215 protein-coding genes and 1 riboswitch (1 of these 216 running past the window's edge) are annotated in these 225,521 nt (G+C 66.1%); of the genes, 113 read left to right on the forward strand and 102 right to left on the reverse strand.

The genetic code is table 11. The features are described 5' to 3' along the window. Nucleotides 1–302: 302 nt before the first annotated feature. Nucleotides 303–1,298, forward strand: a complete 996-nt coding sequence (galE, locus tag HL666_RS10000; RefSeq protein WP_172181209.1) for a UDP-glucose 4-epimerase GalE — start codon at nt 303–305, stop codon at nt 1,296–1,298. A 39-nt stretch (nt 1,299–1,337) separates the two neighbouring features. Here the strand turns inward: galE and HL666_RS10005 are convergent, their stop codons facing one another. From HL666_RS10005 to HL666_RS10015, 3 genes are all read right to left on the reverse strand, one after another. Then, entirely contained in the window at nt 1,338–1,595 is a 258-nt protein-coding gene (locus HL666_RS10005) for a hypothetical protein (RefSeq protein ID WP_246739289.1), read from the reverse strand. A gap of 87 nt (nt 1,596–1,682) precedes the next feature. After that, the gene (gene hydA / locus HL666_RS10010) at nt 1,683–3,137 is read right to left on the reverse strand and encodes a dihydropyrimidinase (protein ID WP_172181211.1); all 1,455 of its coding nucleotides are present in this window, start codon (nt 3,135–3,137) and stop codon (nt 1,683–1,685) included. Between the two features lie 140 nt (nt 3,138–3,277). Then, the gene (locus HL666_RS10015; RefSeq protein ID WP_172181213.1) at nt 3,278–3,904 is read right to left on the reverse strand and encodes a TetR/AcrR family transcriptional regulator; all 627 of its coding nucleotides are present in this window, start codon (nt 3,902–3,904) and stop codon (nt 3,278–3,280) included. A 102-nt stretch (nt 3,905–4,006) separates the two neighbouring features. Here HL666_RS10015 and HL666_RS10020 point away from each other — a divergent pair, with 102 nt between their 5' ends. The 4 genes from HL666_RS10020 (at nt 4,007) to HL666_RS10035 (ending at nt 7,593) form a co-directional block, all read left to right on the forward strand. Beyond that, complete coding sequence (locus HL666_RS10020) at nt 4,007–4,705, forward strand: PspA/IM30 family protein (protein WP_172132247.1); 699 nt, start codon at nt 4,007–4,009, stop codon at nt 4,703–4,705. A 54-nt stretch (nt 4,706–4,759) separates the two neighbouring features. Then, on the forward strand, nt 4,760–5,035 hold the full coding sequence (locus tag HL666_RS10025) for a YiaA/YiaB family inner membrane protein (protein WP_172113263.1): 276 nt from the start codon (nt 4,760–4,762) through the stop codon (nt 5,033–5,035). Between the two features lie 339 nt (nt 5,036–5,374). Continuing rightward, a complete protein-coding gene (locus HL666_RS10030) occupies nt 5,375–6,379 on the forward strand; it encodes a hypothetical protein (RefSeq protein ID WP_172181215.1) in 1,005 nt (334 codons plus the stop codon). Beyond that, a complete protein-coding gene (locus tag HL666_RS10035; protein ID WP_172181752.1) occupies nt 6,379–7,593 on the forward strand; it encodes a hypothetical protein in 1,215 nt (404 codons plus the stop codon). The genes HL666_RS10030 and HL666_RS10035 overlap by 1 nt, the downstream gene beginning before the upstream one ends. On the opposite strand, the gene HL666_RS10040 is transcribed toward HL666_RS10035, so the two are convergent. From HL666_RS10040 to HL666_RS10050, 3 genes are all read right to left on the reverse strand, one after another. Further along, entirely contained in the window at nt 7,578–9,284 is a 1,707-nt protein-coding gene (locus HL666_RS10040) for a hypothetical protein (protein WP_246741511.1), read from the reverse strand. The genes HL666_RS10035 and HL666_RS10040 overlap by 16 nt on opposite strands. A 317-nt stretch (nt 9,285–9,601) precedes the next feature. Next, complete coding sequence (locus HL666_RS10045; protein WP_172181217.1) at nt 9,602–10,456, reverse strand: SDR family NAD(P)-dependent oxidoreductase; 855 nt, start codon at nt 10,454–10,456, stop codon at nt 9,602–9,604. A gap of 142 nt (nt 10,457–10,598) precedes the next feature. Next, nucleotides 10,599–10,988, reverse strand: a complete 390-nt coding sequence (locus tag HL666_RS10050) for a winged helix-turn-helix domain-containing protein (protein WP_172113266.1) — start codon at nt 10,986–10,988, stop codon at nt 10,599–10,601. Between the two features lie 102 nt (nt 10,989–11,090). On the opposite strand from HL666_RS10050, the gene HL666_RS10055 reads away from it, so the two are divergent. The 9 genes from HL666_RS10055 (at nt 11,091) to HL666_RS10095 (ending at nt 21,920) form a co-directional block, all read left to right on the forward strand. After that, nucleotides 11,091–12,215, forward strand: coding sequence for an alkene reductase (locus HL666_RS10055; RefSeq protein ID WP_172113267.1), 1,125 nt, complete (start codon nt 11,091–11,093; stop codon nt 12,213–12,215). Nucleotides 12,216–12,405: 190 nt separating this feature from the next. Further along, the gene (locus HL666_RS10060) at nt 12,406–14,070 is read left to right on the forward strand and encodes a thiamine pyrophosphate-binding protein (RefSeq protein ID WP_172181219.1); all 1,665 of its coding nucleotides are present in this window, start codon (nt 12,406–12,408) and stop codon (nt 14,068–14,070) included. 1,019 nt (nt 14,071–15,089) lie between these two features. After that, complete coding sequence (locus HL666_RS10065; RefSeq protein ID WP_172132252.1) at nt 15,090–16,472, forward strand: M20 family metallopeptidase; 1,383 nt, start codon at nt 15,090–15,092, stop codon at nt 16,470–16,472. Between the two features lie 420 nt (nt 16,473–16,892). Continuing rightward, nucleotides 16,893–17,807 carry an amino acid ABC transporter substrate-binding protein gene (locus HL666_RS10070; protein WP_172181221.1) on the forward strand — a complete coding sequence of 305 codons (915 nt, stop codon included), beginning with the start codon at nt 16,893–16,895 and terminating at the stop codon, nt 17,805–17,807. 276 nt (nt 17,808–18,083) lie between these two features. Continuing rightward, the gene (locus HL666_RS10075) at nt 18,084–18,815 is read left to right on the forward strand and encodes an amino acid ABC transporter permease (protein ID WP_172132254.1); all 732 of its coding nucleotides are present in this window, start codon (nt 18,084–18,086) and stop codon (nt 18,813–18,815) included. A 1-nt stretch (nt 18,816) separates the two neighbouring features. Continuing rightward, entirely contained in the window at nt 18,817–19,509 is a 693-nt protein-coding gene (locus HL666_RS10080) for an amino acid ABC transporter permease (protein WP_172113272.1), read from the forward strand. A gap of 9 nt (nt 19,510–19,518) precedes the next feature. Continuing rightward, nucleotides 19,519–20,250 (forward strand): amino acid ABC transporter ATP-binding protein, encoded by a 732-nt coding sequence (locus HL666_RS10085; protein ID WP_172113273.1) that lies wholly within the window; start codon nt 19,519–19,521, stop codon nt 20,248–20,250. 112 nt (nt 20,251–20,362) lie between these two features. Next, the gene (locus tag HL666_RS10090) at nt 20,363–21,223 is read left to right on the forward strand and encodes a D-amino-acid transaminase (protein ID WP_172113274.1); all 861 of its coding nucleotides are present in this window, start codon (nt 20,363–20,365) and stop codon (nt 21,221–21,223) included. Between the two features lie 97 nt (nt 21,224–21,320). Beyond that, nucleotides 21,321–21,920, forward strand: a complete 600-nt coding sequence (locus HL666_RS10095) for a 3-keto-disaccharide hydrolase (protein ID WP_172113275.1) — start codon at nt 21,321–21,323, stop codon at nt 21,918–21,920. On the opposite strand, the gene HL666_RS10100 is transcribed toward HL666_RS10095, so the two are convergent. The 3 genes from HL666_RS10100 to HL666_RS10110 form a co-directional block, all read right to left on the reverse strand. After that, entirely contained in the window at nt 21,907–22,074 is a 168-nt protein-coding gene (locus tag HL666_RS10100; RefSeq protein WP_172113276.1) for a hypothetical protein, read from the reverse strand. The two genes, HL666_RS10095 and HL666_RS10100, sit on opposite strands and share 14 nt — an antisense overlap. A gap of 77 nt (nt 22,075–22,151) precedes the next feature. Next, on the reverse strand, nt 22,152–22,751 hold the full coding sequence (gene wrbA / locus HL666_RS10105) for an NAD(P)H:quinone oxidoreductase (protein ID WP_172181223.1): 600 nt from the start codon (nt 22,749–22,751) through the stop codon (nt 22,152–22,154). Nucleotides 22,752–22,787: 36 nt separating this feature from the next. Beyond that, nucleotides 22,788–23,486: a pirin family protein gene (locus HL666_RS10110; RefSeq protein ID WP_172181225.1), complete on the reverse strand. Its 699-nt coding sequence runs from the start codon at nt 23,484–23,486 to the stop codon at nt 22,788–22,790. 129 nt (nt 23,487–23,615) lie between these two features. On the opposite strand from HL666_RS10110, the gene HL666_RS10115 reads away from it, so the two are divergent. After that, nucleotides 23,616–24,524 (forward strand): LysR family transcriptional regulator, encoded by a 909-nt coding sequence (locus HL666_RS10115; protein ID WP_172113279.1) that lies wholly within the window; start codon nt 23,616–23,618, stop codon nt 24,522–24,524. Between the two features lie 23 nt (nt 24,525–24,547). Here HL666_RS10115 and HL666_RS10120 read toward each other — a convergent pair whose 3' ends face one another. The 3 genes from HL666_RS10120 to HL666_RS10130 are packed head-to-tail and all read right to left on the reverse strand — an operon-like array spanning nt 24,548 to nt 26,711. After that, entirely contained in the window at nt 24,548–25,015 is a 468-nt protein-coding gene (locus HL666_RS10120) for a YbaK/EbsC family protein (RefSeq protein WP_172132257.1), read from the reverse strand. Continuing rightward, nucleotides 25,005–25,766 carry a haloacid dehalogenase type II gene (locus HL666_RS10125; RefSeq protein ID WP_172181227.1) on the reverse strand — a complete coding sequence of 254 codons (762 nt, stop codon included), beginning with the start codon at nt 25,764–25,766 and terminating at the stop codon, nt 25,005–25,007. Before HL666_RS10125 ends, HL666_RS10120 begins: the two co-directional genes overlap by 11 nt. A gap of 60 nt (nt 25,767–25,826) precedes the next feature. Further along, complete coding sequence (locus HL666_RS10130) at nt 25,827–26,711, reverse strand: amidohydrolase family protein (RefSeq protein WP_172181229.1); 885 nt, start codon at nt 26,709–26,711, stop codon at nt 25,827–25,829. A gap of 264 nt (nt 26,712–26,975) precedes the next feature. Here HL666_RS10130 and ykgO point away from each other — a divergent pair, with 264 nt between their 5' ends. The 3 genes from ykgO (at nt 26,976) to HL666_RS10145 (ending at nt 28,166) form a co-directional block, all read left to right on the forward strand. Beyond that, nucleotides 26,976–27,101, forward strand: coding sequence for a type B 50S ribosomal protein L36 (ykgO, locus tag HL666_RS10135; RefSeq protein ID WP_006611362.1), 126 nt, complete (start codon nt 26,976–26,978; stop codon nt 27,099–27,101). A gap of 87 nt (nt 27,102–27,188) precedes the next feature. Next, complete coding sequence (locus HL666_RS10140) at nt 27,189–27,818, forward strand: tetratricopeptide repeat protein (protein ID WP_172181231.1); 630 nt, start codon at nt 27,189–27,191, stop codon at nt 27,816–27,818. A 105-nt stretch (nt 27,819–27,923) separates the two neighbouring features. Beyond that, complete coding sequence (locus tag HL666_RS10145; protein WP_172113284.1) at nt 27,924–28,166, forward strand: hypothetical protein; 243 nt, start codon at nt 27,924–27,926, stop codon at nt 28,164–28,166. 38 nt (nt 28,167–28,204) lie between these two features. On the opposite strand, the gene HL666_RS10150 is transcribed toward HL666_RS10145, so the two are convergent. After that, the gene (locus HL666_RS10150; RefSeq protein ID WP_015669379.1) at nt 28,205–28,387 is read right to left on the reverse strand and encodes a hypothetical protein; all 183 of its coding nucleotides are present in this window, start codon (nt 28,385–28,387) and stop codon (nt 28,205–28,207) included. 252 nt (nt 28,388–28,639) lie between these two features. On the opposite strand from HL666_RS10150, the gene HL666_RS10155 reads away from it, so the two are divergent. Continuing rightward, nucleotides 28,640–29,599: an alpha/beta fold hydrolase gene (locus HL666_RS10155; protein WP_172181233.1), complete on the forward strand. Its 960-nt coding sequence runs from the start codon at nt 28,640–28,642 to the stop codon at nt 29,597–29,599. A 62-nt stretch (nt 29,600–29,661) separates the two neighbouring features. Here the strand turns inward: HL666_RS10155 and cycA are convergent, their stop codons facing one another. Beyond that, on the reverse strand, nt 29,662–30,057 hold the full coding sequence (gene cycA / locus HL666_RS10160; protein ID WP_172132261.1) for a cytochrome c-550 CycA: 396 nt from the start codon (nt 30,055–30,057) through the stop codon (nt 29,662–29,664). Nucleotides 30,058–30,268: 211 nt separating this feature from the next. Between cycA and HL666_RS10165 the strand changes: the two genes are divergently transcribed. Further along, the gene (locus HL666_RS10165; RefSeq protein WP_172181235.1) at nt 30,269–31,762 is read left to right on the forward strand and encodes an FAD-linked oxidase C-terminal domain-containing protein; all 1,494 of its coding nucleotides are present in this window, start codon (nt 30,269–30,271) and stop codon (nt 31,760–31,762) included. Nucleotides 31,763–32,925: 1,163 nt separating this feature from the next. Here HL666_RS10165 and HL666_RS10170 read toward each other — a convergent pair. Next, nucleotides 32,926–33,660 carry a hypothetical protein gene (locus HL666_RS10170; RefSeq protein WP_172181237.1) on the reverse strand — a complete coding sequence of 245 codons (735 nt, stop codon included), beginning with the start codon at nt 33,658–33,660 and terminating at the stop codon, nt 32,926–32,928. A gap of 195 nt (nt 33,661–33,855) precedes the next feature. Here HL666_RS10170 and HL666_RS10175 point away from each other — a divergent pair, with 195 nt between their 5' ends. Further along, a complete protein-coding gene (locus tag HL666_RS10175) occupies nt 33,856–34,695 on the forward strand; it encodes a protein NO VEIN domain-containing protein (protein ID WP_172181239.1) in 840 nt (279 codons plus the stop codon). A 280-nt stretch (nt 34,696–34,975) separates the two neighbouring features. Here HL666_RS10175 and HL666_RS10180 read toward each other — a convergent pair whose 3' ends face one another. Next, on the reverse strand, nt 34,976–35,461 hold the full coding sequence (locus HL666_RS10180; RefSeq protein ID WP_311975731.1) for a hypothetical protein: 486 nt from the start codon (nt 35,459–35,461) through the stop codon (nt 34,976–34,978). Between the two features lie 586 nt (nt 35,462–36,047). On the opposite strand from HL666_RS10180, the gene HL666_RS10185 reads away from it, so the two are divergent. The 3 genes from HL666_RS10185 to HL666_RS10195 all read left to right on the forward strand — a co-directional run bounded on the left by HL666_RS10185 (nt 36,048) and on the right by HL666_RS10195 (nt 39,164). After that, a complete protein-coding gene (locus tag HL666_RS10185; protein ID WP_172181241.1) occupies nt 36,048–37,286 on the forward strand; it encodes an FAD-binding protein in 1,239 nt (412 codons plus the stop codon). Continuing rightward, nucleotides 37,283–38,605 carry a glycolate oxidase subunit GlcF gene (gene glcF, locus HL666_RS10190; protein ID WP_172181243.1) on the forward strand — a complete coding sequence of 441 codons (1,323 nt, stop codon included), beginning with the start codon at nt 37,283–37,285 and terminating at the stop codon, nt 38,603–38,605. The genes HL666_RS10185 and glcF overlap by 4 nt, the downstream gene beginning before the upstream one ends. A 73-nt stretch (nt 38,606–38,678) precedes the next feature. Further along, nucleotides 38,679–39,164, forward strand: a complete 486-nt coding sequence (locus HL666_RS10195; protein ID WP_172181245.1) for a hypothetical protein — start codon at nt 38,679–38,681, stop codon at nt 39,162–39,164. Between the two features lie 428 nt (nt 39,165–39,592). Here the strand turns inward: HL666_RS10195 and HL666_RS10200 are convergent, their stop codons facing one another. Next, entirely contained in the window at nt 39,593–39,817 is a 225-nt protein-coding gene (locus tag HL666_RS10200; protein ID WP_172180997.1) for a hypothetical protein, read from the reverse strand. Between HL666_RS10200 and HL666_RS10205 the strand changes: the two genes are divergently transcribed. After that, the gene (locus HL666_RS10205) at nt 39,750–40,745 is read left to right on the forward strand and encodes a TorF family putative porin (RefSeq protein WP_172112491.1); all 996 of its coding nucleotides are present in this window, start codon (nt 39,750–39,752) and stop codon (nt 40,743–40,745) included. The genes HL666_RS10200 and HL666_RS10205 overlap by 68 nt on opposite strands. Before the next feature lie 194 nt (nt 40,746–40,939). Here HL666_RS10205 and HL666_RS10210 read toward each other — a convergent pair whose 3' ends face one another. Then, nucleotides 40,940–42,700 (reverse strand): ABC transporter ATP-binding protein/permease, encoded by a 1,761-nt coding sequence (locus HL666_RS10210; protein WP_172181247.1) that lies wholly within the window; start codon nt 42,698–42,700, stop codon nt 40,940–40,942. Nucleotides 42,701–43,022: 322 nt separating this feature from the next. Between HL666_RS10210 and HL666_RS10215 the strand changes: the two genes are divergently transcribed. Then, complete coding sequence (locus HL666_RS10215; protein ID WP_172181249.1) at nt 43,023–44,687, forward strand: L-lactate permease; 1,665 nt, start codon at nt 43,023–43,025, stop codon at nt 44,685–44,687. A 150-nt stretch (nt 44,688–44,837) separates the two neighbouring features. Next, nucleotides 44,838–45,245, forward strand: a complete 408-nt coding sequence (locus tag HL666_RS10220; RefSeq protein ID WP_172112488.1) for an META domain-containing protein — start codon at nt 44,838–44,840, stop codon at nt 45,243–45,245. Nucleotides 45,246–45,514: 269 nt separating this feature from the next. Here HL666_RS10220 and HL666_RS10225 read toward each other — a convergent pair whose 3' ends face one another. The 3 genes from HL666_RS10225 to groES form a co-directional block, all read right to left on the reverse strand. Next, a complete protein-coding gene (locus HL666_RS10225) occupies nt 45,515–46,705 on the reverse strand; it encodes a hypothetical protein (protein WP_172181251.1) in 1,191 nt (396 codons plus the stop codon). Between the two features lie 138 nt (nt 46,706–46,843). Then, the gene (groL, locus tag HL666_RS10230) at nt 46,844–48,487 is read right to left on the reverse strand and encodes a chaperonin GroEL (protein ID WP_172132270.1); all 1,644 of its coding nucleotides are present in this window, start codon (nt 48,485–48,487) and stop codon (nt 46,844–46,846) included. 121 nt (nt 48,488–48,608) lie between these two features. Continuing rightward, nucleotides 48,609–48,905, reverse strand: a complete 297-nt coding sequence (gene groES / locus HL666_RS10235; protein ID WP_008961387.1) for a co-chaperone GroES — start codon at nt 48,903–48,905, stop codon at nt 48,609–48,611. A 330-nt stretch (nt 48,906–49,235) separates the two neighbouring features. On the opposite strand from groES, the gene HL666_RS10240 reads away from it, so the two are divergent. Then, entirely contained in the window at nt 49,236–49,745 is a 510-nt protein-coding gene (locus HL666_RS10240) for a hypothetical protein (RefSeq protein WP_172112485.1), read from the forward strand. Nucleotides 49,746–49,858: 113 nt separating this feature from the next. Here the strand turns inward: HL666_RS10240 and HL666_RS10245 are convergent, their stop codons facing one another. After that, nucleotides 49,859–50,638, reverse strand: a complete 780-nt coding sequence (locus HL666_RS10245) for a protein phosphatase CheZ (RefSeq protein ID WP_172112484.1) — start codon at nt 50,636–50,638, stop codon at nt 49,859–49,861. Nucleotides 50,639–50,945: 307 nt separating this feature from the next. Here HL666_RS10245 and HL666_RS10250 point away from each other — a divergent pair, with 307 nt between their 5' ends. After that, on the forward strand, nt 50,946–51,737 hold the full coding sequence (locus tag HL666_RS10250) for a L,D-transpeptidase (RefSeq protein ID WP_172181253.1): 792 nt from the start codon (nt 50,946–50,948) through the stop codon (nt 51,735–51,737). A 93-nt stretch (nt 51,738–51,830) separates the two neighbouring features. Here the strand turns inward: HL666_RS10250 and HL666_RS10255 are convergent, their stop codons facing one another. The 6 genes from HL666_RS10255 to HL666_RS10280 form a co-directional block, all read right to left on the reverse strand. Continuing rightward, on the reverse strand, nt 51,831–52,613 hold the full coding sequence (locus HL666_RS10255) for a DUF2076 domain-containing protein (RefSeq protein WP_172181255.1): 783 nt from the start codon (nt 52,611–52,613) through the stop codon (nt 51,831–51,833). A 188-nt stretch (nt 52,614–52,801) separates the two neighbouring features. After that, nucleotides 52,802–53,644: a ChbG/HpnK family deacetylase gene (locus HL666_RS10260; RefSeq protein WP_172112481.1), complete on the reverse strand. Its 843-nt coding sequence runs from the start codon at nt 53,642–53,644 to the stop codon at nt 52,802–52,804. Then, nucleotides 53,641–54,684 carry a glycosyltransferase family 2 protein gene (locus HL666_RS10265; protein ID WP_172112480.1) on the reverse strand — a complete coding sequence of 348 codons (1,044 nt, stop codon included), beginning with the start codon at nt 54,682–54,684 and terminating at the stop codon, nt 53,641–53,643. The genes HL666_RS10260 and HL666_RS10265 overlap by 4 nt, the downstream gene beginning before the upstream one ends. Nucleotides 54,685–54,755: 71 nt before the next feature. Then, the gene (gene hisG, locus HL666_RS10270; RefSeq protein ID WP_172112479.1) at nt 54,756–55,733 is read right to left on the reverse strand and encodes an ATP phosphoribosyltransferase; all 978 of its coding nucleotides are present in this window, start codon (nt 55,731–55,733) and stop codon (nt 54,756–54,758) included. Next, nucleotides 55,730–56,890, reverse strand: a complete 1,161-nt coding sequence (locus HL666_RS10275) for an ATP phosphoribosyltransferase regulatory subunit (protein WP_172181257.1) — start codon at nt 56,888–56,890, stop codon at nt 55,730–55,732. The genes hisG and HL666_RS10275 overlap by 4 nt, the downstream gene beginning before the upstream one ends. A 120-nt stretch (nt 56,891–57,010) precedes the next feature. Further along, on the reverse strand, nt 57,011–57,757 hold the full coding sequence (locus tag HL666_RS10280; RefSeq protein WP_172112477.1) for a 16S rRNA (uracil(1498)-N(3))-methyltransferase: 747 nt from the start codon (nt 57,755–57,757) through the stop codon (nt 57,011–57,013). A 239-nt stretch (nt 57,758–57,996) separates the two neighbouring features. Between HL666_RS10280 and HL666_RS10285 the strand changes: the two genes are divergently transcribed. The 3 genes from HL666_RS10285 to ubiA all read left to right on the forward strand — a co-directional run bounded on the left by HL666_RS10285 (nt 57,997) and on the right by ubiA (nt 60,322). Then, on the forward strand, nt 57,997–58,482 hold the full coding sequence (locus HL666_RS10285) for a hypothetical protein (RefSeq protein ID WP_172181259.1): 486 nt from the start codon (nt 57,997–57,999) through the stop codon (nt 58,480–58,482). Nucleotides 58,483–58,733: 251 nt separating this feature from the next. After that, nucleotides 58,734–59,393 (forward strand): hypothetical protein, encoded by a 660-nt coding sequence (locus HL666_RS10290; RefSeq protein WP_172181261.1) that lies wholly within the window; start codon nt 58,734–58,736, stop codon nt 59,391–59,393. Continuing rightward, a complete protein-coding gene (gene ubiA / locus HL666_RS10295) occupies nt 59,390–60,322 on the forward strand; it encodes a 4-hydroxybenzoate octaprenyltransferase (protein ID WP_172132273.1) in 933 nt (310 codons plus the stop codon). Before HL666_RS10290 ends, ubiA begins: the two co-directional genes overlap by 4 nt. On the opposite strand, the gene HL666_RS10300 is transcribed toward ubiA, so the two are convergent. Next, nucleotides 60,323–60,847, reverse strand: coding sequence for a DUF6101 family protein (locus HL666_RS10300; protein WP_172112473.1), 525 nt, complete (start codon nt 60,845–60,847; stop codon nt 60,323–60,325). A 284-nt stretch (nt 60,848–61,131) separates the two neighbouring features. Between HL666_RS10300 and HL666_RS10305 the strand changes: the two genes are divergently transcribed. Genes HL666_RS10305 through lpxK form a run of 6 tightly spaced genes read left to right on the forward strand, consistent with a single transcriptional unit; the run spans nt 61,132 to nt 66,722 of the window. Continuing rightward, a complete protein-coding gene (locus HL666_RS10305; RefSeq protein ID WP_172181263.1) occupies nt 61,132–62,523 on the forward strand; it encodes a TldD/PmbA family protein in 1,392 nt (463 codons plus the stop codon). Next, nucleotides 62,510–63,328, forward strand: a complete 819-nt coding sequence (locus HL666_RS10310) for a 3'(2'),5'-bisphosphate nucleotidase CysQ (protein WP_172181265.1) — start codon at nt 62,510–62,512, stop codon at nt 63,326–63,328. Before HL666_RS10305 ends, HL666_RS10310 begins: the two co-directional genes overlap by 14 nt. Before the next feature lie 60 nt (nt 63,329–63,388). Next, on the forward strand, nt 63,389–63,628 hold the full coding sequence (locus HL666_RS10315; RefSeq protein ID WP_008961403.1) for a DUF4170 domain-containing protein: 240 nt from the start codon (nt 63,389–63,391) through the stop codon (nt 63,626–63,628). Between the two features lie 17 nt (nt 63,629–63,645). Beyond that, nucleotides 63,646–64,383 (forward strand): lysophospholipid acyltransferase family protein, encoded by a 738-nt coding sequence (locus HL666_RS10320; protein WP_172112470.1) that lies wholly within the window; start codon nt 63,646–63,648, stop codon nt 64,381–64,383. After that, nucleotides 64,376–65,683 carry a 3-deoxy-D-manno-octulosonic acid transferase gene (locus tag HL666_RS10325; protein ID WP_172112469.1) on the forward strand — a complete coding sequence of 436 codons (1,308 nt, stop codon included), beginning with the start codon at nt 64,376–64,378 and terminating at the stop codon, nt 65,681–65,683. Before HL666_RS10320 ends, HL666_RS10325 begins: the two co-directional genes overlap by 8 nt. Further along, nucleotides 65,676–66,722: a tetraacyldisaccharide 4'-kinase gene (lpxK, locus tag HL666_RS10330; RefSeq protein ID WP_172181267.1), complete on the forward strand. Its 1,047-nt coding sequence runs from the start codon at nt 65,676–65,678 to the stop codon at nt 66,720–66,722. Before HL666_RS10325 ends, lpxK begins: the two co-directional genes overlap by 8 nt. On the opposite strand, the gene HL666_RS10335 is transcribed toward lpxK, so the two are convergent. After that, a complete protein-coding gene (locus tag HL666_RS10335; protein ID WP_172112467.1) occupies nt 66,692–66,919 on the reverse strand; it encodes a DUF2093 domain-containing protein in 228 nt (75 codons plus the stop codon). The two genes, lpxK and HL666_RS10335, sit on opposite strands and share 31 nt — an antisense overlap. A gap of 183 nt (nt 66,920–67,102) precedes the next feature. Here HL666_RS10335 and HL666_RS10340 point away from each other — a divergent pair, with 183 nt between their 5' ends. Beyond that, nucleotides 67,103–67,933: a dienelactone hydrolase family protein gene (locus tag HL666_RS10340; RefSeq protein WP_172112466.1), complete on the forward strand. Its 831-nt coding sequence runs from the start codon at nt 67,103–67,105 to the stop codon at nt 67,931–67,933. Between the two features lie 7 nt (nt 67,934–67,940). Here the strand turns inward: HL666_RS10340 and xseA are convergent, their stop codons facing one another. Beyond that, a complete protein-coding gene (xseA, locus tag HL666_RS10345) occupies nt 67,941–69,557 on the reverse strand; it encodes an exodeoxyribonuclease VII large subunit (protein ID WP_172181269.1) in 1,617 nt (538 codons plus the stop codon). A 199-nt stretch (nt 69,558–69,756) separates the two neighbouring features. Here xseA and HL666_RS10350 point away from each other — a divergent pair, with 199 nt between their 5' ends. From HL666_RS10350 to HL666_RS10380, 7 genes are all read left to right on the forward strand, one after another. Further along, nucleotides 69,757–70,680, forward strand: coding sequence for an alpha/beta hydrolase (locus tag HL666_RS10350; protein WP_172181756.1), 924 nt, complete (start codon nt 69,757–69,759; stop codon nt 70,678–70,680). A 13-nt stretch (nt 70,681–70,693) separates the two neighbouring features. Then, nucleotides 70,694–71,242, forward strand: a complete 549-nt coding sequence (locus HL666_RS10355) for a hypothetical protein (protein WP_172181271.1) — start codon at nt 70,694–70,696, stop codon at nt 71,240–71,242. Nucleotides 71,243–71,246: 4 nt separating this feature from the next. Continuing rightward, complete coding sequence (locus HL666_RS10360) at nt 71,247–71,555, forward strand: winged helix-turn-helix domain-containing protein (protein ID WP_172181273.1); 309 nt, start codon at nt 71,247–71,249, stop codon at nt 71,553–71,555. Nucleotides 71,556–71,632: 77 nt separating this feature from the next. Beyond that, the gene (gene purD, locus HL666_RS10365; RefSeq protein WP_172181275.1) at nt 71,633–72,916 is read left to right on the forward strand and encodes a phosphoribosylamine--glycine ligase; all 1,284 of its coding nucleotides are present in this window, start codon (nt 71,633–71,635) and stop codon (nt 72,914–72,916) included. Nucleotides 72,917–73,090: 174 nt separating this feature from the next. Beyond that, nucleotides 73,091–76,321, forward strand: a complete 3,231-nt coding sequence (locus HL666_RS10370; RefSeq protein ID WP_172181277.1) for an adenylate/guanylate cyclase domain-containing protein — start codon at nt 73,091–73,093, stop codon at nt 76,319–76,321. 48 nt (nt 76,322–76,369) lie between these two features. Then, entirely contained in the window at nt 76,370–76,864 is a 495-nt protein-coding gene (locus tag HL666_RS10375; protein WP_210261845.1) for a hypothetical protein, read from the forward strand. Next, a complete protein-coding gene (locus HL666_RS10380; RefSeq protein ID WP_246741512.1) occupies nt 76,861–78,912 on the forward strand; it encodes a cytochrome P450 in 2,052 nt (683 codons plus the stop codon). Before HL666_RS10375 ends, HL666_RS10380 begins: the two co-directional genes overlap by 4 nt. Here the strand turns inward: HL666_RS10380 and tadA are convergent. Then, nucleotides 78,896–79,342, reverse strand: coding sequence for a tRNA adenosine(34) deaminase TadA (tadA, locus tag HL666_RS10385; protein WP_172112460.1), 447 nt, complete (start codon nt 79,340–79,342; stop codon nt 78,896–78,898). The genes HL666_RS10380 and tadA overlap by 17 nt on opposite strands. Before the next feature lie 133 nt (nt 79,343–79,475). Here tadA and HL666_RS10390 point away from each other — a divergent pair, with 133 nt between their 5' ends. After that, nucleotides 79,476–81,593 carry a pseudouridine synthase gene (locus HL666_RS10390; RefSeq protein ID WP_172181279.1) on the forward strand — a complete coding sequence of 706 codons (2,118 nt, stop codon included), beginning with the start codon at nt 79,476–79,478 and terminating at the stop codon, nt 81,591–81,593. 9 nt (nt 81,594–81,602) lie between these two features. Continuing rightward, nucleotides 81,603–82,157: a 16S rRNA (guanine(966)-N(2))-methyltransferase RsmD gene (gene rsmD, locus HL666_RS10395; protein WP_172132282.1), complete on the forward strand. Its 555-nt coding sequence runs from the start codon at nt 81,603–81,605 to the stop codon at nt 82,155–82,157. Nucleotides 82,158–82,380: 223 nt separating this feature from the next. On the opposite strand, the gene mutL is transcribed toward rsmD, so the two are convergent. Next, nucleotides 82,381–84,234 carry a DNA mismatch repair endonuclease MutL gene (mutL, locus tag HL666_RS10400; RefSeq protein WP_172181281.1) on the reverse strand — a complete coding sequence of 618 codons (1,854 nt, stop codon included), beginning with the start codon at nt 84,232–84,234 and terminating at the stop codon, nt 82,381–82,383. Nucleotides 84,235–84,402: 168 nt separating this feature from the next. On the opposite strand from mutL, the gene HL666_RS10405 reads away from it, so the two are divergent. Next, complete coding sequence (locus HL666_RS10405; protein WP_172181283.1) at nt 84,403–84,714, forward strand: ribbon-helix-helix domain-containing protein; 312 nt, start codon at nt 84,403–84,405, stop codon at nt 84,712–84,714. Between the two features lie 94 nt (nt 84,715–84,808). Here the strand turns inward: HL666_RS10405 and HL666_RS10410 are convergent, their stop codons facing one another. The 11 genes from HL666_RS10410 to HL666_RS10460 form a co-directional block, all read right to left on the reverse strand. Next, nucleotides 84,809–86,377: a GMC family oxidoreductase gene (locus tag HL666_RS10410; RefSeq protein WP_172132284.1), complete on the reverse strand. Its 1,569-nt coding sequence runs from the start codon at nt 86,375–86,377 to the stop codon at nt 84,809–84,811. A gap of 36 nt (nt 86,378–86,413) precedes the next feature. After that, on the reverse strand, nt 86,414–86,962 hold the full coding sequence (locus tag HL666_RS10415) for a gluconate 2-dehydrogenase subunit 3 family protein (RefSeq protein ID WP_172181285.1): 549 nt from the start codon (nt 86,960–86,962) through the stop codon (nt 86,414–86,416). 50 nt (nt 86,963–87,012) lie between these two features. Beyond that, on the reverse strand, nt 87,013–87,408 hold the full coding sequence (locus HL666_RS10420) for a VOC family protein (protein ID WP_172181287.1): 396 nt from the start codon (nt 87,406–87,408) through the stop codon (nt 87,013–87,015). Between the two features lies 1 nt (nt 87,409). Further along, complete coding sequence (locus HL666_RS10425) at nt 87,410–87,727, reverse strand: c-type cytochrome (RefSeq protein WP_172181760.1); 318 nt, start codon at nt 87,725–87,727, stop codon at nt 87,410–87,412. Nucleotides 87,728–88,088: 361 nt separating this feature from the next. Continuing rightward, nucleotides 88,089–88,508 carry an alternative ribosome rescue aminoacyl-tRNA hydrolase ArfB gene (arfB, locus tag HL666_RS10430; RefSeq protein WP_172132286.1) on the reverse strand — a complete coding sequence of 140 codons (420 nt, stop codon included), beginning with the start codon at nt 88,506–88,508 and terminating at the stop codon, nt 88,089–88,091. 1,108 nt (nt 88,509–89,616) lie between these two features. Then, nucleotides 89,617–90,996, reverse strand: a complete 1,380-nt coding sequence (locus tag HL666_RS10435; protein ID WP_172181762.1) for a M16 family metallopeptidase — start codon at nt 90,994–90,996, stop codon at nt 89,617–89,619. After that, complete coding sequence (locus HL666_RS10440) at nt 90,996–92,378, reverse strand: M16 family metallopeptidase (protein ID WP_376698585.1); 1,383 nt, start codon at nt 92,376–92,378, stop codon at nt 90,996–90,998. Before HL666_RS10440 ends, HL666_RS10435 begins: the two co-directional genes overlap by 1 nt. 178 nt (nt 92,379–92,556) lie before the next feature. After that, entirely contained in the window at nt 92,557–93,255 is a 699-nt protein-coding gene (locus HL666_RS10445; protein WP_210261846.1) for a hypothetical protein, read from the reverse strand. Between the two features lie 171 nt (nt 93,256–93,426). Further along, nucleotides 93,427–93,924, reverse strand: a complete 498-nt coding sequence (gene lspA / locus HL666_RS10450) for a signal peptidase II (protein WP_172132287.1) — start codon at nt 93,922–93,924, stop codon at nt 93,427–93,429. A gap of 191 nt (nt 93,925–94,115) precedes the next feature. Then, a complete protein-coding gene (ileS, locus tag HL666_RS10455; protein WP_172181289.1) occupies nt 94,116–97,115 on the reverse strand; it encodes an isoleucine--tRNA ligase in 3,000 nt (999 codons plus the stop codon). A gap of 323 nt (nt 97,116–97,438) precedes the next feature. Continuing rightward, on the reverse strand, nt 97,439–98,422 hold the full coding sequence (locus HL666_RS10460; RefSeq protein WP_172181291.1) for a bifunctional riboflavin kinase/FAD synthetase: 984 nt from the start codon (nt 98,420–98,422) through the stop codon (nt 97,439–97,441). 268 nt (nt 98,423–98,690) lie between these two features. Between HL666_RS10460 and HL666_RS10465 the strand changes: the two genes are divergently transcribed. Continuing rightward, nucleotides 98,691–99,086: a response regulator gene (locus HL666_RS10465; RefSeq protein WP_006613531.1), complete on the forward strand. Its 396-nt coding sequence runs from the start codon at nt 98,691–98,693 to the stop codon at nt 99,084–99,086. A gap of 71 nt (nt 99,087–99,157) precedes the next feature. Here the strand turns inward: HL666_RS10465 and HL666_RS10470 are convergent, their stop codons facing one another. From HL666_RS10470 to uvrC, 11 genes are all read right to left on the reverse strand, one after another. Then, nucleotides 99,158–100,012 carry a TIGR01459 family HAD-type hydrolase gene (locus HL666_RS10470; RefSeq protein WP_172112449.1) on the reverse strand — a complete coding sequence of 285 codons (855 nt, stop codon included), beginning with the start codon at nt 100,010–100,012 and terminating at the stop codon, nt 99,158–99,160. A 15-nt stretch (nt 100,013–100,027) separates the two neighbouring features. Beyond that, nucleotides 100,028–101,614, reverse strand: coding sequence for an EAL domain-containing protein (locus HL666_RS10475; RefSeq protein WP_172181293.1), 1,587 nt, complete (start codon nt 101,612–101,614; stop codon nt 100,028–100,030). Nucleotides 101,615–101,924: 310 nt separating this feature from the next. After that, entirely contained in the window at nt 101,925–102,476 is a 552-nt protein-coding gene (locus HL666_RS10480) for a phage holin family protein (RefSeq protein ID WP_172132292.1), read from the reverse strand. Nucleotides 102,477–102,677: 201 nt separating this feature from the next. Next, nucleotides 102,678–103,115 carry an endonuclease domain-containing protein gene (locus HL666_RS10485; protein WP_246741513.1) on the reverse strand — a complete coding sequence of 146 codons (438 nt, stop codon included), beginning with the start codon at nt 103,113–103,115 and terminating at the stop codon, nt 102,678–102,680. 168 nt (nt 103,116–103,283) lie between these two features. Then, complete coding sequence (aptA, locus tag HL666_RS10490) at nt 103,284–104,624, reverse strand: omega-aminotransferase AptA (RefSeq protein WP_172112446.1); 1,341 nt, start codon at nt 104,622–104,624, stop codon at nt 103,284–103,286. Between the two features lie 306 nt (nt 104,625–104,930). Further along, a complete protein-coding gene (prmB, locus tag HL666_RS10495; RefSeq protein ID WP_172181295.1) occupies nt 104,931–105,896 on the reverse strand; it encodes a 50S ribosomal protein L3 N(5)-glutamine methyltransferase in 966 nt (321 codons plus the stop codon). After that, nucleotides 105,896–106,360 carry a molybdenum cofactor biosynthesis protein MoaE gene (locus tag HL666_RS10500; protein WP_172112444.1) on the reverse strand — a complete coding sequence of 155 codons (465 nt, stop codon included), beginning with the start codon at nt 106,358–106,360 and terminating at the stop codon, nt 105,896–105,898. The genes prmB and HL666_RS10500 overlap by 1 nt, the downstream gene beginning before the upstream one ends. A gap of 22 nt (nt 106,361–106,382) precedes the next feature. Beyond that, nucleotides 106,383–106,634, reverse strand: a complete 252-nt coding sequence (gene moaD / locus HL666_RS10505) for a molybdopterin converting factor subunit 1 (RefSeq protein ID WP_172112443.1) — start codon at nt 106,632–106,634, stop codon at nt 106,383–106,385. Next, nucleotides 106,631–107,248, reverse strand: a complete 618-nt coding sequence (gene pgsA, locus HL666_RS10510; RefSeq protein WP_035647124.1) for a CDP-diacylglycerol--glycerol-3-phosphate 3-phosphatidyltransferase — start codon at nt 107,246–107,248, stop codon at nt 106,631–106,633. The genes moaD and pgsA overlap by 4 nt, the downstream gene beginning before the upstream one ends. 265 nt (nt 107,249–107,513) lie before the next feature. Continuing rightward, nucleotides 107,514–107,849 (reverse strand): GIY-YIG nuclease family protein, encoded by a 336-nt coding sequence (locus HL666_RS10515; RefSeq protein ID WP_172181297.1) that lies wholly within the window; start codon nt 107,847–107,849, stop codon nt 107,514–107,516. Nucleotides 107,850–108,159: 310 nt separating this feature from the next. Further along, on the reverse strand, nt 108,160–110,226 hold the full coding sequence (uvrC, locus tag HL666_RS10520; RefSeq protein ID WP_172181299.1) for an excinuclease ABC subunit UvrC: 2,067 nt from the start codon (nt 110,224–110,226) through the stop codon (nt 108,160–108,162). A gap of 241 nt (nt 110,227–110,467) precedes the next feature. On the opposite strand from uvrC, the gene HL666_RS10525 reads away from it, so the two are divergent. Continuing rightward, entirely contained in the window at nt 110,468–111,109 is a 642-nt protein-coding gene (locus HL666_RS10525; protein ID WP_172112440.1) for an outer membrane protein, read from the forward strand. Nucleotides 111,110–111,369: 260 nt separating this feature from the next. Here HL666_RS10525 and HL666_RS10530 read toward each other — a convergent pair whose 3' ends face one another. The 4 genes from HL666_RS10530 to HL666_RS10545 all read right to left on the reverse strand — a co-directional run bounded on the left by HL666_RS10530 (nt 111,370) and on the right by HL666_RS10545 (nt 114,201). Further along, nucleotides 111,370–111,585, reverse strand: coding sequence for a cold-shock protein (locus tag HL666_RS10530; protein ID WP_006612991.1), 216 nt, complete (start codon nt 111,583–111,585; stop codon nt 111,370–111,372). 252 nt (nt 111,586–111,837) lie between these two features. Then, nucleotides 111,838–112,698, reverse strand: a complete 861-nt coding sequence (locus HL666_RS10535; protein WP_172181301.1) for a 23S rRNA (adenine(2030)-N(6))-methyltransferase RlmJ — start codon at nt 112,696–112,698, stop codon at nt 111,838–111,840. Between the two features lie 205 nt (nt 112,699–112,903). Then, nucleotides 112,904–113,563, reverse strand: coding sequence for a ribonuclease T2 family protein (locus HL666_RS10540; protein WP_246741514.1), 660 nt, complete (start codon nt 113,561–113,563; stop codon nt 112,904–112,906). 179 nt (nt 113,564–113,742) lie between these two features. Beyond that, nucleotides 113,743–114,201, reverse strand: coding sequence for a hypothetical protein (locus tag HL666_RS10545; RefSeq protein WP_172132296.1), 459 nt, complete (start codon nt 114,199–114,201; stop codon nt 113,743–113,745). Between the two features lie 168 nt (nt 114,202–114,369). Between HL666_RS10545 and HL666_RS10550 the strand changes: the two genes are divergently transcribed. Then, nucleotides 114,370–114,675, forward strand: a complete 306-nt coding sequence (locus HL666_RS10550; protein ID WP_172181764.1) for a hypothetical protein — start codon at nt 114,370–114,372, stop codon at nt 114,673–114,675. Nucleotides 114,676–114,758: 83 nt separating this feature from the next. Next, the gene (locus HL666_RS10555; RefSeq protein ID WP_172181305.1) at nt 114,759–115,307 is read left to right on the forward strand and encodes a DUF3617 domain-containing protein; all 549 of its coding nucleotides are present in this window, start codon (nt 114,759–114,761) and stop codon (nt 115,305–115,307) included. Nucleotides 115,308–115,352: 45 nt separating this feature from the next. Here HL666_RS10555 and HL666_RS10560 read toward each other — a convergent pair whose 3' ends face one another. The 5 genes from HL666_RS10560 to HL666_RS10580 form a co-directional block, all read right to left on the reverse strand. Further along, on the reverse strand, nt 115,353–116,345 hold the full coding sequence (locus HL666_RS10560; protein WP_172181307.1) for an NAD(P)H-quinone oxidoreductase: 993 nt from the start codon (nt 116,343–116,345) through the stop codon (nt 115,353–115,355). A gap of 18 nt (nt 116,346–116,363) precedes the next feature. Beyond that, nucleotides 116,364–117,569, reverse strand: a complete 1,206-nt coding sequence (locus HL666_RS10565; protein WP_172132298.1) for an ABC transporter substrate-binding protein — start codon at nt 117,567–117,569, stop codon at nt 116,364–116,366. A gap of 84 nt (nt 117,570–117,653) precedes the next feature. Next, nucleotides 117,654–118,505, reverse strand: coding sequence for a fumarylacetoacetate hydrolase family protein (locus HL666_RS10570; protein WP_172181309.1), 852 nt, complete (start codon nt 118,503–118,505; stop codon nt 117,654–117,656). Nucleotides 118,506–118,536: 31 nt separating this feature from the next. Beyond that, nucleotides 118,537–120,060 carry a bifunctional 3-(3-hydroxy-phenyl)propionate/3-hydroxycinnamic acid hydroxylase MhpA gene (mhpA, locus tag HL666_RS10575; protein WP_172181311.1) on the reverse strand — a complete coding sequence of 508 codons (1,524 nt, stop codon included), beginning with the start codon at nt 120,058–120,060 and terminating at the stop codon, nt 118,537–118,539. Nucleotides 120,061–120,129: 69 nt separating this feature from the next. Then, complete coding sequence (locus tag HL666_RS10580) at nt 120,130–120,921, reverse strand: DNA-binding transcriptional regulator (protein ID WP_172181313.1); 792 nt, start codon at nt 120,919–120,921, stop codon at nt 120,130–120,132. Nucleotides 120,922–121,061: 140 nt separating this feature from the next. Here HL666_RS10580 and HL666_RS10585 point away from each other — a divergent pair, with 140 nt between their 5' ends. Next, entirely contained in the window at nt 121,062–122,045 is a 984-nt protein-coding gene (locus HL666_RS10585) for a VOC family protein (protein ID WP_172181315.1), read from the forward strand. A gap of 13 nt (nt 122,046–122,058) precedes the next feature. On the opposite strand, the gene HL666_RS10590 is transcribed toward HL666_RS10585, so the two are convergent. The 3 genes from HL666_RS10590 to HL666_RS10600 form a co-directional block, all read right to left on the reverse strand. Continuing rightward, nucleotides 122,059–123,447, reverse strand: coding sequence for an ATP-binding protein (locus HL666_RS10590; RefSeq protein ID WP_172132301.1), 1,389 nt, complete (start codon nt 123,445–123,447; stop codon nt 122,059–122,061). A 283-nt stretch (nt 123,448–123,730) separates the two neighbouring features. Then, complete coding sequence (locus tag HL666_RS10595) at nt 123,731–124,462, reverse strand: response regulator (protein WP_172112428.1); 732 nt, start codon at nt 124,460–124,462, stop codon at nt 123,731–123,733. Beyond that, nucleotides 124,459–125,007 carry a MarR family winged helix-turn-helix transcriptional regulator gene (locus HL666_RS10600; protein ID WP_172112427.1) on the reverse strand — a complete coding sequence of 183 codons (549 nt, stop codon included), beginning with the start codon at nt 125,005–125,007 and terminating at the stop codon, nt 124,459–124,461. The genes HL666_RS10595 and HL666_RS10600 overlap by 4 nt, the downstream gene beginning before the upstream one ends. Nucleotides 125,008–125,355: 348 nt before the next feature. On the opposite strand from HL666_RS10600, the gene HL666_RS10605 reads away from it, so the two are divergent. From HL666_RS10605 to HL666_RS10620, 4 genes are all read left to right on the forward strand, one after another. Continuing rightward, nucleotides 125,356–126,435 (forward strand): branched-chain amino acid aminotransferase, encoded by a 1,080-nt coding sequence (locus tag HL666_RS10605; protein WP_172112426.1) that lies wholly within the window; start codon nt 125,356–125,358, stop codon nt 126,433–126,435. Between the two features lie 382 nt (nt 126,436–126,817). Further along, nucleotides 126,818–128,320 carry a histidine--tRNA ligase gene (hisS, locus tag HL666_RS10610; RefSeq protein ID WP_376698588.1) on the forward strand — a complete coding sequence of 501 codons (1,503 nt, stop codon included), beginning with the start codon at nt 126,818–126,820 and terminating at the stop codon, nt 128,318–128,320. 208 nt (nt 128,321–128,528) lie between these two features. Further along, nucleotides 128,529–128,732, forward strand: coding sequence for a tautomerase family protein (locus tag HL666_RS10615; RefSeq protein WP_172181319.1), 204 nt, complete (start codon nt 128,529–128,531; stop codon nt 128,730–128,732). 226 nt (nt 128,733–128,958) lie between these two features. Further along, nucleotides 128,959–129,354 carry a thioesterase family protein gene (locus HL666_RS10620; RefSeq protein ID WP_172112424.1) on the forward strand — a complete coding sequence of 132 codons (396 nt, stop codon included), beginning with the start codon at nt 128,959–128,961 and terminating at the stop codon, nt 129,352–129,354. 183 nt (nt 129,355–129,537) lie between these two features. Here HL666_RS10620 and proC read toward each other — a convergent pair whose 3' ends face one another. Next, entirely contained in the window at nt 129,538–130,356 is an 819-nt protein-coding gene (proC, locus tag HL666_RS10625) for a pyrroline-5-carboxylate reductase (RefSeq protein WP_172181321.1), read from the reverse strand. Nucleotides 130,357–130,474: 118 nt separating this feature from the next. Then, nucleotides 130,475–130,975 carry a type III secretion system chaperone family protein gene (locus HL666_RS10630; RefSeq protein WP_172112422.1) on the reverse strand — a complete coding sequence of 167 codons (501 nt, stop codon included), beginning with the start codon at nt 130,973–130,975 and terminating at the stop codon, nt 130,475–130,477. A gap of 391 nt (nt 130,976–131,366) precedes the next feature. Beyond that, nucleotides 131,367–131,563: riboswitch (FMN riboswitch) on the forward strand. A 76-nt stretch (nt 131,564–131,639) separates the two neighbouring features. On the opposite strand from HL666_RS10630, the gene HL666_RS10635 reads away from it, so the two are divergent. The 8 genes from HL666_RS10635 to HL666_RS10670 all read left to right on the forward strand — a co-directional run bounded on the left by HL666_RS10635 (nt 131,640) and on the right by HL666_RS10670 (nt 141,623). Beyond that, nucleotides 131,640–132,239 carry a 6,7-dimethyl-8-ribityllumazine synthase gene (locus HL666_RS10635; RefSeq protein WP_172181323.1) on the forward strand — a complete coding sequence of 200 codons (600 nt, stop codon included), beginning with the start codon at nt 131,640–131,642 and terminating at the stop codon, nt 132,237–132,239. Between the two features lie 437 nt (nt 132,240–132,676). Beyond that, nucleotides 132,677–133,903, forward strand: coding sequence for an MHYT domain-containing protein (locus HL666_RS10640; protein ID WP_172181325.1), 1,227 nt, complete (start codon nt 132,677–132,679; stop codon nt 133,901–133,903). 452 nt (nt 133,904–134,355) lie between these two features. Continuing rightward, nucleotides 134,356–135,219 carry an FAD binding domain-containing protein gene (locus HL666_RS10645; RefSeq protein ID WP_172112419.1) on the forward strand — a complete coding sequence of 288 codons (864 nt, stop codon included), beginning with the start codon at nt 134,356–134,358 and terminating at the stop codon, nt 135,217–135,219. A 230-nt stretch (nt 135,220–135,449) separates the two neighbouring features. After that, on the forward strand, nt 135,450–135,950 hold the full coding sequence (locus HL666_RS10650; RefSeq protein WP_172112418.1) for a (2Fe-2S)-binding protein: 501 nt from the start codon (nt 135,450–135,452) through the stop codon (nt 135,948–135,950). Next, nucleotides 135,947–138,370, forward strand: coding sequence for an aerobic carbon-monoxide dehydrogenase large subunit (locus tag HL666_RS10655; RefSeq protein ID WP_172181327.1), 2,424 nt, complete (start codon nt 135,947–135,949; stop codon nt 138,368–138,370). The genes HL666_RS10650 and HL666_RS10655 overlap by 4 nt, the downstream gene beginning before the upstream one ends. A gap of 169 nt (nt 138,371–138,539) precedes the next feature. Further along, the gene (locus HL666_RS10660; protein WP_172181329.1) at nt 138,540–139,409 is read left to right on the forward strand and encodes an AAA family ATPase; all 870 of its coding nucleotides are present in this window, start codon (nt 138,540–138,542) and stop codon (nt 139,407–139,409) included. Next, a complete protein-coding gene (locus HL666_RS10665; RefSeq protein ID WP_172132311.1) occupies nt 139,406–140,608 on the forward strand; it encodes a vWA domain-containing protein in 1,203 nt (400 codons plus the stop codon). Before HL666_RS10660 ends, HL666_RS10665 begins: the two co-directional genes overlap by 4 nt. Before the next feature lie 199 nt (nt 140,609–140,807). Further along, nucleotides 140,808–141,623, forward strand: a complete 816-nt coding sequence (locus HL666_RS10670; RefSeq protein WP_172112414.1) for an XdhC family protein — start codon at nt 140,808–140,810, stop codon at nt 141,621–141,623. A 7-nt stretch (nt 141,624–141,630) separates the two neighbouring features. Here HL666_RS10670 and HL666_RS10675 read toward each other — a convergent pair whose 3' ends face one another. From HL666_RS10675 to HL666_RS10705, 7 genes are all read right to left on the reverse strand, one after another. Further along, the gene (locus HL666_RS10675) at nt 141,631–142,725 is read right to left on the reverse strand and encodes an HWE histidine kinase domain-containing protein (RefSeq protein WP_172132312.1); all 1,095 of its coding nucleotides are present in this window, start codon (nt 142,723–142,725) and stop codon (nt 141,631–141,633) included. 298 nt (nt 142,726–143,023) lie between these two features. Next, nucleotides 143,024–143,848 carry a carbohydrate ABC transporter permease gene (locus HL666_RS10680; protein WP_172181331.1) on the reverse strand — a complete coding sequence of 275 codons (825 nt, stop codon included), beginning with the start codon at nt 143,846–143,848 and terminating at the stop codon, nt 143,024–143,026. Then, nucleotides 143,845–144,780, reverse strand: coding sequence for a carbohydrate ABC transporter permease (locus HL666_RS10685; RefSeq protein WP_172112411.1), 936 nt, complete (start codon nt 144,778–144,780; stop codon nt 143,845–143,847). Before HL666_RS10685 ends, HL666_RS10680 begins: the two co-directional genes overlap by 4 nt. Next, on the reverse strand, nt 144,777–146,096 hold the full coding sequence (locus HL666_RS10690) for an ABC transporter substrate-binding protein (RefSeq protein ID WP_172181333.1): 1,320 nt from the start codon (nt 146,094–146,096) through the stop codon (nt 144,777–144,779). The genes HL666_RS10685 and HL666_RS10690 overlap by 4 nt, the downstream gene beginning before the upstream one ends. Before the next feature lie 126 nt (nt 146,097–146,222). Further along, nucleotides 146,223–147,455 carry a benzoate/H(+) symporter BenE family transporter gene (locus HL666_RS10695; RefSeq protein ID WP_172181335.1) on the reverse strand — a complete coding sequence of 411 codons (1,233 nt, stop codon included), beginning with the start codon at nt 147,453–147,455 and terminating at the stop codon, nt 146,223–146,225. Between the two features lie 296 nt (nt 147,456–147,751). Further along, nucleotides 147,752–148,144, reverse strand: a complete 393-nt coding sequence (locus HL666_RS10700; RefSeq protein WP_246739235.1) for a hypothetical protein — start codon at nt 148,142–148,144, stop codon at nt 147,752–147,754. Nucleotides 148,145–148,299: 155 nt separating this feature from the next. After that, nucleotides 148,300–148,530, reverse strand: coding sequence for a hypothetical protein (locus HL666_RS10705; protein ID WP_172112408.1), 231 nt, complete (start codon nt 148,528–148,530; stop codon nt 148,300–148,302). Between the two features lie 272 nt (nt 148,531–148,802). On the opposite strand from HL666_RS10705, the gene HL666_RS10710 reads away from it, so the two are divergent. The 6 genes from HL666_RS10710 (at nt 148,803) to HL666_RS10735 (ending at nt 152,219) form a co-directional block, all read left to right on the forward strand. Then, nucleotides 148,803–149,249, forward strand: coding sequence for a nuclear transport factor 2 family protein (locus HL666_RS10710; RefSeq protein ID WP_172112407.1), 447 nt, complete (start codon nt 148,803–148,805; stop codon nt 149,247–149,249). 123 nt (nt 149,250–149,372) lie between these two features. Beyond that, entirely contained in the window at nt 149,373–149,639 is a 267-nt protein-coding gene (locus HL666_RS10715; RefSeq protein WP_172112517.1) for a hypothetical protein, read from the forward strand. Nucleotides 149,640–149,848: 209 nt separating this feature from the next. Beyond that, entirely contained in the window at nt 149,849–150,289 is a 441-nt protein-coding gene (locus tag HL666_RS10720) for a nuclear transport factor 2 family protein (RefSeq protein ID WP_172112406.1), read from the forward strand. A 134-nt stretch (nt 150,290–150,423) separates the two neighbouring features. Further along, complete coding sequence (locus HL666_RS10725; protein ID WP_172132314.1) at nt 150,424–151,359, forward strand: hypothetical protein; 936 nt, start codon at nt 150,424–150,426, stop codon at nt 151,357–151,359. Nucleotides 151,360–151,511: 152 nt separating this feature from the next. Then, nucleotides 151,512–151,925 (forward strand): hypothetical protein, encoded by a 414-nt coding sequence (locus HL666_RS10730; protein WP_172112404.1) that lies wholly within the window; start codon nt 151,512–151,514, stop codon nt 151,923–151,925. 42 nt (nt 151,926–151,967) lie between these two features. Continuing rightward, complete coding sequence (locus HL666_RS10735) at nt 151,968–152,219, forward strand: hypothetical protein (RefSeq protein ID WP_172112181.1); 252 nt, start codon at nt 151,968–151,970, stop codon at nt 152,217–152,219. 55 nt (nt 152,220–152,274) lie between these two features. Here the strand turns inward: HL666_RS10735 and HL666_RS10740 are convergent, their stop codons facing one another. From HL666_RS10740 to HL666_RS10750, 3 genes are all read right to left on the reverse strand, one after another. Then, nucleotides 152,275–152,424: a hypothetical protein gene (locus tag HL666_RS10740; RefSeq protein WP_172112180.1), complete on the reverse strand. Its 150-nt coding sequence runs from the start codon at nt 152,422–152,424 to the stop codon at nt 152,275–152,277. Nucleotides 152,425–152,533: 109 nt separating this feature from the next. Continuing rightward, nucleotides 152,534–153,013 (reverse strand): MaoC family dehydratase, encoded by a 480-nt coding sequence (locus HL666_RS10745; RefSeq protein WP_172132315.1) that lies wholly within the window; start codon nt 153,011–153,013, stop codon nt 152,534–152,536. Then, the gene (locus tag HL666_RS10750) at nt 153,013–153,474 is read right to left on the reverse strand and encodes a MaoC family dehydratase (RefSeq protein WP_172112516.1); all 462 of its coding nucleotides are present in this window, start codon (nt 153,472–153,474) and stop codon (nt 153,013–153,015) included. Before HL666_RS10750 ends, HL666_RS10745 begins: the two co-directional genes overlap by 1 nt. A gap of 221 nt (nt 153,475–153,695) precedes the next feature. Between HL666_RS10750 and HL666_RS10755 the strand changes: the two genes are divergently transcribed. Beyond that, entirely contained in the window at nt 153,696–153,986 is a 291-nt protein-coding gene (locus HL666_RS10755; RefSeq protein WP_172112402.1) for a DUF4282 domain-containing protein, read from the forward strand. Nucleotides 153,987–154,002: 16 nt separating this feature from the next. Here the strand turns inward: HL666_RS10755 and ychF are convergent, their stop codons facing one another. The 4 genes from ychF to HL666_RS10775 form a co-directional block, all read right to left on the reverse strand. Then, a complete protein-coding gene (gene ychF, locus HL666_RS10760; protein ID WP_172181337.1) occupies nt 154,003–155,100 on the reverse strand; it encodes a redox-regulated ATPase YchF in 1,098 nt (365 codons plus the stop codon). A gap of 40 nt (nt 155,101–155,140) precedes the next feature. Further along, nucleotides 155,141–155,746: an aminoacyl-tRNA hydrolase gene (gene pth, locus HL666_RS10765; protein WP_172112400.1), complete on the reverse strand. Its 606-nt coding sequence runs from the start codon at nt 155,744–155,746 to the stop codon at nt 155,141–155,143. Between the two features lie 73 nt (nt 155,747–155,819). Next, nucleotides 155,820–156,524, reverse strand: coding sequence for a 50S ribosomal protein L25/general stress protein Ctc (locus HL666_RS10770; protein ID WP_172112399.1), 705 nt, complete (start codon nt 156,522–156,524; stop codon nt 155,820–155,822). Between the two features lie 190 nt (nt 156,525–156,714). Next, nucleotides 156,715–157,002: an accessory factor UbiK family protein gene (locus tag HL666_RS10775; protein ID WP_172112398.1), complete on the reverse strand. Its 288-nt coding sequence runs from the start codon at nt 157,000–157,002 to the stop codon at nt 156,715–156,717. A 257-nt stretch (nt 157,003–157,259) separates the two neighbouring features. Here HL666_RS10775 and lgt point away from each other — a divergent pair, with 257 nt between their 5' ends. The 5 genes from lgt (at nt 157,260) to HL666_RS10800 (ending at nt 161,886) form a co-directional block, all read left to right on the forward strand. After that, nucleotides 157,260–158,117: a prolipoprotein diacylglyceryl transferase gene (lgt, locus tag HL666_RS10780; protein WP_172181339.1), complete on the forward strand. Its 858-nt coding sequence runs from the start codon at nt 157,260–157,262 to the stop codon at nt 158,115–158,117. After that, a complete protein-coding gene (locus tag HL666_RS10785) occupies nt 158,114–159,241 on the forward strand; it encodes a class I SAM-dependent methyltransferase (RefSeq protein WP_172181341.1) in 1,128 nt (375 codons plus the stop codon). The genes lgt and HL666_RS10785 overlap by 4 nt, the downstream gene beginning before the upstream one ends. A 20-nt stretch (nt 159,242–159,261) precedes the next feature. Further along, the gene (gene pgeF / locus HL666_RS10790) at nt 159,262–160,008 is read left to right on the forward strand and encodes a peptidoglycan editing factor PgeF (RefSeq protein WP_376698589.1); all 747 of its coding nucleotides are present in this window, start codon (nt 159,262–159,264) and stop codon (nt 160,006–160,008) included. A gap of 126 nt (nt 160,009–160,134) precedes the next feature. Next, a complete protein-coding gene (locus HL666_RS10795; RefSeq protein WP_172112394.1) occupies nt 160,135–160,767 on the forward strand; it encodes a hypothetical protein in 633 nt (210 codons plus the stop codon). Nucleotides 160,768–160,932: 165 nt separating this feature from the next. Next, nucleotides 160,933–161,886: a ribose-phosphate pyrophosphokinase gene (locus HL666_RS10800; protein ID WP_172112515.1), complete on the forward strand. Its 954-nt coding sequence runs from the start codon at nt 160,933–160,935 to the stop codon at nt 161,884–161,886. A 1,104-nt stretch (nt 161,887–162,990) separates the two neighbouring features. Here HL666_RS10800 and HL666_RS10805 read toward each other — a convergent pair. The 4 genes from HL666_RS10805 to HL666_RS10820 form a co-directional block, all read right to left on the reverse strand. After that, nucleotides 162,991–163,341 carry an endonuclease domain-containing protein gene (locus tag HL666_RS10805; RefSeq protein ID WP_172112393.1) on the reverse strand — a complete coding sequence of 117 codons (351 nt, stop codon included), beginning with the start codon at nt 163,339–163,341 and terminating at the stop codon, nt 162,991–162,993. Nucleotides 163,342–163,603: 262 nt separating this feature from the next. Beyond that, nucleotides 163,604–166,729: an excinuclease ABC subunit UvrB gene (gene uvrB / locus HL666_RS10810; RefSeq protein ID WP_172181343.1), complete on the reverse strand. Its 3,126-nt coding sequence runs from the start codon at nt 166,727–166,729 to the stop codon at nt 163,604–163,606. Nucleotides 166,730–167,277: 548 nt separating this feature from the next. After that, nucleotides 167,278–167,490 (reverse strand): hypothetical protein, encoded by a 213-nt coding sequence (locus HL666_RS10815; RefSeq protein ID WP_172112391.1) that lies wholly within the window; start codon nt 167,488–167,490, stop codon nt 167,278–167,280. A 66-nt stretch (nt 167,491–167,556) separates the two neighbouring features. Beyond that, complete coding sequence (locus HL666_RS10820) at nt 167,557–168,480, reverse strand: LysR substrate-binding domain-containing protein (protein ID WP_172112390.1); 924 nt, start codon at nt 168,478–168,480, stop codon at nt 167,557–167,559. A 90-nt stretch (nt 168,481–168,570) separates the two neighbouring features. On the opposite strand from HL666_RS10820, the gene HL666_RS10825 reads away from it, so the two are divergent. Both HL666_RS10825 and HL666_RS10830 read left to right on the forward strand, forming a co-directional pair. Next, nucleotides 168,571–169,335: a sulfite exporter TauE/SafE family protein gene (locus HL666_RS10825; RefSeq protein WP_172181345.1), complete on the forward strand. Its 765-nt coding sequence runs from the start codon at nt 168,571–168,573 to the stop codon at nt 169,333–169,335. Between the two features lie 63 nt (nt 169,336–169,398). Next, a complete protein-coding gene (locus tag HL666_RS10830) occupies nt 169,399–170,094 on the forward strand; it encodes a glutathione S-transferase family protein (RefSeq protein ID WP_172181347.1) in 696 nt (231 codons plus the stop codon). Here the strand turns inward: HL666_RS10830 and HL666_RS10835 are convergent. Beyond that, the gene (locus HL666_RS10835; protein ID WP_172132325.1) at nt 170,091–170,879 is read right to left on the reverse strand and encodes a crotonase/enoyl-CoA hydratase family protein; all 789 of its coding nucleotides are present in this window, start codon (nt 170,877–170,879) and stop codon (nt 170,091–170,093) included. The genes HL666_RS10830 and HL666_RS10835 overlap by 4 nt on opposite strands. 100 nt (nt 170,880–170,979) lie before the next feature. Here HL666_RS10835 and HL666_RS10840 point away from each other — a divergent pair, with 100 nt between their 5' ends. Beyond that, nucleotides 170,980–171,600 (forward strand): TetR/AcrR family transcriptional regulator, encoded by a 621-nt coding sequence (locus HL666_RS10840; RefSeq protein WP_172112386.1) that lies wholly within the window; start codon nt 170,980–170,982, stop codon nt 171,598–171,600. 16 nt (nt 171,601–171,616) lie between these two features. On the opposite strand, the gene HL666_RS10845 is transcribed toward HL666_RS10840, so the two are convergent. Together HL666_RS10845 and HL666_RS10850 are read right to left on the reverse strand one after the other, a co-directional pair. After that, the gene (locus HL666_RS10845) at nt 171,617–172,300 is read right to left on the reverse strand and encodes an HAD family hydrolase (protein WP_172112385.1); all 684 of its coding nucleotides are present in this window, start codon (nt 172,298–172,300) and stop codon (nt 171,617–171,619) included. Further along, nucleotides 172,297–172,518 carry a cysteine-rich CWC family protein gene (locus HL666_RS10850; protein ID WP_172112384.1) on the reverse strand — a complete coding sequence of 74 codons (222 nt, stop codon included), beginning with the start codon at nt 172,516–172,518 and terminating at the stop codon, nt 172,297–172,299. The genes HL666_RS10845 and HL666_RS10850 overlap by 4 nt, the downstream gene beginning before the upstream one ends. A gap of 142 nt (nt 172,519–172,660) precedes the next feature. On the opposite strand from HL666_RS10850, the gene HL666_RS10855 reads away from it, so the two are divergent. From HL666_RS10855 to HL666_RS10875, 5 genes are all read left to right on the forward strand, one after another. Next, nucleotides 172,661–174,196, forward strand: a complete 1,536-nt coding sequence (locus HL666_RS10855; protein WP_172112383.1) for a DUF1800 domain-containing protein — start codon at nt 172,661–172,663, stop codon at nt 174,194–174,196. Next, nucleotides 174,193–175,416: a DUF1501 domain-containing protein gene (locus HL666_RS10860; protein WP_172112382.1), complete on the forward strand. Its 1,224-nt coding sequence runs from the start codon at nt 174,193–174,195 to the stop codon at nt 175,414–175,416. The genes HL666_RS10855 and HL666_RS10860 overlap by 4 nt, the downstream gene beginning before the upstream one ends. Nucleotides 175,417–175,546: 130 nt before the next feature. Continuing rightward, a complete protein-coding gene (gene hmuQ, locus HL666_RS10865) occupies nt 175,547–175,867 on the forward strand; it encodes a heme-degrading protein HmuQ (protein WP_009026294.1) in 321 nt (106 codons plus the stop codon). 182 nt (nt 175,868–176,049) lie between these two features. Next, nucleotides 176,050–176,400, forward strand: a complete 351-nt coding sequence (locus tag HL666_RS10870) for an endonuclease domain-containing protein (RefSeq protein ID WP_172181349.1) — start codon at nt 176,050–176,052, stop codon at nt 176,398–176,400. 266 nt (nt 176,401–176,666) lie between these two features. Further along, complete coding sequence (locus HL666_RS10875) at nt 176,667–178,646, forward strand: AI-2E family transporter (RefSeq protein ID WP_172112380.1); 1,980 nt, start codon at nt 176,667–176,669, stop codon at nt 178,644–178,646. A 174-nt stretch (nt 178,647–178,820) separates the two neighbouring features. Here HL666_RS10875 and HL666_RS10880 read toward each other — a convergent pair whose 3' ends face one another. The 5 genes from HL666_RS10880 to HL666_RS10900 form a co-directional block, all read right to left on the reverse strand. Further along, complete coding sequence (locus HL666_RS10880) at nt 178,821–179,282, reverse strand: GNAT family N-acetyltransferase (RefSeq protein ID WP_172112379.1); 462 nt, start codon at nt 179,280–179,282, stop codon at nt 178,821–178,823. Between the two features lie 60 nt (nt 179,283–179,342). Beyond that, a complete protein-coding gene (locus HL666_RS10885) occupies nt 179,343–179,537 on the reverse strand; it encodes a hypothetical protein (protein WP_172112378.1) in 195 nt (64 codons plus the stop codon). 68 nt (nt 179,538–179,605) lie between these two features. Next, entirely contained in the window at nt 179,606–179,881 is a 276-nt protein-coding gene (locus HL666_RS10890; protein WP_246741515.1) for a hypothetical protein, read from the reverse strand. A gap of 171 nt (nt 179,882–180,052) precedes the next feature. Beyond that, the gene (locus HL666_RS10895) at nt 180,053–180,703 is read right to left on the reverse strand and encodes a glutathione S-transferase family protein (protein ID WP_172112377.1); all 651 of its coding nucleotides are present in this window, start codon (nt 180,701–180,703) and stop codon (nt 180,053–180,055) included. A gap of 192 nt (nt 180,704–180,895) precedes the next feature. Further along, nucleotides 180,896–182,128, reverse strand: a complete 1,233-nt coding sequence (locus tag HL666_RS10900) for a glycosyltransferase family 87 protein (protein WP_172112513.1) — start codon at nt 182,126–182,128, stop codon at nt 180,896–180,898. A gap of 191 nt (nt 182,129–182,319) precedes the next feature. On the opposite strand from HL666_RS10900, the gene HL666_RS10905 reads away from it, so the two are divergent. From HL666_RS10905 to HL666_RS10955, 11 genes are all read left to right on the forward strand, one after another. Further along, nucleotides 182,320–183,522: a pyridoxal phosphate-dependent aminotransferase gene (locus HL666_RS10905; RefSeq protein ID WP_172112376.1), complete on the forward strand. Its 1,203-nt coding sequence runs from the start codon at nt 182,320–182,322 to the stop codon at nt 183,520–183,522. Nucleotides 183,523–183,642: 120 nt separating this feature from the next. Beyond that, nucleotides 183,643–184,167 (forward strand): DUF992 domain-containing protein, encoded by a 525-nt coding sequence (locus tag HL666_RS10910; protein WP_172112375.1) that lies wholly within the window; start codon nt 183,643–183,645, stop codon nt 184,165–184,167. 181 nt (nt 184,168–184,348) lie between these two features. Then, nucleotides 184,349–184,819 carry a DUF992 domain-containing protein gene (locus tag HL666_RS10915; RefSeq protein ID WP_172132334.1) on the forward strand — a complete coding sequence of 157 codons (471 nt, stop codon included), beginning with the start codon at nt 184,349–184,351 and terminating at the stop codon, nt 184,817–184,819. A gap of 177 nt (nt 184,820–184,996) precedes the next feature. After that, nucleotides 184,997–187,045 (forward strand): elongation factor G, encoded by a 2,049-nt coding sequence (locus HL666_RS10920; protein WP_172181351.1) that lies wholly within the window; start codon nt 184,997–184,999, stop codon nt 187,043–187,045. A 307-nt stretch (nt 187,046–187,352) separates the two neighbouring features. Continuing rightward, nucleotides 187,353–188,378, forward strand: coding sequence for a histidine kinase dimerization/phosphoacceptor domain -containing protein (locus HL666_RS10925; protein ID WP_172112372.1), 1,026 nt, complete (start codon nt 187,353–187,355; stop codon nt 188,376–188,378). Nucleotides 188,379–188,829: 451 nt separating this feature from the next. Continuing rightward, nucleotides 188,830–189,132, forward strand: a complete 303-nt coding sequence (locus tag HL666_RS10930; protein WP_172112371.1) for a helix-turn-helix domain-containing protein — start codon at nt 188,830–188,832, stop codon at nt 189,130–189,132. 93 nt (nt 189,133–189,225) lie between these two features. After that, nucleotides 189,226–190,989, forward strand: a complete 1,764-nt coding sequence (locus tag HL666_RS10935) for a SulP family inorganic anion transporter (protein ID WP_172132336.1) — start codon at nt 189,226–189,228, stop codon at nt 190,987–190,989. A 117-nt stretch (nt 190,990–191,106) separates the two neighbouring features. After that, complete coding sequence (locus HL666_RS10940) at nt 191,107–191,949, forward strand: shikimate dehydrogenase (protein WP_172132337.1); 843 nt, start codon at nt 191,107–191,109, stop codon at nt 191,947–191,949. A gap of 108 nt (nt 191,950–192,057) precedes the next feature. Further along, the gene (locus HL666_RS10945) at nt 192,058–193,407 is read left to right on the forward strand and encodes a YARHG domain-containing protein (RefSeq protein WP_172181353.1); all 1,350 of its coding nucleotides are present in this window, start codon (nt 192,058–192,060) and stop codon (nt 193,405–193,407) included. Then, nucleotides 193,404–194,195, forward strand: coding sequence for a M15 family metallopeptidase (locus HL666_RS10950; protein ID WP_172181355.1), 792 nt, complete (start codon nt 193,404–193,406; stop codon nt 194,193–194,195). Before HL666_RS10945 ends, HL666_RS10950 begins: the two co-directional genes overlap by 4 nt. A 226-nt stretch (nt 194,196–194,421) precedes the next feature. Then, on the forward strand, nt 194,422–194,982 hold the full coding sequence (locus HL666_RS10955; RefSeq protein ID WP_246739903.1) for a hypothetical protein: 561 nt from the start codon (nt 194,422–194,424) through the stop codon (nt 194,980–194,982). A 295-nt stretch (nt 194,983–195,277) separates the two neighbouring features. Here the strand turns inward: HL666_RS10955 and HL666_RS10960 are convergent, their stop codons facing one another. Then, entirely contained in the window at nt 195,278–196,414 is a 1,137-nt protein-coding gene (locus HL666_RS10960) for an alpha-hydroxy acid oxidase (protein WP_172132340.1), read from the reverse strand. A gap of 429 nt (nt 196,415–196,843) precedes the next feature. On the opposite strand from HL666_RS10960, the gene glmM reads away from it, so the two are divergent. From glmM to HL666_RS10980, 4 genes are all read left to right on the forward strand, one after another. Continuing rightward, entirely contained in the window at nt 196,844–198,193 is a 1,350-nt protein-coding gene (gene glmM / locus HL666_RS10965; protein WP_172181357.1) for a phosphoglucosamine mutase, read from the forward strand. A 360-nt stretch (nt 198,194–198,553) separates the two neighbouring features. Then, nucleotides 198,554–199,396 (forward strand): outer membrane protein, encoded by an 843-nt coding sequence (locus HL666_RS10970; protein WP_246739234.1) that lies wholly within the window; start codon nt 198,554–198,556, stop codon nt 199,394–199,396. A 187-nt stretch (nt 199,397–199,583) separates the two neighbouring features. After that, on the forward strand, nt 199,584–200,411 hold the full coding sequence (locus tag HL666_RS10975) for an outer membrane protein (RefSeq protein WP_172181359.1): 828 nt from the start codon (nt 199,584–199,586) through the stop codon (nt 200,409–200,411). Between the two features lie 28 nt (nt 200,412–200,439). Beyond that, nucleotides 200,440–200,895, forward strand: a complete 456-nt coding sequence (locus HL666_RS10980; protein ID WP_172112362.1) for a GNAT family N-acetyltransferase — start codon at nt 200,440–200,442, stop codon at nt 200,893–200,895. On the opposite strand, the gene HL666_RS10985 is transcribed toward HL666_RS10980, so the two are convergent. Together HL666_RS10985 and HL666_RS10990 are read right to left on the reverse strand one after the other, a co-directional pair. Beyond that, the gene (locus HL666_RS10985; RefSeq protein ID WP_172181361.1) at nt 200,896–201,747 is read right to left on the reverse strand and encodes an amidohydrolase family protein; all 852 of its coding nucleotides are present in this window, start codon (nt 201,745–201,747) and stop codon (nt 200,896–200,898) included. It lies immediately after the preceding gene. Next, the gene (locus HL666_RS10990) at nt 201,744–202,730 is read right to left on the reverse strand and encodes an aldo/keto reductase (protein ID WP_172181363.1); all 987 of its coding nucleotides are present in this window, start codon (nt 202,728–202,730) and stop codon (nt 201,744–201,746) included. The genes HL666_RS10985 and HL666_RS10990 overlap by 4 nt, the downstream gene beginning before the upstream one ends. Before the next feature lie 111 nt (nt 202,731–202,841). On the opposite strand from HL666_RS10990, the gene HL666_RS10995 reads away from it, so the two are divergent. The 7 genes from HL666_RS10995 to HL666_RS11025 all read left to right on the forward strand — a co-directional run bounded on the left by HL666_RS10995 (nt 202,842) and on the right by HL666_RS11025 (nt 214,164). After that, nucleotides 202,842–203,132 (forward strand): hypothetical protein, encoded by a 291-nt coding sequence (locus HL666_RS10995; RefSeq protein WP_172181365.1) that lies wholly within the window; start codon nt 202,842–202,844, stop codon nt 203,130–203,132. A gap of 192 nt (nt 203,133–203,324) precedes the next feature. Continuing rightward, on the forward strand, nt 203,325–204,497 hold the full coding sequence (locus tag HL666_RS11000) for a phosphoserine transaminase (protein WP_172132343.1): 1,173 nt from the start codon (nt 203,325–203,327) through the stop codon (nt 204,495–204,497). Between the two features lie 269 nt (nt 204,498–204,766). Continuing rightward, nucleotides 204,767–206,356 carry a phosphoglycerate dehydrogenase gene (gene serA, locus HL666_RS11005; RefSeq protein ID WP_172112358.1) on the forward strand — a complete coding sequence of 530 codons (1,590 nt, stop codon included), beginning with the start codon at nt 204,767–204,769 and terminating at the stop codon, nt 206,354–206,356. 199 nt (nt 206,357–206,555) lie between these two features. Next, nucleotides 206,556–208,220: a mucoidy inhibitor MuiA family protein gene (locus HL666_RS11010; RefSeq protein WP_172181766.1), complete on the forward strand. Its 1,665-nt coding sequence runs from the start codon at nt 206,556–206,558 to the stop codon at nt 208,218–208,220. 506 nt (nt 208,221–208,726) lie between these two features. Beyond that, nucleotides 208,727–210,313 (forward strand): ABC transporter substrate-binding protein, encoded by a 1,587-nt coding sequence (locus HL666_RS11015; protein ID WP_172181367.1) that lies wholly within the window; start codon nt 208,727–208,729, stop codon nt 210,311–210,313. Between the two features lie 198 nt (nt 210,314–210,511). After that, complete coding sequence (ftsH, locus tag HL666_RS11020; RefSeq protein ID WP_172112356.1) at nt 210,512–212,368, forward strand: ATP-dependent zinc metalloprotease FtsH; 1,857 nt, start codon at nt 210,512–210,514, stop codon at nt 212,366–212,368. Between the two features lie 110 nt (nt 212,369–212,478). Then, on the forward strand, nt 212,479–214,164 hold the full coding sequence (locus HL666_RS11025) for a methyl-accepting chemotaxis protein (RefSeq protein WP_172112355.1): 1,686 nt from the start codon (nt 212,479–212,481) through the stop codon (nt 214,162–214,164). Nucleotides 214,165–214,216: 52 nt separating this feature from the next. Here HL666_RS11025 and HL666_RS11030 read toward each other — a convergent pair whose 3' ends face one another. The 4 genes from HL666_RS11030 to mgtA all read right to left on the reverse strand — a co-directional run bounded on the left by HL666_RS11030 (nt 214,217) and on the right by mgtA (nt 220,394). After that, nucleotides 214,217–215,572, reverse strand: a complete 1,356-nt coding sequence (locus tag HL666_RS11030) for an esterase-like activity of phytase family protein (RefSeq protein ID WP_172181369.1) — start codon at nt 215,570–215,572, stop codon at nt 214,217–214,219. 120 nt (nt 215,573–215,692) lie between these two features. Next, the gene (locus HL666_RS11035; RefSeq protein WP_172112353.1) at nt 215,693–216,640 is read right to left on the reverse strand and encodes a DMT family transporter; all 948 of its coding nucleotides are present in this window, start codon (nt 216,638–216,640) and stop codon (nt 215,693–215,695) included. A gap of 115 nt (nt 216,641–216,755) precedes the next feature. Further along, nucleotides 216,756–217,685: a DMT family transporter gene (locus tag HL666_RS11040; protein WP_172181371.1), complete on the reverse strand. Its 930-nt coding sequence runs from the start codon at nt 217,683–217,685 to the stop codon at nt 216,756–216,758. Between the two features lie 144 nt (nt 217,686–217,829). Next, nucleotides 217,830–220,394: a magnesium-translocating P-type ATPase gene (gene mgtA / locus HL666_RS11045; protein ID WP_172181373.1), complete on the reverse strand. Its 2,565-nt coding sequence runs from the start codon at nt 220,392–220,394 to the stop codon at nt 217,830–217,832. A gap of 198 nt (nt 220,395–220,592) precedes the next feature. On the opposite strand from mgtA, the gene HL666_RS11050 reads away from it, so the two are divergent. From HL666_RS11050 to HL666_RS11070, 5 genes are all read left to right on the forward strand, one after another. After that, nucleotides 220,593–221,858 (forward strand): efflux RND transporter periplasmic adaptor subunit, encoded by a 1,266-nt coding sequence (locus HL666_RS11050; protein ID WP_172181375.1) that lies wholly within the window; start codon nt 220,593–220,595, stop codon nt 221,856–221,858. Then, nucleotides 221,855–223,081, forward strand: coding sequence for an ABC transporter permease (locus tag HL666_RS11055; protein ID WP_172112350.1), 1,227 nt, complete (start codon nt 221,855–221,857; stop codon nt 223,079–223,081). Before HL666_RS11050 ends, HL666_RS11055 begins: the two co-directional genes overlap by 4 nt. Continuing rightward, nucleotides 223,074–223,757 (forward strand): ABC transporter ATP-binding protein, encoded by a 684-nt coding sequence (locus HL666_RS11060; protein WP_172112349.1) that lies wholly within the window; start codon nt 223,074–223,076, stop codon nt 223,755–223,757. The genes HL666_RS11055 and HL666_RS11060 overlap by 8 nt, the downstream gene beginning before the upstream one ends. A gap of 378 nt (nt 223,758–224,135) precedes the next feature. Then, a complete protein-coding gene (locus HL666_RS11065; protein ID WP_172112348.1) occupies nt 224,136–225,428 on the forward strand; it encodes an adenylosuccinate synthase in 1,293 nt (430 codons plus the stop codon). 36 nt (nt 225,429–225,464) lie between these two features. Beyond that, nucleotides 225,465–225,521, forward strand: partial view of a hypothetical protein gene (locus HL666_RS11070; protein WP_172181377.1) — the start only. 1,587 nt of this gene lie beyond the right edge of the window; 57 of the gene's 1,644 nt are visible here — the first part of the coding sequence; the start codon lies at nt 225,465–225,467; its stop codon lies off the right edge, out of view.

Consider the following 225,521-nt stretch of genomic DNA (forward strand, 5'->3'; position numbering starts at 1 on the left):
AACCGCGTCCGAATCAGCCGCGACTCACGGTACGGGACTTGTTCACGGCTAGATGTCGCCGCTGCGGCTGCAATGCCGACAACATCCAGCATCGGCCTCTCATCGTCAGCGACGCATGGGGACCGCGGACGTTAATCGTTCGCCGCGCGCGGTGGTCGGGATGAGCGGCATTGCCGAGATGGAGCTTCGCAGCTGGCGCCTCAGCACCTGCATTTGCCTCCGCTGCAACCCCGACCTATGCTGCTGCACGTTCTGCGTTCGGGCTTCACCACTTCATCTCCGGGACGAAGGCGTCGCGACGCATGGGAACGAGGGGCGCGATCCTGATCGCCGGCGGCGCCGGCTATATCGGCGCTCACTGCTGCAGGGCGGTCGCCGACAACGGCTTCACGCCGGTCTGCTATGACGACCTGTCGACCGGCCATCGCAGCTTCGTGCAATGGGGGCCGCTGGTGGTAGACGACATCGCCGACAGCCGCGCCGTTGCGGAGACCATCCGGCGCTACGACGTCCAGGCAGTCATGCTCTTCGCGGCATCGAGCGCCATCGGCGAATCCGTCGTCGATCCGCAGAGATATTATCGCAACAACGTCGCCGGCGCCTTGGGCCTGCTGGAGGGCATGCGCGAGGCCGGCTGCCGGCGGCTGGTGTTCTCCTCGACGGGCGCGGTGTATGGCGAGGCCGGACCGGATCCGATTCCCGAAAGCGCGGCCGGCCGGGCCGTCAATCCCTATGGCCGCTCCAAATACATGATCGAGCAGATCCTGGCCGACTATCACGCGGCCTACGGGCTGTCGGCGATGGCACTGCGCTATTTCAACGCCTGCGGCGCCGACGCAGCGGGACGGATCGGCGAGCTGCGCGATCCCGAGACGCATCTCATTCCGCGCGCGCTGATGGCGATCCTCGGCCATGTCGGGGATTTTGCAATCTTCGGCACGGATTACGACACGCCCGACGGCACCGCGGTGCGCGACTACATCCATGTCGACGACCTTGCCGCCGCTCACATTGCCGCGCTGGAGCGGTTGCTGGCGGGGGATCCCGGCGGGACCTACAATCTCGGCACCGGCCGCGGCCATTCGGTGCGTGAGGTGGTCGATGCGATCCGTGAAGAAACCGGCGAGCACGTGCCGCTGGTGGTGCGCGAACGCCGCGCCGGCGATCCGCCGATCCTGGTTGCCGATTGCCGTCGCGCCGCGCAGCAGCTCGGCTTCATGCCGAAGCGCTCCGATCTCGGCACCATCATCCGCTCGGCCTGGGCGTGGCACCAGAGGGCGCATCCGCGCCGCGCGTGAGGCGCTGCGGTCAGGAGAGGTCCTTCGGCGCCGAGGACGCTACGCCGCCGCCGGCGGCGTGTGCGCGAAGGCGTCCATCACCGTCATCTCCACGTGCTCGTCCTCGACCGACCAGCGGCCGATCTCGGCGTCGTCGCGGAAGAAGTGCACGCTGTGAACCGGTGAGCGGTGATCGTCGCCGCGGATCATCCGGAGCAGGGTTTGCGCCACGCGGCAGTGATCGCCGGGGAGCCTGAGGTCGAAGAATGCGTCGCCATAGCCCGGCAGCCTGGTGCCGGCCGAATCGCGAACTTCCATGCGCAACTGTGCCATACTCGCATTCAACGCCAGCAACGGTTTCCGCCCGGTAAATGCCGCCGGGCCGCGCATAGTTTGAAGCGCCGATCATGGCGTGATCATGTCGCGCGCGACGCCACGCGGCGCGGTGATCTCCTTCCAGGTGGAATTGGCGACATGCACCGGCGGGAAAGCCGGCCGCTCGACGTAGCGGCCGTCGCCGGCGTCCGCGCGCAGCGCACCGTCGCGCCAGGCGATGCGGCCGCGCGACACCGTCACCGCCGGCCCGCCGGTGCAGGAGAAGCCTTCGAACACGTTGTAGTCGATACGGCTGACCTGTTTGCTCGCGCTGATGGTCTTGTGCGCGGCCGGGTCCCACACCACGAGGTCGGCGTCGGAGCCGGCCATGATGGCGCCCTTGCGCGGGAAGACGTTGAGGATGCGCGCGATGTTCGCCGAGGTGACCGCGACGAACTCCTCTTTCGTCAGCCGCCCGGTGGCGACGCCCGCGCTCCACAGCAGCGGCATGCGGTCCTCGAGTCCGCCGGTGCCGTTCGGGATCCTGCGGAAGTCGCCGCGGCCGAGCCGCTTCTGTGCCAGGGTGAACGCGCAATGATCGGTCGCGACCACCTGCAGCGAGCCCGATTGCAGCCCGGCCCACAGGCTGTCCTGGTGCGACCGGTCGCGGAACGGCGGCGACATCACGCAGGCCGCCGCCTGGTCCCAGTCGTCACAGCGATACTCGCTGTCGTCGAGCAGCAGATGCTGGATCAGCGGCTCGCCATAGACGCGCTGGCCGGCGGCGCGGGCGCGCGCGATCGCCTCATGCGACTGGCGGCAGCTGGTGTGCACGACATAGAGCGGCGCGCCGGTCATGTCGGCGATCATGATGGCGCGGCTGGTCGCCTCGCCCTCGACCTCCGGCGGCCGCGAGAAGGCGTGGCCCTCCGGCCCGTCGATGCCGCGCGCCAGCATCGCCTCCTGCATCCGCGCCACGACGTCGCCGTTCTCGGCGTGGACCAGCGGCATCGCGCCGAGCTCCGCGCAGCGCGCGAACGAATTGTAGAGCTCGTCATCGTCCACCATCAGCGCGCCCTTGTAGGCCATGAAATGCTTGAAGGTGTTGATGCCGTAGGTCTGGACGACGATCTCCATCTCGTCGAACACCTGTTTCGACCAGGAGGTCACGGCCATGTGGAAGCCATAGTCGGCCGCCGCCTTCTCCGACTTGCGCCGCCAATCCTGATAGGCCGCGAGCATCGACTGGCCGGGATCGGGGATGCAGAAATCCACCACCATCGTGGTGCCGCCTGACAGCCCCGCCTTGGTTCCCCATTCGAAATCGTCGGCCGACACCGTACCCATGAAGCCGAGCTCGAGATGGGTATGCGGATCGATCCCGCCGGGGATCACGTAGCAGCCGCCGGCGTCGATCACCTCGGCCGACAGCGGCGGCTCGATCGCGGTGCCCACGGCGAGAATGCTCCCGCCCTGGATCAGGACGTCGGCGCGCCGGGAATGATCATGGTTCACCACCGTGCCGCCGCGGATGAACAGAGACATGGGTTGGGTTGCTCCGATCGCTCGATGCGGCAACAGCGTGCCGCCGTCGTCAATCTATCAAGGGCGAGCCGGGGCGCGCTGATGAAATTCTGTTCAGAGGCGAGCGCGAGTGCAGCCCGCAGCCTGGCATGTGGCAAGCGTCACAGCGCATGGCCCGGCTCCGACGAATTGCTCACCAGCCCCGTCACCATCGCCTTCACCATGGTCGCGATCTGCTCGCGGAGCGCCGCCACGGGCACGGCGATCAGCTTCTGCTCCAGCCCGAGCGCGACCATGCCGTGGACGGCCGAGAACAGGCTGCGTGCGGTGACGCTGATGTCGTCGAACGAGCGCTGCGGAAACAGCGCGGCGAGCGGCTGGTGGATGTGGCGGAACAGGTGCATCTGGTCGGCGATCGCCCAGTCCGGCAGCGGCTTGTCGGCCGGCATGCGATGCTCGAACAGCGCGCGCCAGAGCTCGAGGTTGTGAGCGGCGAAATCGCAATAGGCAATCGCGATGCGCACCAGCGCCGCCTCCGGGCCGGGCGGGCCGGCGCTCTCGGCCGCCGACAGATCGGCGTCGAGCCGCGCCAGGGTGCGCGAGCCGACCATCAGCACCAGCTCGTCGACATCGGCGACGAGGTTGTAGACGGCGCCATTGGCAACGCCGATCTCCTGGGCGAGATCGCGCGTCTTCAGGCCGGCCAGACCCCTGGTTCGGACCATCCGCTCGGCCGCCTCGATCAGGGCCTCGCGCTGTTTCGCTCGTCTTTCCAGTGTCTTGGACATCGGTCACCAAAATATTGAGCGATGCTCAAAATAGTTCTTGAGCAACGCTCAGGTTTGCGCTATAAGAAACCCATGAGCGATGCTCATAACAGGGAGTTCACAATGTTCAAGACCGTTCTGACGCTGTTTCGGGGCACCGTCGCCGTCGCGGAGGAGGAGCTGCAGGACCGTAGCGCACTGGTGATCCTGGATCAGCAGATGCGTGACGCGGCCGCCGCAGTGGAGCGCAGCAAGCGCGCGCTGGCGCTCGCCATCGCGCAGGACCAGCAGGAAGGCAAGCGGCTCGAGGCCACGCTGGCCCGGATCACCGATCTCGAGGTGCGCGCCACCGCCGCGCTCGATGGCGGCCGTGAGGACCTGGCGCGCGAGGCGGCTCAGGCGATTGCCGGGCTCGAGGCCGAGCGCGATGCCGCCAAGACGGCGCGGGCGCTGTTCGCCACCGAGATCGCGCGCTTGAAGAAGCACGTGTCGGGGGCCGAGGCGCGCATCGCCGAGCTCGATCGCGGCCGGCGCATCGCTCGTGCCGCAGAGGCGGTGCGCAACCTGCGCCGGGGCGGCATCGAGGCGGCGCGTCCCTACGAGTGCACGCTGCCCGAGGCCGAGGCGACCCTGAAGCGGCTGCGCGAGCGGCAGATGGAGGCCCAGGCCGCCGACGAGGCGCTGATGGAGCTCGACGCCGCCACCGGGCCGATCACCACGGCCGAGAAGCTCGCGGAGCAGGGCTTCGGCCCGCGCATCAAGACCACGGCGGACGACGTGCTTGCGCGGCTGAAGGCCGGCCGCACTGCTCCGGCCACCTGATTTTCGTCATTCCCGTTTCCCAACGCAACCCACCGACATCCACAGGAGCCGACCATGAACCAGAACGTCCAGCCCCACAGCAGCGCCTTCATCACCTTCTCCTATGCCTCGTTCGGCGCGTCCGCCTTCCTCGTCGCGCTCGGCGTGTTCTTCATGCCGATCGATCTCTGGATGAAGGGCTATCTGACGATGGGCATCGTCATGCTGGTGCAGACCTGCGTCACCCTGACCAAGACGCTGCGCGACCGCCACGAGAGCAGCAAGCTGGTCAACCGCATCGAGGACGCCCGCGCCGAGCGCCTGCTGATGGAGGTGTCGAAGGCGGCGTGAGGCGGCGACGGCAGCCTCTACGTCTCTCGCGGGAGGCGGTCGCATCCGGCGATGGCCTGTGGCGAACTGGCTGGCTGCCATCATCCTTCGAGACGTCCGCCTCCGGCGGGCGCCTCAGGACGAGGGTCGAGATCGCGGCGAGATCTCGAACCATGAGGCCAATGATGACAAGCGGTGGATGCGACGGCATCCACCGCTTGCTGCCGTTGAAGGGACGTTTACCGTGACTGCGACTCCGTCGGCCGTCGTGGTCACGCATTAAGGAGGGCGGAGCATATGTCGTGAAGGCGGCGAAGGATTCCGGCGAGCCGTTTCCGATCACGCCGAATGGATGAGACAATGACCATCGTCGCAGCGGCCAGGCGGATCCGAACGAACATCGGCTTCTGGCTGACAGCGCTGGGGCAGGAGGCGATGGACCTGTCGCTGCGCACCCATGCCGACCTGCGCACGCGCATCGTCGAGAGCCCGGGCACGACGTTGGATGACGCGGCGCTGGCCGCGCTGGTCGCCGACCTCCGCAGCATCGCCGGCAAGACGCTCGCGGCGGGGGATCTCACCTACGGCATCTTCTCAGGGCGGCGCGAGGCGCTTGCCCGCGCCATCATCACGCTGGTCTCCGACGCGGCGAGCGGCCGGCCGATTGCGTTCAACGCGCTTGCGGTGATGCAGGTTGCGCGCGATGGCGACACCCAGGACGTGATCCATCTTGGCCTCGTGATGGTCGATCCCGAGGCGCGCGGCAAAGGCCTGTCGGGCGTGCTCTACGGTCTCACCACCTTGCTGCTGTTCATCCGCGATGGCCTGCGGCCGAAATGGATCTCCAACGTCACGCAGGTGCCGGCGGTGGCCGGCATGGTCTGCGAGACCTTCTCCGACGTCTATCCGTCGCCGCAGCCCGAGGCGCGGCAGAGCTTCGATCACCTGCAGCTTGCGCGCGGCATCATGCGAGGACATCGCGCCGTGTTCGGCGTCGGCGACGAGGCCGGCTTCGATGAGGCGCGCTTCGTCATCACCAATGCCTATACCGGGGGCTCGGATGCGCTGAAGAAGACGTATGACGACGCGCCCAAGCACCGCGACGACGTCTACAACGATTTTTGCGCACGCGAGCTCGACTATCTCAGGGGCGACGACCTGCTGCAACTCGGCCGCATCGATCTCGCCGCCGCCCGGCGCTATCTGCTGCGCGAGATCCCCTCCGGCTCGGTGCCGGCGCTGCTGGCGACCTCGGCCGTGCTGGCGCTGCAGCGGATGATCCTGCCGCTGCTGCACTGGCTCGACGACACCAGGGCCTTCGGCACCTTGCGTCCCCGTCGGCCGTCCAGCGAGGCCGTGCCATGATGCCGGGCGTGGTCGCCGACTCCGTCGTCAATCTCTGCGGCGCGATCGGCCTTGCGGTTGCCGCCGCCACGCTGCATCGGCGCGATCCCAGGGGACCGCTGACGGCGCGGCTGGTGGCGCTGCTGGCCGTCGTCGCCGCGCTGTTTCTGCTGCGCGGCATCGCCTGGTGGACCGACAGCGCGACGCTCGACCGCATCTCGTTGATCCCGGCCGCGCTGATCCCGCTTGGCGCCGTGATCGTGACCGAGGGCCTGCTGCGCCGGCATGTCCACCGTCGGCTGAAGGTCGCCGCGGTGGTCGGCGGCCTCGTGCTCGCCCTGGCCGGTGCGCTTGGCCCGGTGGAGCTCGAAAACCACCACACGATGGTGTTGTCGGCCTTTCAGCTCGCAGGCTTTGCCGTCTGCGCCGTCCTGCTGCTCCGTCGCGATCGCCCGAGCCTGCTTGCCTGGGAGAACCGTGCCATCGATCGTGTCGCGTTCGGCGCCCTCATCGTCATTCCCTTCATCATTACCGATTTCCGCGTGCTGGCGCCGGACATGCCAGTGCGGCTCGGCGCGCTCGGCGCGCTGCTGGCCGTGACCGCGATCCTGATCGCCGGCGCGAGCGCCGAGGCGCAGCGCCAGGGCGTGTGGCTGACATTGCTGCGGATCTCCGGGGCGGCCTTGCTCGGAGCCGCCGCGGCCGCGTTGTCACCGGACGTCGACGCGGCGCAACTCACGCGGTTCTGCGCGGTGGCGATCGCCGGCGTGCTCACGATCGGGCTGATGGGCGATGCCTTGCGCGCGGTGCTGGAGGCGCGCGAGCCGGGCGTCCTGGATTCGATCGGCGCATCGACCGCCATCACGCGCGACGAGCTGATTGCCGAACTCACCCGCCAGCCGGTCTTCGAGAGCGCGCGCCGCTGTCGCGAGCCCGCGCTGGCCGGCTACGATCCGCCCGTCCTGCGCGACTTTCTCGCGTCACGACGCGTGCTGCGCCGGGCCGACGCGCCGTGGGGGCGGGCAGCGACCGACCCTGCCGTCGAGCGCATGGTGGCGCTGATGGATGCGCGGCATGCGACGCATGTGATCGTGCTGTCGCACCAGCCGGTCGATCTCATCGTGCTCGCGGTCTCGGTGATTGCGGCTGATCCGGCCACGGAAACCGCGCTCGCGCTGGTCGGGCGCCTGCTGCTGCAGGCGCCCGAGGCATCCGCGGATCACGCCCACATGTGATGATGCTGATGATGCGACATGTCGATCATCGGGGCCTCCACGAGCGGCGCATCGATGACGGCCGCCGCTGCGCCCGCGCTGACCTGTGAGACGTGCGCCGCCGTCGGCAGCATGATCACGTTCGAGGCCGGCGCAGCCAGGATGTCCGCGAGCACGGCCGCGGTATCGGCGGCGCTTGCATCTGCGGCACTGGCAAGAGCGGCCGCAGCGCCGCCCGTGGTCGCCAGCACCTGCGCGATCGTGGTGCCGTTGACATCATATTCGCCGCCGTTCACCGGGATGTTGTTGCCGCCGACATCGGCCGCGTTCTGGTGCATCTGGTCGGCGGCCGCGGCGACGAGTGCCTTGTTGCCGGTCTGGAAGCCCTCGAGGATCTTGGCGATCTCCGCGCCGAGCGTGCTCTGGTCGCCGAGCAGCTCGTTGTCGAAGCGGGCCTGGAAGATGCCGCCTTGCGCCGCGTCGAAATCGGTGACGTCCTTCTTGAACACCATCAGGTCGGCCGTGACCTTGGCCATCGCCGCGGCATCGCCGGCATTGACCGCGGCGATTGCCGCCTTGCCGAGCGCGTTGGACTGGGCGATGAACATGGCCCAGAAATCGGTCTGCGCCTGGTTGTCCTGATAGGCCGGCGTCGGATTGAGGAAATCGCCGAAGCCGGTCCAGCCGTTGAGGCCGTTCTGCTGCGCCATGTTGGCGAGGTTGGTGTCGCCGGCGACGATGTCGATGATGTCGAGGAAGTCGTCGTTCAGCGCGCGGCCGATATCGACATTGCCCGCCGCGCCGTTGATATGGGTGTTGACGAGCGCGAGCTGGTCGATGATGGCGAGCGCATGCACGCCGGTGAGGCCGCCGAACTGCAGCGGATTGGCGGCGACCAGCGCGTTGAGGCCGGCGATCAGCGCATCGACGTCGTCCTGGATGACGTCGACATTGCTGTCGTTGACGCCGCCGAGCAGCCGGTTGGCGGCATCGTTGAAGATCAGGCCGAGCTCGGCCAGCGTGCCCTTGGCGGCGGTTGCGGCCGTCACGCCTTCGGGCAGCAGCGCCGGCACTTGCAGGAAGCCGGTGACGCCGTCCGCATTGGTGGCCTTGGCCGCGAGCGTCGCATCATTGTTGACGACGTTGAGGATGTCGAGATGCGCGTTGCGTAGCGCGGTCTCCGCCGCGGCAATGCTGCCGAACGCGCCGCCGCCGGTCACCGAAGCCATCGCGGCATCCTGCGCGATCGCGATGTCGGCGAGGATCTTGTTGACGCTGGTGAGCGTCTGGCCGCAGAACTGGCCGGCCGCGACCATGGCCTTCAGGCCGTCCTGAATCACGGTGAGATCGCCCGTGTAGTTGTAGACGCTGCCGAGTCCCTGGCCGCCTTCGTCGACCACGTTGCGCCACAGCCCGCCTTCGAGAAACCGCGTCGCGTCGTTGAACACCACGCCGAGATCGGCAAAGCCGAGCGCGGGCGGCGTCGGGGTCGGAGGTGTCGGCGGCGTGGGCGTGGGAGGCTGCGGCGCCGGCTGGCAATGATGGTTGTGATGATTGTGGTGGTGATGATGGTGGTCGTGATGATGGTGTTCGTGGTGACTGTCGTGATGATGATGGTGATGGCGCGACATGTCCGACGTACTCCCATGGCTGCGCACCGACGCATGTCCGCCGGCGCAAGGCGTCGCGGCGGAGGTGGTGCGGGTGGTCATGCCATTTGCCGCCTGCTTCGTGGCCGCTTCGCGCAAGCATTGTGGAATGCCTCTGCGTCAGATTGTCGTGCGGCGTCGGGCGGCTGTCGGCCATCCCTGCTACGCTTGACGGATCCTCCGCCGCGGACGCCGCAAACGGTGGGCGCGGCGCGGCCGTGGCCGCAAATGCAATTGTTGCAAGAGATTTCTTCGCCACGATTGGGCGCCTCGCGACGGAGGCGGGCGGTGCGCCGGCCGCGTTTGCGGCGATCCGATGCGCCGGGAACCCGCGAGAGGCGCCTTCCGAGGTCACACTGCGATGCGGCGGTGTGGCCGGATCATGGCGATTTCTTTACGAAGGCCGCGAACGCCTCGGTGTAGTCGGCGTGCCAGCGCGACAGCGGCGGCCGGTTCTCGACGATGTCGCCGGCCGCCCACAGGATGCGCCGCTCGTCCAGCGCGCGCGGTACGTCGTTGTCGGGGCACAACACGTAGAAGTCGCCGGCCGCGACACGCTCCAGCATGAAGTCGACGGTCTGCTCCGGCGTCCACGCGGCGGCAGGCTTCTCGATCCGGCCATTGGCGGTCAGCGGCGTGAACACGAATCCGGGGATGAACAGATGCGCCGTCACCTGGCAGCCCGGCGTGTTGCGCAGCTCGTGCTGCAGCGCCTCGGTGAACGCCTTCACCCCGGCCTTGGAGACGTTGTAGGCGGGATCGCCGGGCGGCGTGGTGATGCCCTGCTTGGAGCCGGTGTTGATGATCAGCGCCGGCCGGCCTTGCGCGATCATGTTCGCTGCAAACACCTGCGCGCCGTGGATGATGCCCCACAGATTGACGCCGAGGATGCGCTGCCAATTGTCCTCCGGGCCGAACATCTTGCTGCCCGGCTGAATGCCGGCATTGTTCATCAGCACGTCGACCGCGCCGAACCGCGCGCGCACCGCCCGTTCGAGCGCGGCCACGCTGTCGCGGCTGCTGACGTCGACCTTGGCGGTCATGACCGCAGCCTCGCCGCGCGTCGCGGCGGCTGTCAGCCGTGCGGCCGACTCGCGCAGGCGCGTCTCGTCGATGTCGGCGATGCAGACATTCATGCCGAGTCCGGCGAAGCGCAGCGCCGCGGCGAGGCCGATGCCGGAGGCGCCTCCGGTGACGACGGCGGTGTGATCGGGACAGAGGGCAGGGTGGGGCACGGCAGCTTCTCCGGCAGGATGGGGGATGAATGGTCTATGACGTCTGGGCACGGCCGCAAGATCATTCGGCCAACCGCATGGCCGCTCTCATGGTTGCAACGCGAGACGGCGTCGCCCGGTTGCAGCCGCGCGCGTGGGGCGGCTATGAGACGGCCTTGCTGCCGCGGCCCTTCTTCGGCTTCTCGATGTCGCCGTGTAGCGCCGCGAGATCCTTCTTCACGGCCGAGGCCGCGTCGCGCTCGATACGCCGGTAACGTTCGACCAGCTGCTCGCCGAATGCGGTCAGCGCCGCGCCGCCGCCGTTCCGGCCGCCGGTCTGGCGTGCCACCGCGGGCTGGCGGCATACCCGGTTGATCTCGTCGACGAGATCCCATGCCCGCTTGTACGACATCTCCATCGCGCGACCCGCTGCCGAGATCGAGCCGTGGCGCTCGATGTTCTCCAGCAGCGCGATCTTGCCCGGTCCGATCCGGCTGCCATCATCGAGGTCGATGCGCAGGCTGAGGGACGGCAGGGCGGTCGGTTTCGGCATGGATGGTCTGCTCGCGCAAGGGGCTGGCAGACATTGCCACTACCAGCTTTTGCGAACAAGATGACCGAAATCGGCGCATGGCCGAATGAAATTGGGGGAGAAATGCCGGCTGCACTGTTTTCACCGCTTCACATCGGTCCCTATCGCCTGAAGCATCGCGTCGTGATGGCGCCGCTGACACGGATGCGCGCCGACAAGGCCACCCTCGCGCCACGGCCGCTCAACGTCGAATACTACGCGCAGCGCGCGACGCCGGGCGGACTGATCATTGCCGAAGCCTCGCCGGTGCTGCCGACCGGCACCGGCAGTCCGAACGTGCCGGGGATCTACAGCGAGGCGCAGGTCGCCGGCTGGAAGCGCGTCGTCGATGCGGTGCATGCCAAGGGCGGCGTGATCTTCCTGCAGCTGTGGCATGTCGGCCGCGTGTCGCATTCCTCGTTCCAGCCCGGCGGCGCGCTGCCGGTGGCGCCGTCGGCGATCGCGATCGGCGACGATCTCAAGGCAATGACGGCTGACGGCAAGCTCGCAGCCTACGAGATGCCGCGTGCGCTCGAGACCGACGAGATCCCCGCGCTGGTCGCGGCCTACGGCCAGGCTGCGCGCAACGCGATCGCCGCGGGTTTCGACGGCGTCGAGGTGCACGGCGCGAACGGCTATCTGATCGAGCAGTTCCTGCAGAGCCGCAGCAACCAGCGCACCGACCGCTATGGCGGCGGAATCGAGAACCGTTGCCGCTTCCTGCTCGAGGTAACGCAGGCCGTGATCGCAGCCTGCGGCGCCGACAAGGTCGGCGTGCGGCTGTCGCCCTATGGCATCGCCAACGGCTCCGGCGAGGCCGATCCGATGCCGCTCTATACGTATGCGATCGAGGCGCTGAACAAGCTCGGCATCGCCTATCTGCATCTGATCGAGCCGCGCTCCTCCGGCGCCGGCCGCGCCGACGTCAACTGGCAGAACGTGCCGTCGGCGATCGCCCTGTTCCGTCCGATCTGGAAGGGCGTTCTGATCGGCGCCGGCGGCTTCACCGGCGAGCCTGCAGAAGCCGCCGTGGCCGGCGGCCAGGCCGACGCCATCGCCTTCGGCCGCTACTTCATCAGTAATCCGGACCTGCCCGCCCGGCTGCAGCACGGCTGGCCGCTGACGCCCTACAATCGCCCCACCTTCTACGGCGGCGAGGAGAAGGGCTACACGGACTATCCGGTGTATCAGGAGATGGCAAAAGCGTAGCCAAAATTCCGGTGTCATTCCGGGGCGTGCCCTCGCGCAAAATCGCTTGGCGATTTTGTGCGAGGGCGCGAGCCCGGAATCCATACTCCCGATCGTGGTTATGGATTCCGGGCCCATCGCTTCGCGATGTCCCGGAATGACGGCACCGATAGATCTTGCCTCCACATTTGCAGGGCTGGAGAGACCGACCATGAAAAACCGCACCACCGGACGCTCGGCCTTCCTCGCGCTGCTCAAGGACGAGGGCATCACGCATCTGTTCGGCAATCCCGGCACCACCGAGCTGCCGGTCATGCACGCGCTGAAGGACCATCCCGATCTCACCTACGTCATGGCAATGCAGGAGAGCCTCGTGGTGGCGATCGCCGACGGCTTCAGCCGTGCCTCGGGACGCCTCGTCGCCTGCAACGTCCATGTCGCACCCGGCCTCGGCAATGCGATGGGCGCGCTCTACAACGCACAGTTCACGGGAACGCCGCTGATCCTGACTGCCGGCCAGCAGGAGCAGGGTCACGGCCTGATGGAGCCGCTGCTCTATGGTCCGCTGGTGCGCATGGCCGAGCCGCTGGTGAAATGGGCGGTCGAGGTGACGAGGCTCGAGGATCTGCCCCGCATCGTCCGCCGCGCCGCCAAGGTCGCGACCACGCCGCCCACGGGGCCGGTGTTCATCTCGCTGCCCGGCGACATCCTCAATGCCGAAGCCGGGATCGAGCTCGGCCGCTCGACGCGAGTCGATGCCCGCGTGCAGCCGTCGACGGAGGCGCTGGAGGCGCTGGCACAGCGGATTCTGAAGGCGCAGCGGCCGGTGATCATCACCGGCGACGAGATCGTCAAGAGCGATGCGCTGCAGGCCGCCGCGGATTTCGCGTCGGCGTTAGGTGCTCCGGTGTATCAGCAGTCCGCGCCCTATGGCGCGCACTTCCTGTCAGAGCATCCCTGCTACATCGGCTCGCTGTCGCGCGCGCAGAAGCAGGTGCGCGATCTGCTCGCCCCGCATGATCTGCTGATCGTGCTCGGCGCGGATCCCTTGCGGATGTCCGTCCACAGCGAGATCGAGCCGTTGCCGGAGGGCCTGCCGATCGTGCAGATCGGCCTGGTCGATTGGGAGCTGGGCAAGAATTTCGGCGCCGAGATTGCGCTCAAGGCCGACGTTCGCGAGACCCTTCAGCAGATCACCCCGCGGCTGCGCGACCTCGGCGGATCGGCTCTGCAAGCCACGGCGCAGGCGCGCATCGCGGAGCTGTCCTCGAAGAACTGGAGCGCGCGACGCCGGACGCTGACCGCGCAGATCGAAACGGCGCGCGACAGGGTGCCGATCGATCCCGACTATCTGGCGCTGCAGGTGGCCGAGGCCATGCCCGAGCACGGCATCCTGGTCGACGAGGGCCTCACATCCGCGCGCTACATGACCGCGCTGTGGCCCTATCGCGACCGCTACAATTATCACGGCCTCGCCTCCGGCGGCATCGGCTGGGGCCTGCCGGCCTCGGTCGGCGTCAGCCTGGCCAATCCCGATCGCCCGGTCGTGTGCTACTCCGGCGACGGCAGCGCGATGTATTCGATCCAGGCGCTGTGGACGGCGGCCCATCACAAGCTGCCGCTGTCGGTCGTCATCGTCAACAATGGCGGCTACCGCATCATCAAGCAGCGGCTGCTGTCGTTCCACGGCGACGACAACTACATCGGCATGGACTTCGCCGATCCGCCGGTGGATTTCGCCGGGCTGGCAAAGTCGCTCGGCTGCGAGTCGCTGCGCATCAGCGATCCGCCCGAGTTGAAGTCCGTCTTGTCGGAGGCCTTCCGCCGCCCCGGCACCAAGCTGATCGAGGTGATGGTCAGCAACGCGGTGAATTGAGCAGGCGTCAATCTGAGAGGGGCGGTCCGTCCACGACCACAGTCGTCATTCCGGGGCACGCGGGTCTACGACCCGCGTGAGCCCGGAATCCATAGCCACAGGCGAATGTTGTGACGCGAGCTGGTTGAACATTGTCTCTCCTCACGGCGACCTGCGTTATGAGTTCCGGGCTCCTTGACGCCACGCTCCCTCATCCCCACCGTCGTCATTCCGGGGCACGCAGATCGCGGGCAGCGATCTGCGTGAGCCCGGAATCCATACTCACAGTCGGATTTCTGGAAGCGGGATGGACATGACCTCTGTCTCTCCTCATGACCGCCTGCGGCTATGGATTCCGGGCTCATCCAAGTGCGGGACGGCTTTGCCGTCCCGCACTTGGATGCCCCGGAATGACGACCTCACAGACAGCCTCCAACAAATCGCTTTACGAATACCCGAATGTATGCTTTATTTCCGAAATCCCGCCTCCCACGGAGGGGCGCATCGCGATCGTCACGACACGCGAGGTGGGGATGCGATGGCCGCTGAGATGCCGCAGCGTGGGGAAGCCTGCGCGGACGAACGGCAGCTTGCGGACGTGAAGGCGTGTGGTCCTGGCACCCCGACGCTGGTGCCAAGTCGACGGGGGATGATCCCGCCGATGACGGTGGCTATCAAGCCGGACACCGGGGAGAGCGCGCTATAAACGTGAAAACCGTCGCGCGGGGAATGCCGGATGACCGGCTGAACCTGTGGTGACTGCCGCCTGCTTATCTTTCTGCAGGCGGGCCATGGGTTGCGGCCAGCACCCGGCATTCCCCGCGCCCTCCGTCTCATGAGGGCGATGAAATAACAGCTCGGGTGCGCGATTGCACCGCGAGGACGTGGGCGCGCGCCCGTTGTTCATGCCCCTCAGGCGCGCCGCGCGCGGTTCCGAAATTCGAGACCGGGCCGATCTCCCATTGAATTCAAACCCAGCCCCTTCCGCTTCTCCCACGATCCCGATATGACGCCGCCTTCGTTGTGACTGGAAAAGCGCCATGACCAGGATTGATGCAATCGCCCGTGCCCGTCAGAGCCTGACGAGCGGAGACTTCTTGGCCGAGCTCGGTCGCCGGGTCGCCTATCGCACCGAGAGCCTCAATCCCGAGCGCAAGGACGAACTCGCCGCCTATCTGACCAAGGAGCTGACGCCGTCCTTCGCCGAACTCGGCTTCACCTCGGAGATCGTGCCGTCGCCGAGCGGCAAGTCGCCGTTCCTGATCGCGACCTATCATGAGAGCGAGAGCGCGCCCACGGTGCTGAGCTACGGCCACGGCGACACCGTCGACGGCATGACCGGCGAGTGGCGCGACGGGCGCGATCCCTGGGCGGTGACGCCGGCCGGCAACAGGCTCTACGGCCGCGGCACTGCTGACAACAAGGGGCAGCACAGCATCAACATGGCGGCGCTCCGCGCGGTGCGCGAGGCCCGCGGTGGCAAGCTCGGTTTCAATGCCAAGTTCATCATCGAGATGGGCGAGGAGATCGGCTCGCCCGACCTCGCCAAGGTGGCCGATCTCAAGCGCGACGCGCTGAAGGCCGACGTCTTCATCGGCTCCGACGGCCCGCGGCTGTCGACCGCGCGCCCGACCATCTTTCTCGGCTGCCGCGGCGGCATCCGGCTGCATCTCGACGTCAACCTGCGCGAGGGTGGCAATCACTCCGGCAATTGGGGTGGCGTGCTCGCCAATCCCGCGACCATCCTCGCCAACGCCATTTCCACACTGGTCGACGGCCACGGCCGCATCAAGCTGGACTCGCTGAAGCCGCCGCGCCTCACCAATGCAATCCGCGCCATCCTCGCCGACGTGAAGGTCGAGCCGACCGCCGACGAGCCGGCGCTGTCGGACAATTGGGGCGAGGAGGGGCTGACGCCGGCGGAGCGGCTCTATGCCTGGAACACGCTCGAGGTGCTGGCGATCTCCTCGGGCAATATCGACAAGCCGGCGAACGCAATCCCCGGTCGCGCCCGCGCCGTGCTGCAGTTGCGCTTCGTGGTCGGCACCAAGGTGGATTCGATCGTTGCCGATGTGACCAACCATCTCGTCGCGCACGGCTTCCCGATGGTCGAGGTCAGCATGGCGCAGAGCTTCATGGCCTCGCGGGCCGACATCGACAGCCCGTGGATCAAATGGGCCGCCGACTCGATCCGCATGAGCACCGGCAAGGCGCCCGCCGTGCTGCCGAACTTCGGCGGCTCGTTGCCGAACGACGTGTTCGCCGACGTGCTGAAGATGCCGACCATGTGGGTCCCACACTCCTATCCCGGCTGCTCGCAGCACGCGCCGGACGAGCATATTCTTTTGGATGTCACGGAAGAGGCGTTGGGTCTGATGGCCGGGCTGTTCTGGGATCTGGGTGAGTTGCGGAAGCCGCTGTGAGGAGCAATCGCTGCGATGAGCACAGGTCCCGCGGCTGGCTCGGTCAGCGCCTCTCCCCGTGACGCCGTTATCAGGGCCCCGAGTCTGGCTCGCGCGAAGAATTGGGCTCCCGAACATTGGAACCTGGCGCGCGAGGTGGCGAGCAGGCGGGACGGTTCAGACTTTCGTCGGGTCGCCCCATCCCCGCGGCCTCCGTAGTTTACCATCACTGCGTTTGGCGCTGCGGCATAGGCCCGTCGGCCTTGTCGAAAGGGACGTCCGACAGGCAATTTGTCGCAAGCGTCCGAGAACTTCCCGCCGCGGGGCGGTCTATGGTGCCCGCGCTCTCCCGGCCGAAAGATCGTCCGAGGCTGGGGGCATTTTGAGTTTGTTTGAGTTCATGCAAGCATCCGGCGATCAGCCGGATTGAGGAGATCGACAATGAAGCCACTTCGCCTAATGGGTCTGGCCTTCGCCGCCGCACTGTGCGCCGGCCAGGTGCAGGCTGAGGACCTGACGGGGACCTTGAAGAACATCAAGGAGACCGGTGCCATCACGCTCGGCGTCCGCGACTCCTCGATTCCGTTCTCCTATCTCGACGACAATCAGAAGCCGATCGGTTTCGCGATCGACATCTGCATGGGCATCGTCGATGCCGTGAAGAAGGAGCTCAAGCTCGACAAGCTCGAGGTCAAGCTCAACCCGGTGACGTCGTCGACCCGCATCCCGCTGCTCGCCAACGGCACCATCGATCTGGAATGTGGCTCGACCACCAACAATGCCGAGCGCCAGAAGCAGATCTCCTTCACCAACACCCACTTCCTGACGGCAAGCCGCTACGTCTCGAAGAAGACCAGCAACATCGGCAAGATCGATGATCTGAAGGGCAAGACGGTGGTGTCGACCGCCGGCACGACCAACATCAAGCAGCTCACCGAAGCCAATGCTGCGCGCAGCCTCGGCATCAACATCATCCCGGCCAAGGACCATGCCGAGGCCTTTCTGATGGTCGAGACCGACCGCGCGGTGGCGTTTGTGATGGACGACATCCTGCTGTCGAGCCTCGTCGCCAGCTCCAAGGAGCCGGCCGCCTACGTCATCTCCAAGGATGCGTTCTCCAAGCCGGAGCCCTACGGCATCATGCTGCGCAAGGACGATCCGCAGTTCAAGAAGGTCGTCGATGCCGCCACCGCCAAGATCTACACCAGCGGCGAGGGGGCCAAGCTGTATGACAAGTGGTTCATGCAGAAGATCCCGCCGAAGGGCCTGAACCTGAACACCCCGATCTCGGCCGAGCTGAAGGCCGAGTTCGCCAAGCCGTCGGACTCGCCGGATCCGGAATCGTACAAGCCGTAAGCTGCTCTCTCCAATTGCGGCTGCCGCGTGATGCAGCTCGCAAAGCTTGGACTCGAACCGTCGCCGCGGCGACGCTCTACACCCTCTCCCCGTGAAGAACGGGGAGAGGGTGCGTACTGCCGGCTCGGCAGCAGTCGGGCTATGAGCTGGAGTGAATAGGGCAACACTGGCCTATTGATTGCATCGGCCGGACGGAATGAGCTTGATCCGATGACCCCGATCATATCAGCTGATCGCATTGGCTCAGTCCCGAGCTAACCCTTTCAGGACACCCCCGTGAACTACACCTGGAACTGGCACATCTTCCTGGAGCCGAACCCGACCGGGGCCGGCACCTATCTCGACATGCTGCTGGCGGGGCTGAAGGTCACGATCGTGACCTCGTTGTCGGCCTGGGTGATCGCGCTGATCTTCGGCACGATCGTCGGCATCCTGCGCTCGCTGCCGTCCAGGCTCGCGACCTGGATCGGCTTTCTCTACGTCGAATTCTTCCGCAACATGCCGCTGCTGGTGCAGCTGTTCCTGTGGTTCTTCGTGCTGCCGGAGCTGTTGCCTCGCACCGCCGGTCTGTGGCTGAAGCAAATGCCGAATGCGCCGTTCTATACGGCGGCCGTCGGGATCGGCCTGTTCATGTCTGCGCGCGTCGCCGTGCAGCTCGCGGCCGGAATAGGCTCGCTGCCGCGCGGGCAGAAGATGGCGGCGACCGCGCTCGGCCTCACGACCTTGCAGACCTATCGCTACGTGCTGCTGCCGATGGCCTTCCGCATCATCCTGCCGCCGTTGACATCCGAATTCCTCAACACCGTCAAGAACAGCGCGGTTGCGATCACCATCGGCCTGATCGAGCTGACGGGGGCTGCGCGCGCGATGCAGGAATTCTCGTTCCAGGTGTTCGAGGCGTTCAGCGCGGCGACCCTGATGTATCTCGTCATCAACGTCATCGTCGTGATCGGCATGCGGCTGCTCGAACGCGCCGTGGCGATCCCCGGCTACATCACGGGCAAATGAGATGCTGGCCAATTTCGATTTCGACGTCATCCGCCGCTCGCTGAGCTATCTGTTCATCGACGGCATGACCTTCACGCTGACGCTGACGGCGCTGTCGGCGACGGGCGGCCTGATCTTCGGTACCCTGATCGCGTTGATGCGCCTGTCAGGCTATCGCGTGATGGGCTGGATCGCCGGGCTCTACGTCGACTTCATGCGTTCGCTGCCGCTGGTGCTCGTCATCTTCTGGTTCTACTTCCTGGTCCCCTATATCGGGCAGTGGGTCACCGGCTCGTCGCGCCCGATCAAGGTCGGCGCCTTCGCCTCGTCGCTGATCACCTTCATCATGTTCGAGGCGGCGTATTTCTCCGAGATCATGCGCGCCGGCATCCAGTCGATCTCGCGCGGCCAGCCGGCGGCGGCCTCGGCGCTCGGCCTTACCTATGCGCAGACCATGCGCTACGTCGTGCTGCCGCAGGCTTTCCGCAACATGCTGCCGGTGCTGCTGACCCAGACCATCGTGCTGTTCCAGGACACCTCGCTGGTGTACGTGCTCTCGATCCCGGACTTCCTCGGCGCCGCATCGAAGGTCGCGCAACGCGACGGCCGCCTGGTCGAGATGTACCTGTTCGCGGCCCTGATCTACTTCACCATCTCCTGCATCGCGTCCTACTGCGTCCGCCGCCTGCAGTCGCGCATCGCCATCATCAGGTAGTCGGCTCCCATGATCGAAATCAGCCACGTCAACAAATGGTACAGCCCGAGCTTCCAGGTGCTGAAGGATTGCACCACCTCCGTCGCCAAGGGCGAGGTCGTGGTGGTCTGCGGCCCCTCGGGCTCCGGCAAGTCGACCCTGATCAAATGCGTCAATGCGCTGGAGCCGTTCCAAGACGGCTCGATCACGATCGACGGCCTCAAGGTCAATGATTCCAAGACCAATCTGCCGAAGCTTCGCTCGCGCGTCGGCATGGTATTCCAGCATTTCGAGCTGTTTCCGCATTTGAAGATCATCGACAATCTCTGCCTCGCCCAGCAGAAGGTGCTGGGACGCGGCCGCGAGGAAGCGATAGCCAAGGGCAGGAAGCTGCTGGAGCGCGTCGGGCTGAAGGAGCAGGCGGAGAAGTTTCCGGCGCAACTCTCGGGCGGCCAGCAGCAGCGCGTGGCGATCGCGCGTGCGCTCGCCATGGACCCGATCGCGATGCTGTTCGACGAGCCGACCTCGGCGCTCGATCCGGAGATGATCAGCGAGGTGCTCGACGTCATGGTCGATCTCGCGCGCGAAGGCATGACCATGATGGTGGTCACCCACGAGATGGGCTTTGCCAGGAAGGTCGCCCACCGCGTCATCTTCATGGACCGCGGCGAGATCGTCGAGGACGCCAAGAAGGACGAGTTCTTCGGCCAGCCCCGCAGCGAGCGCGCGCAGCAGTTCTTGTCGAAGATCTTGTCGCACTAGTCGCCCCGTCATTCCGGGTTCGATGCTGCGCATCGCCCCGGAATGACGGCGAGAGAGATGATTGGCGTCCGCAAATGATTGTGTGGGCGCTGATAAGAGAGGAGATATCGCCTTGGACCCGATCGCTTACGTCAACGGCGCCTTCGTGCCGCTCTCCGAGGCCAAGGTCTCGGTGCTCGATCGCGGCTTCCTGTTCGCCGATGGCATCTATGAAGTGGCGGCCGTGCTCGACGGCAAGCTGGTCGACAGCGCCTCGCACCTTGCCCGTCTGGAGCGCTCGGTCGGCGAGATCGGCCTCGCGCTGCCGGAGAGTCTGTCGCGCATCGAAGAGCTGCAGAAGGAACTGGTCGCGCGCAACGAGCTGGACCAGGGCATGGTCTATCTGCAGGTCACGCGCGGCGCCGACAAGGGGCGCGACTTCCCGTTTCCGAAGGGCGACGTCAAGCCGACCCTGGTGATGTTCGTGACCGCGAAAAACATCGTCGATGCGCCCTCGGCCAAGACCGGCATCGGCGTCATCACTGTGCCGGACATCCGCTGGGCGCGCCGGGACATCAAGAGCGTGGCGCTGCTGGCGCAGGTGCTGGCGAAGCAGGCGGCTGCAGTTGCCGGTGCGGGCGAAGCCTGGATGGTCGAGGACGGCCACGTCACCGAGGGCGGGTCGTCGTCGGCCTTCATCCTGACCCAGGACGACGTCATCGTCACCAGGCCGAACTCCAACGCCATCCTTCCGGGCTGCACCCGCAAGGCTGTGGTCAAGCTCGCCGAGGAGCGCCAGCTCAAGATCGAGGAGCGGCTGTTCACGGTTGCGGAAGCGCTCGCGGCCAAGGAGGCCTTCATCACCAGCGCGAGCTCGTTCGTGCAGCCGGTCGTCACGATCGACGGCAAGCCTGTCGGCGACGGCAAGGTGGGATCAATGGCAACGCGGCTGCGCGAGATCTATGTCGATTTTGCGCGGTCGACGGCGGTGTAGCTCGGCGACAGAGCAGGTGCAGCATCGAAACTCGTTTGCATTGTCCGGTGCTTTGCTATCGTGGCGGAGTAACAGAAAACTGCAGGGAGGAGTTTCGATGCGTATTCGCTGGGGCGTGCTCGCGGCTGGCTTGGTGATGACTGGCGCGGCGTTGACCATGACCAGGATGGCGTCGGCCGATGACGGCTGGGTCACCCTTGTCGATGGTGACAAGAAGGTCGAGTTCACCGAGGTCGGCAAGGCCAATTGGGAGGCCAAGGACGGCGCGTTGATGGCCGACAAGCTCGACGGCAAGGACCCGTCGTATCTGGTCACCAAGGCCAGCTACAAGGACTTCCAGATCAAGGCCGAATTCTGGGTCGACGACGCCGCCAACAGCGGCATCTTCATCCGCTGCGACCAGTCGGCGAAGATCGACTCCAACATCTGCTACGAGGTCAACATCTTCGACAAGCGCCCCGACCCGAAATACGGCACCGGCGCGATCGTCGACGTGTCGAAGGTCGATCCGATGCCGAAGGCCGGCGGCAAGTGGAATACCTACGAGATCACTGCCAAGGGCACGCGGCTGACCGTGATGCTCAACGGCGAGAAGACCGCCGATGTCGACGACAGCAAGCACGCGGCGGGGCCGATCGCCCTGCAATACGGCTCGGGCGTAGTGAAGTTCAAGAAGGTGCAGATCAAGCCGCTGTAGAGGCCATGGCCGCTGTCGCCGCCGTGCATTCCGGGCAGCGGCGCTGGCCGCGGCTCGCGCGGTAGAGGCCCTTGCAGTACCAATTGCGTGCCATCATCTGCAGAGGATGGCGGGCCAGCCTGGCCAGCGTCACCAGTTCGAGCACGGCGGGCATTGCGGACTCCTCTGCATTTTTCTAGTTCTTGCGAGATGGGGCGGCACTTCGCTTGCGGAAGTGCCGCCCCAGTCGCATCAGCCATGCAGCTTCTTTGCGGTCTCGGCGATCACGCGGCCCTGATAGCGGGCCCCCGCCAGCTCGTTCTCGCTCGGCTGCCTGCTGCCGTCGCCTCCGGTGATGGTGGTCGCGCCGTAGGGCGAGCCGCCGGTGAGCTCGTCGAGCTTCATCTGACCGGCGAAGCCGTAGTTGAGGCCGACGATGGTCATGCCGAAGTGCAGGAGGTTGGTGATGATCGAGAACAGCGTCACTTCCTGGCCGCCATGCTGGGTCGCGGTCGAAGTGAAGGCGCCGCCGACCTTGCCGTTCAGCGCGCCCTTGGCCCAGAGGCCGCCGGCCTGGTCGAGGAAATTCGCCATCTGCGAAGCCATGCGGCCGAACCGGGTGCCGGTGCCGACGATGATCGCGTCATAGTCGGCGAGCTCCTCGACCTTGGCGATCGGCGCAGCCTGGTCGAGCTTGTAGTAGGACGCCTTGGCGACGTCGGCGGGCACCAGTTCCGGCACGCGCTTGATGTCGACGGTGGCGCCGGCTTCGCGGGCGCCTTCGGCGACGGCGTTGGCCATCGCCTCGATATGGCCGTAGGCGGAGTAATAGAGAACGAGGACCTTGGTCATGGTGTGCTCCGTGGGGATGAGGGTGAGCGGGATTGGTTAGGCGGCGTCGACCAGCACCAGCTCGGAATCCTCGAGCGCGGTGATCGTGAGCTTGGCTTCGTCGCGGATGGCGGCGCCGTCACGGGCGTTGACGCGGATGCCGTTGACCTCGACGGCCCCCGCGGCGGGGACGAGATAGAGGTGTCTCGTCTTGTCGGCGCTGTACTCGGCGGTCTCTCCGGCCTTCAATGTGGTGCCGAGCACGCGCGCCTTGGCGCGGATCGGCAGGGCATCGGCGTCGTCGGCGAAGCCGCTTGCGAGCGTGACCAGCCTGCCGGAGCGGTCCAACTTCGGGAACGGCTTGGCGCCCCAGGTCGGCTGGCCGCCCTCGGTGGCCGGCTCGATCCAGATCTGGAAGATCCGCGTCGTGGTCGGCTCGAGATTGTATTCGGAGTGGCGGATGCCGCTGCCGGCGCTCATCACCTGGACGTCGCCGGCTTCGGTGCGGCCCTTGTTGCCGAGGCTGTCCTGATGGGTGATCGCGCCCTCTCGGACATAGGTGATGATCTCCATGTCGCGATGAGGATGCGCGGGAAAGCCGGTATTCGGCGCGATCTCGTCATCGTTCCAGACGCGCAGAGCGCCGTGGCCCATGTTGCTGGGGTCGTAATAGCTTGCGAACGAGAAGTGGTGCTTGGCCTTCAGCCAGCCGTGGTCGGCGCCGCCCAGCGCCGCGAAGGGCTTCAACTTGATCATGGGTCTGCTCCTGTGGTTCCGACGGTCGACCGAACCGCCGTGCTGTTGGTCATTGGAGTAAGGGAGCGGCCGGGGTATAGAAATAGAAACTATTGAAACATATTGTTTCCAAAAACGAGACCCGAGCCGATGGCGCGACTTCCCGATTTCGAGGCGATGGCGATCTTCGCCAAGGTCGTCGAGCTGCGCTCCTTCGCCGGCGCCGCGCAGGAGCTGAGCCTCTCAAAGGCCTCCGTCTCCAAGGCGGTGAGCCGGCTGGAGGAGCGTCTGGGCACGCGGTTGTTCAATCGCACCTCGCGGCGCTTGGCGCTGACGGACGCCGGGCAGCGCCTGTCCGAGCGCGCAGCGCAGTTGCTCGCCGATGGCGAGGCAGCCGAGACCGAGGCGCTGGCGCAGTCGCTGACGCCGCGCGGCCTTGTCCGGTTTGCCGTGCCAATGACCTTCGGTGTCAAGAAGATCGCGCCGCTGCTGCCGGCCTTCCTGGAGCAGTATCCGGAGGTCTCGATCGACCTGCACATGAGCGATGCCACCGTCGATCTGATCGGCGAGGGATTCGATCTTGCGCTGCGCATCGCGCGGCTGCCGGACTCCTCGCTGGTCGCGCGCCGGCTCTGCGCCATGCCGCGCTACACGGTGGCGTCGCCATCCTATCTGAAGCGACACGGACGGCCGACGCATCCGATGCATCTCGCCGAGCACAAATGCTTCGGCTACGCATATCTCTCCACCGCCGGCGTCTGGCACTACACCAATGCGGCCGGCGAGCAGGCCAGCGTGCGGCCGGCGGGACAGCTGCGCGTCAACAACGGCGAGGCGCTGCTGCCGGCGGTGCTCGCCGGCCTCGGCATCGCGGACCTGCCGGATTTCATCGTTGGCGACGCGATCGCGTCTGGCGAGGTCGAGGTCGTGCTGAAGGGCTGGAGCCAGCCCGAAGGCGCGATGCATCTGGTGATGCCGCCCGGCGGCCCGCGGCCCGCGCGGGTCGAGGTGCTGACGGAGTTTCTGGTCAAGGAGCTGGCGAAGGGAAAGAAGCGGTGATCGCGCCTCCCGACATCAGCCGCTCAGGGCTGCACCTCGCAAACGTCGACCCATTCGGCCGATGTCAGCTCGGCCATCCGGTCCGGCGTGATCTTCACCGCGCTGTGGGTGGAGCCTGCTGCGGGGACGACGATGTCGAACGCCTTCAGCGAAAGGTCGCAATACACTGGGAGCGGTGATTTCAGCCCGAACGGGCAGACGCCGCCGACCTCGTGACCGGTGATCTCGGCGACCTCGTCGAGGCCGAGCATCTTCGGCTTGCCGCCGAACAACGCCTTGACCTTCTTGTTGTCCATGCGCGCGTGGCCGGCTGCGACGATCAGGATGACGCGGTCGCCGACCCGCAGCGACAGCGTCTTGGCGATGCGGGCGGGCTCGACGCCATAGGCTTCGGCGGCGAGCGCGACTGTTGCTGAGCTCTGGCTGGAGACGAGGACGTCGATGTCGGGGGCTTTCTCGGCGAAGAAGGCGCGGACGGATTCAAGGCTCATGTGTGGTGATGATCTCAGGCAGTTCGGAGAGCGCAGAGATACGATAATCGGGTGCAAAACCCAACTCGTCCATCTGGGTGCGCAGAGCCTTGAACAAGGTGAGCGGCGGGACGAGGTCGGGCTGGAGGCATGCCGCCGCCATGGCCTCCGGCGTCACACGCTCGATCCAGGCGACGTTCAATCCGAAGGCCTTGGCGCCGCAGACGTCCCAGGGATTGGAGGACACGAACAGCACCTCGGCCGGCGCACGCCCGAGTGTCTCCTCGATCAGTTCATACGCTTGAGGACTCGGCTTGAAGATTCTGCGCGCATCGACGCTGATGACGGCATCGAGCAGGGTGTCGAAGCCACTGGCTTTCACCAGGCCGTCGAGCATCGCGGGGCTGCCATTGGAGAGGATCGCAAGCTGATGATACTTCATCGCCGCGAGTGCACGCCGTGCGTCAGGGTAGGGATCGAGGTCGAGGTACTTGGCGATGATGCGATCCAACGTGCCGGCATCGGCCTGCAGTCCGAGAACGCGCAGCGTGTAGATCAGCGACTCGCGGGTGACGACGGCAAAATCCTCGTAACGCTGCATCAGCGAGCGCAGCCAGGTGTATTCGAGCTGCTTGATGCGCCAGATCTGGGTGATGATGTCGCCATGGCCGGGGAAGGCCTGCTCGGTCACCGCCGCCACCGACTGGATGTCGTACAGCGTGCCATAGGCATCGAAGACGACAGCCTTGAAGGGGGCGGCTTTGAACGGCACGGCGACAACCTCCCTTGGAAGCAGGCGCGATGACCGATGGCCACCGCGCCTGGAGCGATCTCAGATCCCGAGCAGCTTGCGCGCATTGGCCTTCAGCACCTTCGGCCGGATCTCCTCGCGGATGTCGAGCTTGGCGAAATCGGCGAGCCAGCGATCGGGCGTGATCACCGGCCAGTCCGAGCCGAACAGCATCTTGTCCTGCAGGATCGAGTTGATGTAGCGCACCAGGATCGGCGGGAAGTATTTCGGCGACCAGCCGGAGAGGTCGATATAGACGTTCGGCTTGTGGGTCGCCACCGACAGCGCCTCCTCCTGCCAGGGGAAGGAGGGATGGGCGAGGATGATCTTGAGGTCGGGGAAGTCGGCCGCGACGTCGTCCATGTACATCGGGTTGGAGTACTTCAGCCGCATCCCCATGCCGCCCGGCATGCCCGAGCCGACGCCGGTCTGGCCGGTGTGGAACAGCGCGATCGCGCCGCCGTCGTTGATCGCCTCGTAGAGCGGGTAGGCGAGGCGGTCGTTGGCGTAGAAGCCCTGCATGGTCGGGTGAAACTTGAAGCCGCGGACGCCATAGTCCTCGATCAGCCGGCGCGCTTCGCGGACGCCGAGCTTGCCCTTGTGCGGATCGATGCTGACGAACGGGATCAGCACATCGAGATGCTCGGAAGCGATCTCCAGCATCTCTTCATTCTTGTAGCGGCGGAAGCCGGTCTCGCGCTCGGCGTCGACCGGGAAGATTACGGCCGCGATGTTCTTGGAGCGGTAATAGGCGGCGGTCTCCGGCACGGTCGGCGGATGCTTGTGCGGCGACTTGAAGTAGTCGGCCATCTGGGCCTGGAAATCGTCATAGCCGTCATCCGAATGCATGCCGCACGGCTCCTCGGCATGGGTGTGGATGTCGATGGCGACGACGTCGTCGATCTTGGGCAGAGCGAGTTTTGGCATGGGCGTTCCCGGCGCTGGTTCTTGGCTTTGTCAAATTGATTATACGATATAACGAATTTGGCAATCGCCAAATGGTCCGGCGGCGGGTTCCCGGGCCACCTCAGATGCAGGCGCTGTTGAAGCCGGCGCCACAATCGTTGACATCCGGCGGGTCGGTGGTTAGAAACCGGCCACTCCGGGCGGCCCCGTCGCTTGCGGAAATCCCTTTCTATTTGCCACTTCCGGCCTGTCCAACACGGCCTTTCGAACGTATCAGGATGTCCCATGAAGGTCCGTAACTCGCTGAAGTCGCTGCGTGGCCGCCATCGCGCCAACCGTCTGGTTCGCCGCAAGGGCCGCGTCTATGTGATCAACAAGGTCCAGCGCCGCTTCAAGGCCCGTCAGGGCTGATCCGGCCCGCGCCTGCCGAGCCTGCTCACAGGTCTTTGACGCGCGCTCTGCTTTGCAGGGCGCGGTTTCTGCGTCTACACTTGCCGCATGGCCAAGCGAACTTTCCGGGCGATTCTGCTCGCCGCCTCCCTGATTTCGATCCCTTCCCTTGCCGTTGCGCAGGGTGAGCCCCGCGCAATCACCAAGCCGAAGCCGCCGGAGGCACCGTCCAAGCTGCCGAAGGTCGGGACCGACAAGACCAAGGGGCTCGATTTCCTGTTCGGTGCCCTCAAGGCCGCGCCCGACGATGTCAGCGCCAAGCACGTCGAAGCGCGGATCTGGGCGATCTGGCTGCAGACCCCCAGCGATACCGTCGCGCTGCTGATGTCGCGCTCCAAGGCGGCGATGGACGCGAAGCAGAACGAGGTCGCGCTCAAGCTGCTCGATTCGGTCATCAAGCTCCGGCCCGATTATGTCGAGGCCTGGAACCGCCGGGCGACCATTTATTATCTGCAGAACGATTACGGCCGTTCGCTCGCCGACATCCAGCAGGTGCTGGTGCGGGAGCCGCGGCACTTCGGCGCGCTTGCCGGTCTCGGCATGATCATGCAGGACCTGGGCGAGGAAAAGCGCGCGCTGGATGCCTTCCGCAAGGCACTCGAGGTCAATCCGCACCTGGAAAAGGTGCCGGAGCTCGTCAAAACCCTGACCGAGAAGGTCGAGGGCCGCGACATCTGAGCCTTTACGGCTGATTAACCATGTTGCGACGGTCGTGCTTGCCGGCCAATCCGCGTGCCCCCAACTGCCGTTTGATCGGATGAAACCTGGGCAGGAGACGGCGCGATGAGGCGTGCGGTGCTGACGACGGTGCTGATGGGGATGACGGCGACGGCCGCCTGGGCCGACGACCTGTTCTGGGTGGTGGGAAACCGAGCCACCAATCGCTGCGAGATCGTGACCAGCAACCCCGTCATCATCGGGGACATCTGGTTCGCATCCGGCCCGTTCAAGTCGAAAGACGACGCCAAGCTGGCGCGATCGACGATCAACGCGTGCCCGAACAAGGACATGACGCAGGAGGATTGACGGGGGGAATGATCGGCGCGAGCCGCCGGTCAGACCGCTCAGTGAAAGGCGGTGCTGCGGCGGTCCGGCAGGCCGTATTGCGCGGCTGCGGCATACAGCTGCGCGATCTCGGCCTCCAGATGCTCGTTGACCAGCAGCAGGGCCTTCAGCGCGCCACGAAGATCGCCATTGCAGCTGGCGACGATCTCGTCGATGGCCGTCTCGCTCGAACGAACACTCATCGGTAACCCCCTCCCAAAACACCAAACTAAACGCAGGGCCGGTCATCGCAGGTCGCACAACGCAATGACCCGACCGGAAGTAATTCACGGCCATCAGCCGATTGCGAGGAAAAGTCCCGACCATGGTTATAAAATGGCCGACGACGCCGTGATGACAGGATTTCCGGTCGTAACGGCCAAACCCGGCTGCCGGATCTGCAACTCCCGCCGATCCGGCTCGTAACTGTCTCCGTGACAGGCAGAAAACTCTCAATGATATCAATGTTCTTGGTGGGCGCATTGGCCGTCCTCGCGCTGCTCACAAGGGCCGGCGTCGCAGTGGTCGAGCGCCGCTATCCGGCGCAGGGGCAGGCCATCGATGTCGATGGGGCGACGATCAATCTTGTGGATATCGGCCCCCGCGACAGCGAAAAACCGCCGCTGTTGCTGCTTCACGGCGCCAGCTCGAACCTCGAGGCGATGCGCCGGCCGCTCGGCGACATGCTGGCGGAGCGCCACCGGGTCCTGCTGGTCGATCGGCCCGGCCATGGCTGGAGCCCGCGAGCGCGGGCCGAGGATTCCACGCCTGCCGCGCAGGCGCGGATGCTGGACGAGGCGCTCGGGCGGCTCGGGACCGGCCCGGTGATTCTGGTCGTGCATTCCTGGAGCGGCGCGCTCGGCCTGCGCATGGCGCTCGACTTTCCAGCCCGAGTCGCCGGCCTCGTGATGCTGGCGCCGGTCGCCTATCCCTGGCGCGGCGGGGTCGGGCAGTACAATGCGGCCGTGACCACGCCGGTGATCGGCCCCTTGCTGGCCCACACCATCACCCTGCCGCTTGGCCTGGCGCTGATGGGCCCCGGCGCCCGCGGTGTGTTTGCGCCGCAGCAGATGCCGGACGATTTCGTCGACCAGAGCGCGACGCCGCTGCTGCTGCGACCGCGCGAATTCCTGGCCAATGCGCTCGACCTCGTCACCCTCAAGCAGGCGGTGATCGAGCAGTCGCCGCGCTACGCCGAGATCAAAGTCCCCATCACCATCCTGGCCGGCGACGCCGACAAGACCGTCTACACCGACATTCATGCGCGGCGGCTGGCGCAGGTGCTGCCGCAGACCCGCCTGATCGTCGTGCCCGATCTCGGCCACATGGTGCAGAACGCCGTGCCGGAGCTCGTTGCCGCCGAGGTCGAGCGGATGGTCGGCGCGCTCACGGCGACTGCGGCGGCCGCACCCTGAAAACGAAAAAGCCCCGGCGCGCGGCCGGGGCTTCGAGGGCTGCGCGGGAGTCGCGCCGCCGATTACTGCTTCTGCTTGCCGTCCTTGTCGAACGAGGCGATGTACGCCCACAGGTTGTTGATCTCGGTCTCGTTCTTGATGCCCGCGAAGGTCATCTTGGTGCCGGGGATCTTGCCCTTCGGATCCTTGATGTATTCCTTGAACACGGCCTCGTTCCAGGTGATGCCCGAGTTCTTGTTCGCTTCCGAATAGTTGTAGTCCGGCGCGGTGCCCGACTTGCGGCCATCGAGGCCGTTCAGTTCCGGGCCGACCTTGTTCTTCGCGCCTTCGCCGATCGCATGGCAGGGCAGGCACTTGTTGAAGGAGGTCTTGCCGGCGGCGGCATCCTGCGCCAGCACGGCCGAGGTCAACGACGACGAGGCGATCACGACGAGCGCAGTCAAAGTCAGTTTCTTCATGGATCAGGCTCTGTGGTTTCGAGACAAAAATCGTGCGCAGGTTTGTGGCATGGCCTCCGCCCTCAGACAAGCCGTCCATCGGGATAGGGTTCATTTGATCGCCACGAACTTTGCGCGGCAGCAAACAGCGAAACCGGCCGCGTCCGCCTACCCAAAGCGCCGCGGTTGTGGTTGATATGACGGTCGAAATCGACTTCAGGAGACGCGCGCGATGGCCATCATGATGCCGGAGGCTGATCAGGCGGTGCTGGCGCGCCGCGGCGAGATCGTTGCTGCACTGCGCGCGATTGTCCCAGGCGAGGGCGTCATCGACAGCGCCGCCGAAATGCTGCCTTACGAGTCCGACGGATTGATGGCCTATCGCCAGCCGCCGATGGTCGTGGTGCTGCCGGAGACGACGGCACAGGTTTCGCAGGTTCTGAAATACTGCCATCAACAAGGCATCAAAGTGGTTCCGCGCGGCTCCGGCACGTCGCTGTCGGGCGGCGCTCTGCCATTGGCCGATGGCGTGCTGCTCGGCCTCGGCAAGTTCAAGCGCATCCGCGAGATCGATTTCGACAACCGCGTCGTCGTCACCGAGCCGGGGGTCACCAATCTCGCCATCAGCCAGGCGGTGGCGCATGCCGGCTTCTACTACGCGCCAGATCCGTCGTCGCAGATCGCCTGCTCGATCGGCGGTAATGTCGCGGAGAATTCCGGCGGCGTGCACTGCCTCAAATACGGCATGACCACCAACAACGTGCTGGGATGCGAGATCGTGCTGATCAACGGCGAGGTGTTGCGTATCGGAGGCAAGTGCAACGAGAACGCCGGCTATGATCTGATGGGCCTGATCACCGGCTCGGAGGGGCTGCTCGGCGTCGTCACCGAGGTGACCGTGCGCATTCTGCAAAAACCGGAGACGGCACGCGCGCTGATGGTCGGCTTCGCGCAAGTCGAGGCCGCCGGCGAATGCGTCGCGCGCATCATCGGAGCCGGCATCATCCCCGGCGGCATGGAGATGATGGACAAGCCGGCCATTCACGCCGCCGAGGCCTTCGTCCATGCCGGCTATCCGCTCGACGTCGAGGCGCTCCTGATCATCGAGCTCGACGGCCCCGGCGTCGAGGTCGACGAGCTGATCAGCCGCGTCGAGGCGATCGCGAATGGCTGCGGCTCGACCACCTGCCGGATCTCGACCTCGGAGGCCGAGCGCAACCTGTTCTGGGCCGGCCGCAAGGCGGCCTTCCCGGCGGTGGGCCGCATCTCGCCGGACTATCTCTGCATGGACGGCACGATCCCGCGCGGCGCGCTGCCCAAGGCGCTGGCGCGCATCCGCGAGCTGTCGGAGAAGTATCAGCTCGGCTGCGCCAACGTGTTCCATGCCGGCGACGGCAATCTGCATCCGTTGATCCTCTACGACGCCAACAAGCCCGGCGAGATGGAGCGCGCCGAGGCCTTCGGCGCCGACATCCTGCGCTGCTGTGTCGAGCTCGGCGGTGTCCTCACCGGCGAGCACGGCGTCGGCATCGAGAAGCGCGACCTGATGCCCGACATGTTCACCGAGATCGACCTCAACCAGCAGCAACGCGTGAAATGCGCGTTCGACAGCCAGGGGCTGCTCAACCCGGGCAAGGTGTTTCCGACCTTGCATCGCTGCGCGGAGCTGGGCCGGATGCACGTGCATGCGGGCAAGCTGGCGTTTCCGGATCTGCCGCGGTTCTGAGGCGCGCGCATGCGGGCAGGGCGGTGTCATCTGTCGTCTGCCCACCGACATCTGCTCGATCTCACGCGACACTCTCTCCCCACGTCATTCCGGGGCGCCCGCAGGGCGAGCCCGGAATCCATAACCACAGGCCGCTGTGTGAGGCCCGCCGGCAACTCCATCTCGTTCCAACAACATCCGCTCGTGGTTATGGATTCCGGGCTCATCGCTTCGCGATGCCCCGGAATGACGCGGAGAGAGGTTGCCCCACTCATCCATCGTCCCCTCTGACGCACGGCGACTGCTCGATCGCGCCCCCTCTCTCTCCCCACGTCATTCCGGGGCGCCCGCAGGGCGAGCCCGGAATCCATAACCACAGCCCGTTGAGTGAGGCACGCCGGCAGCTCCATCTCGCTCCACCAACATCCGCTCGGGGTTATGGATTCCGGGCTCATCGCTTCGCGATGCCCCGGAATGACGGTGGAGAGAGCCTGCCTCCATCCACATTCCACCCCTCAGACACACGCCCGCAGCCCCGCGGCGTCCTCCGCCCAGGTGATGCGACCGTCCGCCCTCCAAAACCAATCGAGAGGGCACGGGGAATGCCGGGTGAAGGCCTCACCCATGGCCCGCCTGCAACAAAAAAAGCAGGCGGCAGTCACCACAGGTTCAGCCGAACATCCGGCATTCCCCGCGTGGCGGTCTTAACGCTTATACGTGCTCGCCCCGGGGATCGGCGTTGTTGTCCCCGTCGCCGACGCGACGCGTTCAGGCGTCATCGCCGGCTTGACCTCAGCACCGGGAGGCCAGGCCCACACGATTTCACGTCCGCATCGAAATCGTTCGTCGGCGCGACACGAAGCCACGCTGCGACCCGACACGGCCACCACATCCCCACCCCACGTATCGTGACGACCGCGCGTACGTCCCTCTCGGAGGGGTGAGTCGGGCGGAGCATGGCATGAATTCTGTAAAAACGAAACCGGAAAATCTCGCGAGGAGGTGGCTTGGCGTTCAGATCTGAAATGGCTGGCTAATTTCTCATTCTGAGCGCTATTGGCTTGACACGGATGCCGTGAGATCAAGCAAAACGTTTGGGTGATTTGCCCGGGGCCTGAAGCCCTGCTGTCGTGGATTGGTCAAAGTCCTCGATGGCGACTTGGGCCAGCACAGTCCGAAACTAATCAAGCTTGCCTAAGCACGGCTCGGCATAGCTCCTCGATATCGTGGATAGCTTTCTCGATCTTGCGATCAGACTCGTCAGGGCGTTCTGCTGTTCCCCAACCGAGCTCGTTCAAAAGAGGCTCGATGCTGGTTTTGAAAGAGTGACGGTGATCGCCTTCATCGTCTTGTGGCGCCATTTGAATGATAATACTCGCAGCGGTTATTATCTTGATCTGGACGCTGAAAACTTCTTCGAAGGGCGCAGTCGCAGCTTCGCCAAAATAAGCGATGAAAGAGTAGCGTAGAGAGCGCAATCGAGCGAACACCTCCTTGTTCTGTGTTAGGCGTTCAATTGGTATGAAGTATCTGTTGCGCTGTTCTTGCTGAGCCTTGCTCTCGCCTTCGAGAGCCGTGCGGCTAGCGCCTTCGCCGCCATATATGCCGCGACTGCGGGCCGAAATAAACACGTCTCGGGCCTCATAAAAGGCAGTGAGAGCTTGTTCAGCCAGTTCGACCTTTCGTTTATGATCGTGTAGATCTCGGTCATATTTGAACTTGCGCTCCGCAAGATCTTTGTCGAAATTGAACTTGCGTTCAGCCAGCGTCTCGTCGGCCACAATGCGTCGACTTAGGAGCCACGCTTGTACTCCACCGCTTATTATACCGCCGACGAGTACGCCGACCAGCCCTGAAACCGCCGATACTAATTGCCAGGGCTGACCAGCGACTTGGGTTAGTGGGCCTGGATCGGGCAAGGTCGCTCCGCATCAGTTAAATACATAAATTTTATCAACGTATCGTGCGGCGATGGCCGGTGCAATAGTTGCGTGGTGCTATAGAAATGCTAGCGCATAGGGCTATAGCCGAGGCGTAGTCCGCAGTTCCTTTCGGCATCGCCGCTTGTCCGGCGTCAATCATGGTGCTCTTCTATCTGCCTGGGAGCGATATCGATGGCGGGTGACTGGACTGACGAGCAGAACGACGCAATAGTTGCGGACTATTTTGAAATGTTCGTGAACGAACTTGCTGGACAGCCCTACAATAAGGCTGAGCACAACCGGGCGCTGCAAAGCATGATTCATCGGCCACGCGGTGCCATCGAGTACAAGCATCAGAACATCAGCGCGGTGCTCAAAGGGCTAAACGAGGACTGGATCCAAGGCTATAAGCCGGCATTCAATTATCAGCTCGCGCTTGCCGATGCCGTGGATCGCTGGCTGCGTAGCCACCCGGATTGGCTCGAACGTGCTATGCGTACCGCGATAGAAGACACTCGGCTAACCCTGCAAGAGCCTAAGGAACTTTGGATCGGGCCGCCGCCGACCTACAGCAACGCGCCGCCGCCTGCTGAGCTTGAGCAGATGCAAGCGGTTGCTAGGAGATACGACGTCGCTGAGCGTGACGCCCGCAATCGGAAGCTGGGGCGCGCCGGCGAGGAGCGCGTGCTTGCGCACGAGCGCGCAACGCTTCTCGCCGCCGGCCGAAGCGACCTTGTGCATCGGATACGATGGGTATCGGAACTCGATGGGGATGGCGCGGGCTATGATATCCAAAGTTTCGAGCCTAACGGTGGCGAGCGGCTAATCGAAGTGAAAACTACCAATGGCTGGGAGCGTTCGCCGTTTTACATTAGCCGCAACGAGCTGGAGTTTGCCGAGGCGCATTATGACGAGTGGCGGCTTGTGCGAGTGTGGAACTTCGCTCGCGAGCCGCGTGCCTTTGAGCTAAGTCCTCCGCTCGACGCACACGTCTCGTTGATGGCAACTAGCTATCAAGCGACCTTTTTATAGCCATCTGAAGCGGGCTGTTTCTGCTTTGAGTTTGTCCCGCTAGCGCGCGTAAGCTCGGAAGTTGCGCTTACAGCGCGTAGGGCGGATTAGCCGAAGGCGTAATCCGCAGCGTGGCTTGAAAGGGGGGGTACGCTTCGCTAACCCGTCAAGCGGACATAGGTCCCGACGATACTGCTCCCTCGCCTTGGAGCGGGACCGCCGTTACTTGGCCGGTTGGAACCGGGCTCGGGATTACAGTGAGTGCATTTAACTAGAGAGCCCGTTTAGATCGACAATCCATCTACCGCAGCCCGTTGCCGGAGGCCGGGACGTTGATCGCGCATGGCCGATAGAGCGCTTGGAGCTCCTTGCCGCGAAGGAAGATCGGATGTGCGGTCAGGCCGCCCTGGCGCGTGATCCATCGTTTGATCGGGGCCGGGTAGAGGTCAAACAGCATCCGCGTTGCTTCCGGGTTCGGGACAGGACGAAAAAAGGGCCCCAGATCGTCAGTTTCCCTGAACGTGAACACGGCTCGCGGGGTAACGCAGATCCTGTCGCGCGGAAGGGTCCCCAGCACGATCGTGCAGGCTCCCCCGCAGATCCCGTCGATGATGACCTGCTCGCCGGAGTCGCGCAGGAGTTTGAATTTGTCGACATAAGTTCCGATACGTCCGCCCGGGTCGTCGGCAATGCGCACCGTCGCCTGGCCCGCGCCCATGCCGGCCAGCACGAGCGCGGCGGTCAGTATCCCCATCACAAGCTTCATCTGCATCCCGTCCAGTCGCATCACATCCGATCATCTTGCTTGATCCGCATCGTCGCACCGTTCGTCGTCGTCGCGGTTTTGTCCAGGGCGGCCGTGCGGCATGGACGGTGTCGTCCCGACTCGTGCCTCGGAGGGACGCAAGACAAGCTCCGGATTCCGGGTTCAAGGCCTGCGGCCTTGCCCCGGAATGACGGGGATGGTGACGCAGCGCGTAGGGCGGATGAGCCGAAGGCGTCATTCGCAATGTGGCGCGAAAGGTCGGCGGGTTACGCTGCGCTAACCCGCCCTACGGACTGCGCGCCATGGGTGCACCACCCGTGTGGCTGCCCCTCACCCCAACCCTCTCCCCGTGAAGGACGGGGAGAGGGAGCGCACCGCGCGTGGGGGATGGCTCGTGTCGCGTCGACAGCGCTGCTGGCGAGTCCGCGCTCCAAGACCTCGAACGTTCCGCCCGGCGCTTCCGTCGTTCCCTCTCATCTCCTTGTCCCCGCACGATCTTTTCGCCACCCCGGGCTGCCCTTTTCGTCCATCATGCTCTAGAACGACTCCAACGCAGGTGGCCGCGCGTCGCGGTCGCCCGCATCATCAACAAGCAAGGCGAGCAGTGGTGGACGCCCTGAAGGTACGGAACGCAGCCGATGTGGAGGAGGTGGTCCGCTCGGCGATCGCCAATGAGCAGCCGATCGAGGTGATCGGGCATGGCTCGAAGCGCGGGATCGGCCAGGTGACGGCGACCAATGCCGTGCTCGACCTGTCGGCGCTGAGCGCGGTGGTCTCCTATGAGCCGAACGAGCTGATCATCACGGCGCAGGCCGGGGCGCCGCTCGGCGACTTGCTGTCGCTGATCGATTCGAAGAGCCAGCAATTCGCGTTCGAGCCGATGGATACGGGTCCGCTGCTGGGGACCACGGGCCGGGGAACGCTGGGCGGGATGATCGCGGCGGGGCTGGCGGGGCCGCGGCGGGTCAGGGCCGGCGGGGTGCGCGATCACCTGCTCGGGGCTTACGCCGTGTCCGGCTTCGGCGAGAGCTTCAAGACCGGCGGCAAGGTGGTGAAGAACGTCACCGGCTATGACCTCTGCAAGCTGCTGGCGGGCTCCTGGGGCACGCTCGCGGTCATGACCGAGGCGACGCTGAAGGTGATGCCGCGGCCGGAGGCCGAGCGGACGCTGGTGCTGCGCGGGCTCGACGATCTCCGGGCCAACCGGGCGATGACGGCGGCGCTGGGCTCGCCGTTCGACGTGTCCGGCGCGGCGCACCTGCCGGCGTCGTCGCTGCGGCCTGAGGTCGAGGGGCTGGGCGCGGTCGGCTCGCCGCGCGAGGCGGTGACATTGGTTCGGCTTGAGGGCATCACGGCGTCGGCCGTGCATCGCGCGGGCTCGCTGACCAAGCTGCTGGCGCCGTTCGGCGCGGCCGAGATCGTTGCCGACGATGCCTCGGCGGCGCTGTGGAGCGCCGTGCGGGACGTGCTGCCGTTCGCGGCCCAGGGCACGCTGGGCGCCTGGACGGTGTGGCGGATCGTCTGTCCGCCGGTCTCCGGCGGCGCGCTGGGGCAGGCCCTGGCGCGGCAGACCGGCGGCGAGGTGATCTATGACTGGGGCGGCGGCCTGATCTGGGCGGCGCTGCCGCCGCAGGCGGATGCCTCCGCGGGCGTGGTGCGGAAGCTCGCGGACGCCGCCGGCGGCCACGCGATGCTGCTGCGGGCGTGGGACGAGATGCGGCTCGCGGTCGACGTCTTCCATCCGCAGCCGCCGGGCGTCGCCGCGCTGGAGGAGCGGGTTCGCGTCTCCTTCGATCCCAAGGCCATTCTCAACCGCGGGCGTATCAGGCGGAGCGTTGCTGCATGAAGACCGAGTTCACCCTGGCGCAGCTCGCCGATCCCGATATCGCGGTCGCCGACAAGATCCTGCGCGCCTGCGTGCATTGCGGCTTCTGCACCGCGACCTGTCCGACCTATGTGCTGCTCGGCGACGAGCTCGACAGCCCGCGCGGCCGCATCTACCTGATCAAGCAGATGCTGGAGAAGGAGCAGGCGCCGACATCAGACGTGGTCAAGCATATCGACCGCTGCCTGTCGTGCCTGTCCTGCATGACGACCTGTCCGTCCGGCGTGCACTACATGCATCTGGTCGACCAGGCGCGGGTGCGGATCGAGGAGACCTATCAGCGGCCGCTGATGGACCGGCTGCTGCGCGCCGTGCTGGGCTATGTGCTGCCGCGTCCGCGCGAGTTTCGCCTGGCAATGACCTTGGCGCGGTTCGCCCGGCCGTTCAAGGCGCTGCTGCCGGCGTCCTCGTCGACCACGGGGCCGGCGCCGAGCGTGCTGCGGCGCGTCAGGGCGATGCTGGAGCTCGCGCCCACCAGGCCGCTGCCCGCGCCGGGGCCCTCCGGCGGCACGGTGTTTCCGGCGCAGGGCGCGCGGCGCGGCCGCGTGGCGCTGCTGCAGGGCTGCGCGCAACAGGCGCTGGCGCCGCGCATCAACCAGGCTGCGATCAACGTGCTGACGCGGCACGGCATCGAGGTGGTGCTGGTGAGGGACGAGCAATGCTGCGGCGCGCTCACCCATCACATGGGGCAGGACGCCGATGCGACGGCGCGGGCGAAGGCCAATGTCGGCGTGTGGACGGCGGAGGCGCAGCGCGGCGGCCTCGACGCCATCCTGGTGACGACGTCGGGCTGCGGCACCGTCATCAAGGACTACGGCCACATGCTGCGCGAAGACCAGGAATTTGCAGAGCCCGCGGCTGCCGTTTCGGCCATGGCGAAGGACATCAGCGAGTATCTCGCCACGCTCGACCTGAAGACGGAAGCCGCGCATGACGACGTCGTCGTCGCCTATCACTCCGCATGCTCGCTGCAACATGGCCAGAAAATCACGAGCATTCCGAAAGAATTGCTTTCCAAGTCCGGATTCGTGGTGAAAGATATACCGGAGAGTCATTTGTGTTGCGGTTCGGCGGGGACCTACAACATTCTCCAGCCTGACATCGCGATGAGACTGCGCGATCGCAAGGTCGCCAACATCGCGACCGTCAAGCCGAATGTAATCGCTGCGGGCAATATCGGCTGCATGATGCAGATTGCCAGCGGTACGACCGTTCCCGTCGTCCACACCGTTGAACTTCTCGACTGGGCGACGGGCGGTCCGCGACCAGGATTGAATTGAAGGATGGGCGCGTGCGGATTGCCGGCCCGTCCCGCCGGATGATGTGAGCGTTCGGCGGCAACAGGAGGTTTCGATGGCGAAGGACAAGAAGTCGAAGAAGGACAAGAAAGACAAAAAGGAAAAGAAGCTGATGGCGCAGGCCAAGAAGGCCGCGAAGAAGACCAGCAAGTCATCAGCCAAGAAGGCCGCGAAGAAGGCAGCGAAGAAAGCTGCGAAAGCTCCCGCGAAGAAGGCGAAGAAGGCCGTGAAGGCGCCGGCCAAGAAGGCCGCCAAGAGCCCGGCCAAGAAGGCTCCCGCCAAGAAGGTGGCCAAGGCTCCTGCCAAGAAGGCGGCCAAGACTCCTGCCAAGGCTCCCGCCAAGTCCGCGCCGAAGGCTGCTGCGAAGGCGCCGGCCGTGCCGAAGAAGGCCGCCAAGAAGCGCGCCCCGAAGAAGATGGCGCCGCTGGTCGAGACCCCCGCGACGCACGAGACCGAACCGGCTGCCGAGACCAGCTGGGCGATGCCCAGCGCCGCGCCGGAAGCTCACGAGGGCGAGGAAGGCACCACCTCCGAGAGCTGACGTCCGCCGCCGACGCCCGCCGGTCTCGGTGCGGCGGGGTGCAAGCGGCGCGCGAGCCCAGGTCTGTGGCGAGCCCGTCATTCGACGCCCCCGTCATTCGACGCCCCCGTCATTCGGCGACCCCAACATTCGACGACCCCCACATTCGACGACCCCCACATTCGACGACAGAGGCTGCAGCGGCAACGCTGCGGCCTCTCTTGCTTCTGGCCTGTACGCGTAGCCCGGACGTGCCGACTCGCTCGGGCGGGTCGCACCCCGCAAATCTACGGCCGCGCGAATCCGCGGCGTTCGTCCGATGATCCCTGCAGTGAGTTGTGAGGCGAGCGCGCGGAAAACTCCGTATTTCGTGCATCTCACAGGGATATTGCCCACGAAAATTTGTTGTTCAAATGCAACAGGCAGCCAACAACCTGCCGTAGAATTGCCTAATCGCCCAAAAAGGCGGCAGATGCCGCGCTTTTTTGCTTCACCTGCGGCGAGACGCTGTCACACATTGCGCTTGTATGACGCAGGTGGTCTTGATTGCGCCCCGGGGGGCCGAACATCGGACCGATGCTCGAAATTTGGGTGATGGGGAACGTCATGAAGAAGTTGGCTTTGTTGGCAACGGCGCTGGCAATGATTTCGGGTTCGGCTTCGGCCGCTGACATGGCGGTCAAGGCCTACAAGGCCCCGCCGCCGGTGGCGTTCGATCCCTGGGACATCGCGTTCGGCGCCGCGATCATGAACGACTACGTCTTCCGCGGCGTGACCCAGTCGAACCACAAGCCGTCGGTGGCCGCCTATTTCGAGCCGCGCTACAACGTCAACAAGGACCTGCAGCTCTACATCGGCGTCGCCGGCGAGAGCATCTCCTTCGCCAACCGCGCTGCGGCCGAGATCGACATCTACGGCGGTATCCGTCCGACCTTCGGCGCCTTCGCGTTCGACATCGGCGTCTGGGGCTACCTGTATCCGGGCGGCACCTGCTACTATGGCGGCGGCGCGACGACCGACTTCGCCGGCCGGGCGCTGAGCGCCGAGTGTCAGGCCAACACCCTGACCAACCTGAACGTGATGAAGAAGGACGTCTCGTTCTTCGAAGTCTACGGCAAGATGAACTATACCTTGAACGACATGTGGACGTTCGGCGTCACCGAGTTCTACTCGCCGAACTTCCTGAATACCGGCGCCTGGGGCAACTACGCCTCGGTCACCGGCAAGTTCACCGCCCCGAGCACGACCTTCGGCTCCAGCGGCGTCGGCATGTACGTGTCGGGTGAATTCGGTCGCCAGTGGTTCGGCACCTCGGACTCGTTCTATGGTGTTCCGGCCTTCCCGAACGGCATCCACTACGCCGACTACAACACCTGGAACATCGGCGTCGGCTTCACCTACAAGGTGTTCACGCTGGACCTGCGCTACTCCGACACCGACATGTCGAAGGGCGATTGCAACGCCTTCACCAGCGACTTCACGGCCAGCGGCACGACCAACGTGACCCCGATCAACCCGGCTGGCCTGGGCTCCAAGTGGTGCGGTGCGACCGGCATTGCCAAGCTCTCGGTCGACCTGACGGCGATGAGCAACCTGAAGTAATCGCCGCACGGCGGACCGGACGTTCATGAGGGCGGCAGAGCAATCTGCCGCCCTTCTGCTTTTGGTGCCCACGCTGATGATGCCGAGCCGTTGGACATGGCCGTCGCTGGCCTGTCTGTCAGGATGCCTGCGCAGACGCTCCCGCGCTGGCCACCTGACTTCGGGCCCGTGCGGGACGCTTTGTCCTGGATCAGCTACTCTGCGCTGCCCGCAGGGACATCCGCACCCTGTCCGGTCGACCGCAGCGAGAATCGGTCGCCGTCCCGAACGAGTTCGACCTTGCGGTCGTGGAAGGCGTGCAGCGTCGAGCGGTGGCCGATCGACACCACCGTGGTCTGCGGCAGCTGCTCGGCGATGACCTGATAGAGCCTGGCTTCGCCCGGCTCATCCAGCGATGCCGTGGCCTCGTCGAGGAACAGATATTGCGGGGCGTGCAGCAGGGCGCGGGCAATCCCCAGACGCTGCTGCTCGCCGAGCGAGAGCATCCGGTTCCAATGGCCGTCCTCGTCCAGGCGATCCGCCAGCAGCGGCAGGCCCACCGCGATCAGCGCCTGCTTGATCCGGTCGAGGCCGAACGCATCCGCGGCCGCGGGATAGACGACGGCTGCCTTGAGCGGGCCGATCGGGAAATAGGGGCGCTGCGGCAGCATCATCAGCGTGGCATGCGCGGGCACGCTGATCGCGCCGCTGCCGAACGGCCAGACGCCGGCGATGGCGCGGAACAGCGTCGACTTGCCCGCACCGGACGGCCCGGTCAGCAGCGTGCGCTCGCTGTTCCTGATGCTGAAGCCGTCGGCCGCGATCAGCGGCAGGCCGTTGGGCAGCTTGAGCAGCAGCTGGGCGAGCTCGATGCTGTCTCCCGCATGGCTGACGACATCGATCGTCTGCGGCTCGGCCGAGAGCGTCTTGGCACTCTCGATTGCCATCTCGAAGCCGTCGAGGCGGGCGACGGTCGAGCGCCAGTCGGCCAGGGTGCGGTAGGCGTTGACGAAAAAGGACAGCGCGCGCTGCACGCTCGAGAACGCGGACGCCGTCTGCATCATGCCGCCCAATTGCACCTTCTTGGCGAAATAGGCCGGGGCGACGATGACATAGGGAAAGATCGTGGCCACCTGCGCGTAGCCGCTCGTGACCGCCGTCAGCCGCTTGGTGCGGCTCATGATCTGGTAGAAGTTGGCGACCACGCGGCCATAGCGGCTCGCCAGCAGGGTCTGCTCGGCGCTCTCGCCGCGCAGCACCGCGATCTGCTCGGAGTTCTCGCGGACGCGCACCAGGTTGAAGCGGAAATCGGCCTCGAAGCGCTGCTGCTCGAAATAGAGGTTGATCAGCGGTGATCCGATCCAATGCGTCAGCGCGGTTCCGGCGATCGCATAGAGCAGAGCGGCCCAGACCAGATAGCCGGGAATGTGGTACTCCATGCCGAACAGCGTGAGGGGCGCCGCTTCCGAGAGGCCCCATAGGATGACCACGAACGAGGCCAGGGTTACGACCGAACTGAGAAGATTGACGGTGATGTTGAGCGTCTGCTCGACGAACTGCTTCACGTCCTCGGCAATGCGCTGGTCGGGGTTGTCAGCCGCGTCGCCCTTGAGCTGCATGCGATAGTGACTGGCGTCGCCGAGCCAGCGGCGCAGATAGGCCTCGGTCATCCACCGCCGCCAGCGAATCTGCAGCCACTGGTTGAGATAGAGCTGATAGACCGCCAGCACGATGAAGGTCGTCGCGAGCACGACGAAGACGCCGATCTCCCAGATGAAGCTGTCCCAGTTGTACTCCTGCAGCGCGTTGTAGAACCTGGCCTGCCATTGGTTCACCAGCACGTCGATTGCGACCAATGCGAGCTCGATGGCGATGACGGCGGCGAGCAGGGTGCGGCCGGCGACCTTGTCCTCGGAGCGGAAGTAGGGAATGGCGATCCGCCAGACGATGGCGAGGGTCGAGCGCAAATTGTTCACAGAGGGGCTGCTCCTGAGAAAGGGACTTAACTGGCTGACATGGAAGAAGAATTTCGCAGGCTTGGATGCCTGTCTAGACGAAAGTCGTAAGGTGTCCGGCGACCACCCGCTTGTCCGTGACCTGCGTCAAACCGTAGCATGTGGTGAGGGAGAGGGATCGCCGACCCCGCCAGATGTCGCGAGAATTTGAGCAGAGTTTGGCATGGCCTGCTTCGTGTTCTCGCTTTCCGACCTTCTGCCAGGCCTCGAGGCCGTGGCGAACTGAGCTGATCCGCCCCGCCGGATCGGGTCCAACAACAAGAACGTGGGGGGAGAAGTCGCGATGTGGAATCAAATCTACGACCCGTTGGGCAGCCCGGCGCTGTCGACGCTCGCCGCCGCCATCCCAGTGGTGACGCTGCTGGTGCTGATCGCCAGCGGCAAGGTGAAGGCGCATATCGCGGCGATCATCGCCGTCGTGCTGACCAACCTGATCACGATCTTCGTTTTCACCATGCCGGCCAACATGTCGCTGCGCGCCACCATGCTCGGCGTCATCACCGGCTTCTTCCCGATCGGCTGGATCGTCCTCAACGTCATCTTCCTCTATCAGGTCACGGTCTCGACCGGCCGCTTCGAGCTCCTGAAGCGGGCGATCGGCGGCGTGACCGAGGACCGCCGGCTGCAGCTGCTGCTGGTTGCGTTCTCCTTCGGCGCCTTTTTCGAGGGCGCATCCGGCTTCGGCACGCCGGTCGCGATCACCGGCGCGGTGCTGATCGGCCTGGGCTTCTCGCCGCTGGCGGCCTCCGGCCTGTCGCTCATCGCCAACACCGCGCCGGTCGCCTACGGTGCGCTGGGGACGCCGATCCAGGGCCTCGCCTCGGTCACCGGGCTCGACCCCTATATCCTCGGCGCGATGGTCGGCCGGCAGCTGCCGGTGTTCTCGCTGATCGTTCCGTTCTGGGTGATCTGGGCGTTCGCGGGCTGGAAGGGCATGAAGGACGTGTGGCCGGCGATCCTGGTCACGGCCGTCTCCTTCGCGGTGCCGCAATTCCTGATCTCGAACTACATCAATCCGTGGATCGTCGACATCGGCGCCTCGCTGATCTCGATGGGCGCGTTGATCCTGTTCCTGAAGGTCTGGCAACCCCGCCAGCTGTGGCTGTCGCCGGCGCTGCGCGGCCGTGACGAATCCGCGTCCACCATGGCCGCACAGAAGCCGCTGGACCGCACGCCGCTGACGCAAAGCGAGCTGTGGGGCGCGCTGCTTCCGTGGATCATCGTCTGCATCATCATGCTGATCTGGGGCAACGGCGCCTTCAAGACCTGGGCGAACGGCATCTTTTCCTGGAACTATCCGGTGCCCGAGCTCGACAAGTTGATCAACAAGGTTCCGCCGGTGGCCGCGAAGCCGACGCCCGAGGGCGCGGTGTTCTCGTTCACCTATCTGACCTTCACCGGCACCGGCATGCTGATTGCCGCAATCATCTCCGGCTTCCTGATGGGCGTCGGACCGGGCAGATTGATCGCCGAATATGGCCGCACCATCCGCCTCTGCGCGATCTCGCTGATCACGATCTCGGCGATGCTCGCCATCGGCACGCTGACCCGGCTGTCCGGCGTCGACGCGACGCTCGGTCTCGCCTTCGCCGCGACCGGGGTGCTCTATCCGTTCTTCGGCACCTTGCTCGGTTGGTTGGGCGTGGCGCTGACCGGATCGGACACCGCCTCGAACGTGCTGTTCGGCAATCTCCAGAAGATCACCTCCGAGCAGCTCGGCCTGTCGCCGGTGCTGATGGCGGCGGCCAACTCTTCCGGCGGCGTGATGGGCAAGATGATCGATGCGCAATCGATCGTGGTCGCCTCGACCGCGACCAATTGGTACGGCCACGAGAGCTCGATCCTGCGCTACGTCTTCCTGCACTCGATCGTGCTGGCCTGTCTGGTCGGCCTGTTCGTCACCCTGCAGGCCTATGTCTACCCATTCACGGCCATGGTGCTGAAGTAGCGCCACCGGCTGCGACAAAAACCCCGCGTCGCCCCTGCGACGCGGGGTTTGCTATGTTTGGGTCACAATTGTGCGGGAGCCGTGCTGGCGGCCTTCCAGCCGATCGCCTACAAGGCGGGCCCTGCGCGTGATGATGTGTCGAGAGGAACGATGCGAGTAGTGAAGCGAGCCGTCGCCGGCGTGGTGGCGACCCTGTTGATGTCCGGCGTGCCGCTTGCCGCAGCCTCGGCGGAGGAGTTTCCCTTCGGCATGGAAATGACGCTCGATGCGCTGCCGCAGCCGGGCTCGAAGCGGGTGCCGGATCTCGACATCGGCGACAATGGCGAGACCGTGCTGGAGCTCTGGTGCAAGGGCGGCAAGGGGCAGTTCTCGGTCGCAGGCAACACCATCGTCTTCATCGCCGGCAAGATCGAGGACCGCAACTGCCCGCCGGCGCGCGCCCAGGCGGACGACGAGCTGATCGCAGCATTGAGCGCAGTGACCAACTGGAAGCGTCAGGGCGACCTGATCATCTTCGTCGGACCGAAGACGCTGCGGTTCCGGCTCAACACCAATTGAGACGGGATGGCCGTTTCCAGCGTCCTGGCAAATTGATCATGTAGATCAGGATGGCATCGTGCGCCACCCGGTCCGGCCTTCGGCCGGCCGGATGACAGGCTGAGGCGGACGATCCAGCACGCCGTGACACCTCGGTTGAACATCTTCTGCCGCGCAGTACTGGATGCTCCGCTTTCGCGGAGCATGACAGCGGTGGGGCGGCGAAAGCTGCGCCCAAAAACAATCGCGGTTCTAAGGGCGCGCGTTGCTCGACGGCGCGCCCGCTCGGCTTACTTCCAGACCGAGTTGTCGGCGTCCCAGCGCTTGGCCTTGAAGACCTTCGCCAGCTCGTCGATGGCGCCGCCATCGTCGCGGGTGTCGCCTTCCTCATCGCCGGAGGATTCGTCGGACAGAATCAGCTTGGCGCTCGAGGCCTCGTCGACGGTGGTCGTGGTCGGGCTGCTGATCCAGAGCATCAGCGCGTCCGCGCCGCCCGGCTTGTCGGCCGAGACGAGGCTGGTGACCTCGATGACATCCGTGAGCTCGAGGCTGGGCATCAGCTGGCTCGGCCGCTTCAGGGTCAGCTTCAGCTTGCCGGTGACCGGGTTCCAGACGGCACTCGTGGGCTTGGCGTTGTAGGTCGTGGCCAGCACGTCGGAGATGGCGCCGGCCAGCTTGTCCCGGTTGATCTTGTCGCCGTCGCGCCAGTCGGCCGCTGCAAAGCGAATGGTGCGGTCCATTTCGACGGTGCCTGCGGTCCAGCCCACCGTCACGACGCCGTTCGTGGCCCGCGCCTTGGCGATCAACGCGCCGGCGCGGTCCGGGTCGACGGTCATGCTGATGGTCTGCTCGCCCGCGCGCAAGGCATCGCAGCTCACGATGAGGCTCGGCAGCGAAACCTCGACGTTCTCGCCCTTCAGGCTCTTCAGGAAGTCGGTCACCGCGTCGAGCTTGAGGCGAACGGACACCGCCTCGGGCGAGACGTCGGTGAAGTCCTTCGGCTGAGCGTTGATGCCGTCGTCGGTCGACTGGCTCTCCTGGAACTCCTTCTCGCTGACGTCGGAGTTGTCGGTCGACGCCACCTCGGTGACGGTCTTGCCGATCGTGATCTGGCCGCGGAACTCGAACGTGTCGCCGGTCGGCTTGCGGTTCAGCTTCACCGTGACCGGCTCCTTGGCACCGTTGCTCTGGGTCGCGCCGGTGAGGGTCTGGCCATTGACGGTGAGGCTCACGACGAAGCGGTCCTTGCGGTCCGAATTCTTGGCCACGGGATAGCAGACGTCGAGCGTCGCGGCAGTGACGGTCTTGCCCTGGCGCGTCTCCTTCAGGATGACGTCGGCATTGCCGTCCATCAGCCCGTCGATCGCGGTAAAATAGCGAGTCTCGTTGGCGGGGGCCTTGGTCCCGCTCTTGCTCTGGGCCCAACCGAGTTCCGGCGCGGCCGCTGCAATCACGGCCAGCGCAAGCAAAATCGCGCGCATCTGAAAATCCTTGTGGGGCAGAATCGGCCTTAAGCTGTAGCGCCGATTTGCGATTGCTGCACCCCCACCCGGACACTCGGCCAAAAAGAAGGCCGCCCGGAGGCGGCCTTCTGAAGCTTGGGATGGGAAATGCCGGGCTCAGAAGCCCATGCCACCCATTCCGCCCATGCCGCCGCCCGCGGGCATCGCCGGGGCCGCGTCCTTCGGCAGCTCGGCGACCATCGCCTCGGTCGTCACCAGGAGGCCTGCGACCGACGAGGCGTCCTGCAGCGCCGTGCGGACCACCTTGGCCGGGTCGATGATGCCCTTGGCGACCATGTCGACATAGTCCTCGGTCTGGGCGTCGAAGCCGAAGGTCTCCGACTTCTCGTCCAGGATCTTGCCGACCACGATCGAGCCCTCGACGCCGGCGTTCTCGGCGATCTGACGGATCGGAGCCTCGAGCGCCTTCAGCACGATGTTGATGCCGGCCTGGACGTCCGAATTGGCGTTGGTGATGCGGCCGACCGCCTTCTTGGCGCGCAGCAGCGCCACGCCGCCGCCGGGGACGATGCCTTCCTGCACCGCAGCGCGGGTCGCGTTGAGGGCGTCCTCGACGCGGTCCTTCTTCTCCTTGACCTCGATTTCGGTGGCGCCGCCGACGCGGATCACCGCGACGCCGCCCGCGAGCTTGGCGAGACGCTCCTGCAGCTTCTCACGGTCGTAGTCCGAGGTGGTCTCCTCGATCTGCGCCTTGATCTGGCCGACGCGCGCCTCGATGTCGGCCTTCTTGCCGGCACCGTTGACGATCGTGGTGTTCTCCTTGTCGATCACGACCTTCTTGGCGCGGCCGAGCATCTTGATCGTGACGTTCTCGAGCTTCATGCCGAGGTCTTCCGAGATCAGCTGACCGCCGGTCAGGATCGCGATGTCCTCGAGCATGGCCTTGCGGCGGTCACCGAAGCCCGGTGCCTTGACGGCCGCGACCTTGAGGCCGCCGCGCAGGCGATTCACCACCAGGGTGGCCAGCGCCTCGCCCTCGACGTCCTCGGCGATGATCAGCAGCGGACGACCCGACTGCACCACGGCTTCGAGCACCGGGAGCATGGCCTGCAGGCCCGACAGCTTCTTCTCGTGCAGCAGCACGTAGACGTCGTCGAGCTCGGCGGTCATCTTCTCGGCGTTGGTGACGAAGTAGGGCGAGAGATAGCCGCGGTCGAACTTCATGCCTTCGACGATGTCGACCTCGGTATCGAGCGACTTGTTCTCCTCGACCGTGATCACGCCCTCATTGCCGACCTTCTGCATCGCCTGGGCGATCATCTTGCCGATCGCGGCGTCGCCGTTGGCGGAGATGGTGCCGACCTGGGCGACCTCGGAGGACGCCGCAACCGGCTTGGCGCGCTTCTCGATGTCCTTGATGACGGCGGCCACCGCGATGTCGATGCCGCGCTTGAGGTCCATCGGGTTCATGCCGGCCGCAACCGCCTTGGCACCCTCGCGGACGATGGCCTGGGCCAGCACGGTCGCCGTCGTAGTGCCGTCACCGGCGGTGTCGTTGGTCTTGGAGGCGACCTCGCGCAGCATCTGCGCGCCCATGTTCTCGAACTTGTCCTCGAGCTCGATCTCCTTGGCGACGGTGACGCCGTCCTTGGTGATGCGCGGGGCGCCGAAGCTCTTCTCGATGACGACGTTGCGGCCCTTCGGGCCGAGCGTCACCTTGACGGCGTTGGCGAGAATGTCGACGCCGCGCAGCATGCGGTCGCGCGCGTCGCCAGCGAATTTGACGTCCTTGGCTGCCATGTGAATCTCTCCTGGAGTGGACCTCGACGGCCAGCGGCGTGATCGCCTGCCTGTCGCCCGAACGAGGTTGAAAAGCGCTAGTCACCAGGGGCGGCCGGAGGCCGCCCCTCAGCGGGTCGGATCAGGCGACGACGCCCATGATGTCGGACTCCTTCATGATGAGGAGTTCCTCGCCGTCCAGCTTGACCTCGGTGCCGGACCACTTGCCGAACAGCACGCGGTCGCCGACCTTGACGTCGATCGGGATCAGCTTGCCGCTCTCGTCGCGGCCGCCCGGGCCGACGGCGACGACTTCGCCCTGCGAGGGCTTCTCCTTGGCGGAATCGGGAATGATGATGCCGCCCTTGGTCTTCTCTTCGGCGTCGATGCGCTTAACCACGACGCGATCATGCAGGGGACGAAACTTCGATTTGGCCATGACGGATCCCTTTGCGGGTGCTTTGGTAGGTTGCTGTCGGAGGAAATCTGAATGCGGCCACAATTGGCGCCCAACTGGGCCACCAACCGGCGCGCAGCTTTAGCAATCGTGCCCTCCGAGTGCTAAAGACCGCTCGGGGAAATATGGCTTGCCGCTGTTCCTGTCAAGCAAAGGCCGGCGGTTAAGCCCTTCTTGAGGCTGTTAGGGGATGTTGAACCGGGCCAGACATGTTAGTGGAGCGGCGTCGTCATCCGACGTCGTTGCTCTGACGCGCGTTTTGCGCTTGGTTGCCGGACGGGGCAGCCATGATCTTGTTCCTAAGGGGATGCCATGACGAGTTCACGGTGCGCGCGGCCGATTGCCACTCTCGGTATCGCGTCGGCGCTCACGATCTTCCTGGCGGGGTGCGGAGGTGGCTTCAATCTGTCGCCGAGCCGCCCGATGGAGACCGAGGCACCGGTCGAGCCGGAGGTGCCGGCAACGATTCGGGCCGAGGATCTCGTGGGCAAATGGGGTCTCGCGGCCTACAACAATCCCAATGACCGCGCACGCACCGAGAAGATGGCGCTGGCGCAATGCAAGCAGCCCTATACGATCGGGGCCGGAACGTCCGGCGGTGTCGTGATGCATCTGGCCGACCAGGCCACTCCGCAGGAACTCCGGCTGAAGGGCTCGGCCAGCGGCAAGAACTACATCGGCCCGGCCGGACCGCCCGGCGGCGAGCAGGACCGCGAGGTGGTCTCCTTCGACGGCCGGGTGCTGATCACCCGCTTCATCGACAAGGACGCGGCCACCCGTTACCAGACGATGGTCTATGTCCGCTGCGGACCGCGGGCCTGAGATCCAGGCAGGGCTCCCGCAACGGTCGACAAACGGAAAACGCCGGCGGAACCGCCGGCGTTTTTGTCGGGTGCCATCTCCCGCCGGATCGCTGCCCGGCGGAGGGAATGAGCTCAGTTGAACATCGCGTCGATGTCGTCCTGGGAGGCGTGGCCGACATCGCCCTCCGCCTTCGGACCGTTCAGCAGCCTGGCGTCGCCCTCGCGGGTGTCGACGATCGGCGGCACATGCGCCTTGATGGCGTCGACGCCGCCCCAGATGTCCATCATCACCACGATGTGGTGCTCGATGAACTTCATCGTGGTCATGACCTTGTTGATGCGCTGGCCTGTCAGGTCCTGGAAGTTGCAGGCCTCGAAGATCGAGACCACGCGCTCCTGGATGTCCTCGCTCAGGATCTTCTGCTGATCGGCCGAGTCGACCTTGGCGAGCGCGCTCGCGGCCTGGTCGATCGCTTCGGCGGCTTCGAGGATCTGCTGGGTGGCCTGCTCCGTGCCGCCGACGACCGCGCCGAGCTCACCGTTGACCTTGGCCATCTCCTCGCCGTTGAAGCTCTTGGCGTGGAGCGTGGCGATCTCGCCCTTGGTGCGGTTGATCGCGTCATGGATCAGGTCGAGCTCGACCTTGAGCTTCTCGCACTGCTCGATCTGCGCGCGATAGGTCTCGAGCAAAGCGCGCGCCTCGGCGACCTCGCGTGCGGCAGACTCTTCGATGGCGGCGTTCGCCGTGCCGTTCCCACCGCCGCGCATGGCGTTGGCCATCTGCGCGCGGATCGCGCGGAGCTCGTCCATGATTTCCTTGTGGTTGGGGCCGATCTCACCACCCACGAAGTCGGGCTCCGGCATATGGCCGACGATTGCTTCTTCGATACGGAAACGCTTACGAACAGCCATGACAATATCCCTGACCTCTTGCTCGGATCAGTTCTACGCGGAGGCTATTTAACATCGCGTTCACGCCAGGAACCGCGACCGCGCGAGGCTCCCGCGCACCGTGCATCAGCCATTAACCATGCACGTCCGGCCTTCACGCAAAATAAACGCTAGCGATCGAAACCGCCGCCGCCTGCAGCGATGGTGAATCCCGGCGGGCTCTGCGTTTACCAAAGCGATCGGGTTTTGCTCTTTATTGACGATACGCGACGGCATTGCCGCCTCGCGCGACGAACAGTCTTCAGACGAAACAGTACAGAGGACGTCGATGTTCAGATCATTCCCCACAGCGCTGCTGGCCGGCGCATGCGTCCTTTATGCAGGTCTGGATCGGGCCGCGGCCCAGGGATTTCAGCAGCCGACCGTCATCTATAGCGGGCCGCCGCAACAGAGCGCGCCGGTGCGCACGGCCTATGTCGAACGCTCGCGGATGGGCGGCGGCTTCATCGAATTCCTGTTCGGTGACCCGCAAGGCGGCCGCGGAGCTCCGTCGCAGGGGCAGCCGATGTACCAGCAGCAGCCGTCCTACTACGGGGCGCAGCCCTCGATGCCCGGTGTCGCGCCTCAGCAGGGATTGCCGGACGAGGAGGCATATGAGCAGACACAGCGTCCGCTCGATCCGAAATACGAGAAACAGATCGTTGACTATGACGGCAAAGAACGGCCGGGCACGATCGTGATCGATACGCCCAACAAGTTCCTCTATCTGGTGCAGGGCCAGGGCACCGCGATGCGCTATGGCATCGGCGTCGGTCGTCCCGGCTTCACCTGGTCGGGCGTGAAGACCATCTCCGCCAAGCGCGAATGGCCGGACTGGACGCCGCCGCCGGAAATGCTGGCGCGCCGGCCGGATTTGCCTCGCCACATGGAGGGAGGCCCGCAGAACCCGCTCGGCGCCCGCGCGATGTATCTGGGCTCGTCGCTGTATCGGATCCACGGCTCCAACGAGCCCTGGACGATCGGGACCAACGTCTCCTCGGGCTGCATCCGGATGCGCAACGAGGACGTGATCGACCTCTATGGGCGGGTGAACGTCGGGACCAGGGTCATCGTGCTCTGACGCGCACGGCGTCCGGACAATGATCATGATGCAACAAGGCCGCCCCACGGGGCGGCCTTCTCGATCCGTTTAGGTGTGTGCGAGGGCGAGGCGTCAGGCGTAGTCGCTGCCGCCGTCGTCGTCGTTGCCGTAACCGTCATCGGCATCGAAATCGGCCGCGTCGGCGTCATTGCCGCTGTCATCGTAGCTCGCCTGATCGAACAGGCCGGCGCGACCGCCGCCATCGCCGGAGCGGCCGATGTCGTCGAGGCCGGCATCCCGCGCCAGCGACCCGCTGGACTGGTCGCTCCACGGGCTGCCGCCGCCGCCGGCGAGCGAGGTGTCGCCGAAGGCCTGGTGCTGGCCGCCGCCCATCATCGAGCGGATGCCGCCGAGCAGCAGCGACCCGCCGACCATGCCGGCCGCGGCCGCCGCCGCAGTCCCGAGAAACGAGCCGCCGCCGCCGAACATGCCGCCGCGGGGCTGGCCTGCGCCGCCCTGGTCGTAAGGACCGGGCTGCGGGGGATATCCCGGCTGTCCCTGCGGAAGCGCCTGGCCGCTGTTCCAGACCGGCCGGCCGGAGGAGGGCGGCGGCACGTTGGGAACCGATCCGCGACCACCGCCGGAGCCGAAGATGCTGTCACGCATTGTATCGAGGAAGCTGCCCGACTGGCCCTGCGGCTCCTGGGCGTGCTGGAGTTCCTCGATGCGGGCGTTGGCGCGCTTCAGCGCTTCGTCCTGCACCAGCACGGTCTGCACCAGCGCATAGACGGCGTTGGGGGCCTGCTGCAGCCCCTGGGAGATGGCGGCGGCAGCCTGGGCATCACGCGGCGCACTCTCCAACTTGGCGAGCCGGTCGAACAGATCGTCGATGAGTTGGCGTTCTTGCGGTGTCATGTGGTTCTCCTGCCGCCTGCCTTGTTCCAGCGAAGCGCGGCCAAGATCTAGGGGGAGTTTGCGGTCCGGCCAGTCGGGCCGCGGATTAAATTTCGGTATGCGACAAAGCGCCGTTGGACTTGCGAGGCGCTTTCGCAGTGAAAACGTCGCCAGATGGCATTTGTTCGTCGCCGGCGCGCCGGATCCGTTCAGGCGAGCGTCACGCCGCGGCGCGCGAGCAAAGCGGGGAAATGTTCGCCGGCGAGATAGGCGTGCTCCTGCTCGCGCTGTTTGGTGAGCGGATCGAGCGCGATCAGCACGTCATCGACGAAGCCGGGATGGCACATCACCAGGCCATGCTCGGGCAGCGCGTCGAGGAAGCCATCCATCAACGCCCCGAAATCGGAGGCCTTGGTGAAGTCGTAGGCGCCGGCAAAAGCGGGGTTGAAGGCGATGTCGGCCCGCTTTGCATGCTTGCGGAATTGCGCGCTCAGCGCGTCGAGCAGCAGCGCCTTCGGCGCCGCCAGCCGCCGGGTCAGCGGCGCATGGCGGCCGCCCTGGCGCACCCAGGCCGACGGCGCGGCGTCCTTGACGGCCGCGAGAAAGCCCTCGCGCACCTGCGGATAGAGCTGGGCATGCTGGTGGCCGTCGACGAAATCCGGCGCGCGGCCGAACAACTCGCCGAACGCCGTCAGCTGCACCATGACCTCGGCGCGGATCAGCTCGGGATCGAGCCGGCGGGTCAATCCAGCGCGGAGCAGCTTTGGAAACGGCAGGAACATGCCGCCTTCCGACGGCCGGAAATGCATCGTCAGCGGCCGGAACGGCGCGGTGAGCGTGACGTGCAGGCCGATGGCGCAGCGCGGGCTGTCGGCGGCGACGCTGACCAGCTCCTTCACCTCGTCGCGCCCGATCGCCGCACCCACCGTCATCACCGAGGTCGCGTTCAGCCGCCCGCGCGCGATCAGGTCGCGGATGGCGCGGTTGACGCCGGGGCTGATGCCGTAATCGTCGGCGCACAGCCAGATGCGCCGGTGCGGCGCCTCGCTCATTCGGCGGCAGTCCTTTCGCTGCCGTCGCTGCGCGCCTCGAGCGTGGCGCGCTTCTCGCTGTGCTCGGCGACGAAGTAGATCGGCCGCGCCTTCAGCTCAGACAGGATCTTGCCGATATACTCGCCCATGATGCCGATCATGATCAGCTGCACGCCGCCGATCGTCATCAGGCCGACCATCAGCGAGGGATAGCCGGGCACCGATTTGCCGCTGACGAAGGTCTCCCACAGGATGGAGAGCCCGAACAGGAAGGCCGCCGACGCCAGCAGGATTCCGAGCAGGCTGGCAAATCGCAGCGGTGCCACGGAGAACGAGGTCAGGCCTTCAATCGACAGGCCGAGCAGGCTGGTCAGATTGAAGGTGGTGACGCCATGCGCGCGCGCCGCGGGTTCGTAGTCGACGCGGATCTGGCGGAAGCCGATCCAGCTCGCCAGGCCCTTGAAGAAGCGGTTGCGCTCCGGCAGCTGGCGCAGCGCGGCGACCGCGCGCGGCGACAGCAGGCGGAAGTCGCCGGCATCCTCGGGAATCTTCTGGCGCGCCCCCCAGTTGATGAGGGAATAGAAGCCGTGCACCGCCACGCGCCGCAGGAACGGCTCGTTGTCGCGGTGCGCCTTGGCCGTATAGACGACGTCGTAGCCGTCCTTGATCCAGTGCGAGACGAGCTGCTCGACCAAAGCCGGCGGATGCTGGCCGTCGCCATCCATGAACAGCACGGCGCCGCGCCGGGCATGATCGAGGCCCGCCATCAGCGCAGCCTCCTTGCCGAAATTGCGCGACAGCGACACCACCTGCACGTCGAGCGCATCGGCCTGCAAGGTGCGGGCGATCGCGAGCGTGTTGTCGCGGCTGCCGTCGTCGACATAGACGAGCTCGCAGGCGAGACCGAAGCGCTGGCGCAAAATGCGGGCAAGGCCGTTCAGCCGCTCGTGCAGCGCCGTCAGTCCCGCGCCTTCGTTGTAGACGGGGATAACGATCGACAGTCCCTGCGACGCAGCGTCGGCCGCAGTCGTGGTCAGATCCGATACGTCAGTACCCAGCATCGCTTTGGAGTCCTCGTTCTCCGACCAACATATGGTAGCCGTGCTCACCTGTCGCTACGATGAACGGCGATTTATGATCGCAGGAAGGCCTCGAGACGGGCAAACAGCGGATTCTCGCGGTCGAGCACGTAGTCGAGCGACGCCACCGACACGGTCTCGGCGCCGTGCGCGCGCAGGAAACTGCCCAGGGCGTAGATCTGCGCCGGCGGGCAGTGCAGGGTCAGCATGCCCGACGAGGTCGGGCCGCCAAACGGCGCTACGACACCGAAGCGATTGTGCGCCTCGGTCAGCATTGCTGCGTCGCACCCTTTGAAGCGGGTGCGGACCTCGCGGTATTTGCTGGCGCGGGCGCGGGCATGGATGTGGTCGAGAATGATCCGGGCGCTCTCGCGTGGGCCCTCCGACCAGTCGGCGTCGCGGGAGGCGACGAGGTTGGCCTGGCTGCGCAGGATGACGCCGTCGTCCAGCACCTTCAATCCATTCGCGGCGAGCGTCGAGCCGGTGCTGGTGATGTCCACGATCAGCTCGGCGGTGCCGACCGCCGGCGCGCCCTCGGTGGCGCCGGCGCTCTCGACGATGCGGTAATCGACGATGCCGTGAGACGCGAAGAAGCTGCGTGTCAGGTTGATGTATTTGGTCGCGACCCGCATGCGGCGATTGTGCTGGGCGCGGAAGCCGGTGGTGACGTCGTCGAGATCGGCCATGGTCCGGACGTCGATCCAGGCCTGCGGTACCGCGACGACCACGTTGGCGCCGCCGAAGCCAAGCGTATCGATCAGCAGCACGCGCTTGTCGGCATCGGTGATGCTCTCGCGCACGAGGTCCTCGCCGGTGACGCCGAGATGCACGCTGCCGCGCGCCAGTTGCGAGGCGATCTCACTCGCAGAGAGATAGGCGATCTCGACATTGTCGAGGCCTGAGATGGTGCCGCGGTAGTCGCGGGCGCCGCCCGGCTTGGACAGGTTCAGCCCGGCGCGGCCGAAGAAGGCTTCCGCATTCTCCTGCAGGCGGCCCTTCGAGGGAACGGCGAGGACGAGGGGGCCGCTCATGATGCTCTCCCGCGCGCGCTCTGGTCCGCGGCGCTGCTCCGGGCCAGGCCCTCGATCCAGATCGAGAAGCCGACGGCCGGAATGGATTCCGCGGCGCCGAGCTGGCTGAGCAGGCCGTCATAGCGGCCGCCGGCGACCAGCGGCTCGGCGCCATTGCCGAGGCGATGCAGCTCGAATTCGAAGCCGGTGTAGTAGTCCAGGCCGCGGCCGAACGCGGTGGCGAAGCGCACCTTGGCAAGGTCGATACCGCGTTCGGACATGAAGCCCGCGCGTGCCTCCAGCGCGTCGATGGCCGCATTGATGTCGAGACTGGCATCGGCGGCGAGGGCGCGGAGCTGCTTGACGGCGTCCGCCGGGTTGCCGGCGATGGTCAGGAAACGCTTGATCAGATCGAGCGCGTCGCGCGGCAGCGCGCCGCTCTTGAGGGTGGATTGCTCCAGGAAGCGGTCGGCGATCTCCGCCACCGTGCGGCCGCCGACGGCGGTTGCACCGGCGATCGACATCAGGTCGGTGACCAACGCGAGCGCCGCCTTGCGGTCGGAGCCGGCCAGCGCGGCGAGCACGCCCTCATACTCGTTGCGCGGCGCCACCGAGGCGATGGCCAGCCGCTCGAGGTCCTGCTCGAAGGTGCGCTTGCGGTTGAAATCCTTGATCAGCCGGCGCCGCCATACCGGGTAAAGGTCGAGCGCGTCGATGAGGGCGGTGAACAGAGCGACGTCGCCGGTGCGGATGTCGACCTCGGCGAGGCCGGCCGCTGCGGTGGCCTCGATGGCCAACGCCAGCATCTCGGCGTCGGCTGCAGGATGATCCTTGCGGCCGAACGATTCGATTCCGGCCTGGAGGAATTCGCTCGGGCGACCTCCACGGTAGCGGAACACCGGGCCGAGATAGCTGAATCCGGCCGGCTGGCCGGCGCGGGCGGACGCGAGATAGTCGCGGGCGACGGGAATGGTGAGGTCGGGCCGCAGGCAGAGCTCCTCGCCGCCGGCATCCGTCGTCAAGTACAGGCTCTTGCGGATGTCCTCGCCGGAAAGGTCCAGGAAAGGCTCGGCCGGTTGCAGGATCGCCGGCTCGGCGCGCGTATAGCCGGCCTCCGCGAAGGATTGCAGCAGCGTGTCCGCCCACGCGGCGGGTCCGGTCGGAGCGGGTCCGGTCATGTCGGTCTTGGTTCCAATCAGGGATGCGTGCCGCCTGTGTGCGGCGGCAGCCCCTTAGCATGCTCATCCGGCGGTTTCGACACTGAATGGGTGCGTCGGGCGATACAATCGAGCGCGGGCTTAACGGCTCCGCCAATCCCCCAAGGTCGCCTGGACCAGGGCGAGCGCCGCGACGCCGGCCGTATCGGCCCGCAGGATGCGCGGCCCGAGCGCCAGCCGGACCACGCGCGCCTGCCGCAGCAGCAGCTCGCGCTCGTCGGCGGCAAAGCCTCCCTCGGGACCGATCAGCAGATCGATGCCGACGTGCTCGCCGGTCTGCTGCAGGGCCTGCAGCGGGTCGGCGACCTCGGCAGCCTCGTCGCAGAACACGAGCAGGCGCGAGGCCGGGCGCTCGCGCAGGAAGCGCTCCAGCGGGACCGGGTCCCTCACCTCGGCCAGGCTGAGAATGCCGCATTGCTCGGCCGCCTCGATCACGTTGGCGCGCATGCGCTCGGCGTTGAGCCGCGACACCTGGGTGTGCCGCGTGAGCACCGGTACGAGCCGGGCGGCGCCCATCTCGACGGCCTTCTGTGCGATGTAATCGAGCCGCGCGTGCTTGAGCGGTGCGAAGACGTAGGAGACGTCCGGGAGCTGATCCTGCGGCCGGGTCCGCTGCTGGATCGTCAGGATGTCCGGCCGCTTGCGGCCTTGGATCGCCGCCTGCCACTCGCCGTCGCGGCCGTTGAAGACCAGCACGTGATCGCCGGCGCCAAGGCGCAGCACGTTGCCGAGATAGTTGCTCTGATTGCGCTCCAGCGCGACGGCGCCGCCCTCCTGGAGGGGGGCATCGACGAACAGTCGCGGGGCGGTGAAGTCGTACTGGGGCATGGCACGGGCGTGACGAGAGGACGGAGACGGCATACCGGACCGGGCGCCGGCCGCATAGCCGGCAGCCCGGTCGCGGCCCGCCCGGCGATGGCCCGTTTTGGCCGTGCTGTCGACAGATTTTACCGTTTGGATCCCCCCCAGGACTGGCGATCGTTCAACCCGCGCAGGTTCGGGACGATGCCGAGAGCCGTGGCTCTGACCCCTGCCGCGGGTCCGAGCCCGGGCGAGGAGAGACAGCCGTGATCAGCAGACATTTCACCTGGGTTCTCTGGATTCTCGTCGCGGCCATCATGTTGTCCGCCACGCCCTCCCGGGCCGACGACAAGAGCGTTGCGGCTCCCCAGCCGACCACCCCGGCGGCTCCCGGCGGGGCCACGGCGGGCGGGTTTCGCCCTCCGGAGGGCTGCCTGAAGGAGTTCACGCCGCTGCGCGACGAGGCCGCTCGCCGGGCCAAGCTGCTCAAGGCGGCGACCGAGCGCCGCATCGCGCCGGGCGAGGCCTGCCGGCTGGTGCATGATTACGAACTCGCCCAGACCAAGATGATCGCTTTCGCGGTCGCCCATGCCTCGATGTGCGGAATCCCCGCCAAGATCACCGATCAGCTGAAGGCGAATCACGAGAGCACCCTGAGCGTGATGCGCAAGGTCTGTACGGTCACCTGGAACTTCGCGCCCGATGCCGGCGCCGGGTCTCCGTCGACCGGGGGATCAGCGGGGCCGTCCTGAGCGGGCGCGAGGAATTTTCGGCCATCGCAATCGATCGGGGTGTTGAATGAAGGATTTCCCGGCCTGAAGCTGGGACGGCCAACCGAGAGCGGGGCGGCTCACCGTTACGGAACCTCGGGCTGCGGCCCTCCGTCGCGGGGGCGGTCAACTCCGCGGTTGTGCTGGGCGGGCGAGAATCGTAAAAGCCCCGGATCGGATCGCGCTTTCATCCGGAAGTGTTGAGGATTCTTGGTCTTGCCGGAGAACCAGCCTTGATCGTCCGCCATCCCCTCGTGCCGTTCGTCGCCGCCGCTGTCCTGCTCTCAGCCGGGACCGCCTTGGCGCAGAGTTCGTTTCCCGCGCCGTTGCCGGGACAGTCCCCGGCTCAGAGCAGCGCTTCGCCGTTTCCGCCCATCAACGGCAACGCGGCCGCGCCCGCTGGCGCCTTCCCCAGCGCCGGTCCCGCTGCCTTCGGTGGCGGCGGAGGCGGTTTCGCACCGCCGCAGCAGCAGGCTGGTCCGTCGGACAGCTGCATGAAGGATTTCGCGCCGCTGCGTGAGGAGGCCGAGCGCCGCGGCAAGCTGATCCAGGAGGCGAGCAAGCGCAAGGCCACGCCGGTCGAGGCCTGCAAGCTGTTCAGGAGCTTCAGCCAGGCCGAGGTCAAGATGATCAAATACGTCGAGGCCAATTCGGCGCGATGCGGCATCCCCGGCCAGATCGCCGATCAGCTGAAGACCAACCACAAGGGCACCGAAGGCATTCAGCAGAAGGTCTGCACCGTCGCGGAGCAGATGCAGAAGGGCGGCGGCCCGGCCCCCGCGCCCGGCCTCAGCGACGTCCTCGGCTCGTCGGCCGCGCTGCCCGAAGCGAACACGAGCAAGAAGGGCGGTTCGGCCTTCGATACGCTGACCGGCAACGTTCTCACCCGATGAGCGATACCGCCGTCCGCGTAGCTGACGCGACCGGCAACTGGGTCGATACGCTGGCGCCGGCCTGGAGCCGGCCCTATCTGCGGCTGGCGCGCTTCGACCGCCCGATCGGATCCTGGCTGCTGCTGATGCCGTGCTGGTGGTCGGCCGCGCTGGCCGCCGGAATCTCGGGCAGCCTGGCGATGTTGCCGGCGTGGATCGGGCTTTATTTCGTCGGCGCCTTCGTGATGCGCGGCGCCGGCTGCACCTGGAACGACATCACCGACCGCGATCTCGATGCCAAGGTGGAGCGTACGCGCTCCCGCCCGATTCCGGCCGGTCAGGTCGGCGTCAAGCAGGCGCTCGCCTTTCTGGTCGCCCAGGCCCTGATCGGCCTTGCGGTGTTGCTGCAGTTCAACCGGTTTGCGATTTTGACCGGCATCGCCTCGCTGCTGATCGTCGCGATCTATCCCTTCATGAAGCGCGTCACCTGGTGGCCGCAGGTGGTCCTCGGACTGGCCTTCTCCTGGGGCGCGCTGATGGGCTTCGCCGTCGCCTTCGGCCGGCTCGATGCCACGGCGCTGCTGCTCTATGCGGGATCGATCTCGTGGGTGATCGCCTACGACACGATCTATGCGCACCAGGATGCCGAGGATGACGCGCTGATCGGCATCAAGTCGACGGCGCGATTGTTTGCCGAGCGCACGCATTTGGCGCTCGTGATCTTCTATTCGCTTGCCGTCGTGCTGATCGGAGCCGCGTTCGTCACGGCCCATGTCCACGTCGCGGCGTGGCTCGGCCTCGCCGGCTTCGCCGCACATCTCGGCTGGCAGATCCAACGGCTCGACACCGCAGATCCCGCACTGTGCCTGCGCCTGTTCAAATCGAACCGCGATGCCGGGCTGCTGCTGTTTGCCGGCCTGCTGGCCGATGCCGTGCTGCGCGCGACCTGATCAGTCCCGCGCGATGATCTCGCGCTCGCCACGATGGATCGACACCGGATTGAGCGGGGCTCCGACGCGGCGACGCATCAGGAAACGCGGGCGGCGGGAACGGATGGCGTTGCGGCGCCGACGCCGGGGCGCGGCTTCCCGCTTCGGCTCCTGGAGTTGCGGGAGCGCGAAAGTCTCGCTCCACATCGCCCAGGCGGCAACGATCTCCTCGTCGTCCTCGCTGACGCAGAGCGGGATGCTCAGCGACGGATCCCGGTGAAGCAGGATCAGCATCAGCTGCGTGTCATCGATCTCGCGCAGCGCGATGCCGAGGAAGTCGCTGACCCGGAGATTCAAGGCCATGCGCATGCCGCTGACGGCACGGCGCAGGACCACGCGCTCACGGTGCAATTCGATCTGCCGAATCCCGCCATCGGCACGGGTGTCGTGCGCGCTGTACGAGACGGGCAGGGAAAGAGGGTCGAGCCGCAGGGCGCGGCCCGACCCAGCGGAATTGCTTCCGCCTGTTGCTGTTTGACGCCTCACGGCCTGGTCTCCCCGCCGGGATTATGTTCCCGGTCGATGCGTGAGACCTTGCCACGCGCCTCGCCCGTATCAGCTTAAGAAGCCTGGTTAATCAGACCTCACGCATGACCCTCTTACCGTCATGATTGACAAGCGCTTGCCCCGCATGATTGACGAGACCTTGCCGACTTGCCGACAATCCGATGTGATGTCTGCCGTGCTGCTTGAAGTCGGCGTGAACAGGCCACATTTCGTTTGGATTGAGCCGTCTTCGCCGCCCACCTGACATCGATCGGATTGTGTTCGTGACCTCTTCCCCTTCAGCTGCATCATCGACCTCCGCCCAATCAGATCTGCTCGATCAGTCTGCCCTGAGAACGCTTGCCGAGCGGCTCGTGGAGGCCGCGCGCAAGGCCGGGGCCGATGCCGCCGACGCGATCGCGGTGCGTGGCGTCTCGCAAGGCGTCGAGGTCCGGGACGGTCGCGTGGAGGAATCCGAACGTTCCGAAGGCGACGATGTCGGCCTGCGGGTGCTCGTCGGCAGGCGCCAGGCTGTGGTGTCGACCAACGATGTCAGCGGCGACGGCGTGGCGCGGCTCGCCGAGCGGGCGGTGGCGATGGCGCGCGTGGCGCCCGACGACAAGTTTGTCGGGCTCGCCGATCCCGCGCTGCTGGCGCGCGACATTCCGGAGCTCGATCTGCTCGATCCCAAGATTCCCTCTACTGCGGAGCTGGAGCGGCGTGCGCAGGAGGCCGAGGCCGCCGCGGTCGCGGTCAAGGGCGTCACCAAGTCCGGCGGCGCGTCCGCCTCCGCCGGCATCGGCGGCATGGTGCTGGTCACGAGCGACGGCTTTCACGGCGCCTATCTGCGCTCGAGCCAGAGCATCTCGACCACGGCGATCTCGGGCGAAGGCACCGGGATGGAGCGCGACTACGACTACACGGCCGCGCCGCATGGCGCCGACCTGCTGGCGCCCGAGGCCGTCGGGCGCAGCGCCGGCGAGCGCGCCGTGGCACGCGCCAACCCGCGCAAGGTCGCCACCTGCCAGGTGCCGGTGGTGTTCGATCCCCGCGTCTCCGGCTCGCTGGTCGGCCATCTCGTCGGCGCCATCAACGGCGCGTCGATCGCGCGCAAGACCAGCTTCCTCAAGGACAAGCTCGGCGCGCAGCTGTTCGCCAAGGGCGTCCGCATCATCGACGATCCGCTGCGCCGGCGCGGTCTGCGCTCGCAGCCGTTCGACGCCGAAGGCGTGAAGGTGAAGCAGACGGCGCTGGTCGATGACGGTGTGCTGACGACCTGGCTGTTGGATTCGGGCACCGCCCGCGAGCTCGGCCTGGTGACGACCGGTCATGCGCATCGCGGTGTGTCGTCGTCGCCATCGCCGGGCCCGTTCAATCTGCATCTCGAGGCCGGAGTCGTGACCGCCAAGGAGCTCATCTCCGACATCAAGCAAGGCTTCTACGTCACCGACCTGATCGGCTCCGGCGTCAACGGCGTGACCGGCGATTACAGCCGCGGCGCCTCCGGCTTCTGGATCGAGAATGGCGAGATCGGCTATGCCGTGAGCGAGGTGACGATCGCAGGTCACCTGTTCGAGATCTTCAAGTCGATGACCCCGGCCAGCGATCTGGAATTCCGCTATGGCGTCAATGCGCCGACGGTGCGCATCGAAGGGTTGACGCTTGGCGGACGGTGAGATCGAGACAGCCGGTGAGACCGGCCTGGCGGCAGACGCCGGGCTGCTGAAGCAGGCGGTGCGCGAAGCCGGCGAGCTGGCGCACGCGATGTTCGGCACCGAGCTGCGCAGATGGACCAAGGGGGCTTCGTCCCCCGTTTCGGAAGCCGACATGGCGGTCAATGAGCTGCTCGAGCGCAGACTGCGATCGGCAACACCCGGCTACGGCTGGCTGTCCGAGGAGAGCGCCGACGACCGAGCCCGGCTCGGTCACCGCCGGGTCTGGATCGTCGATCCGATCGACGGCACGCGCTCTTATCTCGGCAGCCGCGACGATTGGTGCGTGAGCGTCGCCTTGGTCGAGGACAATGCTCCGGTTCTGGCCGCGGTCTATGCCCCGGTGACCCAGGAGTTTTTCTTTGCGGAGCAGGGGCAGGGCACCACGCTCAACGATCGATGCGTTCGCGCCAGCCAGGGCACCGCGCTCGATTTCTCCCGCGTTGCCGGTCCTAAGCCGCTGGTCGAAAAATTGGCCCCGGGTTCGACCCGGATTGAGCTCCACCCGCGAATCGGCTCGCTGGCGCTGCGCCTGTGCCGGGTCGCGCATGGCGCTCTCGATGCCGCTTTTGCAGGCGGACAAAGCCGCGATTGGGATCTTGCGGCGGCTCATCTGATCGTGCAGGAAGCGGGAGGTAAAATGACCGCGTTGTCCGGCGAGACGATCCTCTATAATCGTCCGGAAGTGGTGCACGGGGTGCTGGTGGCAGCGGGCCGCGATCGACATGCTGATATCGTCGCGCAGTACCGCAGGTTACCACCGGACTGAATGCCCTCTGGGATTGCACCCTCCACGTCGCCTGCAAGGCGCTGATTAGGAACGGACCCGATGACAGATAGCGCCTCGCAGCAGCTCCTTCACCTCGTGATCGGCGGCGAGCTCGTCAACCTCGACAAGAACGAGTTCAAGGATCTCGACAAGGTGGACATCGTCGGCGTCTACCCCAACTACGCGGCGGCCCACGCCGCCTGGCGAGCCAAGGCGCAGATGACGGTCGACAACGCCCACATGCGCTATTTCATCGTCCACCTGCACCGGCTGCTCGATCCCGGTCAGGATGCGAAGTAAGACGCAAAGCGCGCCACTTGAAACATCTGATCCGCAATACGCTGCGCAGCGGCTGGTTCCAGCGCGCCGTCGGGTTCCTCGCGGCCGAGTACCTGCGGCTGGTGTGGCTCACCAACCGCTTCACCTATGAGCCGGGCGATGTCTACGACATCGTCGAGCCGCAGATGCCGGCGATCTTCGCGTTCTGGCACGGTCAGCATCTGCTGACTCCCTTCATCAAGAACAAGCCGAGCTATCGCGCCAAGGTGCTGATCTCGCGCCATCGCGACGGCGAGTTCAATGCGATCGCGGCCGAGCGCCTCGGCATTGGAACCATCCGCGGCTCCGGCGATCATGGCGGCTCCTTCCACCGGAAAGGCGGGGTGGGGGCGTTCAAGGAGATGGTGCGGGCGCTGGAAGACAACTATAACGTGGCATCGACCGCCGATGTGCCGAAGCGCGCGCGGATTGCGGGTCTCGGCATCATCATGCTCGCGCGTGAGTCAGGACGTCCGATCATGCCCTTCGCAATGGTCACGAGCCGCTTCATCCGCCTGAAGAACTGGGACAGCACCACCATCAATTTGCCATTCGGCCGCGGCGCATTGGTGGGAATCAAGGAAATCAACGTGCCGCGTGATGCCGACGCCGCGATGATGGAAGCGGCGCGTCTCGACCTCGAGGCGACGCTGAACGAATGCATGCGCCGCGCCTATGAGATCGTCGGCCGTCCCGAGGCATGTCCGCCGCCGGTGTCGGGAGCGTCCAGTGGCTAACCCGTTGCCGATGGCCCTGCGCGTCTACCGCGGGTTGTCCTCGGCTGCGGTCCCGCTCGCGCCAGCCTTGATCAGGCAGCGGCTCAAGCATGGCAAGGAGGACCCGGAGCGGACCGACGAGCGGCGTGGCCTCAGCCACGACACCAGGCCGCAAGGACCTCTGGTCTGGATCCATGGCGCCAGCGTCGGCGAGGTGCTGGCGGCGGCAGCCCTGATCGAGCGGCTGCGCGCGCTGAACATCCGCATTCTTCTCACTTCCGGCACGGTGACGTCGGCCGCGATCGTCGCCAAGCGATTTCCGCCCGACGTGATCCACCAATACGTGCCCTATGACACGCCGCGCTTCGTGGAGCGGTTTCTCGATCATTGGCGTCCCTCGCTCGGACTCTTCATCGAGTCCGACCTCTGGCCCAACCTGATCCTGGCTGGCGCCTCCCGGCGGGTTCCGATGGTCGTGATCAACGGGCGCATGTCGCCGAGCTCGTTCGCGCGCTGGCGCCGCATGGCCGGCACGATCTCCGCCCTGCTGGGCCGCTTCGACGTCTGCCTCGCGCAGTCGCAGGCCGATGCCGAGCGGTTTTCAGCGCTCGGCGCGCGCAACGTGGTCGCCACCGGCAATCTCAAGCTCGACGTGCCGGCCCCGCCAGCCGATCCGGCCAAGCTGGACCGGCTCGCTGCGATGACGCGGGGCCGCCCCGTGATCGTTGCGGCGTCGACCCACCCCGGCGAGGACGAGATCCTGATCGCGGCCCACAAGGCCTTGCGTCGATCGCATCCGTCGCTGCTCTCCGTGATCGTGCCGCGTCATCCCCATCGCGGTCCCGGCATCGCCGAGCTCGTCGCCGGCGCGGGCTTGCAGGGCGCCTTGCGCTCGCGGGAAGAGCAGCCGCTCGCCGGAACGGATATCTACGTCGCCGATACGATGGGTGAGCTCGGCCTGTTCTATCGGCTCGCACCTGTCGTCTTCATGGGCGGCTCGCTGGTCGAGCATGGCGGCCAGAATCCGATCGAGGCCGTCAAGCTCGGCGCCGCCATCGTGCATGGGCCGCACGTCTTCAACTTCACGGACGTCTACGAGGCGCTGGACAAGGCGGCCGGAGCGCGGCTCGCGCATGATCCCGACGCGCTGGTGCGGCAGCTCAGGCAGCTGCTTGCCGAGCCCGAGGCCTGCAACGACCTCGTCGCCGCGGGCGCCGGCGTCGTCGATCAGCTCGGCGGTGCGCTGGAGCGGACGATGTCTGCGCTGGAGCCGTATCTGCTGCAGATCAGGCTGGAGATGGGAGCCGCCGGCGATGCGTGAGCCGGCCTTCTGGCATCGGCCCCGATCCTGGCAATCGCGTCTGCTGTCTCCGATCTCGCTGCTCTACGGCGCCGTGGCTGCGCGGCGTATGACGCGGACGGGCATCAACGCCGGCGTGCCCGTGATCTGCGTCGGCAACTACCATGTCGGCGGCGCTGGCAAGACACCGATGGTTTTGGCGCTGACGAGCCTGCTGCGCGAGCTCGGCGAGCATCCGGTCGTGCTGAGCCGCGGCTATGGTGGCCGGCTGCGTGGGCCCGTGCTGGTCGATCCGGCCGCTCATGACGCCGGCGACGTCGGTGACGAGCCGCTGATGATGGCAGCCCGCGTGCCCGTGGTGGTGTCGCGCGATCGCGCCGAAGGCGTCGGGCTGGTCAAGGTGCAGGGCGCCTCAGTCATCCTGATGGACGACGGCTTTCAGAATCCCTCGATCGCCAAGGATCTCGCGCTGATCATGCTCGACGGCGTCCGCGGGCTCGGCAATGGCCGCGTGTTTCCCGGCGGCCCCCTGAGGGCGCCGCTGCCGCCGCAGCTCTCGCGCACCGACGCGCTCGTCGTGATCGGCGAAGGCAACGCAAGCGAGGCCGTTGCTTTACGCGTCGCGGCAGCGGGAAAGCCGGTGTTCAGGGCTCGGCTGCAGCCCGATCCGCAGGTCGTTGCCGCACTGATGGGACGGCCGATCCTGGCCTTTGCCGGCATCGGCGATCCCCAGCGCTTCTTCCGGACCCTGCGTGCCAGCGGGCTCGACATCAAGGCCGAGCAGGCGTTTGCCGATCATCATCCGTTTACGGCGGACGATATCGGGGCCCTCGTCAGGGCCGCGAAGCGCGATGGGCTCAGCCTCGTGACGACGGAGAAGGACCTCGCGCGGCTGGGCGTCAGCGGGGCGGAGCAACGGGAGGATCAACGGGACTTGGCGATCACGGCATTCCCGGTCACGCTGGAGTTCAGCGACCTGCCGGCGCTGCGCGGCTTGATCACGCAGCGGCTTTCCACCGCACGGATGTCTCAGCCACCCGCCTTCAGGGCGCCCGGATAATGCCGCTGCAGCACCGCGCTCGGCAGCGCGTAGGCTTCCTGCAGGTCGACGCTCCAGTATTTCAGTTCGTCGAGCGGGATGCGTGCATCGGTCACGGCGCAGCGCACGTAGCTTCCTGGCGAGATCACGCGGAAATCACCGTCCAGATACTGCACCTGCGCTTCCCCCTGACCCGAGGGACCGAACTTGTTGAGCACGTCCGCAATCTCCAATCCACACGCGCCAACAGGCGCGCGACACCGCCATTTCGGAGCGGTTTCCTAGCATAGATGGGGCCCCCTGTCGCTTCCGCAAACCCACTGATTTGTGATGCTTCGGCGAGATGCTCCGTGCTAGCTAGATTTCATTCTGTCCGCCGCTCGTCTCGCCCGGCTGGTTTGATGCGCTCCCTCGTCGCCGTCGTCGTCTCCCTGCTCTGCGCCACGGCATTCCCGGCCTCTGCCGGGTCGCTGCCGGCACCAATTGCCATCGAGATTCCGTCCGGGGGCTATGTGCTGCATGCGCAGCTCTACAGGCCGAACGGGCAGGGACCGTTCCCGACGGTGATCGCGCTGCATGGGTGCGGTGGCCTGGCCGGGCGCTCCGACCCCGTGCTGCCCCGCTATCGGGACTGGGCCGCGGACCTGGTCAAGGACGGCAAGGCGGTGCTGCTGCCGGACAGCTACGCCTCGCGCGGGCTCGGACCGCAATGCCGCGTCAAAGACCGGCGCATCAGCGGGCGCCGCGAGCGGGTCGCCGATATCGTGATTGCGCAGAAATGGCTGACCCAGCAGTCCTGGGCCATGCCGGACCGCATCAGCCTGGTCGGGTGGGCCAGCGGCGCCAGCGCGCTGCTATGGGCCGTGCGGCCGCAATTGCCGGAGCATGTCTCGCCGGACTTTCGTTCGGCTGTCGCCTTCTATCCGGATTGCCGCGCCTCATCGGGACTCGGCTGGAGCGCACGCGTCCCGACCTTGATCCTGATTGGCGGTCTGGATGACGTCTATTCGCCGCCGGCCTGCCGGCAGATGATCGACGGCGCGCGCGGCCGCAGCGCGCTGACCCGCATCGTCGTCTATCCCGGCGCCTATCACGATTTCGACCGCATCAATCTGCCTTTTCATCAGGTGGCCGGTGCCGATGCGGCCGCGCCGGAGCGTGGCCATGTCGGCTCCGATCCCGAAGCGCGCGCCGATGCGCGGAAGCTGGTGTCCGACTGGTTGGCGCGCTGACACCTCCTCAGAACAGGCTGCCCTGATCGGCGGGATCGGGTGTCCGCTTCGAGCTCGCCGGTTTGCCTTCGCGCGCCGGCTTCGGTGCCGCCGGCGCTGCTGATGACATCGGGCGTTCCGCACCCGCAGTCGCTGCGACGACGCCATCGGCGAACTCGATCGACAGTGCGGCGTTCGGCCCGATGCTCGCCGCCTGGTGCAGCGGGTGACCGGCCTCGTCGCGCACCAGTGCAAAGCCGCGCGCGAGCACGCTGCGATAGGACAACGCGGTCAGCAGCTGGCCGGCGTGGTCGACGCGCGCCGTGAGCCGCGAGATCGACGTCGTCAGCGCGCGGCTGGCACGGTCGGCCAGCCGCTCGGTGCGGTCGCGCTCGCGCGCGATCGCCTGGCGCTTGGCCTGCGCATAGGCGAGGCGCGAGGCCTTGAAGCGGGCGTCGAGGGCGTCGAAGCGTTCGCGCCGGCGGTGCAGCAGGGCTCGTGCCGACAGCGACAGCCGCTCGGAGGACACCACGAGGCGGTGATCGGCCTGCGTGATCTGCCCGTGCAGCACGCGCAAGGTGAGCTTGGCGCTGGCCGCCGCGAACTGGCGGAAATGGACATGCGTGTTGGTCTTGAGCGCGCGCGGCAGGCTTGCGGCCGCCGAGTCCAGCCGCTGTCTCGGGATCGCGAGCAGCTCAGCCGCGCCGGGCAGCGCTCGCGCTGCGGCGCGCAGCTCGTTGCGGCGGCTCTCCTGGCTGCGCTGCCAGCAGACGCCGACGCGGCGCGCCAGACTCGCGACCTCCTGCATCAGCTCGCTGCGGACGGGGACGGCCATTTCTGCAGCAGCCGTCGGCGTCGGCGCGCGCTTGTCGGCCGCGAAGTCGATCAGCGTCACGTCGGTCTCGTGGCCGACCGCCGAGATCAGCGGGATCATGCTCTCGGCCGCGGCGCGGACCACGATCTCCTCGTTGAACGACCAGAGATCCTCCAGCGAGCCGCCGCCGCGCGCGACGATCAGCACGTCGGGGCGGGGAATCGGGCCGTCCTCCGGCAGATCGTTGAAGCCGCGGATAGCGGCTGCGACCTGCTCGGCGGAGCCTTCGCCCTGCACCTTGACAGGCCACACCAGCACGCGGCGGGGAAAGCGGTCCTCGAGCCGGTGCAGGATGTCGCGGATAACCGCGCCGGTCGGCGAGGTGACGACGCCGATCACCTCGGGAAGCCACGGCAGCAGCTGCTTGCGCGCCGGATCGAACAGCCCCTCGGCCCCGAGCTTGCGCTTGCGCTCCTCCATCAGCGCCATCAGCGCGCCGATGCCGGCCGGCTCCAGCGCCTCGATGACGATCTGATACTTCGACGAGTTCGGGTAGGTGGTGAGCTTGCCGGTCGCGATGACCTCGAGCCCCTCCTGGGGCTTGAAGCGCATGCGACCATGCACGCCCTTCCAGATCACCGCCTCGATCTTGGCGCTCTCGTCCTTGAGCGCGAAATAGCAATGGCCCGACGAGTGCGGCCCGCGAAAACCGGTGATCTCGCCGCGCACCCGGACGTGGCCGAACTGGTCCTCGACCGTGCGTTTCAGCGCGGAGGACAGCTCGGAGACGGTGAATTCGGGCGCGTTGGGCAGGGCTTCCGCAGGCGGCATCGCTGGCTGATTCGGTTGGGGGAGCAGCCGCCAAGGTAGGGGCTTTCCGCGCTCACCGCCAATCGAGCGGTTGCCTTTTCGATAACTCTGTTATATAGAGTACTCTAACAAATCGAGAGTTGGGGGAGCGGAAGCGATGTGGAGAGGCGTCAAGATCGTGCGTCGGCTCCTCGGCTGGGGGCTTGGTCTGGCCGGGGCGATGGCTTTGGTTCTGGCCGCGATGATCGGCACGCCTCTGGTGCATCCGCCCGAGCTGAAGTCGATCTCGGAGACCGTCGCCCGGGTCGACCGCAGCACCATGCCGGCCTTGCAGCGCTTCAGCGCCCGCGACGGCACCGAGCTGGCCTATCGCCATTACCCGGCAAGGGCGACAGCGGTGGGCAAGATCGCGATCCTGGTGCACGGCTCCTCCGGCTCCAGCGTGGCCGTGCATGCCCTGGCCGACGGATTGGCGGGGCGGGGCGTCGAGACCTTCGCGCCCGACATTCGCGGCCATGGCGGCTCCGGCACCCGCGGCGACATCGGCTATTCCGGCCAGCTCGAGGATGATCTCGCGGATCTCGTCGCGGAGGTTCGGAAGTCGGTGCCGGCGCAGCCGATCGTGCTGCTCGGGCATTCGGCGGGCGGTGGCTTCGCGTTGCGTGCGGCCGGCGCGCCGATCCAGGATCTGTTCGCACGCACCGTGCTGCTCGCGCCCTATCTCGGCTACGATGCGCCGACCAATCGGGACAATTCCGGCGGCTGGGCCAGCCCCGACATTCCGCGCATTCTCGCTTTGGCATTTCTGAGCCGCGTCGGTCTGCCGTGCTGCGAGGCGCTGCCCGCGCTGGCCTTTGCGGTCAGGCCGAACGCGGAAAAATACGTCGCCTCGACCTACAGCTACCGCCTGCTGCGCAATTTCGCGACCGCCGGCTACAAGGCCGATCTCAGCGCCGCGAAGCACCCGGTGAGCGTGATCGCCGGCGCTGCCGACGAACTGATGCTGGCCGACAAATATGCCGACGCCGTGCATGCGGTCGCGCCCGCGGTTGACGTCAAGCTGATCGCCGGCGTCAATCACATGGAGATCGTGTCGGCGCCGCAGGCCGTCAGTGCGATCGCTGAGGATGTGGCCACGCGCTAGAGGTTCAATCCGCATGATCGACAGCCTGGAAGCGGCGCGTGCGCTGAGCGAGATCGAGGACGTCACCCGGCGCGTGCGCCAGTCGCAGATCTACAGGCTCGCCAGCCTGCTGATGATCCTGTGGGGCGCTTTGGTCTTTGCCGGCAATCTCGTCACCTATCTGACGCCGTTCTATGCCGAGAAGGCCTGGCTCTCGGTGTACGTGCTGGGAATCGGCGGATCGGTTCTGCTGGGTGCGCTGGAGAAGGCCCGCTCCGGCGTGCGCAGCTTCGATCTGCGCGCGCTGCTCGCCTTCGTCATGTTCTTTGCGTTCGGCTTCTTCGTCGAGACCATTGGCCATTTCGGACCGCGGGAGATGGGCGCGTTCTGGCCGGTCTATTTCATGCTGTTCTACGGCCTCGCCGGCCTGTGGTTCGGCATCGCATTCACGATGTTCGGGCTGTGCGTCACCGCGCTGACCCTGATCGGCTACCTCTATGTCGGCGTCGCGTTTCCGCTGTGGATGGCTGTCGTGAACGGCGTCGGGCTGATCCTCGGCGGGCTCTGGATGCGGCGGAGCTGACGCGTTGGCCGAGCTCGACGAGATCATCCATCAGCCGCTGCGGCTCAAGATCATGGCCGCCCTGAATGCGCTGCCTGCCGGCACGGGCCTCGAATTCGTCCGGCTGAAGAAGCTGACGGGGGCGACCGACGGCAATCTCGGTGCTCATATCGAGACGCTGGCCCGCGCCGGCTACGTCACCGTGGACAAGGCCTTCGTCGGCAAGAAGCCGCAGACCACGGTGGTGCTGGCCGCTTCCGGCAGGGCCGCCTTTGCCCGCCATGTGGCGGGCTTGCAGGAAATCATCGCCGGAGCCGCCGCAAAGCCGCCCTAGCCATGATTTGACTCTGTTGCGAGGGCCGGGCAATTGGGGCCTCCAAATTGGCCCACCCCTCTGCGACGGCATCGACCATGAACATTCTCCTCATTGGCTCCGGCGGCCGCGAGCACGCTCTCGCCTGGAAGATGGCCGGTTCCCCACTGCTCACCAAGCTGTGGTGCGCCCCGGGCAATGCGGGAATCGCCAAGGAGGCCGAGTGCGTCGCGCTCGACGTGTCCAATCATGCGGCGGTCATCGAGTTCTGCAAGGCGAACAAGGTGGATCTCGTGGTGGTCGGGCCGGAGACGCCGCTGGCCGCCGGCATCGTCGACGATGTCAGCGCCGCCGGCATCAAGATCTTCGGGCCGAGCAGGCTCGCGGCGCAGCTCGAAGGCTCCAAGGGCTTCACCAAGGATCTCTGCGCCGAATATGGCATTCCGACCGGCGCCTATAGCCGCTTCGACAACGCCCCGGAGGCGCTGGCCTATGTCCGCGAGCACGGCGCGCCGATCGTCGTGAAGGCCGACGGCCTGGCGGCGGGCAAGGGCGTCGTCGTCGCCAAGACGCTGGCCGAGGCCGAGGACGCTGTCAGGATGATGTTCGACGGCGGCTTCGGCGTCGCGGGCGCCGAAGTGGTGGTCGAGGAGTATCTCGAGGGCCGCGAGGTCTCGTTCTTTGCGCTCTGCGACGGCGAGACTGCGATTCCACTGGCCTCGGCGCAGGATCACAAGCGGGTCTTCGATCACGACCAGGGGCCGAACACCGGCGGCATGGGCGCCTATTCGCCGACGCCGTTCGTCACGCAGGAGATTCATGACCAGATCATGACCCGGATCATCCTGCCGACCATCGATGGCATGAATGCGCGCGGCACGCCGTTCAGGGGCATTCTCTATGCCGGCCTGATGCTGACGGCGCAGGGACCGAAGCTGTTCGAATACAATGTCCGCTTCGGCGATCCGGAATGCCAGGTGCTCATGCTGCGCATGATGTCCGATCTGGTGCCGGCGATGCTGGCCGCCTGCGACGGGCAGTTGAAGAATTTTGACCTGCGCTGGTTCCCCGACGCCGCCGTCACCGTTGTCATGGCGGCGAAGGGCTATCCAGGCGACTATGAGAAAGGCAGCGTCATCGAGGGTCTGGACGAGGCCGCGCGAATCGACGGCGTGGAGATATTCCATGCTGGCACCGTGGCGAAGGACGGTGCGATTCTTGCCAATGGCGGTCGTGTGCTGAACATTTGCGCCTCCGGAAAGACCGTCACCGAAGCACAGGAGCGCGCCTACCAGGCGGTCGACCGCATCCGCTGGGCCGATGGTTTTTGTCGCCGCGATATCGCCTGGCAGGCGCTGGAGCAACAGCGGGGCCAGGGCTGAAAGGCGGCATTAGGGGCACGCGGTGAGAGTTGCCAATGTCGATCCGGTCTCGGCGTCATCTCTCGACCATCTTGGGCCCATCCTTCAGGCTATGTTTCCCGCGAAAATTGTGGCAGTTCCATAGTCCCCCTGTTGTGATGGGATGAGTCAGTTCCGCTGGGGAACGGAGTGGCCATGGAATGCGCGCGATGCGGGAAGCAGAATTTGCCAGGGAGAGCCGCGTGCGAACTCTGCGGCGAGCCGCTCGGCCTCAAATGTGAGGCGTGCAGTCAGACGAACAGCCCGTCGAATCGCTTCTGCGGCCAGTGCGGCTCACCGCTGCCGGGCCGGCTGGCTCCACCCGACCAGGCCGCGCAACGCGTCCTCAGGACGCTGAGCAGCAAGGGCGGTGAACGCAAGCGCCTCACCATCCTGTTTGCGGACATTCGCGATTCGACCCAGCTGATCGACAGCCTGGGCGATCCCGAACTGGCCATGCAGCAGCTCGACCCGGTGCTCAACCTCATGAAGGAGGCGGTTCACCGTTACGACGGCGTCGTCAACAAGACCCAGGGCGACGGCGTCATGGCGCTGTTCGGGGCCCCGGTGCCGCATGAGGATCATGCGGTCCGCGGCTGTCTCGGTGCCCTGGCGATGCAGGATTCGATCGCGCGCCTCGCCGACCCGCGGCTGCAGGTCCGCGTCGGGCTGCACACCGGCGAGGTGATCGTCCAGGTCGTCGAAAACAGCATGTACCAGACCTATGATGCCGCCGGCGCCAACGTCCATCTGGCCAACCGTCTCGAGCACATGGCCGAGCCGGGCACCATCCTGATCAGCAAGGAGACCTACGCGGGCGCCAGGCAATTCGTGGAAGCCGAGCCGCTCGGCACCCACACGGTGCGCGGAATAGCCTCTCCGGTCTCGATCTACAAACTGATCGGCCGCCTCAACGCGCCGGCCAGCGATGTCTTCCGCAGCGGGCAGCGCCTGCTGCCGCTCATCGGCCGCAATGCCCAGCTCGACGTCCTCGAACGCGAGCTCGACAACGTGCTGGCGGCGCGCGGCTCCGTCGTCGGGATCGTCGGCGAGGCTGGCATCGGCAAGAGCCGTCTGTGCTTCGAGTTCGCGGAGCAGTGCCGCCGTCAGGGCATTCGTGTCTACGAGGCGCGCGTGCTCGCACACGGCCGCGCCACGCCGTTCCAGCCCGTGCTCGAGCTGCTGCGCGATTTCTTCGGTATCAGGCCGAAGGAGGCAGTCGAAGTGTCGCGACAGCGCGTCGTCGAGAAGCTGGAAGCGATCGGCGTTCCTGATACGGCGCTGGTCATGCTGCTCGACTTCATGAGTCTGGCGGACCCGACGCGGCCGGCGCTGCGCCTCGATCCCGGCGTGTTCAGGACGCGCCTGTTGAACGTGTTCAAGACCCTGTTTCGCTCGGCGCCTGCCGACAGCGCCATGGTGATCCTGATCGAGGATCTGCATTGGATCGACGAGGCGAGCGAGGAGTTCGTCGAGGCGCTGGCCGAGGCGACGATCGGCACCAAGACGCTGCTGGTTGTCAACTACAGGCCGGGCTTTGCGTCGGCGTTCATGCAGCGGGCGCCGTTCCACGAGCTGCACATCGTTCCGCTCGCCTCTCCGGAAGCGCGCGAACTGCTGCGCGGCGTATTCGGCGACGATCCGTCGCTGGAGGTTCTGGCCGGCGACATCGTCGAGCGCGCCCAGGGCAATCCGTTCTTCCTCGAGGAGCTTGCCAGCGCCGTTTCCGAGAGCGGCGGCTTCGAGGGCGAGCGCGGCGCCTACCGCCTGAAGGGCGGCATCAGCCCGATTCCTCTGCCTCCCACGGTGCATGCCGTCGTCGCGGCGCGCATCGATCGCCTCGGCGAGGCGGCCAAGAGTGTGCTGGAGACGGCCGCGGTGATCGGCCGCTCGGTAGCACTGGCGGTGCTCAAGCCGGTGATGGGCTTGGGCGACGCTGAGCTTTTCGATGCGCTCGCGCAGCTGCGGCAGGCCGATCTCCTCTACGATTTGCCTCCGTTCGACATGGGCGTGCTCGCCTTCCGCCACCCGCTGATCCAGGAGGTGGCCTATGCGATGCAGCTGCGTTCGCGGCTGAGCAACGTGCATGTCGCGGTGGCCAAGGCGATCGAGGCGCTCGATTGGGGCAGTCAGGACGAGTTCGCAGCTCTGATCGCCTCGCATTACGAGTTTGCCGGACAGACCATGCAGGCTGTCGAGCATCTGCAGCGTGCCGCGCGCTGGATCGGGCGCACCAACACTGCCGAGGCGCTGCGGCTGTGGAAGAAGATTCGCGCCATGCTCCAGGCGTTGCCGCAATCGGAGCACGTCGACCGCCTGCGTGCTCTGGCCAGCGCACAGATCCTCAACTTCGGTTGGCGCGAGGGCATTTCCGCCGAGGAGGTCAAGCCATTCGCAGAGGAGGCGCTGCGCTATGCGCGTTCCTCGGACAAGATGCATGAGCCGTTGGTGATCGGCGCCTACGGCCGGGTGCTGGCGTCGACAGGAGCCGCCGATGATTACGTCAACCTGATGCAGAATGCCGTCAAGCTGACCTCAGAGGAAGGCGACGTCGGCCGCTACGCCACCGTCAATGCCATGCTGGCGCAAGCCTATTTGTTGTCGGGGCGGGTTCGGGAGGCACTTGCGGCGGCCGAGACGGCTCAGGAGGCCATCACACAGCAAAGCGGCTTCGACAGCGATGTGACCCTGGGCCTTAACCCCAATCAGATCATGGGCTTCGACGTCGGATATTGGATTCGATGCCTCAAGGCCCGGATCCTGTTTCAACTCGGGCGACTTGAAGAGCTCGAAATTCATCTTTCTGAACTGCTGGAGGCTCCTGCCGAACAGCTCGCTCCCGTCGTGCGCTTCATTCCCCACTTTGCCGCCATCGAGTTCGCCAGATCTGGCGGCCGGGCCGAGGATGCCGCGGTGCATTCCGCCGAGTTGCATCAGATCGCCGAGACATCGGGAATACCCTATCTTCGGGTGCAGGCATTGGCGGGGGCCGGTATCGCTCGGGCCGCGGCCGGCGACGTGACACACGCGGCCTATGATTTTCGCGAGGCCATCGAGTATTCGAGGCGAGCCAAGGCTGGCTTGGAGTTCGAAGCCCGCATGTTGGGCTATCTGGCTGAGGCATTGTACCGCGCGGGAGATATGCAGGCCGCATTCGATGTTTCGAGCGAAGCGATCAGCGTTTCCCGGCGCCGGACTGATCGCGTCGGCGAGCTTCATGCCGTGTTGCTTCGCTGTCTGATCCGCGCGTCGGACTCTGATTTGCGGAATGATGCCGAGGCATTCCAATCGCTTCTCGACGCCGAGCGCTTGCTGGAGGTCTCCGGCGCCGAGATCTACAAACCCATGTTGATAGAGTGCCGATCATACCTTGAAGGTACTAGATGACCCGTGCAGTATGACCACTTTCCATGAATCATTTTGGGAGGCGGGCACATGGGGATGATGATCAAGGACAGTACGACCCTCGATATTCTCGTACAGTTGAATAGGCGTTTCGAAGCCGAAGCTTTGCACGAAATGGTCGAACTGCAACGTGAGTTCGGCGTCTTCTCGCTTCAACATGGTTTGCAGCAATCATTCGCACTACTTGGGATCGTGCCGCAGGATTGGACGGAGCGTCGCCGCTGGTATCGGTTCCTGGAACACCTCCGGACATATCCGTCGGATCTCACCGGAGTGAATGGTCACGACCGCGTCATCAGGGCGTTCAAGGACGACTTGGAATGCGAGAAGCCCTTGCCGGTTTCGATCGTCTGCCACTCGGCCGCTCAGGATCCGAGAGTGACGGTCGCGCATGGCCGCCCGGTGGTGTTCTCGCTCGAAACCCATGTGATCGTTTCGATTCCGACCACGCCGGGCCGGGAGGCGCGTCAGAATCTGGCTGAGGAAGCGCGCAATCGGCGCGTCCAGAAGCGCGGCAAGAAATGAAGGGGGCCGCGGGCAGCGGCATCGAGCCTGATCAACCCTTGCTCGAGGCCATCTGCTCCGATGTCGATGCCTACTACAGCGCCTGCGTCGCGCGTCATGGCGCGACGCCGCGTGGCGTCGACTGGTCGTGCGAGGCGACGCAGGGCCTGCGCTTCGTGCAGTTGATGAAGCTGTGCGATGCGTCGGCGCCGTTCAGCCTCAACGATATCGGCTGCGGCTACGGCGCGCTGGTGCCGTTCCTGGCCGCGCGCTTTGCATCCTGTGAGATCGATTATCTCGGCATCGATCTGTCCCATGCGATGATCAGCCGGGCGCGGCGGCGCTTTGCCGGTCCGTTGCGACGTTTCTCCGTCGCCGCCGAGAGCCCGCGCGTCGCCGATTATTCGGTTGCCTCGGGCATCATGAACGTCAATGTCGGCTATTCGCGCGCGGCCTGGGAAAGCTACGTCAGGGCGATGTTGCAGCGGATGTTCGCGACCAGCCGACGCGGCTTTGCGGTCAATTTCCTCCAGGCCGCCGCCCACGAGACGTTGGAAGGCGATCCGATCGACACGCGCTTGTATCGCACCACGCCGGACGATTGGGCAGCCTATTGCGAGCAGGCATTTGCGGCCGATGTCGAGCTCATCGGCAACTATGGCATGAAGGAGTTCACGCTCCTCGTGCGCCGTGCGTCTGACGCCGCCGCGGTCGGCGGCGACCCCATTCCCCGGACATCTGTCGCCCGGTCGTTCCCCTCGCAAACCGCCCGGCACGGCGCGTCGGTCGAGCGTGCCGTCGACGTGCTGATCTCCTCGCGCGGCCACGCCAGCCCGGCGCGACTGGAGCGCGCCTGCGCGGTGCTCCGCCAGCACGCACCGCTGCATTGGGTCGAACGTCCGGGCGTGCGCCCGTTCTGGGCCGTCACGCGCTACGCGGATATCGTTGCGATGGAGACGCGCAGCGGAGAATTCGCCGCCGGCCCGCGGACCTATCTCGCCAGCGAGGCCTCCGAGGCGGTGCTGCAGCGGGTGACCGGCAAGCCGCAACTCGTGCGCAGCCTGACCGAGATGGATCCACCCGATCACGGCGTCTACCGGGCGATCATTCAAGGCGCCTTTGCGCCGCCGGCCTTGCGCGAGATGGAGGTCTGGCTGTCGCAATGGGCTGCCGAGATCGTCGATCGCATGGCTGCGCGCGGTGGGCGAAGCGATTTCGCCGCCGACGTGGCGATGCCGTTCACCTTCCGCGTCATCGGCCGCATGCTCGGGACGCCCGAAGCCGATGACATACGGCTGGCACGGCTCGCCCAAGCCTTCGTCGGGGCCGAGGATTCGCAGCGGCGTCTTGCGGAAACACCCGGTGATACGATGCGCATGGCGATGCTGGCGCTGCGCGACTATTTCGAGGCCCTCGTCGCCGATCGCCGCGCCCATCCACGCGACGATCTCGCCACTTTGATCGCCAATGCCATGCCGCATGGCGAGGCGATGCCGCATTATGAGCTGATCTCCTACTTCATCCTGCTGGTCACCGCGGGCCACGACACCACGGCGCTCGCGCTCGCCGGCGGCCTGGAGGCGCTGCTGGCCGAGCCCGAGCAGATGGCGCGACTGCGCGGCCAGCCTGAGCTGCTCGATGCAGCCATCGAGGAGATGCTGCGCTGGACCACGCCGGTGCGGCACTTCATGCGGACGGCGCTCTGCGACACCGAAGTCGGGGGACGGCCCATTCGCGCCGGTGACGCATTGGCGCTGTTCTTCCATTCCGCCAATCGCGACGAAGCGGTGTTCGCGGACGCGGGCGCGTTCCGGATCGATCGCAGCCCGAACCCGCACATCGCCTTCGGCCGCGGTCCGCACATCTGCATGGGGCTGCAGCTGGCGCGGATGCAGATGCGGGCGTTGTTCGCCGAGCTGCTCCGGCAGACGGAGCGGATCGAGCTGGCCGGGCGCGTTCGCCGCGTGCAGTCGCAATTCATGAGCGGCGTGAGCACGCTGCCGGTCCGGATCGTCTTCCGAGGCTCGCACAACGCGGCGGCTGAGTCGGGCCTCAGCGCCTCGCCTTGAAGAACGCCTTCAGCATGGTCGCGGCCTGCTGCTCGCCGACCGCCGAATAGACCTCCGGCGCGTGATGGCAGGTGGGCGACGCGAAGAAGCGCACGCCGGACTCGACTGCGCCGCCCTTGGGATCGGCGGCTCCATAATACAGCCGGCGGATGCGGGCGAAGGAGATGGCGCCGGCGCACATCGTGCAGGGCTCAAGCGTCACATACAGGTCGCAATCGACCAGCCGCTCGCTGCCGATCGCCTGCGCGGCCTGCCGCAGTGCCAGGATTTCGGCATGGGCGGTCGGATCCCGGTCGGTCAGGGTGCGATTGGCGGCGGTGGCAATGACGGCGTTGTCGCGGACCACGACGCAGCCGATCGGCACCTCGCCGGAAATTGCGGCCGATTCGGCCGCTTTCAGGGCCAAATCCATGAAAGAAGGGCTGTTCATGGCTCGTCATACCCGCCCAAGTCTGCTACTGCATCGCCCTTCAGCAAAACCGGACCCCGATTTCCCGCGTGACATGCGCTGCTCGAGAAGCGCGCGTATCACCCCGCGTCCTGCACCTCGAAGTGAGACCTTCATGCCCCGCGATACCGACAAAGACAATGATTCCCGCGGTCGCCGCGGTGGCGCCCCGCGGGGGCGGTCCGAGGGCGGCAAGGGACGCTCGGGCGCCGTGCGCGGGCCGGAGAAGAAGTTCGCCAAGCGCGGCTTCGGCGACAAGGAAGGCGGCGGCAAGAGCTTTGCTAAGCGCGACGGCGGCAAGCGCTCGTTCGACGAGGGCCGCGCGCCGCGCCGGCGTGACGAGAGCGATGCGCCGCGAAAATCCTATGGCGACAAGCCGCGCTTCAACCGCGACGAGCGTCCGCGCGGCGACCGGCCGTATGCGGCACGTTCCGGCGAGGGCGAGAAGCGCGCCTTCAAGCCGCGCGGCGATCGGCCGAAATTCGATCGCGACGAGCGCGGCGGCGAGAAGCGCCCCTACACGCCGCGCGCCGGTCGCGACGAGGCTCGTCCGGCTGGGCGGTCGTCCGAGCGCAAGTTCGGTGAGCGCAAGCCCTACGCTCCGCGGGAACGCGATGGTGACAAGCGGCCCTATACGCCACGCGGCGAGGGCGCGCGTGATCGCGGCGACCGGCCGCGGACCGAGCGCAGCTTCGGCGACCGGACATCGCGCAGCGGCGATCGGCCGGAGCGGAAGTTCAGCGGAGAGCGCAAGTTTTCTCGCGGCGCCGAAGGCGATCGAGGCGATCGCAAATTCGGTGCCGGTGCGCGCGGGCCGCGCAAGGAGTTCGGCGACCGTCCGTCGCGCGGCGAGACCAAGCCGTGGCAGAAGCGCAGCGCCGATGGAGATCGTCCGGAGCGTGCCGCGCGTCCGCCGCGCGAAGGCGGCCGGAGCTTCGATCGCCCGCGCAGCAGCGAGGATCGTCCGAGATTCGACAAGCCCAAATTCGACAGGCCCAAGTTCGATCGTCCGCGCGGCGATGACGACCGTGGCTTCGACCGGCCGCGTCGCCGTCCCGAAGGGCGCACCGCTTGGCAGGAGCACCCGCGCAGCGAACGTCGGGGAGGCGACAGCTTCTCCGAGCGCCCGCGCCGCGACAATGAGGACGACAGCAAGGTCTTCGCCAAGCGTCCGGCCTTTGGCGGCCGGGGCGCCTATCGCGAGCGCAAGCCGGAGACGGACAAGCGCAGTGCCCGCACCAGCGTCGCCACCGAGCCGGCCAAGCCGAAGAAGCCGGGCGAGCGCATCGCCAAGGTGCTGGCGCGTGCCGGCCTCGCCTCGCGGCGCGATGCCGAGGAGATGGTGACGCAGGGCCGCGTCAGCGTGAACGGCCGCGTCATCAACTCGCCCGCTCTCGACGTCACCGAAAACGATGAGATCAAGGTCGACGGCGCGCCGTTGCCGGAGCGCGAGCGCACGCGGCTGTTCCTCTACCACAAGCCGCGCGGGCTGATGACGACGCACAGCGACCCCGAGGGGCGCCCGACCGTGTTCGACAATCTGCCCGAAGGCCTGCCGCGGCTGATTTCGATCGGCCGGCTCGACTTCAACACCGAGGGCCTGTTGCTGCTCACCAATGACGGCGGCTTGGCGCGCGTGCTCGAATTGCCGGATACCGGCTGGACGCGGCGCTACCGCGTCCGCGCCCATGGCGAGATTACGCAAGGACAGCTCGATCAGCTTGCCGCAGGCGTCGAGGTCGATGGCGTGAAATACGGCCCGATCGAAGCCACGCTGGAGCGCGACCAGGGCGCCAATGTCTGGCTGGTCGTTGCGATCCGTGAAGGGAAGAACCGCGAGGTGCGCAACGTGCTGGCGCATCTGGGCCTCGAGGTGAACCGGCTGATCCGCGTCTCCTACGGTCCGTTCCAGCTGCTGGAGCTGCCCGAGGGCGAGGTGCAGGAGGTCAAGACGCGGGTGCTGCGCGAGCAGCTCGGCGAGAAGGTCATCGCGCAATCCGGCGCCGATCTCGGCCCGGCCGGCAAGGGCAATCGCGAGCCGCTGCCGGACCCGAAGCCCAAGCCGAAGCGCGAGGTCGTGGCCGACCGCAAGGGCCGCCGCGTGCTGGTTCAGCGCACCGGCAGCGAGGAGGCCCGCGAGCGCCACGAGGCGGAAGCCCGCTTTCCCGGTCCGCCGCGGCGGCCGAAGCGCGGCTATCACGGCAAGCGCGATATCACGCCGCAGGACGAGTAGGGTGGTGCGATGCGTGTCGTCGGTGGACGGCTGAAGGGCCGCAACATCGCTTCGCCCGCCTCGCGCGACATCCGGCCCACCCAGGACCGGCTGCGCGAGGCGCTGTTCAACATCCTCGTGCACGCCTACGACAACCCGGTTGAGGGCGCGCGCGTGCTCGATTTGTTCGCCGGCACCGGCGCGCTCGGCATCGAGGCGACCTCGCGCGGCGCGGCGTTCACCTTGTTCATCGACAGCGGCGCCGAGGCACGGGCGCTGTTGCGCAACAATGTCGAGGCGCTCGGCCTCGGCGGTGTCACCAAGGTCTATCGCCGCGATGCCACCAATCTCGGCCCGGCCCATCCGGTCGAGCCGTTCGCGCTGGTGTTTCTCGACCCGCCCTATGGCAAGGGCCTGGCGGAGAAGGCGCTGGACTCCTTGCGCGATGGCGGCTGGCTGGTGCCGGCGGCGCTGCTGGTGGTCGAGGAGTCCAAGGCCGCCGCGTTCAAGGCGCCGGATGGGTTCGAAGAGCTCGAGCGGCGCGCTTACGACGACACTGAGTTCGTGTTCCTGCGCCGTTCGTGATCCAAACTCGGTGTCGCCCCTGCGAACGCAGGGGCCCATAACCCCAGAATGGCGTTGGGACGCACGCTGCTCGCCACGTCGTTCTTTTTCCTCACGGCTGCTGCGGCGTATGGGTCCCGGGTCGGCGCCTTCGCGGCGCTTTGCGCCGCTGCGGCTTGCCCGGGACGACAGCGAGTTCGTAGTTGCCGTCGTGGCACTCCTCGTAGATCGCCTGGTCGTCTTCCTATCTCCTCCCGAACAGCTTCTCGACATCGGCCAGCTTCAGCTCGACATAGGTCGGGCGGCCGTGGTTGCACTGGCCGGAGTTCGGCGTGTCCTCCATCTCGCGCAGCAGTGCGTTCATCTCCTCCGGCTTGAGGCGGCGGCCGGCGCGGACGGAGCCGTGGCAGGCCATGGTGGCGGCGACGTGCATCAGCCGGCGCTCCAGCGGCAGCGCCTCGCCCCATTCCTCCATGTGCTCGGCAAGGTCGCGCAGCAGCGCCGAGGCATTGATCTTGCCGAGCAGCGACGGCGTCTCGCGCACCGCGATGGCTCCCGGGCCGAACGACTCGATCGCCAGGCCGAACGAGGCGAGCTCATCGGTTCGCGTCAGCAGCGCCTCGACCGTGGCTTCGTCGAGCTCGACGATGTCGGGAATCAGCAGGATCTGCCGCTGCACGCCATGCGCTGCGAGCGAGGCCTTGAGCCGCTCATAGACGATGCGCTCATGCGCAGCATGCTGGTCGACGATGACGAGGCCGTCGCGGGTCTGCGCCACGATGTAGGTATCGTGGATCTGCGTGCGCGCGGCGCCGAGCGGACGGTCGAGCAGATCGGGCGCTGCCGGCTGCTCGTGCAGCCGGACGTCGGCGCGGGGCGTGCCGACGTCGAACGCCGCTTGAGAGGATTCCGCCAGTCCGAAGGATTCGAGATCAGGTGAGGCGGCAGCCGCGGGGAAGGAGCCGCCGAAATGCGGCATCACCGGTGCCGACGGCGAGCGCTGCCAGTCCCAATTCATCGGTCCCGGGTTGGGCCGCGGCGGCGCGAAGGCGGGGCGGAAGGCGGCGATTGTCGCGCCGCCGTCATTGGCCGCGGTACGTCGCCCCTCCCGCGCGAGGCCTTCCTTCAGCGCGTGGATGATCAGCGCGCGCACCAGGCCGGCATTGCGGAAGCGCACCTCGGTCTTGGCGGGATGAACGTTGGCATCGACCTCGCGCGGATCGAGCGTGACGAACAGCGCCACGACCGGGTGGCGGTCGCGCGGCAGATAGTCGGCATAGGCCGCGCGCACCGCGCCGAGGATCAGCTTGTCGCGCACCGGGCGGCCATTGACGAACAGGTATTGGCCGAGCGCATTCGCGCGCGTCAGCGCCGGCGCCGCGGCGAAGCCTTCCACCACGACATGCTCACGCTCGCTGCGCACGCCGATCGCATGGCTGCGGAAGTCGGCGCCGAGAATGTCGCCGAGCCGCGTCAATTGTCCCGGTGCGCCCGGCAGCGCGGCGGCCCAGGTCACCGGCGCGCGCTCCTCGCCGGCGATGGTGAAGGCGATGTCGGGCCGCGCCATCGCCAGCCGCCGCACCACCTCGCGGATCGCCTCGGCCTCGGTGCGGTCGGTCTTGAGAAACTTCAGCCGTGCCGGCGTCGCGTGAAACAAGTCGGTGACCTCGACGCGGGTGCCCTGGTTGAGCGCCGCCGGCACGATGTCGGACTTGTCGCCGCAATCGACAGTGATCGCCCAGGCGTGCGGCTCGCTCTTGTGCCGCGTCGTGATCGACAGCCGCGCCACGGAGCCGATCGAGGGCAGCGCCTCGCCGCGGAATCCGAGCGTGCGGATCTGCAAGAGGTCCTCGTCGTCGAGCTTCGACGTCGCGTGGCGCTCGATCGCGAGCGCCAGATCGGCCGCGGTCATGCCGCCGCCATCGTCCGATATCGCGATCTTCCGCCGGCCGCCGCCGTCGGTGAAGACGTCGATGCGGCTGGCGCCGGCGTCGATCGCGTTCTCGACCAGTTCCTTGACCACGCTCGCAGGCCGCTCGACCACTTCGCCGGCGGCGATGCGGTTGATGATCTGCTCGGGAAGCTGGCGGACGGGCATGAAACGACTGGCTTGGATTTTGAAGGCACACGGCACGCTGCCGCTCGCGGTGAGAATAGCGTTTTTTATGCAGTGCGGCAGGCGAAAGCCACGTTCTCCAACGGGATTGTGAGGCGGGCGGGGGCGGTATATCGTTTCGCGAAAATCACAATGTGCCGGAGGAAGCCCATGTGCCGTCTGTTCGCACACCAGCCTCAGCGCGATTATGAGTCGCAGACCCGCTCGCTGCGGATCGGCGGCCATAGCACGTCGATCCGGCTCGAACTGGCGTTCTGGGACACGCTCGAGGAGATCGCCGCCAAGGAAGGCATGAGCCTCGCCAAGTTCGTGACGACGCTGTACGCCGAGGTGCTCGACCATCACGGCGAGGTGAAGAATTTCGCGTCGCTGCTGCGCTGCTCCTGTTTGATCTACCGGTCGAAGGCGAGCGCGGCGATGCCGGAGTTCGCCGCGGCCGCGATCATGGACGCGGCCGAATAGCCCCGCGACTGCTCTCTCGTCTCCCTCCCCCGCAAGCGGGGGAGGCGCTGACCGTCGTCGCGGCGACAGGGATGCCCCATATGATTGAGCAGACTCAGATCTCCTTCTTCTGCATCGCGCCCGCGATGTAGTCGGCCTGCCTGATCGCCAGCGCCACGATGGTCAGCGTCGGATTGCACGCAGCACCGGTGGTGAACTGGCTGCCGTCGGAGACGAACAGGTTCTTCACGTCATGCGTCTGGCCGAATTTGTTGACGACGCCGTCCTTGGCCTTCTCGCTCATCCGGTTGGTGCCGAGATTGTGCGTCGAGGGATAGGGCGTGGTCGGATAGGTTACGGTGGCGCCGACCGCCTCGTAGATCGCCGAGCCCTGCTTGTAGGCGTGGGTGCGCATCGCGACGTCGTTGGGGTGATCGTCGAAATGCACCGACGCCACGGGCATGCCGAACTTGTCCTTGGCAACCGGATCGAGCGTGATCCGGTTGGTCTCCTGCGGCATGTCCTCGCCGACCAGCCACATGCCGGCCATGCGCGGATAGGTCTCCATCGCCGCGGTGAAGCTGCGGCCCCAGGCGCCGGGATTGAGGAACGCCGCCATGAAGGGGAGGCCGAGCGACAAGGTCTCCATCTCATAGCCGCCGACGAAGCCGCGCTTCGGATTGAACGCCGCCTCGTCACGGACGATGCCGGCCATCGTAGTGCCGCGATACATGTGCACGGGGTTCTCGAACGTCGCATAGACGCTGCCGGTCATGTGCCGCATGTAGTTGCGCCCGACCTGCCCTGACGAATTGGCGAGACCATCCGGGAACATGCTCGACGCGCTGTTCAGCAGGAGCCGCGGGCTCTCGATCGAGTTGCCGGCAACCGCGACGATGCGCGCCTTCTGCAACTGCATCTTGCCCTGGCTGTCGGCATAGACCACGCCGGTCACCTTGCCCGATGCATCATGCTCGATCTTGATCGCCATGCTGCCGGACCGCACCTCGAGATTCCCGGTGGCCTCGCCCTTCGGAATCTCGGTGTACAAGGTCGACCACTTTGCACCGGACTTGCAGCCCTGGAAGCAGAAGCCGATCTGCTGGCAGGCCCCGCGGCCGTCGCGCGGCTGCGAGTTGATCGCCATGTTGCCGGTGTGGACGGTCTTGTAGCCGAGCTTGCGGGCGCCGGCCTCGAGCACCTTGAAATTGTTGTTGCCGGGCAAACCAGGGATGTCGTTGGTGCGCGTCACGCCCATCTTGAACTCGGCCTTGGCGTACCAGGGCTCCATCTCGGCGAGCGTTACCGGCCAGTCGAGCAGGCTCGCGCCGGGCACGCCGCCATAGGTGGTGCGTGCCTTGAACTCGTGTTCCTCGAAACGCAGCGAGGCGCCGGCCCAATGCACGGTCGAGCCGCCGACTGCCTTGACGATCCAGGCCGGCAGATTGGCGAAGTCCTTCGCCACTCGCCAGGTGCCTGAGGTGGTGCGCATGTCGGTCCAGGCAAGCTGGGTGAAGCTCTCCCATTCGTCATTGATGAAGTCGGGAATCTCGTAGCGATTGCCGGCTTCGAGAATGACGACCTTGATGCCCTTCTGCGCGAGCTCGTTGCCCAAGGTGCCGCCGCCGGCACCCGAGCCGATGATGACGACGACGCTCGAATCGTTCTGATCGAATTTGGCCATGGTGGTTTCCTCCGTGTTTTCTGTTGTTCGCCGGCGTCAGGCTTTTGGCAGCCAGTCGATGTCGGAGAAGCCACGGTTGATGTAGCCGCCATGCTCGGCGGAGGAGCCCTCGTAGCCGAACTTCGGCCAGAGCTCCTTCTGATTGTAGAGCGACACCACGAGGTCGCCGCGCAGCGTCTTGAAGAAGGTGGTCTGCTCGATACCCACAAGCAGTGCGACGCGATCGACCTCCCACGGCACCTGCGCATACGGCACCTTGTGGCGATCCCTCGCGTCCTGGTCGAGGCGCGCGATGCCGTCGGTGATCATTGCCTTCACGGCCGCATCCTCGGCGGCCTTGCCGTCCCACGGCTTGACCGCGACGATGTAGTAGCGGTCGGCGAGGAAGTCGTGCGGATAGATGTCGCGCGCGACCTTCACCAGCGTCTTCAGGGTCGCCGGCGTCAGCGCTTTCGCATCCTCGGCCCAGGCGTCGGTGATCCCCAGACCCGTCGCAGAGGCGACGGCTGCGGCCGGCACGGTCGAGGCCGCGCCCTTGAGAAAGACACGGCGGTCGTATTTGTTGCGGCGGTCGACTTCTCTCATGAGTATTTCCTCCGTGGTTTTTTGTTTGGCGTATTTTCGTCGTCAGCGGCTCAGCCGAAGCGGCCGCCGCGCTGGATCAACTCGATCTTGTAGCCGTCGGGATCGCTGACGAAGAAGAAGCGCGCGAGCGTCGCGCCATTGTGCTTGAAGTCGCGCAGCGGACCGGGCGCGAGGTTCTCGCGTTCGAAGCGGGCGTGCTCGGCATCGAGATCGTCGACCACGACGGCGAGATGGCCGTAGCCGTCGCCGAGCGTATAGGGCTCCTTGCGGTCGAAGTTGACGGTGAGCTCGACCTCGAACGGCGAGGAGGGATGGCGCAGATAGATCAGCGCGAAGCCGTCGAAGCGGAGGTTGTCGGCGATCTCCAGGCCAAAGGCGCGCTTGTAGAAATCCAGCGCCTTGGCCTCGTCGAAGACGCGGATCATCGAGTGAACGGGCTTGGCCATCTCAATTGTCCTTCAGGTAGTTGATGATCGCGGCGCGTATGTCGGGCTTGGCCTGGCGATAGGCCATGACGGCGCCGGGGATCAGCTCTTGCGGGTTGGTCAGCCAGGCGTCGAGCTTGGCCTCGTCCCAGGTGAAGTCGGCCTTGGCGAAGCCGGCCGAATAGCGGAAGCCTTCGACAGCGCCGGCGCGGCGGCCGATGATCTTGGCCAGCGCCGGTCCCTGACGCGTCGGCTCGGCGCTGCTCAGCGTGTGGCACACGGCGCATTGCTGCTTGAACAAGGTCGCGCCGTCGACGGGCTTGGGCGAGGGCAGCGCCATTTGCGCCAATGCGGCCGCGGTGCTCAGCAGCACTGGCACCAATGATCCACAGAGAAGAATCTCATTTTGCGCCGCACGCCGTCCCGGCATCGTTCCTCGCTCTCATTTTTGATGAGAGTAGGTCGCGGCCGACGCGCCGTGGTAGTAGCCGGCTGTTTCAGCGAGAACAAAGCGGGCGCGGGTGTTTGCGGTGCGAAAGCTAAGTCAGCGATGCAGACTGATCTTCATGAGATCAAGCCGTGCGACGGTGGGAGACGGGGGTGGCGCAGGCTGATGTTCTTTTCACATCCAACGTCAATCCGGAGCAAGGCCGTAGCATCGACGATTGCCCCGGAATGACGGGTGGGGCGATGCTGACCAACTAATCGTCGAAACGCCGTGCGCCGCGGCCGGCCTTGACGTCGCTGCGCAGCTTCTTGCCTTCGAGGCGGCGCTGCTTGGAGCCGAAGGTCGGCTTGGTCGGACGGCGCACCTTCGGCCGCACCATGGCTTCGCGCAGCAAGGTCACCAAACGCTCGATCGCATCGGCCTTGTTGCGCTCCTGGGTGCGGAAGCGCTCGGCCTGGATCACGATGACGCCGTTCTTGGTCATGCGCTGGCCAGCGAGCCGCACCAGCCGCGCGGCGGCATCTTCGGGCAGCGTGATGCGGCTGGTGTCGAAGCGCAACTGCGCCGAGGTCGACAGCTTGTTGACGTTCTGGCCGCCGGGGCCGGAGGCGCGGACGAACGAGATCTCGATGTCGTTCTCGTCGATGGCAAGGTCGCGGGAAATCCGCAGCATGGGGCACCAGGGGGATTCGAGTCTTTCATGGGCACCATAGCGGGTTTAGGCGAGGTGTGCGCGGGCCTCTGTGCCGACAATCGCATCGTGCAATACAGCGCCCTCTCCCCTTGTGGGAGAGGGCATGTACGGCCTATCCGCGCGCTTGGGCGGGTGAGGGGTTTCTCTCAACGAACCACGCTCGTGGAGAGAGACCCCTCACCCGATCGAGCTCTTGGCGTCTTCCTTGAGCCCTCTCCCACAAGGGGAGAGGGCTCAGTCATAGGCAGCGCCTTGTTCACGATCAGCGCCGCAGCGGGCGGCCCGGATCGGCGCCACGCCGAGCTCCGCGCGTCGCGGCTTGTCCGGGACGACAGCGGTGGGGGGGCGGACTTCACGGTTCAAACAGCTGGTGGATGGGCCAAGGACACGGCTGAGCTGGGGACACAGCTTCGCGCTCTCGCGGCACGCTTGCCCGAGGCTTGCATCGTCGTGGCCCTCGCAAGCATGCAGAGGGCGCGGGGAATGCCGGGCGCTGGCCGCACCCATGGCCCGCCTGCGAAAAAAATGCAGGCGGCAGGAACCACAGGTTCAGCCGAGACATCCCGGCATTCCCCGCGCGATGGTCTTCACGCTTATACGCAGTCTCCCTGGTGCCCGGCTCGTTGGCCACCATGCCGCGACAATGCTCGCGCATTGCGCTGTCGACACCAGCTTCGGGGTGTCAGGACGCTGCGACTTCACGTCCGCGAGCGATCGTTCGTCCGCGCCCTCGTTGCCGAGGGACGCTGCGATCTCTCGCGGCCACCGCATCCCCGCCTCGCGTGTCGTGACGATCGCGCGCAACGCCCCATCTGCTTGAGGCGGGATGCGGGGAGATGATCATGATTTCCGAAAAATAGCAAGTAGATTATTTTTATCAGAAGTTTCGCTCAGGCCTCCGCTGTCGTCCCGGCCTTGAGCCGGGACCCGTACTCCGCGGCGGTCCTGATGGGCAAAGGGCCAATGACCAGCCTGCCTCAAACCCCTCCCTGGGGGTATGGGTCCCGGCTCAAGGCCGGGACGACACCGTTTGTGCTGTGGCAGCTGTGGTCAACCGCACCGAGGTGTGATGCGGCGCCGCCCCAGCTCAGTTCGTCTTGGTCACTGGCGCCGTGACCGGTGCTTGCGCCGGCTCGGCAGCGGCCTGCGGGGTGCGGCCGACGACGGCGGTCAAGAGGCCCTGGCTCCAGAGCTGCTTGGCGGCTTTCTTCGCATCCTCCAGCGTCACCGCGTTGACGATCTCGCTACGCTTCTCGATGTAGTCGATCGGCATCTTGTCGAGCTGATATTGCAGCATCGCCTGCGCCAGCTTGGAGGAGGTGTCGAGCGCCAGCATCTGCGAGCCGTTGATGTAGGACTTGGCCTCGTCGAGCTCCTGCTGGGTCGGGCCTTCCTCGGCGATGCGGCGGATCTCGCCCTCGACGGCTGCGATGGTCTCGCCGGCGCGGTCGAAGCGGGTGGCCGTGTTGCCGATGAACAGCGCCGAATGATCCATCCACAACAGCGCGTCATAGACGGAATAGGCCAGGCCGCGCTTCTCGCGCACCTCCTTGTACAGCCGCGACGACAGGCCGCCGCCGCCGAGGATGTGGTTGACCACGTAGGCCGCCATGAAGTTCGGATCGTGGCGGCGGATGCCGGGGCCGCCGAAGGTGATCACGGTCTGCGGCACGCCGAGCGGCACGTAAACGCTGCGCGGCGGCTTGGTGGCGACGACGTCGGGCACGGGCGTCAACGTCGCCTTGGCCGGAAGGGCGCCGAATGTCTGGTCCAGCAGCTTGCCGAGCGTCGCCGGATCGACGTCGCCGACGACGGCGACCTTCAGCGTGTCCTTGGCGAGGATGCGGCGGGTGTAGTCCTTGAGGTCGTCGACCGTGATGGTCGGCACGCTCTCCAGCGTGCCGTTGGAGGGCCGGCCATAGGGATGATCGGGGAAGGCGAGCTCGAGGAATTTGCGGCCTGCCAGCGAGCTCGGATTGGTGGTCTCACGGCGCAGGCCCGACAGCACCTGCGAGCGGATGCGTTCGACATCGGCGTTGTCGAAATGCGGTGAGGTCAGCGCCGTGCGCAGCAGCTCGAACGCCTCGTCCTTGTTGTCGCGCAACATGCGCAGCGAGCCGCGGAACTGGTCGCGCGACACCTGGAACGAGAGCTCGATGGCGCGGCGATCGAGCCGCTCGTGGAAGGTCTTGGAGTCGAGATCACCGGAGCCTTCGTCGAGCAGATCGGCCACGAGGTTGCCGACGCCGGGCTTGCCCTGGGGGTCCTGCGAGGCGCCGCCCTGGAAGGCGTATTCCATCGCGATCAGCGGCACGGTGGCATCCTGCACGAACCAGGCTTCGATGCCGCCGGGCGAGACCAGGCGCTGGATCTTGGTCGCGGCCTGGGCGGCCGGAGCGAGCGTCAGCGCTGCTGCGGCGACGGTGAGCGCACAGGCGAAGCGGCGGGCGAAGGTCATTGGGTGCATCACGACCGCTTCTCCTCGCGCTTGGCGGCATTGTCCTTGATCAGATAGCCGGTGACCGATCGCTTCTTGTCGAGCCATTTTTGCGCGGCGGCGCGGACCTGCTCGGCCGTCACGGCGCGGATGCGATCCGGCCAGCTTCTGATATCCTCGATGCTCAGCCCTGTGGTGAGGCCGCCGCCGTACCAGCGCGCCATGGTGGCCTGGTTGTCCTGGGCGTAGATCGCTTCCGCAATCAGCTGCGTCTTGACGCGTTCGAGATCCTCGGCACGCACGGGGTTCTGCGCGATCTCGGCGATGACGCTGTCGACCACGGCCTCGACCTGGGCGAACTCGACGCCCGGCCGCGGCGCGACCGCAACCGAGAACTGGCTCGGATCGAGCGAGGTGCCCTGATAGGACGCGCTGGCATTGATCGCGAGCGGCTTGTCGACGACGAGCGCGCGATAGAGATAGGAGTTGCTTCCGCTGCCCATCAGCTGCGCCAGCACGTCGAGCGCAGCGGATTCGCCTGGCGCGGCCGTCGTCGCCGAGGGCACCAGGTAGAAGCGGCGCATCGAGGGCTGCTCGACATGCGGATCGGCCAGGGTGACGGTGCGCGGCGCCACCGGCTCGGGCTCCTGCGGCCGCAGGCGGCGCGCGGGAATGTCCGGCTGCGCGGGGATCTTGGCGAAGGTCTGCTCGACCAGCGGCCGCACCTCCTTGACGTCAGTGTCCCCGGCGATCACCAGGATCGCGTTGTTGGGGGCGTAGAAGCGGCGATAGAAGGCGAGCGCGTCCTCGCGGCTGAGCTTCTCGATTTCCGGTTTCCAACCGATCACCGGCCGGCCATAGGGATGATTGACGTAGAGCGCGGCCATGACCTGCTCGTTGAGACGGGCTTCCGGCGAATTGGCGACGCGCATGTTGTACTCTTCGAGCACGACGTCACGCTCGGGCAACACGTTCTCGTCCTTCAGCACCAGACCGGTCATGCGGTCGGCCTCGAACTCCATCATCTTCGGCAGCTGGTTGCGCGGCACGCGCTGGAAGTAGCCGGTGTAGTCGACCGAGGTGAAGGCGTTCTCGTTGCCGCCGATCTTCAGCACGGTCTTGGAGAACTCGCCTGCGGGATGCTTCTCGGTGCCCTTGAACATCAGGTGTTCGAGGAAATGCGCCAGGCCCGACTTGCCGGGCGTCTCGTCGGCGGAGCCGACCTTGTACCAGATCATCTGCGTCACCACGGGCGTGCGGTGATCCTGGATCACGACGACCTGGAGGCCGTTGGGGAGGGTGAAGCTGGCGGGAGGCTCGGAGGCGAACGTCGTTTGCGCCGAAGCGCCGGCCGTGAACGCAATGAGGGAGGCGACCGCGGCGGCGACGAAGGTAAACCGGTGCGAGGACATCATGATCCTTCTGAAGGCCCGCGAGACGGGGCGATCGGGTTTGAGCGCAGCATGGTACACCGCGCGGGACGGAGCCCGGCGTCACAAAACGGCGACATGCTGTCGCCGCAAGACATTAAATTTCGCTAACGCCGGCAAGGCCGGCAATTCCCGGGATGGCGCCGGCAAGCAGATGCCGTCACCGTTCCTTGCCGGTCATGATGTCGAGCTGCTTGCCGCCGATCGGTTCCTGCGAGCCGCCGGTGCCGTACGCATAGCTCGGGGACGGAGTCTGGTAACCGGGCGGCGGCTGGGTCAGAGTTTCGCGCTGCGGCTCGCTGGTGAACTGCTTGGTCTCGGCGTCATTGCCCTTGAACAGGCCGAACAGCGTGCCCTTGAAGCCGAGCTGCGACGGGCTCATCATCGGGTTGTTGGTGATGCCGGGCTGAACCGGCTCGGTCTGCTTCGCTGCCGCCGTCCGGCCGGCGCGCATCTCGGCCGGCGTCAGCGGACGCGCCGCGACGGCCGGATCCTTGTTTTCCTTCTTGCGCGCGGCGGCGGCCGCGCGGCGGCGCTGCTCGTCGGGGTCCTTCGGCCAGTTCGGCGCAGTAGCCTGGGCGGCTGCGGCCGGCGGCGGCAGGTCGAGCTTGGGTGGCACCACCAACGGCGAGCGCTCGCGGTAGTCGATCGTCGGCGTCTCCATGTTGGTGCCGCCGAGGCCGCGCATCAGGTTGTCGATGATCTTCTCTTCGAAGGTCTTGTCGTCCTCTTCGTCGTCCTGGGCACGGGCCGTGCCCGCGGCCATCACTAGGCCGATGCCGAGCGCGACGGCCGACAGCCGCAGGGTACGAAGGGCCGCGTGGGTCACGATCCGGCTGCTGACTTCGGTCTTGCGCATGGCTTTCCCTGTCCTCGCTTGTCCAGTGCTCGTGCTCCGGCGAACCGGCTGCGATCCTACCGGCTTGGACCCTCGCGACATGCGGGCCGGCCGGTCACCGTGCAGATCGCAAAAACGTGAAATACGTCAGGCTCTTGACCCAAGACCGGCATTGGTCGGTATCGACCCCGATCAGGGCGCTTTTGCGGCATGAGCCCCGAAGAAGGAGTCATACAGCAGGGCTGCCACCCCGGCAACGATGGCCACGTCGGCCAGGTTGAAGATGTACCAATTGTAAACGGTGCCGCCGATCTCGATGTGGAACAGCGCGAAATCGACCACCGCGCCATAGGCCAGCCGGTCGATGCCGTTGCCGATCGCGCCGCCGATGATCATGCCGAGGGCGGTGGTGGCGAGCTTCGTCTCCGAGCGCGCCATCCAGACCCCCAGCAGCACCACCGCCACCGCCTTCACCGCCATCAGGGCATATTGGGTCAGTGCGCTCTCGTTCTGCAGCCAGCCGAAGCTGATGCCGATGTTCCAGGCGAGGTAGAGGTCGAAAAACGGGGTGACCTTGACGGTGCCGCGGTTGGGCAGGTCGAACCCGTACAGCAGCCACAGCTTGGAGGCCTGGTCGATGACCAGCGTGGCGAACCCCGCGATGAGGCCGAGGCGGAGGCGGGGGGTCATGCGTGAAGGCCGATCATGCCGGGATGCTCGCGCCAAACTCCGCTGTCGTCCCGGCGAAGGCCGGGACCCATACCGCGTGATGGGTGTTGGCGGAGAAGGTCTGGATCATCGTTCTTCGTTACACCAAAGCCGGTGGCTATGGGTCCCGGCCTTCGCCGGGACGACGGCGGAGTGTGACACACGATCGCGGATCACACGCCCACCCCGAGCGCCTTCCATTCGCGCAGCGCCTGGGCGTCACGCGGGGAGACGTCGGGATATTCGGCGTCCTCGCCGACGCTCTCCAGGATCTTCCAGGAGCGGGCGCACTTCTTGCCGACGGCTTTCTCCACCACGACCGCCACGCCCGGCACCGCGTCGAGCCGGAAGGCATCGGCCGGGGCGTCCCCCTCGCGGACCTCGTAATTCGAGGTGATGCAGATTTCCGCAAGATCGGCATCGAACAAGGTCCCGAGCAGGGCGCGGTCGGCGACATAGATGATCGGCGACGCCTCGAGCGAGGAGCCGATGGTCTTGGCCGCGCGGGCAAGCTCCAGCGCGCCGGTGACGACGCGACGGACGTTGCGGATCGTCTCCCACTTTGCGGCGAGCGCATCGTCGCGATAGCCATCCATCGCGTCCGGGAACAAGGTCAGATGCACCGACGGCTCGGCGTCGGGTCTGTACATCCGCCATGCCTCGTCGGTGGTGAAGGACAGCACCGGCGCCAGCCATTTCAGGATGGCGTCGCAGATCAGGTCGATCGCGGTCAGCGCCGCCTTGCGCGCCACCGAGGACGGCGGATCGCAATACAGCGTGTCCTTGCGGATGTCGAAATAGAACGCCGACAGCTCTGTGTTCATGAACGTCGCGAGCGAGGCGATCACGGTCTTGTAGTCGAACGCGGCATAGGCGCGGCGGATCACCTCGGCCTGCTGGGACAGCTGATGCAGCATCAGCCGCTCCAGCTCCGGCATGTCGGCGAACGCGACCGCTTCGCTGCGCTTGTAGTGGTGCAAGGTGCCGAGCATCCAACGGATGCTGTTGCGCAGCTTGCGGTAGGTCTCGATGGTGTTCTTCAGGATCTCCGGGCCGATGCGCTGGTCATCGGCATAGTCGGTGGCGCAGACCCAGAGGCGCAGGATGTCGGCGCCGGAATCCTTGATCACCTTCTGCGGCTCGACGGTGTTGCCGAGCGACTTCGACATCTTGCGGCCGTTCTCGTCGAGCGTGAAGCCGTGCGTCAGCACGACGTCATACGGCGCGCGGCCGCGCGTGCCGCAGCTCTCCAAGAGCGACGAGTGGAACCAGCCGCGATGCTGATCGCTGCCTTCGAGATACATCACCGTATCCTGGCCGCCATCGACCTTGCGCTTGATGCCGGCAAGGCCAGGGAAGTGCACGGGGTCTTCGAGCACGAAGGCGTGGGTCGAGCCGGAATCGAACCAGACGTCGCAGATGTCGTCGACCTTCTTCCAGTCCTCGTTGGCGCGGGACCCGAGGAAGCGCTCGCGCGCGCCGTCGGCATACCAGGCGTCGGCGCCCTCCTTCTCGAAGGCCTCAGCGATGCGATTGTTGACCGCCTCGTCCTGCAGGATCTCGGCGGAGCCGTCGCCGGTCTCGCGCACGAACACGGCGATCGGCACGCCCCAGGCGCGCTGGCGCGAGATCACCCAGTCCGGACGGTTGGCGATCATGCCGTTGATGCGGTTCTGGCCGGCGGCCGGCACCCATTGCGTGACCGAGATGGCGCGCAACGCGCGGGCGCGCAGCGTGTCGCCGGACTTGGACTTGCCGTCGTCGGCAATATCCTTGTCCATCGCGATGAACCATTGCGGCGTGTTGCGGAAGATCACCGGCTTCTTGGAGCGCCAGGAATGCGGGTATTGATGCTTGAGGCGGCCGCGCGCGAGCAGCATGCCGTTGTCCGTCAGCGCCTTGATGACGGCCTCGTTGGCGTCGCCCTTCTCGCCCTTGTCGTTGATGACGCGCTTGCCGGTGAAGCCGGGCGCATGATCGGTCAGCGCGCCGTTCTCGTCGACGGTGTAGGGGATCGTGGTCGCGATGCCCCGGCCGTCGAGCTCGCGCGCATTGGCCATCCAGACATCAAAGTCCTCGCGGCCGTGACCGGGGGCGGTGTGCACGAAGCCGGTGCCGGTGTCGTCGGTGACGTGCTCGCCCGACAGCAGCGGCACGACGAAATTGTAGCCGCCGGCGAGGCCCTTGAACGGATGCGCGCATTCGACCGCATCCAGCGTGTCGCCGGGGATGTCGCGCAGCTTGGTGTAGGACGTGACGCGCGCCTGCTTGAACACGCTCTCGGCGAGCGCATCGGCGAGGATCAGCTTATCGCCGGTCTTCGCCCAATTGTCGGCGGGCGCCTCGGTGACTTCATAGAGGCCGTAGGCGATCTTCGGCGAGAACGAGATGGCGCGATTGCCGGGCAAGGTCCAGGGCGTCGTGGTCCAGATCACGACCGCGGCGCCGGCGAGCGCCCCATGCGCCGGCGAGGTCACCGGAAACTTCACCCACACCGTGTCGGACTGATAATCCTCGTACTCGACCTCGGCCTCGGCCAGCGCGGTCTTCTCGACCACGCTCCACATCACGGGCTTGGAGCCGCGATACAGCGTGCCGTTGGCGGCGAACTTCATCAGCTCGCGGGCGATCTGCGCTTCCGCCGGATAGGTCATGGTGGCGTAGGGATGATCCCAGTCGCCGATCACGCCGAGACGCTTGAACTCCTCGCGCTGCACGTTGAGCCAATGTTCGGCATAGGCGCGGCATTCCCGGCGGAAGGCGACCATGGCGGCGCTGTCGCGGAAGTCGGGCTTGGCTTTGCCTTTCTTGCGGTAGTTCTCCTCCTCGATCTTCCATTCGATCGGCAGGCCGTGGCAGTCCCAGCCGGGGACGTAGTTGGAATCGTGGCCAAGCATCTGCTGGCTCTTGGTCACGACGTCCTTGAGGATCTTGTTGAGCGAATGCCCGATATGGATGTTGCCGTTGGCATAGGGCGGGCCGTCATGCAGGACGAATTTCGGCCGTCCCTTCGCGGTCTCGCGCAGCTTGCCGTAGAGGTCGATGTCACCCCAATATTTCAGGATCTCCGGCTCGCGCTGCGGCAGGCCGGCGCGCATCGGGAAGTCCGTCTGCGGCAGATAGAGGGTTTTGGAATAATCGGCGGCGTCGGACTTTTGCGGCTTCTCGGACATCGTGATCTGGCTTGATGAGCTGAACGGCTGAAAGGCGCGATTTCGATCGCGGGCGGCGGAACGAGCAGAGACATCCCGGTCTTGCGCCGAGCTCGAAAAGCTCAGGCGGAAGCCGGGCCGCTAATGCCGATGATGCGCCGTATCAACATGGGACTTCCTCTTAGCAGCCGGACCACGGAATCGCAAAGCGATCCTGCGGCATCAACGCTGCGGGGCAGTCTTTCAGCGTCATTCCGGGGCGATGCGAAGCATCGAACCCGGAATCTCGAGATTCCGGGTTCAGCCCTGGCGGGCTGCCCCGGAATGACGGCGGCGGTGGAGGATCAGCCGATGTCGCCAAGCCGGGGGAAGAGGCCGGGGTTCGCCGCCACCAGCAGGGCGCGCGCCTTGGCGCTGTCGTCGTCCATCTGCCGGATCAGGGCTTCGATGGAGGTGAATTTGGTCTCCTCGCGGATGAAGCCGATGAAGGCGACATCCAGGACCTCGCCATAGAGGCTGTCCTTGAAATCGAACAGGAAGGTTTCGAGCAGCGGCGCGCCGTTGTCGAAGGTCGGCCGCCGGCCGAAATTGGCGACGCCGTCGATCAGCACCCGGTTGGCGCCGCGGCCGCGGCCGACCCGGACGGCGTAGATGCCGTGGCGCAGGCCGCAATCGCGGTCGAGCCGCATGTTGGCGGTGGGGTAGCCGAGGTCGCGGCCGCGCTTCTCGCCGTGGATGACCTCCGAGGTGACGAACCAGGGGCCGCCGAGCATGGCGGTGGCTTCGGTGACCTGGCCTTCGGCCAGCGCCTCGCGGATCGCGGTCGACGACACCGGGCGCTCGTCGATGTCGACATGGGCTTGGACGTCGACCTCGATGCCGAGCTTGGGCGCCTGATTGGCGAGCAGGCTGGGCGAGCCCACCCGGCCCTTGCCGAAATGGAAATCGTAGCCGACCGCGATGCCGGAGACGCCGAGCCGGCCGATCAGGTCATGGTGAATGAAGTCCTGCGCCGAGGTCTGGGCGCGGCCCTTGTCGAAGGTCATCACCACGGCACCCTGCAGGCCGGTTCCCGCCAGCAGCCGCAGCTTGGCGGCCTCGTCGGTGAGGCGGAATTGGGGGGTATTGGGGCTGAAGAAGCGCCGCGGATGCGGCTCGAAGGTCAGCGCGAGGGCTGGACGCCCCTTGGCCTTGCCCATCTCGATGGCGGCCTCGATCACGGCCCGGTGACCGAGATGAACGCCGTCGAAATTTCCCATCGCCACCACTGCGCCCTTGAGGATGTCCTGTGGCGGGGTGGAATCGCGGATGATCTGAAAAGCGCACATGTCGTGGAAATATCTCGCAGATTTCAGCAGGCCGTCAGCCGGCGGAGGTTGCCGTCGACCGTGGGCGGCCGGCCTGCCGAAGTCAAGCCGAAGGGGTTCCCCGGCTCATGCAGTGCAGCATCCGCGACATGCAGCCGCGGCGCAGTTAACGCGCTGTTTAACGGCTGATGCTACTCCTGAGCCCGGATGGCGGAGGTCGTTCAAGGCCTGAGCCGAAAGAGCGTTTGGTAACAGTCTGCGCGTTGCGTACGCGTCTGGGGGAGTCAAGATGGCGGTTGATTTGACGATGCCGGTGCTCGTCGTCGACGATTACAGCACCATGATCCGTATCATCAGGAATCTTCTGAAGCAGATCGGGTTCGAGGACATCGACGACGCAAGCGACGGCTCGATGGCCCTGAACAAGATGCGCGCCAAGAAATACGGCCTCGTGATCTCCGACTGGAACATGGAGCCGATGACCGGCTACGACCTGCTCCGCGAGGTCCGCGCCGATCCGAACCTGGCGACCACGCCGTTCATCATGATCACGGCGGAATCCAAGACCGAGAACGTGATCGCCGCCAAGAAGGCCGGCGTCAACAACTACATCGTCAAGCCGTTCAACGCGGCGACCCTGAAGACCAAGATCGACGCCGTGTTCCCGGACATGGCGACGGCCTGAGGCCGGGCTGATCCGCTTCCAAATGAAAGACGCCCGGCACTTGGCCGGGCGTTTTTCGTTTCAGGATCCGCTCACCATTTCAGTTCGCGCATCAAGGCGCGGGGCGGATGGCCGAACAGCTCCTTGACCGAGGCCGGATCGAGCTGGTCGATGCCGGCGAACTCCTCGGAATGGATGCCGCGGGTGACGAACAGGCAGTCGATGCCGAAGCCGTGCGCGCCGGCGAGATCGGTGCGGACGGAGTCGCCGATCGCCAGCACCTCCTCGCGCGCCACCTTCCGGCCGGCATGCTGCTCGGCCAGCTGCATCGCGCGTTCGTAGATCGGCCGGTGCGGCTTGCCGTAGAAGATCACCTCGCCGCCGAGCTCGCGATAAAGCTCGGCGATGGCGCCGGCGCAGTAGATCAGCCGGTCGCCGCGCTCGACCACGATGTCCGGATTGGCGCAGATCAGCGGCAGCTTGCGCTCGCGCGCCTGCAGCAGCATCGGCCGGTAGTCCTCGGCGGTCTCGGTCTCGTCGTCATAGAGGCCGGTACAGATGATGTAGGAGGCCTCCTCCAGCGGCGACAAGGTCAGCTCGAGGCCGCGATGGATCGAGTTGTCGCGCTCGGGGCCGAGCCAGAACACCTTGCCGCCCGGATGATCGGCCACGTAGTGGCGCGTCAGGTCGCCGGAGGAGACGATGGCGCTGTAGACCTCGTCGGCGACGCCGAGCTTGCGCAGCTGCCGCTGCACCGAATCGGCCGGCCGCGGCGCATTGGTGATCAGGATCACCGTACCGCCCTCGCGCTTGAAGCGAAGCAGTGCGTCGCAGGCCTCGGGGAAGGACTCCAGGCCGTTGTGGACCACGCCCCAGATGTCGCTCAGCAGCACCCGCTTGCGGCCGACCACATCGCGCAGCCGTGCTTCGAATCGCAAGGCGGTCATGGCAGGCGTCGCAGGTCAGATGGTCCCGGCGATGCGGCGAGCCAGCGCCGCGTTGCCGCTGCGCGTCGCTGCGTTGGTGTTGGACACGTCCAGGGAGGTGGGGCCGGCGGCATTGGGGTCCTGAATCTTGATATCCTGCCCGCCCGCAGGGCCGGCGGCGGCCTCGCCGGTAGCAGATGCGCCCTCGGGTCGCAATGGGCGGGGCGGCGCGAACAGAAAGCCCTGGCCGAAGCGGACGTCGTAGTCGAGCAGGTCGACGACGCTGCTCTCGCCTTCGATCCGCTCGGCGATCAGGTCGATGCCGAAACGGCCCAGGAGGTCGGACAGATCGGTCGGATGGATGTCGGACACCGAGCTCTGCTTGGGGTCGAGCAGCAGCGCGGCGGGCACCTTGATGAAGCGGACGCCGCGATCGGCGAGCTCGCGCGGCTCGAAGCGCAGGTCGGTGACGTGGTCAATCGAGAAGCGGTAGCCGCGCTGCGCCAGCGCCGCGAGATGCTCGGTCTCGGTCGGGCCCAGGCTGCGCAAGGTCGACTGCTTGAACTCGAGCACGAAGGAGGGGGCCAGCGCCCGGTTGGCTTCGAGGAAGTCGAGACACTGCGAGAAATTCCCGGGGCTGCTCAGGGTGGCCGACGAGATGTTGCAGAAGATGCCGACGTCCTTGTTGCGCACCATCAGGCGGCGCAGCACCTGGACGCAGCGAAGCAGCACCATGTGGTCGATGCGTCCGACCAGGCCCGCGGCTTCCGCGATGCCGATGAAGTCCTCGGCCGCCACCACCTGGTCGCGCTCGTCGCGCAGCCGCGTCACCGCCTCGTAGAAGCGCACCTTGCGCTGGGGCAGCGTCACCAGCGGCTGCAGGTAGATGTCGAGCCGGTTGTCCTCGATCGCGCCTTTGACGGCTGCCAGGATCTGCTGCTGGCTGCGCGGCACAACGGGAGCGATGGGCGCGGAGTTTGCGGTCGTGGCCGGCGCGGTGGGCACGGGCTGGGCGATCGGTGCCCTTGCCGCGGGCGCTGGCGCCGGTGCTGCGCTGAACGTCCCCGTCGCCTCCCGCGCCTTGAGCTCGGGGCTGGCAGATGGTGCAGGCTTGGCTTCCGGGACAATGGCGGATGTTGGCGGCACAACGACGGGAGCCGTCACATCGCGAGCAGCCGCAGCGGTGCTGTCGGGGCCGCTCGCCGCGGTCTGCGGGATGGCTGCGATCAGGTCCTCGTGCTGGGCCACGGTGACCGCAAGCTGCTTCATCAGTCCGCCGAGCTCGTTGATCTCGCCGATCACGCCCTGCAGCCGATCGGCGCTGACCGAGCTCGACGACACCATGCGTCCTTCGATCGCCGACAGCCGCCGGCCGAACTCGGCGACCTGGCGTGCGAGATCGGCGGTGCCGCGCGACAGATCCGCGATCTGGCTGCCGACGTCGGAGCGGTCGCGCAGCCGCATCGACACGGCGTTATAGAGGATGAGGAAGGTGAGCGCGGCCAGTGAGACGATCGCCGATTCCGAGCCACTGATGCCGGCCATCGAATACAGGATCAGGCCCAGCGACGCTGCGACCAGAACCATGCAAATGGCAATGAAAATCGTGGAGATACGGATCATGCTGCGCGACGCTCCCAACCGAACACAACCTTAGCACTTCTGTTGATTCGCGAGGATAGTCGGCAGGATTCAAATACCGAACGTGGCCGACGATTTCCGCTCCGCGTGTCATTTACGCAAATTCGCATGACAAAGCGGAGTGTCATCGTAGTGCGGCGTCCCGTAGAACAACGGTGACGGCCTCACGGTCGTGGCGGGAAACGTCGCGACACAAGGGCTGCCTGAGCCGCGAATGTCGTCGTGGAAACTGATCAGCTCAGATAATGCGCCATCGACGAGCGACGTCATGTCGGCGTCACATCTCGTGGTGTCACGTCTGGTGATGCCGCCGTCGGCGCAATGCAGCGACACCCAGCAGCAGCGCCGCGACGGCGACGCCCACGGGAACGTTGACCCGGCCAAGGCCGCGCGGGTGATTCGTCGATGCAGCCGAGGGGGCGAGTGGAATCGTGTCGGGATCGATCTCGTCTGCATCGGGCTGCCGCGCCACCGGCGCAGCAATCGCGACGCGCAGCCGGCTGGACAGCGACGGGTAGTGCGGCGTCGGACTGCGGAGCTTGACCGCCGCCACGACCGCAGAGATCACCGCCAGCGCGACGAGGATGCCGCCGACCACTGCAAACGCCGTGAACAGGCCGTAGCTCATTTCCACCCAGCGGAACAAGGCGGTCAGTCCGACGATGCAGGCTGCGATCAGGAAAATGCCCGCGGTGGCGAACAGCCCGGCAGCGACCGCGTAGGACGTCACCGTGCCCGTCGCCTGCCGCGTGCGGTCACGCATATAGGCCTGCGTGGCGCGCTTGACGCGGTTCAGCCTCTGCTCGAGGCCCAATTGCAGGAGCTCTCCTGGCGGTGCGAGCATGCGCGTCCTCCGAAACGTCGTTGCCGCGCGCGAACCGCCGGCTCGCGACATGAACGTGGAGGATTTGCGAAGGTTCCCTACGAGCTAACTCTGCAAATGGGTCGTCGTCAGCTCGCCAGGGCTCACTGGTGTCGAGTTGGCCTTCGATTGGCGTTACTTGAATTGCACGGCTGAGATTTGCCAGTGCTTGCACCGGTCGTATCATCCTGGCCGCCGGAGAAACTCTCTCCGCTCCCTCCCCCCTTGTGGGGGAGGGTTGGGGAGGGGGGTAGCCGCGGGCGCGATCGACGATGGCTTGGCGGATGGCTTCAACAACGCCCTCAAGGTTGAGATCACCTGCGCGTTCGTGAAGCGAAGAACTGCAAATCCCTCGGTAGCGAAAAACTCGTCGCGCTTGACATCTTTTGCTTGCCGCTCGGCGAAATCGTGTGACTCGCCATCGAGCTCGATCACGAGCTTTGCCGAGAAGCAGACGAAGTCCACGATGTAGTTCTGGATTGGTACCTGACGGCGAAAGCTCATGCCGTCAAATCGGTTCGCCTTGATGTACTGCCAGAGCAACGTTTCGGCACCTGTCATCGTTCGGCGAAGTTGTCTCGCTCTGTTGCGCTGGTGGTCGTTGACGACTGCGTGCGGCATCCTGGGCTACCCCCCCCTCCCTGACCCTCCCCCACAACGGGGGAGGGAACGGAGAGACCGGTGTTCGTCGAACCTTAGCAAAACCTGCGCTGAAGCGAGGGGACGCCCTCAAACAAAAATGGCGGCCACGAGGGCCGCCATTTGATGAAAGCTCGATGTCCGCGCAGCTTACGCCACGGCCTTGATGACCTTGCCGACCTTCTCGACGATCTCGCCGATCTGGTCCTCGTTGATGATCAGCGGCGGGGTCAAAGCGAGGGTGTCGCCGGCGATACGGAGCATCAGGTCGGTGTTGTGGAAGGCGTGCTCCATCGCCTGGTAGCCGCGCTTGCCGACGGCGTCGGGCAGGGCTGCGAGGTCGATGCCGGCGGTCAGGCCGACCGTGCGGATGTCCAGCACGTTGGGCAGGCCCTTCAGCGACATCACGGCGTCGGCCCATTTCGGCTCGATCGCCTTGGCGTGCTCGAACAGCTTCTCGTCGCGATAGATGTTGAGCGTGGCGAGGCCGGCGGCGCAGGCGATCGGGTGCGCCGAGTAGGTGTAGCCGTGGGTGAACTCCACCATGTGCTCCGGGCCGCTCATGAAGGCGTCGTGGATGGTGTCGCGCACCAGCACGCCGCCCATCGGGGCGGCGCCGTTGGTGACGCCCTTGGCGAAGGTCAGCAGGTCCGGCGTGACGCCGTAGCGCTCGGCGGCGAAGGCGTGGCCGAGGCGGCCGAAGCCGGTGATGACCTCGTCGAAGATCAAGAGGATGCCGTGCTTCTGGGTGATCTCGCGCAGGCGCTTGAGATAGCCCTTCGGCGCCGGGATCACGCCGGTGGAGCCGGCCATCGGCTCGACGATGACGGCGGCGATGGTATTGGCGCCGTGCAGCGCGACGAGATTCTCGAGCTCCTCGGCGAAGTGCGCGCCGTATTCCGGCTCGCCCTTGGTGAAGGCCTGCTTCTCGCGGTCATAGGTCGCGGGGATGTGGTCGACGCCGGTCAGCAGCGTGCCGAACAGCTTGCGGTTGTTGACGATGCCGCCGACCGAGGTGCCGCCGAAGCCGACGCCATGATAGCCGCGGACGCGGCCAATCAGGCGGGTGCGGCTGCCCTGGCCGTTGATCTGGTGATAGGCGAGCGCCATCTTCAGCGCAGTGTCCGCGGCCTCCGAGCCGGAGTTGCAGAAGAACACGTGGTCGAGCCCGGCGGGCGCGAGGTCGGCGATGCGGTTCGCCAGCTCGAAGGCCTGGGGAATGCCGAACTGGAACGGTGGTGCGTAGTCGAGCGCGGCAGCCTGCTGGCCGATCGCCTCGGCAATCTGGCTGCGGCCGTGGCCGGCGTTGCAGCACCACATGCCGGCGGCGGCGTCGATGATCTTGCGGCCGTCGACGGTGATGTAATGCATGTCCTTGGCGCCGGCGAGCATGCGCGGATTCTTCTTGAACGCGCGGTTCGCGGTGAACGGCATCCAATGCGCGGCAAGATCATTCGGAACGGTGGTGGGGCGGGGGCTCTTGTCCAGCATGGGGACCTCTTCGGACGTTCAAGGCAGAATGGGGCGACGGCGACAGCATGACCCGGAAAGGTGGCAAACCGGTTGCCAGACACTGACCGAAACGGATCGTGCGTGAGGGGCCTGGATGCGCGCGCAGACGTCGTCAGCCGACGATCCGGGCCGGCGCCAAGCTATCAGCTTCGCGGACAGACGGAAATGTCAAAGGTCCGGCGTTGGCGCTGCCCTGGTGAGCGAATTCTGCACAGCGACAGCAGTTTGTGCCGAATCTTGGAAGTTCGCTGCGTCATTTCGCGTCAGCGTGCGTCCGGCGGAGAGTCAGACCAGATCGCGCGCGGTGATCCAGAACACCTCGCCCTCGGAGTCCTCGGTATCGAGCCACAGCAGCGGCAGGTCGGGATAGGCGGCTTCGATCTGCGGGCGGTCGCGGCCGACCTCGCACAGCAGCCCGCCTTCGGCAGTCAGGTGGTCACGCGCCTCGGCGAGGATGCGGTGGATGATGTCGAGCCCGTCAGGGCCGCCGTCGAAGGCGAGCGCCGGTTCGGCGCGGCATTCCCGGGGAAGGCCGGCCATGCCCTCGGCGTCCACATAAGGCGGGTTGGTGATGATCAAATCGTAGCGGCGCTGGCTCAGCGGCGCGAACAGGTCACCGCGGTGCAGCGAGATGCGCTCGCCGAGATCGTAAGCGGCGACGTTCCTGGCGGCGACGGCAAGCGCATCCTTGGAGATGTCGGCGGCGTCGATCACCGCGTTCGGAAAATGGCGGCTGGCCAGGATCGCCAGGCACCCGGAGCCTGTGCAGAGGTCGAGCACACTGTCGACGGCCAGCGGATCGTCGATCAGCGAGGTGCCGTCGGCCTCGGCGCCGCCGAAATGCGTCTCCAGCAGCTCGCCGATGAAGGAGCGCGGCACGATGACGCGCTCGTCGACATAGAACGGCAGGTCGCGCATGTAGACCTTGTTGACCAGGTAGGCGGCCGGCTTGCGCGTCGCGATTCGGGCGGTGATCAGGTCGAGGATGGTCTTGCCCTCGGCCGCGGTGACCCGTGCGGTGACGAAGCTCTCGAACTGCTCGGGACGCAGATGCAGCGCCTCGCCGATCAGGAAGGCGGCCTCGGAGACCGGATCGGTGGTGCCGTGCGCGAACACCAGGTCGGCGTTCTGGAAGCAGCTCACGGCGTAGCGCAGGTAATCGAGCAGCGTGGCGAGCTCGCCGGCATTGACCTTCGGCAGCCTCGGAGCCGCCGTTTTGCGCGGCACAGCCGCCTTCGCCTTCTTTGCCATCACTTCGCCCAGCGCGCCGCGGCGGCATCGTCGTGGCCCTTGGCCTCGACCCAGCTGCCGCCGTCCTCGGTTTCCTCGCGCTTCCAGAACGGCGCGTTGGTCTTGAGATAGTCCATCAGGAACTCGGCCGCCTCGAACGCCGCCTGGCGGTGGCTCGAGGCGGTCACCACCAGCACGATGTTCTCGCCCGGCGTGATGCGGCCGAAGCGGTGGATCACGGTGAGGCCCTGCAGCGGCCAGCGCGCCATCGCCTGTTCGGCGTGGCGCATGATCTCGGCCTCGGCCATGCCGGGATAATGCTCGAGCGTGAGCGCACTGATCGGCGTCTCATGGTCGTTGCCGCGGCACAGGCCGGAGAAGCTGACGACGGCGCCGATGTCGGTGCGCCCGTTGCTGAGCGCCGCGATCTCGGCGGCGGTGTCGAAATCCTCGCGCTGCACGCGGACGGTGACGATCGCGGTCATGGCGGTTGTCTTCTGGCGCGCGTCAGCCGCCGGTCATCGGCGGGAAGAACGCGATCTCGCGGGCGCCGGCGATGGCCGTATCCGGCTGCACATGGGTCTGGTCGATCGCGGTACGGATCACCTTCGGCTTCTCGAACGCATAGGCATAGCCGTCGCCCTGCGCGGTCAGCCAGGCGATCAGCTCGCTCACGGTGCGCACATCCGCAGGCGGCTCGACCGTCTCCTCGGCCTTGCCGATGCGCTCGCGCACCCAGGCGAAATACTTCACCTTCATCGCGAATCCTCTTCGATGAGGTGGTGGATGCCGGCGCGGAAATAATCGTAGCCGGTGTAGATCGTGAAGATCGCCGAGGCCCACAGCAGCACGATGCCGATCATGGTCACCACCGGAACCACCTGGTCGCCGGCCTCGCCCGCGAGCAGGAAGCCGATCGCGATGAGCTGCATCGTGGTCTTCCACTTCGCGACCTTGGTGACGGGCACGCTGACGCGGAGCGCGGCGAGATATTCGCGCAGGCCCGAGACCAGGATCTCGCGGCACAGGATCACGATCGCGGCCCACAGGGTCCAGCCATGGATGCTGTTGTCGGCGGCGAGCATCAGCAGGCACGAGGCGACCAGCAGCTTGTCGGCAATCGGGTCCAGCATCCGGCCGAACGCCGATTGCTGGTTCCAGATCCGGGCGTAATAGCCGTCGAGATAGTCGGTGATGGCAGCGGCGATGAACACGGCCACCGCGACCCAGCGCAGCCACAGCGGATAATCCATGATGGACTGCGCGTAGATGCAACCGACCACGACCGGTATCGCGGCGATGCGCGTATAGGTCAGGATGTTCGGCAGGGACGTCGACGTCTTGCTGGGCACGCGTGTGGTCGCAATATTCATCCGGTGTACCAATACTGCCGCCGTTCGAACGTCAACCTCCGAGCCGGGCCGCCTGGGCAGGATGACGCAGATATGACGCAAATCGCAACGAGGTCTTGCGGAGATAGGAACTCTCCCGCCCGGATACAAAGAGAGCGGTAACGCTTCCTTAAGCAACCCGGCGCGCTCGCGCCAGTGTTGAGATCGGCGGCCGCGGTAGGCCCGCCGATGCTTCTTATTGCGGTGCAATGACAACCGCGCGACCGCGCGGCGCGGCTCCGGCTTGTCAGATCGCCTCGGCGGCGTGCACTGCGCACCAATGCGCCTGCCGCTCCGCGAACACGCGATCGCGCACATAGGCCAGCGTCTCGTCGTCGAAGGTCTCGATCACCTCCAGGCTGAACGCGGCCTCGCCATGCGCCGTCCAGGCTGCCTGCAGCCCGCCGCGACGGTGGCCGCCCTGGCGCAGGGTGAACCAGAGCCGGTTCTGGATCTTCTCCAGGTCCGGCGCGCAGCCGACCCAGCGCCCGCCGGTCGCGGCGCAGGTCACGGCATAGATGCCGGCGGGGGTCTTGCGTTCCTTGTAGGCGGCTGCGGCCGCCTTGCGTTGGTCGGGGGTCATGGGAGGGCTCCGGATTTTCGTCCGGGTGTATATCGGATTATTTTGTCCGGGTAAAATACTTTCCGCGCCCGAGTGGAAGAAGCCAGGCTCGCCGCCCCCTCCACGTCATTCCGGGGCGCCCGAAGGGCGAGCCCGGAATCCATAACCACGACCGTGAGTGATGATGCGGGATGACCGCCACGTCCTGTCCCGTTCCCACGCCGGCCTGTGGCTATGGATTCCGGGCTCGCGCTCCGCGCGCCCCGGAATGACGGCGGAGAGAGTTGGGCCTGAAGCTGGATCGGAGAGCCCGGTGAGCTTGCGTCGCTGCTCAACTCGCGTTGCTGTGGAAGTACTCGAAAATCTTCCGCGCGCTTTCGGCGCTGACGCCCGGCACCTTGCCGAGATCGGCGATCGAGGCGCGCTCGATTTCCTTCAGGGTTCCGAAATGGTGCAGCAGCGCGCGCTTGCGCGACGGGCCGATGCCGGGGATTTCCTGCAGGCCGGCCTCGCGGATGTCCTTCTTGCGCAGCTTGCGGTGCGAGCCGATGACGAAGCGGTGCGCCTCGTCGCGCAGGCGCTGGATGAAGTACAGCACAGGATCGCGCGGCTCGAGCTTGATCGCCTCGCGCTCGGGAATGAACAGCGTCTCGCGGCCGGCGTCGCGATCCGGGCCCTTGGCGACCGACATCAGTGCGACGTTGCTGACGCCGAGCTCGGTGAAGATCTCTCGGACGGCATTGAGCTGGCCGCGGCCGCCGTCGATGATGACGAGATCCGGCCATTGCGGTACGTCGTCCTCCTTCGCGGCGCGGGCAACGTCCTTCTCCGACGGCGACACCAGCCGCTTGAAGCGGCGCTGCAGCACCTCCTTCATCATCGCGTAATCGTCGCCGGGCGTGAGTCCCTCCGACTTGATGTTGAACTTGCGGTACTGGTTCTTCATGAAGCCGTCGGGGCCGGCAACGATCATCGCGCCGACCGCATTGGTGCCCTGGATGTGGCTGTTGTCGTAGACCTCGATGCGCTTCGGGATCTGCGGCAGCGCGAGCGTCGCGGTCATCGCCTCCAAGAGCCGGCTCTGCGTCGCGGTGTCGGCGAGCTTGCGGCCCAGCGCCTCGCGCGCATTGGTCAGCGCATGCGTGACGAGATCCTTCTTCTCGCCACGCTTCGGCGTGGAGACCTCGACCTTGTGCCCGGCCTTGACGCACAGCGCCTCGGCGAGCAGTTCGGCCTCCTCGATCTCGTGCGAGAGCAGGATCAGCTTCGGCGGCGGCTTGTCGTCGTAGAACTGGGTGATGAAGGCGGACAGCACCTCCTCGGGCGTGAACGTCTTCTCGGCGCGCGGGAAGTAGGCGCGGTTGCCCCAGTTCTGGCCGGTGCGGAAGAAGAACACCTCGACGCAGGAGAAGCCGCCCTCCTGATGAATGGCGAACACGTCGGCTTCCTCGACCGTGCGCGGGTTGATGCCCTGCTGCGAGGAGATCGCCGACAGCGCCGCGAGGCGGTCCCGATAGACCGCCGCAGTCTCGAATTCGAGCTCGGCGGAGGCCTTCTCCATCTCGCCTGCGAGCAGCGACTTCACCGCCTGGCTGCGGCCGGAGAGGAAGTCGGTCGCCTCGCGGACGAGCTCGGTATAGCCGGGGAAATCGATCTCCTGGGTGCACGGTCCGGCGCAGCGGCGGATCTGGTGCAGCAGGCAGGGCCGCGTACGGCTCTCGAAGAACGAATCGGTGCAGGAGCGGATCAGGAAGGCGCGCTGCAGCGCCGTGATGGTGCGGTTGACCGCGCCGGCGGAGGCGAACGGGCCGAAATAGCGCCCGGGCCGCGACTGCGCGCCGCGGTGCTTGAGGATCTGCGGTGCCCAATGGTCGCCAGTGATGAGAATGTAGGGGAACGACTTGTCGTCGCGCAGCTGCACGTTGAAGCGCGGCTTGAGCTGCTTGATGAGGTTCGCCTCCAGCAGCAACGCCTCGGTCTCCGTGGTCGTCGAGACGATCTCGACGGTCACGGTGGCCGCGATCATGCGCAGGATGCGCGCCGGCAGCGGCGCGTTGGCGCGCGCGTAGGACGACAGCCGCTTTTTGACGTTCTTGGCCTTGCCGACATAGAGCACGTCATGGGCCGCATTCAGCATGCGGTAGACGCCCGGCGAGGTCGGCGCCAGCCGCACCGCGTTCTCGATCGCGGCGTGGCCGATCGCGAGCGGGCCCTCGCCGACGGCCTCCGGACCTTCTTCGGTCAATTCCGGCAGCCGTCCTTCGTCATCCTCGTCGGCTGCGGAGGAGGCGGGATCGAGATCGGGCGTGTCGATGGCCTCGGGCGGCAGGTCGGCCGTGGCGCCACGCCGGGACGTGGGCGCCGGCGCCTTGGGTGGATCGGATCTGTCGGTGGTCATGTCGTGCAAATTAAGCGTTGGCGGCCGCTCCCGCCAGCGGGCGGAGGCGCCATGCACAGGCCCGCGCGGTAACGCTTCGTTAAGCACATTAATCGACGGGTAACCGGGCTTAACAACGGCTTAACCTAAAACTCTCGATAAATGCTCACGAAAACAGCAGGAGTTCCGTAACCACGCCGGCTCCCCGCACGTCCGTGCGGCGCAGGCCCGGCTGGAGACGGCGAGTGGCGTGGAGTGAGTGATGAACAGGTTCTTGGTCGGTGCTGCCGCCGCGGCGGGCTTGGGCGCAGCCGCTCTCGGATCGGTGTCGGCGCAGGCGGCCGATCTCAACTACGGGTACGGGCGCCGCGCGCCCTATACGGTGAACCAGCCGCTCAATGCCTACAGCTGGGCCGGCCCCTATCTTGGCGGCACGCTGGGCTATGAATGGGGCACCGTCGGCAACAACCCGACCAAGCCGTCCGGGCTGATCGGCGGCCTGACCGCGGGCTACAACTGGCAGAACGGCCCGTGGGTGTTCGGTGCGGAGGGCGACATCAATCTGAGTGGCGCCAACGACACCTTCGCGCCGTGGAAGTTCTCGAACCCGTGGTTCGGCACCCTGCGCGGCCGCGCCGGCTATGCCTTCAACAACATCCTGTTCTACGGCACCGGCGGTCTCGCCTTCGGCGGCCTGCGGGCGGAGACCTTCGGCCTGTCGGAGTCGCACACGGCGGTGGGCTGGACGCTCGGCGTCGGCACCGAGTTTGGCCTCGCGCAGAACTGGACCGCCAAGATCGAGTATCTCTATGTCGATCTCGACAGCAGCAATTTCGTGATCACGGGGGCGAAGAACGACTATCGGTCTGGATTGATCCGCGCAGGCATCAACTTCCATTTCTGATGGCAAAAACGGGATAGGAAGAAGAAACGTCGAACGACAACCTCCCGGCCGCTCGCGCGGCCGGGATTTTTTTGCAGGCTCACGAGAGGACATGCGTCGTCGCGCGCAGCCGTCGCAGACGACGCGTGCAAACGCGCTGCGTGCGAGCCGGCCGCGCTGCCGGCAGCTTCGGACCAACGGCTTCCAATCGGAATGCATTGACGTCGACGCGCCCGCTGCGGCCGGCCGCTCGCATGCGGCCGTTGCCGAGCAGGCTGCGTCTATGACGACAGGACCAGGTTCACCGCCTTCGGGCCCTTGCCTTTCTTGTCCGGCTCGACCTCGAAACTGATACGCTGTCCTTCGGTCAGATCCTTCAGGCCGGCACGCTCGACCGCCGTGATGTGCACGAATACGTCGCGTCCACCGTCGTCCGGCTTGATGAAGCCGTAGCCGCGCTCACCATTGAAGAACTTGACTGTCCCAGTCATGGCCATCGGGAAACTCCTCCCCCGCAATGCTTCCTCCACTGCGCGCCCTGCGCAGTGTCCGACCGGACATCACTTTGATCGGAAAGCGTTGGCCACCTTAACGACCAGCGCTCGCCACGCCGGATCGTCGGATCTTGTTAGGCCTTGATCACCCCGCCGCAACCATTCGCGGAAGCGGAACGTAAAGCCAGTCTTACAATCAGACACAATAATACGGTTCCGCGCCGATTGACTATGGCTTTTCGACCAGTACCGCTTTCAAGCTTTGGGGATGTCCAGCCTGAAGCGTGCGGCACCGCCCTGGCCCAGCGGACGCTGCAGTTCCTGCATGATGAGCTTGAGCTCATCATGCAATGGCCAGGGCGGGTTGACGACCAGCAGCCCGGTCGAGGTCAGCGCCTCGCCTTCGATTTGCGGCGCAACACTGAACTCGATCCGCAGCACCTTGCCCGGCGGCTTGGCCGCGGCCGCGAGCGCAGTGACGCGGTCGGCGAGCTGCTCGGTGGCCCGCCGGCTTTTGGCGGGATACCAGAGCACGTAGATACCAGTCGTCCACTTCGCGAACGCCGCGGCAAAGCGGTCGGCGAGACGCTCGAACTCATCCTTGGCCTCGAATGCCGGATCGATCAGCACCACGCCGCGGCGCTCGTTCGGCGGCACGAAGGCGGGCAGGGCGACCCAGCCGTCGAGATCGACGACGCGGGCCTGGGTGTCGCGGCGCAGCGCATCGATCAGCTGCTTGCGTGGCGCCGGCGCCAGCTCGCACAGCGTCATGCGGTCCTGCGGCCGCAGCAGCGCGCGGGCAATCAGCGGCGAGCCGGGATAGGCCTTGAGCTCGCCCGGCGGATTGAACGACCTGATGATGTCCAGATAGGGCGCAACCAGGGCATAGGCCTGGTCCGACAGCCGTGCCTGCAGCAGCCGCGCGATACCGGTCAGGTACTCGCCGCTGCGCGAAGCCTCGTCGCCGGTGAGATCATAGAGGCCGGCGCCGGCATGGGTGTCGATCACACGAAAGGCAGCCGGCTTCTCCTGGAGGTAGACCAGGATGCGTGTCAGCACGATGTGCTTGATGACGTCGGCGAAACCGCCGGCGTGAAAGGCGTGTCGGTAGTTCATGCCGTCCGGGTTACGCCGTTCCGCGTCAAAAGGGTACCCCGTCATTCGCCCGCCCGTAGCCGCGCGAGCGGCTTTGGCAATGCGCCGGCTGATTCGCCGCGGCGCCTAAAGCGCGATGAGATCGGGATGAATCGTCATCGCGCTTAGGTTGTTGTTTGCGCATGATCTTTTCGGAAAACCGCTGCGCACTTTTCCGGATCATGCTTTAGCCGCCGCGCACCGGCGGCATGTTGACCTCGTCGCGCCGGCAGGCCTGGCGGTCGACCTCGTCGCAGCTGCGGAATTCGAGATCCTTGGACAGGCAGATGCGCACCTCGCTCAGCCGGGTGCGGTTGCAGGTGACGGCAATGGCCGAGGTCGTCAGCTTCGGGTTGGCCTTGATGAAGGCCTCTTCGACTGCCGCCGGCGCCACCGTCTTGGCCTGGGCCAGGTCGAGGAATTCCTCCGGGATCTTGATCGCCGCCCGCGCCTTGCGGATCGCCTCGAAATAGGCCTTCGCAGACAGGCCCGAGCACGTGCCGTGCTTGTCCCATTCGTTATAGATCAGCCCCGGCGCCGGCATCAGGTCGAGCATCGAGGTCATGATGTTGCGGGGCAGGCGCGGCGACGGCTGCTCGCAATATTCGGGATAGCCGGCCTCGTATTGCGGCCATAGCCCGTGCACGACGAAGGAGTAGGGCCGTCCGCTGCATTGCTGAGAGCGGCTGCCGCGGCCGCCGCGCTCCTCGGCCTCGGCACAGAAGGAGGGCGACCAGGACAGCGACAGCACGTAGAAGTCGAACGCGCCCGGCGCATTCTGGCGGCGGTCCTGCGCCCCGGCCGGCGCGACAAGGGGGCCGACCAGCAAGGCGAGGCAGGCAATCATGGGCGAACAAGCAACGGCAGATCGGCGCAGGCAATCGAACATGGCGAACTCCCCGGACTATTCCAGGAACTTACCAATCTGACGGAACATTTCAAGAACAAAAACGGCTGCCCAAAGGCAGCCGATGGACGCAATGGCGGCGCAGGGACAGCCTCGCGCCGGGGCAGGCGGCCCGCCGATCAGGGCTTGGCGGCGCGGCAGGCCGGGTTGAACGCCCAGTTGCGATCGAGACCGACGACGCAGAACTCGACGCCCTGGTCGTAGCCGGCGAAGCCGCCGTCTTCGATGATCGAGTAGTTGAGCGTGCGCGCCTTGCCGTCGCTGATCATCACGCTGCCGGTGCAGAAGCGGCGGGGAATGTTGTCGGACTGCCAGGGCCGGAAAGCGATCTCGCGGACGTTGGCGACGCCCGTGATCTGCAGCGACGAATTCCAGAAGGTGCTTTCCTTATCCTGGAATCGCGAGACGATGGTCGGGATGGCCGCCTCGCACGGAGCGACCCGACCTTCATATTTCGGGCCTGACAGCCAGAAGTTCATCTCGAGCGGGTTGGCCGCCTGCGCCGGCGCGGCCGCGACGGCGAGCAGCGCGCCGCATGCGGCGCCGAACGTCTTGAAAGCTGTGCTGAAGTCGCGCATGGGCCGTCCGCAAGGCTGATCCGGGAGCGTGGACCGTGCCGTGGCGGCCACAGGAGGTCAAGTGCAACGCGGCAACACTCCACGATTAGTCCTGTTAACGTGAGGCCGGTGTTCTTTTCTTGACCGGACAGGACCTTTAGAATGGCAGGCCAGATCGAGGAGAATGCAATGCGGACGCTGATGGCCGGATTCGTGAAGACTGCAGGCCTCGCGGCCGCCGGGATGGTGCTGGTTGCCGCGTCCGCCCAGGCCGACGTGGTGCCGCCCTTCAAGGGTAACGACACCGGCGGCATCATCGCCTATCAGCTGGCCCAGAGCACGGATGCGCGTCAGCTCGCGGTCGACCACTGCGCCTCCTACGGCAAGGTCGCGAAGTTCCGCGCCGTCGATGCGCGCTACGGCGGCTACGTGTCGTTCTCCTGCCGCTGGGTACCGTACGGCTCGGCGCAGCGGCCGCTGCGGACGCTCTACTGACGTTCCATCGACCGCCGTTCTCCTAATTGCCATCTTTTGGCGGCATTCGCTCCGGCATCGATCAACGAGCCGGAACGGGGCACATGACCTACACACGCATCGCTATTGGGCTGTTGGCCTGCTGCCTCCTGGGCGCGACCGCGAGCCATGAGGCTTGGGCCGTCGACCTGCCGGTGCGCAAGGCCGGCCTGTGGGAGCTGAAGATGATCAGATCCGGCGGTCAGCTGCCGGAGGCGACGATGCAGCATTGCACCGACGCGGCGACCGACAAGGAAATGAACAATTTCGCTTCGCCGATGGCGCAGCAGGTCTGCTCCAAGCAGGACATCCAGAAGACGGCGACCGGCTACGTCTCCGATTCGGTCTGCAATTTCGGCGGCATCAATACGACGTCCCATGCCGACATCACCGGCGACTTCAACTCGGCCTATACGGTGAAGACGATGTCGCGCGTGACGGGCGGCGCTGCCGGCACTGGCGTGAAGGACACCGCGATGACGATCGAGGCCAAATGGCTGGGCGCCTGCAAGCCCGACCAGAAGCCCGGCGACATCGTGATGCCCGGCGGCATGAAGATGAACATCAAGGACATGAACAAGCTGAAGGCCCTGATCCCGGGCGTGAAGCAGTAGCCGCGCGGTGGTTGCGTGTGCGGGCGCAGAGACGTGGGTTGGCGCTCATCCGCGGACGCGAAGCACGATCTTCCCGATGTGTCGGCTGGTCTCCATGCGCTCGTGCGCATCGGCGGCCTCCGAGAGGCGATAGGTGCTGTCGATGTGCGGCCGAATGGCCGTTCCGAGGAGGGGCGAGATGCGTTGCCGCAGGTCGGCTGCGATCCGCCGTTTAAGGTCCAGCGATGTCGACCGCAGGAACGCTCCGGTGATGCTGGCCCGGCGCGCCATCAGGCCGCGCAGCGGCACTCCGAGGTCCTTCCCGCCTCCGGCCGACAACAGGGCGATCCGTCCACCCATCGCGAGCGCCGCAAGGTCCTGCGCAATGTGAGCGCCGGCGGAGGTGTCGAGGATGCAGTCGACCCCGCGCTTCCCCGTCGCCGCGCGGATCTGCTCGGCGAGATCGGGATCGGCATAGTCGAACACGGCGCTGCAGCCGAGGCTGAGTGCCAGGGCGCGCTTCTCTGCGGTGCCGGCGGTGGCAAAGACGGGATGACCCAGCGCGTGCAGGAGCTGGATCGCGATCGTGCCGACGCCGCTGCTGCCGCCATGGATCAGGGCGGTCTCGCCGGGCGCCATGCGCATCAATTCGAAGAAGTTGAACCAGGTCGTGAACAGCGCCTCGGGCAGGGCGGCGCCTTGGATCCAGTCGAGGCCGCTCGGCAAGTCCAGTGCGAGATGCTGATCGGTGGCGACGTATTGTGCGTAGGAGCCGCCGTCGGTCAGTGCGATCACCGCTTCACCCAGTCGCTCCGGGGGAACGTCGGCGCCGCAGGCCACGATGCGCCCCGAGGCCTCCAATCCCGGAACCGGATTGGGCTCCCGCGACGGCCCGGCGGCGCGCTGGTTGCAGTCATGACGGTTGATGCCGGCGGCTGCGACCTCGATCAGTACGTCGTCGGGACCGAGGTACGGCACCGGCCAGTCCTGCCGCTCCGACAGGACCTCCGGGCCGCCCGCGGCGGTGATGATGACGGCGCGCTGATCGTTCGGAATCATGCCTGGTTGCTCATCGGCTCACTTGCCGACCAGGCTGCATTTGCTGCGGTCGAGCGGACGAAACGCCTGATCGGGGGCGATCTTCGTCACCAGCTTGACGAAGTCCCAGGGGCCCTTCGATTCCGCGGGGGTCTTGACCTGGACCAGATAGAGGTCGTGCACCATGCGCTGGTCGTCGCGAATCCGGCCGTGGTCCGCGTAGGCGTCCGCAACCGGCGTGGACTTCATCTTCGCCATCACCGTTGCGCCGTCGTCGCTGTCGGCGTCCTTCACCGCCTGCAGATAGTGCCGCACGGCCGAATAAACGCCAGCCTGAATCTGGGACGGCATCGCCTTTCGGCGCGCGTAGAACGCGTCGGAGAAGCGGCGCGCGGCGGGCGAGGCATCCTCGAAGAAGCTGGTGACGATGAGATCGCCCTGCGTCGCCTTGAGGCCGATGGATTCGATGTCCACGTTCTGGAACGACATCGGCACGATCTTCATGCCCTGGGCCGCAAGCCCGAATTCCTCGGCCTGCTTGATGGCCGTCGCGTTGTCACCGGCGACGTTGAGTGCCAGGATCTTGGCGCCGGAGGCCTGGGCCTGCAGCAGGAACGAGCCGTAGTCGGGCGTGCCGAGCTGCGCCTTGACGCTGCCGGCGACGGTGCCGCCGAGCGCGGCGATGCGGGCGCGCGCAGTCGCCTCGACCGAATGGCCGAATGCGTAGTCGCCGGTGATGAAGAACCATGGCTCCTTGCTGGTCTGCATGACCCCCGAGACGACGGCGGTCGCGGTCGAATAGGCGTCGTGTGTCCATTGCACCGAGGTCGGCGCGCACGCCTCGTCGGTGAGCTGGTTGGCGCCGGCCCCCGAAATGAGGAAGATCCTGCCGTTGCTGCGCACCAGCTCCTGCACGCCAAGCGCCGCGCCGGAGCTGCCGCCGTCGGCGATCGCCTGCACGCCGTCCTGCTCGAACCAGCGCCGGGCGACCGCGACCGCGATATCCGGCTTGTTCTGATGGTCGGCCTGAAGGATTTCGATCGGCCTGCCGTTGATGTTGCCGCCGAATTCTTCCGCGGCCATCCGCGCCGCCTCGACTGAGCCGGGGCCCATCGCCGTCGCGAAGATGCCGGTCATGTCGGTGAGCACGCCGATCCGGATCGCCTTCCCTTTGATGTCCGCCTGCGCGGATGAGCCTGCAAGCAGCAACAGCGCGGCGATGCCGGCCGTGAGACGTCGCGACATGATGATCCTCCCCGGATTCAACGATCTTGTTTGTTATGTGGTGTTTGGTTGGTACGCCCAGCGGTTTCACGCGAGGCGGAGACGTCAGGCTGCCGGTTCGGCGGCCACGGGATTGCGCAGCACGCCAACGCCCGAGATCTCGACCTCGACCGTATCGCCGGGCTTCATGAACAGAGGCGGGTTGCGCTTGAAACCGACGCCTCCCGGCGTGCCGGTGACGATCACGTCCCCGGGCAGCAAGGTCATGATCGTCGAGCAATAGACGATCAGATCGGGCACGTCGGTGATGAGGAGATCCGTGGTTGTCCGCTGCACGGTCTCGCCATTGAGGCGGGTCTGCAGCGTCAGCTTGGACGGGTCGGGAATTTCGTCGGCGGTGACCAGCCAGGGGCCGAATGCGCCGGACTGGTCGAAGGTCTTGCCCGACAGGAATTGCGAGGTGTGGCGCTGCCAGTCCCGGATGCTGCCTTCATTGTAACAGGAATAGCCGGCGATGTGCGTCAGCGCATCCTCGCGCCGGACATGCCGGCCGGCCTTGCCGATCACGAGCGCGAGCTCGCCCTCGTAGTCGAAATGATCGGAGACGCGGGGGCGAACGATCGGCTGCAGATGTCCGACCTGGCTGGTCGCAAAGCGTGCGAACAGCGCAGGCTTCTCGGTGACGGTCCGCCCGGTCTCGGCGACGTGGTCGCGATAGTTCAGGCCGACGCAGATGATCTTGCCGGGGTCGGGGATGACGGGCGCGAAGGCGATCGCATCGAGCGGATAGTCGGGCCGTTCGGAGGTGAGCAGCGCGGCGGCGTCGCGAAGCGCATCCGCCTCGAGCAGCGCGCGCAGGCTTTTCGCCGGCAGCCGCCGGCCGAGGTCGACGACACCGTCTCCCTTCACTGCGCCGTAGCCCGGGCGACCGTCGATGACAAAGGAAACAAGTTTCATACGTGAACCCTCTCAGGACAAACGGAAACGATCAGGCGGCACTGGGCAGTGGTGCGAGGAAGGCGAGGCCGGACAACAGCGCCGCGGGATCTTCGCCCCGGCGCACGGCACCCAGGATGTAACGGTCGGGGCGCATCAGCACGGCGTCGAAGCCATGCTGATCGAGCCAGCCGTCGAGGCCGCTGGCTTCCTCGCCACAAAGTATGCTGACGTCGGCGGCCGTCAGGCTGGCATGATGCTGCTCGATCACTGCGGTCCCGAGTCCCGACCGGCACAGCAGCGCGAAGCGATAGCCGACGCGATCGTCGCTGCGGCCGTGATCGCGGCCGCGGAATTGCGGCGTCAGTTGTCCCGTCAGACTGCGATCGCAACAGGCCGGGCCCGGGCCGAGCAGCGGCTTCTGCACGTCGAGCTTGAGCTGGCCGTCGCCCTGTGCCGTGCCGGTCGCGAGTGCCGCCGCGACCGCCTTGGTGTTGATGAGCCCGCCCAGCCGGATCGCGAGCTCGATGAACTCGCGCACGTGCGGCGCGCGCTCGCTCTGATAGGTGTCGAGAAGATCAGGCGTTGCCTTGCCGGCGATCACATGAGCGAGCTTCCAGGCGAGGTTGGCTGCGTCGCGAATGCCGGCACACATGCCCTGGCCGAGGAAAGGCGGGGTCTGATGCGCGGAATCGCCTGCGAGCAGGAACCGTCCGTCGCGCCATTGCCGGGCCACTGCGGAATGGAACGTGTAGACGGCGGCGCGTTCGATCTCGGCCTCTGTGGGCTGGAGCCAGCGCGAGAGCAGCTCCCAGACGCGCGCCGGCTGGACGATGTCGACCGCATCCTCGTCAGGATGAACCGTAATTTCCCAGCGTCGGCGATTGCCGGTACCGCGAATGTAGGTCGCGGGGCGCCGCGGGTTGCAGTGCTGCACGCTGAAATCGCCGAGGTCCGGTCGCTCCTCTTTCAGCAGCACGTCGCAGACCAGCCAGCGCTCGTGAAAGCCGAGATCGTCCAGCGCCGAGCCGATGAAGCGGCGCACCAGCGACCGTGCCCCGTCGCAGCCGACCACATAGGCGCAGGAGATATCGACGAGCCGGCCGGTGGCGAGGTCCTCATAGCGCACGCGGGCGCCGTCTTGGTCCTGCTCGAGCGCGAAGACATCGCAGCGCGTGCGCAGCTCGACGTGAGGCCAGCGCTCCAGGCCGTTGTTGAGCACGGCTTCGAGGTCCGGTTGATGGAAGCGATAGCTCAGATTCCAGCCCATCGCGGTCGGCTCGCGCGGGCGCGGCCAGTCGAGCAGCAATCGCCCCTCGGCATCGACGAAGCGCATGCCGGGACTGAGAGTGAGGTGGGGCAGGATGGCGTCGGCGAGACCAATGGTCTGGAACACGCGCATGCATTCGTCGTCGAAATGTACCGCGCGCGGCAGGTGATAGGCCTTGGCTTCGCGCTCCAGCATCAGAGTGCGGATGCCGCACAGGCCGAGCAAGTTAGCGAGCGTCGAGCCGACGGGCCCGCGACCGACAACCACAATGTCGAAGTTTTGGGAGTTTGCGGCCGTGTTGCTCATGGCCGCATCTGATCCGCAACCGCCTCGCAGCTTCAAGGCGCGGTCACGAACTGTCCGCCCAGCGGACGCTTAACGCTCGACGGGGATGGCGGCTGCGGCGTCGCGCAAGGGCGCCGCGTACTGGGCGACCGCCTCGTCCAGGGTCATGGCGGAGCGGATCCAGATGATCGAGATGCAGCCGAATACGACGTCGTTCCGCACGATCGGAACGGCGATCGACGACGTTTTCGGATTGAACTCGCCCTCGTCGCGGATCGCATAGCCGCGCCGAGCCGTTTCATTCATCATGCGTTGCAGCCGCTCGGGTGCCAGGAAGGTGACGTCCTCGGCATTCTCGATGCGTCGCAAGTGGTTGATGATGAGGTCGCGCTCGGCGGGAGCGCAGGCGGCGAGATAGGCCCGGCCGGCCGAGGTCTGCAGCATCGGCAGGCGCTTGCCGATCATGCTGCGATCGATCGAGAGCGGGCTGCGCGCATGCGTGGTCTCCTGGATGACCATCGCGCCGTTCTCATAGGTCGACAGATCGACCGGCCAGACCAGGGTGCGGCTGAGCTCCGCGAGATAGGGCGCGGCTGCCTCGCAGATGACGATGCCGGGATCATAGCCGTCGCCGAGGCTCAGCGCATGGCGCGTCACCCGGAAGCGGTCGTCACTGGCGCTGCGCGCGACATAGCCGAGCTCCTCCAGTGTTTCGAGCAGGCGATAGACCGTGGGCCGCGGCAGATCGAGCTGGCGTGCGACGTCGCCGGCGCGAATGCCGCCGGACCGATTGACCGCGCGCAGCACGTCGAGGCCCCGCTTGAAGGCGCGGACACCCTCCGCAGGACGGGCGTGCGGAGATCGCGTCCGTTGCTTGGACACTTGGAAAATCCTCCCTGTTCTTCGTTTCCGTCCGCCGATACCGTCTTGAGAACGCGAGCCGGATGCAGGGGCACCAGTCTACTGCAGGACCGCGCGGAGCCGATACGAAATTTGGCCCGCGCCTTTCGGGAGAAAACACCATGGAAATCACGGCGCTCGGTTACGTCGGCATCAAGTCGTTCCAAACAGAGCAGTGGGGACGCATGGCGACCGAGCTGCTGGGGATGCAGCGCATCGATCGTGCGGCCGGGATGCAGGCTTACCGCATGGACGACCGCAAGCAGCGGCTGATCGTCGACGGCAGCGATGATAGCGGACTTGCCGTGATGGGCTGGGAGGTCGGTGACGCCGCTGCGCTCGCGCGGCTGGCCAGCCGTCTCGATGACCATGGGGTGAGGGTCGCCCGCGGCTCGCGCGCGCTGGCCGACGAGCGTCATGTCGCCGAACTGATTTTGTTTCAGGATCCCGCCGGCCATGCGATCGAAGTGTTCTGGGGGGCAGCCGTCGCCTCCGATCCCTTCAGCCCGGGACGTCCGATCTCCGGCTTCCGCACCGGGCCGCTCGGCATGGGACACGTCGTACTCAACGTCGAGGAGGTCGAGCCGCTGCTGGCGTTCTATCGCGACCTGCTCGGCTTTCAGGTCTCCGACTTCGGCCTGACGCCCTACAAGCTGTATTTCTTCCACGTCAACGGCCGGCACCACAGCTTTGCGATGGTCGGCTCCGGCCGCCGGACGCTGCATCATTTCATGGTGGAGCTCGGCAGCCTCGACGACGTCGGCCAGGGCTACGACCTGGCGCAGCTCGACGAGGGACGCGTGGCCTACACGCTGGGCCGGCACACCAACGACCACATGACCTCGTTCTACGTCAACACGCCCTCCGGCTTCTTCATCGAATATGGCTGGGGTGGCCGGGTGATCGATCCCGCGACCTGGCAGCCGCATGAGACCTTCGATGGTCCGTCCTTGTGGGGACACGAGCGACTGTATTTGCCGGACGAGCCGCGCAAGCGCATGCGCGACATGCGACTCTCCGCCGCCGCACGCGGCGTTCGCGTGCCGGACCCGCGCGTTCCGCCGCTGAACTGCGCGTGGCTCGACGCGGTGATCGCGCAGGAATGAGCTATGCGGCGCGCTATACCGGAATCCGCACGCTCGCGCGCAGGCCCCCCATCGGGCTGTCGCCGAGGGTGATGTCGCCGCCGTGGGAGCGAGCGATATCGCGGGCGATGGCCAGGCCCAGTCCGGTGCCGCCTTCGTCCTGGTTGCGCGCGTCGTCGAGGCGCAGGAACGGCTTGAACACCTCCTCGCGCATGGCGGCGGGAATGCCCGGGCCGTCATCGTCCACGGTGATGGTGAGATAGCGGTGGTCGCGATGGCCGGTGATGGCGATCGCGTCGGCATGGCGGGCGGCGTTGGAGACGAGGTTGCCGAGACAGCGCTTCAGCGCCTGCGGCTTCACGGTGACCACCGGCAGGCCGTGGAACGACACCGTGGCGGAATGGCCGTTGCGCTCGGCGTCGCTGCGCAGCTCCTCCAGCGCGTTGGAGATGTCGGTCGGCTGCGCGATCTCGCCATTGTCGCCGCGCGCGAAGGCGAGATAATCCTCCAGCATGTGCGACATCTCGTCGACGTCCTTGCGCATGGCGTCGATCTCGGGACTGTCGCCGAACAGCGCCAGTTCCAGCTTGAAGCGCGTCAGGATGGTGCGCAGATCGTGGCTGACGCCGGCCAGCATCGCGGTGCGCTGCTCCAGGGTGCGCTCGATGCGCGCCTTCATCTCCAGGAAGGCGTGCGCCGCGCGCCGCACCTCGCGCGCACCGCGCGGCCGGAAGTTCGGCACCTCGCGCCCCTTGCCGAAGCTCTCCGCAGCATCCGCAAGCCGCAGGATCGGCTTGATCTGGTTGCGTAGGAACAGCACCGAGACGATCAGCAGGATCGAGGAGGTGCCGACCATCCAGAACAGGAAGATGTCCGTGTTCGAGGCGTAGGCCGCGCCACGCTGGGCGAACACGCGCATCACGGCATCGTCCAGTGCAATGCGGATCTCGACCAGGTTGGAGCGGCCGACCGTGTCGATCCAGTAGGGACGGCTGATCTGGCGGCCGATCTGGCTCGACAGCGACTGGTCGAGCAGGTTGAAGAACGGTTTCGGCCCCGGCGGCGGCATGTCGCCGGCGGGCAGGAAGTCGACCACGAGATTGAGCCGCTGCTGCGCGATCCGGCGCAGCATGGTGCGGTCCTTGTCCTGCGGATAGCCCTTGTAGATGTCGATCAGCGCGGCCACGTCCTGCACCACGGCGGCGGAGAGGCGGCGCGTCACCGTGTTCCAGTGCCGTTCCATGAAGACGCCGGCGACCACCGTCTGCAGGATCACCATCGGCACGATCATGATCAGCAGCGCGCGGGCGTAGAGTCCCGTCGGCATCCAGCCCTTGAAGGCATTGCCGACGATGCTGTTGGCGCGCGACACGCGTCGCGAGGCGGTGCGGATGAAAGTGAGGCCGGTGTCGAGCGTGGTCATGTGCAAAAAGGGGTTTGCAGTTGCACGATCGCGCGCTGCGAAGTCGGTGCACCCTCTCCCCTTGTGGGAGAGGGTGGTTTCGAACGAAGTTCGAAACCGGGTGAGGGGTATGCCTCCGCGATCTCATCTGCGGAGGCATACTCCTCACCCGGCTCGCATTTCGCTACGCTCATGCGATCCACCCTCTCCCACAAGGGGAGAGGGTGCACCGCGTAGGCCGCTGGATGTGTGCACAACTTTGTCGGCGAAGATGGAGCTTTGCCGTGATGCTCGCGTCGGATCATCACCCCGTCACCATCAGCCGGTAGCCGATGCCGCGCACGGCCTGCAGGAACAGCGGATTCGCCGGATCAATCTCCAGCTTGCGGCGAAGGCGGTTGATCTGGACGTCCACGGCGCGCTCGTTGACGGTGCCGTTCCCGGTGAGTGCGCCGCGCGGTACGGTCTCGCCGCGTGCGGTGGCGAGGATGCGCAGCATCTCGCGCTCGCGGTCGGTGAGGTGGACGATCTCCTCGCCCTGTTTCAGCTCGCCGCGTGCCAGATGATAGACGAACGGGCCGAATGCGATCTGCTCGACGACCTCCTCCGCCGGCGGCGGCGCCGCGCGCTTGAGGATGTTGCCGATGCGCAGCGCGAGCTCTCTTGGTTCGAAGGGCTTGGCCACGTAGTCGTCGGCGCCGAGCTGCAGGCCTTCGATGCGGCTTTCGGGCTCGGCGCGTGCGGTCAGCATCACGATCGGAACGGAGGATTGCGTGCGGATGAAGCGAGCGAGGTCGAAGCCGCTCTCGCCGGGCATCATCACGTCCAGAATCAGGAGATCGAAATGCAGTCCCGTCAGCTTGGCGCGGGCATCGCTCGCGCTCGCCGCCGTGGTGACGCGATAACCTTCGCCGCGCAGGAAGCGCGACAGCAGGTCGCGGATGCGGCGGTCGTCGTCGACGAGCAGGAGATGAGGCGCGTCGTCGGCCGGCGTCTGCGGCGGATGTGGTGCGATGGCTGTGATCGTCACGGTCACTCCTTGGCAGCGGCGGCGGGCGTCCTGAAGATGGCTTCCAGCACCTTGTCCGGATCGTCGCGATCGATCATCGCGCGCAGGAATTGCCGGACCTTCTCGGCGCCGGCCGGCCCGACCTGCTCCAGCGCGCGGTCGATGCGCGCGGTTTGCAGTCCGGCGAGCTTGGCCACCAGCGCCTCGCCCTTCGGCGTGGCGAAAAGAAGGCGCTGGCGGCGGTCATTGTTGCCGGTCTTCTGAACGATGTAGTCCTCGTCGAGCAGCTGCTTCAGCACGCGGCCGAGCGACTGCTTGGTGATGCGCAGCACGTCGAGGAGATCGGCGACCTTCAGGCCGGGATAGCGTGTGACGAAATGCATCACGCGATGATGCGCGCGGCCGAAGCCGAACGCCTCCAGCTCATGATCGGCGTCCCCGACGAAATCCCGGTAGGCGAAGAACAGAAGCTCGATGATGTCCCAGCGCAGCGGCTCGCCGGCCGCCGCGGAGGGCTCGGCCGCGCGCAGCTCTGGGCTCAACGTCGGAGACGAGAAATTTATGTCAGCCATATTGACGTTTCTGCGGTTCAATGTTACAAAACAATCGTCCGCTACGAAATTTTAGATCGTTTCATCGGCGGGCGATCGTCTCAAGACGTGTCTGGACGGGCCGAAAGCAACCCGGACGGGCAACCCTGGGCGACAGTGCGAACAACCGTGTGATGTCGAGCGGCATTTCGGCAAACCATACTGGACTTCCGCCGGGCGCAAAAGCATGTCCTGTGGTGGCACGCTTTGCCCGGCGACCGGCTCAATGGCCGGCCGCGGCAAGTCCGAAATTCAAAAAGCCGACTGGCCCGAACGGACGGGTCGGCGCCAGAACTCGCGAATGGCGACCAGAGCGGGGGAAGCAAGGACATGACATTGACATTCGACATCAAGCCGACGACGAGCCCGACCTCCGACCAGGAGCGCGCCGCCAAGCTCGCCAACCCGGGCTTTGGCCGGGTGTTCACCGATCACATGGCCGTGGTCCAGTACAGCCAGGACAAGGGCTGGCATAGCGCGCGCGTCGAATCCCGCGCCAATTTTCCGCTCGATCCAGCGGCCGCCGTCCTGCACTACGCGCAGGAGATCTTCGAGGGGCTGAAGGCCTACAAGCGCGACGATGGCGGCGTGAACCTGTTCCGCCCCGACGCCAACGCCAAACGCTTCTGGAACTCGGCCGAGCGCATGGCCATGGCGCAGCTGCCCGAGAGCGTCTTCATCGAAGCGGTCGAGCAACTCGTCCGCATCGACCGCGCCTGGATTCCGGGCGGCGAAGGCAGCCTGTATCTGCGCCCGTTCATGATCGCCAACGAGGTGTTCCTCGGCGTCAAGCCGTCGGCGGAGTATATCTTCGCCGTCATCGCCTCGCCGGTCGGCTCGTATTTCAAGGGCGGCCCGGCGCCGGTCTCGATCTGGGTCTCGGAGAACTACACCCGCGCCGCGGTCGGCGGCACCGGCGGCGTGAAGTGCGGCGGCAATTACGCCGCCAGCCTCAAGGCGCAGGCCGAGGCGATCGCGCAGGGCTGCGACCAGGTCGTGTTTCTCGATGCGATCGAGCGCCGCTATGTCGAAGAGCTCGGCGGCATGAACGTGTTCTTCGTGTTCGCCGACGGCTCGCTGTCGACGCCGCCGCTCGGCACCATCCTGCCCGGCATCACCCGCGACTCCATCATCAAGCTCGCTCGCGATGCCGGCCGCGAGGTGCGCGAGGAGGCATACTCGATCGACCAGTGGCGCGCGGATGCCGCGAGCGGCAAGCTGAGGGAGGCGTTCGCCTGCGGCACCGCCGCGGTGATCTCGCCGATCGGCAAGGTGCGCTCGACGAGCGGCGACGTGTTGATCAACGGCGGCGACGCCGGCCCGGTCGCCATGGGCCTGCGCAAGCAGCTGGTCGACATCCAGTACGGCCGCAGCCCGGATCCGCACAATTGGATCCGGGATGTGAAGTAGGGGCAGGGCGCTGCTCCATTCGCCGTCATGCCCGGGCTTGTCCCGGGCATCCACGTCGCGGCGGCATGAAAAGTCGTGGATGGCCGGGTCAAGCCCGGCCATGACGAGCCTGAAATCGTGCAGCTTCCCCGGGTTGTGACCCTGCGCCCCGGCTGCTACCAAAGCCAGCAACGCATTCCATCCCGTAGGGTGGGCAGAGGACCGCGATAGCAGTCCGTGCCTACCGCTGCGGCGTTTTCAGCCATGGTGGGCCCGCTCCGCTTTGCCCACCCCACGGTCGAGTCCGATGTCCGACAAACCCAAGAAACCCCAGAAGCTCAAGGCGCGGCTGCCGCGCGGGCTGGAGGATCGCGGCCCGGCGGCGATCGCCGCCACGCGCGAGATGGTCGAGAAGATCCGCGCCGTCTACGAGCGCTACGGCTTCGAGCCGGTGGAGACGCCGGCGTTCGAATACACCGATGCGCTGGGAAAATTCCTGCCCGACCAGGACCGGCCGAACGAGGGCGTGTTCTCGTTCCAGGACGATGACGAGCAGTGGATCTCGCTGCGCTATGACCTCACCGCGCCGCTGGCGCGCTATGTCGGCGAGCGCTACGGCACCGATGGCCTGGTGCTGCCGTATCGCAGCTACCGCTCCGGCTACGTGTTCCGCAACGAGAAGCCCGGCCCCGGCCGCTTCCGCCAGTTCATGCAGTTCGACGCCGACACTGTCGGCTCCGCGTCGCCGGCAGCGGATGCCGAGATGTGCATGATGGCGGCGGATACGCTGGAGGCGCTCGGCATTGCCCGCGGCGACTACGCGATCAAGGTCAACAACCGCAAGGTGCTCGACGGCGTCATGGAGTCGATCGGGCTCGGCGGCGACGAGAACATCGGCCGCAGGCTGACCGTGCTGCGCGCGATCGACAAGCTCGACCGTCTCGGCGAACGTGGCGTGCGCGAACTGCTCGGCGCCGGCCGCAAGGATGAGAGCGGCGACTTCACCAAGGGCGCCGGTCTCGATGAGGTGCAGATCAAGAAGATCGAGACCTTCGTCAATGCGCGCGCGCGGGTGGCGCCGCCGACGCTCGCTTATGCCGGCGACAAGGACGTCGCGCAGCGGCTCGCCGGCGATGCCGATCGCAAGGAGAGCGAGTACGACGTGGCGCGCCGCATCGTCGACATGCTGCGCGAAACCTTCGCCGACTCGAAGCTCGCGGTCGATGGCCTCAACGAACTCGTCGAGATCGCCCGCCTGGTCGATGCCGCCGGCTATCACAGCCAGATCATGGTCGATCCGTCGGTCGTACGCGGCCTCGAATACTACACGGGCCCGGTGTTCGAAGCGCAGTTGCTGGCCGCGATCCCGAACGAGAAGGGCCAGCCGGTGGTGTTCGGCTCGGTCGGCGGCGGCGGCCGTTACGACGGCCTGGTCTCGCGCTTCCGCGGCGAGCCGGTGCCGGCGACCGGCTTCTCGATCGGCGTGTCGCGGCTGCAGGCGGCGCTGACCTTGCTCGGCAAGCTCGACACGCGGCCGGCCTTCGGGCCGGTGGTCGTCACCGTGTTCGATCGCGACCGTGTCGCCGACTATCAGAAGATGGTCTCGACCCTGCGCAACCACGGCATCCGCGCCGAGCTCTATCTCGGCAACCCGAAAAACATGGGCAACCAGCTCAAATATGCCGACCGCCGCAACGCGCCCTGCGTCATCATCCAGGGTTCGGACGAGAAGGCGCGCGGCGAGGTGCAGATCAAGGATTTGATCGAGGGCGCCAAAGCCGCCGCCGCGATCGCCTCCAACCAAGAATGGCGCGAGAGCCGCCCGGCTCAGGTCTCCGCCAAGGAGGACGAACTGGTCGCCGCCGTCCGCGAGGTGCTCGCGCGCCACGACGTGAGCTGGGGGTAGAGGAAGGTCGTCATGCGCAGGCTTGACCCGCGCATCCATCAAACGGCGCCGTCGATTTTGGTACGTCATTGCGAGCGAAGCGAAGCAATCCAGGGCCAAGCAGAACGATCTTTCGGAGCAGCCCTGGATCGCTTCGTCGCTTCGCTCCTCGCGATGACGAATTCCACCCACAAGTCGTGAGTACGACTGAAAATAGCAGGAGCAACTAATGCCCGAGATCACCATCAACATGGCCGCCGGCCGCACCGACGAGCAGAAGACCAACATGATGCGCGACATCAGCAAGGCGCTGGTGACGCATCTCGGCGTCGATCCCGAGGCCGTCGTCATCCAGATCAACGAGGCGCCGCTGGCGCACAAGATGAAGGGCGGCAAGACCTTCGTTGAGCGCCTGGCCGAGCAGAAGAAGTAGTTGATCGCCGTTACGCCGAAGCGAAGCCAATAGCATCTGTTTCGATCACCACCGCTGTCGTCCCGGCGAAAGCCGGGACCATACCCCCTGGAAGCGGTTTGAGGCAGGCTGGTCGTTGGCTTTTTGCCCGTTACGACCGCCGCGGCGTATGGGTCCCGGATCGGCGCTGCGCCGCGCTGTCGCGCGTCGCAGCTTGTCCGGGACGACGACTGAACTCGGAGCCACCATGGACGCACGTGACATCATCAAGCCGGGGATGCGCGCCGAGCGTCTGCTCGTGGTGCCGCCGGAGCGCACCGTCGGGCATTTCGTGCCTCATATGCCGATGGTCTATGCGACGCCGATGATGATCCTGGAGATGGAGATGACGTCGGGAGACGCCATCAACCCGGCGCTGCCGCCGGGCTGGGTCACGGTCGGCACCGAGGTCAATGTCCGCCATCTCGCGGCATCGCCGGTCGGCGCGACCATTCGCACGGTCGCCGAGGTTATCGAGGTCGAGCGCCGCGTCATCCGCTTCAAGGTCGAGGCGTTTCATGGCGAGGTGAAGATCGGCGACGGCCGTCACGGCCGTGGCCTGATCAATGTCGAGCAGTTCAAGAAGCGCTTCGCGGTGCCGTAACTTACCTTACTGGAGGGGACAGGCGGCGGACGAGGTTGCTTACTGCGCGCAACGACCAGTCTTGCGTCAAACAAGCTTGTCATGCGCGGGCTTGACCCGCGCATCCATCTTCTCATCAGCCGGTCTTGCGAAGCGGATGGATTGCCGGGTCAAGCCCGGCAATGACGGCGGAGGGTGTGAGAGCTACTTCGCCAATTCCTTCGAGCGGGCCGTCGCGGCCGCCACGGCACGCTCCAGCAGCGGCTGGAAGCCGTCCGTCCCCATCAGCACCGACAATGCCGCCGCGGTGGTGCCGCCGGGCGAGGTGACGTTCTGGCGCAAAATCGCGGACGGCTGCTCCGACAGGCGCAGCAGCTCGCCGGCGCCGGACACCGTGTGGCGGGCGAGCTTGGTCGCCAGCGCCTCGGGCAGGCCGGCGGCGATGCCGGCGCGTGCGAGCTCCTCGGCGAGCAGGAAGACGTAAGCGGGGCCGGAGCCAGACACGGCGGTCACCGCATCCATCAGGGCCTCGTCATCGACCCATTCGACCGCGCCGGTGGCGCGCAACAGCGCATCGGTCAGCGTGCGCTGCGCGGCGCTGACATTGGCGGCGGGCACCGCGACGGTGATGCCGCGGCCGATCGCGGCCGGCGTGTTCGGCATCGCGCGCACGACCGCGCCGCCCACCACGTCCTGCAGGCTGGCGATCGTGGTGCCGGCCATGATCGACAGCACCAGCGTGCCGTCGTCGACCCACCGCTTCAGCGCCGGGCCGGCCTCGCGGAACATCTGCGGCTTGACGGCAAGGATGACGACCTCGGCCGGAGCGGCATCAGCCGGATTGAGGCGGACGCCGCGGGCCGCCAGCGCGGTGATCTCCGCCGACGGCATCGGCTCGATCACCACCACCCGCGCCGGATCGAGCCCGCCGGCCAGCCAGCCGGTCAGCATCGCGCCGCCCATCTTGCCGGCGCCGGCCAGCACGATGGTGCCGGTGGTGTTCTGGAGTTCGGATCTGGTCATCAAGCCACCGCTTGTCATGGCCGGGCTTGCCCCGGCCATCCATCGACAAAGAGAAGCGGCTGTTAGAAGGGAGATGGTTGCGCGGGTCAAGCCCGCGCATGACGAGAGGCGGGGGGCCCTACGCCTCGCCCGCCGTGTCGAACAGCGCCGCCGCCATGGCGTCCTGGGTCGACTTGCCGGCCCAGACCACGAACTGGAACGCGGGGAAATAGCGCTCGCAGGCGTGGATGGCGCCGGCGAGCATGCTCTCGCATTGCGGGCCGGAGGCGGTGATGCCGCCGGGCAGCACCAGGGCCTGGCGGTGCATGACCATGCCGGTGTGGGTCCAGATGTCGAAATGGCCGAGCCAGAGCTGCTCGTTGATCGCCGCGATCAGCCGCTGCACCTCGGCGCGGCGCGCCTCTGGAATCTTCATGTCGAAGGCGCAGGCCAGATGCAGTGCCTCGATCTCGCCCATCCACGTGAAGGAGAGCTGATAGTCGGTCCACTGCCCCTTGGAAGCGATCGTGATCTCGTCCTCGCCGGAGCGCTCGAACATCCAATTGTTGTCGGACGCGATGTTCTCCACCACGCTCAAGGGATGATCTCCGGAATCGATAGTGCTTTCGAGCAGGGACATGCCGTCTCGACCTCGTCTTCTTGATCTCGTTGGTACTTACGCGGCGACCCGGCCCGCACCCTCTCGGCGCTTCGAGACCCGGCTTGCAGTCCCGGAGGTACCCCGGGCGTGCGAGGACAAACTGATGTGATTTGCGGAATCTGCGCAACGGGGGGGTGAGTCCGTCCACAGCCAAACACCGCTTCGTCCACAACTCCTGTCCAGCCTGTGGAATCAGGCCGTTTGAGAACAAAACGGAATCGGATTCGCCGCAAACCGCCCGTTCGGGCCGATTTGGCCGCGGGAATGACGTCTGCGGCCGCATGGCGGCCCCTCATAGCCGCCGCGCGTCAGGCCTTGCCGCAGCGGCGGAGCCCCTGCATAGTCCGTTCGGGCCGTCCAGCCGGGCGGCTCATGTTCTCAGGGCGGGGCGAAATTCCCCACCGGCGGTAAGCGGTCTCGGTCGAGAGCGCGAGCCCGCGAGCGCCTTCTCTGGCAGACCTGATCTGGAGAATTCCGTTCTCTTTGATCGCGTCGGCAAGGGAAGGGTCAGCAGATTCGGTGCGACTCCGAAGCCGACGGTCACAGTCCGGATGAAAGAGAACGGGTCCCGGCACCCTGCGCACTCAGCGCGGGGGCGTCGTCGTTCCGTGTGCCCTGATTCTGGTCTCTATTGAGGACAACCATGAATCAGATGCTGCAAGACACCATCGACACCACCACCGATATCGCCACTGAAGCCGTGCCGCCGGCGGACACGCCGGCTGCATCCCCGCCTGACGACTCGCCCCCGGCGCCGTCGCATCCGCGCTTCGCCAAGCCGCAGCGCGTCGCCTTCGTCCAGTCGGCCTGGCATCGCGACGTCGTCGCGGAATGCCGGATTGCGTTTCTGGACGAGATCGAGGCACGCCACATTCCGCGCGACCGGGTCGACATCTTCGAGGTGCCCGGCTCGTTCGAGATCCCGCTGCATGCACAGCTGCTCGCCAAGACGCGGCGCTATACCGCGATCGTCGCGGCCGGCCTCGTCGTCGACGGCGGCATCTACCGCCACGAGTTCGTCGCCGACACCGTCATCAAGGCGTTGATGGACGTGCAGCTGCGCACCGAGGTGCCGGTGTTCTCCGCCGTGCTGACGCCACAGCAATTCCACGAGACGCAGGCGCATTTCGAGTTCTTCAGGAAGCATTTTGCAACCAAGGGCGTCGAGGTGGCGACGGCCTGCGCGGAGACTCTGCTCAGCCTGGAGCGACTGCGCAGCCAGGTCGCGGCGGGGATCATCTGAGGCTGACGATGTGTAGCCGGTTAAGCCGGCCGCACATGCTTCAGTATTGGAAGCCAAGGTCTCGCCGCGACGGCAGCCTGCTCCCCTCCCCCTTGCGGGGAGGGGTTGGGGGTGGGGGTCTCCGGGCGCTGAAGTCCATGAGGAGACGCACCCCCGCCAAGATACTTTCCCGCAGTCGAGGCTCATCAATGTGAGCGGAATGCGTGGACCCCCACCCCCGACCCCTCCCCGCAAGGGGGAGGGGAGCGCACTGCCGTTGCGGCGGGAGCTCGAATCCCAACTTCGCCGAGGACCGGGAGGTGGCGCCCACACCCGCTCGCAACCCAGCGACATCACGCCCTCTCGCGCTCCCCGCCTTGTGTTGTCATCCCCCGCTCGCCCCCTGTAAAACCTCCTCCGGGAGGAGGCTGGCCCGTGGCGACGGGCGGCCGGCAAGGATGATCGAAGGATACGATCCTTATCTCGTCGCGCTCTCGGTCGTGATCGCGAGCCTGGGTGGCTATACCGGATTCAGTCTCACCGCGCGCATTCGCAGCGGGCCGGGGGCTAGTCCGCGCGTGCTGCTGTCCGGGGCCGCGGGCATTCTCGCGGTCGGTATCTGGACCATGCATTTCGTGGGCATGATGGCCGCGCCGCTGCCTGCCGATGCCGTCTATCTGGTGTTGCCGACCGTCATCTCCTTCCTGATCTGCGCGCTGGTCGTCGGCGTCTCCCTGTTCTTCGTCAGCATCGGCGATGCTTCGCCGCAGCGCGTCGTGCCCTCGGCGCTGCTGCTCGGCGCCGGCATCGCCAGCATGCATTATGTCGGCATGCACGGCCTCGCCGGCCACTTCGGGCTGACGCATGATCCGCTGCTGGTGGCGCTGTCGGTCGCGATCGCGATCGTCGCCGCCTATGGCGGCCTGCGCATCTTCCTGGCGCGGCAGGACGGCCTGCGGCTCGCCATCAGCGCGCTGGCGTTCGGTATCGCTGTCTCCGGCATGCATTACACGGCGATGCTGGGCATGCATGTCGTACCGGCCGGCGAAGGCCATCATCATCAGGCCGCAGGATTGGCCGCGTCGCCCCAGGTGCTGGCGATCGTCGTGGCCGTGCTGTGCTTCGTCGTGGCCGCAGGGTTCCTGCTGTCGCTCGTGCCCGACCCGCGCCGTGCGGCGGAGCCGGCTTTCTTGGTGCGGCCCGTCGCCGCCCCGGACCTCGCGCCGGAGCCGATCGTGCCGCAACCCGTGGCGGCCGCCCCTCCCGACGCGCTCGAAAGCGTCTCGCCCGCGCGCATCAAGGCCGCGCCGCTCGGCGGCATCGGCCAGCCGCCGCGCATCGCCGCAGCCCGGCTTCCGCTCGAAGGCGCCAACGGCACCCATTTCATCGACGCCGGGGATGTCCGCAGCGTCCGTGCCGATGCGCATTACACCAGGGTGCACGACGGAACCCGCGAGCGGATGTGCCCGTGGTCGATCTCCGAGGCCGAGGCGCAGCTCGATCCCGGCCGCTTCATCCGCGTCCACCGCAGTCACATCGTCGCGATCGAGCACGTGACCTTCGTCGGCAAGGAGGGCGAGGGCGCGATCATCGAGCTCGACGGCCCGTCGAAGCCGCGCGTGCCGGTGAGCCGCGCCAAGGTCGCCGAGGTCAAGGCGCGGCTCGGGTTGCGTCGGCCGGCGTGAGCTGTTCGCGCCAGCAAAATGACTTGCGCAGTTGGTTGTGCGTCGCACGCGTTCGATCCGGGGCTATCGCATATGGAGATGCAGGGCCGTCGCGACCAGCGATCCTGCAAATGAGTGACTCCGTCATGCCCGGGACGAGCCCGGCCATGACGGCGAGGAGGAAGCTGAACTCAAGGTTGGTTCAGCGAGTGTGGGGCCCTGCCGATCGGATCGGCCTCGCGGCGCGCCTGATTAGGTCGCCTTGGCTGTCGCAATTCGTGCGCGCTGATCCGCAACTCGTGCGAATTCATCGCTCTCCGTGCCGCCTTCGTTGCGCGAACCGCAGATCCGGATCGAACCTGTCACCAACGACGCGATGCGCCGGGGGGCGTCCTTCGCTCTTGCAGCACGAACGCCCGCAGCATCCGCGCGAAGCCAAGCCGTCAAGGCAAGCAAGTCCAGGAGGGAACGCCATGATCCCAGGTCCGTTCGACTATCACCGCCCCGCGAGTGTCGGCGACGCGATCAAGCTGCTCGCCGATCTCGGCGACGAGGCCCGTCCGCTCGCCGGCGGCCACAGCCTGCTGCCGATGATGAAGCTGCGGCTGGCGACGCCTGCGCACCTGATCGATCTTCACGGCATCGCCGGCCTCAAGGGCATCTGCCGCGAGGGCGACCGCATCGCGATCGGTGCCATGACGACGCAGGCCGAGTTGCTGGCCTCGAACGACATTGGTGAGGCGTTGCCGATCCTGCATGAGACCGCGTTGCTGATCGCCGATCCGCAGGTGCGTTACCGCGGCACGATCGGCGGCAACGTCGCCAACGGCGATCCCGGCAACGACATGCCGGCGCTGATGCTGGCGCTGGACGCGACCTATCGGCTCGAAGGCCCGAACGGCGCGCGCGAGGTGCCGGCGCGGGAGTTTTATCAGGGCGCGTATTTCACCGCGCTCGAGCCCGGCGAGATCCTGACGGGGGTGAGCATTCCGGTCCCGCCCGCCGGGCACGGCTACGCCTATGAGAAGCTGAAGCGCAAGGTCGGCGATTATGCGACCGCGGCAGCAGGTGTCGTGCTGACGATGGCTGCCGGCAAGGTGGCGAGCTGCGTGATCTCGCTGACCAACCTGCATGAGACGCCGCTGCTGGCGAGTGATGCGGCGAATGCCGTGATCGGCACCACGCTCGACGACGCCGCGCTGAAGGCCGCCGCGAACGCGGCGCGGGCGATCATGCAGCCGGCGTCCGATGCGCGTGGTCCGGCCGAGTATCGCATCCATGTCGGCGGCATCATGGTGATGCGCGCGCTGCAGCGCGCGGCGAGCCGGGCGAAGTAGCAGCATCGCCGTAGCCGCCGGCCACAATGCGGAGCCCACCTCGCCCCACGGCACGCTCTCTCCTCTCCCTCCCCCCTTGTGGGGGAGGGGCGGGGAGGGGGGGAGCCCCAAGCGAGACTGCTGCCGTGGACCCCCACCCCCGCCCCCTTCCCGCAAGGGGGAGGGGAGCGCACCGCTCGGGAGGCTGATAGCTCGGCCCAAAGTTGACAGAATTTTCCAGGGAGCACCGAATGCCCAAAACCCACATCACGATGAAAGTGAACGGCAGCGAGGTCGAAGGTCTCGCCGAGCCGCGCACGCTTCTGGTCCACTTCCTGCGCGAGCAGGCGCAGCTCACCGGCACCCATATCGGCTGCGAGACCAGCCATTGCGGCGCCTGCACGATCGACATCGACGGCATGAGCGTGAAGAGCTGCACCATGCTCGCCGTGCAGGCCAATGGCGCCGAGATCACCACGATCGAAGGCATGGCCAATGCGGACGGCACCCTGTCGCCGCTGCAGGAAGGCTTCCGCATGATGCATGGCCTGCAATGCGGCTTTTGCACGCCCGGCATGATTGTTCGCGCGCACCGGCTGCTGAAGGAGAATCCGTCGCCGACGGAGGCGGAGATCCGCGCCGGCATCTCCGGCAACATCTGTCGCTGCACCGGCTATCAGAACATCGTCAAGGCGATCCAATACGCCGCCGCCAAGATCAACGGCGTGGAATTCCAGGAGGCCGCGGAATGAACGACCTGACTCCCACGCGGGAACAACGCGAAGCCGCGCTCGAAGGCATGGGCTGCCGGCGCAAGCGCGTCGAGGACATCCGCTTTACCCAGGGCAAGGGCAACTACGTCGACGACGTCAAGCTGCCGGGCATGCTGCACGGCGACTTCGTGCGCTCGCCGCATGCCCATGCCCGCGTGAAGGCGATCCACACCGAGGAGGCGCTGAAAGTGCCCGGCGTGCTCGCGGTCATCACCGCCGAGACGCTGAAGACCGTCAACCTCGCCTGGATGCCGACCCTCGCCGGCGACGTGCAGATGGTGCTCGCCGACGGCAAGGTGCTGTTCCAGAACCAGGAGGTCGCCTTCGTGGTCGCGACCGACCGCTATGCCGCCGACGACGGCGTCTCCAAGGTGGTCGTCGACTACGAGCCGCTGCCGGTGCTGGTCGATCCGTTCAAGGCGATGGACCCGGATGCACCCGTGCTGCGCGAGGACCTCGCCGGCAAGACCTCGGGCGCGCACGGCCCGCGCAAGCATCACAACCACATCTTCGAATGGACCGTTGGCGACAAGGATCTCACCGACGCGGCGTTCAAGAAGGCGGATGTGACGATCAAGGAGATGATCTCCTATCACCGCACCCATCCGTCGCCGCTGGAAACCTGCCAGTGCGTGTGCTCGTTCGACAAGGTCAAGGGCGAGCTGACGATCTGGGGCACGTTCCAGGCGCCGCATGTCATCCGCACCGTGGTGTCGTTGATCGCGAAGCTCCCTGAGCAGAAGATCCATGTCATCGCGCCGGATATCGGCGGCGGCTTCGGCAACAAGGTCGGCGCCTACCCTGGCTATATCTGCGCGGCGGTGGCGTCGATCGTCACCGGCAAGCCGGTGAAATGGGTCGAGGACCGCATCGAGAACCTCACCGCCACCGCGTTCGCGCGCGACTATCACATGACCACCGAAATCGCGGCGACCAAGGACGGCAAGGTCACCGGCCTGCGCGTCCACGTGCTCGCCGATCACGGCGGCTTCGACGCCTGCGCCGATCCGTCGAAATGGCCGGCCGGCTTCTTCAACATCGTCACAGGCTCCTACGATTTCCCGGTCGCGCATCTCGCGGTCGACGGCGTCTACACCAACAAGGCGCCGGGCGGCGTCGCCTATCGCTGCTCGTTCCGCGTCACCGAGGCGGCCTATTGCATCGAGCGCGCGATGGACATCCTCGCGCAGAAGCTCGGCATGGATCCTGCTGAATTGCGCCTGAAGAACTTCATCAAGCCGGAGCAGTTTCCCTATCACTCGGCGCTCGGCTGGGAATATGATTCCGGCGACTACCACACCGCCATGCGCAAGATGATGGAGAGCGTCGACTACGCCGGTCTCCGCAAGGAGCAGGCCGAGAAGCGCGCTGCGTTCAAGCGTGGTGAGACCCGGGAGATCATGGGCATCGGCATCGGCTTCTTCACCGAGATCGTCGGTGCCGGCCCGTCGAAGAACTGCGACATCCTGGGGATCGCGATGTTCGATTCCTGCGAGATCCGCCTGCATCCGACCGGGGCCGGCATCGCGCGGATGGGCACCAAGAGCCAGGGCCAGGGCCATGAGACCACCTGGGCGCAGATCATCGCCAGCGAGATCGGCATTCCCGCCGATAATATTATGGTCGAGGAGGGCAACACCGACACCGCGCCTTACGGCTTGGGCACCTATGGCTCGCGCTCGACGCCGGTCGCCGGCGCCGCCATCGCGATGGCGGCGCGCAAGATCAAGGCCAAGGCGCAGATGATCGCGGCCTACAAGCTCGAGGTCCACGAGGACGATCTCGAATGGGACATCGACGGCTTCCGGGTCAAGGGCCTGCCCGAGAAGGCGATGTCGATGAAGGACATCTGCTGGGCGGCGTACAACTCGGTGCCGCCGGGCATGGAGCCGGGGCTGGAGGCTGTCAGCTACTACGATCCGCCCAACATGACCTATCCGTTCGGCGCCTATCTCTGCGTGATGGACATCGATGTGGATACGGGCGTGTACAAGGTTCGGCGCTTCTACGCACTCGACGATTGCGGCACCCGCATCAACCCGATGATCATCGAGGGCCAGGTCCATGGCGGCCTGACCGAAGCCTTCGCCATCGCAATGGGCCAGGAGATCCGTTACGACTCCGAGGGTAACGTCGTCACCGGCTCGTTCATGGATTTCTTCATGCCGACCGCGGTGGAGACGCCGCATTGGGAGACCGACTACACGGTAACCCCGTCGCCGCACCACCCGATCGGCGCCAAGGGCGTCGGCGAAAGCCCGAATGTCGGCGGCGTGCCGGCGTTCTCGAATGCGGTCAATGACGCGTTCTCGTTCCTCGGCGCCACCCACATCCAGATGCCCCACGACTTCTGGCGCAACTGGCAGGCGGCGAAGAATTTAGGTGTGGTTGCGGCCTAATCGCAGCCCACAAGCGTCCGCCGCACATGCGGTGCGTTCCCTCCCCCCTTGTGGGGGAGGGCTAGGGAGGGGGGCCCCCACGGGCAGTCTGCCTGGAGACCCCACCCCCGACCCCTCCCCGCAAGGGGGAGGGGAGCTCACCTCCGATGGCGAGGCAGTCGAACTCAACATGAGAACCCGCGACGACATCGCGCAATCTCTCGCCGCCTTTGGCTACATCGCCGATGGCGAGCTGGCGACGGCGATTGCGCTGATGCAGCTGCTGAAGCGGCCGCTGCTGCTGGAGGGCGAGGCCGGCGTCGGCAAGACCGAGGTGGCGAAGGCGCTGGCCGCCGTTGAAGGCACCGAGCTCATCCGGCTGCAGTGCTATGAGGGTCTCGATCAGAGCGCCGCGCTGTACGAGTGGAACTATCAGCGCCAGCTCTTGGCGATCGAGGCGCATCGCGGTCACGCCGAGGGAATCGAGGACCAGATCTTCTCCGAGAAATATCTGCTTGAGCGGCCGCTGCTCGCAGCCATCCGCCGCGCCACGCCGCCGGTGCTGCTGGTTGACGAGATCGACCGGGCCGATGACGAATTCGAGGCGTTTCTGCTGGAGCTGCTGTCCGACTTCCAGGTTTCGATCCCCGAGCTCGGCACCATCAAGGCGATCAGCATTCCGCATGTCGTGCTGACCTCCAACGGCACCCGCGAGCTGTCGGACGCGCTGCGCCGCCGCTGCCTGTATCACTATGTCGACTATCCCGATGTCGACCGCGAGGCCCGCATCATCCTGGCGCGGATCGACGGCGCCTCCGCACAGCTTGCGTTGCAGATCGCGCGCTTGGTCGAGGGTCTGCGCAAGGAAGAACTACGCAAGGTGCCGGGTGTCGCGGAGACGCTCGACTGGGCCGCGGCGCTGGTCGGTCTCGATGTCCGCGATCTCAAGGACCAGCCGGAGGTCGTCCACGACACGCTGATCTGCCTGCTGAAGACGCACGAGGATCGCTCCCGCGTCTCCCGCGAGGTTTCCGCGCGCTTGCTGGGGAAGGTCGCATGAGCTGCTGCGGCGCCACGCCTGACCATGAGGACCTGGACGCAGTCGCGCGGCTGGTCGCCGGCCGGCTCGGCGCCTTCCTGCGGACGCTGCGCGACAACGGGTTTGCGGTCGGAATGCCGGAGGGGCAGGACGCGGCAGCGGTGATGGCCGCCGGCTATGCCGACAGGCCGGGCTCGCTGCGCTCCGCGTTCAAGCATCTGTTCGCGGCGCGCAAGAGCGAGTGGGATCGTTTCGATGGTCTGTTCGACGCATTCTGGCTCGGCAAGCGTGTGCGCTCGCGGGTGCTCGCGTCGGGATCACCGCAGGCGGCAAATAGTCCATCGCTGAAGAGCCTGCAGGACGCAGGCGCGGGCGAGCGTGGTCCGCAAGGCGCGATGGATCAGGTGCCTTCTGAAGACGCGCCACGCGCGACCGGCGAAGGTGTGCGTGAGGGCGCCTCGCGCGTGGAGACCATCAGCGACACCGATTTCCGCAAGCTCGCCGATCCCGACCAGGTCGCGCTGGCGCATGAGGCCGCGGCACGGCTCGCCAAGGCGATGCGCACGCGGCTGACGCGGCGTGACCAGCTGCGCCGCAACGGCGAGCGGCTCGACCTCCGCCGCACCATCCATCGCAACATCAGCCATGGCGGCGTGCCGATCGCGCTGGTGCATCGTCGTCGCAAGGTGAAGCCGCTGAGGCTGGTGGTACTGCTCGATGCCTCCGGATCGATGAGCGCCTACACGGCCGTGTTCCTGCGCTTCATCCACGGCGTGCTCGATTCCTTTCGTGAAGCCGAGGCCTTCCTGTTTCACACCCGGCTCGCCTACGTCTCGGATGCCATGAAGGAGCGAGATGCGGCGCGCGCGCTCGACCGGCTCTCGATGATGGCGCAAGGGGCCGGGGGCGGCACGAAGATCGGCGAGAGCCTGGCTACCTTCAATCGCTGGCACGCCGCGCGCGTGATTCATTCGCGGACCTGCGTGATGATCGTTTCCGACGGTTACGACACCGGCGATCCCGCGCTGCTCGGCCGCGAGATGGCGCAGCTTCGACGACGCTGCCGCCGCATCGTCTGGCTCAATCCGATGCTCGGCTGGGACGGTTACGCGCCCGAGGCGCGCGGCATCAAGGCCGCGCTGCCGCATGTCGATCTCTACGCGCCGGCGCACACGCTGAGCTCGCTCGCGGCGCTGGAGCCGTATCTGGCGAGGTTGTGAGGATGCGGATGAAGCGGACTACGCACAGTTTGAGCCACGCTGCCGCGGCATCGCCAGTGCGCTCCCTCCCCCTTGTGGGGGAGGGGGTACCACGGGCACCGGCGCCAGCCGCCCCCCTCCCTGGCACTCCCCCACAAGGGGGGAGGGAACACACCTTCCGCGTCGCTGCAGTCTGCCTCCAACTAACAAGGAGGATCACGTGAGCATCTCTCCTGAACTCCTCGATCTCGCCGCACAGCTGAAAGCGAACGAGGAAAGCTTCGTGCTCGCCACCGTCGTCCGCACGGTGTCGGTGACCGCTGCCAAAGCCGGCGCCAAGGCGATCATCCGTCCGGACGGCACCATCGTCGCGGGCTGGATCGGCGGCGGCTGTGCCCGCGGCGCGGTGCTGAAGGCAGCGCGCGAGGCGCTCGCCGACGGTGTGCCGCGCATGGTCTCGGTGCAGCCGGACAACCTGCTCGCCGAGCTCGGCGTCAAGCCGGGTGAGACCAAAGAGGGGGTCCGTTTTGCGTCCAACATGTGCCCCAGCAAGGGCACGATGGACATCTTCGTCGAGCCGGTGCTGCCGCATCCCTCGCTGGTCATTCTTGGCGCCAGTCCCGTGGCGATCGCACTGGCCGCGCAGGCGCGCCCGCTCGGCTACCACGTCACCCTTGCCGCGCCGGCCGCCGATCTCGTCACCACGCCGCAGGCGGATGTCCTGATCGACGGCTTCACGTTGAACGAACGGGCGACGGGCAGCCGCTTCGTCGTGGTGTCGACCCAAGGCAAGGGCGACGAGGCGGCGCTGCGCGCCGCGCTCGGCTGCGATGCGGTTTATCACGCGTTCGTGGGCAGCCGCCGCAAGATGGACAGCCTGCGCGGGAAGCTGATCGAGGACGGCATCGACGCCGCGCAGCTCGACCGGGTGAAGGCGCCGGCCGGGCTCGATCTCGGTGCCATCACGCCGGAGGAGATCGCGATGTCGATCCTGGCCGACATCACCCTGACGCGCCGCCGCGGCCAGCGCGGCTGAGTCGCCTCTAAGGCGTCAGCGGCAGATCGAATCGCACCTTGAGGCCATCAGCGGCGAAGTCGCGCGTCACCTGGCCGTTCAGCGCCGCGCCGAGTATGCGCTCGAACAGCAGCGAGCCGAAGCCGTTGCGGGCCGGCGGGCTGACTGGGGGTCCGTCGCCCTCCTCCCAGGAGAGAGCAAGGCGGCCGTCGGCATGGCGCCAGCTCAGCGCCACCCGGCCCGCATCGTTCGACAGCGCGCCGTATTTCACGGCGTTGGTGACCAGCTCGTGCAGCCCCATCGACAGATACAGCGCGATGCCCGGCGCCAGCTGCACCGCCGGGCCATCGACCACCACGCGATCGGATTGCAGCGGCGCCAGCTCGGCGCAGACCAGCTCATTGAGAGCGATCGCCTCGCGGCCGCGGTCCAGCGCCAGCGCGTGGCTGCGGGTGAGGGCGGCGATGCGGCCGCGCAGCACCTCGCCGAACTCCGTCAGGGCGGAGTCCGCGCGGATGCTGAGTGCGATCACGCTGTCGACAAGCGCCAGCGTGTTCTTGACCCGGTGATTGAGCTCATGGACCAGCACACGCTGATGATGCTCGATCGTGCGTCGCCGCGCATTTTCAGTGCGGAGTGCGATCTCGTCCATGACGATCTCGCTGAGTTCGGTGAGCTGGGCCACGTCGTCCTCGCTCCACGGCCGCGGCTCGTGGTCGATGGCGCAGAGCGCACCGATCACCTCGCCGCTCGGCAGCTTCAAGGGGACGCCGAGATAGGCGATCACCCCGAGCGCGGGCACCGCGAGATTGTCCTTCACCAGCGGATGCTGGTTGGCATCGCTGACGACCAGCGGCTGTGCCGACGTCACGACGTGCTGGCAGAACGAATGGCTGAGCGGCGTTTCGCGCAGCGAGGCCCAGGGTTCGCACAGCCCCATAGAGCTTTTGAAGAACTGCCGGTCGCGGTCGACCAGCGCGATGATCGCGGCGGGCGCCTGCAGCAGCCGCGTCGTCAGACGGGTGACGCGATCGAAGCCGGGCTCGGGCGGCGAGTCGAGCAGCTCGGTCTGCAACAGGGCAGCCAATCGGTCTGGCGCGGGAGCGTCGCGATCGGATGTCATGAAGCTTTCGTCGGTCGGGCGTTCAGCCGGTGATGGATTTGCACGACGGACCGAACGGGGCGTCGATCCCGGGCGGTCGATCGTGCGGCGTAGGTATTCGGCTGGGACGAAGCCGGCACAGACACGAGACGGAACCGTTTAACGCGATTGAGCGCCCGCTTCAGCGACGGAGGCGAATCCCGGTTCCATCCAGGTAACCAAGGGGCAGACTGTGGCCTGACCAAGGCAAATCCGGCATTCCGCCGCAGCTTCTGTTGGCATGCATTATACCGAACAAAGCGCCGAAATCTCCACGACGTCAGCCGCCTTTGACCGCACCTGCGGTGAGGCCCGCGACGATCTGCCGTTGCGCAAACACGGTCAGCAGCAGCACCGGCAAGGTGACGATCAGCGCAGCCGCGGCGAGCGGGCCCCAGCTCAGCTGATCGAACGAGATCATGTTGTAGACCGCGACGGGCAGGGTGCGTGTCTCGCGGCCGGCCAGCACGATGCCGAACACGAAGTTGTTCCACGAGAAGATGACGGCCAGGATGAAGGCAACCGCGAGCCCGGGCTTGGCGACAGGCAATGCGACGTGGCGGAACACCTGCCAACGCGTGGCGCCGTCGATGCGCGCGGCTTCCTCCAACTCGATCGGCGTGGTCTCGAAATAGCCGATCATGATCCAGATTACGATCGGCACGGTGACGACGAGATGGATGATGATCTGCGGCCACAGGGTGCCGAGCAACCCGAGCCACTGAAACAGCAGGAACAGGGGGATCAGATAGGACAGGCCGGGCGTGATGCGCGCGATCAGGATCACGATCGCCGATTTATGCGCAGCCATGCGGGCGATGCCGTAGCCGGCGGGCACGCCGACCAGCATGGCCAGCGCCGTCGCGCCGCCGGTCACCAGCACGCTGTTCTTGAAGTAGGTGAAGAAGCGGTTGGAGGACAGCACGTCGGTGTAGTTCTTCCAGGCGAAATGCTCGGGCCAGAACACCGGCGGAAAGGCGGCGTTGTCGACCTCGAACTTCACCGACAGCGAGATCATCCAGAGGAAGAACAGGATCGCCGGAGAGACGATGAGGAAGACGCCGACCGCGAGACCAATCCGGCTGAGAAGGGTGTTCACGCTCATGTGTCGCTCCCGAGCGCATTCCACTGCGCGCGCCGGCGCAGCACCAGCAGGAGCGCGGTGAGTGCCACGATCAGGACGAAGAACACCACCGCGATCGCCGAGGCGTAGCCGAGGTCGTAATAGACGAAGGCGACGCTGTAGAGATAGAGGTTGATGGTCTCCGACGCCGAGCCGGGACCGCCTTGCGTGATCGCGAAGATGATGTCGAAGCTCTTGATCGCGTCGATGGCGCGGATCATCGCGGCGATGAACAGGAACGGCATGATCAAGGGCAGCGTGATGTAGCGGAACATCTGCCAGGTCGAGGCGCCGTCGATCTGCGCGCTCTCATACGGCTCGGTCGGCAGCGAGGCGATGCCGCCGAGCACGATCAGCATGACGAGCGGGGTCCATTGCCAGGTCTCGACCAGCACCAGCGACGGGATCACCGTGCCCGGGTGGAACACCCACAGCTGCGGCGGCAGGCCGACGAGCGACAAGAGATAGTTGAGGATCCCGAGCTGCGGGTGAAACATCATCGTCCACACCAGGGCGATCGCGACCGGCGTCGCCATCATCGGCATGATGAACAGCGCGCGCAACAGGCCGCGCCCCGGGAAGCGCGCGTGGAACACCACCGCCGCAAGAGTGCCGAGCACCAGCGGCAGCAGGACCGACAGCGCAGTGTAGGACAGCGTATGTCCGACAGATTCGACGAAGCGCGGATCGGCAGGCAGTCGCAGGTAGTTCGACAGCCCGACGAACGTCGTGGGTGAGCCGACCTTCCACTCCTGGAAGCTCATCCAGATCGTGAACAGCCAGGGAAAGATGATGACAGCGAGGACGGTGACCAGCGCCGGCACCACGAACGGCCAGTAGGACGGCGGCCGCAACGCACGTTCCGGCGCAGCAGCCTCCGCTGCCGCGCCAGCCTGTTCGACGATCGTGCTCACGCTTTCTCGCTGCGCTCCAGGATCGGGCGGAACTGCTCGTGCGCCTTCTTCAGCTCGGTCGCAGGATCGGCGCCCGACAGCGTGGCAGTCAGCGCAGCGCCAACGAGATCGCGGAATTCAGCGACCGGAATGATCACGGGCAGGCCAAGCTTGGAGATCTTGCCGGAGTCGATCGCCGACTGCAGCCATTCCTTCGGCATCTTCACGCCGCCCTGAACCCCTGGGTCGTTCAGCACCGAGTTGCGGAACGGCACGCCGCCGCCGGCCTGCACCAGGCGAGCGCCCTGCGGCTTGGACACCAGCCACTGGCAGAGCAGCCAGGCCGCTTCCTTGTTCTTGCTCGCCGCCGCAATGCCGATGCCGTCGCCATAGGTCGCGGAGTACTGCCCCTTCGGTCCGGCGGGCACCACGGTGTAGCCGACCTTGCCGACGATGCGAGATGCGTTGGGATCCTCCAGCGGCGGGGCCCAGCCGACGCCGTCGATCCACATCGCCGAGCGTCCTTGCGTGAACGAGGCCATCGACTCCATCCAGTTGAAGCCGGCGACGCCGGGAGGCGCGCAGGTCGTGAGCAGCTTCTGATAGAGCTTGGTGGCTTCGACCGCCTCGGGGCCGTCGGTCAGGATGTTGCCCTTGGCGTCGAGGAATTCGCCGCCATAGTTGAGGAAGAAGTTGGTCCACAAGGTCATGTTGGCATTGCGCAGGCCGCGGCCGACGAAGCCGAAGGTGCCGTCCTTGGGATCGGTGAGCTTCTGCGCCGCTGTGACCATATCGTCGAGCGTCTTCGGCACCTCGACGCCCTTCTTCGCAAACAGCTCCTTGTTGTAGTAGAGGATGAAGTAGTCGACCGACCATGGCAGCGAGAACATGCGGCCCTTGTCGTTGCTGGCGTAAGTCAGCCCTGCGGCGGAGAAATCGCTCTGCACGAGGTCAGGCGCGGTCAGGTTCGGGTCCTTCATCATGTCGGTGATGTCGGCGAGCCAGCCGGCCTTCTCGAACTGCCGCTTCTGCACGTGATAGCTCAGATGCACGACGTCGAAGCTCGGCTTGCCCGACGACAGCTCGATCACCACCTTCTGACGCTGCTGCTGCTCGGGGATCTGCTCGGACTCCACCTCGATGCCGGTCAGGGCAGTGAATTCCTTGATGTTCTTCTGCAGATTGTCGCCGCGCGGCCCCTTGGCGAGGATCACCTCGAGCTTGGTGCCGGCATATTTCTTCCACTGCGGCTCTGACCAGGCAGGTTGGCCGGTGAGCGCCAGCGCGCCTGCTGCTGCCGTGCCCGCAAGCATGTTGCGGCGCGTGATCGCGGTCATTCGTACCCTCCCAGGAGACTTCTTGTTTGGTCGTGAAGTGTAGCGCGATCTGGCGGCGCTGCAACAGGGCGGTGCCCGCTGGGCTGGGGATGCGACGATGGAGCGTGATGCGATGCGGTAAGCGGCTCACGCGTCCGACGCAGCTGCAAAATCCGCTCGCTCCAGCAGCCATGAGATCGCGAAACCGGCGACGAGCCCCCAGAACGCCGCGCCGATGTTGAGCAGCGGCACGTCGGCGACGGTCACGAGGAAGGCCATCAGAGCGCCGAGCGAGAACCGTGTCTTGAACGCGGTCACGAACGCCGTCTGCAGGACGCGCAGCATGGCCAGGCCCGCCAACGTGGTGATCAATGATTTCGGCGCGATCAACAACAGCGTCGTGAAGGTCGGCGCCAGCAGGCCGAAGCCGATCGCGAGGACGCCGACGAGCATCGCCGCAGTATAATGGCGCTTGCGCTCGCCGCCGGAGACGACGATGGCGTTGGTCGGACCGGTGAGGCAGGTCGAGACGCCCCCGACGATGGCGGCCAGCGCCGAGCCGAGGCCGCAGGCAAGGGTCACGGCATTGACCGGCGGCTTGTGGCCAGCGGCTGTCAGCACCGCAAATCCCTGGCCGTTCTGCACCACCAGCACGGTGACTGCGAGCGGCACCACGAGCTCGATCATGGCCGCCAGCGACCAGGACGGGGTTGGGATCACCGGGCTGACCAGTGCGATCTGCAGCGACGCATCCTGATGATATCTGCCGAACGCAGTGGCGGCGAGCGTGCCGACGACCAGCGCGCCGATGATCGGCGGACAGCGCCGCCCGAGCGCGGGCAGCGCCGTCAGCGCGAGCCACACGACGACCATCGGCCCGGCAATGGCGAATTCGCCGAGCACGGCGCGGACGAGGTCGAGGCCGAACCGCAGGAAGACGCCGGCCACCATGCCCATCACGATCGGCATCGGCACCAGCTGCATCGCGCGCTTGACCCAGCCCGACAACCCTAGGACGAGCATCAGCAGTGCGGTGCCGTAGAACGCTCCGATGACCTGCGGGAAGCTGAGATGGGTCAGCGACTGGCCAACCAGGACGGTGCCCGGAATGGTCCAGAACAACACCAGCGGCTCGCGATACAGCCACGACAGCAGGATCGTGATCAGGCCGTTGATGAAGAAGACGCCGAAGATCCACGACGCGAGCTCGGCCTGGGACAGTCCGCCATTGGCGCCGACCGACAGGATAATGGCCACGGGCCCCGTGATGGCGAACAGCCAGCCGATGAAGCCGTGCGAGGCGTAGAGCGGACCGAAGTCAGTCTTGATCTGACCGAGGCCGGGTGGCCGACCCGCGGGCCGTTCGATGGCGCTGAACATGGAATCAGGGGCTCGGAGCGTGTTCTTGTGGTCGTCCTTGGTGTCGCGCCGGCTGTTGTGGCGGAATGAGGTGAACTGTGCAAGGCGGGGAATGGATTGCCGCGCCGCTCGCAATCTACCTCGATCGAAGCGATGGTCTCTGTTGACGCTTTCGGACCAGTCCACGATTGTGATCGACGAGCGGATTGCATCATTTGGAGTTGCCGGGTCTCCGTGCTGTCGCCACCCACCGCCGAGAATGGACTGTTAGCTCTGCCTTCAACGGACGAAGGGGAGGCGATGCCCTGAGGCGCACTTCAGCCCATCGCGAGTGCGGCGACCGACAGCATTGCCAGCATCACAGTCGAGCTCAACAGCTGCAGCGAGCCTTCGGGCTGCGTGCGCCAGCGTATCACCTTGTCGGCGACCCCGATCGTCGCGTCGTAGAACTCCGCCGCATAGGCCTGCTTGAGCACATGCGGATAGCGTGGTCCGGCGGCCGAGGTCATCAGCACATGGATGATGGTCGCCGTAGCGACGAAGCCGATGATGCTGGTGTGCAATGCCGTGCTGTGCGCCAACTTGAGAATCAGCGCGGCGCCGGCGTAGGTCGGAATGGCCTGGAACAGGGCGGTCAGTGCCATTCCTTCGAGCAGGTTGAGAAGCGGCGCCTTCGGCGCTGATGAGCTGGGAGACGCGGCGGCGTGCATGAGCGGAACATCCGTTTGCGGAGGCCTTCGGCGAAGGCCAGACCGATCCGATGTAGCCCGCTTCCGCCGTCATCACCGTGAGGCGGATCACGTCGCTGGCGTACCGGCCATCTGACGCCCGGATGCGTCAAGTCACTGAGACGCCGTCGCGTCAGTTACATGCGGCCCTGGCCGTTCACCCGGGTCTGCTGCTGCTGACGGTCCTGCTCCTTGGCGCGATGACGGCCATAGAGGCAGCCTGCGGCAGCGCCGATCACGCCGTGGTGCCCGGCATAATGGCCGGCGATGCCGCCGACGATGGCACCCTTGATGCAGCCCTTGGCCTCGGCCGCCTCGGTGGACAGCAGCGCAATGGCGGCGACTGACACGGCAAGCATGGCTTTCATGTTCGTGCTCCGCAGGAAGGCTGCTCTCTAACCATCGCCATGCGGTGTAGTTCCCGCCACGCAACCAATGTCATGCCCGACGCGAACCTTTTGGTCGCTTCTCTGACCTACGGCTTGAGAGACTTGATCGCGTGCACGAACTGTTGCCAAGCTTCCATTCACCGTATCGGCGCATTGTGCCTGCAGACAGTCGCACGGGTGATTGACGGTCGAAGGCCAATCTCTCCAGAACGAATGGCGGCAACAAGGGCATTCCGGTCAGTGGAGACAGGATGATCGAGCACATCAACAAGCAACGCGTGCGCAAGCTGCTCGAGGCCCACGCCGCCGGCGATTTCGACGCGGTGCTGGCCTTTTGCACCGACGACCTCGAGCACTTCGCCTCGGCTCCGATCGATATCTTTCCCCATCTCGGGCGACGCCACGGCAAGGCCGAGGTGCGGCAGATGTGGGAGGTCGCCCGCAGCCGCTATGCGGACGTCAGGCACGAGATCAAGACCATGATCTGCGAAGGCAACAAGGTCGCCACGGATCTCCGTATCTTCCTGCGCAAGCGCGACAACGAACGCATCGTGCAGTACGATCTGGCCGCGTTCTACACGCTGCGCGACGGCCGCATCAGCCGCATCCGTGAAATCATGGATACGTTCGACCTGGTGCAGCAGGTGCTCGAATGCGACCTCAGCCGGCTGTTGATCGCCGGGACCGCGCGGCCCTGACTCGTCACGTCGGGGCGATCCGCCGCTGATCACGCAAATGTCAGCACGAGGATGGTGCGCAGTTTGAACCTGCGGGCGCCGCCGCGAACCCATCAGCGGGCAGCTGATGGGGCGTGGGTGAATATGAAGATCGCATTCCTGGCGATGGCAGGGCTGGTGATGGGAGTCGTGGGGGGCGCCACGGTCGGTATCGGCCTGGGGCTCGCCTGGATCGAACTGTTCAGCACCAGCGAATTCGAAGGTTATGCCGGCATGCTGGTGTTTTTCACCTTCATGCCTCTCGGCGCCCTGATCGGCGGCCTTGGCGGCGCCACTCTGTTCGGAATGGCGGCGTTCCGCGACCATGAGGTGGCGATCGCGCGCCGACATATGCCTCACGAACGGGGTTGAAGAGTCGCGATCGTCACTCTCCTCCCGTGCGGCCACGTCCCATGCGGCCGCGGCGTGCATTTGTGCAATGCAAAAACAACCGTTGCGCGTGCTTCTCAGGCGCGTATCTAGGAGATCATTGAGTTGGATTGGCGCCCCGGCGCGATGTCATGACGATATCGCCTGATGGCTGGCGCGCCGCCTTGCAAGCCAGACAGGATCAGCAGAAGATGACGGAGCATAGCCTCTGGCGTCTGTCGCGCGCATTGCATCGCGCGATCAACGACCGCCAATTCGACGCGCTCACCGAGCTTCTCGACGACGACGTTGACTGGGCCATCTACGGCCCGATCGACATGTTTCCGTTTCTCGGCGCCCGGCTCGGCAAGGATGCTGTGCTCGAGACCATCCGGCAGATCGCGGACACCGTGCACATCCGAAGGCTCGATCGCGAGACGCTGATGCTGGATGACGGCGCGGCCGCCACGATGGTCCGCTGCGCCATGACCACCCAGGAGTCCGACAAGCCGATCACTGCCCGGCTCGCGCAATTCATGCATTTCCGAGCCGGCAAGCTGGCGCGGCTGCGCATCCTCATCGACACGTTCGATCTGGTGGAGCAGACGCTCGGCCGGCCCATCGATCTGCCCCGGATCGGCAGCTTCGCCTGAGGCGGGTCGTTGGTGTGTTGGATTGCAGTCACACCTACCAACAACCCAACATATCGTGACTGGCGCAGCCATAATTTTGCGCCAAGATTCGACCATATTCTGACGGACAGGTTCGGGCGGCGGGGGTTGCTCTCATGAGATCGTATGGTTGCGCGCTGGCGGTTTTCACGGCCGGCCTCGGAGTTCTTGCGGCCTCCGCGCAGGCCCAGTCTCTGATGCAGGCGCCGCAGCCGATGCAGATCGTTCCCTGGCAGCAGATCGCTCCGGCCCCGCAGGAGGCGGAGGACGAAGAGGCGGAAGATCAGGTCGCCGCAGCTGATCCGATGAAGGACATCGACGTCGAGAAGCTCGACTGGAGCCAGCTCGCGATCGACGAGACCACCTTTCTCGATCGTCCCGAGGCCGCTGCCGCGGCGAAGCGCAAAGCAGCCGCCGAGAAGGCGGCCGCGCTCGACTGGTCGAACCAGAACAAGGGGAGCCTTGCCTCCGGCGTGTCGGTCAAGCAGTCGGTGTCTTCGTTCTGGGACGCGCGCGTGGGTGCCGACATGACGGTCGCACGCCAGCCGACCACGATGTCGGAATTGCTGGCGGAAAAGGCCGAGAACGGTGGCAACGCTCCGCAATCCGGCGGCTCGGCCTGGGCTGCCATCACCGCGCCCGGCGCAGGCTCGATTTGGGACAAGACGGCGGTCGAGGCTCGTGTCGATCCGGGCTCGGACCAGAGCCGGCTCGGCACTACCATCACCAAGGCGGTGCCGATCGATCACTACAATCTGACCTTGCAGAATGGCTACAACGTCACGCAGCAGGGCATGGTGCCGATCCCTGGCGCCGCGCCGAAGACGAGCCGCAGCTTCGACACCGAGCAATCCGCGAGGCTGTCGATTCAGGACACCGGTACGAGCGTCACTGCGGGACAAACATTGTCGTCGAGCGATGATAAATGGCTGCGCAAGATCGGCGCCGAGCAGAAGCTGTCGGATGGTCTGAGCGTATCCGGCACGGTCAGCGAAACAGCGCAGGGCGGCACCAGCAAGAGCATCTCCGCCGGCTTCAAGCGGAGCTGGTAAGGTTAACGAATTGCGGCAGCCCGCCACGAATGATCGAACCAGCGCCGCAGCTTCGCCGCGGTGCGGCCCAATTTGGCCGCACTGATAGGCTTTGAGAAGTTCGTCGTGCGGGGACACCGCGCTCGCTTGAACGCGAAATGAGGAAATAGCCGATGAATGCCATTCGTCCGGACAAGATCGATGGAACTGAAGCCGAGCTGGATACGGATCTGGCTGCGGTCTCGGAAGTCGAGGCCGGCATTCGTGATTTCGTCCGTAATGATATCGCCTATCTGCGCCGCCCCAATGCGGCCGCCACGGCCGAGGCCGCGATCGATGCCGATGCTGCCGTCAACAGCGTCACCACGCTGATCCAGCGCGTTGCCGGCACCTCCCTGTCGGAGATCGAGAACCTGATCGGGGAGCTCGAGAGCCTCCGCGAATTGCTGCATGCCGAAGGCCAGCGCGTGCAGCGCGAGATCGCGAGCTACGCCCAGCTCAGCCAGGCGGCGATGAAGTCGACTCGCGCGATCGCCGAGAACGTGACTCAGTGGAAGCGAGCCGCCGACGGTCTGCGCAGCAGCTGATCGGTCTCAAGGGCTTCAAAGCGAGCCGCCGCGCGAGCCATCGTGTGGCGGCTTTCGTCGTTCGGGCGCCATGCCCTTGAACGTCTCGTGACCGCCCTGCGACCAACACGTGCCCATTTGTTTGCGGGCACGTCGGGGCAGGGGGCATTCGAGTCGATGGAAACGATCCGGCCGGAAAACACCGATCCGATCCCGCTGCGGCCTCAGCCTCAGCGGATCGGGACCATCATGGTCCGCTTCGTCGGATTATTGATGATTGCGATGGCGGTCATGGTGCTCATCTGGAGCCGCTAGACCGCCGCTACGAACGGCTGCGCCGCTCGTCGTAGTTAATAGAGATTTAAGATCGTCACTCCTCGACGGAGGCCGAGGTCTCGAGCGAATACGAGCCGTCGGCATATCCCTTCACGACCATTCCCGTCGCAAGCATTACCGCGAGCGTCACGCTGGCAAAGATAAAGCCGAGGAGTTTCAGACCGCTGCGATCTGCCATGTTCATCCCCCACATCCTGATCCCTGATGGGCTGTCTTATAGAGTCGGGGTTCAGAATGCGTTAGCGCGAAGTTCGTTCCGCGCTGACAATCCTACGCAGCGTGACCTTTTCGCCTCAACCGTTGTTCCGTCTTGGCACGAAGGCCGATGCGAGCACGGAGAACACCAGTTCACCGTGCTGATTGGTGCCGGTATTGCGCGCCTGCAAGATGCCCCACTGCGGACGCGACGCCGATGCACGAAGCGAATCAATCTCGCTCGCGAAGGTGATCGTGTCGCCGGCAAGCACGGGCTTGAGCCAGCGCAGCTCGCGAAATCCGGGCGAGGGGCCTCCGACCGCGACCAGCTCGCCGCGCGAGCGCGCGATCTCCGCGAGCCGCTGATTGTCGGCGATGATCAGCTTCATGCAGACCGATCCGATATGCCAGCCGGAGGCGGCGAGCCCGCCGAACAGCGAGTTGCGGCCTTCCTCCTCGTCGAGGTGAAAGCGCTGCGGATCGAATTGTCCGGCGAAGCGTTTGATCTCGTCCGCAGTGAACGTGTAGGAGCCGAGCTCGCGGCGCTGGCCGATCTGAAGATCCTCGAAGAAGCGCATCAGACGACCTGCCCGCTGCGCTCACGCCGCTCGACGATGATCGGAGATTCCATCTCGCAAAGCCTCTCGCCGGCCTTGTTGCGCACGCTGCATCGGAACGTGACGATCCCCGTCGACGGCCGGCTCCGGGACACCCGACACTCCTTCACCTCCACGTCGAGCATCAGTTCGTCGTTCGGTCGCAATGGCGACAGCCAGCGCACCTCGTTCACCCCCGGTGAGCCAAGCGAGGCGGTGCGGCCGATGAAGCCGTCGAACATCATGCGCATCATCAGCGAGCACAGATGCCAGCCTGACCCTGAAAGGCCCTTGAGCATCGACTGCGAAGCAGCCTCGTCGTCCAGGTGCATCGGCTGCGGATCGAACTCCGACGCGAATGCGATGATCTCGTCGCGGGAGACGTGTCGCGGGCCGAAGCTGCCGAACGGGCCTTGGGGAAAATCTTCGAAGGTGAGGGTCATGGGGTCGGGAATGGCTGAAAGAAGCCCGATTGTGGCCGCACTTTGCAGCAATCACAACCGGGCCGCTCGCATGGCTGAGGTCCGGTCACGTCGCACGAGAGTGCCAGAAGGCGCCAGATACCGGGATCAATTCGGCTGCCGCGCCTGCCGTCTGGCGCCGGATTCGAGCAGGACTTAAAGACGGATTTGCGTTGCGATTCGGAAGTGGCTGGGGGATCAGGATGTTGGAATTTCGCGATTTGTTCCAGTGGGACCGCTTCATCACGCCCACCATCATCAAGACGTTCTATTGGCTGGTGATTGCGCTCATCATTCTCTGGGGCATCCGCGGTATCTTCACGGGCCTCGCCGAGATGGCGATCAGCCCGTTCGGCGGCTTCCTGCTGCTGCTCTCGTCGCTCGCCGGCGTCATCGTCGGCATGGTGTTCTCGCGCATCATCGCCGAATTCGTGCTGATCGTCTTTCGCATCAACGAGCATCTCGGCGCGATCCGCGAGCAGGGGCGGATGTAGCCGCCCGGCCGCACCATTAGTTGTTGAAGCGGAAGTGCATCACGTCGCCGTCGGCGACGACATACTCCTTGCCCTCGAGCCGCAGCTTGCCGCCCTCGCGCGCCCCGGCCTCGCCGCCGAGCGCGACGTAGTCGGCATAGGCGATCGTCTCGGCGCGGATGAAGCCCTTCTCGAAATCGGTGTGAATGACGCCCGCCGCCGCCGGAGCCTTGGTGCCGCGGTGGATGGTCCAGGCGCGAGCCTCCTTCGGGCCGACGGTAAAGTAGGTGATCAGGTCGAGCAGCTGATAGCCGGCCCGGATCAGCCGGTCGAGGCCGGCTTCTTCGAGGCCCAGGGTCTCCAGGAAGTCGACACGCTCCTCACGCGACAGCGTCGCGATCTCCGATTCGATCTTGGCCGAGATCACGACGGCGACAGCGCCTTCCTCCTTGGCCTGCGCGAACACCGCCTGCGAGAAGCTGTTGCCGTCCTTGGCCGAGCCTTCCTCGACGTTGCAGACGTAGAGCACCGGCTTTGACGTGAGCAGGCCCAGCATGCCGAAGGCGCGCTCCTCTTCAGGCTTGCGCTCCAGTAGCCGCGCCGGCTTGCCGTCGCGCAGCAGCACCAGCGCGCGGGTGACGAGATCGTGCTGCTCCTTGGCATCCTTGTCGCCGCCCTTGGCCTTCTTGGCGAGGTTGTCGACCCGTTTCTCGAGGCTGTCGAGATCCGACAGCATCAGCTCGGTCTCGATCGTCTCGATGTCGGCGAGCGGAGCGATCTTGCCCTCGACATGGGTGATGTCGGAATCCTCGAAGCAGCGCACGACATGCGCGATCGCATCGACCTCGCGGATGTTGGCGAGGAACTGGTTGCCGAGGCCTTCACCCTTGGAGGCGCCGCGGACGAGGCCCGCGATGTCGACGAAGGTCAGCCGCGTCGGAATGATCTGGCCGGATTTGGCGATCGCCGCGAGCTTCTCCAGCCGCGGATCGGGGACGGCGACCTCGCCGACATTCGGCTCGATCGTGCAGAACGGATAGTTCGCGGCCTGCGCCGCCGCCGTCTCCGTCAGCGCATTGAACAGCGTCGACTTGCCGACGTTGGGCAGGCCGACGATCCCGCATTTGAATCCCATGATCCGTCTCGCATCCTTTTGAGGCAATACCGCGCGCGCCTCACGCGGCGCCGGCGTCGCCCTTGTCCAGAAAACCTTTGGCCTGCAGCGCCAGATGCACCTTGTTGGCGAAGGTGGAGTCGCGCTTGCCCGTCAACAATTCAGCATTGTCGGCCACCGCCTCGCACAGCGCCTCGACCCAAGGCATCTCGCTCTTGGCGAAGTCCGACAGCACGTGGCCGTGCACTAGCTCCTTGACGCCGGGATGGCCGATACCGAGGCGGACGCGGCGGTAGTCGTTGCCGAGATGCGCCGAGATTGAGCGCAGCCCGTTATGTCCGGCGATGCCGCCGCCGACTTTGACGCGCAGCTTGCCGGGCGGCAGCTCGAGCTCGTCCTGAAACACGGTGACGTCGCCGATCCCGAGCTTGAAGAAGCTGGCCGCCTCCTGCACGGCGCGGCCGGACTCGTTCATATAGGTCGTGGGCTTCAGCAGAATGACGCGCTCGGAGTCGAGCGTGCCTTCCGAGGTCTCGCCTTGAAACCTGCGGCGCCAGGGTGAAAAGCGGTGGCGCCGGGAAATCTCGTCCACGGCCATGAAGCCGATATTGTGCCGGTTGCGCGCGTATTTCGCGCCGGGATTGCCGAGACCGACGAACAGCAGCATGGCGCGGCACCAGGACCTGCCGTCGCTTTCGGAGCGCGCAGGACCAGCCCGCGCGCCCCGACAGCGGATCGGCTTACTTCTTCTTCTCGGGGGCCTTGGCCGCGGCAGCAGGAGCCTTCGCAGCGGCGGCAGGCGCCTTGCCACCGGCAGCCGGAGCGGCCGCAGCGGGAGCCGCGGCAGCGCCAGCGGCGGCCTTCTGCTCTTCGCCATAGCCCGACGGCGGCACGATGGTGACGAGGGTCGCGTCCTCGCTACGCGACAGCGTCTTCACGCCGGTCGGCAGCTTGACGTCGGAGACGTGCAGCGAGTGGTTGATTTCCAGCGCACTGACATCGGCCTCGATGAATTGCGGAATGTTCTCCGCGAGGCACTCGAGCTCGAGCGTGTGGGTCACGATATTGACCGTGCCGCCACGCTTCACGCCCGGCGAGCCTTCCGAGCCGACCACGTGCAGCGGCACGCTGACGCGGATGGTCGCGCCCTGACCGAGCCGCATGAAGTCGACGTGGATCGGGAAGTCCTTGACCGGATCGAGATGGAAGTCGCGCGGGATCACCCGGTGCTTCTTGCCGTCGAGGCTGATGTCGAAGATCGTGGTCAGAAACCGGCCTGCGAGGATGCGCTGGCGCAGCTCGCGGTCTTCCACCGAGATCGGCAGCGGGGGCTGGTTGTCTCCATAAATCACTCCGGGCACTCTCCCGGCGCGACGCTCTGCCCGTGCGGCCCCCTTGCCGACTGACGGACGGGCGGTCGCCTTCAGTTCTCTGACGGTCGCCATCTTGCTTAAGTCCTTGTTTTAAAAAGTTAAAGGCCGCAATGCGGCCCGTTGCTGGACGTCCTTCGGCAAGCCTCCAGGGGTGCGGGGGCCGCGGACGTGGCGGCGTTCTAGCGGCAAACCCAGGAAATGACAAGGAAATGAAGGGGCAGGCGGCCCCTTCATCCCGTCCCGGTCCGATTTGCCCCCGGCGTCAGCCATCCGCGCTGCCGGCGCCCGGCGTGCCGGCCGCTCCGCCGAGCTTGGCTTCCAGCGCCGCGATCCGCGCCTTCAGCGCCTCGTTCTCCTCGCGGGCGAGCCGGGCCATGTCCTTGACCGCCTCGAACTCCTCGCGCTTCACGATGTCGAGGTCGTTCAGGATCTTTTCCGCCTGGTTGCGGATGACGGAATCGACCTCCCGCTTCATGCCCTGGGCGGCGCCGGCGGCGTCGTTCATCAGGCGGCCGATCTCGTCGAAAAACCGGTTGTTGGTCTGGGTCATGCTCAAACTCCGCTTTCCGCCTCGCGCTCGCTCACAGGATGGCGATCCGTCCCGCCACCTTCAAGATGGGCCCGTCTTGTCATGCCGCGGTTTCCTTGTCATCGTACTTGTTGCGTCGGCCCGCCGCGCTGTATGAGCGGCCCTGGATGACATCGATGGATGACATCGCGCCGTCCCTGTGGCGGGGCCCGTTCAGAGCCCGCATCGCCCGCGTGCTTCCCCGGACACCGGAATGCCGTGCCCATGAAAGCCTGTAAATGACGCCTCTCCTCATCGACTTCCCCGTGTTCGATCCGGTCGCGATCGCGATCGGCCCGCTCGCCATCCGCTGGTACGCGCTGGCCTATATCTGCGGCATCGTGATCGGATGGTTCTATGCCCGCTCGCTCCTGAAGAAGGAGCGGCTGTGGGGCGGTCCGGCGCCGGTGTCCGCCGTGCAGCTGGACGACTTCATCCTTTGGGTCACGATCGGCATCATTCTGGGCGGCCGTACCGGCTATGTGCTGTTCTACAATCTCCCTCACTTCATCCAGGATCCGCTCGACATCTTTCAGCTGTGGAACGGCGGCATGTCGTTCCATGGCGGCTTCATGGGCTGCGTCATTGCCGTGATCTGGTTTGCCCGCCGCAACGGCCTGCCGATCCTCTCCCTCGGCGACATCACCACCGCGGTCGCGCCGATCGGCCTGCTGCTGGGCCGCATCGCCAATTTCATCAAACCGGAATTGTGGGGCAGGGCGGCTGATCCTGATCTCCCTTGGGCCATGATCTTTCCGACCGATCCCACCCATCTGCCGCGTCACCCGAGCCAGCTCTACGAGGCTGGCCTCGAGGGCCTGCTGCTGTTCTGCATCCTGGCTGTCATGATCCGGTTCGGAGCATTGAAACGGCCCGGATTCATCCTCGGCAGTTTCGTCGGCCTGTATGGCGCAGCCCGCATCGTCAGCGAGCTGTTCCGCGAACCCGATCCGCAACTCGGCTTCCTCTGGCGCGGCATGACCATGGGCATGCTGCTGTCGGTGCCGATGCTGATCGTCGGTGCGATCCTGGTGATCAGGGCGTTGCGCAAGCCCAGCGTACATCACGCCACTCCCTCGCTGCAGGCCCAGCCGTGATCGAGACGTCTCCGCTCCACACCGAGATCAAGCGGCTGATCAAGGCGTCGGGCCCGATGCCGGTCTGGCGCTACATGCAGCTGTGCCTGATGCATCCGGAGCACGGCTACTACATCTCGCGCGATCCGCTCGGACGCGAGGGCGACTTCACCACCGCGCCCGAGGTGAGCCAGATGTTCGGCGAGCTGCTCGGCCTGTGGGCGGCGTCGATCTGGAAGGCGGCCGGCTCGCCGCAGCAGTTCCGGCTGATCGAGCTGGGGCCGGGCCGCGGCACCATGATGTCGGATGCGCTGCGCGCGCTGCGCGTGCTGCCGCCGCTGTACCAGACGCTCTCGGTGCATCTGGTGGAGATCAATCCCGTGCTGCGCGAGAAGCAGAAGGCGACGCTGACCGGGCTGCGCAACGTCACCTGGCACGACAGCTTCGACGACGTGCCGGAGGGGCCGAGCGTCATCTTCGCCAACGAGTATTTCGACGTGCTGCCGGTGCATCAGATGATCCGGCGCGAGACCGGCTGGCACGAGCGCGTGGTCGAGCTCGACGAGGAGGAGAACTTCGTCTATGGCGCGGCCGCGGATCCGACCGCAGGCTTCGAGCTGCTGCTGCCGCCGCTGGTGCGCGCCGCGCCGGCCGGCGCGATCTTCGAATGGCGGCCGAACACGGAGATGATGGCGATTGCCAAGCGCATCCGCGAGCAGCGCGGCGCCGCGGTGATCGTCGATTACGGGCATGTCCGCAGCGACGTCGGCGACACGTTCCAGGCGATCGCCCGCCACAGCTTCGCCGATCCGCTGAAGACGCCCGGCCTTGCCGACATCACCGCGCATGTCGACTTCGATGCGCTCGCGCGAGCGGCGGATGCCGTCGGCGCGCGCGTGCACGGTCCGGTCACGCAGGGCGAGTTCCTGCAGCGGCTCGGCATCGAGACGCGGGCGCTCACATTGATGCAGAAGGCCTCGCCCGAGGTCTCCGCCGACATTGCGAGCGGCCTGAAGCGCCTCACCGGCGGCGGCCGCGAGGGCATGGGCTCGCTGTTCAAGGTGCTCGGCGTGTCCGATCCGTCGATTCCCATGCTGGCCGGGATCAGCGACGAGCACACCAACGAGAAGACGGGAGGCGCGTGATGCTGGTGTCATCGGATGTGATGTCCGCGATCCCCGGGCTGCGCCACGCCTTCTTCACCCGCGAGGGCGGCGTCTCCGACGGCATCTATGCGGGCCTCAATGGCGGCCTGGGATCGAACGATCAGCCGGACGCCGTGCGGGAAAACCGCCGCCGCATGGCGCTGCATCTCGGCGTCGCGCCCGAGCAATTCCTCAGCGTTCATCAGATCCATTCGCCAGACGTCGTGGTTGCCACCGGACCATGGGAAGGTCCGGTCCGGCCGAAGGCCGATGCGCTGGTCACCGCTACGCCCAATCTGGCGATCGGGGTGACGACGGCCGATTGCGGGCCGATTCTGTTCGCCGATCCCGAGCGGCGCGTGATTGGCGCGGCGCATGCCGGCTGGAAGGGGGCATTGACCGGCGTCCTCGAAGCGACGCTGCAGGCGATGGAGCAACTCGGCGCCGAGCGCGGCCGGATCGTTGTCGCCATCGGCCCGCTGATCCGCCAGCAGAGCTACGAGGTCGGCGCCGAGTTCGTCACCCGCTTCATCGACGACGATGCCGAGCACGCGCGCTTCTTCCTGCCCTCGGTCCGCGAGGGGCATGCGATGTTCGATCTCGGCGGCTTCATCCGGATGCGGCTGGAAAACGCCGGCGTGCTGCTGATCGACGACCTCGGCCTCGACACCTATGCGGATGAGCGCTTCTTCAGTTACCGCCGCTCGGTGCATCGCAAGGAGCCGGACTATGGCCGGCACGTTCATGCGATCATGCTGGAAGGCTGAAGCGGGGCGCGATTGTGGCCGCATGTGGATTGCTTAACCCTTTCTGTACAACTGAGTGCACTCTGTCCCAATCTGTGGCAGCCGCGACCTAGACGTTAATCGATTTTAACGATATCGCTCCCGACGATGAGGGGAGCGCCGACACCACTTCGACGGATCAGCCGCGCCGCGCAGCACGCCTGCGTTGCCGCCTTGCTGATCGCGGCTGCTGCAACGCTCGGCGGCTGCGCGAGCAGCAGCGGCCCGTCCAACGCCTATGCAATGGCGCCGTCGTCGAGTGGCGCCACCATCGCCTTCGAGCAGATCGACGGCCCGCCGCCGCAGATCTTCGACCGCATGGTCAGCGTGCTCGACAGCGAGTCCAAGCTGCGCAGCCTTGCCGTCGTCTCGCGCGAGGCGCCCGCCGCCTATCGCGTCCGCACCTATCTCTCCGCCCAGGTCGTCAGCGGCAAGAGCGTGATCGCCTGGGTGTTCGACGTCTATGATCGTAATCAGCAGCGCGCGCTGCGTCTGTCGGGCGAAGAGCCGGTCGGACGCGGCGGCCGCGATCCCTGGAACAATGTCGACGACATGGTGCTCAGGAAGATCGCACAGGCCGGATTCAGCGGGCTCGCCAACATGCTGAACGGCGCGCCGCCGAGCGAGAGCGCGCCGCCGGCGGTGCCGGCCGCGCGCGGCCCTGCCGTTGCCGCCGTCGAATCCGTCGCGCCGTCGTCCGACGGCACCGGCGTCGCCGCCCTCGGCTACACCGACCATTAGGCAAAGAGGCGCATTTTGCGCCGCTTTTGACCGGGAAAAACACCTGCGGCGGGTTGCCAGCTGCGCAGTGTCCTTGATATCACCTCGCCCGTGCAAAACCGCCGGTTCCACGGATAACCCGATATGCTGAACAAGGTCTCCAGCGAGCCGCGAGGAGAATTCGCGATGTCGGCCAAGAACGGCTCCATCAAACTCGTCGCCGGAAATTCCAATCCGGCCCTGGCCGCTGGCATCGCCGCCGAGCTCGGCCTGCCGCTGACGAAGGCCGTGGTCCGGCGCTTCGCCGACATGGAGATCTTCGTCGAGATCCAGGAGAACGTGCGCGGCTCCGACGTCTTCATCATCCAGTCGACGTCCTATCCGGCGAACGACCTGCTGATGGAGCTCTTGATCATCACCGATGCGCTGCGCCGCGCCTCCGCGCGCCGCATCACCGCGGTGGTTCCGTATTTCGGCTACGCCCGGCAGGACCGCAAGTCCGGCTCGCGCACGCCGATCTCGGCCAAGCTGGTCGCCAACCTGATCACCCATGCCGGCGTCGACCGCGTCATGACGCTCGACCTGCATGCCGGGCAGATCCAGGGCTTCTTCGACATTCCGACCGACAACCTCTATGCCGCGCCGCTGATGGTGCGCGACATCAAGGACCGCTTCGATCTCTCCAACGTCATGGTGGTGTCGCCCGACGTCGGCGGCGTGGCGCGCGCCCGCGGCCTCGCCAAGCGCATCAACACGCCGCTCGCGATCGTCGACAAGCGCCGCGAGCGCCCCGGCGAGTCCGAGGTCATGAACGTGATCGGCGACGTCTCCGGCCACACCTGCATTCTGATCGACGACATCGTCGATTCCGGCGGCACGCTGGTGAACGCAGCCGATGCGCTGCTGAAATACGGCGCCAAGGACGTCTACGCCTACATCACCCATGGCGTGCTCTCCGGCGGCGCCGCGACCCGCATCACCTCTTCCAGGCTGAAGGAGCTCGTCATCACCGACTCCATCATGCCGACGGAGGCGGTGCGCAACGCCCCGAACATCCGCGCGCTGCCGATCGCGCCGCTGATCGCGGAGGCCATCGGCCGCACGGCGGCAGAAGAATCGGTGTCGAGCCTGTTCGACTGAGGTTGGTCGATTGAGGTTGTCGAGTTCGACGGGGTGGCTGAGGCATCTCGGCTGAGACTGTCGAACTTCGTTCGATTGAGCTGACCGTCCCTACATCGGAAGCGTCGCCTTTAGTCCCCACTGTCATTCCCCGCGAAAGCGGGGAATCCAGTACGCCGCGACCCATCGATCCAATCACGAACGTCTCGGAGTACTGGATCGCCCGGTCAAGCCGGGCGATGACAACGGAGTGTGTGGCATCAATCCCGCCCACACGCGTCGTCCCGGCGAACGCCGGGACCCATACCCGCCAGGGTGCGGATTGAGGCACGCTGGCCGTTGGCTTTGTGCTCATCACGACTGCCGCGGCGTATGGATCCCGGATCGGCGCCGCAACGCGCTGCCGCGCGCAGCGGCTTGTCCGGGACGACAGTGGAGGATGAGGCGCATTCACGGCCCCACAACTACGATCTGCATCAGCAATCGACACTGCGGACGCATCGCCTCGTTCTCGCGGCGCACATCGCGTCCGAGCTTTGCTCTCAGCACCGCCCTCCACATCGAAGGGCGCAGGGAAGGCCGGGCGCTGGCCGCGCCCGTGGCCCGCCTGCGAAAAAAATGCAGGCGGCAGGTACCACAGGTCTGGCCGAACACACCCGGCCCTCCCTGCGCGATGGCGTTACGATTTATACGCGATCTCCCTGGGGACCGGCTGTCTTGCCCCCATCACCTGCACGCGGTGCTCGCCGCACCGCCCGCACGCTTGACCTCAGCACCGGGAGGTCAGGACCACGCGACTTCACCGTGCGTGCCGGATCGTTCGTCGGCGCAAATCACTTCACGCTGCGACCCGACATGCCCACCGCATTCCGCTGCCGACGTCCATGACGACCGCGATACGTCCCCTCCGACGCAACGGAACGGGCGGGAGACTAGTGCTGATTTGGCGAAAATGTCAAGTCATTTTTCATTTTCCGAAGGAAAGTGGCGGGAGGGATGGGAACGACGAGCAGCGACGCAGGACGGCCGTCGCCACAATCGAGGTGCGCTCCCTCTCCCCGTTCTTCACGGGGAGAGGGTTGGGGTGAGGGGCAGCCGCACGGGCGGTGCCACTTCCTCAGCGACCTATCCCTTGTTCGCCATCTCTTGCTGAATGACAGTGAGGACCCCTTCTATATTTCCTAGAACATCGTTGTTCCAGAAACGAAGGACCCGATAGCCCTCCTCGGCGAGCCGATGATCGCGAACGACGTCTCCTGCGGACTCGCTGTGCTGCCCGCCATCAACCTCGATGATGAGAGATATTTCCCGACAGACGAAATCGCAGATGTATTCCGCAATGGGTCGCTGCCGAACGAACTTGTAACCTTGCAGTTGGCGGTTACGAATCCTGTTCCACAGCGCAGTCTCCGCGTCTGTCTGATCGACACGGAGCCGCCGTGCCCGTCCGATGGATTTGAGATCTGGGCCCCGCATGTGCCATGCCCCTCACCCGGATTGCTGCGCAATCCGACCTCTCCCCGCAAAGGGCGGGGAGAGGTTGCACCGACCGTGTCGAGAAACAGTGCGCCAACGACGTGATAAACGCAACGGCCCCCCCGTTGTCATCATTGCCCGCCGCGCTGACGGTCCACTCCCCCTCCCCGTTCTTCACGGGGACGGGGAAGGGGCAGCCGCGTCGGAAGTATCAGTTGTGAGTTCGACTCTTGTTAGTCTCCGGCCTTTCGATGGACGCGTCCTACCGCTTCTTCCACCCGCCACGCTTGCCCGGTGCGCCGCCGGTCGAGCGCGGGGCGGGACCGAACTCCGGGCCGGACTCGCGAGAGTTGGTCGGCTGGATGATCTTGCTGCTGCTGCCGAACGGCTTGGGCGGCAGCTTGGCGTTGGGGCGGTAGGGCAGGGATTCCGGGCCGTGCATCTCGTCGAGGTGGGGCTTGTGGACTTTGGAGGTGGAGGGAGTCCCCGTGGGGCGCCCCTCACCCCGACCCTCTCCCCGTGAAGAACGGGGAGAGGGGGCGGAGGGACCGTCTTCGTGGCGGGAGCCGCCGCTGAGGATGTCGTCGAGGGAAGGGGCCAGCGGGTCGCGCTCGCGCAACTTCGATCCTCCTCGCGCGGACACGCCGCGGCCCTTCATGGCCGTGGTCGGCAGATTGGCGGCGTCGCCGTATTTCTTGGCGCCGGCGTAAGCGCCGGCCTTGCTCTGCACGGTGCGCTGTTTGGCGGTGGGGTCGTCGACGACGGCGAGCTCGGTGGCGCGCAGGCGCTTGACCTCGTCGCGGAGGCGGGCGGCCTCCTCGAAGTTCAAATCGGCGGCGGCCTCGCGCATGCGGGTTTCGAGATCGGCCAGCACCGTCTCGAAATTGTGCCCGATCGAGATCGCGTCGTCGGTGGCGGTGCCGCCGCCGGTCTCGATCAGCACATGGTCGCGCTCATAGACCGAGTTGAGGATGTCGCCGATCGACTTCTTGACGCTCTCCGGCGTGATGCCGTGGGCCGTGTTGTACTCGACCTGCTTTTCGCGGCGGCGGTTGGTCTCGGCGATGGCGCGCTCCATCGAGCCGGTCATCTGGTCGGCATAGAGGATCACCTTGCCGTCGACGTTGCGCGCGGCGCGGCCGATGGTCTGGATCAGCGACGTCTCGCTGCGCAGGAAACCTTCCTTGTCGGCGTCGAGGATCGCGACCAGCGCGCATTCGGGAATGTCGAGGCCTTCGCGCAGCAGGTTGATGCCGACCAGGGCGTCGAACGCGCCGAGGCGAAGGTCGCGGATGATCTCGATGCGCTCGATGGTGTCGATGTCCGAATGCATGTAGCGGACGCGGATGCCCTGCTCGTGCAGATATTCGGTGAGATCCTCGGCCATGCGCTTGGTCAGCACCGTGATCAGCGAGCGATAGCCGGCCTGCGCCGTGGCGCGGACCTCGCCCAGGAGATCATCGACCTGGGTGCGCGCGGGGCGGATGTTCACGGGCGGATCAATCAGTCCGGTGGGGCGGATGACCTGCTCGACGAACACGCCGCCGGCCTCGTTGATCTCCCAGCCGCTCGGGGTTGCCGACACCGCGACCGTCTGCGGCCGCATCATGTCCCATTCCTCGAAGCGCAGCGGGCGGTTGTCCATGCAGGAGGGCAGGCGGAAGCCGTATTCGGCCAAGGTCGCCTTGCGGCGGAAGTCGCCGCGGAACATGCCGCCGATCTGCGGGATGGTGACGTGGCTCTCGTCGGCGAAGACCAGCGCGTTGTCGGGGACGTATTCGAACAAGGTCGGCGGCGGCTCGCCGGGCAGGCGGCCGGTGAGATAGCGCGAGTAGTTCTCGATGCCGGCGCAACTGCCGGTCGCCTCCATCATCTCGATGTCGAAGGTGGTGCGCTGCTCCAGCCGCTGCGCCTCGAGCAGGCGGCCCTGCGCGTGCAACTGGTCGAGCCGGATCTTCAGCTCGTGCTTGATCGACTTGATCGCCTGCACCAGGGTCGGGCGCGGCGTGACGTAGTGCGAGTTGGCGTAGACCTTGATGAACTCGAGTTCGTCCTGCTTGTGGCCGGTGAGCGGATCGAACTCCTCGATGTTCTCCACGGTGTCGCCGAACAGGTTCACGCGCCAGGCGCGGTCCTCATAGTGCGCCGGGAAGATGTCGACGACGTCACCGCGCACACGGAAGGTACCGCGGGTAAAGTCATGCTGGGTGCGCTTGTATTGCAGGGCGACGAGGTCGGCGATCAGCTGGCGCTGGTCGATGCGCTCGCCCTTCTTCAGCGCAAAGGTCATCGCGGTGTAGGTCTCGACCGAGCCGATACCGTAGATGCAGGACACCGAGGCGACGATGATGACATCGTCGCGCTCCAGCAGCGCGCGCGTCGCGGCGTGGCGCATGCGGTCGATCTGCTCGTTGATCGAGGAGTCCTTCTCGATATAGGTGTCGGTTCTGGGGACGTAGGCCTCGGGCTGGTAGTAGTCGTAATAGGAGACGAAGTACTCGACTGCGTTGTCGGGGAAGAAGCTCTTGAACTCGCCATAGAGCTGCGCGGCCAGCGTCTTGTTCGGCGCGAGGATGATCGCCGGACGCTGCGTCGCCTCGATCACCTTGGCCATGGTGTAGGTCTTGCCCGAGCCGGTGACGCCGAGCAGCACCTGGGTGCGGTCGTTGCGGGCGATGCCCTCGACCAGCTCCTTGATCGCCTGCGGCTGGTCGCCCTTCGGCTCATAGGCCGACTTGATCTCGAAGCGGACGCCGCCTTCGCTCTTCTCCGGACGTGGCGGCCGGTGTGGAGTCCACACTCGCAAGCTGCCGTCGTCCTTGCGGAACTCGGGACGGCCTTCGCGGATCAGCGACTCCAGCGCTTCCGCCGTCGCCTTGACGCCGAGCGCCTCCATCTTGTTGCGCGGCGGGCGCGCCAGGGCTTCGTCGTCGTCCTCGGCCGTGGGCAGGCCGAGCTGCCGCGCCAGCTCGGGATCGAGCGTCGGGATGGTGGCCGCCGTGCCGTAATTGGCCTGCGGGGCTTCGGACAGGCCGGCCCGCTCCTCGGCGTCGCCCGCGCCCTCAGCCGGACGCGCACCGCTGGGCTGCGGATTCGGCCGCAGCGGCATCGAGCGGTTCGCCGAATCGCGGCTTGCAACGTCCGCGCTCTTGTCCCTGGTCGACACGCGCGCCCGGTGCGCGGCGGCCTCGCCGCCGCTGCGGCGGTCCCAGGAATTATCGGGCGGCGGCGTCAGTCCGGTTGAGGACCCGATCCCGCTCTCGCCTCGATTGATGGCGGGGTTGAGCAGCTCGGCGAGAGCCGGCGCGATCGGCTGAACGTCCGGCCGATGCGCCTTCGATTTCGGTGTGCGGCCGGGCTTCTTCGGGGTGTCGGGGGTCTTCGCCATGGGCCGAATATGGGACCGATGGAGCCGACATGAAAGAGCGATCGCGGGCCCCCCACCGCCTTGCTGACAGCATGGTGGCAGCAGGATCTGTGGACAAGTCGCTGGCCATGAACCGGCGATCGCCCTGGGGAGCGATCACCGGATTGATGGGCACCGGAGCGAGCGGCGCCGCGGATGACGGCTAATGCCGGGTGGGAGGCTCGACGATGTCGAGATGGACGCCGTGACAGGCGACGCATTGCAGGGCCCAGTACTCAGAGCCGCCACGACCATTGATGACGCTGAGGATGCTCAGTTCCGCATCACAGTCCGGGCATCGCGTGCGAACCGAATAAGTGAGGTGTTTGACGGCAGGCTCAGCCATGAATTGCAGTCCGCATTACGAATACACTCGGCATTTCGAATTGGCGTTGTGAATGGCGGCTTGGAACCGTAGAGCGCAGGGGTGGACACTTGGAGATGACACTCTCTGAGATTGCTCCACGCTGCGCTATCCGTCTTTTCCCGGGGTTCGATCGATATCCTCCGTCGGCTGCAAATTCGCCTCACTACCCCCACCGTTTCCGGAACCGGTCGATGTGGCTCTTTGCATCGGCGATCGCCATGTCCGCATCCGACCAGGCAAAGCCGACTTCGAGAGACGGGAACGAAACACCATTGATCACCACCGGAGTCATGTCAGCGCGACGAATCCGCGCGTGCCACAAGCCTTTCCCTGCTTCGAACGGCTCGATGGCGAAGTCCTCGTACAAGTACGTCATTGCCCAGTCCTGGATGTCCCGAACGGCAATGACAGCATGAATACGTCTGGCCAAGTGTGAACGGGTTCACACCGCAGTGTCTTTTTTGACAGTATCCTTCCGCTGAGCGTTCCGTGTGGCGGATTGCGCGGCCGCGCGCATGATCCAGCGCCGAAACGCTGAGAAATCGCGCTGTCCGGCCTGGAAGCTGCGATAGACCAGATACCAGCGCTCGCCTTTTGGGACGGTCAGCGCGAACGGTGCAACCAGGCGTCCAGCGGCGAGATCGTCATCGATGTAGGGGCGGATGCCCATGGCGACGCCGAGGCCGTCGATCGCGGCCTGCAGCGCATGGCCGTAGTACTGGAACTCGGTGCCGCGTGCGGTCACGCGGGTGACGCCGGCGGCCTTCAGCCACAGCGACCAGTCCTCCGCCGCGTGCGACACCCGCAGCAGGCTCGGGCCCTTGAGATCGGCCGGCCGCTTCAGCGTCGCCGCAAGCCGCGGCGTGCACACCGGCACGAGATCGGCGGCGAACAGCGGCTCGGCGACGAGGCCGGGCCAGGCGCCGTCGCCGAGCCTGATGCCGCAGCTCCAATCGTCGCCGAACGGCACCGCCGCGCCGCCGGTGGTGATGCGCACCTCGATGTCCGGCTCCTCGGTGCTGAAATCCGCCAGCCGCGGAATCAGCCATTTCATCGCGAAGGTCGGGCCGACGCCGAGCGTCAGCACACGCATCGACGACGGCGCCATGATCTGCGCGGTCAGGCTCGACAGCGCATCGAAGATTGGGGTCAGCCCGCTCTGGTAGGCGCGGCCGGTGGCGGTCAGCGCCAGGCGGTTGGCCTTGCGCTCGAACAGCACGACGCCGAGCCGCTGCTCGAGCAAATTGACCATGCGGCTGATCGCGGCCGCGGAGACGTTGAGCTCGCTGCCGGCCGCGGCGAAGCTGCCGGTGCGCGCCGCCGCCTCGAATGCCTTGATGCCGTTCAGGAACAGAAGCCGCCGCATGCCGCCCTCAGGAAAACTGATGCAGGGCAAGATAACTCGGTTTGTGCCGCCGCCGCCAGTGCGACACTGTGCGTGCAGAGGAGATCAGCCATGACGCCCGTCCTGATTGCAGCGCTCGGATTGCTGATGGTCGCGACGGCGTTCCTGTCGGGGCTGTTCGGCATGGCGGGCGGGCTGGTCCTGATCGGCGTGCTCCTGGCCATCATGCCGCTGCCGGCGGCGATGGTGCTGCATGCGATCACGCAGATGGCCTCCAACGGCTGGCGCGCGGTGCTGTGGCGGCGGCACATCCGCTGGCGGCCTGTCGCGGTGTATCTGATAGGCTGCGCGCTGGCGCTCGGGCTGTGGTCGCTGATCCGCTATGTGCCGGACAAGCCGGTGGCGCTGCTGCTGCTCGGCGTCACCCCGTTCCTGGCGCGGCTGATGCCTTCGGGCCTCAAGCCCGACCCTGAAAGCGTGTGGCAGGGCGCGGTCTACGGCATGATCTGCATGGGGCTGATGCTGATGACCGGCGTGTCCGGCCCGCTGCTCGACACCTTCTTCCTCGGCGCGCGCTTCGATCGCCGATCGATCGTTGCCACCAAGGCAACCTGCCAGGTGGCGAGCCATCTCACCAAGCTGATCTATTTCGGCGGCATCATCGATCAGGCCGCTGAGCTCGATCCGGTGCTCGCGCTCGTTGCCATCGCGGCGTCGATGCTCGGCACCACCCTGGCGCGGCGGCTGCTGGAGGCGATGAGCGAGCAGCAGTTCAGGACCTGGGCCAACCGCATCGTCACGGCGGTGGCGAGCTACTACGTCCTCTACGGTGGCTGGCTGCTGCTGCTCGCGCAGCGCTCGGTCGCGGCGGAGTGAATCGCGAGGCGACAACAGCAGCGCGGTGGGCTAGAACGGCCCGTCACAGGAGGATGGACCGGCATGCCACTGAAGCTCTTCGAACTCGTTGGCCGCGATGCTGCGCGCCCGTTCAGCCCGTATTGCTGGCGCACGCGGATGGCGCTGGCGCACAAGGGCCTCAGCGCGGATACGATCCCGTGGCGCTTTACTGAAAAGAGCGTGCTCGTGCCATACGGCTCGGAGCGCGTGCCGGTGATGCTGGACGGCGATCGCGCCGTGGTCGATTCCTGGGCGATCGCCAACCATCTCGAGGACGCCTATCCGGATCGCCAGTCGCTGTTCGGCGGCGCAGGGGGACGCGCGATGGCGCGCTTCATCAACAGCTGGGGCGATATCGCCATACTCGGCGGCATCTCCCCGCTGGTGCTCGCCGACATCCCGAAGCTGCTCGACCAGGTCGATGCCGACTACTTCCGCACCTCGCGCGAGGCGCGGTTCGGCAAGCCTCTCGAGGAGGTCATGGCCACGCGCGACCAGGCCGTCATCGGCTTTCGCCGATCGCTGGAGCCGCTGCGCCAGACCTTGAAGGCCCAACCCTTCATCGGCGGCGATGCGCCCGACTATGCCGATTACATCGTGTTCGGCGGCTTCCAATGGGCGCGCGTGGTCAGCCCGTTCAGGCTGCTGGAGGAGACCGACAGCATCTACGCCTGGCGCGAGCGGCTGCTCGATGCGTTCGACGGGCTGGCGCGCAAGTCGCCGGGATTTCCGGTCTAGCGAGACAGCCGCGGCGGCCGGCGTTCGCACCACGCCGCCAGGCCTTCCGTCAGGTCGCCGCCGCCGACCAGGCTCGCGAACTGCTCGCTCTCGACCTGCAGCCCTTCGCCGATCGCCATGTTGAGCCCTCGCGTCGTCGCCGTGATCACACCGGCGACGGCACCCTCGCCATGGCGGATGATGCGCTGGGCGAGCGCGCGGGCGGCCGGCAGCAGCTCGTCATGCGGCACCACCGCGTTGACGAGGCCGATGTCGAGTGCGCGCCGCGCCGGAAAGGGATCGCCGGTCAGCAGCAGCTCGAGCCCGCGCTTGCGTCCGACCAGCCGCGGCAGCCGCTGCGTGCCGCCGAAGGTCGGCGGCATGCCGAGCCGGATCTCCGGCTTGGCGAAGCTGGCGCGCGCGCTGGCCACGGCCAGATGCACCGCCTCGGTGATCTCGCAGCCGCCGCCGAACGCAAGCCCGTTCACCGCGGCGATGATCGGCTTCCTGAACGCCTCCAGCCGCGCGGTCATCGCCTGGCCGCGCCGCACGAAGTCGCGCAGCGCGGTGGCGCGCCCCTGGCGGACGCTCTCGGAGAATTCGTCGATGTCGGCGCCTGCGGAGAAGGCGCGGTCGCCGGCGCCGGTCAGGATCACGGCCCTGATGCCGGTATCCGTCTCGATGCGGTCGAGCGCGGCCATCAGCGCATCGATCAGGGCGTAGTTGAGCGCATTCAGCCGCTCCGGCCGGTTGAGCGTGAGCAGGGCGATGCGGTCGGAGATGTCGAGCAGGATGGGATCGGCCATGAGGGCGCCTCTTTAGGCTGGCAGGTGATGCCGCAAAGACTAGGCGGGCCGGCGCGCAAGGTATATTCACTGGTCAGTATACATTGGCATGAGCGCAGTCATGGCCCGTTCGTCCGATCCGACCCGCACGCGCATCCTCGCCGCGGCGAGCCGGCTGTTCTATGCCGAGGGCATCCGCACGGTCAGCGTCGATGCGGTGGCCGAGAAGGCCGGCATCACCAAGAAGACGCTGTACTATCATTTCCGCAGCAAGGACGATCTCGTCGCGGCCTATCTCGCCGCGCGCGACCAGCCGAACCTCGAACTGTTCAAGCGCTGGTTCGATGACAGCGAGGGCGCGTTGCCGGACAAGATCGCCGCGATCTTCCGTCAGCTTGCTCGGGCCGCTCGGCATCCGAAATGGCGCGGCTGCGGCTTCCTGCGCACGACGGCCGAGCTCGCCAATCTGCCCGGCCATCCCGCGATCAGGATCGGCGCCGCGCACAAGAAGAAGTTCGAGGCCTGGCTGCAGACGACGTTCGAAGCCGCCGGCATCGCGGCGTCAGGCGAGCTGGCGCGGCAGATGCTGCTGCTGCTCGACGGCGCATTCGCGGTCGTGCTGCTGCATCGTGATGCCAGCTACATGGAGACCGCGGGTGAGGCCGCGCGGGCGCTGACGACCGCGGCGCTGGCGCGGCGCGCGAAATCCGCGGCCCCGCGCCGGCCGCCTGCCGCGCGGTGAACCGGCCAGACGCGAGCTATGTCGGCGGCACGAACTGCAGGCGCAATCCCAGCATCTCGCGGACCGCATCAAGATCCGGCAACACGGCTTCGCATTTCGCACGTGTCTCGTCGGTCGGCGGCACGATGTCCGGCACCATCAGCGTGATCGCGCCGGCGGCGTGGGCCGCGGCGACGCCGGGGTTGGAATCCTCGATCGCCACGCAGGCCGGCGCACGCGTCCGCAACCGCTCGGCGGCGAGCAGATAGAGGTCGGGATGCGGCTTGGCGCGACTGACGTCGTCGCGGGTCAGCACCGCATCGAAGCGGTGGTCGATGCGCGCGAGCCGCAGGTGCTCGGACGCGGTGCGGCGCGAGGATGAGGTGACGACGGCTTTGGGCAGGCCGGCTGCCTCGATCGCATCGAGCAGCGTCAGCACGCCCGGCTTCAGCGGCATGCCGGCATCCAGGATCTCGATGGTCTTGGCCGCGAACAGGCGATTGACTTCAACGAGCGGAAAGTTGTCGCCGAAATGGTCGCGCAGCGTCCGCTCGTTGTCGGGGCCGGGAATGCCGATCATGGCGTGGCAGAGCTCGGTCACGCCTTCGCTGTAGCCGAGGGCGTTGAACGCGGCGATCGATGCTTCGAGATAGACCTTCTCGGTGTCGAGCAGCGTGCCGTCCATGTCGAGCAGGACGGCGTCGACCTGCCACCGTGTCATGAGCTCCGCTCCGCCTCGCCGGCCAGCCGCTTCAGGCAATGGACGCACAGGCAGTCCTTGAACGGGCTCTGTCCGGCCTTCGGCAAGGGCAGGCGGATGGACTCGTCGAAGCACCAGCAGGCGCCCTCGGGATCGCACGTGAATTCCGTCCCGCACGACTCACATGCGAGTTTTCGCGCGGTAACGTTTGCTAAACGATTTGTCACCTTCGGAACCACGTCCGATCGGTCCTTTTCATGCCCGGTTCATCCGCCGCCGCAAGTATAGTGCCGGGCTGCACAGGGCGCCAGCGCGCCGGCGTCGAACCCAGTCATGACGTCGGCGTACTCATTCTGGCGCAGGATTTGATGAGGACGAGGCATGGCCCGTGATCCCCAGGCGGCCCTCGTGGCGTTGAACCGCTTCGGCTTCGGCGCGCGTGGCGGCGCCTCGGGCGATTTCGTCAACGCGGCGTCGGATCCGCGCGGCTTCGTCAAGGCCGAGCTTCTCCGGCCGAATGGCGCGCTGCTGGAGGTGCCGGGCCTGCTGGCCACGCCCGCGCTCGCGGACGCCGTCTTTGCCTATCAGGACGAGGTGAAACGAACCCGCGAGGCGGCGGCGAAGTCGGAGGTGGCCTCGGAGCAGCCGGGCCAGACGCGCGGCCTGTCGATGGACGCGGCCGGCATGCCGGTGACCGTGCCGCCAGCGGCAGCGTCGCCGAGTGCCGGCACGGCGGCAGCCGGCGAACCTGCGCCGGCGATGCTGGCTGCTCCTGCGAAGCCGGCACCGCCGCAGCAGCCGCCCAACGTCGTCCAGAAGACCTTTCGCGCCGAAGCGCTCGCGCGACTCCAACGCGCCGTGCTCGCCGATTGCGGCATCACCGAGCGCCTGGTGGCGTTCTGGTCGAATCATTTCTGCATCTCCGCCGCCAAGGGCGAACTGGCGCGGATGTGGGCGGGCGCGTTCGAGCGCGAAGCCATCAGGCCGCACGTGCTCGGGCGCTTCGCCGACATGCTGAAGGCGGTCGAGCAGCATCCGGCGATGTTGTTCTTTCTCGACAACCAGGACTCGCTCGGGCCGGACTCGCGGGCCGGCCAGAACCGCAAGCGCGGACTCAACGAGAATCTCGCGCGCGAGATCATGGAGCTGCATACGCTCGGCGTTGGTGGCGGCTATACCCAGGAGGACGTGACGTCGCTGGCGCGCATCATCACGGGCTGGAGCTTTGCCGGCCGCAACGGTCGCAACGCCGCGCCCGGCAGCTTCGTGTTCAACGTCAATGCGCATCAGCCGGGGCCGCAGACCCTGCTCGGCAAGATCTATCAGGATAACGGCCTTGCGCAGGGCGAGGCTGCCCTCGCCGACCTCGCGCGCCACGCGTCCACGGCGAAGTTCATTGCCACCAAGCTCGCCCGTCATTTCGTCGCCGATGATCCGCCGCCCGCGCTCGTCACCCGGCTCGAGGCCGCGTTCAGAACGACCGACGGGGATCTCAAGGCCGTGACGTTGGCCTTGCTCGATTCCGATGAGGCCTGGTCGGCGCCGCTGACCAAGATCCGCTCGCCCTACGAGTTTCTCGTCGCCGGCGGCCGGCTGCTGGCGCGCGTGCCCGAGGATCCCGGCTTCTATCTCAACTCGCTGAACACGCTCGGCCAGCCGCTATGGGCGCCGGCCGGTCCGAATGGATTCGCCGATAGCAACGCGATGTGGGCCGCGCCGGAAGGCATGAAGCTGAGGCTCGATATTTCGGCACAGCTTGCGTCACGTCTCGGCAACAATCTCGATCCGCGTGACCTGCTCGATCTCGTGGCGGGCGGTGCGACCTCGGCCGAGACGCGGCGCACGATCGAGCGGGCGGAGTCGCGCCAGCAGGCGCTGGCGCTGCTCCTGATGTCGCCGGAATTCCAGAGGAGATGACGATGGAGCGGATCACGACCTCGCTGCTGCCCTCGCGCCGGCAATGGATGCTGGCGGGCGCCTCCTTCGCCGCCTGGGCCTACTTGCCGAAATTCGCCCGCGCTGCCGGTTATCGCGATCCACGGCTGATCGTCGTGATCCTGCGCGGTGCGCTCGACGGGCTCGCGACCGTTGCGCCGATCGGCGACCCCGACTACGCGGGGCTGCATGGCGCGATCGCACTAACGGTCGATGGGCCGCACCCTGCGCTGCCGCTGGATTCGTTCTTTGCGCTGCATCCGTCGATGCCGGAATTCGCGCGCATGTACCGTGAACAGAAGGCCGCCGTGATCCATGCGGTCGCCACGCCGTATCGCGAGCGCTCGCATTTCGATGGTCAGGACGTGCTCGAAAGCGGCTTTGCCGGACCGGGCCGGGTGCAGTCCGGCTGGCTCAATCGCGCCATTGAAGCGCTGCCGCGCGGGCCGCGCGTCTCTGGCGGGCTCGCGGTTGGACCGACGGCGCCGCTGGTGCTGCGCGGTACAGCTCCCATTGTCGGCTGGGCCCCGGTGACCTTGCCGCAGGCCGACGACGACACCGCGATGCGCCTGGTCGACCTCTACACGCATCGTGATCCCGCGCTGGCGTCTGCTCTGTCGCAGGGGCTGAAGCTGGAGAAGGTGGCGTTCGGCGACGACATGAAGCCCAGGCCGGGCGGCAACCAGATCGCGGCGATGCGCCAGGTCGCGCGTGGTGCTGCGAAACTGATTGCCGCCGATGACGGACCGCGGATCGCGGCGCTGGCGTTCGATGGCTGGGACACGCATGCCAATGAAGGCGGCGCGGTCGGCCGGCTGGCACAGCTGCTATCGGGACTCGATGGCGCGCTCGCGGAATTCGAAGCCGGCCTCGGGCCGCGCTGGCGCGACACGGTGGTCGTCGTCGCGACCGAGTTCGGTCGTACGGCGCGGATCAACGGCACGCAGGGGACCGACCATGGCACCGGCACCATCGCATTGCTCGCCGGTGGCGCGGTGAAGGGGGGACGCGTCATCGCCGACTGGCCGACGCTGAAGCTGGCGAGTCTCTATCAGGGCCGCGACCTCGCGCCGACCACCGATCTGCGCGCCGTGTTCAAGGGCGTGCTCACCGATCATCTCGGATTGAACGAGAATGTCCTCGGCGGCGTGGTGTTTCCGGAGAGCGCGGCGGTGAAGCCGATCAAGGGGCTCATCGCCTGAGGCTGTGTCGGTCGGCGCTGCCGCCGGATGTTCAAGACATCGCCGCATCAGCGACGATTGCCGCAGGCGCATCGCCGCGTGAAGTCTGCTATCCCTGGGCGCTGCGGCACAACATCCAGGAGATATATCCATGTTCATCGCCATGAATCGTTTTCGCGTCGCCAAGGGCTCGGAAGCCGCCTTCGAGCAGGTCTGGCTGTCGCGCGACAGCCATCTCGACAAGGTGCCCGGCTTCGTCGAGTTTCATCTGCTGAAGGGCCCCGAGGCCGAGGACCACACGCTCTACGCCTCGCACACGATCTGGGCCTCGAAGACCGCCTTCGAGGACTGGACCAAATCCGAAGCCTTCCGCATGGCCCACAAGGGCGCCGGCGACAACAAGCCGCTCTATCTCGGCCCGCCGCAGTTCGAGGGCTTTGAGGTCAGGCAGACGGTGGGCGGGAAGAAATAGCTCTCGTCAATTCTCGCTGCCACCGCGACGGCGGTGCGCTCCCTCTCCCCGTCCTTCGCGGGGAGAGGGTTGGGGTGAGGGGCAGCGGCGCGGGTGGTGATCGTTTTGACCGCCAGCGCTCATATCTTGCCGAATTGCAGGATTAGTAGTTTCATTACTGCCGGTTTTTGAGAGCAGGCCACATGAGAGGCCGAGATCTGAAATCCGTTGGACTCGCACGGCGACTTCGTACCGGCCAGACGAAAGCGGAGTCGGTTCTTTGGGGAAGGATCCGCAACCGCCAGATCGATGGTTACAAGTTCGTTCGGCTACTTCCCATCGCTGATTATATCTGCGACTTTGTCTGTCGTGAAAGATGTCTGATTATCGAAGTCGATGGTGGTCAACACAGCGAATCCACGCGAGATGCTGTTCGTGACCGTCGGTTGGCGGACGTAGGCTATCTGGTTCTTCGCATCTGGAACAATGATGCTATCGGAAACATCGAAGGGGTGCTTGCTGTCATTCAGCAGGAGCTCACGACGAAGGATTAGCCAGCTGGAGCTGATAATTCCCGTGCCGCTGCCCCTCACCCCAACCCTCTCCCCGTAAGAACGGGGAGAGGGAGCTCACCGCGCCCGTGGCTGCCCTCCTCGGTACGAAGTGGCGGCCTTCTCAGCACGAGGAACCCCTAGGCGCAGACGGCGTCTGATGCGTGTCGTCGAGTGCTTGTCGACTTTCTCTCACTGCGGCCGATCCGGCCCACATGCGACGAAAGGTCCGCCTGGGAACTGGAGCCTCACTCGTCTGTTATCGGGGGATGATCAGCCGACAGCCCCTCAAGGTTCGTACTACCGAGGAAGTTCTCGGCCTGATCAGCGCTTTGGCCGTCGCCATTTTTGCGGTCATCATCATCGCACTGCTGTATTTCGGTCGTGACATCTTCGTTCCCGTGGCGCTGGCCATTCTTCTCAGCTTCGTGCTGGCGCCGCTGGTCGCACAACTGCAGCGGCTTCGTGCTCCGCGGGGGCTGGCCGTTGTCAGCGTGGTCGTTCTCGCCTTCGTGGTGATCTTTGCGCTGGGCAGCATGCTCGCCACGCAACTCGCCCAGCTCGCCAGCGAGTTGCCGAACTATCAGTCAACGATGAGCAACAAGATCCAGTCCTTCCGCGACACAAAGGCCGGGCGAGGGACACTCGAGCGGGCATCGGACATGCTCAAGGATCTCGGCAAGGAGCTCGACAAGCCGAAGGAGCCGGAGGCCCGCACGGCGGGTGGACTGCGCACGACGACGTCAGCTCCCGTGGCCCCGATTCCGGTCGAGGTGCGCCAACCTGATCCGGGCGCGCTGGACAGTCTTCGCACGCTGATTTCGCCGCTCATTCATCCGCTGGCGACCACCGGCATCATCATCATCTTCGTCATCTTCATCCTGCTCCAGCGCGAAGATCTGCGGAATCGGCTCATTCGCCTTGCGGGCTCATCGGACCTGCAGCGCACCACCGCGGCGCTCGACGACGCCGCCTTCCGGCTCAGCCGGCTGTTTCTCACGCAACTCGCCCTGAACGGCGGATTCGGCGTCGTCATCGGCGTCGGCTTGTGGCTCATCGGCATTCCCAGCGCCATTCTTTGGGGGATTCTCGCCGCAGCGCTTCGATTCGTGCCCTATATCGGCGCGGTCATCGCCGCGGCGTTTCCGCTCGCGCTGGCGGCAGCGGTCGACCCCGGCTGGACGATGCTGATCTGGACGCTGGCGCTGTTTGTGGTCGTCGAGCCGCTGCTCGGCCACGTCATCGAACCGATGGTTTACGGGCGCAGCACGGGTCTGTCCCCCGTGGCCGTGGTGGTCTCCGCCGCGTTCTGGACCGCTCTGTGGGGCCCCATCGGGTTGGTGCTGGCGACCCCGCTGACGGTCTGTCTCGTCGTCATCGGACGGCATGTGGAGCGCCTGGAGTTCCTCGACGTCATGTTCGGCGATCGTCCGGCGTTGTCCCCTCCCGAGATATTCTACCAGCGCATGCTCGCAAACGATCCGACGGAAGCGGCCGAGAAGGCCGAGGAGTATCTCAAGGAGCGCTCGTTGATTGCCTATTGCGACGAGGTTGCGGTGAAGGGGCTGCAGTTGGCCCAGGCGGACGCCGAACGAGGCGCGCTCGCCTACGACCGCCTTGCGACCATCCGCGACGCGGTGACCGAGTTGACCGTCGATCTCTCCGACCAGAATGACGCGCCGGCGGCGGCAGGCGAGAGGACCACCGATCCCGAGGCGGCGTCAGCCATCGACGATTCGGCGAGCAACGGGGCCGTCGACACGTTGCCGGTGCTCAGCAAGGAGAGTCTCGCAGATGGGTGGCGAAGCGAACAGCCGCTGCTGTGCGTGGCTGGTCGAACCCCGATCGATGAAGCCGCTGCGGTGCTTCTCGCCCAACTGCTGTCGGCGCACGGATTGGGGACGAAGGTTTCGGGAGCGGAGGCGCTTTCGACGGCGAATGTCATCAAGCTCGAGCCGGCAGGAATTGCGATTGCTTGCCTGGTCTACCTCGGCCATTCCGGCGTTGCGCATATGCGCTACAGCGTCCGTCGTTTGAAGCGACGGCTCCCCAGAGCCAGGGTGATGTTGGTCTGCTGCGCAGCGGATCTCGATGAGCAGGCCGTGAAGGCGCTGCAAGAGGCAACCAAGGCCGAACTGGTCGCGGCCAGCATGGGCGAGGCCGTCAAGCTGTGCATCGACGCCGCGCAGGCCAGAACGTCTCCGCCGTTGCCGTCGGTCAAGCTGGATCCGACGACGAATGTTGCATGAGACTCGGTCGCGGCCGCTGCTCCACCGCCACTTGCAACTCTAAAAAACGCGGCCCCGGTCAGAGACGGCGTCTGACGGGGACCGCTGACGCGCGTGATCCGTGACGGGGGGGCCGATCAAGCGCTCGGCCTGAGCGTAGGCGCGGGGCATGACGGCGGCATGACAGCCGCTGGCCTACACCGCCTTGCGGTAGACGATGAAGCCCGAACGTTCGGCGATCTTGTCGTAGAGCGCCTGTGCCGTGATGTTGGTCTCATGCGTCTGCCAGTAGACGCGGGGCGCGCCGGCCTGCCGGGCTGCGTGGTAGACGGCTTCGATCAGCGCGCGTCCGACGCCCTTGCCGCGGGCGGCTTCGCTCGTGAACAGGTCGTTGAGGTAGCAGAGCGGCCCGATCGACGTGGTGGCGCGGTGAAACAGATAATGCGTCAGCCCGATCAGCTCGCCGCCGCTCTCGGCGACCAGGGCGTGCACCGGTTCAGCGGCATCGAAGAAGCGAGCCCAGGTCGTGGCGGTGATCTCGGCCGCCAGCGCGGTCGGTCCGGAGCGGCCGTAGAAGGCGTTGTAACCGTCCCACAACGGCAGCCAGCGATGATAGTCGTCGCGCGCGATTGCGCGAATGGTCGGGGCGTCGATCATCAGGGCCTCACCGTCGGTTGGAGTCGGACGGGACCTCGATACGTGCCACTCGATCCGAGATCAACCGGCGACCGACTGCACCGGGACGGCGGTGGGCGGCCCGATCAGCTGGACATGCATCGTCCTAGCTTCTTCGGTGAGCGGCGACAGCGACAGCTCGCCGCGGCGCTCGATGATGATGAGCAGTGAAGCCGCCAGCAGGATCGCGAGTGCCAGGGTCACGGCAACAATTACGACCGTTGATTTCATCGCCATTTGCAGCGCGAGACAATCATCGCCTGTTGTCGCGAAAACCGCGAAGGGTTGTCAAAATGGCTTCCTGGCTAAGCGGGCATCGAGATGACGGCCTTGATCGACAGCACGACGATGCTGACGCTCACACCCAATGAGAGGGTGCTGGCTGCTGCAATCGTGGCCGCGACCACAGTGGTCAGGTCGGCAGAAAGGGTGAGCGTGACGTGGTCGTGAAAGCCGTTGGCGGTCGCGGTGAGCGGCCCTTCACTGTGTTCGGATGTCCCGGACCCAGGGCCACGGACCCAACTGAACTTCGGAACGGACGCGCGACGCCACCGGGACATGAAGTCGAATCCCTTACCCATACATCCGCGAGCGAATCACTCGCAGAGGTAAATTCTAAGGTAACGCTGGGCAGGATTGGGGCGGCAACTGGCCAAAAGCGGCAAAAAGATGGCGCTGCCGGTATCTGTTCCCGCCTGCGCGTGTATTTTTCCCGCGGTTCTACGGGCGGTCGGTAGTCTTACGGTGCACCGTCAATCGTAGTCGGCGGCAATGCCCGCTGAATCGATCATGGCCGGCTGCCAGTCCATCGCCACGAAGCCGGGCGCATGCTCGACCCGGCGCAGCCAGTTGCGGATCTTCGGGAAGGTCGAGAGATCGAAGTCGCAACGGTCGGCGACATGGGTGTAGCCGTAGAGCGCGATGTCGGCGACGGTCAGCTGCTTCGCTGCGAAGTAGTCGTTGCTCTTGAGATGATTCTCCATCACCTGCAGCGCCGCGTAGCCGCGCTCCATCCAGTCCTCCAGCGCGTGGGTCTGCAGGTCACGCCCGCCCTTGACGAGCAGCAGCCAGAAATAGGCGGCGCCGATGTTCGGCTCCAGCGCGTGCTGCTCGAAGAACATCCATTGCAGCGCCTCGGCGCGCTCGATGCGTGATTCCGGCACCAGCGGCGTGCCACCCGCGACATACCACAGGATCGCATTGGACTCGGCGATGTAGCGATCCTCGCCAACCTCGAGCAGCGGCACCTGGCCGCTCGGGTTCTTGGCGAGAAAGTCCGGCGTGCGGCTCTCGCCGCGGAGAATGTCGATCTCGATCGCCTGATAGGGCGCGTTCAGGAGCGCCAGCGCAAGGCGGACCTTGTAGCTGTTGCCCGATCGCTGCATCGAATAGAGCTTGTACATCCGGCCGTATCGAGTTCGAGGAATCGTCGCGTTGGAGAATCACGCATCCGGACGCCAGATCGTCCCGCAATGCGGCCAGACAATGATGCCGATGGGCGCGGGCTGCAAGAGCCGAGGGATGGAAAAAGTCGAAAACAGCTACTGCACCGCACTCGCGAACAACAACTTTCCAACAGTTTCAAACAATCGAGATCACGCTTGTGCGACGCGCGCGTGTCCGTCGATCTCGGAGGCGCGATCGGCCAGCGCGCGGCGCAGAGTCAGCGTGAACAGGCCCATCAGCACGATCAGACCGAGCGGTATCGTCGTCAGCCCGGCGACGCTGCGCGACAGCAGCGGCACGATCCACGCAGCCGCGAGCACGCTGAGCTCATAGTCGCGAAAGCCGTCGGCCAAGCCATGGCGAACGAAGAAGATGATCGCGACGGCCAGCACGACGAGGTCATAGTCGAGAACGTAAGGCGTTGCCAGCAGGCTCGCGCTGGCGAGCGCCGAGGCCTTCAGATCGAACGCCGCCTCGCTCTGCCACAGCCATGCAAGGCCGCCCGCGAGCGACAATGCGAGCAAGGTCTGCAGCGCATAGGCGGTGCGGACATCGGCTCCCCAGTGACGTGCCGCCGAGAACACGGACTGGATTTTCTCCCAGCCGGTGCCGCCTTGCTCGAGCACCACGGTCTGGGTGAAGGTCATCGACTGGAAGAAGGCATGCCAGACGTCGGTGCCCAGCACGGCGAAGCTGATCGCGATGAGCGCGGCCACGGTGAGGCCTGCTGCCGCGATCGTCGGCCAGCGCCCGCTTGCGAGCAGGGCGATCGGGATGAGCACGCCGAACTGCGGCTTGTAGGCCAGAAGCCCGATCAGCACGCCCGCGATCCACGGCTTGCCGCGCTCCATCATCAGCAACGCCCCGCCGAGCAGGGCCGCAGTGAAGAACGCGTTCTGGCCATGACCGATGTTGACGAACACTGCGGGGAAGGCGGCGGCGACCAGCAACGTCTCCGATCGCGGCAGGATCGCGCGCATGACGGCGAGGTAGGCGAGCAGGCTCGACACCACCCACAGCGCCAGCCCCCCGGCATAGGGCAGCAAAGCCGTGACGGCGGCGATCGCGAAGAAGAATGGGGGATAGTGCCAGCCGAAGAACGGCACGTCGCGGCCGTCGAACACGGCCTTTTCCATCGCATGCTGCAACGGTGGGTCGTAGGCGTCGCCGGCCTTGCCGTGAAGGGTCAATACCCCTGCCGCATAGACGTTGGAGAAATCGGTGCCGATTGGCTTGCCGTTGCGATCGATCAGGCGGTCGGAGAGCGCGATCCAGCCCGCGACCGCAGCCGCCGTGAACGCCAGCAGAAGCCAGCTGTAGGATCTGATCCGCGCGGCCGTCAGCCAGTTGCCGGATCGCAGGGCGCTCCCGATAGTGGTCATTTCGGCCTGAAAATTGGGACAATCGTTGGTCCACGCTAGCCTGGCCGCTTTAACGTTCCCTAAACTCTTGGGAGCCATGTGCCCAAGCTTCTTGCGATGCGGCGCTGCGGGCCGTAAAAGCAGGCGTTTCCCTGACATGACTGGTCGTGGCCCCGAGGGGGTGATCCACGACGCCTGCATAGGAGCTGATGATGTCCTTTCTCGCCGCTGCGCTCGACCGTGTGAAGCCGTCCGCGACCATCGCGGTCACGGATAAAGCGCGCGTCCTCAAAGCGGCGGGCCGCAACGTCATCGGGCTGGGCGCCGGCGAGCCGGATTTCGACACGCCTGACAACATCAAGCAGGCCGCGATCAAGGCGATCCAGGACGGCAAGACCAAGTATACCGCGGTCGATGGCATCCCCGAGCTGAAGGAAGCCATCATCGGCAAGTTCCAGCGCGAGAACGGCCTTGCCTACAAGCCGAACCAGGTGATCGTCGGCGTCGGCGGCAAGCAGGTGCTGTACAATGCGCTGATGGCGACCATCAATCCGGGCGACCAGGTGATCATCCCGGCGCCGTATTGGGTCAGCTATCCGGAGATGGTAGCGCTCGCCGGCGGCGAGCCGGTGCCGGTGGTCTGCACCGCCGCTCACGGCTTCAAGCTGCAGCCGGAGGCGCTGGAGAAGGCGATCACGCCGAAGACCAAATGGCTGATCCTGTGCTCGCCGTCGAACCCGACCGGCGCGGCCTACACCAAGGCCGAGCTGAAGGCGCTCACCGAGGTGCTGGTCAAGCATCCGCATGTCTGGATCATGACCGACGACATGTATGAGCACCTGGTCTATGACGACTTCGTGTTCACCACGCCGGCCCAGGTCGAGCCGTCGCTGTACGACCGCACGCTGACGGTGAACGGCGTCTCCAAGGCCTATTGCATGACCGGCTGGCGGATCGGCTATGCCGGCGGTCCGGCGCAACTGATCAAGGCGATGGCGACGATCCAGTCGCAGTCGACCTCGAACCCGTGCTCGATCGCGCAATGGGCGGCGGTGGAAGCTCTCAACGGTCCGCAGAGCTTCATTCCGGCGAACAACAAGGTGTTCAAGGAGCGCCGCGACCTCGTGGTCTCGATGCTGAACCAGGCGAATGGCATCGAGTGCCCGCGCCCCGAGGGCGCGTTCTACGTCTATCCGTCCTGCGCCGGCACGATCGGCAAGACCGCGCCGTCCGGCAAGGTGATCGACAATGACGAGGCCTTTGTCACCGAGCTGCTGGAGACCGAGGGCGTTGCCGTCGTGCAGGGGTCGGCGTTCGGCCTCGGCCCGGCATTCCGCATCTCCTACGCCACCAAGACGTCCGATCTCGAAGACGCCTGCAAGCGTATCCAGCGCTTCTGCGGCAATCTGAGGTAATCGGGCAACAGCGACCTTCGAATCTCCAAAGGTCAAGTTCCGCACAGAAAGGCGCCATGTTTTGAACATGGCGCCTTTCTTTTGTCCGGGCTCGAGTCCGGTGGCGTAGGGTTGAGTTTGATGCGGCTGCTTGTGCTGTCGATCGTGGCGATGGTGATGATGGTGCCGCTCGCGCAGGCCCATCAGGGCCGGCCGATGCGTGCGGGGGTTCTGGAGTGCGAGGGCCGACGGACGACCGGCAAGCTGGTGATGTCGCAGGCCCGTCTGCGCTGCGTGTTTCGCAGCCAGGGCCGCCAGCCGGAGCGCTATGTCGCCAAGGTCCGCCGCTACGGTCTCGATCTCGGACTGACGGACCAGACCCGGATGGCGTGGGCAGTCTACGCTCCCGTCAATGATTTCGGCCGCAGCGAGCTGCGCGGGCGCTATGGCGGGTTGTCGGCCAACGCCGCCGCGCTGGTGGGCTTCGGCGGCAGCTTCCTGGTCCGCGACACCGATCGCGCCACCCAGCTGCAGCCGATCAGCCTGCAGGGGCAGACCGGCATGAACCTCGCGGCGGGAATCACCGAGGTCGAGCTGGTGCCGCTGCTGCCGGTGCATCCAAGCCCGAGCCGATCGTCGTCCTACTTCTCACGCTATTATCGCTGAGCCCGGTGACAATGCCTTGCAGCAGCGCGGCGTCGGGCGAGAGCTGACGTTGTTCAGCCAGATGAACGGCGCGCCGCTTCTGGCACGGCTGTAAGCCTTGTGGCATAGATGTGATGGCTCGTGATCATCGGTTCGATCACCGAGCGCCGCATCACATGTTCATTTCAGCCGGAGTTTATTCATGCGCTCGACCATCCTCGCCGGGCTTACTGCTGCAGGCCTCTGCATCGCCGGCGCTGCCCAGGCGCAAGATCGCGTGCGGATCGGCGTCCTCGAATGCCGCGGCGGCGCCAGCGTCGGCTTCATCGTCGGCTCGGTGACCCATCTCGGCTGCGTGCTGCGCGCCGACGGCCTCCCGGAGGACCGCTATGTCGCGACCATCCGCAAGGTCGGCCTCGACCTCGGCATCACCCAGGAATCGCTGCTGGCCTGGGTGGTCTATGCGCCGGTCGCGCGGCTCGGGCCGGGCGATCTTTCCGGCGACTATGCCGGTGCGCAGGGCTCGGCCGCGGTCGGTGTCGGCCTTGGCGGCAACGTGCTGGTCGGCGGCTCCGCCAACTCGATCGCGTTGCAGCCGCTCAGCGTGCAGGGTCAGGTCGGTCTGTCCGTCTCGGCCGGGCTGCAAAGCCTCGAATTGCGCCCGGGCCGGTGATCTTCCCTTTGCCGTGAACAGCCGCTCTTCCCGCAATCATGCGGAAGGGCGGCGTACCTGCCGCACTGCAGCGACGTTTTTCGCGAGCGTCCTGCTTGCCAAAGCGGCAGACGAGGCAGAGCATTCGGCTTTGCCGACCCAATCAAGGGCCGAGCTCCACAATGAGGAGGCGGCGAAATGGGACACGACCTGAGAAGTCCCCGAGGTCCACGGTGCATCGCGCTGGTGGGCCCTTTCCAAAGCGGTAAAACCACTCTGTTGGAGGCGATCCTGGCGCGAACGGGCGCGATCCCGCGCACCGGCAGCGTCGACGTCGGCACCTCCGTCGGCGATGCCAGCCCGGAGGCGCGTCATCACAAGATGAGCGTCGCGATGACGGCGGCGACGACGACCTTCATGGGCGACAGCTACACCTTCCTCGATTGTCCCGGCTCGATCGAGTTCATCCACGACATGCGCGCCGCGCTGCCAGCGGTCGACGCTGCGATCGTGGTCTGCGAGGCGGATGAGAAGAAGCTGCCGCAGCTGCAGCTCATCCTGCGCGAGCTCGAAGAGCTGCGCATTCCGCGCTTCCTGTTTCTCAACAAGATCGATCGCGCCAACGCGCGCATCCGCGAGACGCTGGCGACCTTGCAGCCGGCCTCGCGCGTGCCGCTGGTGCTCCGCCAGATCCCGATCTGGAAAGGCGAGCTCATTGAGGGCTTCGTCGATCTCGCTTTGGAGCGCGCCTTCATTTATCGCGAGCACAAGGCCTCCGAGGTCGTCGCGCTCGAAGGCGGCGATCTCGACCGAGAGAAGGAGGCGCGCTTCTCGATGCTGGAGAAGCTCGCAGATCACGACGATTCGCTGATGGAGCAGTTGCTCGAGGACATCCCGCCGCCGCGCGATGCCGTGTTCGACGATCTCGCGCGCGAATTGCGCGAGGGCCTGATCTGCCCGGTGCTGCTCGGCTCGGCGCTGCGCGAGAACGGCGTGCTCCGGCTGATGAAGGCGCTGCGCCACGAGGCGCCCGGCGTCGCCGACACGGCGAAGCGGCTCGGGGTCAAGGAGACCAAGGAGGCGCTCGGTTATGTCTTCAAGACGCTGCATCTGCAGCACGGCGGCAAGCTGTCGCTGACGCGCCTGCTGTCAGGACATCTCGACGATGGTGCGACCTTGCATGCCGCCTCGGGCGAGGCGGCGCGCGTCTCCGGCATTCTCGCGGCGACCGGTGCGTACGACAGCAAGCGCGCGGGCGCGGAGGCCGGCGACACGATCGCGCTCGGCAAGCTCGAGACCGTCAAGACCGGCGAGACGATTGCGACCGGCAAGACGGCACCAAAGGCGCTCGCGAAGGTCGATCCGTGCCCGCCCGTCTTGGCGCTCTCGATCGCCGCGGTCGACCGCAAGGACGACGTCAAGCTCGGCCAGGCCCTGCAACGGCTGCACGAGGAGGACCCGTCGCTGACCATGGTGCAGAACCCGCGCACCCACGACACGGTGCTGTGGGGGCAGGGCGAGATGCATTTGCGCGTCGCGCTCGAGCGGCTGCGGGACCGCTTCGGCGTCAACGTCAAATCGCATGCGCCCGCGATCGGCTATCAGGAGACCATCCGCAAGCCGATCACCCAGCGCGGCCGGCACAAGAAGCAGTCCGGCGGCCACGGCCAGTTCGGCGACGTCGTGCTCGACATCAAGCCGCTGCCGCGCGGCGAGGGTTTTCAGTTCACCGAGAAGGTGGTCGGCGGCGCGGTGCCGCGCAACTACATCCCGGCGGTGGAGGAGGGCGTCGTCGATGCGCTGGTGCGCGGCCCGCTCGGCTTCCCGGTGATCGATGTCGCGGTGACGCTCACCGACGGCTCCTATCACAGCGTCGATTCGTCCGATCTCGCATTCCGGACGGCGGCGCGGGCCGGCGTCAGCGAGGCGCTGCCGCAATGCCAGCCGGTGCTGCTGGAGCCGATCCACACGGTCGAGATCGTATGCCCGACCGAGGCGACCGCGAAGATCAACGCCATCCTGTCGGCGCGGCGCGGCCAGATTCTGTCGTTTGATACCCGCGACGGCTGGCCCGGTTGGGACTGCGTCCGCGCCATGATGCCGGAGGCAGAGATCGGCGAACTGATCGTCGAGCTGCGCTCGGCCACCGCCGGTGCCGGCAGCTTTACCCGCCAGTTCGACCACATGGCCGAGGTGACGGGCCGCGCCGCCGACCACATCATCGCCTCGCATCGCGACGCGGCGTAGTCACGTCCAAGCTCTCCAGCGTGGCCGGGCGTTCGTAGGCCCGGCCACGGCTTCAGCGAACCCGCCGATATGGTCCGGCCAGGTCCCGGCGGCCCGCGTCGCCTTTCGTTGCGACGCAATGTGCACTTGTGCACCAACCGAGTTCCCAGCATGGTGTTATGATAACGCCATCCGATCCCCGGACCTGATATGCCGTCATTGGCCGAACAATCGTGATTGGCCGCCGCCCACGCCCCCTCGGTGATGTCGAGCCGGACGGGACGACGGCGCGGGCCCGAGAGTTCATCAGTTCCCAGCTCAGCCTCACGTGATTCAGAAGCTCTCGTCCGCTCCGTTCTATCTGCGCGCCGCCCAGGCGACGGAAAGATTCCGCCGCCATGCCCTGCTGGGCTATGCCATCGCCGTCGGCGCCGCGATCGCGGCCTTCGCGCTGCGCCTTGCCCTGGTCGATACGCTGCCGGACGGCTTTCCTTATCTGACGTTCTTCCCGGCCGTCATCCTCACGACCTTCTTCTGCGGTGTCGGGCCCGGTACCGTGTGTGCCGGGTTGTGCGGCGCGCTGGCGTGGTACTTCTTCATGCCCGCGTCGGGCTATCAGAACGCGTTCGCGATCGGCTTCTACGCGATCATCGTCGCGGTCGACATCACGCTGATCCATTTGATGCATGAGGCCGCGCGGCATCTGCGCCAGGAGCGCGCCGTCTCCGAGCGGCTCTACGAAAATCAGCGTGTACTGTTCCAGGAGCTGCAGCACCGCGTCGCCAACAACATCCAGTTCATCGCCGGATTGCTGATGATGCAGAAGCGGCAGGCGCTAGCTGATCCCTCGCGCGCCACTGCGATTCTCAGCGAGGCGCAGACGCGGCTCGAGACGATCTCGCGCGTTCACCGCATGCTGCATGATCCCGGCCGGATGGATCTCGACATTGGTCCCTATCTGCAGACCATTTGCAACGACGTGCTGGAGTCGAGTGGCGCGCGTCAGGTCGCCTGCGTGGTGGATTTCGCACCGGCGCAGCTCGATTTGACCCGTCTGACTGCTTTGTCGCTGCTGGTCGTCGAACTCGTCACCAATGCGCTCAAGCATGCCTTCGGGCCGGACGAGGCCGGCACCATCACGGTCAGCCTGAGGCCGCTCGACGAGGCGCGCTATGCGCTGACGATCGCGGATGACGGCAAGGGCCTCGCCCCGGGCGCCGACCCCAGCAAGGGTGACAGCTTGGGCTTGCGGATCTGCGAGGGCCTTGCCGCACAGCTGCACGGCAAGCTCACCACCAGCAGCGGCCGTGGCACGACGGTTCGGCTCGATTTTCCCAAACAGGTTCCAGCCTGACGCCTAGAGCACGATGCGACTAGGTGGAAACGCATCATGCTCTCATCGCCAAGGTGCTGACAAGGACGACGGAAGGCACCGCGAATTCAGTCTCACCCTCCCCTGGAGGGGGATGGTCGATCGCACGCGAAGCGGGCGAGCGGGGTGGGGTGATCTCTCCGCCAAACCGGCGCAAGAGGAGAGATCACCCCACCCCGGCTCACATTACGCTGTGCTCCATGTGAGCCGACCCTCCCCCTCCAGGGGAGGGTGAGAGCGGGGCCGACCTCGAAGCTGCGCGCTGCGCGATCGGAAAGGTGCGTCATGCGGCCTTGATGCTCCAACTCAATCCGCGCCGCAGGCAGCCCTGGCGGCCGCCCCCGTAGCCCTTGCCATTGGCCTCATATGATGTATTTTACATCATTGTCTTTGTCTCAGACATCACTTATGGTGTTTGCTACGTGAGGCCATCGTGATCACGTCGTTCCAGATGCGAGCCGCGCGTGCGCTGCTCGGGATAGATCAGAAAACCTTGGCCGAGCTGGCCGGCGTGTCGCTGCCGACGATCCAGCGGATGGAAGCCTCCACCGGCAACGTCCGCGGCGTCGTCGATTCGCTGACCAAGGTCGTCGATGCGCTCAATCGTGCGGGCGTGGATCTGATCGGTGAGCATGCCCGCAGCGAGGATGGCGGGCGCGGTGTTCGCCTGAAGGACCCGGGGCCGCCCAACCGCGTGGGCCGTCAAACTGACATTGCGCGCGATGGCGCGAGTTAGCTTCATCGCGCGGCACGGAGGCCGTTGAGCGCTCCGTGTGAGACGCATCGTCGGTGCATGGCGCTCGGACGATGCGACGGGAGCGTGATGGGCATGAGCATCGCAAACGAGCACGGCGCGCAGCGGCGGGTCGGACATCATGAGCCGACCTTCGCCGAATTGTATTCCCCAAAACTTCTCACAGTGCTGCGTGAGGGCTATGGCCTCACCGATTTCCGCGCCGATGCGCTCGCGGGCCTGACGGTCGCCATCGTCGCGCTGCCGCTGTCGATGGCGATCGCGATCGCCTCCGGCGTCTCGCCCGGCCGCGGCCTCTACACCGCCGTGATCGGCGGCTTCCTGATCTCGCTGCTCGGCGGCAGCCGCTTCCAGATCGGCGGCCCGGCCGGCGCCTTCATCGTGCTGGTCGCCGCGACCGTCGACCGCCAAGGCCTCGACGGGCTTTTGCTGGCGACCATGATGTCCGGCGTGATTCTGGTGATCGCCGGCTATCTGCGGCTCGGCACCTACATCAAGTTCATTCCCTATCCGGTCACGGTCGGCTTCACCGCCGGCATCGCCGTGATCATCTTTGCCAGCCAGCTGAAGGACCTGTTCGGCATTACGCTCTCCGGCAAGGAGCCCGGTGAACTGATCCCCAAGCTCACGGCGCTCGCGCATGGCGCGCCGACGGCAAACCTGTCAGCGGTTGCGCTGGCCGCGCTGTCGATCGCGATCATCGTCGGGTTGAAGCGTCTGCGGCCGACATGGCCCGGAATTCTCATCGCGGTCGTGGTCGCGGCGGTCTTCACCTATGCGCTGCAGCTGCCGGTCGAAACCATCGGCACCAAATTCGGCGGCATTCCGCGCGAGCTGCCCGCGCCGGCGCTGCCGGCGATGTCGCTCGCCAAGATCCAGGCGGTGTTTCCCGATGCGATCGCCTTCGCCCTGCTCGGCGCGATCGAATCGCTGCTCTCGGCCGTCGTCGCCGACGGCATGACCGGCCGCCGCCATCGCTCGAACTGCGAGCTGGTCGCGCAGGGCTTCGCCAATGTCGGCTCGGCGCTGTTCGGCGGCATCTGCGTCACCGGCACCATCGCGCGCACCGCCACCAACGTCCGCGCCGGCGCACGCGGTCCGGTGTCGGGCATGCTGCATTCGCTGTTCCTGCTGGTGTTCATGCTGATCGCGGCCCCACTGGCGAGCTATATCCCGCTGTCGGCGCTGGCCGCGGTGCTCGTGGTCGTCGCCTGGAACATGGCCGAAAAGCACGAGTTCGCGACCCTGGTCCGTTCGTCCTGGGGCGATGCCACGGTGCTGCTAGCGACCTTCGGGCTCACGATCTTCCGCGATCTCACCGAGGGCATCCTGGTCGGCTTCGCGCTCGGCGCGGTGCTCTTCATCAACCGGATGGCACAGATGACCGGCGTCGAGGATGGCTCGCCGTTGGTCGCCGAGGATCGGGCGGACTTCGAGGATGGCGCGCGCGTGCCGTACAATCCCAAGCTCAGCGCCGACAAGGACGTGCTGGTCTATCGCATCACCGGTGCGTTCTTCTTCGGCGCCGCCTCCACGGTCGGGACCGTGCTCGACTCCATCGCCGACCGCCGCAAGGCCTTCGTGGTGGATTTCGCAGCCGTGCCGTTCCTGGATTCGACCGCCGCCAACGCGATGAGCCGCGTCGCCGCCAAGGCCAAGCGCCAGGGCATCCGGCTGTTCATCACCGGCGCCTCGCCGACGGTGCGCCGAGCGCTGCTGACCCACGGCGTGCGACCGCCGCTGGTACGCTATCGCGAGACCATCGAGCGCGCCGTGGCCGATATCAAGGGCAAGGAAGCGCCGCGGGAGGAGATCGCCGACGGGCTAGCGGCGAGCTGAGGCTTGACCCGAGCCGCTACGGGAGGCTGCGCGTGACGCCCGCTGCACTCGCCCTCAAGGTGTCACCGTCGGGCTCCGAGCATTGACTCCGGCCGGAGCTTGTCCGATGTCACGGCCATGACCCTCGCCGCCAAACCCCGCGCCGCGTGCCTGATCGGCTGGCCTGCCGCGCATTCGCGCTCGCCCTTGATCCATCATCATTGGCTGCACCAGCTCGGGATCGCCGGCGGCTACACCATCGAAGCCGTGCCGCCGGAAGAACTGGCGGACTTCGTCGCCCATCTCGCCCGGCGGGGCTTCGTCGGCGCCAACGTCACCATCCCGCACAAGGAACGTGTGCTGGAGCTGTCCGAGCCGGACGCGCGCGCCCGCGCCGTCGGCGCTGCCAACACGCTGTGGTACGAGCACGGCATCCTGCGCGCGACCAACACCGACGTCGAAGGTTTCATCGGCAATCTCGATGCTGCCGCCCCCGGCTGGGACCGCACCGACGAGGCGCTGGTCCTCGGCTCCGGCGGCTCGGCCCGCGCCGTGGTGTTCGGACTGCTCGAACGCGGCATCGGCCGCGTTCACGTCATCAACCGCACCGCTGCGCGCGCCCAGGCGCTGGCCGATGAGTTCGGCAGGCGTGTTGCCGCCGAAGGCTGGGACCGCGTCGGCGCGCTGCTGCCGCGCGCCGGGCTGTTCGTCAACACCACCTCGCTCGGCATGCACGGCCAGCCGCCGCTCGCGCTCGACGTCGCGCTGCTGTCGCCGCATGCCGTGGTGGCCGACATCGTCTACGTCCCGCTGGAGACGCAACTGCTCGCGACCGCGCGGGCGAGGGGGCTCCGCACCGCGGACGGGCTCGGCATGCTCCTGCATCAGGCGGTGCGCGGCTTCGAATTGTGGTTCGGCCGCCGCCCGCAGGTGACGCCGGAGTTGCGCGCGCTGGTCGAGGCTGATCTCCGCAAGAGATAGCGGATGATGCGCCGTCCACGCTGGGCCCGCGATGCAATATCGCCGCAATGCCACAGTCGATTTGATCCGTTGGGCAAGCTAGAACGACGCCCGGATTGAGGACTGAGGATGATACGGTCGGCTGTTGGTATTTTGGTCTTCTTGTTGCTCTGCGTGGCGCCTTGCACCGCCGCCCCGCGCGTCGCGCTGGTGGTCGGCAATTCGGACTACCAAAGCGTCGGCAAGCTCGCCAATCCAGCCAATGATGCGCGCCTGGTCGCCGAGACGCTTCAACGTCTGGGCTTCACGCTCGTTGGTGGAGCGGCGCAGCTCGATCTCGACAAGCCGCGCTTCGACCAGGCGATCCAGGCCTACAGCAGGCAGCTCCTGGGCGCCGAGGTCGCCGTGTTCTACTACGCCGGTCACGGCATTCAGGTGCGCGGGACCAACTATCTGGTTCCAACGAGCGCCAATCCTGCCCGCGAAGCCGATGTCGATTTCATGATGGTCGATGTCGGGCTCGTCCTGCGGCAGATGGAAGCCGCCGGTACCAAGCTCAACATCGTGATCCTCGATGCCTGCCGCAACAATCCGTTCGGCGGACGTGGGCTGCGATCGAGTGATGGAGGTCTCGCGCAGATCCGCGCGCCCGAGGGGACGATCCTGTCCTATGCGACGCAGCCCGGCAATGTGGCGCTCGATGGCGACGACGGCCACAGCCCGTACACGCGCGCCCTGGTCGATGCCGTGCAGCGGCCGGGGCTGGACGTGCTGCAGGCGTTCAATCAGGTCGGCCTGACGGTGAAGAAGGCGACGGCCAGCGCGCAGCAGCCCTGGGTCGCCTCGTCGCCGATCGACGGCACGTTCTACTTCGCAGGACCAGCCGCCGGGCAGGCGACTGCGCCTGTCGCCGCAGCCGCGACCCCACCGCCGGTCCCGGCTCCCGCATTGGCCAGTGCGCCGCGTTCGGCCGAGTTCGTCTTTCCCGACTCCGACCAGCGCTTGCTGTCGGCCGCCGACCTGCAAGGACGGACGAAGGAGGAGCTGCGCATCGCCCGCAACGAGATCTTCGCGCGCCGCGGACGCCATTTTTCGTCACCCGAGCTCACGGCCTACTTCAGCAAATTCGCCTGGTATGTGCCGCGGACGTGGGACCCCGTGCTGAACCCGGTCGAGGCGGCCAATGTCGATCTTCTCGATCGCGCCGAAAATGGCGCGACGCAGCCGAGCGGTTTCCTGTTTGCCGACTCCGACCGCCGCCTGCTGACACCAGGCGAGCTGGCGCGGCTCTCCAAGGCCGAGCTGCGGCTGGCCAAGAACGAGATCTTTGCCCGGCGCGGACGGTTCTTCGACGCACCGGATCTCAAGGCGTATTTCGGCCGCTTCGCCTGGTACGCACCATCGACCTGGAATCCGATTTTGAACGGTGTCGAGGAGGCCAACGTCAAATTGATCGATCAGATGAGCAAGCGGCCGTGATCGGTCGCACCGCCTGCTGGCTCGCGCCGGTCTGCGTCGGCCTGCCATTGCTGACGGCTCCGGTTGCGCGTGCGGAGACGGCTGCCGATCTGCTCGACCGCCTCGTACAGGCCTATCCGCAGGCGCTGGCCGGCCATGATGGCGACGCCATCATCTGGCGCGACGGCACGCGCATGCCGGCCGGCAAGCTCGATCCGCAGCGGTCCTTCGACGACAGGCTGCGCAATGCCACCATTCTCGATCAGCTCAGCCAGCCCTATCCGCGCGGCCAGCCATCCACACCGGCCGTCAACGCCGACCCCGGCCGCTTCAGGAACGAGGCCTTGTTCAAGAAGATGTACGGCGACTGCAGCACGGGTGGCGTGACCAGAAACCTGGTCACGATCACCTGGCTGCCGAAGAGCTGGGGCAAGACCGTCAGCGTCACCCGCATCAACGGCGTGGCGGAACGGCTGAAGCGGATTTCCGCCGAGATCGATGAGCTCGACCCCAAGATCAGACGTGCCGCCTTTCCGATCGCCGGTGTTCTGTCCTGCCGGCCGGTGGCCGACACCGGCCGGATGAGCATGCACGGCTACGCCGCGGCGATCGATCTGAACCTGGACTATTCCGACTATTGGCTCTGGAGCGCAAAGAAGTCGTCACCCATTCCCTACAAGAATCGCTTTCCTCAGCAGATCGTCGACATCTTCGAGCGACACGGGTTCATCTGGGGCGGCAGGTGGTATCACTACGATACGATGCATTTCGAGTATCGGCCTGAGCTGCTGCCGCCTCAGGCGCGTTGAGCCCTGGTCCGCGCCGTTGAATGGACGCGGGAGAGAGCCCGCGTTCTCACAATGGCTTGAAAACGGAATAAGCAGCGCGAAGCGGCGTCTCAATCCACGTACGCTCGACGGGCCGCTTGCGACCTGAATGAGAGCCCAAGCCTAGAGCCTCGGAGTTTCCCGCATGTCTTTCCGTCTCGCCCTGATCCGTCCCGCTGTTGCACTCGCCATGGTTGCGACCACCTCCATGTTCGCGATCGCTCAGCTGGCCCCGGTGCCAACGCGGGTCCGTGGCGCCATCGAGAGTGTGGATGCCGATACGATGACGGTGAAGGCCCGCAGCGGCGAAATCTTCAAGCTGCGCATGGCCGGCGACCTGCGCGTGTCCGGTGTCGTCAAGGCTGACCTCTCCGACATCAAGCCGGGGTCGTTCATCGGAGCCACCACCGTGCCCGGCCCGGACGGCGCGCCGAAAGCGGTCGAGATCCATATCTTTCCCGAGGAGATGCGTGGCACCGGCGAAGGCTCGCGTCCGTGGGACCTGAAGCCGAACTCGAGCATGACCAACGCTACCGTGGCCGAAAGCTCGGTCTCGACCGATGGTCACACGCTGCTGGTCAAATACAAGGGCGGCGAGAAGCGGGTCGACATCACGCCGGAGACGCCGATCGTCACTTTTGTGCCAGGCGACAAGTCCGAGCTGAAGACGGGCGCCAAGGTGATCGCCACCGTCAAGCAGTTGCCTGACGGCGTGCTCGAAACCAGCCGCGTCAGTGTCGGCCGCGATGGGCTGACGCCGCCGATGTAGGAAGACGGTGCGCTCCCTCTCCCCGTTCTTCACGGGGAGAGGGTTGGGGTGAGGGGCAGCGGCGCGGGGGGTGCAGTTTTTCTTGCTGCGAACTGATCTTATGTTAGCTCGGCAATGATAGTCTATGCGCGCTCGATGCCTTCATCGACGCGAAGTCGCTGTGCCCGTCCGACGGACCACTATCTGAGCTTCTTCAGTGCCATGCCCCTCACCCGGATTGCTGCGCAATCCGACCTCTCCCCGCAAAGAGCGGGGAGAGGTTGCACCGTCCGCGCTGACGCCGCATCGGCTCCAACTAATCCGCCAGCACCTTGCGATCGATCTCGGCCACCGTATTGACGCCGCACAGACCCATCGTCGTCAGCAGCTCGTTGCGGATGATGTCGATGGCCTTGGCGACGCCGGCCTGGCCGCCGGCGCCGAGGCCGTAAGCGTAGGCGCGGCCGAGCATGCAGGATTTGGCGCCGAGCGCGAGCGCGCGCATCACGTCCTGGCCGGAGCGGATGCCGCCGTCGAACATGATCTCGATCTTGTCGCCGACGGCGTCCGCGATGCCGGGCAGCACGTGGATCGAGGACGGTGCGCCGTCGAGCTGGCGGCCGCCATGGTTCGACACCACCAGCGCCTGCGCGCCGGTCTCGACGGCGAGCTTGGCGTCCTCGATGTCATGGATGCCCTTGATGATCAGCTTGCCCGGCCAGATCGAGCGGATCCAGTCGACGTCCTTCCAGTTCAGCGAGGTGTCGAACTGCGCGGCGGTCCACGCCGAGAGCTTGGTGAGATCCTCGGTGTTCTTCACGTGGCCGGCGATGTTGCCGAAGGTGCGGCGCTTGCCCTGCAGCACGCCCTGCACCCAGGCCGGCCTGATGGCGAAGTCGAACAGCTTGGACAGCGTCCATTCCGGCGGCACGCTCATGCCGTTCTTGATGTCCTGGTGACGCTGGCCGATCACCTGCAGGTCGACCGTCAGGCACAGCGCAGTGCACTTCGCCGCGATGGCGCGCTCGACCAGCGCCTTGATGAAGCCGCGGTCCTTCATGACGTAGAGCTGGAACCAGAACGGCTTCTCGACGCTGCCGGCGATGTCCTCGATCGAGCAGATCGACATCGTGCTCTGGGTGAAGGGGATGCCGGCCGCTTGCGCCGCGCGGCAGGCGTGGATCTCGCCGTCGCCGTGCTGCATGCCCAAGAGGCCGACAGGCGCCAGGATCAGCGGCATCGACGAGGGCTCGCCGAGGATGGTGGTCGACAGGTCGCGTTTGGAGACGTCGACCAGGATGCGCTGGCGGAATTTGATCTTCTGCAGATCCTCGCGGTTGGCCCGCAAGGTCTCCTCGGCATAGGAGCCGCGGTCGGCGTAATCGAAGAACGCCTTGGGCACGCGGCGCTTGTGCAGCAGGCGCAGGTCTTCAATGCAGGTGATGTGCTTCATTGCAGTGTTCGGCTCCCCACCGACGTCTCGTTTCTTGAGCTGGCAGATCTTGGGCTGGCACGTCCTCTAGCATCTTTGCTTCGGCTGCCAAATCCACCTTGGAACGGCAGCCCACCCGCCGGATCGAAGGGCAGGGGCGCGATCGTGATACGGCTTGCCAGAAACTCGCATCCGGCTGGCCCCGTGTTTCCGCCTTGCGATCACGCGGGGGCGGCGCGGAGGCGTCCCGATCACCGGCGCCTGTTTCAGAAAAATTAGCCTTAACAGGAGGTTACCGGGGGAGGGGCAGTTTCCCGGTAATGATTCATCACATTTTTTGAAGCCAGGGCGGGTTTAACGGGACTATAACCCGCGGGCTGACCGGATGGGCCGTGCCGTGATTCGCGGGCCGCCGGTAACGAAATCCAGAAAGCCGTCGCTGGGGGTCAAATGAGCCGTAACTATTTCGGGACCGATGGGATTCGTGGCCGTGCCAACGGCCTGATCACGCCGGAACTCGCGCTCAAGGTGGGGCAGGCCGCAGGTCTTCTGTTCCAGCGGGGCGAGCACCGCCACCGGGTGGTGATCGGCAAGGACACGCGCCTGTCGGGCTACATGATCGAATACGCGATGGTAGCCGGCTTCACCTCCGTCGGCATGGACGTGCTGCTGGTCGGCCCGATGCCGACGCCGGCGGTCGCGATGCTCACCAAGTCGATGCGCGCCGATCTCGGGGTCATGATCTCGGCCTCGCACAATCTGTTCGAGGACAACGGCATCAAGCTGTTCGGGCCGCAGGGCTTCAAGCTGTCCGACGACGTCGAGAAGCAGATCGAGCAGCTGCTCGATGAGTCGCTCGACAAGAAGCTGGCGCAGAGCGCGAGCCTCGGCCGCGCCCGCCGCATCGACGGCGTGCACGACCGCTACATCGAATTCGCCAAGCGCACGCTGCCGCGCGATCTCTCGCTCGACGGCCTGCGCGTGGTGGTCGATTGCGCCAATGGCGCGGCCTACAAGGTCGTGCCCGAGGCGCTGTGGGAGCTCGGCGCGGACGTGATCTCGATCGGCGTCGAGCCGGACGGCTTCAACATCAACAAGGAGTGCGGCTCGACCTCGCCGGAAGCTCTTTGTCGAAAAGTTCGTGAAATGCGTGCCGACATCGGCATCGCGCTCGACGGCGACGCCGATCGCGTCATCCTGGTCGACGAGCGCGGCCACATCGTCGACGGCGACCAGCTGCTCGCGGTGATCGCGCAGAGCTGGAAGGAGGACGGCCGCCTGGCGCAGCCCGGCATCGTCGCGACCGTGATGTCCAACCTCGGCCTGGAGCGCTTCCTGCAGGGGCAGGGGCTCGAGCTGGTGCGCACGCCGGTCGGCGACCGCTACGTGCTCGAGCGCATGCTGGCCGACGGCTACAATCTCGGCGGCGAGCAGTCCGGCCACATCATCCTGTCGGACTACGCGACGACCGGCGACGGCTTCGTCGCAGCGCTTCAGGTGCTGGCCACGGTGCAGAAGCTGCGCCGTCCGGTCTCCGAGGTTTGCCACAAGTTTGATCCGCTGCCGCAGATCCTGAAGAACGTGCGCTATCGCAGCGGCAAGCCGCTCGATGCCGACGCGGTGAAGTCGGCGATCGACACCGGGCAGAAGCGTCTCAACGGCCATGGCCGCCTGCTCGTGCGCTCGTCAGGCACCGAGCCGGTCATCCGCGTGATGGGCGAGGGCGACGACCGCAATCTGGTCGAGGAGGTCGTCGACGAGATCGTTGCTGCCGTCGGCAACGCGGCTGCTGCGGCCTGATCATCGACTGATTGCTCAATCAGCAAGGCCTGTCATCCGAGGATGACGGGCCTTTCGTTTTGCGGCGGCGCTGGCCGCCGGGGAGCGTCGCGTGCGTGCGGCGACAGCTCGCGTCGCGTTTCTCGTTGCCGGAGAAGCAGGGCTGCGCGTGAACTAATCAGTTGCTGCCGCCGTGGCGGAACGAGCTAACCAATCGTTAGGACACCTTGCGTGGCCGTTAACGGTTCCCTCGCGCTCACGAAACGTCAACCTTAATTATTAGGGTTAAGCGCTGCTTAAGCATTTGGTGCGATTGTACAGCCGTCAGTTGTGATGTGGGGCCCATTTCCGAACGCCTCACCGGCCAAAGGGACGAAGCCAATGCGTAGCGTTATGTCTTTGATCGCCGCCGGAGCGGCCTCTCTGTTTTCAACTCTGGCCATTGCGGCCGACATGCCCATCATGCCTCCTCCGGTCTACGCGCCGCCCCCGGCGGCCGATTTCGGCGGCTGGTACCTGCGTGGCGACATCGGCTTCAGCAATCAGAAGGTCAAGGACGTTCACTACAGCCGCGAGTCGGCCTACACGCCGATGACCTCGTTCGAGCAGACCTCCGGATTCGACACCGCCGGCATCTACGGCGTCGGCGTCGGCTATCGCTTCAACAGCTGGTTCCGCGCCGACGTGACCGGCCAGTACCGCGGCAATTCGAACTTCAAGGGCACCGACCGCTTCAACGCAACCGCCGGCGGCGTGCCGTATAGCGGCATCGACAACTACACCGCCAGCAAGTCGGAATGGGTCGTCATGGCCAACGCCTATGTCGATCTCGGCACCTGGTGGTGCGTGACGCCGTTCATCGGCGCCGGCGTCGGTGGCTCGCGCGTGACGATTTCGAACTTCACCGACACCGGCATCAACAACCTGCCGTTCACGACCACGAGCTTCGCCACGGCGCCGACCTCGTCCAAGTGGAATTTCGCCTGGGCGGCCCATGCGGGTCTCGCCTACAACGTCAATCCGAACCTCGTGCTCGAACTGGCCTACAGCTATGTCGACCTCGGGCAGGGCCAGACCGGCGTGCTGTCGACCTATACCGGCACCACCACCGGCAACAACTTCAAATTCAAGGACATCACCTCGCACGACCTGAAGCTCGGCGTGCGCTGGAATTTCGACAATCCTCCGCCGCCGCCGATGCCGGCGCTGATCCGCAAGGGGTGAGGCGAGCAAACGTCATTCTGACTGAACGAACGGCGCGGGCTTCCCGCGCCGTTTCGCTTTTCCGACCGGTCCGATGAAGCGTACTCTCGCTGAAAGAATTGCCGGTAGCCGCGTTCCGGCAACGGATGATTAAGGTTAACGCGCGATGATCGCTCATCGAGAGTTCAGTGCTGATTGGAGCGTTACGATGCGTAGCCTGGTGGTGGCGGTTTCGGTGTGCGGCATGGTCTCGGCTGCCCAGGCCGCCGATTTGCCCGACCTTCCGATCCTGAGAGGTGGCCTGACCGAAGGCCTGAGCAATGCGCGGGTCAACTGGGACGGCTACTACGTCGGCGTCCAGGGCGGCTACGGCTCGTCCGACGAGAATTTCAACGGCTCGACCAAGAACATGACTGCGGCGGTGCTGGCCAATACGCTGATCGAGAGCGAGATGCAGGTGTCGTCCTGGAACACCAATCTCGGCAAGCAATCTTCACGATCCTCGGGCTTCGGCGCCTTCGTCGGCTACAACAGCCAGTGGGACGATGTCGTGCTCGGCGTCGAGGCGAGCTATCTGCATGGCAAGTTCGGCGGCAGTGCCTCGTCGAGCCGCTCGCTGGTCAGCAGCGCCGCGCTGTCGGACGGCAACTACCACAGCGTGACCTCGACCCAGACCTCGCAGATCTCGATCAAGGACATGGCGACCATCCGCGGCCGCGCCGGCTACGCGCTGGGCTGCTTCCTTCCCTATGCGTTCTTCGGCCTCGCGCTCGGCAACGCCGATCTCGGACAGACCGTGACCGTTCAGGACCGTGTCAGTGCCACCCAGCTCGGCACCTACACGGCGCTTACGCCGCTCAGCTCCAACAACATTCAGCACAACCACCTGATCTACGGCTATAGCGCCGGCCTCGGCGTCGACGTCAATCTGGTCGGGGGACTGTTTGCGCGCGCCGAGTACGAATATATCCGCTTCACCTCGACCGTCGACACCAGCATCAACACGGTGCGCGCCGGCGTCGGCTACAAGTTCTGAGCCCGTCGTCGCAACGATGGCAGCCCCCATGTCGATCACCATCCGGCCCGCGCGGCGCGAGGACGTCGGCGCCATCGTGGCGATGCTGGCCGACGATCATCTCGGCCGGGCGCGCGAGCGCGTCGAGGAGCCGCTGCCCGATACCTACTACGCGGCGTTCGACGCGATTGCGCGCGATGCGAACATCACCCTGGTGGTGGCCGCGGACGCGGGCAGGGTGGTCGGCTGTCTGCAATTGTGCATCCTGCCGGGCCTGAGCTCGCAAGGCGCGTCGCGGGCGCTGGTCGAGGACGTCCGCGTCGCGACCGACCGGCGCAGCCTGGGGATCGGCGAGCAGCTGCTGCAATGGGCCATTGCCGAGGCGCGCAGCCGCCGCTGCAATCTGGTCGAGCTGATGACGCACCAGAGCCGCACCGATGCGCAGCGCTTCTATGAGCGGCTCGGCTTTGCCAAGAGCCATTTCGGCATGGTGATGCGGTTCTGATCAGAGCCGCAGCCGATAGGCCGCAACGGCGTTCGGGCCGAAGGCCTTGTCGCCGATCTCAGGATCCAGCTGCGTCAGACAGCGCTCCAGTGCCTGCTTGATCTCGCGATATTCGCCCGCCAGAAGACAGACCGGCCAGTCCGAGCCGAAGATCAGCCGGTCGGCGCCGAAGCAGCGCGCCACATGCGCCACGTAGGGCTGCAGCCGCTCCGCGTCCCAATCGGTCCAGACGGCTTCCGTGGCCAGCCCCGATACCTTGCACCAGACATTGCCGCACGTCGCGAGCTCGGCGATGCGATCGGCCCAATCCTGGTCGACCCCCGTGGCGATCGGCGGCTTGGCGGCGTGGTCGAGGACGAAGCGCGCTTCTGGAAAGGCGCGCACCGTCGCGATCGTGGCCGGCAGCTCGCGCGTGCGCACCAGCAGGTCGTATGTCAGGTCGTGCGCGAAGATGCTCTCCAGCCCGCGTCTGACGTCGCCGCGATCAATCCACGTCGGATCCGCCTCGTCGTGAACCTGATGGCGCGCGCCGACCAGCTTTTCGCCACCCGGCAGCTCGCGCAGCCGGTCGATCGTCGATCCCACCGACGCATCGGTCAGATCGACCCAGCCGACGACGCCGGCAACGAACGGCGTGTCATGGGCGATGCGCAGAAACTCCTCGGTCTCGTCGAGCGACGACCGCGTCTGCACCAGGATGCTGGCATCGAGACCGTTCTCTGCCAACAGCGGGGCAAGGTCGGTGGGACCGAACGGGCGGCGGATTGGGGCCAGCGCGTCGCCCGCCATCCATGGATAATCGGCGCGTGAGGGATCCCAGAAATGCTGGTGAGCGTCGATGGCACGGCTCATGGAGCCTCTCCCGGCAGCGGCGCGCGCGCGTCGACCAGATTGCTGGCGCGGAGCGCGCGCCAGAACGCCGTGGGGATCACCGCTTCGGCCATCGCAAGGTTGTCGGCCGCCTCCTGCGCATTGCGGGCGCCCTGCAGGCCGACGGTCACGGCTGGATGGGCGAGGCAGAACTGGATGGCGGCCGCCTTGAGGTTGACGCCGTGCTCCTTACAGAGCGCGTCGAGCTGACGTGCACGCGACACCAGGGCGGCATCGGCGTCCTCGTAGTTGAACTTGGCGTGGCCATGCGGATTGGCGAGGATGCCGCTGTTGTAGATGCCGCCGAGCAGGATGGCGATGTTCTGCCTCTGGCAGACCGGGAACAGCGCGGTGAGCGCGCCCTGATCCAGCAGCGTGTAGCGGCCGGCGAGAAGGAAGCAGTCGACCGGAACGGCCTCGGCGAACCGCGCCAGCATCTCCGACTGGTTCATGCCGGCGCCGATCGCCTTGATGCTGCCGTCATCGCGCAGCCGTTGCAGCGCCCGGAAGGCGCCGGCCAGGGCTTCGTCATAGTGATCGTCGGGATCGTGCACCAGCAGGATGTCGATTCGATCGAGGCCGAGCCGGACCAGGCTCTCTTCGACCGAGCGCATCACGCCGTCATAGGAATAGTCGAACCGCGGGCGTAGCGGCGGCGTGCCCTTGTAATGCGGATCTTCCGCCGATGTGCTCGGATCCGGGCGCAACAGCCGGCCGACCTTGGTCGAGATCACGAAGCCGTCGCGCGGCTGCCGCCGCAGGAACGCACCGAGCCGCTGCTCGGCGAGGCCGAAGCCATACAGCGGCGCCGTGTCGAAAAAGCGTACGCCGCGCGACCAGGCCATCGCGATCGTCGCCTCGGCGTCGGCATCGCTGACCGGCTCGAACAGGCCGCCGAGCGGGGCCGTGCCGAGGCCAAGCCGTGTGACGTCAAGTGAGGACCTCCCGAGACGGACGCGATGCATTCTTCTATCCTTGTTGTTGGGCGCGTGCAGATCGCGTCATTGTGCATGAGCAGGTCGGACGACACAACGTCACGGCGTTGTGCGATACGGCATGGACGAGCAGGGGGGACGATGCCGGACATCAATCCACTGACGGCGCTCGGCGTCGTCGCGGCGACGGCGGCCACCGACGCGGTGTATGTCATGTTCACTTCGGCCGTCGTCGCGCGGCGGCGATTGCCGGCCGCGAATTGGAGCGCGATCTGGTACACGCTGTCGTCGTTCGCGGTGATCAGCTACACCGAGAACTGGATCTATGTGGCTTTCGCCGCCGTCGGCTCTTGGATCGGCGCCTACGGGTCGATGACGTTCCTGCACCGTCCGCCCGCGGGCCATGCACCGATCGGGTCGGCACCGGATTAGTTCGCGTCACGCGGCAGGGCATCGCCCGCTGACATTCGGGACAACTTCTCGAAGCGCAGTCGGCGCGCCATGTGCCAGCACGACTGCGTGAACGCGTGCGCGAAGTTCCTTGACGTGGAACGGCGCTTCCCTTAATCACCACGGCGGGACACCTCCCCCCAACGGGAGGCTTACTATCTGGAAGGATAGACGATGACTGCAGCGAAGCCCTCGCAGCGGCCTGCCGTGCCGCATTTCTCCTCCGGCCCCTGCGCCAAGCGCCCCGGATGGACCTCCGAAAATCTCAAGGACGCCCCGCTCGGCCGCTCGCATCGCGCGAAGGTCGGCAAAGCCAAGCTCAAGCAGGCGATCGAGCTGACGCGCGACGTGCTCGAAGTGCCGACCGACTACAAGATCGGTATCGTTCCGGCGTCCGACACCGGCGCGGTCGAGATGGCGCTGTGGTCGCTGCTCGGTGCGCGGCCCGTGACCACGATCGCCTGGGAATCCTTCGGCGAAGGCTGGGTCAGCGACATCGTCAAGGAGCTGAAGCTCAAGGACGTCACCAAGCTGCACGCCGGCTATGGCGAAATCCCGGATCTCTCGAAGGTCGACCCGGCCAGCGATGTCGTCTTCACCTGGAACGGCACCACGTCGGGCGTGCGCGTGCCGAATGCCGATTGGATCAGCGCGAGCCGCGAAGGCCTGACGATCTGCGACGCGACCTCGGCGGCGTTCGCGCAGCCGCTCGATTGGCCGAAGCTCGACGTCGTCACCTTCTCCTGGCAGAAGGCGCTCGGCGGCGAGGCCGCGCATGGCATGCTCATCCTGTCGCCACGGGCGGTGGAGCGGCTCGAGACCTACAAGCCGGCCTGGCCGCTGCCGAAGATCTTCCGCCTCACCAAGGGCGGCAAGCTCAATGCCGGCATCTTCGAAGGCGAGACCATCAACACGCCGTCGATGCTGTGCGTCGAGGACTATCTGGATGCGCTCACCTGGGGCAAGTCGATCGGCGGCCTCAAGGCCTTGATCGCGCGCGCCGACGCCAACACCAAGGTGCTGGCGGACTGGAAGGCGCGCACGCCCTGGATCGATTTCCTCGCCAAGGATCCGGCGATCCGCTCCAACACCTCGGTGTGCCTGAAGGTGGTCGATCCCGCGATCACAGCGCTGTCGGCCGATGCCCAGGCCGACTTCGCCAAGAAGCTGGTGTCGCTGGTCGAGAAGGAAAACGCCGGCTTCGACTTCGCGCATTATCGCGATGCGCCGGCCGGCCTGCGCATCTGGTGCGGCGCCACGGTGGAAGCGAGCGACGTCGCGCTGCTGACGCAGTGGATCGACTGGGCGTTTGCCGAAGCCAAGGCCACGCTGCCGAAGGCTGCCTGACACGCGCTTGGTCTCGTCGTCATTGCGAGCGCAGCGAAGCAATCCAGGGCGACACAGACAGTCTGGATCGCTTCGTCGCTTCGCTTCTCGCGGTGACGAAACTCAACTGCGTAGGGTGGGCAAAGGCGCGAAGCGCCGCGCCCACCGTCTATTTCACCTCACGCGAGAGAGCGGTGGGCGCGCTTCGCTTTGCCCACCCTTCAGGCTTTCCCCTTATCCCGGCGCCTTGCGCCGTGCCTCCGCCAGAGAGGCCGTGAAGGATCATCGTCATGTCAAAGCCCAAAGTTCTGATCTCCGATGCACTGTCGCCTGCGGCCGTACAGATCTTCAAAGACCGCGGAGTCGAGGTCGACTTCCAGCCCAATCTCGGTAAGGACAAGGACAAGCTCGCCGACATCATCGGCGACTATGACGGCCTGGCGATCCGGTCCGCCACCAAGGCCACGGCCAAGATCATCGAGCGCGCCAAGCGGCTCAAGGTGATCGGCCGCGCCGGCATCGGTGTCGACAATGTCGAGATCCCCGCGGCGACCGCCAAGGGCATCATCGTGATGAACACGCCGTTCGGCAATTCGATCACGACCGCCGAGCACGCGATCACGATGATGCTGTCGCTGGCCCGCGAGATCCCGCAGGCCGACGCCTCGACGCAGGCCGGCAAGTGGGAGAAGAACCGCTTCATGGGCGTCGAGATCACCGGCAAGACGCTCGGTGTGATCGGCTGCGGCAACATCGGCTCGATCGTCTGTGATCGCGCGCAGGGCCTGCGCATGAAGGTGATCGGCTTCGATCCGTTCCTCACCGAGGAGCGCGCCCGCGACCTCGGCGTCGAGAAGGTCGAGCTCGACGAGCTGCTGAAGCGCGCCGACTTCATCACGCTGCACACGCCGCTGACGGACAAGACCCGCAACATCATCGATGCCCAAGCAATCGCCAAGATGAAGCAGGGTGTGCGCATCATCAATTGCGCGCGCGGCGGCCTGGTGGACGAGCACGCACTGCTTGAGGCCCTCAACAGCAAGCATGTCGCGGGTGCCGCGCTCGACGTATTCGCCGAGGAACCTGCAACCAGCAATCCGCTGTTCGGCCATGCCGGCGTGATCTGCACGCCGCATCTCGGGGCTTCCACGACGGAAGCGCAGGAGAACGTCGCGCTGCAGATCGCCGAGCAGATGTCGGACTATCTGCTGACGGGCGCGATCTCCAACGCGATCAACTTTCCCTCTATCACGGCCGAGGAAGCACCGAAGCTGAAGCCGTTCATCGCGCTGGCCGAGAAGCTCGGCTCGTTCGCGGGTCAGCTCACCGAGAGCAGCATCACCAAGATCCAGATCACCTATGAGGGCCAGGTCGCGGAGATGAAGACCAAGGCGCTGACCTCGGCGGTGCTGGCCGGTCTGCTCAGGCCGATGCTGGGCGAGGTCAACGTCGTCTCGGCGCCGGTGATCGCCAAGGAGCGCGGCATGATCGTCGACGAGGTGCTGCGCGCCGGCGAGAGCGACTACGAGAGCCTGATCTCGGTCGCCGTCACCACGGGTCAGCAGGAGCGTGCCGTGTCCGGCACGGTCTATGCCGACGGCAAGCCGCGCCTGGTCGACATCAAGGGCATCCGCGTCGACGCCGAGTTCGGCAAGTCGATGATCTACGTCACCAACGAGGACAAGCCGGGCTTCATCGGCAAGTTCGCAAGCCTGCTCGGCGATGCCAAGATCAACATCGCGACCTTCCACCTCGGCCGCGTCGCGCCGGGCAGCGACGCGATCGCACTGGTCGAGGTCGACGGCGCGGTGCCGGCGGAGCTGCTCGCCAAGATCCAGGCCCTGCCGCAGGTCAAGCAGGCCAAGGCGCTGGCGTTCTGATCGCCGGAGGCTGTCCTAGTAGAGCCAGCGGGGCAGCACGGCAGCTTCTGCCGTGCTGCCTTTGTCATTTTCAGCGAAGTCGAATGATCATCTCCGCCGGACTCGTTTGAACCCGGCCAACTTTCCCTGCGTCTAACGCCCGATGAAGGACCGGCTGATCCGGTCTCGAGGGTGTTGGGCTGCGGAGAATGAGATGACCATGCGTAACAAGGGCCTGATTGCCACCGGTCTCGTCCTGGGCGCCGCGCTGACGGCTGTGCCCGGCCATGCTGCCAACCTCGACGCCACGTCCACGGTGGATGCGGTCACCGTCTATCCCGACGGTGCCACCGTGAGCCGGGTCATCTCGCTGGATCTTCCGGCCGGCGACTCTACGGCCGTTGCCAAGGATTTTCCGCTCGGGCTCGACGTCTCTTCGCTGCGGGTCGAGGGCGCGGCTGGAGCGAAGCTCGTGATCGGCACCGTCGATGCCAAGCCGCCGCGGGCGGCGCCCCCGGTCAATCTGCCCGAGATCGACAAGCGCATCGAGGCGCTGAAGGACGAGCGTGCCAATCTCGACGGCGCGATCGCCGCCGCGCTTGCGCGGAAGAAATTCGCCGAGCGGTTTGCGGAAGCCTCTCCCGCCGGCCTCGGCGAGAAGGGCGAGGCACGCCCCATCACGGAGTGGCGCAATGCATTTGCAGCCGTGGCCGAGGAGGTCGGTCAGGCCGACGCGGCCATTAGAGACGCCGAGCGCAAGCAGCGTGACATCGATCGCGAGATCGCGCGGTTGCAGGCCGATCGTGCGGCCAAGCCGCCGAGCAGGATGGAGGTTCAGATCGAGCTGTCGGCAGCGACGGCGACCAGGGCGACCCTGCGCGTGACCTACGCCGTGCGCAACGCCCGCTGGGTGCCACTCTACGATGCGCGTCTGGAGACGTCCGCCAAAGACCGCAAGCCCGCGCTGGAGCTGGTGCGTCGCGCCGAGATTCAGCAGACCACTGGCGAGGACTGGTCCGATGTCACGCTCTCGGTGTCGACGGTACGCACGGGCCGCGGCGGCAGCGCGCCGGAGTTGCGGACCGTGATCGCGCAGTATCCGCCGCCGCCGTCACCGCCGATGGCGCAACTCGGCACGTTGGCCGACAAGGCGCCGAGGCAGCGAAGCATGGAGTCATATGCGCCGGCTGCAGCCGCGCCCGAGCCAGCCAAGCGGGCGGAGGAGCGCGAGACCGCTGTTGAGATCGGTGCATACCAGACTGCCTTCCGTCTTCCTGGACGCGTCAGCATCGGCACCAATGATGGCGCCAAGAGCCTGCGTATCTCCACCGCGACGATCACCCCGGAGCTGATCATTCGCTCGGCGCCGGTGGCCGATCCCACTGCTTATCTCGAGGCGAGCTTCACACAAGGAGAGGACGCGCCGCTGCTGCCGGGCAAGGTGTCGATCTATCGCGACGGCCTGTTCGTCGGCAGCAGCAAATTGGCCGCCGCCGGCAAGGACGAGACCGTTCGCCTCGGCTTCGGGGCTGACGACAAGGTCAAGGTCGAGCGCACCGTGGTGAAGCGCAACGAAGGTTCGGCCGGCCTGATCGTGACGACGGCAAAGATCGACGAGCGCGCCTTCAAGACGACGGTTCGCAACGCGCACGATTTCCCGGTCAAGGTCGCGATCCAGGATCAGCTGCCGGTCAGCGAGAACGAGGAGATCACGGTCGAGATGCTGCCGGCGACCACGCCGCCGACATCGAGCAACGTGCGCGACCGCCGCGGCGTCACCGAGTGGATGCTCGATGCCAAGCCCGGCGAGACGAAAGAGCTCTCGTTTGCCTGGCGCGTCCGCTGGCCGAAGGACAAGACGGTGGTGATGAGCCCATCAGGTTAGCCGATCATGGGCGGATGGCCCGGTGTGCAGACATCCGCCCGCGTCACGCACCCCGATGATCGTCCTATCAACTTGAGATCGGGGCGCGGACATTGGTGGTATCAGGAGTTTCGGATCCTGCTCCGGCTTGCTCCGCCCGATCGACGCAGCTGAGGCCTGATTGCGTCAGCTCTGCCCTCATCCGAACTTAAAGTCGTCGTAGACGCCGGCCATGCCGTGTCTTCACCCGGACGCGGATGCAAGTAGCAAGCGGCGGCATTCGGAAGCTACGACTGCAGGATACGGGAAAAAGAGCTTTCGCGATCAAGCGGCCGTAGGAAAAAATGACCGGCTTGTCCCGATCTTCGGGCAGACCAAGCCGATTCTTTCCTGATGTTTCCGGCATTCCAGATCGTCATGGCGATATCCGAATTACCGCAGCCGCCGACCATCCCGGTTGGCCGCATGCTTGCGTCCGGTCTGTGCGCGTCGTTCGGCGGACAGGAACGGAGGCCTCAGTCTACAAGATGCAATTTTTGTCTCTCGCCTCGAGCATCGCGCGGCGCTCGCATGGCCCGGCGATTCTTGCTGCCGTCTTCCTGACGGGAAGTGCAAGTGGCGCCCTCTCGGCGGACAATGTGAATCTCGTCCGCGAGCTGGCCGGCCGTGTCGGCCCGATCGTCGGGTCGTCTCAAGCATGCACCAGCATCGCGACCCGTCGCGTGCAGGCGATCCTCACCAAGTTTCAGGAAGCGATCCGCGAAGCGTCGACCAATCCGAATGATCGCAACGAGCTTGCCCGCGAGTTCGAGCGAAACATCGCGGAAGGTCGTGCCGCGGTGAATGGCGGACGCGCCGACTGCCGACTGGTCGAGCGCCAGCTCGCCGATCTCGAGCGGAGCGTCAGTGCGCCGCCGCCGGGCCCGGCGACATCCGTTGCGCCGGCTGGAGCCAATGCGGCGATGAGCACGGCAAGACCGGCAGCGTCCGGCGAGGTGCGGGGCGTGACCGACCAGGAAATCCGCTTCGGCATGGTCATCCCCTATACGGGGAGCGCCAAGGAGAACGGACAGAGCTACAAGCGCGGCATCGAGGTCGCGTTCGCTCGGAGCAACGCCGCGGGCGGCGTCCATGGACGAATGCTCAAGCTGATTGCCGCCGATGACGGCTTCGAGCCATCGCGGACGCCAGAGGCGATGAAGCTGCTCTGGGACAGGGAGCGCGTGTTCGGCTTCCTCGGCAATCTCGGCACGCCGACGGCGGCGGTCGCCGTTCCGTTCGCGCTCGAGCGCCGCGTGCTGTTCTTCGCGCCTTTCACGGGCGGCAGCGTGGTGCGGCACGATCCTCCGGATCGCTACGTCTTCAACTACAGGCCGAGCTTCGTCGAAGAGGCCGACGCCGCGGTGCGCTATCTGCTGAAGATGCGCAAGATCAGGCCGAACCAGATCGCGGTGTTCGGGCAGAACGACGATCTGGGCGAGCAGGGCTTTGCGGGCGTCGCAAGGGCCTATCGCGCCGCCGGCCTCAACGATGCGTCGATCGTGCGTCTGGTCTATAACCGCAACTCGATCGACATGGACGAGGCGGTCGCGCAACTCAAGGCCCAGAAGGTGCCGATCAAGGCGATCGTCATGGTCGGGACAACGCGACCGGCGGCGAAATTCATCGAGAAGACACGCGATCTTTTTCCGGGCATGATCTACACCAACATGTCGATCGTCGGCGCCACCGCGCTGGCGCAAGAACTGATGCTGCTGGGGCCGCGCTTCACCGAGAACGTCATCGTCACGCAGGCGGTGCCGGCCGTGTCGGGCTATTCGAGCACCGTGCTCGAGTTCAAGGCGGCGCTGGCGCAGGCGTCTCCGGGCGAGGTCCCGGACTACATCTCGCTCGAAGGCTACGTCGCAGCCAACCTCCTGATCGATGCGCTGAAGCGTTGCGGGCCGCAACTCGACACGGAACGGCTGGTGGAGACGCTCGAGAGCACGCGCAATCTCGACATGGGACTTGGCGCCTCGCTCAACCTGAGCCGCGGCGATCACCAGGCGCTGCACAAGGTCTGGGGCACCCAGCTCGACAGGTCGGGATCGTACCAGTCGATCGATCTGGAATGAGGCTGGCGCCTACCGCGCGGCTTGAGAAGACGGCACGGAGCGGCATGCGGCCAGGTCGGATGCCGCTCCGGTCGTGTCGGGCGGACTTGATCCAGGACAAGCGTGTGAACAGCCTCGCTTGTTAAACGCAGTCGAGGCTCCATCGGCATCGATCATGGTCGGATGCCGACTCCTGGAGCGCTGCCACGAGTGCCCGACATGGAATCCGATCCGAACACCCGCAAGCAGGCCATTGCCGTCGGCTACATCTTCCTGGCCGGCGTCGGCATGCTGCTGCTGCAATGGCTGCTGACGACGTACAATACCGTCGAGACGATTCCCTACAGCCAGTTCGAGCAGATGGTCGACCAGGGCAAGATCGCCGAGGTCTCGGTCGGCCAGGACACCATCCAGGGCAAGTTCAAGGACAAGCAGGCAGACGGCAAGACCGCCTTCATCACGGCACGGGTCGATCCGCCGCTGGCCGAGAAGCTCGCGGCCAAGGGCGTCACGGTGACCGGTGTGCCGTCGGGCGGCGTGATCCAGACGCTGCTGTCCTGGGTCGTGCCGGCGCTGATGTTCTATCTGATCTGGGTGTTCCTCGGCCGCAAGGTCATGGACCGCCAGGGCTTCGGCGGGCTGATGTCGATCGGAAAGTCGCGCGCCAAGGTCTATGTCGAGACCGACACCAAGGTGACCTTCGCCGACGTCGCCGGCGTCGACGAAGCCAAGTTCGAGCTGCAGGAGGTCGTGCAGTTCCTCAAGGACCCGAAGAGTTATGGCCGGCTCGGCGCGCATGTGCCGAAGGGCATCCTGCTGGTCGGCCCTCCCGGCACCGGAAAGACGCTGCTGGCGCGCGCCGTCGCCGGCGAGGCGGGCGTTGCATTCTTTTCCATTTCCGGCTCCGAGTTCGTCGAGATGTTCGTCGGCGTCGGCGCCGCGCGGGTGCGCGATCTGTTCGAGCAGGCGCGCAAGGCCGCCCCCTGCATCATCTTCATCGACGAACTCGATGCGCTCGGCCGCAGCCGCTCAGCGGGGGCTCAGCTCGGCGGCTATGACGAGAAGGAGCAGACGCTCAATCAGTTGCTGGCGGAGCTCGATGGTTTCGATCCGAGCTCCGGCGTCATCCTGCTGGCCGCCACCAACCGGCCGGAGATTTTGGATCCCGCACTGCTGCGCGCCGGCCGCTTCGATCGCCAGGTGCTGGTCGACCGGCCCGACAGGAGCGGGCGCCTCGCGATCCTCAAGGTTCACGTCCGCAAGATCACGATGGCGGACAGCGTCGACCTCGACAAGGTCGCCGCGCTGACCGCGGGTTTCACCGGTGCCGACCTCGCCAACCTGATCAACGAGGCCGCGATCGCGGCGACGCGCCGCAAGGGCCACGAGGTGACGTTCGAAGACTTTACCACGGCGATCGAGCGCATCGTGGCCGGCATCGAAAAGAAGAGCCGCGTGCTGAGCCCGGCCGAGCGCCGCCGCGTCGCCTATCACGAGATGGGGCATGCGCTCGTCGCGGCCAATCTTGCAGGAGTCGATCCGGTGCAGAAGGTCTCGATCATTCCGCGCGGCGTCGGCGCCCTCGGCTATACGATGCAGCGGCCGACCGAGGATCGCTTCCTGCTCGCGGTCAGCGAGCTCAAGAACCGCATCGCGGTGCTGATGGGCGGGCGCGCATCCGAGCAGATCATCTTCGACGGCGACGTCTCGACGGGCGCGGCCGACGATCTGCAGCGCGCGACCGAGATCGCCATCGAGATGGTCACGAAATACGGCATGGACGCGACGCTCGGTCAGCGCACCTACGCGCCGCGTCCGCAAGTGTCGTTCCTGCAGCCGCAGGACCAGATCGTGTCGGCGGCCGAGGACACAGGTCGCGAAATTGATCTCGCCGTCCGCGACCTGATCGCCGAAGGCGGCGCCCGCGCCCGGGCGATTCTCGACGGCCATCGGCAGGATCTGGAGCGCGGCGTCGCGCTCTTGATCGCCAAGGAGACGCTGACGGCCGAGGAGTTCGCCCCGTTGCGCCCGGCCTCCGCTCCGGTCCCGTCCGGGGAGGTCGCCGTGCCGAGCTGATCCGGGTTAATACGGGGGCCATTCGCAACCGAACCCTAACCATCGCCTGATCATTTGATCTGCAGGTTACCTTGACAGATCGTTGACATCGATCGGGCGGAGTTCGTCGCGTGCTGCTGAACAATATGAAGATCGCCCCCAAGCTGGCCATCGTGGTCGGTGTCGCTCTCCTGGGGCTCGCCGCGGCCGGTAGCTTCGCCACCGACCTGATGCATCGGGAGATGGTCAACGCCCGCATCGAGCAGTGCAGGGCCATCGTCGAGACCGCGCGCAACATGGCGCTCGGCCTCATCAAGGAGGTCGAAGCGGGCAAGATGACGAAGGAGGCGGCGCTCGACGCGTTCGTCGAGCGCGGCCGGACGATGACTTTCGACAAGGGCGCGGGCTACCTGTTCGCCTATACGATGGACGGAATAGTGGTCCTGTCCCAAAATCCGAAGCAGCGCGGCGAGAACGTCATCGATTTCGAGCTCAACGGCCGCAAGCTGGTCGTCGAGCTGCGCGACGGCGTCGCCAAGAACGGGGAAGTGACCCTGCACTACGAATATTTGCGTCCGGGCCAGGAGCAGCCGACCCGGAAGATTTCCTATGCGGTCATGATCCCCGGCTGGAACACCTTCGTCGGCACCGGCGTCTATGTCGACGATCTCGATGCCAAGATGCAGCCGCTGAAATGGATGATTTGGATGGCCTGCGCCGGCATCGCGATCGTCGCCGGCGGCATCGCCTGGCTGATCAGCCGCAGCATCAGCCTGCCGCTGGATCGCCTCGGCGTCCGCATGCGGGAGATCGCCGACGGACGGCTCGATGGCGAGATCCCCGGTGTCGGCCGCGGTGACGAGATCGGCGGCATGGCGGCCACGGTTCAGATCTTCAAGGACAATGCGGTGCGGATGCGCGAGCTCGAGCAGGCGGAGGCCGCGAACAAGCAGCGCGCCGAGACGGAGCGGCGCGCCGCGATGCAAAATCTTGCGGCCGACTTCGAGCGTAGCGTCAACGGCATCGTCCGCTCGGTGGCCTCGGCGGCGGAGGGCATGCAGCACACCGCGGAATCGATGACGTCGACGGCGAGCGATGCGAGCTCACGCGCCTCCACGGTCAGCGCCGCCACGCAGAGCGCGAACGACAATGTCGGCACCGTGGCGTCCGCGGCCGAGGAGCTGTCGAGCTCGGTGAACGAGATCTCCCGTCAGGTCGCACGCTCCAGCGAGATCGCCAGCAAGGCGGTCGGCGATGCCGAGCGCACCAACGCGACCGTGCAGGTGCTGTCGACCGGCGCAGAAAAGATCGGCGAGGTCGTCAAGCTGATTCACTCCATTGCGGCGCAGACCAATCTGCTGGCGCTGAACGCGACCATCGAAGCCGCCCGCGCCGGCGAATCCGGCAGGGGCTTCGCCGTCGTCGCCTCCGAGGTGAAGGCGCTCGCCAACCAGACGGCGAAGGCGACCGAGGAGATCTCGGCGCAGGTCGCCGCGATGCAGACCTCGACGCAGGATGCGGTCGCCGCCATCAGCGGCATCACCCAGACCATCGCCCAGATGAGCGAAATCACCAACTCGATCTCGACCTCGATCTCCCAGCAGGGCGATGCGACCCGCGAGATCGCGCGCAACATCCAGTCGGTCGCCGCCGGCTCGAACGAGATCAGCGCGCATATCGGAGGCGTCACCAAGGCCGCGGAAGCGACCGGCATGGCCGCCTCCGAGGTGCTGGCGAGCGCGCGCGAGCTCGACAGCCAGTCCGGGCTGCTGCAGCAGGCCGTCGACGGCTTCATGGCGAAGGTGCGCACGGCCTGATCGGAGCTGGCGCCGGCGTCGCAACGCCGGCGCGGCGAGGCCCGAAAGCCGGCTACTTGGCCTTGAGAAAGTCGCCGACTTCGAGCAGCACGAACTCGTTGTCGTCGGCCTTGTTGGGATCGCGGCTGGACGAGAACGGCAGGTTGTTGTCGTTGCCCACGATGATGTGGGTGTCGTCGACGCGGTCGACATTCTCGATCGTGAAGAACGGGAAGGCGAGCACGCCGTCGTTGAGGGGCTTGCGCGCCTTCTTGTCCGGATCCTTGATCTTCATCAGATCGATGTAGGCGATCTTGCGGACCGGCTTGCCGACATTGGCGTCGGACAGCTCGATCTTGTAGACGCGCTTGAACTTGGCGAGGTCCGGAAAGCAGTTGTCGCCGCGGGTGCCCTGCGCGCAGGCCTTGTCGCTGGTGCCCTCGCCATTGTCGCGCTCGATGATCAGCCCCTGGGCCGGATCGACCATGTTGAAGTCGCCGATGGCGTTGCCGTTCTGCTCGAACACATATTGCCAATAGCGGCCGGTGAACTTCTCTGCGGCGACGTCGAACTCGAGGATGCGCGAGGCTTCCTTGCCATCGACCTTCTCCCAATCCTTCTTGTCGGCATCCCACAGCGGACCTTCGAGCAGGCCGTAGATGAACTTGCCGTCGATGGACGACGCGAAGCCTTCATAGCCCTTCGAGCGGCGCAGATTGACGTTGGTGTAGCTCGCACCGGGCGCCCCAGGCGATTGCACCGCCCAGTGGTCGGGCGAGCGCACGGGCTTGCCGCTCGCGACCGTGTCGACTACGGCGAGCACCCTGCCGGTCTTGTCGGCCTTGATGACGTAGGGACCGAATTCGTCACCGATCCAGATGTTGTCGCCGATGATCTGGAAACCCTCGGTGTCGAAATCGGAGCCGGTCAGGTAGCGCTTGGCGGTGTTCTCATGGACGATGCGGAACGGCACCTTCTTGTCCGGATCGTGCAGGAAGATCGTCTCCAGTCGCTCGACCTTGCCGCTGGCCCAGTCGATCTTGTAGCGGTTCAGATAGAGCATCGAGTCCGGCGAGTTGTAGCGCGAGCCCATGCCGTTGTCGGTGAGGACCCAGAAGGTACCGTCGGCCATCTTCTTGATGCCGGAGTGGCCCTGCTGCGGCTGGCCCTGGAACGGCAGCGAGACGCCAGTCGGGCGCTCGTAGGACTTGCCCATCACGCTGCCGATGGCGTCGACACGCTTGCCGGTGGTGTATTTGCCGGACGTCTTGAGATCATCGGGGGCATCGGCTGGGGCGTCGATGAAGGATTCGGCTGGTATCACGGCGTGACCCGCCAGCGTCACGGGGAATTCACCTTCGCCTTGCGCGTGCGCCGCGCCGATGCCGAGAGCGAGGACCGCAACGGTGGTCAGTAGATATCGATGCATGGGAAGCCTCCTGCGAGCTTGAACCATGCGCGTTGTGGACAGGACGCCTGACGCTAAGCTGACACTTCGATGACACCCAGATGATGACGGCTCGCTGTCCTGGGGCCTCTTGCCGCATGCTCACGGTTTGGGCGCCGCCTGCGGCCTCCGGAGCGGCACGCGCGAGGCGATGATCACGCCGGCGATGACCAGCGCGTAGCCGATCAGGTGGAACGGCTTCAGCTCCTCGCCGAGCAGGAGGATGGCCAGCACCGAGCCGAACAGCGGCACGAGGTGCAGGAACGGTGCGGCGCGGTTGGGTCCGATCAGGCCGATGCCGCGGTTGAAGAACAGATAGGCGAGCGTCGAGGCGAACACCACGACGTAGCCGAGCGTCAGGACCGACAGCAGATCGAGCTGCAGCACGAAGCCGGAGGCGTACTCCCAGGCCGCCAGCGGCAGCAGCAACAGCGCGCCCAGGGCGGTGCAGGCTGAGATCAGCGACAGCTGGTGCACGGCCGGCCGCCGCGTCATGACGGCGGAATAGATCCCGAACACCAGTAGTGCGCCGGCAAACATCAGGTCGCCGCGGTTGAACTGAATGGCGGCCAACGCGCCGAGGTCGCCGCGCAGCAAGATGACCAACACGCCTGTCAAGGACATCGCGATGCCGGCGAGCTGCGCCGCCGTCAGCCTCACCCCGAACAGGACGAGCGACCACAAGGCCACGAAGAGGGGGGCCGAGGATTGGATCAGCAGGCCGTTGAGCGCCTGGGTGTACTGCATCGCCCAATAGGACAGCGCGTTGTTGATGGCGAAGCCGGTCAGCGCCAGCACCAGCAGCAGCGGCCAGTTCGCCAGCAATACGCGCCAGTCGCGCACGAGATGAGTTCGTGCGAACGGCCAAAGCATCAGGAAGGTGCCGATCCAGCGGATGCAGGACAAGGTCAACGGCGGCACGTGGCCGGCGACGTAGCGTGCCAGCACGATGTTGCCGGCCCAGAACAGCGACGCCAGCGTCAGCAGCAGATAGGGCTGGTTGTTGAGCCAAGCGAACGGCGAGGATGGCTTGAGATCGTCGGCGGGCAAGGGAGGCGGGATGCTCTGACGGGAGAAGCCGGGAGGGTGGGCCAAATCCCGGCTCAACGCAATGCGCCGTCGCGAATTGGTGCCATGCAGGCGCTCTCGTTCAGTAGTCCGCGCCTCACGTCGCCTGCTTGCGCGAGGCCACGTAGACCCCGCTCAGCACCAGGGCAAAGCCGATGACGTGGAAGATCTGCGGCTGCTCGCCGAGGAACACGAACGCCATGATCGAGCCGAACACCGGCACGACGTGGAAGAACGGTGCGGCGCGGTTGGCGCCGATCAGGAGCACGCCGCGGTTGAAGCAGAGATAGGCGATGGTCGAGGGAAAGATCGCGACGTAGAGCAGCGACAGCAGGTTCTGGGCATCGAACGCCATCACCGGGCGGGCGTTGAGTTCCCAGATCAACAGCGGGATCAGGCTGGCTGCGCCGCAGCCGAAGGTGAAAGCGACCATCGACAGACCGTGGATCTGAGGCCGCTTGATCGTCAGCACCGAGTAGAAGCCGAACACCGCCATCGCGACCAGGAAGATCAGGTCACCCTTGTTGAAGCTGATGTCGGCGAGCGCGGTTGGGTGGCCGCGCGTCAGGATCAGCAGCACGCCTGCGAGCGACAGCACGATGCCGATCGCCTGCGCCAGCGTCAGGTGCACGCGCAGCAGCAGCATCGACCACATCGCGACGATCAGCGGGCCGCCGGATTGCAGCAGCAGCGTGTTAAGCGCCTGGGTGTATTCGAGCGACCAGTATTGCAGCGTGTTGAACGCGCCGATGCCGGTCACCGACAGCGCGATCATGATGCCCAGCTTGGACCGGATCGCCGGCCAGTCTTGCCGCAACTGCTTCCAGGCCAGCGGCAAGATCAGAAGGAACGCCAGCGACCAGCGCAGGAACGACAGCGTGACCGGTGGGATGTGACCGGCCGCGAGGCGGCCAACGACCGCGTTACCGGCCCAGCACAGCGCGGTGATGCTGAGCAGCACGTAGGGTTGGTTCGCGATCCAGGCGCGTGCAGGCGCGGCGGACGCAGGGGGATCGGCGGCGGTCATACGGCGGTTTTGGACCCGGTTCGTGCGCCGCGGCATTCGGCCCGGTTGTCCCGGCCGCTGTTTCCTCCCCGGCCTTCTCGACAGACACCAATTGCCGTTGCCCATCAAGAGGGCAGATGCATCGCGACCATGCAGCCAGGGCGGTCATGAATGTCCATGCTGACGGTGATGCCTGTAGTGACGTCGTGGACGCCCGGTTCTCACGGCGAAAGACTTGAGCGCTTCCGCGCTGACCAAGTAGGCGGCGACCAGGACGGCGATGCCAGCCAGCACACTAGCCGGCGGGGCAACGAAGCCGAACCATGCGCCCGCCGGCGTGAAGGGAACAATGAGCGCGGCGAACAGCGCAGTCAGCGACGAGGCCGTCAGCATCGGATCGGCCTGGTTGCTCCATGGCCGCCCGTTGGTCCGGATGATGAAGATGACGAGTATCTGCGTCGCCATGGATTCGAGGAACCAGGCCGTGCGGAACTCGTCGGGCGTGGCGTGGAACAGATAGAGCAGCGCGCCGAAGGTCAGGAAGTCGAACAGCGACGATAACGGCCCCATGATCCCGGCGAAGCGCAACAGCCGCTTCATGTCCCAGCGTTGCGGCCGCGCGGTCGCCTGCGGGCTGACGCGATCGAAGGGGATGCCAAGCTCGGAGAGATCATAGAGCAGGTTGTTGAGCAGGATCTGCGTCGGCAGCATCGGCAGGAACGGCAGCACGATCGAGGCGACCGCCATCGACAGCATGTTGCCGAAGTTCGAGCTCGCGCCCATCCTGACGTATTTCAGGATGTTGGCAAAGGTCCGCCGGCCCTCCTCGACGCCGTCGGCGACGACCTCGAGATCGGAGGAGAGCAGAATCATGTCGGCAGCGGATTGTGCCACGCCGGTCGCACCGTCGACCGACAGGCCGATGTCGGCCACCTTCAGCGCCGGCGCATCGTTGATGCCGTCGCCGAGGAAGCCGACGACCTCGCCCGAGGCCTGCAGCGCCTTGACGATACGCGATTTCTGATCGGGGGCGAGCCGCCCGAAGGCGTCGGCCGAGCGAACCTGCACCGCGAGCGCCTCATCGCTGAGCTCGGCGATGTCGCTTCCGGACAGCACGCGGTCGGCCTTCAGGCCGACGAGGCCGGCCAGCCGCTTGACCACGACCGGATCGTCGCCCGAGAGAATTTTCAGCGCGATGCCGGCGCGGGCAAGCTGGGCGATGGCTGCGGCTGCGGTGGGTTTTGGCGGATCGGCGAAGGCGCACAGTCCCTCGAAGGTCAGGTCCTGCTCGTCGTTGGTTTCGACGTCGCGCGGGGCGCCGCTCCAGGGACGTGACGCGATTGCGACGGTGCGCAGGCCCTCTTGCGCCAGCGCATGAACGCGTTCGCACATCCCGGCGCGGCCGGTCGCGTCGAGCACGGCGATCACATCGCCGTGCCGTTGCTGCGTGCAGAGCTCGATCACCGCTTCGGGCGCACCCTTCACGATCAGGATCTGCTCCTGCCCGCGGATTGCCAGCACGGAGCCGAGACGGCGCGAGAAGTCGAAGGTCTGCTGGCCGCCCAAGGCCCATCCCGCCGCGGCCTGATCGGCACCTGCGAGCAGCGCGGTATCGAGCGATCCGCGATCGCCGCCGAGCGCGGCGGCAATCGCGCCAAGCTCCGCGGCGCGCGGATCGTCGCGGCCGTCTGCCGCGATGCTGCGGGCGAGAGTGATCTCCGCCGACGTCAGCGTTCCGGTCTTGTCGGTGCACAGCACCGACATCGCGCCGAGGTCGTGGATCGCCGCGAGCCGCTTCACGATCACCTTGCGCTTGGCCATGCGCAGCGCTCCGCGCGACAGCGTCACCGTCGTGATCATCGGCAGCAGCTCGGGCGTCAGTCCGACCGCGAGCGCGACCGAGAACAACAGCGAGTCGAGCACGTCGCGGCCGAACACCACGCGAAAGGCGAGCACGATGACGACCAGCGCCAGTGTGAGCCGTGCGACGACCAGACCGAACTCGTGCAGATCGCGCTCGAACGGCGTACGCACCTGTGCTTCCGCCAGTGCCGAGGCGGCCGCCCCGAACATCGTGTTCGGCCCAGTGTTGACGACGAGAGCGACGGCTTCGCCGGTCTGCGCCACCGAGCCGCGGAACAGCGCGTTCGACGTATCGTTCTCGTCGCTGGGAAGGTCGGCCTGCTTGGTCACGGGATAGGGCTCGCCGGTCAGGGCAGCCTCGCCGGCGGTGAAAGCCTTGGACTCGAGAATCAGTGCATCCGCCGGAACGATGTCGCCGGCGCGCACGCGCACGATGTCGCCGGGCACGACCAGGTCGACATCGATCTCCCGATAGGCGCCGTCGCGCTTGACCTCGGCCTTCAAGGCCACGGAGCGCCGCAGCTCCTCGGCGGCTTTGACGGCATGGCCCTCCTGAACGGTATCGAGTCCGATCGACAGCGTCAGGATCAGGACGATGATTGCGCCGCCGATCACGTCGCCTGTCACCATCGAGATGATGCCGGCGACGAGCAGAATGAGCGATAGCGGCTCGAGCAGCCGGCGCAGCACGGCGCGCAGGGGGCCAACGACGTGCGAAGGAGAGTCGGCGTTGCGGCCGTAGAGTTGCAGCCGCTGTTGTGCGTCGGACTCGCCGAGTCCCTTCAAATCGCAGTCCAGGGACGCTCCGACCTGTGCGGGCGAGAGGCGCCAGAACCGGGGTAGGCCGGAGGTGGTTTCCGTGGTCACGCGCGCCCGTTCATGTTCGTGGACAGATGTTCACGGCTGAATTGCACGAAGCATCGTGCCCCGGTTGACCTAGCGCAACATCCTGATGCGCCCATGACCTAATTTCCAGGGACCGCGCCGCAGGGCTGGCGGCTGCAAATTGACGAGCACGAGGACGAGATCCCGCCCGGTCCGCCGGGCGCATCTGTATTGATGGACATGGTCGACCAAGCTGCAGCCCTCACGCGTCAGAACAGCAAGCCAATGCCGAAGGTGTGGACCGCCTTGCTGGCGCATCGCTGGTTCATTCTGGCGGTCCTGCTGCTGCTCGGCCTCGGGGGCTGGCAGAGCGTGCGTGTCATGCTCGGCCCGGCGATCTCGGTCGATCAGGTCCGCCGCGGCGATCTGGTCGAGACGGTCGTTGCCAGCGGCCATGTCGAGACGCCGTTCCGCGTCGAGATCGGCAGCCAGATCACCGGCACCGTCGATGAAGTTCTCGTGCTCGAAGGCCAGCGTGTCACCAAGAGCCAGCCGCTGATCTCGCTGGAAGCGCGCGAGCTCAAGGCTGCGGTGGTGCAAGCCCAGGGACAGGTCGCGCAGGCCGAGGCGCGGATGCGGCAGCTCGCGGAGCTGACCTTGCCCTCGGCGAAGGAGGCGCTGCGCCAGGCGCAGGCGACGCTGCTCAACGCGCAGCAGAGCTATGATCGGACCTCGCAACTGACCGGCAATGGCTATGCCACGCGCGCCGCGCTCGACGAGGCGCAGAAGACGTTGGATATCGCTCTGGCGCAGAAGCGCGCGGCCGAATTCCAGGTCTTCACCGCCAGCCCTGGCGGCAGCGACCACGTGATGGCGGAGACGCAGCTGAACCAGGCGCGCGCCAATCTCGACACGGCTCAATCGCGGCTCGGCTACGCGACGATCTCGGCGCCCCGCGACGGCGTGCTGATCACGCGCAATGTCGAGAAGGGGACCGTGGCGCAGCCGGGCAAGGCGCTGCTGGTGCTGGCGCCTGCCGGCAACGTCCAGCTCGTCCTGCAGATCGACGAGCGCAATCTCGGCAAGCTCGCGCTCGGCCAGACGGCGCTGGCCTCGGCGGATGCGTATCCGGACAAGCGCTTCGCGGCCGTCGTCAGCTACATCAATCCCGGCATCGATCTGTCCCGCGCGTCCGTGCAGGTCAAGTTGACCGTCAAGGACCCGCCGGACTATCTGCGCCAGGACATGACGGTGTCGGTCGACATCGAGGTCGCATCGCGCAAGGACACGCTCGAACTGCCGGTGCGCTCGGTTCATGATCTCACCTCCGGGCAGCCCTGGGTGCTCGGCATCAAGGACGGCCGCGCCGTCAAGCTGCCGGTGCGCGCCGGCATTCGCGGCAACAGCCATGTCGAGATCATCGACGGCTTGAATGCGGGGGACATTGCGGTGCCCCAGAGTTCGGGTATCGTGACCGGACAGCGCTTTCGTCCGGTGCTGCCGTGAACCGCTGGCTGCCGTTCGAGTGGATCGCGGCGGTGCGCTTCCTGCGCGAAGGACGTCTGCAGACATTGTTCATCATCGGCGGCATCGCGATCGGCGTCGGCGTGATCGTGTTCATGTCGGCGATGCTGGCGGGCCTCGAGGCCAACTTCATCAAGCGCGTGCTGACCTCGCAGCCGCAGATTCAACTGCTGACGCCGGATCAGGTCGCGCGTCCCCTGCGCAACGGCAACGGCGTCATCGAGGATCCGATCGTGCAGCGCCCGAGTCAGCGCGTGATCTCGATCGATCAATGGCCGAAGATCCGCGACCAGATGCTGGCGATGCCTGAGATCACCGCAGTGTCGCCGACCATCTCCGGCTCGGCGCTGGCCATTCGTGGCGATGCCAGCCGCGCCGTGACGTTGTCCGGCGTCGAGCCGGAGAGCTACTTTAAGATCGTGCGCGTGCCGGACTACATCGTCGCCGGCGAGCCGCGGCTGACCAGCGACGACATCATCATCGGCACTGAGCTGGCCAGGGAGCTCGGCGCGATCGTTCGTGACAAGCTCAATGTCCAGGCCGCCTCCGGCGCCAATCGCGTGCTGACGGTGACCGGCCTGGTCGATCTCGGCAACAAGGGCGTCAATCAGCGCGCGGCGTATGTCGCGCTGCGCACCGCGCAGTCGCTGCTCGGCATGGTCGGCGGCGTCACCACGATCGACATCACCGTGAAGGACATCTACGCGGCGGAAGATATCGCCCAGCGCATCCAGGCAGCGAACCTGGTCAAGGCCGACAGCTGGATCAAGACCAATGCGCAGTTCTTCACCGCGGTGCGCGCGCAGGAAACCTCGAACACGCTGATCCGGGTGTTCGTTGCGCTCTCGGTCGCGTTCGGCATCGCAGCCGTGCTGATCGTCTCGGTGATCCAGCGCTCCAAGGAGATCGGCATTCTCAGGGCGATGGGGACCTCGCGCGGCCAGATCCTGCGCGTGTTCCTGCTGCAGGGCGGGCTGCTCGGCTTCATCGGCTCGCTGTTCGGCGCCGCGATGGGAGCGGGTGCCTTGATCTATTGGCATGCGGTGCAGCGCCAGGCTGACGGTTCGGAATTATTTCCCCTGATCCTCGAACGTCGGCTGTTCATCATCACGGCCCTGATCGCGACGGTGACGGGGTTGCTCGCGGCGACCGCGCCGGCGTTGCGCGCGGCCAAGCTCGATCCGGTGGTGGCGATCCGTGGCTGAGGTCATCCTGCGTCTGGAGAAGGTCTGCAAGGCCTACAATGTCGGCCAGCCGACCGAGAGCGAGGTGCTGCACGACATCGACCTCGAAGTCGACCGCGGCGAGTTCGTTGCGCTGATCGGTCCGTCCGGCTCCGGCAAGAGTACGTTGCTCAACATCGTCGGTCTGCTCGATCGGCCGACCTCCGGCCGGCTGACGATCAAGGGCCAGGACACCGCCTCGCTCAGCGACGCCGAGCTCACCCATCTGCGCGGCCATACCATCGGCTTCATTTTCCAGTCGCATCTGCTGATCTCCGCCTTCACGGCCAAGGAGAACGTCATGATGCCGCTGCTGGTCGATCGCGGCTTTCCGAGTCCAGAGATCGAGGCGCAGGCGGGCAGGCTGCTCGATCAGGTCGGCCTGGCAAAGTTCGCCGGCCACCTCGCAAGCAACATGTCGGGCGGCCAGCAGCAGCGCGTCGCGGTGGCGCGGGCGCTGGCAATGAACCCGGATCTGGTGCTGGCGGACGAGCCGACCGGCAATCTCGACACCAAGTCGGCGGAGGCGGTCTTCGCCCTGCTGCAACAGGTCAATCGCCGGGTCGGCACCAGCTTCCTGCTGGTCACCCACAACCTTGATCTGGCGCGGCGCTGCGACCGCATCATCGAGGTTGTCGATGGGCGCATTCAGGCCTGACCGGCGACGGTGCTGATCAGCAGCTGTGCTTCCGGTTTGCAACTTCGATCGTAGATTCGCCGCCGTTCCAGTGCTCAATGAGCACGCCTGGGTCAGGGCGCCGACAGAAGCGCCGGCCCGGGTCGCCCATCCGCAGCCGGGGCGGCATGAAATTTTGGGGCTTATCAAAGGCTTGGTGGCGCTGTTGTGTGCTCCGAGGGCCCGTTCTTGCTTGCCTAGCCCGGCGGCTTCCTTTATCCGGTGGGTCGCCTCGCAAGCGAGCGGTCCCGGCCGCGATTTGGGCTGGGCGCATGGTTGGCCAGGCTGGCCCCTCATCGGAAGCGATATCGTCCGAGCCGATCGTGCTGTTTTGGATCTTGGCAGAGGAAAGAGCTGCGAATGGCTAACGTCGTCGTCGTCGGCGCCCAATGGGGTGACGAGGGGAAGGGCAAGATCGTCGACTGGCTGTCGGAGCAGGCCGACATCGTCGTTCGCTTCCAGGGCGGCCACAACGCCGGTCATACGCTCGTTATCAACGGCGCGACCTACAAGCTGGCGCTGCTGCCGTCGGGCGTGCTGCGCACGGGCAAGCTGTCGGTGATCGGCAATGGCGTCGTGTTCGATCCGCAAGCCTTTCTCGACGAGGTCAGCAAGCTGCAGTCGCAGGGCGTGGCCATCAGCCCGGACAATCTGCGCGTGGCCGAGAACGTCACGCTGATTCTGCCGCTGCATCGTGAACTCGACGCACTCCGGGAGTCCGCGAGTGCCGCGACCGCGATCGGCACCACCCGCCGCGGCATCGGCCCGGCCTATGAGGACAAGGTCGGCCGCCGCGCCATCCGCCTGATGGACCTCGCCGATCTCGACACGCTGCCGCACAAGATCGATCGCCTGCTCGCCCATCACAACGCGCTGCGCCGGGGCCTCGGCCTGGAGCTGATCGACGGCAAGGCCATTCTGAACGAACTGACGGCGCTGGCGCCGAAGCTGCTGCCTTACGCCGAGACGGTGTGGCGGCTGCTCGACATCAAGCGCCGCGAAGGCAAGCGTATGCTGTTCGAGGGCGCGCAGGGCGCGCTGCTCGACGTGGATCACGGCACCTACCCTTACGTGACCTCGTCCAACACGGTGGCGGCGCAGGCCGCGACCGGCGCCGGCCTGGGGCCGGGCGCGATCGGCTACGTGCTCGGCCTTTGCAAGGCCTACACGACGCGGGTCGGACAGGGACCGTTTCCCACCGAGCAGGATAACGAGACGGGCCGGAAGATCGGCGAGCGTGGCCGCGAGTTCGGAACGAATACCGGCCGGCCGCGTCGATGCGGCTGGTTCGATGCCGTCCTGGTTCGCCAGGCGGTGCGGACTTGCGGCATTAACGGTCTTGCACTGACCAAGCTGGACATTCTCGACGGTTTCGACACCATCGAGGTCTGCACCGGCTATCGGCTGGACGGCAAGGAGATCGATCATTTCCCGGCAGGCGAAGGCGCTCAGGCCCGGGTCGAACCGATCTACGAGACCATCGAAGGCTGGAAGCAGCCGACGGCGAACGCACGCTCCTGGGCCGATCTGCCGGCCCAGGCCATCAAATACGTCCGACGCATCGAGGAACTGGTGGGTTGCCCGATTGCGCTGCTTTCCACCAGCCCCGAACGCGAGGATACTATTCTGGTCCAGAATCCCTTCGAAGCGTGAAGGGACCCGACAGCGCAGCCCGCGAATTGAGTTGATATGGCCGACTACTACCCGCTGATAGCCCGCGCCATTGCCGGATTGGACCCCAACGCT

This window comes from Bradyrhizobium aeschynomenes, from assembly GCF_013178945.1.
GTDB classification, from domain to species: Bacteria; Pseudomonadota; Alphaproteobacteria; order Rhizobiales; family Xanthobacteraceae; genus Bradyrhizobium; species Bradyrhizobium aeschynomenes.

What these genes read in the sequence shown, in the direction of transcription:
- galE (WP_172181209.1), top strand. Translation starts at nt 303, where the DNA reads ATGGGAACGAGGGGCGCGATCCTGATCGCCGGCGGCGCCGGCTATATC.
- HL666_RS10005 (WP_246739289.1), bottom strand. Translation starts at nt 1,595, where the DNA reads ATGGAAGTTCGCGATTCGGCCGGCACCAGGCTGCCGGGCTATGGCGAC.
- hydA (WP_172181211.1), bottom strand. Translation starts at nt 3,137, where the DNA reads ATGTCTCTGTTCATCCGCGGCGGCACGGTGGTGAACCATGATCATTCC.
- HL666_RS10015 (WP_172181213.1), bottom strand. Translation starts at nt 3,904, where the DNA reads ATGTCCAAGACACTGGAAAGACGAGCGAAACAGCGCGAGGCCCTGATC.
- HL666_RS10020 (WP_172132247.1), top strand. Translation starts at nt 4,007, where the DNA reads ATGTTCAAGACCGTTCTGACGCTGTTTCGGGGCACCGTCGCCGTCGCG.
- HL666_RS10025 (WP_172113263.1), top strand. Translation starts at nt 4,760, where the DNA reads ATGAACCAGAACGTCCAGCCCCACAGCAGCGCCTTCATCACCTTCTCC.
- HL666_RS10030 (WP_172181215.1), top strand. Translation starts at nt 5,375, where the DNA reads ATGACCATCGTCGCAGCGGCCAGGCGGATCCGAACGAACATCGGCTTC.
- HL666_RS10035 (WP_172181752.1), top strand. Translation starts at nt 6,379, where the DNA reads ATGCCGGGCGTGGTCGCCGACTCCGTCGTCAATCTCTGCGGCGCGATC.
- HL666_RS10040 (WP_246741511.1), bottom strand. Translation starts at nt 9,284, where the DNA reads ATGACCACCCGCACCACCTCCGCCGCGACGCCTTGCGCCGGCGGACAT.
- HL666_RS10050 (WP_172113266.1), bottom strand. Translation starts at nt 10,988, where the DNA reads ATGCCGAAACCGACCGCCCTGCCGTCCCTCAGCCTGCGCATCGACCTC.
- HL666_RS10055 (WP_172113267.1), top strand. Translation starts at nt 11,091, where the DNA reads ATGCCGGCTGCACTGTTTTCACCGCTTCACATCGGTCCCTATCGCCTG.
- HL666_RS10060 (WP_172181219.1), top strand. Translation starts at nt 12,406, where the DNA reads ATGAAAAACCGCACCACCGGACGCTCGGCCTTCCTCGCGCTGCTCAAG.
- HL666_RS10065 (WP_172132252.1), top strand. Translation starts at nt 15,090, where the DNA reads ATGACCAGGATTGATGCAATCGCCCGTGCCCGTCAGAGCCTGACGAGC.
- HL666_RS10070 (WP_172181221.1), top strand. Translation starts at nt 16,893, where the DNA reads ATGAAGCCACTTCGCCTAATGGGTCTGGCCTTCGCCGCCGCACTGTGC.
- HL666_RS10080 (WP_172113272.1), top strand. Translation starts at nt 18,817, where the DNA reads ATGCTGGCCAATTTCGATTTCGACGTCATCCGCCGCTCGCTGAGCTAT.
- HL666_RS10085 (WP_172113273.1), top strand. Translation starts at nt 19,519, where the DNA reads ATGATCGAAATCAGCCACGTCAACAAATGGTACAGCCCGAGCTTCCAG.
- HL666_RS10095 (WP_172113275.1), top strand. Translation starts at nt 21,321, where the DNA reads ATGCGTATTCGCTGGGGCGTGCTCGCGGCTGGCTTGGTGATGACTGGC.
- HL666_RS10100 (WP_172113276.1), bottom strand. Translation starts at nt 22,074, where the DNA reads ATGCCCGCCGTGCTCGAACTGGTGACGCTGGCCAGGCTGGCCCGCCAT.
- wrbA (WP_172181223.1), bottom strand. Translation starts at nt 22,751, where the DNA reads ATGACCAAGGTCCTCGTTCTCTATTACTCCGCCTACGGCCATATCGAG.
- HL666_RS10110 (WP_172181225.1), bottom strand. Translation starts at nt 23,486, where the DNA reads ATGATCAAGTTGAAGCCCTTCGCGGCGCTGGGCGGCGCCGACCACGGC.
- HL666_RS10115 (WP_172113279.1), top strand. Translation starts at nt 23,616, where the DNA reads ATGGCGCGACTTCCCGATTTCGAGGCGATGGCGATCTTCGCCAAGGTC.
- HL666_RS10120 (WP_172132257.1), bottom strand. Translation starts at nt 25,015, where the DNA reads ATGAGCCTTGAATCCGTCCGCGCCTTCTTCGCCGAGAAAGCCCCCGAC.
- HL666_RS10130 (WP_172181229.1), bottom strand. Translation starts at nt 26,711, where the DNA reads ATGCCAAAACTCGCTCTGCCCAAGATCGACGACGTCGTCGCCATCGAC.
- ykgO (WP_006611362.1), top strand. Translation starts at nt 26,976, where the DNA reads ATGAAGGTCCGTAACTCGCTGAAGTCGCTGCGTGGCCGCCATCGCGCC.
- HL666_RS10140 (WP_172181231.1), top strand. Translation starts at nt 27,189, where the DNA reads ATGGCCAAGCGAACTTTCCGGGCGATTCTGCTCGCCGCCTCCCTGATT.
- HL666_RS10145 (WP_172113284.1), top strand. Translation starts at nt 27,924, where the DNA reads ATGAGGCGTGCGGTGCTGACGACGGTGCTGATGGGGATGACGGCGACG.
- HL666_RS10150 (WP_015669379.1), bottom strand. Translation starts at nt 28,387, where the DNA reads ATGAGTGTTCGTTCGAGCGAGACGGCCATCGACGAGATCGTCGCCAGC.
- HL666_RS10155 (WP_172181233.1), top strand. Translation starts at nt 28,640, where the DNA reads ATGATATCAATGTTCTTGGTGGGCGCATTGGCCGTCCTCGCGCTGCTC.
- cycA (WP_172132261.1), bottom strand. Translation starts at nt 30,057, where the DNA reads ATGAAGAAACTGACTTTGACTGCGCTCGTCGTGATCGCCTCGTCGTCG.
- HL666_RS10165 (WP_172181235.1), top strand. Translation starts at nt 30,269, where the DNA reads ATGGCCATCATGATGCCGGAGGCTGATCAGGCGGTGCTGGCGCGCCGC.
- HL666_RS10175 (WP_172181239.1), top strand. Translation starts at nt 33,856, where the DNA reads ATGGCGGGTGACTGGACTGACGAGCAGAACGACGCAATAGTTGCGGAC.
- HL666_RS10180 (WP_311975731.1), bottom strand. Translation starts at nt 35,461, where the DNA reads ATGCGACTGGACGGGATGCAGATGAAGCTTGTGATGGGGATACTGACC.
- glcF (WP_172181243.1), top strand. Translation starts at nt 37,283, where the DNA reads ATGAAGACCGAGTTCACCCTGGCGCAGCTCGCCGATCCCGATATCGCG.
- HL666_RS10195 (WP_172181245.1), top strand. Translation starts at nt 38,679, where the DNA reads ATGGCGAAGGACAAGAAGTCGAAGAAGGACAAGAAAGACAAAAAGGAA.
- HL666_RS10205 (WP_172112491.1), top strand. Translation starts at nt 39,750, where the DNA reads ATGAAGAAGTTGGCTTTGTTGGCAACGGCGCTGGCAATGATTTCGGGT.
- HL666_RS10200 (WP_172180997.1), bottom strand. Translation starts at nt 39,817, where the DNA reads ATGTCAGCGGCCGAAGCCGAACCCGAAATCATTGCCAGCGCCGTTGCC.
- HL666_RS10215 (WP_172181249.1), top strand. Translation starts at nt 43,023, where the DNA reads ATGTGGAATCAAATCTACGACCCGTTGGGCAGCCCGGCGCTGTCGACG.
- HL666_RS10220 (WP_172112488.1), top strand. Translation starts at nt 44,838, where the DNA reads ATGCGAGTAGTGAAGCGAGCCGTCGCCGGCGTGGTGGCGACCCTGTTG.
- HL666_RS10225 (WP_172181251.1), bottom strand. Translation starts at nt 46,705, where the DNA reads ATGCGCGCGATTTTGCTTGCGCTGGCCGTGATTGCAGCGGCCGCGCCG.
- groL (WP_172132270.1), bottom strand. Translation starts at nt 48,487, where the DNA reads ATGGCAGCCAAGGACGTCAAATTCGCTGGCGACGCGCGCGACCGCATG.
- groES (WP_008961387.1), bottom strand. Translation starts at nt 48,905, where the DNA reads ATGGCCAAATCGAAGTTTCGTCCCCTGCATGATCGCGTCGTGGTTAAG.
- HL666_RS10240 (WP_172112485.1), top strand. Translation starts at nt 49,236, where the DNA reads ATGACGAGTTCACGGTGCGCGCGGCCGATTGCCACTCTCGGTATCGCG.
- HL666_RS10245 (WP_172112484.1), bottom strand. Translation starts at nt 50,638, where the DNA reads ATGGCTGTTCGTAAGCGTTTCCGTATCGAAGAAGCAATCGTCGGCCAT.
- HL666_RS10250 (WP_172181253.1), top strand. Translation starts at nt 50,946, where the DNA reads ATGTTCAGATCATTCCCCACAGCGCTGCTGGCCGGCGCATGCGTCCTT.
- HL666_RS10255 (WP_172181255.1), bottom strand. Translation starts at nt 52,613, where the DNA reads ATGACACCGCAAGAACGCCAACTCATCGACGATCTGTTCGACCGGCTC.
- HL666_RS10260 (WP_172112481.1), bottom strand. Translation starts at nt 53,644, where the DNA reads ATGAGCGAGGCGCCGCACCGGCGCATCTGGCTGTGCGCCGACGATTAC.
- HL666_RS10265 (WP_172112480.1), bottom strand. Translation starts at nt 54,684, where the DNA reads ATGCTGGGTACTGACGTATCGGATCTGACCACGACTGCGGCCGACGCT.
- hisG (WP_172112479.1), bottom strand. Translation starts at nt 55,733, where the DNA reads ATGAGCGGCCCCCTCGTCCTCGCCGTTCCCTCGAAGGGCCGCCTGCAG.
- HL666_RS10275 (WP_172181257.1), bottom strand. Translation starts at nt 56,890, where the DNA reads ATGACCGGACCCGCTCCGACCGGACCCGCCGCGTGGGCGGACACGCTG.
- HL666_RS10280 (WP_172112477.1), bottom strand. Translation starts at nt 57,757, where the DNA reads ATGCCCCAGTACGACTTCACCGCCCCGCGACTGTTCGTCGATGCCCCC.
- ubiA (WP_172132273.1), top strand. Translation starts at nt 59,390, where the DNA reads ATGAGCGATACCGCCGTCCGCGTAGCTGACGCGACCGGCAACTGGGTC.
- HL666_RS10315 (WP_008961403.1), top strand. Translation starts at nt 63,389, where the DNA reads ATGACAGATAGCGCCTCGCAGCAGCTCCTTCACCTCGTGATCGGCGGC.
- lpxK (WP_172181267.1), top strand. Translation starts at nt 65,676, where the DNA reads ATGCGTGAGCCGGCCTTCTGGCATCGGCCCCGATCCTGGCAATCGCGT.
- HL666_RS10340 (WP_172112466.1), top strand. Translation starts at nt 67,103, where the DNA reads ATGCGCTCCCTCGTCGCCGTCGTCGTCTCCCTGCTCTGCGCCACGGCA.
- xseA (WP_172181269.1), bottom strand. Translation starts at nt 69,557, where the DNA reads ATGCCGCCTGCGGAAGCCCTGCCCAACGCGCCCGAATTCACCGTCTCC.
- HL666_RS10350 (WP_172181756.1), top strand. Translation starts at nt 69,757, where the DNA reads ATGGCTTTGGTTCTGGCCGCGATGATCGGCACGCCTCTGGTGCATCCG.
- HL666_RS10355 (WP_172181271.1), top strand. Translation starts at nt 70,694, where the DNA reads ATGATCGACAGCCTGGAAGCGGCGCGTGCGCTGAGCGAGATCGAGGAC.
- purD (WP_172181275.1), top strand. Translation starts at nt 71,633, where the DNA reads ATGAACATTCTCCTCATTGGCTCCGGCGGCCGCGAGCACGCTCTCGCC.
- HL666_RS10370 (WP_172181277.1), top strand. Translation starts at nt 73,091, where the DNA reads ATGGAATGCGCGCGATGCGGGAAGCAGAATTTGCCAGGGAGAGCCGCG.
- HL666_RS10375 (WP_210261845.1), top strand. Translation starts at nt 76,370, where the DNA reads ATGGGGATGATGATCAAGGACAGTACGACCCTCGATATTCTCGTACAG.
- HL666_RS10380 (WP_246741512.1), top strand. Translation starts at nt 76,861, where the DNA reads ATGAAGGGGGCCGCGGGCAGCGGCATCGAGCCTGATCAACCCTTGCTC.
- tadA (WP_172112460.1), bottom strand. Translation starts at nt 79,342, where the DNA reads ATGAACAGCCCTTCTTTCATGGATTTGGCCCTGAAAGCGGCCGAATCG.
- HL666_RS10390 (WP_172181279.1), top strand. Translation starts at nt 79,476, where the DNA reads ATGCCCCGCGATACCGACAAAGACAATGATTCCCGCGGTCGCCGCGGT.
- rsmD (WP_172132282.1), top strand. Translation starts at nt 81,603, where the DNA reads ATGCGTGTCGTCGGTGGACGGCTGAAGGGCCGCAACATCGCTTCGCCC.
- mutL (WP_172181281.1), bottom strand. Translation starts at nt 84,234, where the DNA reads ATGCCCGTCCGCCAGCTTCCCGAGCAGATCATCAACCGCATCGCCGCC.
- HL666_RS10405 (WP_172181283.1), top strand. Translation starts at nt 84,403, where the DNA reads ATGTGCCGTCTGTTCGCACACCAGCCTCAGCGCGATTATGAGTCGCAG.
- HL666_RS10410 (WP_172132284.1), bottom strand. Translation starts at nt 86,377, where the DNA reads ATGGCCAAATTCGATCAGAACGATTCGAGCGTCGTCGTCATCATCGGC.
- HL666_RS10415 (WP_172181285.1), bottom strand. Translation starts at nt 86,962, where the DNA reads ATGAGAGAAGTCGACCGCCGCAACAAATACGACCGCCGTGTCTTTCTC.
- HL666_RS10420 (WP_172181287.1), bottom strand. Translation starts at nt 87,408, where the DNA reads ATGGCCAAGCCCGTTCACTCGATGATCCGCGTCTTCGACGAGGCCAAG.
- HL666_RS10425 (WP_172181760.1), bottom strand. Translation starts at nt 87,727, where the DNA reads ATGGCGCTGCCCTCGCCCAAGCCCGTCGACGGCGCGACCTTGTTCAAG.
- arfB (WP_172132286.1), bottom strand. Translation starts at nt 88,508, where the DNA reads ATGCTGCGGATTTCCCGCGACCTTGCCATCGACGAGAACGACATCGAG.
- HL666_RS10435 (WP_172181762.1), bottom strand. Translation starts at nt 90,996, where the DNA reads ATGCACCCAATGACCTTCGCCCGCCGCTTCGCCTGTGCGCTCACCGTC.
- HL666_RS10440 (WP_376698585.1), bottom strand. Translation starts at nt 92,378, where the DNA reads ATGTCCTCGCACCGGTTTACCTTCGTCGCCGCCGCGGTCGCCTCCCTC.
- HL666_RS10445 (WP_210261846.1), bottom strand. Translation starts at nt 93,255, where the DNA reads ATGCGCAAGACCGAAGTCAGCAGCCGGATCGTGACCCACGCGGCCCTT.
- lspA (WP_172132287.1), bottom strand. Translation starts at nt 93,924, where the DNA reads ATGACCCCCCGCCTCCGCCTCGGCCTCATCGCGGGGTTCGCCACGCTG.
- ileS (WP_172181289.1), bottom strand. Translation starts at nt 97,115, where the DNA reads ATGTCCGAGAAGCCGCAAAAGTCCGACGCCGCCGATTATTCCAAAACC.
- HL666_RS10460 (WP_172181291.1), bottom strand. Translation starts at nt 98,422, where the DNA reads ATGTGCGCTTTTCAGATCATCCGCGATTCCACCCCGCCACAGGACATC.
- HL666_RS10465 (WP_006613531.1), top strand. Translation starts at nt 98,691, where the DNA reads ATGGCGGTTGATTTGACGATGCCGGTGCTCGTCGTCGACGATTACAGC.
- HL666_RS10470 (WP_172112449.1), bottom strand. Translation starts at nt 100,012, where the DNA reads ATGACCGCCTTGCGATTCGAAGCACGGCTGCGCGATGTGGTCGGCCGC.
- HL666_RS10475 (WP_172181293.1), bottom strand. Translation starts at nt 101,614, where the DNA reads ATGATCCGTATCTCCACGATTTTCATTGCCATTTGCATGGTTCTGGTC.
- HL666_RS10480 (WP_172132292.1), bottom strand. Translation starts at nt 102,476, where the DNA reads ATGCTCGCACCGCCAGGAGAGCTCCTGCAATTGGGCCTCGAGCAGAGG.
- HL666_RS10485 (WP_246741513.1), bottom strand. Translation starts at nt 103,115, where the DNA reads ATGCCGCACGCAGTCGTCAACGACCACCAGCGCAACAGAGCGAGACAA.
- aptA (WP_172112446.1), bottom strand. Translation starts at nt 104,624, where the DNA reads ATGCTGGACAAGAGCCCCCGCCCCACCACCGTTCCGAATGATCTTGCC.
- prmB (WP_172181295.1), bottom strand. Translation starts at nt 105,896, where the DNA reads ATGGCAAAGAAGGCGAAGGCGGCTGTGCCGCGCAAAACGGCGGCTCCG.
- HL666_RS10500 (WP_172112444.1), bottom strand. Translation starts at nt 106,360, where the DNA reads ATGACCGCGATCGTCACCGTCCGCGTGCAGCGCGAGGATTTCGACACC.
- moaD (WP_172112443.1), bottom strand. Translation starts at nt 106,634, where the DNA reads ATGAAGGTGAAGTATTTCGCCTGGGTGCGCGAGCGCATCGGCAAGGCC.
- pgsA (WP_035647124.1), bottom strand. Translation starts at nt 107,248, where the DNA reads ATGAATATTGCGACCACACGCGTGCCCAGCAAGACGTCGACGTCCCTG.
- HL666_RS10515 (WP_172181297.1), bottom strand. Translation starts at nt 107,849, where the DNA reads ATGACCCCCGACCAACGCAAGGCGGCCGCAGCCGCCTACAAGGAACGC.
- uvrC (WP_172181299.1), bottom strand. Translation starts at nt 110,226, where the DNA reads ATGACCACCGACAGATCCGATCCACCCAAGGCGCCGGCGCCCACGTCC.
- HL666_RS10525 (WP_172112440.1), top strand. Translation starts at nt 110,468, where the DNA reads ATGAACAGGTTCTTGGTCGGTGCTGCCGCCGCGGCGGGCTTGGGCGCA.
- HL666_RS10530 (WP_006612991.1), bottom strand. Translation starts at nt 111,585, where the DNA reads ATGGCCATGACTGGGACAGTCAAGTTCTTCAATGGTGAGCGCGGCTAC.
- HL666_RS10535 (WP_172181301.1), bottom strand. Translation starts at nt 112,698, where the DNA reads ATGAACTACCGACACGCCTTTCACGCCGGCGGTTTCGCCGACGTCATC.
- HL666_RS10540 (WP_246741514.1), bottom strand. Translation starts at nt 113,563, where the DNA reads ATGATTGCCTGCCTCGCCTTGCTGGTCGGCCCCCTTGTCGCGCCGGCC.
- HL666_RS10545 (WP_172132296.1), bottom strand. Translation starts at nt 114,201, where the DNA reads ATGCGCGACTTCAGCACAGCTTTCAAGACGTTCGGCGCCGCATGCGGC.
- HL666_RS10550 (WP_172181764.1), top strand. Translation starts at nt 114,370, where the DNA reads ATGCGGACGCTGATGGCCGGATTCGTGAAGACTGCAGGCCTCGCGGCC.
- HL666_RS10555 (WP_172181305.1), top strand. Translation starts at nt 114,759, where the DNA reads ATGACCTACACACGCATCGCTATTGGGCTGTTGGCCTGCTGCCTCCTG.
- HL666_RS10560 (WP_172181307.1), bottom strand. Translation starts at nt 116,345, where the DNA reads ATGATTCCGAACGATCAGCGCGCCGTCATCATCACCGCCGCGGGCGGC.
- HL666_RS10565 (WP_172132298.1), bottom strand. Translation starts at nt 117,569, where the DNA reads ATGTCGCGACGTCTCACGGCCGGCATCGCCGCGCTGTTGCTGCTTGCA.
- HL666_RS10570 (WP_172181309.1), bottom strand. Translation starts at nt 118,505, where the DNA reads ATGAAACTTGTTTCCTTTGTCATCGACGGTCGCCCGGGCTACGGCGCA.
- mhpA (WP_172181311.1), bottom strand. Translation starts at nt 120,060, where the DNA reads ATGAGCAACACGGCCGCAAACTCCCAAAACTTCGACATTGTGGTTGTC.
- HL666_RS10585 (WP_172181315.1), top strand. Translation starts at nt 121,062, where the DNA reads ATGGAAATCACGGCGCTCGGTTACGTCGGCATCAAGTCGTTCCAAACA.
- HL666_RS10590 (WP_172132301.1), bottom strand. Translation starts at nt 123,447, where the DNA reads ATGACCACGCTCGACACCGGCCTCACTTTCATCCGCACCGCCTCGCGA.
- HL666_RS10600 (WP_172112427.1), bottom strand. Translation starts at nt 125,007, where the DNA reads ATGGCTGACATAAATTTCTCGTCTCCGACGTTGAGCCCAGAGCTGCGC.
- HL666_RS10605 (WP_172112426.1), top strand. Translation starts at nt 125,356, where the DNA reads ATGACATTGACATTCGACATCAAGCCGACGACGAGCCCGACCTCCGAC.
- hisS (WP_376698588.1), top strand. Translation starts at nt 126,818, where the DNA reads ATGGTCGAGAAGATCCGCGCCGTCTACGAGCGCTACGGCTTCGAGCCG.
- HL666_RS10615 (WP_172181319.1), top strand. Translation starts at nt 128,529, where the DNA reads ATGCCCGAGATCACCATCAACATGGCCGCCGGCCGCACCGACGAGCAG.
- HL666_RS10620 (WP_172112424.1), top strand. Translation starts at nt 128,959, where the DNA reads ATGGACGCACGTGACATCATCAAGCCGGGGATGCGCGCCGAGCGTCTG.
- proC (WP_172181321.1), bottom strand. Translation starts at nt 130,356, where the DNA reads ATGACCAGATCCGAACTCCAGAACACCACCGGCACCATCGTGCTGGCC.
- HL666_RS10630 (WP_172112422.1), bottom strand. Translation starts at nt 130,975, where the DNA reads ATGTCCCTGCTCGAAAGCACTATCGATTCCGGAGATCATCCCTTGAGC.
- HL666_RS10635 (WP_172181323.1), top strand. Translation starts at nt 131,640, where the DNA reads ATGAATCAGATGCTGCAAGACACCATCGACACCACCACCGATATCGCC.
- HL666_RS10640 (WP_172181325.1), top strand. Translation starts at nt 132,677, where the DNA reads ATGATCGAAGGATACGATCCTTATCTCGTCGCGCTCTCGGTCGTGATC.
- HL666_RS10645 (WP_172112419.1), top strand. Translation starts at nt 134,356, where the DNA reads ATGATCCCAGGTCCGTTCGACTATCACCGCCCCGCGAGTGTCGGCGAC.
- HL666_RS10650 (WP_172112418.1), top strand. Translation starts at nt 135,450, where the DNA reads ATGCCCAAAACCCACATCACGATGAAAGTGAACGGCAGCGAGGTCGAA.
- HL666_RS10655 (WP_172181327.1), top strand. Translation starts at nt 135,947, where the DNA reads ATGAACGACCTGACTCCCACGCGGGAACAACGCGAAGCCGCGCTCGAA.
- HL666_RS10660 (WP_172181329.1), top strand. Translation starts at nt 138,540, where the DNA reads ATGAGAACCCGCGACGACATCGCGCAATCTCTCGCCGCCTTTGGCTAC.
- HL666_RS10665 (WP_172132311.1), top strand. Translation starts at nt 139,406, where the DNA reads ATGAGCTGCTGCGGCGCCACGCCTGACCATGAGGACCTGGACGCAGTC.
- HL666_RS10675 (WP_172132312.1), bottom strand. Translation starts at nt 142,725, where the DNA reads ATGACATCCGATCGCGACGCTCCCGCGCCAGACCGATTGGCTGCCCTG.
- HL666_RS10680 (WP_172181331.1), bottom strand. Translation starts at nt 143,848, where the DNA reads ATGAGCGTGAACACCCTTCTCAGCCGGATTGGTCTCGCGGTCGGCGTC.
- HL666_RS10690 (WP_172181333.1), bottom strand. Translation starts at nt 146,096, where the DNA reads ATGACCGCGATCACGCGCCGCAACATGCTTGCGGGCACGGCAGCAGCA.
- HL666_RS10695 (WP_172181335.1), bottom strand. Translation starts at nt 147,455, where the DNA reads ATGTTCAGCGCCATCGAACGGCCCGCGGGTCGGCCACCCGGCCTCGGT.
- HL666_RS10700 (WP_246739235.1), bottom strand. Translation starts at nt 148,144, where the DNA reads ATGCACGCCGCCGCGTCTCCCAGCTCATCAGCGCCGAAGGCGCCGCTT.
- HL666_RS10705 (WP_172112408.1), bottom strand. Translation starts at nt 148,530, where the DNA reads ATGAAAGCCATGCTTGCCGTGTCAGTCGCCGCCATTGCGCTGCTGTCC.
- HL666_RS10710 (WP_172112407.1), top strand. Translation starts at nt 148,803, where the DNA reads ATGATCGAGCACATCAACAAGCAACGCGTGCGCAAGCTGCTCGAGGCC.
- HL666_RS10715 (WP_172112517.1), top strand. Translation starts at nt 149,373, where the DNA reads ATGAAGATCGCATTCCTGGCGATGGCAGGGCTGGTGATGGGAGTCGTG.
- HL666_RS10720 (WP_172112406.1), top strand. Translation starts at nt 149,849, where the DNA reads ATGACGGAGCATAGCCTCTGGCGTCTGTCGCGCGCATTGCATCGCGCG.
- HL666_RS10725 (WP_172132314.1), top strand. Translation starts at nt 150,424, where the DNA reads ATGAGATCGTATGGTTGCGCGCTGGCGGTTTTCACGGCCGGCCTCGGA.
- HL666_RS10730 (WP_172112404.1), top strand. Translation starts at nt 151,512, where the DNA reads ATGAATGCCATTCGTCCGGACAAGATCGATGGAACTGAAGCCGAGCTG.
- HL666_RS10740 (WP_172112180.1), bottom strand. Translation starts at nt 152,424, where the DNA reads ATGAACATGGCAGATCGCAGCGGTCTGAAACTCCTCGGCTTTATCTTT.
- HL666_RS10745 (WP_172132315.1), bottom strand. Translation starts at nt 153,013, where the DNA reads ATGCGCTTCTTCGAGGATCTTCAGATCGGCCAGCGCCGCGAGCTCGGC.
- HL666_RS10750 (WP_172112516.1), bottom strand. Translation starts at nt 153,474, where the DNA reads ATGACCCTCACCTTCGAAGATTTTCCCCAAGGCCCGTTCGGCAGCTTC.
- HL666_RS10755 (WP_172112402.1), top strand. Translation starts at nt 153,696, where the DNA reads ATGTTGGAATTTCGCGATTTGTTCCAGTGGGACCGCTTCATCACGCCC.
- ychF (WP_172181337.1), bottom strand. Translation starts at nt 155,100, where the DNA reads ATGGGATTCAAATGCGGGATCGTCGGCCTGCCCAACGTCGGCAAGTCG.
- pth (WP_172112400.1), bottom strand. Translation starts at nt 155,746, where the DNA reads ATGCTGCTGTTCGTCGGTCTCGGCAATCCCGGCGCGAAATACGCGCGC.
- HL666_RS10770 (WP_172112399.1), bottom strand. Translation starts at nt 156,524, where the DNA reads ATGGCGACCGTCAGAGAACTGAAGGCGACCGCCCGTCCGTCAGTCGGC.
- HL666_RS10775 (WP_172112398.1), bottom strand. Translation starts at nt 157,002, where the DNA reads ATGACCCAGACCAACAACCGGTTTTTCGACGAGATCGGCCGCCTGATG.
- lgt (WP_172181339.1), top strand. Translation starts at nt 157,260, where the DNA reads ATGACGCCTCTCCTCATCGACTTCCCCGTGTTCGATCCGGTCGCGATC.
- pgeF (WP_376698589.1), top strand. Translation starts at nt 159,262, where the DNA reads ATGTCCGCGATCCCCGGGCTGCGCCACGCCTTCTTCACCCGCGAGGGC.
- HL666_RS10795 (WP_172112394.1), top strand. Translation starts at nt 160,135, where the DNA reads ATGAGGGGAGCGCCGACACCACTTCGACGGATCAGCCGCGCCGCGCAG.
- HL666_RS10800 (WP_172112515.1), top strand. Translation starts at nt 160,933, where the DNA reads ATGTCGGCCAAGAACGGCTCCATCAAACTCGTCGCCGGAAATTCCAAT.
- HL666_RS10805 (WP_172112393.1), bottom strand. Translation starts at nt 163,341, where the DNA reads ATGCGGGGCCCAGATCTCAAATCCATCGGACGGGCACGGCGGCTCCGT.
- uvrB (WP_172181343.1), bottom strand. Translation starts at nt 166,729, where the DNA reads ATGGCGAAGACCCCCGACACCCCGAAGAAGCCCGGCCGCACACCGAAA.
- HL666_RS10815 (WP_172112391.1), bottom strand. Translation starts at nt 167,490, where the DNA reads ATGACGTACTTGTACGAGGACTTCGCCATCGAGCCGTTCGAAGCAGGG.
- HL666_RS10820 (WP_172112390.1), bottom strand. Translation starts at nt 168,480, where the DNA reads ATGCGGCGGCTTCTGTTCCTGAACGGCATCAAGGCATTCGAGGCGGCG.
- HL666_RS10825 (WP_172181345.1), top strand. Translation starts at nt 168,571, where the DNA reads ATGACGCCCGTCCTGATTGCAGCGCTCGGATTGCTGATGGTCGCGACG.
- HL666_RS10830 (WP_172181347.1), top strand. Translation starts at nt 169,399, where the DNA reads ATGCCACTGAAGCTCTTCGAACTCGTTGGCCGCGATGCTGCGCGCCCG.
- HL666_RS10835 (WP_172132325.1), bottom strand. Translation starts at nt 170,879, where the DNA reads ATGGCCGATCCCATCCTGCTCGACATCTCCGACCGCATCGCCCTGCTC.
- HL666_RS10840 (WP_172112386.1), top strand. Translation starts at nt 170,980, where the DNA reads ATGGCCCGTTCGTCCGATCCGACCCGCACGCGCATCCTCGCCGCGGCG.
- HL666_RS10845 (WP_172112385.1), bottom strand. Translation starts at nt 172,300, where the DNA reads ATGACACGGTGGCAGGTCGACGCCGTCCTGCTCGACATGGACGGCACG.
- HL666_RS10855 (WP_172112383.1), top strand. Translation starts at nt 172,661, where the DNA reads ATGGCCCGTGATCCCCAGGCGGCCCTCGTGGCGTTGAACCGCTTCGGC.
- HL666_RS10860 (WP_172112382.1), top strand. Translation starts at nt 174,193, where the DNA reads ATGACGATGGAGCGGATCACGACCTCGCTGCTGCCCTCGCGCCGGCAA.
- hmuQ (WP_009026294.1), top strand. Translation starts at nt 175,547, where the DNA reads ATGTTCATCGCCATGAATCGTTTTCGCGTCGCCAAGGGCTCGGAAGCC.
- HL666_RS10870 (WP_172181349.1), top strand. Translation starts at nt 176,050, where the DNA reads ATGAGAGGCCGAGATCTGAAATCCGTTGGACTCGCACGGCGACTTCGT.
- HL666_RS10875 (WP_172112380.1), top strand. Translation starts at nt 176,667, where the DNA reads ATGATCAGCCGACAGCCCCTCAAGGTTCGTACTACCGAGGAAGTTCTC.
- HL666_RS10880 (WP_172112379.1), bottom strand. Translation starts at nt 179,282, where the DNA reads ATGATCGACGCCCCGACCATTCGCGCAATCGCGCGCGACGACTATCAT.
- HL666_RS10885 (WP_172112378.1), bottom strand. Translation starts at nt 179,537, where the DNA reads ATGGCGATGAAATCAACGGTCGTAATTGTTGCCGTGACCCTGGCACTC.
- HL666_RS10890 (WP_246741515.1), bottom strand. Translation starts at nt 179,881, where the DNA reads ATGGGTAAGGGATTCGACTTCATGTCCCGGTGGCGTCGCGCGTCCGTT.
- HL666_RS10895 (WP_172112377.1), bottom strand. Translation starts at nt 180,703, where the DNA reads ATGTACAAGCTCTATTCGATGCAGCGATCGGGCAACAGCTACAAGGTC.
- HL666_RS10900 (WP_172112513.1), bottom strand. Translation starts at nt 182,128, where the DNA reads ATGACCACTATCGGGAGCGCCCTGCGATCCGGCAACTGGCTGACGGCC.
- HL666_RS10905 (WP_172112376.1), top strand. Translation starts at nt 182,320, where the DNA reads ATGTCCTTTCTCGCCGCTGCGCTCGACCGTGTGAAGCCGTCCGCGACC.
- HL666_RS10910 (WP_172112375.1), top strand. Translation starts at nt 183,643, where the DNA reads ATGCGGCTGCTTGTGCTGTCGATCGTGGCGATGGTGATGATGGTGCCG.
- HL666_RS10915 (WP_172132334.1), top strand. Translation starts at nt 184,349, where the DNA reads ATGCGCTCGACCATCCTCGCCGGGCTTACTGCTGCAGGCCTCTGCATC.
- HL666_RS10920 (WP_172181351.1), top strand. Translation starts at nt 184,997, where the DNA reads ATGGGACACGACCTGAGAAGTCCCCGAGGTCCACGGTGCATCGCGCTG.
- HL666_RS10935 (WP_172132336.1), top strand. Translation starts at nt 189,226, where the DNA reads ATGAGCATCGCAAACGAGCACGGCGCGCAGCGGCGGGTCGGACATCAT.
- HL666_RS10940 (WP_172132337.1), top strand. Translation starts at nt 191,107, where the DNA reads ATGACCCTCGCCGCCAAACCCCGCGCCGCGTGCCTGATCGGCTGGCCT.
- HL666_RS10945 (WP_172181353.1), top strand. Translation starts at nt 192,058, where the DNA reads ATGATACGGTCGGCTGTTGGTATTTTGGTCTTCTTGTTGCTCTGCGTG.
- HL666_RS10955 (WP_246739903.1), top strand. Translation starts at nt 194,422, where the DNA reads ATGTTCGCGATCGCTCAGCTGGCCCCGGTGCCAACGCGGGTCCGTGGC.
- HL666_RS10960 (WP_172132340.1), bottom strand. Translation starts at nt 196,414, where the DNA reads ATGAAGCACATCACCTGCATTGAAGACCTGCGCCTGCTGCACAAGCGC.
- glmM (WP_172181357.1), top strand. Translation starts at nt 196,844, where the DNA reads ATGAGCCGTAACTATTTCGGGACCGATGGGATTCGTGGCCGTGCCAAC.
- HL666_RS10970 (WP_246739234.1), top strand. Translation starts at nt 198,554, where the DNA reads ATGCGTAGCGTTATGTCTTTGATCGCCGCCGGAGCGGCCTCTCTGTTT.
- HL666_RS10975 (WP_172181359.1), top strand. Translation starts at nt 199,584, where the DNA reads ATGCGTAGCCTGGTGGTGGCGGTTTCGGTGTGCGGCATGGTCTCGGCT.
- HL666_RS10980 (WP_172112362.1), top strand. Translation starts at nt 200,440, where the DNA reads ATGTCGATCACCATCCGGCCCGCGCGGCGCGAGGACGTCGGCGCCATC.
- HL666_RS10985 (WP_172181361.1), bottom strand. Translation starts at nt 201,747, where the DNA reads ATGAGCCGTGCCATCGACGCTCACCAGCATTTCTGGGATCCCTCACGC.
- HL666_RS10990 (WP_172181363.1), bottom strand. Translation starts at nt 202,730, where the DNA reads ATGCATCGCGTCCGTCTCGGGAGGTCCTCACTTGACGTCACACGGCTT.
- HL666_RS10995 (WP_172181365.1), top strand. Translation starts at nt 202,842, where the DNA reads ATGCCGGACATCAATCCACTGACGGCGCTCGGCGTCGTCGCGGCGACG.
- HL666_RS11000 (WP_172132343.1), top strand. Translation starts at nt 203,325, where the DNA reads ATGACTGCAGCGAAGCCCTCGCAGCGGCCTGCCGTGCCGCATTTCTCC.
- serA (WP_172112358.1), top strand. Translation starts at nt 204,767, where the DNA reads ATGTCAAAGCCCAAAGTTCTGATCTCCGATGCACTGTCGCCTGCGGCC.
- HL666_RS11010 (WP_172181766.1), top strand. Translation starts at nt 206,556, where the DNA reads ATGCGTAACAAGGGCCTGATTGCCACCGGTCTCGTCCTGGGCGCCGCG.
- HL666_RS11015 (WP_172181367.1), top strand. Translation starts at nt 208,727, where the DNA reads ATGCAATTTTTGTCTCTCGCCTCGAGCATCGCGCGGCGCTCGCATGGC.
- ftsH (WP_172112356.1), top strand. Translation starts at nt 210,512, where the DNA reads ATGGAATCCGATCCGAACACCCGCAAGCAGGCCATTGCCGTCGGCTAC.
- HL666_RS11030 (WP_172181369.1), bottom strand. Translation starts at nt 215,572, where the DNA reads ATGCATCGATATCTACTGACCACCGTTGCGGTCCTCGCTCTCGGCATC.
- HL666_RS11040 (WP_172181371.1), bottom strand. Translation starts at nt 217,685, where the DNA reads ATGACCGCCGCCGATCCCCCTGCGTCCGCCGCGCCTGCACGCGCCTGG.
- HL666_RS11050 (WP_172181375.1), top strand. Translation starts at nt 220,593, where the DNA reads ATGGTCGACCAAGCTGCAGCCCTCACGCGTCAGAACAGCAAGCCAATG.
- HL666_RS11065 (WP_172112348.1), top strand. Translation starts at nt 224,136, where the DNA reads ATGGCTAACGTCGTCGTCGTCGGCGCCCAATGGGGTGACGAGGGGAAG.